Source organism: Cellulomonas composti, assembly GCF_007990245.1.
GTDB classification, from domain to species: domain Bacteria; phylum Actinomycetota; class Actinomycetes; order Actinomycetales; family Cellulomonadaceae; genus Cellulomonas; species Cellulomonas composti.
In genome coordinates this window covers 1-198,017 of record NZ_BJWG01000007.1, presented here as the reverse complement: position 1 = coordinate 198,017, position 198,017 = coordinate 1, and the positions used below count along the sequence as shown (strand labels likewise).

Below are 198,017 nucleotides of genomic sequence, written 5' to 3'. Positions count from 1 at the left end.
CCCCGAGGGTGATGCGGCCGCCGACGACTCGGACGCGGTCGAGTGGGCGGCCTGGGTGCGGGCGGCGGTGTGCACGGTCGATCCGGACTCGGCGGCCGCGGTGGCCGACGGGGTGGACCCTGATGCGCTGTTGTGGCTAGAGGGGATCGCGGCCGCCGACCGGCTCTCGGGCTGGTTGTACGCGCGGCGGGCGTTGATGGCCGCGGCGCTCGCGCGGCACACGTCGATGAGCGGTCACGTGCTCGCGGGGGACCGGCTCGCGGCGACGGAGATCGCCTGGCGGCTGGGGTGCTCCAAGCAGGCCGCACAGCACCTGGTGCGTGAGGGGCACGCGATGGGTGCGGGTCTGCAGCCCACGACGCAGGCGTTGCTGAGTGGCGACCTGGACGAGGTGCGTGGCCGGATCGTGGTGCGCCGGCTGGCGGACGTGCCCTGGCAGGTCGCCGAGCTCGTCCAGGAGCAGGTCCTGCCCGGTGCGAACCGGCGCACCCCGACCCAGCTCAGCGCGGATCTGGAGCGGGCGATCATCGCCGCCGACGCCCAGTACGCCGCGGGCGCTCACCGTGAGGCGCGCCGCACCCGGCGGGTGGAGCGGCCCCGGGCGTTGCCGGACGGCATGTCGAGCCTGCGCGCGGTCCTGCCCGCCGAGACCGCCGCCGCCCTGGACAGCGTGCTCGAGTCCGTCGCCCGGGCCCGGCGCGCCACGGGTGACCCGCGCACCCTCGACCAGCTGCGCGCCGACACCCTGATCGACCTGACCCTCGGCCAGGACGCGCTCGACTCGGATGACCCGGACCTGGACGCGCACGGCCCGGCACCGGCACCCTTCGGCGCACCGACACCACCGTCCACCCACGCCGACCCGCCCACGACCCCAACACCCCGCGCAGGCGACCCCACGCCCACCAACCCCACGCCCGCCAACCCCGCGTCCACCGACCCCGAGCCAAGCGACCCCGCGCCAAGCGACCCCGCGCCCGCCAACCCCGCGTCGAGCGACCCCGCATCCACCGACCCCGCGTCGGGCGATCCCGCGCCCACCGACCCCGCGTCGGGCGATCCCGCGCCCACCGACCCCGCGTCGAGCGATTCCGCTCCGACCGACCCCGCGTCGACGAGCTCCGTGCCCACCGACCCCGCGTCGACTGGCCCCGCACCGGCTGGTGCTGTGTCGACTGGCCCCGCACCGGCTGGTGCTGCATCGACTGGCCTCGCACCGGCTGGTGCTGCATCGACTGGCCTCGCACCGGCTGGTGCTGTGTCGGCTGGCCTCGTACCGGCTGGTGCTGCGTCGATACGGGTCGTATCGCCCGGCCCTGCATCGACGGGTGCCGTGTCCACCGACGCCTCGACGCCGGTCGGCGGCGACCTCGCGGCCGAGGCCAGACGCCGACGCCCACGCGTGAACATCGACGTCGTCGTCTCACTCGAGACCCTGATCGGGCTCGACGACGCACCGGCCGAGCTCGCCGGGCACGGCCCGATCAGCGCCGCCCAGGCCCGCGCGCTCGCCCGGGGCGGAGTCTGGCGTCGGATCGTGACCGACCCGCTGAGCAACGCTGTCCTCGACGTCGGCAGGACCCGCTACAAGCCACCCGCCGACATCGAACACCACGTCCGAGCCCGCGACCGGCAGTGCTACGCACCCTCGTGCTCCTCACCCGCCGCGGGCGCCGACCTCGACCACACCATCGAATTCCACCCACCCCCATGGGCACCCGACCAACCACCCGGACCCACCAGCGCCGACAACCTCGCCCCCGCCTGCCGGTCCTGTCACACGATCAAGAGCTCCGGCGCGTTCCGGGTGACCCAGGTCTCGCCCGGCGTGTTCCGCTGGCGCACACCCCTGGGCCTGACCTACGAGACACGGCCCGGCGCCGACGGCTGGAACGAGCTGCTCGGCCGCGGACGTCACACGGAACGGTCCTCGGCCGACGAGCCGCCACCATTCTGATCCGGAGCGATTCTGATCGGGCGCGCACGAACCTGGTGATGCCACCCGTCTCCGGCACTCCACGGCGATCACGGCTGGCGGATGCGGCTGGCGGATGCGGCGAGTGACGTGGGTCGCGGGTGACGCTTCGGCGGTCCCTGTCGGCGAGCGCGGCTGGCCGATGCGGCTGGCCGATGCGGCGGGCGGATGCGGGGGGCGGCGTGGGTTCGGGCTGATGCTTCGGCGGTCCACGTCGGCGATCGCTGTCGGTGGCCGCGTGTGCTCGGGTGAACGGTAGGCGAGTGGCCCGGGTGGTCGGTGCCGTGGCGGGTGCGGGCGAGGGGAGGGACACTGCTCGGGCCGTAGGCACTCGGAGTGGTTGCGGACGTCGGGAGGAGCGGGATGTGACGGTGACGGGGGATCCGGCGCGGCACGTTTACGGCGATTCGGCGGCGGCGGTGACGATCGTCGAGTTCGGAGACCTGGAGTGTCCGCACTGCCGGGCGGCGGCGCCGGTGCTGCGAGCGGTGGTGGACGAGTCGGGCGGTCGGGTGCGGCTGGTGTGGCGACACTTCCCGCTGTTCGAGGTCCATCCGCACGCACTGACGGCCGCCCTGGCAGCGGAGGCGTTCGCGGTGCACGGGCAGTTCTGGGCGCTGCACGACGCGGTCTTCGCGGACCAGGCCCACCTCACCGACCCGGACCTGCGCCGGCACGCCCGAGCGGCGGGCATCGAGCCCGACGAGGTGGTCGGGGAGCTGGCGCAGAGGCACGCCGCCGCCGTCGAGGCCGACTACCTCGCGGGGCTTGCGCTGGACGTGCGCGGCACGCCGACGCTGTTCGTCGACGACGTCCGCTACGTGGGCGACGTGACCCTCGCCGGTGTGCGAGCCGCTGTTGCGCAGGCCTACGCGGCGCGCGCGTGACCTGATCTCGTCGGAGTTCGTTGGGGCCGGTGCGGGTCGTGCCGGGCGTGGTAGCGCGGTCTGGCGGGGGCGTTTGGCGGGTGCGCGGGTCGTGCCGAGCGTGGTGGCGCGGTCTGTCGGGGGGTGCTTGGCGGATGCGTGGGTTGTGCTGGGCGCGGGTGGGGTCGTGTTGTCGGGGACGCGCGGCGCTCGGCGGGACGGCCGGTCCGGGTGGTGGGCTCGGGTCGTCGTGCGCCCGGGCGTGGGGTGGGGCTTCGTCGGGGGTTGGTGCAGGCTGGTCGCATGACGGAGCCCAGCACGACGACGCTCGCCACGACGAAGCTCGCGCCGCGGGGCGCGCTGGTGACGGGGGCCGGTCGTGGCATCGGGCGGGGGATCGCGCTCGGGCTCGCGGCGGCGGGATACCGGGTCGGGCTCGTCGGACGGACGCGAGCCGCGCTCGAGGAGACCGCGATGCAGGTCGAGGCGGCCGGGGGAAGCGCTGTCGTGGCAGCGGCGGACCTCATCGACGCGACGGCCGTCGCCGACGCGGTCGCACGGGTCGAGGACGCACTGGGCGGCATCGGCGTGCTCGTCAACAACGCGGGCGTGATCGAACGGGCCGAGGTGGACCTCGTCGCCGACGACCCGGAGGACGCCTGGCGCGTCATCGAGGTCAACGTCCGCGGGCCGCTGCTGCTCACGCACGCCGTGCTGCCCGGGATGCTCGCGCGCGGCAGCGGGCGGGTGCTGGCGGTGAACTCGGGTGCGGCGTACCGGCCGAGCACGTCCTACACGGGGTACGGGATGAGCAAGGGCGCGCTGGCGCGGCTCACGACGATGGTCGACGCGCAGTACCGCGACCGCGGCATCCGCACGCTCGACCTGTCGCCCGGCGTCGTGCAGACCGCGATGACCGCGTCGATGCCGGCGCACGACGGCCGCACGGAGTGGACCGACCTGGCGGACGTCGTGACGCTCGCGGTCGCGTTCGCGGACGGTGAGCTCGACGCGCTGTCCGGTCGGTTCGTGCGCGCGGGGGTCGACACGGTCGAGGCCCTGCGAGCGGCTGCCGACCGGATCGTGGCGACGGACGCCCGGCGCCTGCGCGTGCCCGCCTACGGGGACGACGACCCGATGACCTGACCCTGGCCGGAGCCGGGCTCGGGCCCTGCATCGACATCGGGCTCACGTCCTGCATCGGTGTCGGGCCCTGGATCGGGTTCGGGGTCGCGTGCGCCGGGCGCACGCCAGGGGAGCGGGGGCAGGGCGGGCGGCGGGTCGGACGGCGGCGAGCACAGGGGCAGGCGCTCACCGAGCCAGCGCAGGAGCACCGAGCCGAGCACGGCGGCCACGAGCGACCCGGCAAGGATGCCGATCTTGGCCTGCTGCAGATGTTCGTCGTCGTCGAACGCGAGCTCGGCGATGAACAGTGAGATCGTGAACCCGATGCCGGCCAGCACGGCGCCGCCGAGCAGGTGCCCGTAGCGCACCCGCCCGGGCAGCTCACCGAGCCCGAGGCGCAGCGCGAGGGTGGTCGCCCCCGTGATCCCGACGGCGTTGCCGACGACGAGCGCCACGACGACGGCGATGGTCAGCCGCGAGCGCGCGGCGTCGGCGAGCGCGTCGCCGGAGACCACGACGCCGGCGTTCGCCAGACCGAACAGCGGCACCACGACGAACGCGCTCCACGGGTGCAGGGCGCGCTGGAGCCGATCGCCTGCGGGCACGGCGGCGCGGGCGGCGAGCTCGGCGAGGTGCTCGCGCTCGGCGGTGGTGTCCTCGACGAGGTCGCGCGCGTAGCCGCGCACGGCCTCGACCTCCTCGCGGCGGGTCGCGGTGGCGGGCACGACCAGCCCGACGAGCACGCCCGCGAGCGTCGCGTGCACGCCCGACGCCTGCACGGCGAGCCACAGCGCGACGCCGACGAGCACATAGGGCAGCAGCCGCCACACCCGCATCCAGCGCAGCACCAGCAGCGCCACGACGAGCAGGCCCGCGAGCGCGAGGGCACCGACGTCGACCGACGAGGTGTAGGCGACCGCCATCACGGTGATCGCCCCGATGTCGTCGACGATCGCGAGCGTCAGCAGGAACAGCCGCAGCTGGTCGGGGCACGCGGGCCCGAACAGCGCGAGGATCCCGACGAGGAACGCGGTGTCGGTGGACATCACGACGCCCCAGCCGTGCGCGACGTCGGTCCCGGCGGTGATGGCGATGAAGATGAGAGCGGGCACGAGCAGACCGCCGAGCGCTCCGAGCGCCGGCATCGCGAGGGAACGTCGGTCGCGCAGCTCGCCCCGTGTCGCCTCGCGGGCGATCTCGAGCCCGACGACGGCGAAGAACACGGCCATCGCGGCGTCGTTCACCCACGCGTGCAGCGTGAGCTCGAGCGACCACGAGCCGAGGTGCAGGCCGGCGGTCGTGCCCCAGACCTCGTCGTACGTGTCCGCCCACGCCGAGTTCGCCCAGACGAGCGCGACGACGGTCGCGACGAGCAGTGCGACGGCCGAGCTCGCCTCGGTGCGCAGGAAGTCGCGCACGGACGGGGTCAGCGTGGGCACCCTGACCCGTAGCGGTGGCCCCGGAACGGGTGCAGGGGTGCCGGTCATGCGCCTACAGGTCGCGCTCGCGGTCGCCGAGCAGCGTCGTCGCGAAGTCGGGGACGTAGGTGTTGAGCTCGCGCGGCGGGCGCTCGTAGCCGGTCGACGGCGCGGGCCGGTCGGGGAGCACGACCTCGTCGTGCACCGTCTCGGTGTAGGGGATCGTCGACAGGAGGTGGGCGATCATGTTGAGCCGCGCGTGCTTCTTGATGTCGCTCTCGACGACGAACCAGGGCGACGCCGGCACGTCGGTGTGCACCAGCATCTCGTCCTTGGCGCGCGAGTAGTCCTCCCACTTGGCGATCGAGTCGAGGTCGGTGGTGGACAGCTTCCAGCGCCGCAGCGGGTCGTGCAGGCGCGAGCGGAAGCGCTTGAGCTGCTCCTCGTCCGACACGGAGAACCAGTACTTGCGCAGCAGGATGCCGTCGTCGACCAGCATCTGCTCGAAGATCGGGGTCTGGCGCATGAACTCGGTGTACTGCCGCGGCGTACAGTAGCCCATCACGCGCTCGACGCCCGCGCGGTTGTACCAGGACCGGTCGAACAGCACGATCTCGCCGGCGGCGGGCAGGTGCGCGACGTAGCGCTGGTAGTACCACTGCGACTTCTCGCGCTCGGTCGGCGTCGGCAGCGCGGCGATGCGCGCGGTGCGGGGCGAGAGGTACTCGGTGATGCGCTTGATCGTGCCGCCCTTGCCCGCCGCGTCCCGGCCCTCGAACACGATCGCGATGCGCGCACCGCTCGACCGCACCCACTCCTGGACCTTGACGAGCTCGGCCTGCAGCCGCACCAGCTCGGCCTCGTAGACGTCGTTCGGGACCTTGGGCCCGGCGGCCCGGCCCTTCTTCGTCTTCTTCTTGGCGTGCTCGGCCTTCTTGGCGTGCTTGGCCTTCTTGTCCTTCGCGACGTCGTCGTTCGCCATGACGGGACCGTACCGCGCGCCGACCCGGGTGGGTGTGTGTAGCGGGTGCGAATGCGCGACGAGCCCGACGAGCCCGATGGGACTGACCGGCCCGACGAGTCCGACGGGCCTGACGGGCCCGGCGTGCTGGGGGCGGCCGGCACCGTCCGGGGCGGTCGACGGCGTGTGGTGTTTTTCACGGGATTTCCCCTGCCGCGTGCCGCAGATGCGGACTATCGTCTCCGATCGTGACGCACTATCGGATCAGCGAAGCGGCAGAACTCCTCGGGGTGAGCGACGACACCGTCCGGCGTTGGGTCGAGGTGGGAGCGCTGACTTCCACGAGCGACGAGGCCGGCCGCGCGGTCGTGGCCGGCCGCGACCTCGCCGCGTTCGCGGTCGAGCGGGCCAAGGCGCCCGAGGACCCGTCGGCGAGCCGTTCGTCGGCCCGCAACCGGTTCACGGGTCTGGTCACGGGCATCACCACCGACACCGTGATGGCACAGGTGGATCTGCAGTGCGGACCGTTCCGCGTCGTGTCGTTGATGTCGAGCGAGGCGGTCCGCGAGCTCGGGCTCGAGATCGGGTCCCGGGCGGTGGCGGTCGTCAAGGCGACGACCGTCGTGGTCGAGACGACTAGGGGACTTCGATGAGACTGACACCACGGGCGGCAGCTGTCGCGCTCGCGACGGTGCTGCTGGCGGTGCCGGGTCTGGCGGCGTGCGGTTCGTCGGACGAGCCGGGTACGGGCACGAGCACGACGCCGACGGCCACCCAGGAAGCGAGCCCGACGGCCGACGACCTGACGGGTGACCTGCGGATCTTCGCCGCGGCGTCGCTCGAGCCCGTGTTCGACGAGCTCGCGGCGGCGTTCGTCGCAGAGCACCCGGGTGTCACGGTCGATCCGATCACCTACGACGGCTCGTCGACGCTGGCCACGCAGCTCGTCGAGGGCGCGACGGCCGACGTGCTCGCGACGGCCGACGAGAAGAACATGCAGACGGTCGTCGACGCCGGGCTCGTCTCGGGTGAACCGCAGGTGTTCACGACGAACACGCTGCAGATCGTCGTGCCCGCGGGCAACCCGAAGAACATCTCGTCGCTCGCCGACCTGGCGGCGCTGACGGCCGACGGCGGCAAGGTCGTCCTGTGCGCACCCGAGGTGCCGTGCGGGTCGGCCTCGCAGAAGGTGCTCGACGCCGCTGGCGTGTCGTTCACGCCGGCGAGCTACGAGCAGAACGTGACCGCCGTGCTCACCAAGGTGGCCGGGGACGAGGCGGACGCCGGACTGGTCTACCGCACGGACGTGCTCAAGGCCGACGACGACGTCGACGGCATCGACTTCCCCGAGGCCGCAGAGGTCGTCAACCGGTACCCGATCGCGACGCTGACGTCCGCGACGTCGACCGACGTCGCGGAGGCGTTCATCGCGTTCGTGCTCTCCGCCGACGGTCAGGAGCTGCTGGCGGCACGGGGGTTCGTGGCCCCGGGCGCGTAGCACCGTGACGTCCCGGGCCCCGCGGCTGCTGTGGCTCCCGGCCGCACTGGCCGCGGGGCTGCTCGTCCTGCCCGTCGTCGCGCTCGTCGTGCGCGCCGACTGGGCGACGCTGCCCGACGACGTGACGTCGGCGGCGGCACGCCAGGCGCTGGCGCTCTCGCTCGGGACCTCGCTGCTCGCGACGGGGTTCTGCCTGCTGCTCGGCGTGCCGCTCGCGGTCGTCCTGGCCCGTGCGAGCGGGTGGGGTGCCGACGTGCTGCGCGCGCTCGTCACGCTGCCGCTCGTGCTGCCGCCGACCGTCGGTGGCATCGCGCTGCTGTTCCTCCTCGGCCGACGTGGGCTGATCGGGCAGTCGCTCGACGCGTGGTTCGGGATCACGATCCCGTTCACCACCGCGGCCGTCGTGATCGCGCAGACCTTCGTCGCGATGCCGTTCCTCGTGCTCGGCCTGGAGGGTGCGCTGCGGACGTCGGGCACCCGGTACGAGGCGGTCGCCGCGACCCTGGGCGCGGGCCGCTGGACGGTGCTCCGGCGCGTGACGCTGCCGCTCGCGGCGCCGGGCCTGGTCTCCGGGACGGTGCTGTGCTTCGCGCGGGCGCTCGGTGAGTTCGGCGCCACCGCGCTGTTCGCGGGCAACACGCCAGGCGTGACCCGGACGATGCCGCTCGCGATCTACTCGGCGTTCAACGGCTCGGGTGTCTCGCAGGGCACCGCCGTGGCGCTGTCCCTGCTGCTGGTCGTGGCGGCGGCCGCGGTGCTGCTCGCGGCGCGCGCGTGGCGACCGGGACGGGCGGGCGGATGAGCATGGGACCCCGACCCCGACCCCGACCCGCGGCCGGACCGCGCACCGGCCCGCCCGCAGCAGGACCGGAGGGCACGCTCGTCGTCCGCGCGCAGGCCCGGCACGGCGACTTCCGGCTCGACGTCGCGCTGCGCGTCGAGCCGGGCCGGCTCGTCGCGGTGCTCGGCCCGAACGGTGCCGGCAAGTCGACGCTGCTCGGCGCGATCGCCGGGACCGTCCCGCTCGAGGCGGGCGAGGTAGCCGTCGGCGAGCGCGTGCTGTCGCGGGTCGCGGGGCCCGACGAGGGTGCCGTGGGCGAGCGCGTGCTGTCGCGGGTCGCGGGTCCCGACGAGGGTGCCGTGGGCGAGCGCGTGCAGTCGCGGGTCGCGGGTCCCGACGACCGGGCGTCGTCGGTGTCCGGCCGAGGAGCGTGGTCGACGTCCAGCCGAAGAGCGTCCACGGTGTCCGGCCGAAGGGTGCAGGTGCCGGTCGCGAGCCGTCGCGTCGGGCTGCTCGGTCAGGACGCGCTCGTCTTCCCGCACCTGAGCGTGCGCGAGAACGTCGCGTTCGGGCTCCGCGCGGCGGGCGTCGGTGCAGGCGAGGCGCGCGCCGCCGCGGACGGGTGGCTGGAGCGCCTGGGCCTGCCGGGGTTCGGCGACCGGCGTCCGGACGAGCTGTCCGGCGGTCAGCGCCAGCGCGTCGCGATCGCGCGTGCTCTGGCCGCAGGACCGGATGTGCTGCTGCTCGACGAGCCCTTCGCGCAGCTCGACGTGCGTGTCGCCGCCGGCCTGCGCGAGACGCTGCTCGACCAGCTCGCCGCGACCGCGACGCCGGTGGTGCTCGTGACGCACGACGCGCTCGACGCGCTCACGCTCGCGGACCACGCGCTCGTGCTGCACGACGGCCGGGTCGTCGAGGAGGGGCCGCCGCTCGAGCTGTTCAGCGAGCCGCGCACGGAGTTCAGCGCGGCGCTCGCGGGCCTCGACCTGGTCCGCGGCCGAGCCCGTGGCGGGACGGTCCACGTCGACGTCGAGGCCGGCACGGGGCCCCGCGGCTCCGCGACCCTCGAGGTGCCGCTGCCCGCCGACCCGACCGGCGCCGTGGCGGCCGGTCCGCCGGACGGGCCCGTCGTCCTGACGTTCGCGCCCGGCGACGTCCGGATCGTGCCCGGTGACGCGCCGGTGCCGCCGGACGGTACCGGCGAGCTCGTCTGGCTCGCACGTGTCGTCGACCTCGAGCGTGGACCCCGCGGCGTGCGCGTACGCACGAGCGCGGACGTGGTCGCCGACCTGACGGCGCTGGAGGCCGCGGCGCTCGCGCTGCGGCCCGGTGACGACGTGCGGCTCGCGGTCGACGCGGCGCGGGCGCGCGTGCGGCCGGCCTGACGCTTCTCACAGCGGGCGAGCGTGCTCCGTGCGCGAACTGTTCCCGTCGCGCAACAGCGCGGGCGGCCGGGCGGAAACATCCGCTTCGTAGCGTCGGCGGAGTCCCGAGCTCCCACCGACCTCCCGGAGGCCCCCATGGCGCAACCGCTCGCGACCGTCGACGACGAGTCGTCGCCGGCATCGTCGTCCGCCAGCACCACCGGCACGACGACCGACACGTCTCTCGCACCCGCAACGGGTGCGCCGCTCGCGTTCCGTCGCGGTCGCTGGATCGACGGCTGGGACCCGCAGGACGAGCGCCAGTGGGCCACCGCGGGACGCGCGATCGCCCGCCGCAACCTCAACCTGTCGATCTTCGCGGAGTTCCTCGGCTTCGCGGTCTGGGCGCTGTGGAGCATCGTCGTGCCGCAGCTCCCCGCGGCCGGGTTCACGCTCAGCGTCGACCAGATGTTCTGGCTGATCGCCCTGCCCAGCCTGGTCGGCGCGACGCTGCGCATCCCGTACACGTTCGCGGTGCCCTTGTTCGGCGGGCGCAACTGGACGATCGTGTCCGCGCTGCTGCTGCTGATCCCGACGATCAGCCTCGCGGTCGTCGTGCAGGACCCGAGCACGTCGTTCGGCGTGCTGCTCGGGGTCGCGGCCCTCGCGGGTCTCGGCGGCGGCAACTTCGCGTCGTCGATGGCGAACATCTCGTTCTTCTTCCCGGAGCGCGAGAAGGGCCGGGCGCTCGGCCTGAACGCGGCGGGCGGCAACCTCGGCACTGCCGCGGTGCAGCTCGTCGTGCCGATCGTCATCGTGGGTGCGGCGGGCGTGCAGCTCGAGCGCGCGGGGCTGATCTTCGTGCCCCTCGTGATCCTCGCGGCGGTGCTGGCCTGGCGCTTCATGGACAACCTGTCGAACGCCAAGTCCGACCCGCGCTCGTACGGCGCGGCCGCTCGGCACCGGCACACGTGGATCATCTCGTTCGTCTACATCGGCACGTTCGGCTCGTTCATCGGCTTCTCGGGGGCCTTCCCGACGCTCCTGAAGGGCACGTTCCCCGAGGTCACGGCGTCGGTCGCGTTCCTGGGCGCGCTCGTCGGCTCCGTCGCACGTCCGCTGGGCGGCATCCTCGCCGACCGGCTCGGCGGCGCGCGGGTGACCATCGCGTCGTTCGCGGTGATGGCCGCGGGTGTCGTCAGCGCGATCGCCGCGCTGCGTGCGCACTCGTTCGGCGCCTACCTCGCGTCGTTCCTCGTGCTGTTCGTCGCGGCCGGGGCCGGCAACGGCTCGGTCTACCGGATGATCCCCGCGGTCTTCCGGCACGGCGCCACGGACGACGAGGACCGCGCGCGGCGGGCCCGCGCCGCGGCCGGCTGCCTCGGCATCGCCGGTGCGGTCGGCGCGTTCGGTGGGTTCCTCATCCCGCGCGGCTTCGCGATCTCGACGTCGACGACGGGCAACATCCAGGCCGCGCTGTGGGTGATCGTCGGGATGTACGTCGTCATGGCGGCGACCGTGTGGGCGGTGTACGCACGTCGCGGTTCGTCGTTCGGCCAGACGGTCATCTGAGCGGCCGCATGACGACCACGACCACGGCTCCGCAGGGGGGCGCACCGACGACGACCCAGATCGCGACGGTGTGCTCCTACTGCGGCGTCGGCTGCGGGATCGTCCTCGAGATCGGGCACGACGACGAGGGCGCGCCGGTCGCGCGCGCCGCACGCGGCGACCGGTCGCACCCGTCGAACGCCGGCCGGCTGTGCACCAAGGGCGCGACGAGCGCGGACATGCTCGCCGCGGGCGGTCGCACGACGAGCGCGCTCGTGCGCACCGAGCGCGGCGCGGGGCCCGAGGCGGCCGTGCTCGACGACGTCGTGGCGCTCGTGGCCGACCGGCTGCGCGCGGTGATCGACGAGCACGGGCCGGACGCGGTGGCGTTCTACGTCTCGGGTCAGCTGAGCCTCGAGGCGCAGTACCTCGCGAACAAGCTCGCCAAGGGGTTCGTGCGGACCCAGTGGATCGAGTCGAACTCGCGCCTGTGCATGGCCAGCGCCGGCACCGGCTACAAGCTCTCGCTGGGCGCCGACGGCCCGCCCGGGTCGTACGACGACCTCGACCACGCCGACGTCTTCCTCGTCATCGGCGCGAACATGGCCGACTGTCACCCGATCCTGTTCCTGCGCCTGCTGGACCGGGTCAAGGCCGGCGCGAAGCTGATCGTCGTCGACCCGCGGCGCACCGCCACGGCCGAGAAGGCGGACCTGTTCCTGCAGGTCGCACCCGGGACGGACGTCGCGCTGCTGAACGGCCTGCTGCGGCTCGTCGTGGAGGCCGGCGGGCTGGACACGGACTTCGTCGCGGAGCACACCGAGGGCTGGGACGCGCTCGAGGCGATGCTCGAGGACTACCCGGCCGACGAGGTCGCGCGCGTCACGGGGATCCCCGAGGCGGACCTGCGCGCGGCGGCCGCGCTCATCGCCGGGGCCGGGAACTGGGTGTCCTGCTGGACGATGGGACTCAACCAGTCCACGCACGGCACCTGGAACACGAACGCGCTGGTCAACCTGCACCTCGCGACGGGCGCGATCTGCCGGACCGGCTCGGGGCCGTTCTCGCTCACCGGCCAGCCCAACGCGATGGGCGGGCGCGAGATGGGCTACATGGGCCCGGGCCTGCCCGGCCAGCGCTCGGTGCTCGACCCGGCCGACCGCGCGTTCGTCGAACAGGTCTGGGGCCTGCCGCCCGGGACGCTGCGGGCCGAGAGCACGGGGCGCGGGACGGTCGACATGTTCGAGCGCATGGCGGCGGGCGAGATCAAGGCGTGCTGGGTGGTGTGCACCAACCCGGTCGCGACCGTCGGCAACCGCCGCACGGTGATCGAGGGCCTCGAGCGGGCCGAGCTCGTCGTCGTGCAGGATGCGTTCGCGGAGACGGAGACCACGGCGTACGCGGACGTGGTGCTGCCGGGCGCGCTGTGGTCCGAGGGCGACGGCGTGATGGTCAACTCGGAGCGCAACCTCACGCTCGCGCGCGCCGCGCTGCGCCCGCCCGGCGACGCGCTGCCGGACTGGCTGCTGATCGCGCGCGTGGCCCGCGCGATGGGGTACCCCGGGTTCGAGCACGCGTCCGCGGAGGAGGTCTTCGAGGAGCTGCGCGCGTTCGCCAACCCGCGCACGGGCTACGACCTGCGCGGGGCCAGCTACGAGCGGCTGCGCGAGGGGTCCGTGCAGTGGCCGGTCGCGCCCGACGGCCCGCGCCGCAACCCGATCCGCTACCTCAACGACGGCGTGAGCCAGCCGGTCCTGGAGCGCCCCGACGGCACGCGCCCGCGCCTGCGCTTCGCGACCGCCAGCGGCCGTGCGCAGTTCCACGCGCGCCCGCACCTTCCCGCCGCCGAGCTGCCCGACGACGACTACCCGTTCGTGCTCAACACCGGACGCGTCCAGCACCACTGGCACACGCTGACCAAGACCGGCCGCGTCGCCAAGCTCACCAAGCTCGCACCGGGTCCGTTCCTCGAGCTGCACCCCGACGACGTGCGCGCGCTCGGGATCGCCGCGGGCGACCACGTCGAGGTCGCGTCCCGACGAGGGCGCGCGGTGCTGCCCGTCGTCGTGACCGACCGGGTGCGGCCCGGCGCCTGCTGGGCACCGTTCCACTGGAACGACCTGTTCGGGGAGTACCTCGCCGTGAACGCCGTGACGAACGACGCGGTCGACCCGCTGTCGTTCCAGCCCGAGCTCAAGGTGTGCGCGGTGCGGCTGACGCCGGTGCCGGCGCCGCTGCGCGCGACGGACGACGACGCGATCGTCGCCCCCCCGGCCGCCGCATCCTCGCCGGCTGCGTCCTCGCCTGCCGCGGCTGCTGCTGCGGGTGACCACGGGCTGACGCCGGGAGCCGTGGCGATCCGCGCGCTGGGGGCGGCGCTGGGCCTCGACCGGCTCGACCCGCCTTCGCTGGGCGACGCCGAGCGGCGCTACCTCGCCGGCTTCCTGGCCGGTCTGGGGGGTGGCGGCGGTGCGGCGGGCACGCCTGTGCTGCCCACCGGGGCGCCGCTGGGCCCCGACCAGTCGCTGTGGGTCGACGGGCTGCTCGCCGGGCTGTTCTCGCGGGCACCGGAGCGCAGCGACGCGGGCCGGGGGGCGGGTGCCGAGGACGCCGCGACCCCCGTGCGCCCGCTCGTCGTGCTGTGGGCGTCGCAGACGGGCAACGCGGAGGACCTGGCGGCCGCCGCGGGCGGTGTGCTGGGCGAGGCGGGGCTTGCGCCACGCGTCGTCGCGATGGACGACGCGCTGCCGGCGGACCTGCCGCACGGCGCCGACCTCGTGCTCGTGACCAGCACGTTCGGCGACGGCGACGCGCCGGACAACGGCACCGCGTTCTGGGAGGCGGTCGCGGCCCCGGACGCGCGGCGGCTCGACGGGTCGAGGTTCGCGGTGCTCGCGCTCGGCGACCCGGCCTACGACCGGTTCTGCGGGCACGGCCGGCGGCTCGACCACCGCCTCGAGGAGCTCGGCGCGCAACGGCTCGTCGAGCGCGCGGAGTGCGAACCCGGCGACGACGAGCGCGCGCACGCGTGGATCGCCGCGCTCGCCGCCGCGCTCGTGGAGGCGCCTCCGGGCGCGGTCCCGGGGGCGCTCCCCGAGGCGCGCGCGGAGGCCGGGACCGAGGCACGGCCCGAGGTCCGCATCGCATCGGCCGAGCCCGGGACGCTCGTCGCGAGCCCGCACGAGGACCGCACGACGGCCGCGCCGGGCCCGGCCGGACCCGCGCGCGCGACGCGCCACGAGCCCGGCGAGGCGCGCCTCGTCGGGAACCGGCTGCTGTCCCTGCCGGGCTCGGGCAAGGAGGTGCGCGAGATCGTCCTGGACGTGTCCGCGAGCCCGCGCGAGGTCGCCTACCGCGCGGGCGACGCGCTCGCCGTGCGGCCGACGAACGCGCCCGCGCTGGTCGACGAGTGGTTCGAGGTCACGGGCTGGGACCCGGACGAGCAGGTCGACGTCGGCGGCGTCGCCGTGCCGCTGCGACGGGCGCTGAGCACCGAGCTGGACGTCAGCCGGATCTCGCACGACCTGCTCGCGCTCGTCGCGGAGCACTCGCAGAGCGCCACGCTGCGCCGGCTGCTGCGTCCCGACAACGGCGAGGACCTGGCGCGCTGGACGTGGTGCCGGCAGGCGGTCGACGTGGTGGCCGAGCACGCGCCGGACCTGCCGGCCGCCGAGCTCGTGGGTGTCCTGCGCCGGCTCGCGCCGCGGCAGTACTCGATCTCGTCGAGCGCGCTGGTCGCACCCGACCGGGTCTCGCTGACGATGTCGGTCGTGCGCTTCTCGTCGCCCACGGGCGCGGCCCGCGGCGGCGTGTGCTCGAGCTTCCTGGCCGACGCGCCGCTCGACACGGCGGTGCCGGTCCACGTGCAGGCCACGTCGCACTTCCGTCCGCCCGCGGCGGACGTCCCCGCCGTGATGGTCGGCCCGGGCACGGGCGTCGCGCCGTTCGTCGGGTTCCTCGCCGACCGACGCGCCGCGGGCCACGGTGGGAGGAACTGGCTGTTCTTCGGCGAGCAGCACGAGGCGACGGACTTCTACTACCGCGACGAGCTCGCCGCGATGCTCGCGGACGGCACCCTCGACCGGCTCGATACCGCGTTCTCGCGCGACCAGCGCGCCAAGGTCTACGTGCAGGACCGGATGCGTGAGCAGGGCGCGCGGCTGTGGTCGTGGCTGTGCGACGGTGCGTCGTTCTTCGTCTGCGGCGACGCGTCCCGCATGGCCAAGGACGTCGACCGCGCACTGCGCGAGGTGGTCGCGACGCACGGGGGACTGTCCGCCGAGGCCGCCGACGCCTACGTCAAGGACCTCACCGCCGCCCGCCGCTACGTCCGCGACGTGTACTGAGCCGGGCTCGAGGCATGCGCTGGGATCAGCGCACCTCGACCGAGATCTCGTCGTAGCCCGTCGCGCCGTCCGGGACGACATCGGCTTGTGCACCCGTCTGCGGGCCGTCCGGGTCGAATGCGCGCACGCGCACGGTGTGCTCACCGGAGGTGGCCGGCCAGTCGTAGCGCCACTGGCGCCAGGAGTCGATGCCACCGTCGTCGGCGAGCGTCACGTCGTCCCACGCGCCGTCGTCGACCTGCACCTGCACGCGCGTGATCCCGCGGTGCTGGGCCCACGACGTGCCCGCGACGACGACGGTCCCGGCGTCGACGTGCGCCCCGGTGCTCGGCACCTCGATGCGGGACTGGGTCTTGACCGGGCCGCGCTGCGACCAGCCGCGGTCGGTCCAGTAGGCGGTGGCGTCGGCGAACCGGGTGACCTCGAGGTCCACGACCCACTTCGTCGCCGAGACGTACCCGTACAGGCCCGGCACGACCATGCGCACGGGGAAGCCGTGCACGAGGGGCAGCGGCTCGCCGTCCATGCCGACGGCCAGCAGCGCGTTGCGGTCGTCGGTCAGGGCCTCGAGCGGCGTCGACGCGGTCCAGCCGTCGGCGCTGCGGGACAGCACCATGTCGGCGCCCGCCGTGGGCCGTGCGCGGGCCAGCACCTCGCGGACCGGCAGGCCGAGCCAGCGCTGGTTGCCGACGAGGTCGCCGCCCACCGGGTTCGAGACGCAGGCCAACGTCACCCAGGCCTCGACGAGGTCGCTCGCGAGCAGCTCGGCCCAGGTCAGCTCGACCTCGTGCTCGACCAGCCCGTGCACGCGCAGCTTCCAGGTGTTCGGGTCGACCTGCGGCACGACGAGCGCGGTGTCGATGCGGTAGAAGTCGTCGGGCGGGGTCGCCCACGGGTCCACGCCCTCGACCCCCACGTCCACGCCGGCGGGCACGGGTGGTGCCGGGACCTTAGGTGCCGGCAGGTGCAGCGCGGCACGGGCGGCGGTGGCCGCTCGTCCGGCGGCACCCAGCAGGCGGCCCGCGGCGAGTCCGACGAGTCCGACCGCGACACCGATCGCGGAGGCCTGCAGGAACGCGCGCCGGTCGGGTCCCGACGAGCCTGCGGGCTGCGGGCCGGCGTCCTCGGCCCGTCGGGGCAGCCGTGCGACGAGGGACTGGAGCGTGACCAGCCCGGCGATGGTGCCGAGGAGCGAGGGCAGGGCCGCCGTCCACGTCGCGCCGGGCCGTCCGAGCGCGGCGGCGAGCGCGACCGCGCCCAGCAGCACGACGACCGTGGCGCCCCAGGCCCAGCGGCGGGCCGCGAGGATCCCGGCCGTGGCGGCGAGCAGCGCGAGCACGAGCGCCTCGCCGATCCGCAGCACGGTCTTGTCGGCGGTGCCGAACGTCGAGGTCGCGAACTCCTTGAGCCACGGCGGAGTCGCGTCGACGAACGCGGCACCGACCGCGGTGAGCGGATCGCTCGCGGCGCCCGTGAACAACGACACGAGCGAACCGACGCCGACGGTGACCAGCCCCGCGACGACGCCCGCGAGCGCGCCGAGCCCGACCGGTGCGCGTGTGCGCGGCGGGGCAGCGGTCGAACCGGCGACGGTCACCGGCTCATCGTCGGACGCGGAGCCGCTCATGACCAGCGTTCGGGAGTCGAGATGCGGGCTGCTCTGCAAGTCGGCCCGGGTCGTTCAGGCCGCGGCGGCACAGCTCAGCCGGTCGTTGTGGCCGTCCACGTGCCGAACCACTGCTCGGCGTCGTATGCCTCGAACCGCTCGACCTCGACAAACCCCAGCCTCGCTGCCAGCCGCATCGAGGGTGTGTTCGCGGTCTGGGTGATGAGTACGACGGCTTCACCGGGTAGTGCGACGGCGAACCAGCCGAGTGCGGCCTCACAGGCTTCAGTGGCGTACCCCCGTCCCCATGCCTCCGGAAGAAGGAGGTACCCGAGGTCCACCTGGCCGGCCGCCTGGCGAACCTCGTAGTCGGCGTCCCGGCGCTCGAGCTGGACCATCCCGACCATTGCTCCGTCGAGATCGATGACGAAAAGACCGGGACGCCTCCGTGGCTCCTCAGGCAGCGCGCGTTCGACCTCCTCACGGGATCGTGCTCCGCCCGTGTAGATCCCGACATCGGGTGAGGTGTAGAGCTCGACGAATGCTGCGCGATCGCGAGCCTGCGGCGGGCGGAGCAGAATTCGAGCGGTGGCGATCGGTCCGGGTGGCCACGTGACGTGCCCAAGCTCTGCCATGCCTCGAACACTACGGACGCGCGCTCGCCCGGTACCGGTTCGGCGCGACTATCCAGTTCGAAGCGGGTAGCGCTCGAGCACGTCGACGATGGACTCCAGCGCTGGAACGGGAACCTGGATCACGGTGTGCCCCATGCCCACCAGTCTGCCGTTGGCGGCTCGGGTAGACCGACGTGGTCTGCTGGGCTCGTCGGGCGCCTACAGCGCGGGCGAGCCGAGCGCCGCGGGCACGTGGGCGCCGTGGCCCGCGTCGCGCAGCGCGGTGCGCAGCCGTTCGGCCGCGGCGTCGAGCTCGGCCGCGGGGACGTCGGTGCGTGCGTTCGCGAACGAGAGCTCCGCCTCGCCCCAGGCGGGCAGCACGTGCAGGTGCAGGTGCGGAACCTCGAACCCCGCGACGAGCAGCGCGGCGCGCGGTGCGGACCACGCGGCCTGCTGCGCGGCGCCGATGCGCTTGGCGACGCCCGTCAGGTGGGCGAGCAGGTCGTCGGACGCCTGCGTGAGCTCGACGACCTCGGCGCGCGGCACGACGAGGACGTGCCCTTCGCTGATCGGCGCGATGGTCGCGAACGCGACGCACACGTCGTCGGCCCAGACGAACCGCCCGGGGATGTCGCCGTCGATGATCTTGGTGAACAGCGTCGCCATGGCGCCAACCTAGCCCGGACCGGCCGTGCCGGTGTCCGGCTCAGGTCCCGCGCAGCGCGTCGCGGATCTTCATCCGGCCGCCGGAGTGCAGCACCGCGCCCGCGTAGATGCGCCCGGCGAGCCACACCAGCGCGGGGATGATCGCCAGCGAGATCGCGAGGGCGAGCAGCGCCTCGGCCGTCGTCGCGGCGCCCAGCGCGATGCGGATCGGCATGAGCATCGGTGCACAGAACGGGACGTAGGACAGCCAGGTCGCCAGCGCGTTCGTCGGGTCCCACGGCAGGATCGAGACGCCGATGACGTACGGGATGATCATCAGCGTCGTGACCGGGCCGATGACCGAGCCCACGTCCTCCTGACGCGAGACGAGCGCGCCGAGCGCGCCCAGGACCAGCGCGTACGTGGCGAACCCGACGACGAACCACGCGAGCGCCCACAGCGCCGTGGTCCCCAGGTCGAGCGCGGACGAGTCGAGCAGGCCGAGCACGCTCGCGGTCGCCGCGCCCGAGCCGACGACCAGGCCGACCTGGATCAGCCCGACGACACCGATGCCCAGCACCTTGCCGGCCATCAGCTGGGCGGGCCGCAGCGTCGCGAGCAGCAGCTCGACGACCCGGCTCGACTTCTCCTCGACGACGCCCTGCGCGACGAGCTGACCGGCCGTCATGAGCGAGATGAACAGCAGGATCCCCGCGAGGTACCCGGCGACGATCTGGCCGCCGTCGCGCGCGGGTTCGGGGTCGAGCGCCGTGACCTCGGGTGCGGCGGTGGCGACCTGCTCCGCGACGTCGGCCGGGTCGCCGCCGAGGTCCGTGACCGCGCTCGCGAGCGCGAGCTGCTGCGCGAACGCCGCGAGCACCGGCTGGAGCTGCTGCGGGACGGCGGAGTCGACGGTGACCGAGAGCATGGGGTCGACCGACGTCACGAGCACGTCGACGTCACCGTCGGTGAGCGCCTGCTCGCCCGCGGCGGGATCGAGCTCGCTCGTCTGCACGGTCGCGCCCAGACCCGTCGCGGTGGCCTCGAACGCGGGGATCGCGGCGGTAGCCGACGGCGTGAACGCGACCGGGACGCCGTCGTCGTCCTGCCCGCCGATCGCGTGGAGCAGCACGCCGCCGAGCACGACCGCGGCCACGAACAGCGCGGTGGTCCAGATGAACGCCTTGGTGCGCAGGCGCGTGCTGATCTCGCGGCCGGCGACGAGCCGCACCGCGGCCGCCGTGCCGAGCTGGCCGTCCGTCGGGGCGCTCATGCCGACACCTCGTTCGTCGCGCTCGTGCTCGTCGTGCTCGTGCTCGCGCTCGGCGTCTCGGTGGTGCTGACGTCGCTCGACACCACGCCGCGGTACAGCTCGGTGAGCGAGGGCCGCACGCGCGCGAACTCGCGCACCGGGCCTGCGGCCAGCGCCGCCGCGAGCAGCTCCTGGTCGACCGTCGTCAGGGACGGGTCGGCGACCTCGACGACGCTGCCGGCAGCGCCGGACGAGACAGCGTCCGACGACACGAGCCGGGCCGCGGGGACGTGGCCGAGCCACGCGTCAGGTGGGGCCCCGTCGACGAACCAGCGGCGCTGCGGGGTCTGGCGCAGCTCGTCGATCCCGCCGATCGCGACCATCGACCCCGCGCGCACGATCCCGACACGGTCGCACAGCCGCTCGACCAGCTCGAGCTGGTGCGACGAGAACATCACGGGCACGCCGGCACGCGCCTGGTCGCGCAGCACCTGGCTCATGACGTCCACCGCGACGGGGTCGAGGCCCGAGAACGGCTCGTCGAGCACGAGGATCTCCGGGCCGTGCACCAACGCCGCGGCGAGCTGCACACGCTGCTGGTTGCCGAGCGAGAGCTTGAGCACCTCGTCGTCGCGACGCGCCTCGATGCCGAGCACCTGCGTCCAGTGCTCCATCGCCGTGCGTGCGGCGGCCCGGTCCAGGCCGTGCAGCCGACCGAGGTAGACCAGGTGCTCGCCGACCTTCATGCGCGGGTAGAGGCCGCGCTCCTCGGGCATGTAGCCGATCCGGCGGCGGACGTGCAGGTCGAGGGGCCGGCCGTCCCAGCGCACCTCGCCCGCGTCGGTCGCGAGCACACCGAGCACGATGCGCATCGTCGTCGACTTGCCGGCGCCGTTGGACCCGACGAACCCGAAGATCTCTCCCGCGTTCACGTCGAAGGACATGTCGCGCAAGGCCTGGACGGACCCGTACGCCTTGGACAGCGAGTCGATGCTCAGAGCAGGCATGGCTTCGATCCCATCAGACGATCACGGTGCGTGCCAGGGGAATCGCCCCACGGATCCTGACCCGGCGCAGCGCGGTGCGCACTCATTTGCGCGCACCCACTTGCGCGCCTCACTCGCGCTCGCTCGCGAGCGCGTCGAGGGCCAGCACGGTGCGCCAGTTGCGGGCGGTCCCCACGCGCCCCGCGGCCTTCTCGAGCACGGGGAGCGTGAGCTTGGAGGTCCCGATGCCGTCGGGGTAGTACGTGTACAGCTCGGAGCCGTCCCAGTGCAGGCGTTCGCGGCCGTACCGGCTTGGGTCGATGGCCGCGCCGGCCGCCGCGGGTCCGTCCCACGCGACGAGGACGACGTGCGCCGGGTCGTCGCGTGCCTCGTCGGGAAACGGCATCGCCGCGACGGCCGCGTGCCACTGCGCCGCGGTGCGTGTGATCACGTGGACCGTGAAGCTCACCTCTGCACTGAGCGCGACGCCCAGGTCGTCGGCGACGCGCGCCGCGGCCTGTGCGCCGCCGTCCGGTGCCGTGAGCACGACGTTCCCCGAGTTCACGTACGTCGTCACGTCGCCGTAGCCGAGCGACTGCGCCGTCGCGCGCAGCTGTGCCGACGTGAGCTTGCGCGCTCCGCCCACGTTCACCGCGCGCAGCAGCCCGATGACCACCTGCGTGCCCGTCCCCATGCGGTCGACCCTGCCACAGGGGTCCGACACGGACGATCCGCAGCCTCACAGCGGGCGACCCGGGGATGTGCGGGAAAGGTTGCGGTCGGGAAACGCAGGTGCACGTGTGCCCGAAACACGCTCTTCGTAGCGTCGGTGGTGTTCCCGAGCCCCGCAGGAGCCCCCATGAGCAAGCACCTCGTCGTCGTCGGCGGCGGCATGGTCGCGCAACGCCTCGTCGAGGCCCTGCGCGACCGCGACGTCGACGGCCACTGGCGCGTGACCGTGCTGGCCGAGGAGCCGCGGCGGCCTTACGACCGCGTCGCCCTCACCAGCTACTTCTCCGGCCGTGACGCCGACGACCTCGCGCTCGGCGACCCCGCGCTGTGGGACGACCCGCTGGTCACGCTGCGTCGTGACGACGCGGTCGTCGCGATCGACCGGGAGGCCCGCACCGTCACGACCGCGCGCGGCCGGGTCGAGCACTACGACCACCTCGTGCTCGCGACCGGGTCGTACGCCTGGGTGCCGCCGATGGACGGCGCGGACCTGCCCGGCGTGTTCGTCTACCGCACGGTCGACGACGTGGCGGAGCTGCGCGGCTACGTCGAGCGGCTGCGCGAGACGAAGCCCGTCGTGCGCGGCGCGGTGCTCGGTGGTGGCCTGCTCGGACTCGAGGCCGCGGGTGCGCTGCACGCGCTGGGCGCCCAGGCGACCGTCCTGCAGGTGGGCACCCACCTCATGTCCGCGCAGGTCGACCTCGGCGGCGGCGAGGCGCTGCGGCGCCTCATCAACGGACTGGGTGTCGGCGTGCGGCTCAACGCGGCGACGACGCGCATCCGGCCGCACCGGCGCGGCGGGGTCGGCCGGCTCGACCTGGCCGACGGGGGCCGCGTCGACGCGGACGTCGTCGTGATCGCCGCCGGCGTGCGGCCGCGCGACGAGCTCGCGCGCGCCGCGGGCCTGACCGTGGGCGAGCGGGGCGGCGTCGTCGTGGACGACACCTGCCTGTCGTCGGACCCCCACATCTCCGGGGTCGGCGAGGTCGCATGCATCCAAGGTGCCTGCATCGGCCTCGTCGCCCCCGGTTACGCGATGGCCGAGGTGACGGTCGACCGCCTCCTGGGCGGTGCGGCGCAGTTCCCCGGAGCCGACACCGCGACCAAGCTCAAGCTCGCGGGCGTCGACGTGGCGAGCTTCGGCGACGCGTTCGGTGCGACGCCGAACGCGCTCGAGGTGGTCTGGGCCGACCCGGTCGCCGGGGTCTACAAGAAGCTCGTGCTGTCCGACGACGCGCGCACCCTGCTCGGCGGTGTGCTCGTCGGCGACGCGTCCGCCTACGCGAGCCTGCGGCCCATGCTGGGGCGCGAGCTGCCCGGGGACCCCGCGGCATTCCTGCTGCCCGAGGGCGGGGGCGGCGCACCCGAGCTCGAGCTGCCCGACGACGCGAACGTGTGCTCGTGCAACAACGTCACCGCGGGCGCGATCCGCGGCGCGGTCACCGAGCACGGCTGCACGGATGTCGGCGCGGTCAAGGCGTGCACGCGCGCCGGGACGTCCTGCGGCTCGTGCCTCCCGCTCGTCAAGAAGCTGGTGGGCACCGAGCTGGCCAAGCAGGGGATCACGGTGTCCTCGGCGCTGTGCGAGCACTTCGCGCTGTCCCGCGCGCAGCTCTACGACGCGGTGCGCGTCGCGGGCGTCTCGTCGTTCAGCGAGGTCGTCGCGCGGTTCGGCACCGACGCCGCCGGGCGCGGTTGCGACATCTGCAAGCCCGCGGTCGCCTCGATCCTCGCGACGACGGCACCCGCGCACGTGCTCGACGGGGAACGGGCCGCGCTGCAGGACACCAACGACCACGTGATGGCGAACCTGCAGAAGGACGGCTCCTACTCGGTGGTCCCGCGGATGCCCGGTGGCGAGGTCACGCCCGAGGGGCTCATCGCGGTGGGCGAGGTGGCGCGCGACTTCGGGCTCTACACCAAGATCACCGGCGGCCAGCGGGTCGACATGTTCGGCGCGCGCATCGACCAGCTCCCGCTGATCTGGCGCCGGCTCGTCGACGCGGGCTTCGAGTCCGGGCACGCGTACGGCAAGTCGCTGCGCACGGTGAAGTCGTGCGTCGGGTCGACCTGGTGCCGGTTCGGTGTGCAGGACTCGGTGGCGCTCGCGGTGCTGCTCGAGCTGCGCTACCGCGGGCTGCGCAGCCCGCACAAGATCAAGCTCGGCGTGTCCGGCTGCGCGCGCGAGTGCGCGGAGGCCCGCGGCAAGGACGTCGGCGTGATCGCCACGGACAAGGGCTGGAACCTGTACGTGGGCGGCAACGGCGGCTTCACGCCGCGGCACGCGCGCCTGCTCGCCGAGGACCTCGACACCGAGACCCTGATCCGGACGATCGACCGGTTCCTGCTCTACTACGTGCGCACGGCCGACCGGCTGCAGCGCACCGCGCCGTGGGTCGACGAGGTCGAGGGCGGCCTCGACGGCGTGCGCTCGGTCGTGATCGACGACGCGCTCGGCATCTGCGCCGACCTGGACGCCCAGATGGAGCGGCACGTCGAGGACTACGAGGACGAGTGGCGGGCCACGCTCGACGACCCGGAGAAGCTGCGGCGCTTCGCGTCGTTCGTCAACGCGCCGGACGTCGCCGACCCGTCGCTCGCGTACGTGCCCGAGCGTGGGCAGGCCCGTCCGGCGACCGCCGACGAGCGGGCGGCGGCGGAGCGCGGCGAGCCGGTGCTCGTCGCCGGGACGACCTTGGGGGTGCGGGCATGAGCGTGCTGGCGGAGCAGGGTGTGACCGGCGTCGACGACGTGACCGAGGAACGGTGGGTCGGCGTGTGCCGACTCGTGCACCTGGCCTACGAGCGGGGTGCCGCCGCGCTGGTCGAGGGTGAGCAGGTCGCGCTGTTCCGGCTGGTCGACGACACCGTCCTGGCCGTGCAGCAACGTGATCCGTTCAGCGGCGCGCACGTGATGGCGCGCGGCATCGTCGGGAGCCGCACGGTGGAGGGCGAGAGCGTCCCGACGGTCGCCTCTCCCATGCACAAGCAGGTGTTCGACCTGCGCACGGGTCGCTGCCTCGACGCCGTCGGCAAGCAGCCCCTGGGTGGGCTGGCGCCCGACCTGCTGGTGTGGCCCGTGCGCGTCGTCGACGGCGACGTGCGCGTCGCGGTGGCGCCCGTCGCGGGGACCTCGACGACCGGGACCTCGGCGGCCGGGGTCTCGACGACCGAGGCCTCGACGACCGGGAGCACGTCGTGACCACGCTCCTCGGGCTCGAGCTCGCGGGCCGGCGCGTGCTGGTCGCGGGCGGTGGTCCGGTCGCCGCACGCCGCGTTCAGGCGCTCGTCGCCGACGGCGCGCAGGTGCTCGTCGTCGCACCCGCTCTGTGCGAGCCGCTGCGCGACGCGCACCGCTGGGGGCAGGTCGAGTGGCGGGCGCGCGAGGTCTGCGAGCAGGACGTCGACGGCGTGTGGCTCGTGCACACCGCGACGGGCGACCGTGCGACCGACGACGCCGTCGCGGCCTGGTCGCTCGAGCGCCGCGTGTTCTGCGTGGACGCCGCGCGCGCCGCCGGCGGTACGGCTCGAACGCCCGCGACGACGTCGGTCGCCGGGCTCGCGGTCGGTGTCGTGTCGACCGGCGCCCCCGATCCGGCGCGCGCCGCGACCGTGCGCGACGCGCTCGCGGACCACCTGCGCGAGGGTCACGTCGACCTGCGGGCGCGTCGGGCGCGACGGCCCGACGAGGGTCGCGTCGTGCTGGTCGGCGGCGGCCCGGGTGACCTGGGCCTGCTCACGCTCGCGGGGCGCCGCGCGCTCGCGCAGGCCGACGTCGTCGTCGTGGACCGGCTCGGTCCCGTCTCGGTGCTCGACGAGCTCGCGCCCGGCGTCGAGGTCGTCGACGTCGGCAAGACGCCGGGGCACCATCCCGTGCCGCAGCACGAGATCGGCCGCATCCTCGTGGAGCACGCGCAGCGCGGTCGGTACGTCGTGCGCCTCAAGGGCGGCGACCCGTTCGTGTTCGGCCGGGGCGGCGAGGAGGTCCTGGCGTGCCGCGAGGCCGGAGTGCAGGTGGACGTGGTGCCCGGCGTGAGCAGCGCGCTCGCGGCGCCCGCCGCCGCCGGCATCCCGCTCACGCACCGCGGCACGGTGGGCGCGGTGCACGTGATGAACGGGCACGACGGCTGGTCGTCGGCGGCCCTGACCGGGCTGCGCGACGAGAGCTGCACGGTCGTCGTGCTGATGGGCGTCGCGGTGCTCGACACGCTCGCCTCGACGGCCCTGGTCGCCGGCGTGGCCGCGGGTACGCCCGTCGCGCTCGTCGAGGACGCGACGCTGCCCACTCAGCGCGTCACGCGGGCGACGCTCGCGACCGTGGCGGACGCCGTGCGTGAGGTCGGCGTGCGCGCGCCCGCCGTGATCGTGATCGGTGCGGTCGCGGCCGAGGGCCTGCTCGAGCCGGCGCCGGATGCGGACGGCGCGGACCCGGGGCCCGGCAGTCACGCCACAATGACCCTGTGAGCACGACCGAGGACGCGACGGCCGGCCAGGCCATCGACCAGACGCTCGCGGGGTGCGTCGTGCTCGTCACGGCGGACCGCCGCTCGGCGGAGCTGTCGGCTGCGCTCGCGCGCCGCGGCGCCACGGTGCGGCACGCCGCCGCGCTCGGCATGGTGCCGCACATCGACGACCTCGCGCTGCTCGCGGGCACGCGCTCGCTCATCGCGGAACCGCCCGACACCGTGGTCGTCACGACGGGCATCGGGTTCCGGGGCTGGATCGAGGCCGCCGATGCGGCCGGCCTGGCCGACCAGCTCGTCGACGTGCTGCGGCGCGCCCGGATCGTCGCGCGCGGACCCAAGGCCCGCGGCGCGATCCAGGCCGCGGGACTCACCGCCGACTGGGTCGCCGAGTCCGAGACGAGCGCCGAGATCGCGCAGGTCCTGCTCGACGAGGGCGTCGAGGGACTCGACATCGCGGTGCAGCACCACGGCGCCGGGTCGGACGGCCTGGACGAGGCGTTCGAGGCGGCCGGCGCCCGCGTACGCGGGCTCGTCGTGTACCGGTGGGGACCCCCGCCGGACCCCGCCGCCGTGACGGCCTCCGCGCGCCAGGTCGCCGCGGGCGAGGTCGACGCCGTCGTCTTCACGTCCGCTCCCGGCGCAGCCGCCTGGCTCGCCGCGGCGGCGGACGCCGGGGCGCTGGACCGCATCGTCGAGCGGTGCACCGAGGGTTCGGTCGTCATGGCCGCAGTCGGGCCCGTCACGGCGGTTCCGCTGCAGGCCGTCGGCATCGAGCCGCTCGTGCCGGACCGCGGGCGCCTCGGCTCGCTCGTGCGGCTCGTCGTCAACCACTACGGCGGGCTCGACACGCTCGAGACGATCGCTGGCCCGCTGCGCGTCTACCGCAACGCGGCCGTGCTCGACGGGCACGTGCTCGCGCTCACGCCGACCGGGCTCGAGCTGCTGCGGCTGCTCGCCGCGGCGCGCGGGTCCGTCGTCCCGCGCGAGTCGGTGCTGGCGGCCCTGCCGGGTGAGTCGCGCGACGGGCACGCCGCCGAGGTCGCGATCGCGCGGCTGCGGGACGCGACCGGGAGCCGCGGCCTGATCCGCACGGTCGTCAAGCGCGGCTACCGGCTGGAGCTGGCGCCGTGAGCGGCGCGCCCGTCCTCGTCGGGTGCTCCCACGGCACCGACAACCGACGAGGCCGCGAGGCGATCCACGCGATCCTCGCGGACGTCGCCGCGGCGCGCCCCGACCTCGACGTGCGCGAGGCGTTCGTCGACGTGCAGCAGCCGGAGGTCGCCGACGTGGTGGCCGGCGCGCTCGCCGACGCCGGCGCGGCGGTGGTCGTGCCGCTGCTCCTGTCGGTCGGGTTCCACGTGAAGGTCGACATCGCCGCGGCCGTCGACGTGCCCGGCGCGGCTGCGGCGCTCCCGCTCGGACCCGACGACACGCTCGTCGACATCCTTGCGGACCGGCTCGCGGCGGCGGGCCTGCGCGACGACGACGCGCTGGTGCTGGCGGCGGCCGGGTCGTCGGACCCCGCGGCCGTGCCCGCCGTGGAGGCGATGGCCGCGGGGCTCGCGGCCCGCCTGGGCCGGCCGCGCGACGCCGTGGTGATCGGCTACGGCGCGGGGGCGACCCCGCGCGTGCCCGAGGCGGTCGCTCTCGCACGCGCCGGCGGGCGTCGCGTCGTCGTCGCGTCCTACCTCCTCGCGCACGGCTACTTCCACGACCGCGTGCTCGAGGCGGGCGCCGACGTGGTCAGCGCGCCGCTCGCGCCCGACGCACGGCTGGCGGAGCTGGTGCTGCGCCGCTACGACGAGGCCGCGGTCGAGGTCGCCGCGACGCCGACCGGCTGAGCGGCGTCCGCCGCCAGCGCCGCGCGCAGCGCGCGGGCGAAGGCCGGCGGGTCCTCGAGCATCATCACGTGCGTCGTGCCCGGTACGACGTGCACCGGGACGCCCGCGGCGCGCAGGCGCGGGTCGTCCGCGAGCCAGCCGCTGAGCTCGCCCTCCACGATCGCGCGGGGCATCGCGAGACCCAGCAGGACCTCGTCGAGGACGGGCATCGCGGCGCCGAGCGCCAGCTCCGAGCGGTACATGGCCACGGGGTCCGCGAGCCGCATCGTCGCCGCCCACTGCGGTCCCGCGTCCGCGAGCCGCAGCGCGAACCCGGTGCGCACGTACTCGGCCTCGGAGTAGGGCTCGACGAGTGGGCGGGGTGACGGCCGCAGCGACGGCTCGACGAGGACGAGCCGCGCGACGAGGTCCGGCCGCTGCTGCGCGAGCAGCACCGCCACGCCGCCGCCCATGCTGTGCCCGACGACGTGCGCGCCCCTCACGCCGAGGGCGTCCAGCAGGCGCGCGATCGTCCCGGCGTGGTCCGCCAGGGTGTAGCCGAACGATGCGGGACGGTCGCTGACGCCGAACCCGAGGAGGTCCGGCACGAGCAGGTGGCGGTCCGCGAGCCCGGGCTCGCGGACGGACGCGGCGAGGTACGGGGCGCCGCACGCCCCCAGACCGTGCACGTACACGATCGCCGGCCCTTGTCCCGCGAGCTCCACGTAGCCCAGGCGGGCGCCGTCCGGACCGACCTCCACGTGCTTCATCACCACTCCGTCCCTCGTCGGCGGGCCCGCTGCCCTCCGCGTGCCGCAGAGGATACGAGCGGGGTCCGACACGCACCGGTCCGGCGCGGACCGGTGCGCGCGGACCGGTGCGCGGTCGGCCGAAGGCGTGGGCGCGGGCCTACAGGTAGGCGGCGGGGTCGAACTCGGCGAGCGGGATGATCCGCACGCGCGGCAGCTCGACGTTGAACGCCTGCACCTCGTGCTCGAGGTCGATCACCTGCAGCCCGCGCGATCCGAGCGAGGTGAGCGACGTGCTGACGAACTCCCGGAAGCCGAGCACGCCGACCCGGCGCTCGGGGTCGCCCAGGAGGGCCTCGATGCCCGGCGCGAAGTCGCCGTCGTGGCTGGCCAGCAGCACGTCGCCGGGGCGGTCGAGGATCGCCTCCAGGGTGCGCTGGATGCCGATGTCGACGACCTTCTCGTGCGACTCGCCGGCCAGCGGGATCGGCTGGAAGCCGATCGCGAGCAGCGCCTGCACGAAGCTCATCGGCAGCGAACCCGACGACGCGTTGAGGAAGAACAGGCCCTTGACCGGCTGGTCCCAGCGGCGCTGCGCGAAGCCGAGCAGACGCTCCCAGCGGGGCCGCTGGTCCGGCGTCGGCCTGGCCCCGAGGATCGCCGTGCCGAGCGTCGCGTCGATGTTCTCGCCGTCGACGAGGACGTAGGTCGTGCGGTCGGGCGTGGTCACCTCGTCAGGCTAGCGCCGCCTGGCAGGATCGAACGCGACCGCGGCTCAGCCACGCCGCGGGGCGAGGAGGGACGCCGTGTCCGACGAGCGTGTGTCCGACGAGCGTGCGTCCGAGGAGCGCGGGTCCGACGAACGCGGGTCCGACGACGCCCGGCACGCGCGCGCCGCGACCGCCGCGTGGGAGTCGTTGTTCCGGGCGCAGGTGGTGCTCGTCCGCCGGTTCCAGCGCGACGACTGGGGCGGGCTGTCGATGCGCGAGTACGACGTGCTGTTCACGCTGTCGCGGCTGCCCGGTCGGTCCGCACGGCTGCGGGACCTGCTCGAGGGCACGCTGCTGTCGCAGCCCAGCCTGTCGCGGCTCGTCGAACGGCTCGAGCAGGACGGGCTCGTGACGCGGGCGCCGGCGCCGGACGACGCCCGCGGTGTCGTCGTGACCCTCACGGACGAGGGCGTGCGCATGCAGCGCGACATCGGCCGGCGCCACGCGCGTCGGATCGCCGAGCTCGTCGGCGGAGCGCTCGACGGCGACGAGCTCGCCGAGCTGACGCGCCTGACCGACAAGCTGCGCGCCGCCCAGCCCGACCTGCGGTGATGTCCAGCCCGACCTGCGGTGACGTCCCGGCCCGCACCGGCCGACGGCCGGGTGTGACGCTCGTCCCGCGGGACCTCGGGCCCATCACATCGGGGGGTTTGTCGCCCACGATGGAGTCCGACGCGGTCCAGGCGTCGATGGTCGGCGGGCGCGGGGCCCGGTCTCGACGGGGGAGGTGCGGGGAATGCGGGTGCTGGTGTCGGTGGCGTCACGCCACGGCGGTACGTGGGAGATCGGCGAGTGTGTCGCGCAGGTCCTCACGGAGCACGGCTACGAGGTCGACCTGCGCGAACCGCAGGACGTCGTCGACGCCACGGGCTACGACGCTCTCGTGCTCGGCTCCGCGGTGTACGTCGGGCACTGGCTGTCGGCGGCACGTGAGCTCGCCGAGCGGGTCGAGGCGTCGCGGGTGCCGCCGGTGGTCTGGCTGTTCTCGTCGGGCCTGGCGACGCAACCCGCCGCGGCCGCGAACTCGCCGCACGAGATCAGCGAGCTCGTCAAGCACCTGGGGGCGAGCGGCCACCGCAGCTTCCGCGGCCGGCTCGACCGGCAGGTGCTGACGTTCGCCGAGCGCGCGACGATCGCGGGCGCCCGTGCCCGCGAGGGTGACCACCGCGACTTCGCGCTGATCCGCGCGTGGGCGGCGACGGTCGCCGACTCGCTCGCGCTGCAGCCCACGACCTGACTCGTCCGCGAGAGCCTCGGTCCGCGACGAACTCCGTCGAGTCTTGCAAGTCGCTGCAACAAACTTGCAAGTGCAGGGCCTAGGATGACGAACATGTCACGGCGACTCGCAGAGGTGGCACGCAAGGTCGGCGTCTCGGAGGCGACCGTCAGCCGCGTGCTCAACGGCAAGCCTGGTGTCTCGGAGCAGACGCGGGAGTCGGTGCTCACCGCACTCGACGTGCTCGGCTACGAGCGCCCCACCAAGCTGCGGGGGGAGCGGGCGCGGCTCGTCGGGCTCGTGCTCCCCGAGCTGCAGAACCCGATCTTCCCGGCGTTCGCCGAGGTCGTCGGCGGTGCGCTCGCGCAGCAGGGCTTCACGCCCGTGCTGTGCACGCAGACCGCGGGCGGCGTCTCGGAGGCCGACTACGTCGAGCTGCTGCTCGGGCAGCAGGTGTCCGGCATCGTGTTCGCCGGTGGGCACTACGCCCAGCGGGACGCGACGCACGGCCACTACGAGCGGCTGACCGGCCGCAACCTGCCCGTCGTGCTCATCAACGCCTCGATCGAGGAGCTGCCGTTCCCGCGGGTGTCGTGCGACGACGAGGTCGCGATCGAGCAGGCGCTCGGGCACCTCGCGTCGCTCGGGCACACGAAGGTCGGTCTCGTGCTCGGACCCGTCGACCACGTCCCCTCCGAGCGCAAGCTCAAGGCAGCGCGATCGATCGCACAGCGCCTCGGCATCGAGCTGGGCCCGCACCACGTGGTGCGTTCGGCGTACTCGCTCGAGAGCGGGCAGGCCGCCGCGACGCGGCTGCTCAAGGAGGGCGTCACGGGCATCGTCTGCGCGTCCGACCCGCTCGCGCTCGGTGCGATCCGGGCCGCGCGGCGCGCCGGCCTGAGCGTTCCGGACGACGTCTCGATCGTCGGGTACGACGACTCGGCCTTCATGAACTGCACGGAACCGCCCCTGACGACCGTGCGCCAGCCGATCGAGCCGATGGGGCGCGCGGCGATCGACCTGCTCGTGAGCCAGATCAACGGGCTCGCCGTGCCGCAGGAGGAGCTCCTGTTCGAGCCCGAGCTGGTCGTGCGCGGGTCCACCGCGCCCGTGCGCACCTCGACGTCGACGACGGCCACCGCGGCGGCTACGACCGTCTGAGCAACCCCCGCGCCACGTCGCAGCCCCGGTTCCGCGTCCGCGGTCCGGGGCTGTCGTGCATCTGCGTGTGAGCGCCGTCACGTCAGCGACCGACCGTCACCGGTGAGGTCCTACCGTCCGTTGGTCACGCTTTGATAACTCCACTGTCGGGTTCTTGCGCGGATCTCGTCGGAACCTTTAGTGTTCTGGTCACGCGCCGAAGACGTCGTCGGAGTCATGGCCGACTCCGCAGACGGACCGACGCGAGCAGGACGCACGAACCCGCGACAGTCCGGCCGGGCCCCGAGCCCCGGCCTACGAGAGACGAGAACCGACGTGGCGCACACCCAGCCCGCGACCGACCCGACGTGGTGGCGCGGTGCCGTGATCTACCAGGTGTACCCGCGCAGCTTCGCCGACGGGAACGGCGACGGCACGGGGGACCTCGCCGGCGTGCGCGCCCGTCTGCCCTACCTGCGTGACCTCGGCGTCGACGCGATCTGGGTCACCCCGTGGTACGCCTCGCCGCTCGCGGACGGCGGCTACGACGTCGCGGACTACCGCGCGATCGACCCCGCGTTCGGCACGCTCGAGGAGGCCGAGGCGCTCATCGACGAGGCGCTCGAGCACGGCATCCGGACGATCATCGACATCGTCCCGAACCACGTCTCCGACCAGCACGCCTGGTTCCAGGCCGCACTCGCGGCCGGACCCGGATCGCCCGAGCGGGAGCGGTTCTGGTTCCACCCCGGCAAGGGCGCCGACGGCGCGCAGATCCCGACGCACTGGGTCTCCGACTTCCAGGGCGACACGTGGACGCGCACGACGAACCCCGACGGCACGCCCGGCGAGTGGTACCTGCACCTGTTCGCGCCCGCCCAGCCGGACCTCAACTGGTCCCACCCGGACGTGCGCGCCGAGTTCGAGGACGTGCTCCGGTTCTGGTTCGACCGCGGCGTGGCCGGCATCCGCATCGACTCCGCCGCACTGCTGGTCAAGGACCCCACGCTGCCCGAGTACCAGGGCGAGGTCGGTCCCGGCGAGCACCCGCACGTCGACCGCGACGAGATCCACGACGTCTACCGCTCCTGGCGCGCGCTGGCCGACACGTACGAGGGCACGCGCGTGCTCGTCGGAGAGGTGTGGCTCGCCGACCGGCAGCGGTTCGCGCAGTACCTGCGCCCCGACGAGATGCACACCGCGTTCAACTTCGACTTCATGGCCCGGCCCTGGGTCGCCAAGGAGTTGCGCGAGTCGATCGACATGACGATCGCCGCGCACGGGCCCGTGGGAGCGCCCGCCACGTGGGTGCTCTCCAACCACGACGTCACGCGACCGGTCACGCGCTACGGCCGCGACGACTCGTCGTTCTCGTTCGCCGCCAAGCGGTTCGGCACGCCGACCGACCTCGAGGTCGGCACGCGGCGGGCCCGTGCGGCCGCGCTGCTCACGGCCGCGCTGCCCGGTTCGCTGTACGTCTACCAGGGCGACGAGCTGGGCCTGCCCGAGGTCGAGGACCTGCCGCTCGAGGTGCTGCAGGACCCGATGCACTTCCGCTCGCTGGGTGTCGACCCGGGCCGCGACGGCTGCCGCGTGCCGCTGCCGTGGTCGGGGTCGACGACGCCGTACGGCTTCAGCGCGGTCGAGGCCGCGCCGTGGCTCCCGCAGCCCGCCGACTGGACCGACCTGACCGTCGCGGCACAGTCCGCCGACGCGACCTCCATGCTGCATCTCTACCGCGACGTGCTCGCCCGTCGCCGCGCCGAGCCCTGCCTCGGCGACGGCACGCTGACGTGGCTCGAGTCGTCCGACGAGGTGCTCGCGTTCTCCCGGGGTGACGTCACGTGCGTCGTCAACCTCGGGATCGAGCCGGCTGACCTGCCGGCTCACACCGACGTCCTGCTCACGAGCGGTCAGCTCGTGGCAGGCAGGCTGCCGCGCGACACCGCTGCGTGGCTGCGCACCGATCCCGTCCCGACGAGCTGAGCGGCACGACCCTCGTGCACGCCCGGCACCAGCACCACCCGTAGTCGCACCACCCGCAGTCCCGTACCCGGCCCGCAGTGCCCCCGCAGTGCCCTGTGAAGCCGTGCACGTCCCGAGCACCACCCGCATCGCGACCTGGCGGACGCCAGGACGTACCTCACGAAGGAGTGACGATGAGGTTCCACCGCACCACCACGCTGGCGATGGCCGCCGTGCTGTCGTTCGGACTGCTCGCCGCGTGCGACAGCAGCGACCCCGAGGAGCCGGGCGCTTCCGGCGACCCGACGGGCGCAGCGACCGACGAGGCGGTCACGATCCGCGTCGCCGGTCTCCTGCCCACCGCCGACGACGCCGCCAAGCAGCAGCTCGACGAGCGCGTCGCAGCGTTCGAGGAGCAGTACCCGAACATCACGGTCGAGCCCGAGGACTACCAGTGGCTCAACTCGACGTTCACCACGGCGCTCGCGGGCGGCACCCTGCCGAACGTGTTCGAGATCCCGCTGACGGACGGCAAGACGCTCATCCAGCAGGGTCAGCTGGCTGACATCGACTCGTACGTCAAGGCCCTGCCGTACGGCGACGACTTCAACGAGAAGCTCCTCGAGAACGGCATGGACGACAGCGGCACGATCTTCGCCGTCCCGGCCAAGTCGATCTACGCGGTCGCGCTGCACTACAACCGCAACCTGTTCGAGCAGGCCGGGCTCGACCCCGACGACCCGCCGACGACGTGGGACGAGGTCCGCGCGGACGCCAAGAAGATCCACGACGAGACCGGCATCGCGGGCTACGCGACGATGGCCCTCGACGCGTCGGGTGGCTGGCAGCTGGCGGCCGGCGCCAACTCGCGTGGCGGCGTGATCGAGAAGAACGAGGGCGGCAAGTACATCGCCACGCTGACCGATCCCGCGATCAAGGCGCACCTGCAGTTCCTGCAGGACCTCAAGAAGGACGGCTCGCTGCTCGCGCGCGCCGACCTGGGCTGGGGCGAGATCAACGCCGCGTTCGGCGGTGGCGAGCTCGCGATGTACACCTCGGGCTCCGACGTCTACAACGCGCTCGTCGAGGGCAACGGCGTCACCGCGGACTGGGGCTACGGCCTGACCGCGATCCCGACCGAGGACGGCGGCGGCGCGCTCGCCGGCGGCACCCTCGCGGCGGTCACCAAGGACTCGACCGAGGCCCAGAAGGACGCCGCGGTCAAGTGGATCGACTGGTGGTACCTGAGCAAGCTGCAGGACAAGGACCAGGCGATCGCGGACGCGTCGACCCGCGCCGGCGCCAACCCGCCGCAGGCCGTCGGAACCCCGGTGCTGCCGATCTTCTCCGAGGAGCTGTACAAGGAGAACCTCGAGTGGATCAAGGACTACATCAACGTCCCGCTCGAGAACATGACCGGCTACACCGACGTGATGTTCGAGCAGGACCTGGTGCCCGAGGCCGCTGTCGCCACGCAGGACCTCTACAACGCGCTGTTCCCGGTCGTGCAGGCTGTCATCACCGACGACAACGCTGACATCGACGCCCTGCTGAGCACGGCGAACGAGGTCGGCCAGACCGCGATCGACGCGGCGAGCTGATCGGACGTCGCCCGGCCGGGGCACCTCCCCGGCCGGGCGACGCCTGCACCACCCGCACCTGCACCACGCGCACCACCACCGCACCGCACACCGAGAAGGCCACGACATGACGACGGACGACACGGTCCTCATCCAGCCCCGGGGCCGGGGTTCCTACAAGGTCCACGAACGCGAGCAGGGCCCGCGGTCGCTCGCCACCTGGGCCCGCCGCGGCGGGCTGAGCTCGCTGGTCTTCGCCCTGCCGATCCTGTTCGTGTTCGGCGTGTTCTCGTGGTGGCCGATCGTCTCGTCCGTGGTCATGAGCCTGCAGGAGTCGAACCTCGTCGACGCCCCGACGTGGGTGGGCCTCGACAACTTCCGTGCCGTCCTGACCGACCCGCTGCTGCCGACCGTCATCCGCAACACCGCGTGGTTCGCCATCCTCGCGATGGTCTTCGGGTACCCGATCCCGCTCGTCGGGGCGGTGCTGATGAGCGAGCTGCGCCGACGCAAGGGCTTCTACTCGGCCCTCGCGTACCTGCCCGTCGTCGTGCCGCCCGTCGTCGCGGTCCTGCTCTGGAAGTTCTTCTACGACCCGCGCCCGGAAGGCGTGTTCAACACGGTGCTGGGCTGGGTGGGCCTCGGTCCGTTCGCGTGGCTGAACGACGCGACCTGGGCCATGCCGTCGCTCGTCCTCGAGGCGACATGGGCGGCCGCGGGCGGAACGGTGATCATCTACCTCGCCGCGCTGATCTCGGTCCCGGCCGAGCTGTACGACGCGGCCGAGGTCGACGGCGCCTCCGTGTGGCGCAAGGTCTGGCACGTGACGCTGCCGCAGCTGCGCGGCGTCCTGTTCATCACGTTGATCCTGCAGATCATCGGCACGGCGCAGGTGTTCCTCGAACCGTTCCTGTTCACCAACGGCGGTCCGAACCACGCGACCGAGACGATCATGCTGCGGATCTACAACCTCGCCTTCACCAACCTCGGCGGCAACTTCGGCCAGGCCACCGCCCTGAGCCTGCTGCTGGCCGCCTTCCTCGCGGTGATGTCCCTCGTGTACTTCCGCATGACGCGCAACTGGAGCCAGACGTGACCACCACCGACTCCCACACCGACGGCACCGGGTCCGCGCCGCTCGCACCCGTGACGCAGTCGTCGATCGCACGCGTCGGCGCGCCCGGCGCGGTGCTGGCCGCGACGATCCGCGGTCGCCGGCGGCCGCGTGGCGGATCCGGCTCCGAGCCCGACCGCGGCGCGCTCTCGACCGCCGACTGGCGCCGGACGCAGGTCAGGTGGACCTGGCGCTCGATGCACTTCCTGCTCCTGGTGCTGCTCCTGGTCTGGTGCCTCGGGCCGTTGCTGCTGCTTGCGAAGTTCGCGTTCACGCCGACGCAGGAGATCCAGTCGAACCCGATGGCGCTGATTCCCGAGGGCCTCACGATGAGGAACATCGACCAGGCATGGAACCGGTACCACATCGGTCAGTTCTTCATGAATACCGTGTGGGTGGCGCTGGGCTCGTGGTTCGTCCAGGTCCTCGTGGCGACGACCGGCGGGTTCGTCCTCTCCGTGCTGCGGCCGAAGTGGTCCAAGGTGCTGAACTGGGCTGTGCTCGCGACGCTCTTCGTGCCCGCCGTCGTCCTGCTCATCCCGCTGTACAAGATCATCGTGAACCCGCCGATCGGCGGGTCGCTGATCAACAACTTCTTCGCGGTGTGGCTGCCCGCCGGGGCGAGCGCGTTCAATGTCGTGCTCGTCGCACGCTTCTTCGACTCGCTGCCTCGGGAGATCTTCGAGGCAGCGCGGGTCGACGGCGCCGGCCCCTTCCGGCTGTTCTGGTCGATCGTCCTGCCGATGAGCAAGCCGATCGTCGGCGTGGTGTCCGTGTTCGCGGTCATCGCGTCCTGGAAGGACTTCCTGTGGCCGTTCCTGGTCCTGAGGTCGCAGGACGTCATGACCCTCTCCGTGTACCTGCAGGCGATGAAGGACGTCGACAAGGGCACGCTGATGGCGGCGCTGGCGATCTCGACGCTGATCCCGATCGCGATGTTCCTGATCTTCCAGCGCATGTTCCTCCGTGGCGCTGGTCTGGGTGGTGCCGTCAAGGGCTGAGTACGCCGTCACCCAGGAAGGGCCCCGCCACTGCGGCGGGGCCCTTCCCCGTCCCGGGGTTCTGACGGAGTGTCTGGTCAATGTCACGCGGGAGGGCGGGGTCCGGGGGCGGGTCGGGTCGTGGGGCGGTGCGATGATCGGGTGGTGCCCGCGACGACGCCCGCCCCCCACACGTCCGTGCCCACCGACCTCCGGGACCGCCCTCAGGACCGGCCTCAGGACCGGTCTCAGGACCGGCCGGATGTCCGGCCGTACGACGCGCTCGTGCTCGCGTCGTTCGGCGGTCCCGACGGCCCCGACGACGTGATGCCGTTCCTGCGCAACGTCACGGCGGGCAAGGGCATCCCCGACGAGCGGCTCGCCGAGGTCGCGGAGCACTACCTGCACTTCGGCGGGGCGAGCCCGATCAACGGGCAGAACCTCGCGCTGCAGAAGGCGCTGGCGACTGAGCTCGAGCGGCGGGGGATCGACCTGCCCGTGGTGTGGGGCAACCGGAACTGGAGCCCGTACACCAAGGACGCGTTCGCGGCGGCCCACGCCGACGGCGCTCGGCGCGTGCTCGCGCTCGTGACCAGTGCGTACGGGTCCTACTCCGGCTGCCGGCAGTACCGCGAGGACTTCTGGCAGGCGCTCGAGACGCTCGGCACCGAGCTGGGGCAGCCGGGTGAGCACCCGCTGGTCGTCGACAAGGTGCGGCCGTACTTCAACCACCCGGGCTTCGTCGCGGCGAACGTCGACGCGGTCGTCGAGGCGTTCGACCAGGTTCCCCCGGACGCGCGCGTCGTGTTCGTCACGCACTCGATCCCCGACGCGATGGAGGCCGGCTCGGCGCTGGCCGCCCCGTCCTACCGGGAGCAGCACCTCGACGTCGCCGCGAGCGTCGCGGCAGGGGTCGCGGAGCGCCTGGGTCGGCCCGTCGAGTGGGACCTCGCCTACTGCTCGCGCTCCGGCCCGCCGAGTCAGCCGTGGCTCGAGCCGGACGTCAACGACCACCTGGCCGTGCTCGCGCAGCGTGGCGTGCGGGCCGTCGTGCTCTCGCCGATCGGATTCGTCTCCGACCACATGGAGGTCGTCTACGACCTCGACACCGAGGCGATGGCGACCGCCACCGAGCTCGGGCTCGAGGCGGTGCGGGCCGACTCCGTCGGTACGCGCGAGCCGTTCGTGCGCGGGCTCGTCGACCTGGTGCTCGAACGCGCAGCGGCCGCGCGGGCGACCGACGCGGGCGGACCGACCGTCCCGCGCGCGACCGTCGGAGACCTCCCGGCGTGGCACGACGTCTGCCCGCCCGGATGCTGCCGTCGGCAGGCGGGTGTGGACTCGGGCCGGCCCACCACGTGCGGCGTCGACCCACTGCTCTGAGACCCGCAGCGCTGAGACCCTCAGCTCTGAGACCCGCAACTCGCCCGTCGAGCCGCCGAACCCACGACACCGTCCCGGAAGGACCCGCTGTGAGCCATCCCGCCGCACCCGCCCACGACGCTGAGGCGCTCAACGACACGATCCGGTACACCATGTGGTCCGTGTTCGCGCTCGAGGAGGTGCTCCCGCAGGACGACGACGAACGTGCCGCGCTGATCGCGCAGGCGCAGGCCGCCGTGGGCAGCGACGCCGGCCTCGTCGTGCGCGGCTGGTACGACGTCGCGGGCCTGCGCGCCGATGCGGACCTCATGGTGTGGTGGCACGCCGAGACGGTCGAGCAGGTCCAGGGCGCCTACCAGCGCCTGCGCGCGAGCGAGCTGGGCCGCCACCTGCTGCCGGTGTGGTCGGTCGTCGGGCTGCACCGCGCGGCCGAGTTCAACCGGGCCCACGTGCCCGCGTTCCTCGCAGGGGAGGAGCCGGGCGACTACCTGTGCGTGTACCCGTTCGTGCGTTCGTACGACTGGTACGTGCTCCCGGCCGACGACCGTCGCCGCATGCTCGTCGAGCACGGGCACGCGGCGCGCGAGTACGCGGACGTGCGCGCGAACACCGTCTCGGCGTTCGCGCTGGGCGACTACGAGTGGTTGCTGGCGTTCGAGGCGGCCGAGCTGCACCGCATCGTCGACCTCATGCGCGAGCTGCGCGCGGTCGAGGCGCGCCTGCACGTGCGCGAGGAGGTGCCGTTCTACACCGGGCCGCGCACGACCCTCGAGGCCTGGGCGGAACGCCAGCCGCGCGGCTGAACCGGCACGGTGCGATGATCGCCCCATGCTGCGACTGGTGGGGACCTGGCGGGTGACGGTGGTTCCGGCGCCGGGAGCGGCCGTCTGGGTGGACGACGACGGCGGCTGGGGTCACGACGAGCCGCCGCGCGTCGCCGAGCTGACGTTCGACGGCGACGGCCAGGTCTACGGCACCGGCGGGGTCAACCGGGTGCGCGGCACGTTCTCGGTCGAGGGCGATCGCCTGACGTTCGGCCCGATGGTCTCCACGCTCATGGCGGGTCCACCGGCGGCGATGCGCCGCGAGCAGGACATGCTCGCGCTGGTCGGTCGGTCGCTCGACGTCCGCCCCGGCGAGGAGCCGGGGTCCGTCGAACTCGTGGCCGACGACACCGCCGCGCTGGTGCTGCACCCGGCGGTCCCCGAGACGCCCGCCTGATCAGGGGCGCTGCGCGGGATCGTGCCCGATCACGGGTACAGGCCGCGGATCTGGTGCGCCTGCGCCACCCGCTGCACGCCGATGACGAGGGCGGCGTCGCGCAGCGAGAGCCCCTGCGCGCGGGCCGTCGTCGCGACCGCGGCGTAGGACGCCTGCATCCGTTGCGCGAGGCGCTCGACGATCTCGTCCTCGGTCCACCAGTACGCCTGGTTCGCCTGCACCCACTCGAAGTACGACACGACGACACCGCCCGCGTTCGCGAGGATGTCCGGCACCACGACGACGCCACGTTCGGCGAGCACGCGGTCGCCCTCGGTGGTCGTCGGTCCGTTCGCGGCCTCGACGACCCAGTGCGCCTTGACCGTGCCCGCGGTCGTCTCGTCGAGCACCCCCTCGACGGCTGCCGGGATGAGCACGTCGACGTCGAGCGCGAGCAGGTCGGTGTTGGAGACGTGCTCACCGCCGGGGAAGTCCACGAGCCGGCCGCCGTCGGCGACGTGACGCATGAGCGCGGGGATGTCGAGCCCGTCGTCGGCCCGGATGCCGCCGATCTCGTCGGAGACCGCGACCACGCGGGCCCCGCCGTCGTGCAGGAAGCGCGCCGCGTGCGAGCCCACCTTGCCGAAGCCCTGCACGGCAGCGCGTACCTCGTGGAGGGAGGCGCCGGCATCTGCGAGGGCGGCGACCGTCGCGTGCACGACGCCGCGGCCGGTCGCGGTCGCACGGCCCAGCGAGCCTCCGACGGGCAGCGGCTTGCCGGTGGTCACGGCGGGGATCGTGTAGCCCTGGTTCACCGAGTAGGTGTCCATGACCCAGGCCATCGTCTGCTCGTCGGTACCGATGTCCGGCGCCATGATGTCCCGCTCGGGTCCGATGATCGGCATGATCTCGCTCGTGTAGCGGCGGGTGACCCGCTCGAGCTCGGCGGAGCTGTACTCGCGCGGGTCGATCGTCACGCCGCCCTTGGCACCGCCGTAGGGCACGTCGACGACCGCGCACTTCCAGGTCATCCACATCGCGAGCGCGCGGACCTCGTCGATGTCGACCGACGACGCGTAGCGCAGCCCGCCCTTGCCGGGCCCGCGCGAGATGTTGTGCTGCACGCGGTAGCCGCGGAACAGCACGATCTCGCCGGAGTCCCGGCGCAGCGGTACGGCGACGTTCATCTCCCGGCGCGGGGCGGCGAGCATCGCGTGCAGCCCGGGGTCGTACCCCAGGATCTCGACGGCGGAGGCGAGCTGGGACTGTGCGGTGATCAACGGTGATGCCACGGCGGACACTGTGCCACCGGTCACCGCGTCGTGCCCGGTCGAAGGCCCGTTCGCGGACGCGGTCGTCTCATCGGTCGGGACCGTCCTCGTGCCGCCTCGTTCGGCCTCGTGCCGCCCCACTCAGCCTCGTCGGCCTCAGGCGGAGTCACGCACCACGAGCTCGGGCGCGAAGATCAGCGGCTCCACGGGGGAGGGGTCGTCACCCTGCAGCTGGGCGAGCAGCCGCGCACCGGCGGCGCGCGCCATCGCGGCGACGGGCTGCACGACCGTGGTCAGCGGCGGCTTCGTCGTCGCCGAGACGCCGATGTTGTCGTACCCGACGACCGCGATGTCGTTCGGCACGTCCCGGCCGAGGTCGGTGAGCACGCCGAGCGCACCGGCGGCCATGAGGTCCGAGGCGATGAACAGACCGTCGATGTCCGGCGCGAGTGCGAGCAGCTCCCGCGCGGCCTGGGCCCCTGAGGCAAGCGTGAAGTCGCCGTGCACGACGAGGTCGTCGGACAGACCGGCCGCCGCCATCGCGGTGCGCCAGCCGACGAGTCGGTCGATGCCCGCGGACATGTCCTGCGGACCCGCGATGGTCGCGATCCGGCGGCAGCCGCGGTCGACCAGGTGCTGCGTCGCGAGGCGGCCGCCCTCGACGTTGTCGGTGTCGACGTAGCGGACGTTGCCCGCACCCGAGACCGGCCGGCCGACGAAGACGTTGGGCACGTGCGACGACGCGAGTGCGTGGTCGAGGGCGTCGGACCGGTGGTGCGAGACGACCACGGCCCCGTCGACGTGACCGTTGCGCAGGAACCGCACGGTGCGGTCGCTGTCGCCGGGGCGTGCGATGACCAGGACGAGCTGGATGTCGGACTCGGCGAGCGACGAGCTCAGACCGTTGAGCGTGCCCGCGAAGAACGGGTCGGAGAGCACACGCTCGTCGGGTTCGGGGATGACGAGCGCGATCGAGTCGGTGCGCTTGGTGACCAGCGAACGCGCAGCACGGTTGGGTGTGTAGCCGAGCTCGGCGACCGCGGCCTCGACCGCGGCGAGCGCGTCGGGGGAGACGCGCAGGCCTCCGTTGATCGCCCGCGACGCGGTCGACCGTGAGACGCCCGCGCGCTCGGCGACCTGCTCGAGTGTCGGCGCGGTGTGCGCCGACACGAACACGCCGGTACGCCCCGTCTCCTCGAGGATCGTCGTCCCCAGACCGGGGGGCGAGTCGTCGACGATCATGTCTGGATCCCTCTCTTGGGCCGCGCTGAGCGCACGGCGACCGGGGCCGGGCGGCCCGGCGCGCAGAGTATCGCGCGCCGGGGCCTCCCGTCCGGATGGGTTCTCAGCCCTTGATAGCGCCCTGCATGATGCCCGCGACGAGCTGCTTGCCGGCGACGACGAACAGCAGCAGCAGCGGGATCACGGAGAGCACGACGCCCGCCATGATGAGCGCCAGGTCCTTGAAGAACGTGGCCTGCAGGAGCTGCAGCGCCACGGGGAGCGTCGGGTTCGACGAGCCGAGGATGATGAACGGCCAGAAGAAGTTGGTCCACGACGCGACGAAGGTGAACAGCGCGAGCATCGTCGCGGCAGGCCGGGCGGCCGGGAGCGCGATGCTCCAGAACGTCCGGATCATCGACGCCCCGTCGACACGGGCGGCCTCGACGAGCTCGTAGGGCAGTGCACCTTCGAGGTACTGCGTCATCCAGAACACGCCGAACGCCGTGACGAGGCCCGGCACGATGACCGCCTTGAGGTCCCCGATCCAGTGCAGCTGCTTCATCACGAGGAACAGCGGGATGACACCGAGCTGGGTGGGCACCGCGGTCGTCGCGATCACGAAGACGAGCAGCGGACCGCGACCGCGGAACCGCAGCTTGGCGAACGCGAACCCGGCGAGCGTCGAGAACAGCACGACCGAGGCCGACTGCACGACGGCGACGACGATCGAGTTGCGGACCGCGTTCCAGAAGCCGATGTCGGCATCGAGCACGCGCTGGATGTTCTCCCAGAGGTGCGTGCCCGGGATCAGCGACGGGATCGGGTTCCGGGCGATGTCCGGAGCCGTCGACGACGCCAGGAGGAAGGCGTAGTACAGCGGGTAGAACGCGACCAGGAGCGTGATGCCGAGGATGACGTACGTGAGCCACCTGGGACGGCGGTCCGAGCCGCCGACGCGACCCCGCTTGCGAGCCGCGGCCCGCGCGGCACCCTTGCCGGCGAACTGCTCGACGGACGCGACGGAGGGCGCGCTCATGACCGGACCTTCTTCCGCTTCACGTTCTTGGTCATCTGCTCGGCCGACGAGATCCTGCGGGTGAGGAAGTAGTTGACCATGCTGACCACCATGATCAGCAGGAACAGCAGCCAGGCGGCCGCAGCCGCGCGCCCGAAGTTCTTGTTGGTCCACCCGAGCTGGTAGACGTAGTTCGTCACCGTGAGGTACTGCTGGTCGGAGCCGCCGCGGCCGAACTGGTCCATCATGCGAGGCTCGTCGAAGATCTGCAGGCCACCGATGGTCGACGTGATGATCACGAAGATCATCGTCGGGCGCAGCATCGGGATGGTGACGGAGAAGAACTGCCGAATCCGGCCGGCACCGTCGATCAGCGCGGCCTCGTAGAGATCACGCGGGACCGCCTGCATCGCGGCGAGGAAGATCAGCGTGTTGTAGCCGGTCCAGCGGTAGTTCACCATCGTCGCGATGGCGAAGTGGCTGGGCAGGACCTGCGAGTGCCACCCGACGGGGTCGACACCGAACTTGTCGAGCACCGTGTTGGCGATGCCGCCGACGTCGGCGAAGACCTGGCCGAAGATCAGCGCCACGGCGACAGGGGCGACGACGTACGGCACCAGGACGCCCATGCGCCAGAAGGTGCGGGCGCGGATGTTCGCGTCGAGCACCGCGGCGATGAACAGCGCGATGATGATCTGCGGTACAGAGCTGAGCAGGAAGATGCTGATGGTGTTGCGCAGCGACTTCCAGAAGATCGCCGACTGCAGCACGTTCGCGTAGTTGTCGAACCCTGCGAAGTCGCCCTGACCCTTGAGCAGGTCCCACTCGTTGATCGAGACCCAACCGGTGTACAGCAGGGGGAACAGACCGGTGACGACGAAGAGGATGAAGAACGGGGAGATGTAGAGGTAAGGCGAGAGCTTGACGTCCCAGCGGCCGAGCGTCTGCGAGAAGCCGACGCGGCGGGGTGGACGAAGCTCTCGACCGTCGGCGGGGGGCCGGCCGACGGCGGGGAGCTGTGTGCTGGTCATGACGGTCCTTCGAGCCGGAGGGAGTGCGGCCGGTGGAGGGTACGCCCGGGGCCGGGGAGCTGGTCCCCGGCCCCGGGCGTGTTCACCTCATACGGTCACTGCAGGTCGTTGACCGCCGTCACGAACTTCTCCCACGACGACGCGGCGTCGTCGGTCTTGTCCACGTCGACGCGCGAGTACGCGTCGGACAGCGCGGAGCTGATCGGGAAGTAGTGCGAACCGCGGAACGGCTGCTTCGAGATCGGCGCGAACCGGTTGGAGAAGATCTGGCCGGTCGGGGCACCGCCGAAGTAGTCGTCCGTCTTGCCGGTCACCGAGGGGTCGGTCGTGGCGTCGGTCTGGCTCGGGAAGTTGCCGTACTCGACGAACACCTTGGCGGCCTGCTCGGGAGCGGTCAGCCAGTCGGCGAGCGCCGTGGCAGCCTCGACGTTCTCGCCACCGGCGGGAACCAGCAGGTAGGAGCCACCCCAGTTGGAGGCGCCACCGGGCAGGGCGTCGGCGACGTCCCAGTTGGTCTGGTCGGGCGCGTTGCCGGCGATGATCTGCGTCATCCACGGCGGGCAGATCTGCGTCGCGAACGTGTCACCGGCGAACGCCTTGAACCACGGGTCGCTCCACTGGCCGAGGTGCGCGGACTGGGCGAGCACCTTGTCCGAGGTCAGCACGTCGAAGACCGGCTTGACCTGCGAGTCGGGGCCGGTCGCCGTGATCTCGTCGGTGGCCGGGTCCTCGAACGGGGCGTCGAGCTGGTTGACCATGGCCTGCGAGAGGGCGGCGATCGAGTCGAACCACGCCGTACCGGCGGGCGCCTTCTCCATGAACTGCGCGCCGACCGTGAAGTAGTTGTCCCACGTGCCCGTGAGCAGCTTGGAGACCTCGTCGCGGTCGGTCGGGAGACCGGCGGCCTCGAACAGGTCCTTGCGGTAGCAGACGGCCTCGGGGCCCGAGTCCGTGCCGTAGCCGATGAGCTTGCCGTCGGGCGTCGTCGCGAGGGCGTTCTTCCAGTCGGGCCAGCGGCCGTCGACCGAGTCGGTGCCGAGGTCCGCGAAGAAGTCGGAGGACGCGATGAGCTCGGGCATCCAGTCGACGTCCGCAGCGACGATGTCGTCGGTCACGGTGTCCGTGGCGATCGACGTCTGGACGGCCGCGCGGGCGTTGTCCGACGTGTCCGCCTTGTTGTGGACGATCGTGACGTTCGGGTGCTCCTTCATGTACTCGTCGAACAGGTCGGCGTAGCCGAACTCGTTGAACGTCTGGATCTTGATCGTCACCGGGTCGTCGGACACCGGCGCGGTGGTGGTGTCGCCGGTCTCGGACGGCGTGTTGTCGTCGCCGTCGTCGGACGAACAGCCGGCGGCGAGGAGGGCAACGCTCGCGAGCCCGGCCGTGATGGCCAGGAACTTGCGGGTGGGCTTGCGCACTGTGACTCCCTTGTCAGTCGGACGGCATCGATGCCGTACCTGGGTGCCGTGCCGGCGGACGGTGCCCGTCGGCGTGGGGCTTGGGTCGATGACCCGGCTTGGGAGCGCTCCCCTCCGCAGTCTGCGGGAGCGTTCCCACGCGCTGGAAGGAGACTGTTGTCGTCCGGCGCGCGTGTGTCAAGGATCTCCCGTGGGATCGCTACCACGGGAGCGATCCCACGGTGGCATCACCGCAGGTCAGAGCCACTTTCGTGATTGCGCGTGTTACCGAATCGTTAGGAACCGGAGCCCCGTGTCGTGATGTGCCGGCGCGGCCGGGAACTCACCCGTTCGGCCGAGCGCCGTCCGATTCCGTCCGGTCCTGATCCGGACGTGGCTCAGCTCTCGGTCGAGAGCCAGCGCTGCGCCTCGGCGGCCTCGGCGACCATCGCCGCGCGGATCGCCCCTGCCGCCGCCTGCTCGACGGTCGAGCCGAACAGCGGGATCGCGGCGCGCAGGTCGCCGTCGTACCGCACGAGGGTGCCACCGTCGGGCGAGGCCGCGAGCGCGGTGGTGCCGTGCATCCGTACGGGCGCGCCGGCGATCTCGACGACGACCGTGCCGATGCGCTCGCCCGCACCGCCGGGTGCCTCCCACGCCGCGACCTGCCGGACGTCGAGCCGCGACCCGACGAAGCCGCGCACGTGCGAGGGGATCTGGTCGGTCGGCAGCGAACGTCTCGTCGTGACCGTGAATGCGCCGTCGGCGTCGCCGGTCACGTCGACGTGCTCGTCGAGCGCACCCGAGGCGCGCACGGCGGCCCGTGCGTACTCGGGGTCGGCGAGCAGCCGGGCGACGGTCACCGGGTCCGCGGAGAGGCGGAGCGTCTCGGTGAGGTGCACGACAGGGCCCCTTCCCTGGCTGGCGTCCCCGTGGCGCGCGGACGCTTCGAAGCGAGCCTAGTCGCGCGCCTACGCTGTGCGGGTGTCCACGCTCACCGCGCTCGTCGAGCGCCACGGTCCGCTCGCCCCCGCCGACCTCGAGTGGCTCCACCTGCTCGTCGGCGACTGGCAGGTGGCGTCGGACCTGGCGTTCGCCGATCTCGTGCTGTGGCTGCCGGGCGCGGACGGTCGGTTCACCGCGATCGCGCAGTGCCGGCCGTCGACGGGTGCGACGGTGCACTACGACGACGTGGTCGGCTCGACGGCGCCGGAGGGCCAGTCCGAGCAGCTGCGGCGCGCGCTCGACGAGAGGCGTCAGCAGCGTTCGCGCGAACCGCGCTGGTTCGGGTCGTACGCGGTGCGCGAGGAGGCCGTCCCTGTGGTCCGCGCCGGGGTCGCGTTCGCGGTCATCGCACGTCAGACGAACCTCGGGGGCACCCGTACGCCCAGCCGGCTCGAGCTCAACTACGTCGAGGCAGCCGACGACATCTTCGCGATGATCGCGCACGGCGAGTTCCCCGCGCCGGACGCGCCGACCGGCCCACGCCGGGGTGCGCCGCGCGTGGGTGACGGACTCGTGCGGCTCAACTCCGAGGGCGAGGTGCTCTACGCGTCGCCGAACGCGTTGTCCTGCTTCCACCGGCTCGGCGCGCTCGGCGACCTCGTCGGCCGCTCGTTGGTGCAGGTGACGACGGACCTCATCGAGCAGCGGGCGACCGTCGACGAGTCGATGCCGTTGGTGCTGATGGGCCGTGCGCCGTGGCGTACGGACATCGAGGCGCGCGGCGTCGCGCTGTCGTTGCGCGCGGTGCCGCTCACCGAGGCCGGGCACCGCGTCGGCGCCGTGCTGCTGTGCCGCGACGTCTCGGAGCTGCGTCGTCGGGAGCGCGAGCTCATCACCAAGGACGCGACGATCCGCGAGATCCACCACCGCGTGAAGAACAACCTGCAGACGGTGGCCGCGCTGCTGCGCCTGCAGTCGCGCCGCATGACGTCGCCCGAGGCGCGCGACGCGCTCGCGGAGGCGATGCGCCGCGTCGCGACGATCGCCCTCGTGCACGAGCAGCTGTCCCAGACGATCGACGAGACCGTGCCGTTCGACGACCTCGTCGGGCGCAGCCTGCGGCTGGCCGCGGACGCCGCGTCCGCGGGCACGCACGTGCGCACGACCGTCGCCGGCACGTTCGGTTCGATCCCGGCCGAGGACGCCACGGCGCTCGCGCTCGTGCTCACCGAGCTGGTGACCAACGCCGTCGAGCACGGGTTCGCGGGGCGTGAGTCGGGCACGGTCGTCGTCGACGTGCAGCGCGACGGCGACGAGCTGCGCATCGAGGTCACCGACGACGGCGCGGGTCTGCCCGCCGGGCGCGGCGCCGGGACGGGCCTGGGCACGCAGATCGTGCAGACGCTCGTGACCAACGAGCTGCGCGGGACGATCGAGTGGCTCGACCGCGAGACCGGCGGCACGACCGTGGTCGTCACGGCCCGGCTGCGCGCCCAGCGCGACGCCATGTACTAGCCACGACGTGCACCAGCCACGACGTGCACTAGCCGCGACGTGTGCCTGCCGTGACATGTCCGGACGGTACGGGCCGGCTCGACGGGAAGACGCCGCGAGGGCCGGACCACAGTGGTCCGGCCCTCGCGTGCGGCTCGTGCTGACGCGCTGGTTCAGCCGGCGCGGCGCTGACGCGCGGTGCGGCGCTTGAGCGCGCGGCGCTCGTCCTCGGAGAGCCCGCCCCAGACGCCGGCGTCCTGACCGGTCTCGATCGCCCACTTCAGGCAGGTGTCGACGACGTCGCAGCGACGGCACACGGCCTTCGCCTCGTCGATCTGCAGCAGGGCGGGACCGGTGTTGCCGATGGGGAAGAACAGCTCGGGGTCCTCGTCGAGACACGCTGCGCGGTGGCGCCAATCCATGAGATCTCTCCTTGGGCGTAGGCGGTCTACGAGGGCCCGGTTCGCGGGCGCACGGGACGGCGTACGAAGTGGTGTGGGGGGGAGGCTGCTGAACTACTTGATCCAGAGTCACATCGTCGGACGATTCGCACAAGGGGTTACGAGAACGTTTCGACTACGTAACGACTGAGGCGTTCGTCACACTGGCGCACACGGGAAACACGGTGTAAACGCCTCCGTGGGGGCCGCGATCGCTCGAACTGATCGTGTGTCCAGATCAAGCATCGTCCACGGTGTGGTAAGCGTCACGTCCGACGGGAGGTCGCGGACGCGGCCGTAGGCTCTGCGCGTGACCTCCGCTACCCCTCCCGACGACGACACGCCGCGGACCGTCGGGCTCGACGACGAGGCCCGCCGGCGTCCGGCGCTGCTCGCGCTCGTGTGCCTGCTGATCCTGCTCGAGTCGGCGATGCTCGTCGGGCTCGGGGTGGCGTGGTTCGTCGACCTCGTGACCGGGGGTGTGCAGTCGCCGGGGGCGACCGCATTCCTCGCGGTGTTCGTGCTGGGCATCGGCGCACTGCTGGTGGCCGCCGCGCGCGGGTTGTGGCAAGGACGGCGCTGGGGCCGGGCCCCCGTGATGACGTGGCAGGTGCTGCTCGTCGTGCTCGCGCTGGGCTGGCTGAGCACCGCGCTGGCCGAGGGTGCGAGCACGGTCGTGGTCGCGGTCGTCGCGGTGCTCGTCGTCGCGTTCGTCGTGGGCGTCGGGCTCCTGCTGCCCCCGGTCGTCTCCGCCACCACTGGCGTGCCGGCAGGGACGAAGGACAGCAGGAACCCGACGAGCTGAGCCGCCCCCTCCGGCGACCCAGGGTCCGTCAGTCCACCTTCATTCCACCCTCAGTCCACCGTCAGTCCACGGCGAGGGCGGCGACGGGGGAGGTGCGGGCCGCGGCGCGGCCCGGCAGGACCGAGGCGAGCAGCCCGGCCACGAGCGCGACCCCGAGCACGAGGGTCAGGTCGGCCCACGGCACGGTCAGGCGCAGCTCGCCCATGCCGCCGAACACCACGGCGGCACCGGCCCAGCCGTACAGCAGCCCCAGCCCGGCGCCGAACACCGCGCCGACCCCCGCTATCAGCAGGCCCTCGATCGCCAGCATCCGGCGCAGGCTGCGCCGCGACAGGCCGATCGCCCGCAGCGTGGCCGACTCGCGGCGGCGCTCGATCACCGACAGCGACAGCGTGTTGGCGACCCCGATGAGCGCGATCAGCACGGCCACCGCGAGGAGCCCGACGACGATCGCGAGCAGCGTGTCGATGATCCGCTCCGCCTGTGCGCGGTCGGCGGACGGGCTCGTGATGACCACGGGTACATCCGCGAGCGAGTCGCGGATGTCGGACGTCACGGCGGCCGCGTCGGCGTCGTCGGAGATGCGCACCCAGATGGTGTCGGCCGACGCGCCCGGCGCGAGCGTGCCGAAGGTCGTCGGGGTGAGGTACGCGTTGGTGCCCTGCCGCTCGACGACCGCGGTCGCGAGCGTGACCGGGTCTCCCGAGGTCTCGCCGGTGGTCGGGTCGACCGTCCGCACGACGACCTGCTCGAGGCCCGGTTCGGCGCGGTGCGGCAGCACGATCGTGCCGTCCGCGACGGGCTCGAGCACGGCGTCGTCGCGCACGACGGCGCGCACGTCGTCGGTCACCGCGTAGGCCTCGTACCAGGACTGCACCGACGCGTCCGTCGCGGAGTCGCTCACCGCGACGGTCGCGTGCGGGACCTCGACCGCCAGCGCGACGCCGTCGACCTGCTCGACGGTCGCGAGAGTCGCCGCGACGTCGGTGCCCGTGTCACCCGTCATCGTCGCGACCTGGACGTCGACCGGGTAGCGCGACGTCAGCTCGTGCCCGAGCGACGAGCGCGCGGTGGCGGCGCCCGTGCTCATCATCGCCACGAGCGTCACGCCGATCAGCAACGCGGTGCTGGTGGCGGCCGTGCGGCGCGGGTTGCGGACGGTGTTGGCCGCGGCGAGCCGCGCGGTCGCGTTGGCGCGCGCGAGCAGGCGTCCGACGAGCGCGACGACCTTCGGCACCCAGAACACGGCCCCGACGAGCACGCCGACGAACGACACGGCGCCGAACAGGACCCCCGTCGCCAGGGCCAGCATGACGTCGACCTTCCCGCTCAGTGCGGCCGCGGCGACGAGCGCGAGCGCGACGCCGCCGCCCACCGCGAGGAGCAGCGAGAAGGCCAGCCGGACGCGACCGGCGCGCGACGCCGCGGAAGGCGCCTCGGTGGGCCGCAGCGCGGCGATCGGTGAGACCTGCGTCGCCGCGCGGGCCGGCACGAGCGAGGCCAGCACGGTCACCGCGACGCCGACGAGCAGCGGCCACAGGACGACCGGGGCGGTGACCGTGACCGTGCCGGGCAGCGGTGCGTCGAGATCCATCCGGCCGAGCACGACGAGCGCGCCCTGGGCGAGCGCCGCGCCCGTGAGCAACCCGATCAGCGAGGCCCCGAGGCCGAGGATGCCCGCCTCCAGAAGGACCGAACGGCGCAGCTGGCCGCGGACGGCGCCGACGCAGCGCAGCAGCGCGAGCGTGCGGGTGCGCTGCGCGACGAGCACCTGGAACGTGTTGGCGATGACGAGCGCCGCCACCAGGAGGGCGACGGCCGCGAAGCCGAGCACGACGCCGACGAGGATGTTGCCGTCGGACGAGATCTCGTCGATCTGCGCCCGGGCGGCGTCGTCCCGGCTCATCACGGTCGCGTCACCCTGCACCGCGGCCTGCACGGCCGACTGGACGGTCGCGACGTCCCCCGTGGTCGCGACGACGACCCCGTACCCGATGTCGCCGAGGTCGTCGACGTCGCTCCACCCGGCCACGGCGGACGGGGTCGCGAGCGCGGCGCCGCCGTACTGGGTCCACGCGCCCGCCGGGTCGACGGCGACGCCGACGACCCGCACGTCCTGCGTGCGCTGGGTCGAGGACCCGTCGTCGTCCCAGTCCGTCCAGGAGAGCTCGACGGTGTCGCCGACGGTGACGTCCAGGCGTTCGAGCGTCGAGGCGGGCAGCGCGATCTCGTCGTCCGCGGCCGGGACCGCGCCCGGCGACACGTCGAGCGTCGAGAGGCTGGGCGCCGATGCGTTCGGCACGATCGTCTGGACGACGCGGCGCGCGCCGTCGGCGACCAGCACGGACCCGCTGACCAGCGGGTCGGCCGCCGCGACGCCCGGGACCGCGCGGATCTCGGCCACCTGGCTCGCGGCGTCCGAGCCGCGCACGACGAGGTCGGCGTGCGCGAGGCCCGCCGTGACGGCGTCGTAGCTCGTGCGCGTGATGACACCGCCCGCCAGGAGCGTCGCCGCGACGAACGCGGTGCCGATCGCGACCGCGATCCCCGCGGCGAGCAGGCGGCCCAGGCTGCGGCGCATCTGCGCCAGTGTGAGGCGCAGCATCAGGACGCCACCGCCTCGGCGGCGGGCGCGTCGAGCGCGCGCAGCGCGTCCAGCCCGGCGAGCACCGACTCGGGGGTCGGGTCGGCGATGTCACCCGCGATGCGACCGTCGGCCAGCAGCACGACGCGGTCCGCGTACGCCGCGGCCGTCGGGTCGTGCGTGACCATGACGACCGTGCGGCCGAGCTCGCGCACCGAGCGGCGCAGGAAGCTCAGGACCTCGGCACCCGAGCGCGAGTCGAGGTTGCCCGTGGGCTCGTCGGCGAACACCACGTCGGGCCGGGCGATCAGGGCCCGGGCGATCGCGACACGCTGCTGCTGGCCGCCCGACAGCTCGCTCGGCCGGTGCGTGAGCCGCTGACCGAGCCCGAGCGTCGCGACCAGCAGGTCGAGCCACTCGCGGTCCGGCCGGGTGCCGGCCAGCTCGAGCGGCAGCAGGATGTTCTGCTCGGCGGTGAACATCGGCAGCAGGTTGAACGACTGGAACACGAAGCCGACCCGGTCGCGACGCAGCCGCGTGAGCGCGTCGTCGTCCAGGCGCGTGACGTCGGTGCCGCCCAGCGTGACCGTCCCGGCGGTCGCCTGGTCCAGGCCCGCGAGCAGGTGCATGAGCGTCGACTTGCCCGAGCCGGAGGGGCCCATGATCGCGGTGAACGCACCCGCGGCGAAGTCGACGTCGACACCGTCGAGCGCGCGCACGGCGGCGGCGCCCGACCCGTAGGTCTTGGTCAGGCCGCGCGCGCTGGACGCGGTGGTGGCTGTGGTCTGGGACGGGCTCGCGGCCACGTGGTCCTCCTGAGGCGGTACGGCGATCGGTTCTCCGACGATGCCTCGACGCTACGAGCGGCCCCGACCGGTCCGCGTCGCCCCGTGGTCCGGTCCCGCGGCGGCCCCGGTCATCCCCGGGGCGGATCCCGTCAGGACCCGGGTCGCACGAGGCCGGCCTCGTAGGCGGTGACGACGGCCTGCACGCGGTCGCGCGCGCCGAGCTTGGCCAGGATCCGCCCGACGTGCGTCTTGACGGTCGCCTCGGCGACGAACAGGTCGTGCCCGATCTCGGTGTTGGACCGGCCGCGCGCCATCAGCACGAGCACCTCGCGCTCGCGTTCGGTGAGCTCGGCGACGGCGATGGTCGCGGGGGACTCGTCGCCGTCGGCGCTCGCGGCCGGCAGCGCGGTGACCAGGTGCTCGATGAGGCGCCGCGTCGAGGACGGCGCGATCACGGCGTCGCCGTGGTGGACCGTGCGGATCGCGGCGAGCATCTCCTCGGGCGGTGCGTCCTTGAGCAGGAAGCCGCTCGCACCGGCGCGGATCGCCGCGAGCACGTACTCGTCGAGGTCGAACGTCGTGAGCACGATGACCCGGGGCGCGGGCTCGGCGTCGGTGCCGCGCGCGACGATGTGCTCGGTCGCCTCGAGCCCGTCCATCGTCGGCATCCGGACGTCCATCAGCACGACGTCGACGCCGCCGAGCGCGGTGCGGGCGGCCGGGTCCAGCACGCGCACGGCCTGTGCGCCGTCGCCGGCCTCCGCGACGACCTCCAGGTCGGGCTGCGAGTCGATCACCATGCGGAAGCCGGCACGGACCAGCTGCTGGTCGTCGACCAGCGCGACCCGGATGGGGCGGGCGGTGCCGGGCGCGGTGTCGTTCGTCGTGGTCACGACGGGCTCTCCTCATGGTCGTCCCGGGACGCGGGAATGCCGCCGGGGGTCGGGATGTGGGCACGGACGCGGAAGCCGCCGCCCGGGCGCGGGCCGACGGTCACGGTGCCCCCGAACATCGTCGCGCGCTCCTGCATGCCGCGCAGGCCGTTCCCGAGCCCGTCCGACACGGCCGAGGCGCCGCGGCCGTCGTCGGCGACGTCGAGCTCGATCGACTCGGGCCGCCACTGCACGACGACCGTGACCCGCGGCCCCGGGCCGGCGTGCTTGAGCACGTTCGTCAGCGCCTCCTGCGCGATCCGGTAGACCGTCAGCCCGACCCCCGGCGGCAGCGAGCGAGGTGTCCCGAGCCGCACGAACGAGACGTGCGCGCCGCTCGCCTGCACCTGCTCGACGAGCTGGGGGATCTGGGCCTCGCTCGGCTGGGGCGTGGTGCCGCCGGCCCCGGCCTCGGGCTCGTCGGACGTGTGCGCGGGCAGGACCCCTGGACGCTCGCCCGCCCGGGTGTCCGTGCCGGCGTCGCTGCGCAGCACGCCGAGCAGGCGTCGCATGTCGGTCAGGGCCGCACGGCCCGTCTCGCCGATCGTCCCCAGCGCGCGGGTGGCCGCGGCCGGGTCCGCCTGCGCGGCGTACCGGCCGCCGTCGGCCTGCGCGATCATCACGCTGAGCGAGTGGGCGACGATGTCGTGCATCTCGCGTGCGATGCGTGCGCGTTCGGCCGCGGTCGCGATGAGCGCCTGCTGGTCGCGTTCGACCTCGAGCCGCTGCGCGCGGTCGACGAGCGCCTCGAGCGTCTCGCGCCGGGCGCGCCGGACGAGCCCGAACGCCCACGCCGCGAGCGACGACGTCGCGATGAGCAGCGCCAGGACGATCGCGCCCGCGGGATCGTAGAAGGCGTCCAGGACGACGGCCGGGACCACGGTCGACGCGACGAGTGCGAGCGCGATCGCGGTGCGGTGCGCCCAGCGGGGGCCGTGCACCGTCACCGAGTACAGCGCGACGAGCACCGCGAGGTCGGCCGGCAGGATCGCGGGCCCGTAGACCAGGTGGGTGAGGCCGACCGCGTAGACCGCGGCGGCCGAGGCCGTCGGCCGCACGCGGCGCCACGCGAGCGGTACGACGAGCGCGACCGACCACCACCCGCCCGCGGCTTCGGACCCCAGCACGCCCACCGCGAGCCCGGCGGGCACGAGGACGAGCGCGAGCATCGCGGCGAGCAACGCGTCGACGACGAGGCGGTGGGTGTCCTCCCATCGCAGCGCGCGCTCCCACATGTCGTCGAGCGTAGGGCTGCTGGCGCCCGTGGCCATGGTCCCGGGGACGGAGCTCGCGGCGTCGGGCTCCACCCGTGGGCGCAGATCGCGCGGTGCACTGGCGAGGGATACCGGGTCGTGACCTAGCATGGGCGAATGACCCTGGTGCTGCTGGCCGAGGACGATCCCGCGATTGCCGAGCCTTTGGCTCGTGCACTCGGACGTGAAGGCTATGACGTGCGCGTGCAAGGCACGGGTCAAGGGGCGATCGACGGAGCCGCGGCCGCGGACCTCGTCGTGCTGGACCTGGGCCTGCCGGACATGGACGGGCTCGACGTGGCCCGTGCGATCCGCCACCAGGGCCTGACCGTGCCCGTCCTGGTGCTCACGGCGCGCGCGGACGAGGTCGATCTCGTCGTCGGGCTCGACGCGGGAGCCGACGACTACGTGACCAAGCCGTTCCGGCTCGCCGAGCTGCTCGCGCGCGTGCGTGCGCTGCTGCGGCGGGCGTCGGGCGACCCGTCCGACGAGGACGAGCTGCGCGCGCAGGACGTGCGCGTCGACGTCGCCGCCCACCGCGCCTTCCAGGCCGAGCGAGAGCTGCACCTGACCGCCAAGGAGTTCGACCTGCTGCGCGTGCTCGTCGGGTCGGCGGGCCTCGTCGTCGCGCGCGAGACGCTCATGCGCGAGGTGTGGGACTCGGACCCGACGGGCTCGACCAAGACGCTCGACATGCACGTGTCGTGGCTGCGCCGCAAGCTCGGTGACGACGCGAACGCGCCCCGTTACGTGACGACCGTGCGCGGCATGGGCTTCCGGTTCGAGTCGGGCGCGGTGCCCCTCGCCGATCGGCCCTAGCGCCCGTGCGACGTCGCGTCCTGCAGGCGACCATCGCGGCCGTGACCGTCGCGGTGGTGCTGCTGGGCTTCCCGCTCGCGTTCCTTGGTGCCCAGCTCGTGCGCACCAACGAGGTGCAGCGGCTCGAGACCCGGGCCGACTCGGCCGCGCGTGCGGTCGACTTCCGCACCGAGCAGGGCGTCGAGCTCAGCGACCGGATGTTCGAGCCGTACGCGGACGAGGAGGGCGAGCTGCCCGCCTCCGTGGTGGTCCGCACGCCCGACGGGCAGATCTACCAGGCGGGTGAGCGTGTCTCGGGCCGGAGCCTGTCCGTGCGCGCGATCTCCGACACCGGAGCGCTCGTGCTCGTCTACGTGTCCTGGTGGTCCGTGTTCTGGATGAGCGCGCGCGTGATCCTGCTCGTCGTGGTCGCGGCGGTGGTCGCGTTCGCGGCGGGCATCGCGATGGCGATCTGGCAGGCGAACCGGCTCGCGGCACCGCTCGTGTACCTCGCGGCGTCCGCGGAACAGCTCGGCTCGGGGCAGGTCCGTCCGCGCCTCGAGCCGTCCGGCGTGGAGGAGATCGACCTCGTCGCGTCCGAGCTCGCGCGCTCGGCCGACCGGATGGCCTCACGCCTCGCGGCCGAGCGGCAGTTCGCCGCCGACGCGTCGCACCAGCTGCGCACGCCGCTGACGGCGCTGTCGATGCGGCTAGAGGAGATCACGCTCGCGACGCAGGACGAGGCCGTGCGCGAGGAGGCACGGATCAGCCTCGAGCAGGTCGAGCGGCTCGTCCGCGTCGTCGACGACCTGCTGATGGCCTCGCGCCGCGCTCAGGGCGGCACGACCGAGGCCATCCATCTCCTCGAGGTCGTGCACCAGCAGGAGGAGGAGTGGGCGCCGACGTTCGAGGCCGTCGGGCGTTCGCTCGTCGTCGAGGTCGACCGCGCGACGCAGGTGCTCGCGACGCCCGGGGCGCTCGCCCAGGTCCTCGCGACCCTCATCGAGAACTCCCTGCGGCACGGCGCGGGGACGACGACCGTGCGCTCGCGCGTCGGCGGACCCTCGGGTGCGGTCGTCGTCGAGGTCGCCGACGAGGGTCAGGGCGTGCCCGACGAGCTCGCCGGCCGGATCTTCGAGCGCGAGGTGACGTCCGGCAAGGGCACCGGTCTGGGGCTCGCGCTCGCGCGGGACCTGGCCTCGGCCGACGGCGGGCGGCTCGAGCTCGCGCAGCGGCGCCCGGCGGTGTTCGCGCTGTTCCTGTCCGGGGTGCCCGCCTCGATGCGGCCCGACGTCGTGCTGCCGCTCGGCGCGGTGGTCTCGGCGCGGCCGGACCGCCGGCGTCGCTGACGTCCGGCGCCAGAATCGTCGGCAGCTCGTCGGCCGCTCGTCGACAGCGTCGGCCGATCGTCGGCCATGGTCGGCGTCACCGGTAGTGTGTGGGGACTCGCGCCCGGCCCGGAAGGAAGCGCATGTACCGCCTCGCACCCGCGATCCAGCACTACGCGTGGGGCTCGAGCCAGCACATCCCGCAGCTGCTGGGCATCGAGGTCACCGACCGCCCGGTCTCGGAGGCGTGGTTCGGCGCGCACCCGTCGGCGCCCGCGGTGCTGAGCGGCGCGAGCGAGCCGACGCTGGACGCGCTGGTCGCGGCGGACCCGCACGGCGTGCTGGGTGACGACGTGGTGGCGCGGTTCGGCGAGCAGCTGCCGTACCTGCTCAAGCTCATCGCGGCGGCCTCGCCCGTCTCGCTGCAGGTGCACCCGTCGCGCGCCCGCGCCCGCGACGGCTTCGAGCGCGAGAGCGCGGCCGGCGTGCCGATCGACGCACCGCACCGCAGCTACCGGGACCGCAACCACAAGCCGGAGCTCGTGTTCGCGCTGACCAGGCTCGAGGCGATGGTCGGCTTCCGGGCACCCCGGCGGGCGGCCGAGCTCCTGACCGGTCTGGAGTCGGCGCTCGCCGAACAGCTCCACAAGCTCCTGATCGGCGACCCGTCCCCGCAAGGTGTGCGTGACGCGTTCCAGTGGCTGCTCGCGCCCGGGACCCGCCCGCATGCCGACGACGTCGCCGAGCTGGCGCGTGCCTGCCAGCAACGACTCGATGCCGGCTCGCCGTCGCCCCGCACGGACCGCACGGTGATCCGCCTGCACGCGCAGTACCCGGGCGACCCGGGTGCGGTCACGTCCGTGCTGCTCAACCCGGTCACGCTGCAGCCCGGTGAGGTGCTGTTCGTCCCGGCGGGAGCGGTGCACTCCTACCTCGAGGGCTTCGCCGTCGAGCTGATGGCGAACTCCGACAACGTCCTGCGGGCGGGCCTGACCCCCAAGCACGTCGATGTCGCCGAGCTGCTCGAGACGGTCGACACGGTCGCCGCCCCGCCCATCCGCATCGCGCCCGAGCACGTGTTCACCTCGACCGACGTCTTCTACGCCCCGGTCGACGACTTCGAGCTGTCGGTCACGCACCTGACGACCGACGACGAGGCGCGTGTACCCGGCCGTGGCCCGCGCATCGTGCTGTGCCTCGAGGGCGACGTCGAGGTCCGCGGCGAGCACGACGGAGCTCTGCGCCTGAGCGCGGGGCAGGCGGCGTTCGTGCCGGCGTCCGACGGCCCGCTCGTCGCGACCGGTCGCGGGCGGATGGTCCAGGCCGACGTGCCGTAGCAGTCAGGCCTCCCGGCGTCAGTGTTCGTGCTCTTCGAGCGCCTCGACCGCGACCATCGGGATGACCGGCTGCACGGCCAGCGCGACCGCGACCTCGGTGACGCGGTGCTCGTCGAGCGCCTCGTCGGCGCCCGTGAACACCCAACGCTTGTAGCCGACGTAGCGCAGCACCGTGCCGAGCGCGATGCCGATGAAGTTGGCGATGTTGTCCGGCAGCGGGCCGTCCAGGTGCAGCACGTACTGCGAGACCGCGAGCGGGGCGGCGCCGATGACCAGCGCGAGCGCGTTGACCACGGCGAACAGCAGCAGCTCTCGGCCGCGCTGCGCGGTGCGTTGCGACGAGAACGTCCACAGCCGGTTGCCGGCCCACGAGACGAGCGTCGCGACGATCGTCGCCACGACCTTCGCGGTGATGGGCTTGGCGCCCAGCAGCTCGTTCGGTCCGAACCTCAGCAGGTTGTACAGACCCACGTCGACGACGAACGCGACGCCGCCGACGGTCAGGAACCGGGCGAGCTCGAGCGCCCGGCCCCAGCGGGGGTCGGACAGCAGGCGGTCCCGGACACTCACCCGGCGAGGATAGACCCCGGACCGAGGGATCACGCGTTCGCGGCGTGCGGCGCGGCCGTGGACCTGCACGGCGGCCCGCTGCCGGCGTCGGTAGGGTGGGCGGCCGTGAGCGCTCCCGTGGTGGCCGTGGTCGGTGGTGGGCAGCTGGCCCGCATGATGGCGCCGGCGGCCACCGCGCTGGGTCTGCACCTGCGCGTGCTCGTCGAGAGCGGGACGTCGTCGGCCGCGCAGGTCGTCGTGGACGCGCCGGTGGGTGCTGCGTCCGACGAGGCTGCGGTGACCGCGCTCGCGCAGGGCGCCGCGGCGCTGACGTTCGAGCACGAGCACGTCCCGAACGCGCTGCTCGACCGGCTCGCCGCCGCCGGCGTGCCCGTCCGGCCGGGTGCCGCCGCGCTCGTGCACGCGCAGGACAAGATCACGATGCGCCGCCGGCTGACCGAGCTGGGGGTGCCGTGCCCGCGCTGGGCGCCGCTGCCCGACGCGACCGCGCTCGCGGCGTTCCTCGCGGAGAGCCCCGACGGGACCGCGGTGGTCAAGACCGCCCGCGGCGGCTACGACGGCAAGGGGGTGCGGGTCGTGCGGGCCGCCGACGAGGCCGACGACTGGTTCGCGCGGGCTGCGCGGCCGGGGGCCGCACCCTTGCTCGTCGAGGAGCGGGTGCCGTTCACGCGTGAGCTCGCGGTGCTCGTCGCGCGTACGCCGTCGGGTGAGATGCGCACGTGGCCCGTCGTCGAGTCGGTACAGCGCGACGGTGTGTGCGCGGAGGTCGTCGCGCCCGCGCCGGCGCTCGCCGAGCGGACCCGGGCACGCGCTGTCGACGTGGCGGTGCGCGTCGCCGAAGGGCTCGGCGTCGTCGGCGTGCTCGCGGTCGAGCTGTTCGAGGTCGCGAGCCCGGACGACGACCCCGCGGTCGTCGTGAACGAGCTCGCGATGCGTCCGCACAACTCGGGCCACTGGACCATCGACGGGGCCGTGACCAGCCAGTTCGAGCAGCACCTGCGCGCCGTCCTCGACCTGCCGCTGGGGGACACCGCACCGCTTGCACGCTGGACCGTGATGGCCAACGTGCTGGGCAGCTCGCTCGTCGAGCTGACCGACGCGCTGCCGCTCGTCGCCGCGCTCGACCCGGGCGCCAAGGTGCAGCTCTACGGCAAGGACGTGCGGCCCGGCCGCAAGCTCGGCCACGTCAACGTGAGCGGCGACGACCTGGCTGATGTGCGTGCCCGCGCGCTCGCCGCGGCCGCGCTGCTGCGGGGCGAGCGCGCGTGAACGTGCGCCGACCGCGAACACGGACCCGTCCGCGGCCCGCGACGGCCAGGATGGGCAGCACGCCGCCGAACGTGAGGAGAGGTCGATGACCGCAGCAGCCCTGGTGGGCATCGTCATGGGGTCCGACTCGGACTGGCCCGTGATGGAGGCCGCCGCGAAGGTGCTCGGCGAGTTCGACGTGCCCGTCGAGGTCGACGTCGTCTCCGCGCACCGCCAGCCCGAGAAGATGCTCGCGTACGGCCAGGGGGCCGCCGCGCGGGGTGTGCGCGTGATCGTGGCGGGCGCCGGCGGGGCCGCGCACCTGCCGGGGATGCTCGCGTCCGTCACGACGCTGCCGGTCGTCGGGGTTCCCGTGCCGCTCGCGCACCTCGACGGGCTCGACTCGCTGCTCTCGATCGTGCAGATGCCCGCGGGCATCCCGGTCGCGACGGTCAGCGTCGGGGGTGCCCGCAACGCCGGCCTGCTCGCGGTGCGGATCCTCGCGTCCGGCACCGACGACGAGTCGCGCCGGCTCGCCGCGCGTCTGGCCGACTTCCGCGACGACCTGCGGGCGCAGGCCGATGCGAAGGGCGAGCGGTTGCGCTCGCTCACGGGTGGACGCCAGGCCACCGGCTTCCAGGCTTGACGCGGTCCGCCGCGACGCGCGGCGGGGTCAGCGGCGCAGCAGCACGTCGGCGGCCGAGCGCGCCCAGCGTGAGCCGCGGGGCAGCGCGAGGCGGACGCGGCGGCGCACCCGCGACGGCAGCGAGCCCACGCGGGCGGGGACCACGACCGCCGGCAGCGTTCGGGCGTGCGCGGCGGCGACGCCCGCGGCCAGCGCGGCCGGCAGCTCGTCCGGCTCGGGGTGCAGGTAGTTGCGCTCGAGCCACGCAGGGTCGGCCGTGAAGGCGCGGCCCGCGGCGACGTCGTCGAGCGTGCCGACCAGGCCCGAGTCGGCGTACACGAGCGTGAGGTCGTGCTCGCCGACACCCTGCTCGCCGACGACGACGAGCGCACGCAACCCGAGCGCCAGCGCCTCGAGCACCGCGGTCGAGCTCACGGTCACCAGCGCGGTGCCGCGCTCGAGGAACTCGTCGAGCGGCCCGGTGGCGACCCGCAGCGCGTCGACGCCCGGCAGCTCGGCGTGCTCGGCGACCAGGGTGTCGAACGGCCAGCGCTCGCGGTGGGTCTGCGCGTCACCGGCCAGGCCGCGCAGCTTGACGACCACGTCGAGGTCGGGCCGGGCCGCCGCGAGCCTGCCGAGCGCGGCGAGCAGCTCGACACGCTCGTCGAGCTGTGCCGGGAACTTCGCCTGCGGCGCGAGGACGACCCGTCGCAGCGGTGTCGTGTCGGGTGCGACGGGACCGGCGTGCGCGTTCCCGGCGAGGAAGGGCAGACGGTCGACGACCACGTCGAGCGGGATGTCGAGCCGGGCCGCCAGGTCGACGAACTCGTCGCGTTCCCGGTGGGAGTGCACGACGAGCACGTCGACTCCCGCCCGGTAGCGCAGCGCGAGCTCGGTCGCGGGCACGGACATGCCCGGCAGGCCGGTGACGAGCAGCGGGCGGAAGGGCAGGTCGGCGAGCGTCCGCAGCAGCAGCTCGGCGGCCGGGCCGGTCGTCGCGACCAGCACGACGTCGGGGCGGGTGGCGAGCAGGAGCCGGCGCAGCGCGCGCAGCGTCACGCGCTCGGGCGGTCGGTCGTGCCAGCGGCTGCGCGAGACGGCGGCGGCCACCTGCTCGTCCGTCGGATCGGTGGGGGAGCGCAGGACCACCAGTGCGGGGTCGACGAGCAGGTCGTCGGCCGTGCCCGGGCCCTCGGCGGACGCGAGCCGTTCCAGGGTGCTCGCGGCCCACTTGAGGTAGGAGTCGGAGTCGGCGACCGCGAGCACCCGGGCACGCGGCCGGGTCACGGCTCCAGGCCCTCGACGTCCGGCAGCGATGCCCGGAACCGGGCCGAGGCGGCCGTCGTCCACCAGGAGTCCGGGATGCGGGTGCCCGAGAGCGTGACTCCCGCGTCGGCGAGCACGCCGCGCAGCGAGAGCAGCGGTGTCGACGGCAGGCAGTGCACGACCGCCCCCTGGGGAAGGCAGCGCAGGCTCACCTCGACCGGCCACGGCCCGCGTTCGACCCGGACGGAGGCGCGGTCGGCGACGTGTGCGGTGATCGACGGGCTCTCGCGGCGGTGCGGGATGTAGACGACCTCGCCCGAGGCCGCCTCCGCGATGCCGTGCACCCACGAGGTGTAGGCCGCGCGGTGCACCAGCCCGTCGGTCGCCATGGCGGAGCCGACGACGACCTCGCGGGCGCCGTGCAGCTCGGGTTCGCGCAGCGAGCTGCTCCACGCGAAGGAGTGGGCCACGATCTGTCCGCCGAGCTGGGCGAACGACTGCTCGACCTCCGGCCGCACCGGCAGCACGGTGAACACGGTCAGCCGGCCCCGGCGCGCAAGCCCCAGCAGGTGCGAGCGGGCGGCGAGCGCGAGGGAACGTCGAGCCGTCCCCGGCTTGGCGCGTGCCCGCGACAACCCGCTCGCGGACGGGTTCGTCAGCAGGTCGAGCAGGTGCAGCGTCGCGAGCCCGTCGTCGAGCACGACGAACGGTGCGCGTCGGCTGAGCAGGGTGCGCGACTGGACCGCACCCGAGAACGCGTCACCGACCGCGCCAGGTGCGGGGTGCCGCCACAGGCCGCCCGTGCTCGACGCCTCGAGGCGCACCCCCGAGGGGAGCGCCACCCGGCCCAGGCGGGCGGCCAGCTCGTCGATGGACCTGATCCCCGAGCGGTGCACGACCGACACCTCGGGGCCCAGGAGCCCGGCGTCGGCGGCCTCCAGCGCCGAGACCATCTGCAGCGGTGACTCCACCCATGCACGGACCGCCGAACCGGCGGAGACAGGGGTGGTGCTGCTCACGGTGTCCGGACCTGCCTCAGGCGCCCACGCGGCGCAGGCGGGACAGGGGCGCGATCTCACCGGGGAAGACACGCTTCACGCCGTCGCCCATCGCCTGCTCGACGATGCGGATGTCCCGTACGAGGTGCTGCAGTCCGCCCGGCTCGAGCGACGACGCCTGGTCCGAGCCCCACATCGTGCGGTCGAGGGTGATGTGACGCTCGACCGCGACCGCGCCGAGCGCGACCGCGGCGATCGAGATCTGCAGGCCGCGCTCGTGGCCCGAGTAGCCGACCGGCACGCCGTAGCGTCCGCGCAGCGTCTCGATCATGCGCAGGTTCGCCTCCTCGGGAGGCAGCGGGTACGTCGAGGTCGCGTGCATGAGCACGAGGCGGTCGGTGCCGACGGTCTCGACCGCCGTGTCGACCTGCTCGATCGTCGACATGCCCGTCGAGAGGATGAGCGGCTTGCCGGTGTCTGCGAGCGCGCGCAGCAGCTCGAGGTCGGTGACGGACGCGGAGGCCACCTTGTGACCGACGACGCCCAGCTCCTCGAGGAACTCCACCGACGGCACGTCCCACGGCGAGGCGAACCACTGCAGCCCGCGCTCGGCGGCGTACGCACCGATCTCGAGGTACTGCTCGCGCCCGAACTCCACGCGGTAGCGGTAGTCCAGGTAGGTCATCTCGCCCCACGGCGTCTGCCGGATCTGGTCCCGCTGCGCGAGCGGCGTCGAGATGTCCGGCGTGCGCTTCTGGAACTTGACCGCCTGGGCGCCGGCGTCGGCGGCCACGTCGATCAGCGCCTTCGCGATCTCGACGTCACCGTTGTGGTTGAGCCCGATCTCGCCGATCACGTACACGGGTTCGGCGGTGCCGATCCTGTGGTTGCCGAACTCGATCGAGGGCGCGCTGGTCATGTAGTTCCTCTCCGGCACCTGAGGCACCTTCTTCATCGTCCCACGCCGGGCACGCCGGCCCGGTCGCGGGACGCCAGGATGCGGTCGGCCACCTCACGGACCGCGCCGGCGCCCCCGGGGGCATCGAGCACGATACGCGCGACGGCGCGGACCTGCGGCCGCGCGTCGGCGACGGCCACGGGCCAGCCGACGAGCGCGAGCGCGGGAAGGTCGTTCACGTCGTTGCCGACGTACGCGACGCGGCTCGGGTCGAGACCGTGCGCGTCGAGCCAGCCGCGCAGCGCGGCGGCCTTGTCCTCGACGGACTGCAGGCACTCCACCCCGAGCTTGCGGGCGCGTGCCGAGACCACCGGATCGGTCTCGGTGGACAGGATCAGCATCGGCACACCCGCGCGCCGCAGGTGCTTGACGCCCATCCCGTCGGCGCGCGAGACGCGCACGTGCTCGTGCCCGTCGCGGTCCACCAGGGCGCGGTCGTCGGTGTGCACGCCGTCGAAGTCGGTGACGAGCGCGTCGACGTCGATGGGCTCGACGCCGGTCGCGGTCTGCTGCTGCGCGGCGAACCGAGGGGCGAGCGCCCGCACGATCGCGAGGTCGTCGGGTGAGTCGATCTCGACCGCCGTCGCCGGGTCGACCACCTCGAGTCCGACCCGTCCGAAGAAGCGGTGGCCGGCGGACCGCAGGCCCGATGTGCGCATCGCGTAGAACTGACCCGTCTCCGCGAACAGGGGCGTGCGGTCCTGTCGTCGCGGGCGCACCGCGGCGTCATGTCCCACGGCGACCGCCCGGCCGTCCTGCTCGCGCCACGTGAACACGTGCGTCGGGGCGGCGCTGAGCACCGCGTCGTCCGTGTCGTCGAGCACGCGGTGCACCGCGCGGGCGAGCGCGGCGGCGTCGATGAACGGCGAGGTCGCCTGCAGCAGCACCGTCACGAGCGGCTGCGTGCCCTCGTCCGCGAGCTCGTCGAGCACGTGCAGCACGGCGGACTCCGAGCTCGCGGTGTCACCCGCGATCGCGGCGGGGCGTGCGACCACCCGCGCGCCCGCGCGGCGGGCGTGCGCGGCGATCTCGTCGTGGTCGGTGCTGACGACCACGAGGTCCACGCCGTCCGCCGCGAGTGCCGTCTCGACGGCGCGTGCGACCAGGGTGCGACCGCCGACGACCTCGAGGTTCTTGAGCGGGATGCCCTTGGAGCCACCGCGTGCCGGGATCACGACGACCGCGCGCGGCTGCGGGGTGGCGCTGCGGTCCAGGACGGTCCTCCGGTTCGACCCTCCTGCCCGACGGGGCTGTCGGCGGCGCGGTCCGTGACCGGCACCCTCAGGGGGGGAGCGAGTGGTTGCTCGGCCCATCCTATGCTGTCGGGCATGCCGGGCCGCGTCGACATCGTCGTCCCCGTGCGCGACGCCGCCGCCTACCTGCCGACGTTCCTCGCCTCGGTGGATGCGAACTCGCTCGACGGCGCACGCTGGCTCGTCGTGGACGACGCGTCGCAGGACGGGACGGCCGACCTGCTCGAACGGGCCGCCCGCGAGCGCCCCGCGCTGCACGTGCTGCACAACGCGACGCCGCTCGGGGCGCCGGCCTCGCGCAACCGCGCGCTCGCCGAGGTCGATGCCCGGTGGGTCACGTTCGTCGACGTCGACGACTGGTGCGCGCCCGGGCACCTCGCCGCGTTCGTCACCCGCGCCGACGCGCTGGGGGCCGACATGGTGCGCACCGACCACGTGCGCGTCGTCGGCCACCGGCGGATACCCGAGACCGCGCCCGCACCCGTGCGCGAGGCGGTGTTCGACGCGACCGACGGCATCGGCGACCCGGGCGGGCAGACGCTCGTCGACTACCCGTTCCCGTGGGCCGGGATGTTCGCGGCGTCGCTCGGGCAGCGGGGGTTGCTGCAGTTCGACGAGGGCCTGCGCACCGCCGCGGACCGGCCGTGGTTCTGGCGGCTGCACCTCGCCGGGACGACGTGCGCGGTGGTGGACAGCCCCGGCTACTTCTACCGGCGCAACGCCGGCTCCGGATCACTCACCGAGTCCGCCGGTGAGGCGACCCTCGACTTCCTCCCGGCCTACGGGCGGGTGCTGGACCTCGCGGACGCGTCGGGCGACGACCGGTACCGGCGGCGCGCGATGTACGGCGCGTGCCGGATCGTCGCGTACCACGTGGGCAAGCGCGAGCGGCTCCCGGCGGACCTGCGGCGCCGCCTGTACGCGACCGCGGCCCTGCTGCTCGCCAGGGGCGACGACGCGATCTTCGAGGCCGCGCTGACGGCGGCACCCGCCCGGGCGACGCGGCTGCTCGCGGGCCTGCGACGGGTGGGCCGTGGCGCGGTCGCGGAGGCGGGGCGGTGACCGCGGTGGTGCTCGTCGGGGCCGGTGCGGGGCTCGCCGACGCGCTCGCGCTCGCGCGTCGTGCGTCCGACGAGGTCGTCGTGCTCGCGGCGACGTGCGCACCCGTCGTCGAGCTCGCGCCGCGCCTCGCCGACGAGCCCGGCGTGCGCGCAGCGGTCGACGCGGCCGGAGCGCGCGTCCTCGAGCTGCGCGACCACCTGCGCGGTCAGCACCCGCTCGCGTGGGCACCGGCCGATCTCGAGGTCGACGCACCCGTGCTGCGCGCGGCGGTCGGCACGGCGGGGGGCGCGGTCGACCTGGTCGTGCTGCCGGGCGTCGACGACGTCGCGGTGCCGGTCGGGGACGTGCTGCGGGCGGTGTGGCCGGCCGCGCGCGTGGTGCGGGCGGAGCGCGGCGGCGACGGCCTCGTCGCGGTCGACGTGCCACCGGCCGCGGCGGTTCCGGTCCCTCGTCGACGCGGGCGTCTGGCCCGGGGGCTGACGGCTGCGCGCGTCCGGGCGTGGGAGGCCACGGTCGTCGTCCGGGCGGCCTACGACGTCCGGCGGGCGCCCGCCGGCGCCCCGGGCAGGCCCGGCGGCGGGACCCGCTGAGTGTCCAACTACCTCGTCGTGGTCACGTCCGTCGACCTGCGCTCGCGCGTCGTCGAGTGGCTCGCGGCGTCCGGCTGCCCACCCCGCGAGCACCTGCACGTCGCGCTCGACGCGACGCGCGACCTGCTGCTCGTCAGCCCCCGGGTGCGCGACGGGCTCCTGCCGGCTGTGCCGGACCGTGCGTCGCGGGTCACCGGGCGGATGCCGACGGTCCCGACGGGGGAGTTCTTCCGCGGCACCGCGATGGTGCCCGAGCACGCCGCGATCGCGTTCGGCGCGCAGGGGTGGTCGGCCCTGCCCGACGCCGTGCGGCGCGACCCGCACGGCGTGTCGGGGGAGTTCGTGCTCGTCTCGTGGGACACCGCCACCGTGCGGGTGCGGCGCGACGTGCTCGGCTCGGTGCCGCTCGCCCGCACGCAGGGCCCCGGCTTCGCGGCCGTCGGTGACTCGCTGCTCGTCCTCGCGGACCTGCGCGCGTGGCTCGCGTCACCCGTGACGCCGGACGAGCGCTCGCTGCTGTCCCGCACCTCGACCCTGTCGATCTGCCACCAGCAGCTCGGCGAGCGCACCCACGTGCGGGAGGTCGCGTACGTCGCGGCGGCGCGCGGGGTGGGCGTCGACGTCGCGAGTCTCACGACGCGGGTCGACGGGCCGTCCCTGGTCGACCGGGTGGTGGACGTCGAGCTCGACGACGTGGCTGCGCTGCGGGCCGCCGCGACGTTCGTCGTGCGGGCGATGGGCACGCTCGCCGCGCGTGACGACTGGGACGTGCGCCTGCTGCTCTCGGGCGGGTACGACTCCCGACTCCTGCTCGCGGGTGCCGTGCGCTTCGGGACGCACCGCACGCTCGTCGTCGAGACCACGGACCATGGGCCCTCGAGCGCAGGCGACGTCGCGGTCGTCCGGGACCTCGCCGCGCGGTACCGGCTGCTGCTGAACGTGCCGCGCCGGCTGCACGGGGAGCGGCGGTGGCTGGACTCGCCGCTCGCGGTGGTCGCGTCCGGCACGCTGGGCTTCTACGACACGGTCGCCGAGCGGCGCACGGCACGCCGGGGTGACGTCGGTATCACGGGCCTCGGCGCCGGCGTGTACAAGGGTGCGTGGGGCTGGGTGCCGGTGCGCTCGATGCGGACGGTGCGCGCCGTGCCCAAGGACGTGCGTGACCTCGTGGCGGACGAGCTCGCGGACGGCGTGCGCGCCACCGGCGGCGACCCGGGCTGGGCCGATGCGAGCGAGCTGTCCTACGCGGGGTTCCGCAACGGCCTGCACGGCGGCGCAGGCGGGCTCCTGACGGGGATGACGTCGCTGCGCCCGCTCAACGAGGTGGGCCTGGCGGCCGTCGGGCACCGTCGCACGGACGGTCGGCCCGCCCTGCGACGCCGGCACCGGGCGCGGTTGCGGGGTGCCGTCGAGCAGCCGATGGCCGACCTGCTCGCGCTCGTCGACCCCGAGCTCGCGGTGCTGCCGTACGACTCGCCGGAGCGTGCGCTCCCTCCCGCGACCGTCGCCCGCCGGCTCGAGGCGCTCGGCGGCCCGCTGGGGCGCGAGGCCGAGCGGGAGATCGAGCTCCTGGGCGTGCCTGCGGACGTGCCGTACGGCCCGACGCGCCTGGGGCTCGGGATCGCCGAGCGGCGCGGGTTCGGGGGGCTCATCGAGGCGGAGCACCTGCTCGCGCTCGCCGACGACGGGGTCGAGGCGTTGACGGACCGCACCGTCCGCGACGCGTACGCGCGGCTCCTGCGGGACGCGCGAGTGGCGCTCGTGGACGAGGGCCGCCATCCGCGCGATGCCGGCGCGGCGACAGGCAAGCTCCTGGCGGCGACCATGCTCGGGACGTTCCCGGTCGGCTGAGGAGCGCACCGGTACCGGCCGGCTGCTGGGCGGACGCGCACCCGGCGAACGCCCCGCCTATGCTGTCGCGCGGTCGTGGCGCGTGTCCGGCCGAGGCGGTCGACCCTGGAGGACGTGTGGCGCAGGACCCGGTGACGGAGCCCGAGGACGCCGAGGCCGTGCAGGAGGTGCCTGCGCAGGAGGTATCCGCGCAGGAGGCATCCGCGCAGGAGGCGCCCGAGCAGGAGGCACCCGCGCAGGAGGTGCCCGAGAGTGAGGTGCCGGTGGTCGAGTCGCCTTCACCTGAGGCACCCGTGCTCGAGGCGCCGGCGCCTCTCATCTCGGTCGTGGTCCCGACGCATGACGTCGGGCTCTGGATCGACGAGTGCCTGACGAGCATCCTGGTCGACCAGGACGTGCCGCTCGAGGTGATCGTCGTGGACGACGACTCGAAGGACGACACGTGGGAGCGGCTGACGGCGTGGGCGGCGCGCGACCCGCGGGTGCGCGCGCTGCGGGCACCGGGCGTCGGCGGCGGTCAGGCGCGCAACTTCGGGGTCGAGCAGGCGCGCGGGCCGTGGCTCGCGTTCGCGGACGGCGACGACCTGATCCCGCGCGGCGCCTATGCCGCGATGCTCGCGGCCGCACGCGAGTCCGGCTCCGACCTCGTCGTCGGGGACTTCCTGAAGTTCTCCGCGCTGCAGACGTGGAGCCCGACCGCCCGCTGGACCGGGTTCGCGGACCGGCGTTCGGGGGTGACGCTCGCCGAGCACCCGACGCTCGTGCGCAACCGGGCCTGCTGGAACCGCCTGTTCCGGGCGGACTTCTGGCGTGAGAGCGGCATCGCGTTCCCGAGCGTCCCGCGCTCCAACGACGTCGTCCCGATGATCTCGGCGCTCGTCGCGGCGCGCAGCATCGACGTGGTCCCCGACGTCGTGTACCTGTACCGCGACCGCCCCGGTGGCACGTCGATGACGGCCCAGGCGAGCAGCGAGGTGGCCGTGGTCAGCTACCTGTCGCAGGAGCTGCTGTGCGCGCGACTGCTGGGTGCGGTGGGTCAGGACCAGATCGACGCGGCCTACTGGCCGATGGTGCTCGACTCCGACGGGTGGGTTCACCTGCGGCGGTTCGTGCTCAGCCGCGACGAGGACGTCTCGCCGAGCGACTCGTCCGAGGTGCCCGCCCTGCTGGGGGAGCTCCTCGCGATGCGCAGGGAGCGCGCCTTTGTCCGGCTCGCGCCCGAGAAGCAGGTCGTCTACGCGCTGGCGACGCTCGGACGCGCGCGCTGGGCGCGTGACGTCCTCGCGGCGTACGGAGACGGAGACCTCGAGCCGGCGCCGATGGACCCCGTCGAGGTGATGCGCGCCGCGCTCGCCGCCGACGAGACGGGCTGGCTGCTCCCGGCGACGATGCAGACGTTCGTCCACACGCGGGTGATCGAGGCGATCGCCGCCTTGTCCGTACCGCTGTCACGGGAGCGCGCCGAGGAGCTGGTCGAGCTCGCGGCGAGTCGACCGCAGTGGTTCGCCGAGCCGATCGGTGCGGTCGAGCGGCCGCACGACACCGTGATCCGCCTCGCGCTGCACACCGGCGCAGCGCAGCCGCTCACCGAGGTGGTGGCGGGCCCGGACGCCGTGGCGCTCCTGTCACTGACGGTGCGCAACACCGTCGCCCACCTCGTGCTCGACCTGCCGGCGCCGACGCGCGGCAGGGCGTCGGTGACCCTGCACGCGTACAAGCCCGGGCGCCCGGAGACGTTGCGCGGGGTGGCACGCGTGCGGTTCGACGACGGTGCATGGCGCGCGAACGTGTCGGCGTCCGCGCTCGTGTCCGAGGGCACGTGGTCGCTCGAGGTGTGGTTCGGCGACGACGAGTCCGCTGTGCAGGTCCCGTTGGAGGTGGACCGCGACGTGATCCGGCTCGAGCACGGCCGGCTCGGGCTCATGACCGTGCGCGGCAAGGCGCGGGGCGTCGTCCCCGCGACGCTGTTCCGGCGGGCGTCCCCGCCGCGCCGGGTGCTGCGCGCGCTGCGTCGCCGCCGCTGACGTCGGCCGGGGCCGAGGTCGACCGAAGCTCACCGCGCAGGCGCGGCTGAGCTCCGGTCGAGGATCGCGAGGAAGTCGCGGCTCATGTCGTACGGCGTGTACGACGCGGCGAAGGCCTCGGCGTCGTGGCCGGTGCGACGGCTGTCGCGCACGGCACGCTCGATCGCGTCCGCGAGGCTCTCGGCGGCCTTGGCACCCGGGTTGTAGAACGACACCCACGAGTGCGCACCGAACTCCTCGACCAGGTGCGGCTCGCGCGGCAGGATGCACGGCCGCCCGAAGGTCGCGGCGAGCAGCACCGAACCCGAGTTGAGCACCCGCTCGTACGGGAACACCATCACGTCGGCCGCACGGAACCAGACCTGCAGGTCGGAGTCGTCGACGAAGTCGTGGTGGCGCACGGTGCGCACGCCGGCCGGCAGGGCCGCGTCGATCTGCGGCAGGACGTCGTCGCGGGTCTTGCCCGCGAGCAACAGCGTGAGGTCCTCGGTCCGCTCGCCGAGCAGCGCGGCGGCCGCCAGGAGCGTCGTGATGCCCTTGTAGGGCCGGATCTGGCCGACGAAGCCGATCGTCGGAGCCAGGGGCGGAACACCCAGCGTGCGGCGGGCCTCGGCGCGGCCGACGACCGCCGGGTACACCCCGGTGTACGACGAGTGGCTCAGCGTCACGACCTTGTGTGCCGGCAGGTGGTACTCGTCCTCGACGGCGGCGACGGTCTGCGCGTTGAGCTGCACGATGGTGTGTGCGAGCTTGCCGAGCCGGTGCGCGAGCTCGAGCTCGAGCTGGCGATAGTTGAGCTCGTGCGGGAGCGAGTTGTGCACCGTCCAGATGACGTGCACGCCCGACTCACCCGCTGCGGCGACGGCCTCGGTGAAGGCGTCGAGCCGTTCGCGGGCCTCGGCCTCGTCGGTCGCGGGCTGGACCACCGGCTGGGTCCAGTGGATGTGCAGCACGTCGCCGGCGCGCAGCGCGGGGACGCGCCTGACGAGCTCGGCATGTGCCGTGGTGCCCTGCACGTCCCAACCCTCGCCGCGGGCGGCGAGGTAGAGCAGGTTGAGGTACGGGTTGTCCCGCCAGGCGGGGAACGCCAGGAGCGTGGGCATGTGTCGCCTCTCGGTGGCGGTCGTCGGTCAGGCGACCGCGGACGGGACGTCGAGCACCCAGGCCTGCGCGGGCGCCTGGCCCGAGGGCGGTGCCCACGGGTCGAGGACGAGGCCGAGCGATCCGCGTGGTGCCAGCGGCACGCGTGCGGTGACCCCGTCGCCGTCCGAGATCAGGACGTGCACGTCCCATCGCGGTGCGTCGGCGAGCGGGCCGGCCGGGACGAAGCAGTCGACGTCGATGTGCCACTGCCGGCCGTGGAAGGGCGAGGTGGGCACGCGCGCGACGACGGTGCGGTCGGTGCCTTGTGCGGTGAGCTCCAACGCGATCGTCCGGACGAGGCCGCGGACGCGACCGCACTGCACGGACAGGCTCACGACGACGCCGCCGAGGGCGCCGCGCACGGCGCGCAGCTCGGCGAGCACCGGGGTGCCGTGCACGCGCGCGCACAGCGCGAGCCTCGTCGTGTCCCTTCGGACGACGAGGTCGTCCTGCTCGCGCTCGTCGTCCGTCAGGTCAGCGACGTCGAGCTCGGGCACGAGCAGCTCGCGGTAGGTCGCAGCGTGCTCGACCGCGGGCTCGCCCTGCTCGCCGTCGTGCGCCGCGGCCGACGCCGCGTCCGCGAGCCGCTCGCGGAAGGTCGCGACGAGCTCGTCGTGCGTGGCCTGGCCCGTGAACGCGCGCAGCACGTCGTCGAGCACGTCCTGCGGGAACGTCGCGAGCTCGAACGGGCGCCCCGCCCAGCCGGTCGTGCGGAGGCCGAGCTCCCAGACGTCGCGCGGGAACGCGGCCGCGAGCCGGTCGAGGTCGATCCGCAGCGGCTCGTGCGGACCCCACGCCAGTGCGGTCGCGACGTCCGGGGCGATGCGCGTGAACGGCCTGCCGGTTCCCGCGAGGTAGTCGCGGTACTTGAACGTCGACTCGTTCGCGGACGCGACGAACCTCGCGTCGATCCCCAGCGCGTCCGCGATCACCACGGCGTGCAGCGACGAACCGACGACGAACCGCGACTGCGCGATCGTCCGCAGCACCGTGCGCAGCGGGTTGGTCGGCACGAGCACGGGGTACGAGTCGGCGACCGCCTCGGCGAGGTCGTTGAAGTTGGGGGCCACGAGGACGTCGGTGCGGTGCGCCGTCGCCCAGTCGCGCAGCTCGGGCATGAGCTCGGGCAGCAGCAGCGCGGGATCGCCGTAGACGGCCGGCACCTCGATGCCGCGAGCGGTCATGTACGCGGCGGACCAGGGCCCGCGCACGGCACGCACGTCGAGCAAGCGCTTGCCGTGGACGCTCGCGTTCGAGACCTTCCCGTTGATCCCGGTTCCCCAGATGACGTCCCGTGGGCGCGCGAGGTGCATCACCGAGCCGACCGAGACGACCCGGCGCTCGGGCGGCAGCGACGTGGCCGCGCCGGGGGCGATACGCGCGAGCTCCAGCTCGACGACGAGCGGCCCCAGCAGGTCGCCGAAGTTGTTCAGCAGGCGCGGGGTCGCGGACGTCGGGTCGGGGCGCAGGGGGTTCCACTGGAACGCATCGACGCCGCCGACACGACGCAGGAAGTCGCCGGGATCGTCCACGGGAGCCGAGCGTACCCGAGCCCGTGCGCGGGTCCGGGGCCGGCCGCCGCGGCCCTGGCACGTCGCGATCCTGGCCTGACGTGGGCACCGGTACCCTGAGTTCCCGTGACCGACGACTGGGCCCGCTGGGGCGCGCTGCCCCATGTGGTTCTCGCCGACGCCGACGCCGACGCGGTCGAGCTCGCGCTGGGCGGCGGTGTCCCGGCGGAACGTCAACCCGTGGTCGCGACCGGCGAGCCGGGTCCGGTGGTCCTGGCCGACGCGGAGAACACGCCCCTCGCCGTGCGACCGGCCGCCGGGGCGCGGCTCGAGCCGCTGCGCAGCCGCGCGCTGCGTCGCGGCGAGGACGCCGACCCGGGGTTCCGGCTCCCCGCCGACGAGGTGCGGGTGCGCGTCGGTGCCTGGACGCGCGGCGTCGCCGGGACGGTGCTCGCCGTCGTGCTCGACGACGTGATCGGCGTGGGCGACCTCGCCGCCGCGGCCGAGCGGGCCCGCGAGCTGCACGCCGCCGGTGCGGTGCTCCTGTGCCTCGTCGGGCAGCCGCGTCCGGCGCATGCCGACGACGTCCCGGGCGCCGGCGTCGTGCGTGCGGCACAGGCGGCGCGCGAAGCGGTCGGCGTGCCGACGCTCGTCGTCGCCGTGCCGTTCTCGGCCACCGCGCGGCTCGAAGCGCTGGCGTGGCCGCAGGACCTGCCGCCCACGCTCGAGGAGATCGCCCGCGCGTACGGTGCGACCGACGTGCTGGACCTGACTGCCGAGCCGGGTCCGGACCGGCTGGCCTACACCGAGGTGCTGCGGGCGCGCGAGGCGGTGCTCGCGGAGCACTTCCCCCATGCGTCGGCGGGCGAGCTCTCGGGGGCGCTCGCCACCGGGTTCACGCCCGGGGCCGTGGTCCTGTTCACGGGGCTGTCCGGGTCGGGCAAGTCGACGGTCGCCAAGGCGGTGGCCGCGCGCGTGGCCGAGACCAGCAGGCGCAAGGTCACGGTCCTCGACGGCGACGAGGTGCGGCACATGCTCTCCGCCGGTCTCGGCTTCGACCGGGAGTCGCGCTCGCAGAACGTCCGGCGCGTCGGGTACGTCGCGTCGCTCGTCGCGGGTGCGGGAGGCATCGTCTTCGCGGCCGCGATCGCGCCCTACGAGGCGGACCGCGCTGACGTCCGCCAGCGCGCGAGCGCCGTCGCGTCGTTCGTGCTCGTGCACGTCTCGACACCGCTCGAGGTCTGCGAGGCCCGCGACCGCAAGCACCTGTACGCCCGCGCGCGCGCCGGCGACGTGCCCGAGTTCACGGGCATCTCGGCGCCTTATGAGGAGCCCACGGACGCCGACCTCGTCATCGACACGTCGCGCCTCGATCTCGGCGAGGCCGTCGAGGTGGTGCTCGCGACGCTGCGTGAGCGGGGCGTCGAGTGAGCGAGGACCTCCTGCTCGAGCCGGGGACCCGGCTCGTGCACATCGGTGCGCCGAAGACGGGGACCACGTCGATCCAGGAGGCGTTCGCCGACCTGCGCCGCGCGCTCCCGGACCTCGGCGTCGTCTACCCCGGCAACGCACGGGTCAGCAAGCACAAGGACGAGTTCGACCAGCTGTTCCGTCACGGAGGAGCCGCGATCGACCGGCTGCGGGCCGTGCTCGCCCGCGAGGACGAGCGGCGCGTCGTGCTCAGCACGGAGCAGCTCGCCAGCGAGTCTCCCGAGCGCGTCGCCGAGGTGCGCGATCTCGTCGGGCCGCGTTCCCACGTGGTGCTGACGCTGCGCAACGTCACCGAGTACTTCGCGTCCTACTGGCAGCAGGAGATCAAGCGCGGCGTCACGGACGGCATCGGTGACTGGACGCAGCAGCGGCTCGAGCAGATCGACGACTTCTCGATCTTCCGGCGGCACAAGGGTGACGAGCTGATCACGCGCTGGGTCTCGGCGTTCGGCGCCGACGCCGTCACGGTCGTCGTGCTCGAACGGTCGGCGCCGGAGCGACTGTTCGACGTCTTCGAGTCGATGTGCGGGCTCCCGAGCGGCACGCTGGTGGTGCGCGAGCAGAACCGCGGCCTGACGTGGCCCGAGCTGGAGCTGGTGCGCTCGCTGAACGAGCGACTGCGCGACGGCGACGTGGACGACGCACGCGAGGCGCGTCGCTTCGTCCTCTCGGGGATCGCGCCCGGCCTCGCGACCGGGTGGACGCCGCCCCCGGGCGTCGCGCGCCCCCGGGTGCCCCTCGAGCACCAGGACGCGGTGCAGGAGGTCGCGCACCGGCTCGCGGACGCGGTGCGCGCGAGCGGCGTCCGGGTCGTCGGCGACCTCGCCGAGCTCAGCCGGCCGGCCGCCGGCGTCGCCCCGCCGACCGCGCCGGGGGTACCGGAGGCGCTGCTGCGGGCCGCGCTCGACGGCCTCGTCAACCGGGTCTCGGCGGTCGAGTACCGGCATCGGAACCGGCGGCGCGACTCGACGGCGACATCGACTACTCTGTGAGCGCCTGCGTGCCGAGCGCGCGGGAGACCCCACCGACACCGGCCCAGGAAGCGATCATTACGCGCATGCCCCAGGACGACGAGGAGACCGGCGCTGCGTCGACGGTCTCCCGTCTGACGGACGCGGAGTCGCGGGTCCTGGAGCTGGTGCGCCACGACCGCCCGCACGGCGCCGGTCCGGCCGCGAAGGTCGTCGCGGGTGCACGTGCGGCGCTGCTCGGGGCACCGGAGGGCGCGCCGGTACCGGAGGGGGAGATCGCGCTGGACCGCGCGACGATCGCGCTGGAGGGTGGGCTTCTCGCCGCGCGAGACCGGCTGGACCAGCGCCTGGCGGCATCGGTGGGCGGGTCCCGGACGCCCCCCGCAGAGCTTCAGGTCGGTGCAGGGTTTCACGTCGGTGCGAGCGAGCCCGACACGACGGAGAGGCTGACCGTGACGAGCGACGCAGACGTGGATCGGGACCCGACCGAGACCGTGCCGCAGATCCCGCCGGGCAGCACGCTCGTGCACATCGGCTCGCCGAAGACCGGCAGCACCTCGATCCAGTACGGCGTGCACCGTGCGCGCGGCGAGCTCGGCAAGTACGGCGTGCGCTACCCGGGACAGGCCGCGCACCACCGCCGGGAGATGAACATGCTGCGCAGCGCGCCGGACATCCGCGAGCTGCCGATCGCCGCCGAGCTCGCCGCAGGTGGCTTCACACGTGCGCTCCTGAGCGACGAGACGCTCGCGACCTTCGGTGGGGACGTACCGCGGCGCGTGCACGACCTCGTCGGGGACGAGGGTCATATCGCGCTCGTGCTCCGCAACGTCGCCTCGCTGCTGCCGTCGCTGTGGCAGCAGGACGTGAAGAAGGGCGACCCGCGTTCGCAGGAGCAGTGGCTGAGCGACGGCGAGCAGGACCCGCGCATCTTCAACATCTTCGACGAGAGCGACGGCGAGAACGTGGTCTCCCGCTGGGCGGGCGAGTTCGGCGCCGACCGGATGGTCGTCATCATCCTCGACCAGAGCGCGCCCGAGCGGCTCTTCAACGTGTTCGAGTCGATGCTCGGCATGCCGTCGGGGACGCTGGCGGTCTCGCAGCTCAACCGGGGGATGACGGCGCCCGAGATCGAGATCATCCGCTCGCTCAACGCGCGCGTGCGCAGCGGTCCGGCCGTGCTCCCGCGCGTCCAGCGCGCACTGCAGCACTACGGCGCGGTCGACGGACTGATGGCACGCACGCCGGTGCCGGGCGAGCCCAAGCCCGCTCTCCCGGCCGCGAGCGCGGACCTCGCCGTCCGGCTGGCCGACTCGCTCATCGACGCACTGGCCAGTTCGGGCGTGCGTGTGGTGGGCGACCCGGCCGAGCTGCGCCGGTTGCCCCGGCTCACCGACGACGTCCCGCCCGTCGACCCGGCCGTCCTCGCGGAGATCTCCGCGTCCGCGCTGCACGGCATGCTGCTCGCCGGGGCCGACGAGATCGCGCGGATCGAGGGCTTCGACCTGCGCGGCTGGCAGGAGAAGCTGGGTCGGACCCGGGGGAGCTCCGCATGAGCACGCCCGACGAGGAGCTTGCGGCACGGCTCGCACAGGGGGCCGGTCACGTCCTGCTCGACGTGCGCGCCGCCGGTGCCGACCTGACGACCGCCGCGCTCAAGGACGCCGGCGACGCGGCCGCGCACGCGTACCTCGTCGCGGAGCTCGCGCGCGTGCGTCCCGACGACGCCGTGCTGTCCGAGGAAGGTGCGGACGACCCGGTGCGGCTGGGCGCCGAGCGCGTCTGGATCGTCGACCCGCTCGACGGCACGCGCGAGTTCTCCGAGCACGACGAGGACGGCGTGTGGCGCAGCGACTGGGCGGTGCACGTCGCGCTGTGGCAGCGGGGTACCGGCCTGACCGCCGGGGCCGTCGCGCTGCCCGGCCGGGACGTGGTCTACACGACCGACCTCCGTCCGGCGCGTGCCGCGTCGAGCGGCGGCCCGCTGCGCCTCGCGGTCAGCCGGAGCCGCCCGCCCGAGCTGATCGGCGCGATCGCCGCGCTCACGGACGTCGAGCTCGTCCCGATGGGCTCGGCCGGCGTCAAGGCGATGTCCGTCGTGACCGGCGAGTGCGACGCCTACGTGCACGGCGGCGGGCAGTACGAGTGGGACTCCGCCGCGCCCGTCGCGGTCGCGCGAGCCGCCGGACTGCACTGCTCGCGCCTCGACGGCACCCCGCTCGAGTACAACCGACCCGACCCGTGGCTGCCCGACCTCGTCGTGTGCGAGGCGGACCGCGCGGACGACCTGCTCGACCTGATCTCGCGCGCCATGCGCGCGACCGCACCGGCGAAGGAGAACGCTGCGCCGTGACCACCACCCGGACCAACTACCAGCTGAGCAACCTGGCTGCGCTCGAGGCGGAGAGCATCTACGTCTTCCGCGAGGTCGCCGCCGAGATGCGCAAGCCCTGTCTGCTCTTCTCGGGCGGCAAGGACTCGATCGTCATGCTGCACATCGCGGCCAAGGCGTTCGCCCCCGCGCGCATCCCGTTCCCGGTGATGCACGTCGACACCGGGCTGAACTTCCCCGAGGTCATCGAGTTCCGTGACCGCACGGCCGACGAGCTGGGCGTGCGCCTCGTCGTCGCCTCCGTGCAGGACGCGATCGACCGCGGCACGGTGCGCGAGGAGAAGAACGGCTCGCGCAACCGGATCCAGACGCCCGTGCTGCTCGAGGCCGCCGAGGCCAACGGCTTCGACGCGCTGTTCGGCGGCGCGCGGCGCGACGAGGAGAAGGCGCGCGCCAAGGAGCGCGTGTTCTCCTTCCGTGACGAGTTCGGCCAGTGGGATCCCAAGAACCAGCGCCCCGAGCTCTGGAGCCTCTACAACGGGCGGGTCCACCAGGGCGAGTCGATCCGCGTGTTCCCGCTGTCGAACTGGACCGAGCTCGACATCTGGTCCTACATCGCGGCGTACGACGTCGAGATCCCGGACCTGTACCTGGCCGCCGAGCGTGACGTCGTCGAGCGCGACGGCATGCTCTACGCGGTCAACGAGTTCGTCCAGCCGAAGCCGGGCGAGGACGTGCAGCGACGCATGGTGCGCTACCGCACCATGGGTGACGCCAACCTGACGGCTGCCGTGGAGTCCAACGCGGCCACGCTCGAGGACATCGTGACGGAGATCGCGGCGGTCCGGGTCACCGAGCGCGGGGCCACCCGCGGCGACGACCGGGTCAGCGAGGCCGCGATGGAGGACCGCAAGCGCGAGGGGTACTTCTAGACATGAGCGATCTGCTGAGGTTCGCGACGGCCGGTTCGGTCGACGACGGCAAGTCCACCCTGATCGGCCGCCTGCTGTACGACAGCAAGTCGCTGTTCACCGACCAGGTGGAGGCGGTCGAGCGCGTCAGCGCCGACCGCGGCGACGACTACACCGACCTGGCGCTGCTGACCGACGGCCTGCGTGCCGAACGGGAGCAGGGCATCACGATCGACGTGGCGTACCGCTACTTCTCCACGCCGCGGCGCAAGTTCATCATCGCCGACACCCCCGGGCACATCCAGTACACCCGGAACATGGTCACGGGCGCGTCCACCGCGGACGTCGCGCTGATCCTGGTCGACGCCCGCAAGGGAATGATCGAGCAGAGCCGGCGGCACGCGTTCCTCGCGACGTTGCTCGGTGTGCCGCACCTCGTGGTGTGCGTGAACAAGATGGACCTCGTCGACTGGTCGGAGGAGGTCTTCGAGGCCATCCGCGCCGACTTCACCGACTTCGCGGCCCGCCTGCGCACGCACGACATCACCTTCATCCCGGTGTCCGCGCTCGCCGGGGACAACGTCGTGGATCGCAGCGCGAACATGCCGTGGTACGACGGCGCGACGTTGCTGGGCCACCTCGAGCGGCTGCACCTGGCGGGCGACCGCAACCTCATCGACGTGCGGTTCCCCGTGCAGTACGTCATCCGGCCGCAGTCCGAGACGTCGCGGGACTACCGCGGCTACGCGGGCCGCGTCGCGTCGGGTGTCATGCGCGCGGGGGACAAGGTCGTCGTGCTGCCCTCGGGCTTCGAGTCGACGATCGCGTCGATCGAGCAGGCCGGCGAGCCGGTCGAGGTCGCCTACCCGCCGATGTCGGTCGTCGTGCGCCTCGAGGACGAGATCGACATCAGCCGTGGCGACATGATCTGCCGTCCCGCCAACGTGGCGACCTCGACGCAGGACCTCGAGGTCCAGATCTGCTGGATGGACGAGACCGCGCCGCTGCGCAAGGGCGTCGTGTACGGGCTCAAGCACACGACGCGCAGCACGCGCGCCAAGGTGATGGACGTCGAGTACCGGATCGACATCAACACGCTGCACCGCGACGTCGACGCCGATTCGCTCGGGCTCAACGACATCGGCCGCGTGCGCCTGCGCACCAGCTCGCCCGTGTTCGTCGACCAGTACGAGCTGAACCGCGAGACGGGATCGTTCATCCTCGTCGACGAGTCCACCAACCGGACGGTCGGCGCCGGGATCGTCACGACGACCCGCAACGACTGACCGTGCGGGCCCGACGGGTCGCAGCCGCGCCGCGGCTCGCGCTCGTCGGGCTCGTCCTCGTCGGGCTCACGGGGTGCGGCTCCGCGGAACCGCGGTTGCCGAGCCCCGGTGATCTCACGTTCGTCTCCGTGCTCACCGACCCCGACGAGCTCGACTACGCGCCCACGGGTGAGTTCATCTTCCCGTCGGTGCTGCACGCGGGTGCCTACCTCGACGACCCGCTGGGTGAGTGGTACCTGTACTACGCGCCGCACGAGGATCCCGGCGGGATCGCGCTGATGGTCGCCGACGATCTCGGCGGCCCGTGGACCCCGGCCCCGGGGAACCCGCTGATCTCGACCGACTGGCCGAGCCTGTCGGCGGTCAGCCATGTGTCGTCCCCGGACGCGGTGTGGGACGCCGTCCACGAGCAGGTGGTCCTGTTCTTCCACGGGGAGAACGACGTGACGCGGTGGGCGACGTCGCGCGACGGTCGGACGTTCGAGCCCGGCGGTGTCGCGGTGCGGGCGAGCGACCTGGGCGCGCAGTCCTCGGAGGCCTCGTACGCGCGCGTGTTCCCGGACCCCGCGGACCCCGACGCCTGGGCGATGCTCGTCATGGAGCGCACCTCGACGGGCGACCGGCAGATCCGGGTGCTGCGGTCCGTCGATCTGCACACGTGGGTCCCCGAGGCCGAGCCGCTGGTCGTGCCGCCCGCCGGGCACTCGGTCTCCGGAGCGAACTGGGTGCGGCTCGCCGACGGCGACTGGGTGGTCTATCACGACGACACCGGGCAGGTGCTCGGCCTGCCCGTCTCCTCCGCGCTGCGGGCGACCGGCGACGCGCGGCGCGTGATCGGGCCCGACGAGCTCCCCGCGTGCGACGGTCGCGCGGCCGCGCCCGAGCCGGTCGTCGACGACGGGCGGCTCTGGGTCTTCCTCGAGTGCGGTCAGCGGCTGACCGCGCAGATCGCGCTGGCGCACGACTGACGGCTCACGCCTCGACCCTCAGTCGAGGCCGCCGACCTTCCCGGCCGGCAGGTCGCCGTCGCGGATCTGCTTCCAGAACGTCGGCGTCTCCTCGGGGTCGAGCAGCACCGTCGAGCCGACGTTGCCGGGACGGTAGTCGAGGTCGGCGATCGGCGGGGTGCCCGTGATGCCGCCCGGCCCGTTCGCCGCGCGGAACGCGAGCGCGAGGCGGGCGAGGTCGAGCGTGTTCGCGTCCTCGTCGACCGTGAGCGCCGCCGTGCCCGCCTTGAGGAGGTCGACCTGCTGGGAGGGGTGCAGCGCGATCGACTTCGGGTCGAGCTTGCCCATCACGGCCCCGACCAGCTGACGCTGGCGCTTGGCGCGGCCGATGTCGCCCTGCGGGTCCGACTTGCGCATCCGTGCGAACTGGAGCGCCTGCGTGCCGTCGACGACGTGGCAGCCGGCCTTCCACTTCATCTTCGAGTCCTGGTCGTCCACGTCGGCGTCGTAGCACAGGCGTACGCCGCCGATTCCGTCGACGACCTCCTTGACGCCGCCCATGCCGATCTCGGCGTAGTGGTCGATCGTCAGCCCCGTGAAGCCCTCGACGGTCGCGACGAGCAGCGGAGCGCCGCCCCACGCGTAGGCGGCGTTGATCTTGTTGGCGTCGTGGCCCGGGATCTCGACGTACGTGTCGCGCGGGATCGAGATGAGTGCGGTCGGCCCGCTCTCGGGCACGTGCAGCACGAGGATCGTGTCCGTGCGGGCGCCCGCGGTGCCGTCGTCCTTGATCGCCCCGTCGGCGCGCGAGTCGGAACCCGTGAGCAGGTACGTGGTGCCCGGCGTGCCGGCCGCACCGGAGAGCGCGTCGGTGTGCGTGATCTGCTTGTCGGCCCACACGGCGAGCCCGATGGGCCAGGCGAGCACGAGCACCAGGACGAGTCCGAGGCACACGAGCGTCCACCGCAGCCGGTGCCGTCGGCGCGGCGCGGGGGCACCGGGAACGCCCGGCCGCCCCGGACCCTGCTGCGCCGGACCCTGCTGTGCCGGGCCCGGCTGGCCCGGCGGTCTCGTCGTGGGCCGGGCGGCCGCGCCCGCGGCGCGGGTCGTACCCGGGCGGCTCGAGGACGAGCGCGGCGTGGTGGACGCAGGGCCGGGCGGGATCGACGCGGGCCGTACGGGGGCAGCAGCGCCCCGTCCGGCCGCTGCCGGCGGTGGGGTGCGTTGGGTCGACGAGCGCTGTGACGACGAGGCCTGTGACGACGCGGGCGGCGGCGGGGGTGGGGGAACCGCCCCGTTCCGAGGGCCGTTCGTCGGGCCGGCGCCCACGACGACCGCGTCGTCGTGACGCGGCCGTGCGCCGCCCGGCTCGGGGGCGAAGCTCGGTGGACGGGTTCCGTCGGTCATTGCGTGCAGGACGCCGTCGAGTCGTCGAGCGTGAACGCCTCACGCCCGGCCTTGCGCGTCGCCTTCGGCTTGGGCGTGGCGGACTTGCCGGGAGTGGCGGTCGCACCCGGCGTGGCGGATGCGCTCGGTGTGGCCGACGGCGTCGCCGATGCCTCGGGCTCCTCGCTGGTGCCGTCGAGGATCGGCACGTCGGCGGCCATGTTCGCCCAGACGATGTCGGCCTCGGAGGTCCACTCCACGCGGTTCTTGTCGTCGGCCGGGGTGCCCCACGGGACCGTCATGAGCGTGATGTCGCCGCCACGGACGCCGCGCATGCTGTAGCCGAGGCCCGCGATGTCGGTCGTGCTCATCGACGTCGTGATCGACCGGGTAGCCGCGTTGAGCAGACCGAGCAGCTGCGTCCAGTTCGCCAGGACGTCCTTGTGCAGGATCTCGGTGGCCATCGCGGCGAGCAGGCGCTGCTGGTTCCCGATCCGGCCGATGTCGGAGCCGTCGCTCGCGTTGTTGTGGCGCGAGCGGGCGAACGCGAGGGCGTCCTTGCCACGGAGCGTCTGGTAGCCCGCGGTGAGGTGGAGCTTGGCCTTGTTGTCGTCGAGGTCGACCGGGATGCAGATCGGCACGCCGTCGATCGCGTCGACCATGTCCTCGAACCCGGCGAAGTCGACGAGCGCGAAGTTGTCGATCACGAGACCGGTGTTCTTCTCGACCGTCAGCCACGCGCACGCAGCGGCCGACTCGAGGTCCAGGCCCGTGTCCCACCCGCGGGCGAACGCCTCGTTGAACATCGCGCGGCTGCTCGTGTTGGTCTTCTCGCCCGTGCTGGTGTTGCAGCTGGGGATCTCGACGAGCGAGTCGCGCGGGATGGAGACCATCTCGACCCGGCTGCGATCGGCCGAGATGTGCATGACGATCGCGGTGTCGGACCGCATCCCACCGGTGACCCGGCCGCCGATGTCGCCGTTCTCACCCATCCGCGAGTCGGAGCCGAGGAGCAGGATGTTGACGTCCTGCCCCGCGTTCGGGTCGTCGCCTGCCGCGACCACGGCGGACGGTGTCGGTCGCGGACCGAGCAGGGCGCTCACGTCGACCTGCCGGATGTTGTTCGTCAGCCGCGCGTAGGTCGCGTAGACCGCCGTGCCGCCGAACGCGAGCAGCGCGACGGTGACGAGCGCGGTCCCGCGCAGCACGCGGTGCGTGCGGTGGTTGCGGGCATGGCGGACGTTCGACGGGCGCTGGGGACTGGCGTGTCGGGCGGCTGGCACGGCGTCGATCCTAGGCAGCGGGGACGGCGGACCGGGGGAGCCCACGGTCGCACGCGGTAAAGAATCTGTGCAGATCACGGCCACAGACCACGCACGGCGGGTCCCGGGCGCCTGTGGAGGGTCGCACGGCGTCGACCGTGGCCTGGGCTAGCCTGGTGCGGATGTGCCCCGATCCCGCAGAGCGTGCGCTACCCGCCGACCCGCCGGCCGTCTCGGTGATCCTCGCTGTCCGTGACGAGGAGCGCGACCTGACCGCGTCCGTCGAGCGCATCCTCGCGCAGGACTACCCGGGCGAGCTCGAGGTGGTGCTCGCCGTCGGGCCGAGCGCCGACCGCACGCTCGAGATCGCGCGCGACCTCGCGACCCGCGACCCGCGCGTCCAGGTGCTGGAGAGTCCGACCGGCATCACCCCCGCGAGCCTCAACCTCGCGGTGGGTGCGGCGCGCCACGACGTCCTGGTGCGCGTCGACGGGCACAGCGAGCTGTCCGACGGGTACGTGACGCGGGCCGTCGCCGAGCTCGTCGCGACCGGCGCCGCCAACGTCGGCGGACGGATGGTGCCCGTCGGGCGCACCCCGTTCCAGCGCGCGGTGGCGCGCGCCATGAGCACGCCGCTCGGGATCGGCGCGGCCCCGTTCCACACCGGGGGCGCGCGCGGGCCCGCGCCGACCGTCTACCTCGGAGTGTTCCGCCGCGACGCCCTCGAGCGTGTCGGCGGGTTCGACGAGCACTTCGTCCGCGCCCAGGACTGGGAGCTGAACCATCGGCTGCGTTCGGCCGGCGAGGTCGTCTGGTTCGACCCCGATCTCGCGGTGACCTACCGCCCGCGGGGCGACGCGCGCGCGCTGGCCCGGCAGTTCTTCCGTACCGGGCAGTGGCGTCGCCAGGTGGTCCGTACCTATCCCGAGACCGCCGGACTGCGGTACCTGGCTCCGCCGGCGGTCGTGCTCGCCGTCGGGGGCGGCGTGCTCCTCGTCGTCGTCGGTGCGACCTTCGGGCCGTCCTGGCCGCTGCTCGGGGGCCTCGCGCCGCTGACCTACGCGCTGGGCGTCGTCGTCGGGTCGGCCGTGGTCAGCCGGGGGCTCGGGGCGGCCGCCGCGGTGCGACTGCCCGCCGTGGTGGCGACCATGCATCTCGCGTGGGGGGCCGGCTTCCTGCGCGGCGTCACCCGAACGACGTCCGGCGCGGCCCGCGCCGTCGACTATCCTGATGCGGCGAATGCGCCTGACCGGGTCTCGACGACCGCGGCGCCCGACCGTCCCGTGACGGAGGACTGACACCACCATGGCGACCAAGGACGCGGTGCTCGACCCCGACGCCGTCCTGCACGTCTACGAACCGCACCGCGCGGGGCTGCCGAAGTTCGGCCCCTACTTCGCGGAGCTGCGCCAGCGCATGCCCTTTGCTGCCGAGTTCTCGAAGGCGGGCATCCGTGCCGCGCACTCGCAGACCGTGTTCGGCCAGCTCTGGCTCGTGCTGAACCCGCTGCTCATGGCGCTCGTCTACTACATCCTCGTGGTGATCCTGCGTGGCAAGGGTGGCATCGACTACCTCGCGCACATCGTGTGCGGGCTCTTCGCCTTCCAGCTCATCTCGGCCGCGCTCGGACAGGGCGCCAGCTCCGTCACGGGCGGTGGCCGGCTGATCCTCAACATGGCGTTCCCGCGACTGCTCATGCCGATGGCCGCCGTGCGCACCGCGTTCTTCCGGTTCGTGCCGACCGTCCCGGTGTTCCTCGTCATCAAGGCCTTCTCCAACGAGCGCTGGGGCTGGGAGATGCTCCTGTCGATCGTCTTCCTGGGCCTGCTGACGTTGTTCAGCATCGGGCTCGCGGCGTTGATGGCGACCCTGCAGGTGTACTTCCGGGACACGTCGAGCTTCCTGCCGTTCTTCACGCGCATCTGGCTCTACATGTCGCCCGTGCTGTGGCTGATCGACGACGCGCCTGCGCGTTTCGAGAAGCTGATGCTCATCGGGAACCCGCTGTTCTCCCTCATCGGAGGCTGGACGGACCTCGCGCTGCGATCGGAGATCCCGCCGCCCTCCGTGTGGCTCGCAGCGGTGGTCTGGTCCGTGATCGCCGCCGTCGGTGGGTCGTTGTTCTTCATGTCGAGGGAGCGTGAGTTCGCTGTCCGCATCTGATCTCGGTGCGCGGGTGCCGTCCGCCGCACGCCCGGAGCCGGCGGCCCCGTCCGACCCGGTGACGCCGGCGGATGCCGACGCCACCACCAGCGACGCCAGCACGACCGGCACCACCACGAGTGACGCCACGGTCGCCGACGCCACGGCCGCCGACAGCACGGCCGCCGACAGCACGGTCGCCGACGACGCGGCTGGGGTCACCACGAACGAGGCCGGTGCAGCCGAGGACGCTCCTCACGAGGCCGCTTCTGACGAGGCCGCCTCGGACGACGCCGCTTCTGACGAGGCCGGGTCTGACGCCGGGTCTGGTGATGCCGGTGCCGACGCCCCGACCGGTGCCGGCAGGACCGGTGCCGCACGTCGTGGCGGTGCGAAGCAGGGCGGCGCCGGGCAAGGTGGTGGTGCCAGGCAGGGCGGTGGTGCCAGGCAGGGCGGTGGTGCCAAGCAGGGCGGTGGTGCCAAGCAGGGTGGCGGCGCCAAGCAGGGCGGTGGCGCCAAGCAGGGCGGTGGCGCCAAGCAGGGTGGCGGTGCCAAGCAGGGTGGTGGTGCGAAGGCCGGTGCCGGCAAGCAGGGCGCCGCCGAGCCGAGTGCACCGGTGGCCGCGACCGAGCAGATCTCGGAACAGCGCGCCGCGGTGCGTGCGCGCCGGATCGAGCACGAGCTGCCCCCGGCGGTGAGCGTGCAGAACCTGTCGATCACGTACCGCACGACGTTCGAGAAGGTCCCGACCTTCAAGAGCGCGATCGTCCGGCTCGGCCGCGGCGAGCGTGCGGTGCGCGAGGTCGAGGCCATCAAGGAGATGTCGTTCGACGTGCCGGTCGGCACGGCGCTCGGCATCATCGGGGCCAACGGCGCGGGCAAGTCGACGCTCATGCGCTCGCTCGCGGGTGTGCTGCCTCCCACCGCGGGCCGGATCGAGGTCCGCGGCCGGATCAGCTCGCTGCTGTCGCTCGGTGTGGGCTTCAACGCGGCGCTGTCGGGCCGCGAGAACGTGATCCTCGGCGGTCTCGCGCAGGGTCTGACCCGCGCGGAGGTCGAGGCACGCGCGGACGAGATCGCGGAGTTCGCGGAGCTCGGCGAGTTCATGGACCTACCGCTGCGGACGTACTCGTCAGGTATGGGCCAGCGCCTGGCGTTCGCGGTCTCGGTGCACATGGAGCCGGACATCCTGCTCATCGACGAGGCGCTGTCCGCCGGTGACGCGAAGTTCAAGAACAAGGCCGCCAAGAAGATGGCGGAGCTGATGTCGTCGGCTCGCGCGATGTTCCTCGTGAGCCACTCGCTCGCCTCGATCATGGAACTGTGCAACGACGCGATCTGGATCCACGAGGGCCGCCTGATGATGCGTGGCTCGCCCGAGGAATGCGGTGCGGCGTACACGAAGTTCCTGCAGGTCGGGGCAAACGCCTTCACGCTCGAAGACCTCTGACGAGTGGGTGCTGCGCCGAGGCCACAGGTGAGCGTCGTGACCTCCGGTCACGACGTGGCCGACGCGCGCCTGCACCGTGAGGTCGCGGCGCTGCACCGCCGTGGCCTGACCGTCGAGGTCCTGGGGCTGGGTGTGGCCTCGTCGGGTCCGCCCGAGGCGACGAACCGCACGTGGCGACGCGGAGGCGGCGCGCGGCGCGCCTGGCACGCGGTGACGCTCCCTCTGCACGCGCGCGGGCAGGTCGTCGTCGCGCTCGACCCCGACTCGGCCGCGGGTGCCCGGGTCGCCCGGCGGCTGCGTCGGATCGTCGGACGCCGCTCGGCGCTGGTGGCCGACGTCCACGAGGACTACGACCTGCTGCTGAAGGACCGCACGTGGGCGTCCGGGCTGCGGGGCGCGATCGCCGCACTCTGGGCGCGGCTCGGCATCCGTGCGGCCCGTGCCGCGGACCTGCTTGTCGTCGCCGACGAGCACCTGATGCGGGACGAGCCGCATCGGCTCGTCGTGCGCAACCTCGCGGACCTGACGATGCTCCCGCGACCGGGCGAGCGGGACCCGTCGCCGCGGGCGCTGTACATCGGTGACCTGCGGCGCAGTCGCGGGCTGTTCGCGATGCTGGACGCGGTCGAGGCCGCGCCCGGGTGGGCGCTCGACCTCGTCGGGCCGCTGGCTCCCGAGGATCGCGACGCGTTCCTGGCCCGGATCGCCTCGCCGTTGCTCGCGGACGCGGTGCACTGGCACGGGCGACAGCCGCCGCGGGAGTCGTGGACCCACGCGACCGGCGCGTGGGTGGGGCTGCTCCTGCTCGATGCGACGCCCGCGTTCCGCGACGCGATCCCGAGCAAGCTGTACGAGTACCTGGCCTGCGGCCTCGCGGTCGTCTCGACCGGCCTGCCGCGCAGTGCCGAGGTGCTCGCGTCGACCGGTGCGGGCGCGGTCGTCACCGACGCACGCGGCGCCGCGGACTGCCTGTCGCGGTGGCTCGCGGACCCTGCCGAGCTCGACCGGGTGCGCGCCGCGGCACGCGCGGCGGGCGAGGTCTACGTGACGGGCGACGACCTGACGGCCTTCGCGGACGCGGTCGCCGCGTTGCTCACCTGAGCGATCGCACGCCGGCGGGGACGCCGTTGACGAGCGCCGCGGACGTCCAGCCACGCGTCGCCCACACCGCCCGCACCGCGGGTCGGTCCGCGGCCACGACGACGCGCGCCGCGACGGCCAGCGCGCGACCGTCGGCGTCCCACCGACGCGCGGCACGCGCTCCGGACCGGACGACGTTCACGGCCCGGACCACGCGCGGCGGTCGGGCCTGCGGATCGATGCCCGTGGGTCGCAGGTCGACGACGCGGACGTCTCCGCCTGCGGCCGTCAGCGTCGCGACGAAAGCGTCGACGGCATCGTCCGTGGTGGTCGACGCCGCGACGACGAGCGCGACGAGCGTCCCTGTGGTCCCCGTGGGCTGCGCCGCGCGGCTCATCGGGCGACCTGCTCGGTGAGGGCCTCGACGCGCGGGGCGAGCTGCCGGTCGCGGCGCAGGCTCGTCGCGAGCACGGCGAGCCGTTCGGTCGCGTCGGGCGAGACGTCGCGCGCGAGCGTCGCACCCTCGCCGAGTGCGCGGGCGACCTCGTCGGGCGTGACCGCGGCGACGCGCGCGACCAGCGGGTGCTCGGCGAGGACCGCGGTGGTCGCGTTCGCGGGGTCGTGCACCGCGACGACGGGACGTCCGGCGGCGACGTACTCGTACACCTTGCCGCTCGTGACGTACCGGCCGCTACCCAGGGCGAGGACGAGCACGTCGGCGGCGGCGTAGAACGCGCTGACCTCGGCCTTCGCGACCGGACCCGCGTAACGCACGCCGGAGCCCGCCGCATCGGCGAGGGCCTCCGCGAGCCGGCCCTGCGGCACCGCGAAGTAGCCGAGGTGGCCGCCGAGCGTGAGGGTCGAGCCCGCGGGGACGAGCCCGCGCTCGAGCGCGAGCTGCCAGCCCGCGAGCAGCTCGTCGAGCGGCACCTTGGGCGTGACCGTGCCGAGGTAGGCGAACCGCAGCCCCGGACCCTCGTGCGGCGTGCGCGGGACGGGCAGCGTCAGCAGGTCCGGGTCCCAGCCGTTCTCGACGACGTGCATGCGCGCGGCGGCGGACGGGTACTGCTCGGCATGCCAGGCGCGCAACGGCTCGTTGACGAACCAGACCTCGTGCGCCGCGGCGACGAGCCGCGACTCCCACCGCCCGACGCGCGAGCGCGGAACCGCCGTGACGGCACCGGTGAAGACGTCGAGGCGCCACGCGTCGCGGTAGTCCATGACGAACGGCACGCCCGACGAGCGGTGCAGCGCGTGCGCGGCTGCGAACGTGACGTGCGGGTTCGCGGTTGCGACCGTGAGGTCGACCGGGTGGCGCTCGTGCACCGCCTGCGCCGCCGCGGTCAGCGGCCGCCGCCACGGTCCGTAGGACGGTTCGGGGAAGCTCACGGTGTCCCGACGACGACGCAGGCGGCTCCACACCGGCGGGAGCGTCGCGCGCAGGCGGGAGTAGCGCCGGATGTCGGTCTCCTGTGCCGGCCACTCGAACGGGATCCGCACGACCTCGACGCCGGGCGCGACCCGGTCCTCGAGCGACGGGTCCGCACCTGTGAACCGCTCGAAGGTCTCGCGCTGCGCGGTCACGACCGTGACGTCCCAGCCGGCGGACGCGAACGCGTTGACGGTTGCGAGCGCTCGGTAGACGCCGCCCGCACGTGAGGGCGGGAAGCCCCACGCGAGGTAGAGCAGGTGGGGGGGCGTCGTCATCGTTCCTCGTCGCTCGGGGGTCGTTCGGGGTCGTTCGAGGGGTCGTTCGGGGTGAGTCGTGCGGGCGCGCACCCGAGGGTACCGACTGTCGCCGCCCGACCCCGCCCGACCCTGCGGACGTGTGAGGATGGGCGCGCGCGCGAGGTGCGGGCGGACCGGGGGTGGGACGTGGGAGCGGCGTCGATGCTGCGTGCTGCGGGCGGGGCCGTCACCTCGCGTCGACACCGGCTGCCCGCGGCGCTCGACAACGCGATCGAGCGGTTGAAGTGGGCGCGCACGCCGTGGACGGCCGACCCGGCGACCCTGCCGCCCGTGGTCTCGCGGCGCACCGGCCGACCCGCGCGCGTCCTGGTGGCCCCCGCCAACTTCGCCGGGCAGGGCCACGCCTGGGTCGAGGCGCTCGAGCGGGCGGGCGTGCCCGCGGTGTCCTGGGCGTTCACGGCCGACGACCGGTTCGGCTTCGGCGCCGACCACGTCCTGCGGCTCGCGGACGCGCACCGCGCCTCGCGCGCCTACCAGCGCCGGGTGTTCGACCTCGTCGCGTCGAACGTCGAGGCGGTCGTCATCGAGGCGGGCCGGCCCCTGTTCGGCCGGCTGCACGGCTTCGACCCGGTCGCCGAGGCGCGTGCGCTGGCGGAGCGCGGCGTGCGCGTCGCACTGCTGTGGCACGGCACGGACGTGCGCGTTCCGAGCGCGCACGCCGCGACTCATCCGGCCTCGCCGTTCAGCCCGCCGACGGCGCGCACGCGTGCGCTCGAGTCCGTCGCGCTGCGCAACCGTCGCCGCGCGCGAGGCTTCACCGGGCCGGTGCTGGTCTCGACGCCGGACCTGCTGCCCGGCTGGCCGGGCGCGCGCTGGTGCCCCGTCGTCGTCGACGCCGCTCGCTGGGCGTGCGACGACCCGCCGCTGGTGCGCGCCGTACCCGTCGTGGTGCATGCGCCGAGCAACGGCGGGCTCAAGGGCACCGACCTGGTGACCGCGGCGCTCGAGCCGCTCGCGGCCGCGGCCGTCGTCGAGTACCGCGTCGTCAGCGGCGTCCCGTCCGACGAGGTCCGCGCGCTGTACCGCGACGCCGACGTCGTCCTCGACCAGTTCCGGCTCGGCATCTACGGCGTGGCAGCGTGCGAGGCGATGGCCGCGGGCCGGCTCGTCGTGAGCAACGTCGATGCGCAGGTGCGCGACGCGGTGCGGGCCGCCGCGGGCGTCGACCTGCCCGTGCTCGAGGCGTCGGGCGCGGACCTCGCGGCGGTTCTGCGCGGCGTGCTCGACGACCGTGACCGGGCGCGCGCGCTCGCGGGCTCCGGTCCCGCTCTCGTCGCGGCCCTGCACGACGGCCGCCGGTCCGCCGCAGTCCTGGCCGATGCGCTGGGCCTGGGGCTGGAACCGATCGACTGACGCCCGTCCGACGAGCCCGCCCGACGAGGGCGCACGGCTCAGTGGCGGTCTGGCTCAGTGACGGTCGAGCTCAGTAACGGTCGAGGTCAGTGACGGACGAGCTCGGCGGGCTGCCCGAGGCGCGCACCCAGTGCGCTCACCAACGCGGCGGCGAGCGCGTCGGAGGCTGTGCGCGTCGCCGGGTCGTCGGCCGGGTCCGCCACGGGCACGACGACCGTCACGTCGGCGAGTGCCGGCGCCAGGCGGGCCGCCAGCGTCTCGGCGCCAGCGAGCACCCCGGCGCATCGGGACTCGACGAGCCCGCGTTCACCGGCCACGGCGCCGCTCGTCGCGCGCGACCGCAGGCGTCGGCCCGCAGCCGACGCCGCCCGTCCGACCTTGCCGGGCAGGGCGCTCGCGGCCCGGTCCGCCCAGCGGGCGCCGAGCGGGTCGGCCGGTGCGGGGGGAGCGGCGGCGCCCCACGCGGTCTCGAGCAGTGCGCCGGCCTCGAGCCGCGCGTCGCTCGCGAGCGCGGCGGCCGGTCCGGCCGTGAGGTGCAGCACCGTGCCGCCGGCGCGCAGCAGCGCGTCGTGGCGGGCCGCGAGCGCGGCTGACGCGGCGGGGCCCAGCGCGACCGTGAGCACCCCGGGCCGGCCCGGGTCGGGCGCGTCGAGCGGGTCGCCGTCGAGCACGCGCCGGATGCGCGCACCGAACGCGGCCGCACCGTAGCGGGTGACGAGCTCCGCGCGCGCGGCCTCGTCGGCACGGTCGGCCTCGTCGGTCCCTTCGTCGCTGTCGACCCCGTCGTCCAGGCCGGGTCCTCGCGTGTCGTCGGACGCGAGGGAGGTGATCGCCGCCACGACGTGCGCGGGGGAGGGCCGTACCGGGACGAGGGCCGCGACGCCGCGCGCGACCGCGTCGGCGAGCGTGGTCTGCGGGCCGCCGCACGCCGTCGCCACGACGGGCAGCCCGGCGAGCAGCGCCTCGAGCGGCGCGAGGCCGAACGTCTCGCGGTCGGAGAGCTGGACGGCCACGTCCCGCTCGCGCAGCAGCGCCGGCACCTGGTCCGGCGCTACCGCGCCGCACAGCTCGACCCGGTCCGCGACGCCGAGCGTGCGGGCCTGCTCCTCGAGGTCGGCGCGAGCGGGTCCGTCGCCGACGACGAGCAGCGTCGAGCCGGGGCTCGCGGCGAGCGCGGACAGCACGTGCTCCTGGCCCTTGCCCGGCACGAGGTTGCCGACCGTGACCCACGCGGTGAGCGGGCCGTGCGGGCGCGGGCGCGGCGTGAACCTGGTGTCGTCGAGCGGGTTGCCCACCGCGACGACCCGGTCCGCGACCGCGGGCACGCTCGTGCGCAGCAGACGCGCCTCGGCCTCGCCGACCATGAGCACCGCGGACGCGCGGGCCGCCGCGACGGCGTAGAGCGCGCGCGCGTCCTCGCGGGCCAGGATCGTCGGCAGGTAGGACGCGTGCTCGGTGAGCACGAACCGCGCGCCGGGCGGCACGGTGACGGCCGCGGCGTAACCGGCGGGCATGGCGACGTGCGCATGGACCACCGAGGCGGCGGTGACCAGCCCGCGGTGCGCTGCGAGGTAGCCCCGCAGCGCCGCGGCGAACGCCTGCGCGGTCAGCGCGCGCGACGTCGACGGCGCGACGGGCACCGGGATGCGCACGAGGCGACCCTCGGGCCGGTCCTCCTCGGTCGGGGCCGTCGGCTCGTCGGGGCCGTCGAACTCGTCGGGGTCGACCGCGTCGAGGTGCAGCACGAGCGCGGGCCGGCCGATCGCCCGCGTCCACTCGCGCACGAAGACGCCGTGGTGCGGGCGCTGCGTCGTCGGGTACCAGGGCGTGACGACGACGTAGGGCGCACCCTCCTGCGGCGCGTCGGGCACGCTCAGGCCTTCCCGAGCACGATCCTCGTCGCGCCGCCCCAGTCGGGAGCCGTGACGTCGCGGCCGTCGACGACCACGCGCACGCCCGGCACCTGCGCCGCACCCCAGGTGCGGTAGTCCGCGTGGTCGGCCTGCACGACGACGACGTCGGCGCTCTCGCCCGCGTGGAACGGGGTCCAGCCGAAGCGCTCGAGCTCGTCGTCGGTGTACATCGGGTCGTGCACCAGGACGTCGGCGCCGGCCGCACGGGCCGCCTCCACGGTCGCGAAGACCCCCGAGAACGCGGTCTCCTTCACGCCGCCGCGGTAGGACGCCCCCAGCACGACGAGCCGCAGGCCCTCGAGCGAGCCGCCCGCCGCGACGCGCGCCAGGTCGATCGCGTGCGCGGGCATGCCCATGTTCGCCTCGCGGGCCGCGCGCACGATCGTCGCGTCCGGGTCGTTGAACAGGTAGAGCCGCGGGTAGACCGGGATGCAGTGCCCGCCGACGGCGATGCCCGGGCGGTGGATGTGCGAGTACGGCTGCGAGTTGGAGGCGTCGATCACGGCGTGCACGTCGATGCCGTTCTTCTCGGCGAACCGGCCGAACTGGTTGGCCAGGCCGATGTTGACGTCGCGGTAGGTGGTCTCCGCGAGCTTGGCGAGCTCCGAGGCCTCGGCCGAGCCCAGGTCCCACACGCCGTTGGGGCGCGGCAGGTCGGGACGCTCGTCGAAGTCGAGCACGTCCTCGTAGAACGCGATCGCGGCCGCGGCGCCCGCCTCGCTGAGCCCGCCGACGAGCTTGGGGTACTTGCGCAGGTCCGCGAACACGCGGCCCGTCAGGACGCGCTCGGGTGAGAACACGAGGTGGAAGTCGGTGCCCTCGGTCAGCCCCGAGACCTCCTCGAGCAGCGGCTTCCACCGGGTGCGCGTCGTACCGACGGGCAGCGTCGTCTCGTACGAGACGAGCGTGCCCGGTGTGAGGTGCGCGGCCAGGGACCGCGTCGCGGCGTCCATCCAGCCGAAGTCCGGCTGCCACGTCTCGTCGTTGACGAACAGCGGCACGACGAGCACGACGGCGTCGGCGCCGGGGATCGCGTCGGCGTAGTCGGTGGTGGCGCGCAGCCGGCCGGCGGGGACGAGCTCGGCGAGCTTCTCGGCCAGGTGCGCCTCGCCCGGGAAGGGCTCGGTGCCCGCGTTGACGAGGTCGACGACCGTGGGGTTGACGTCGACCCCGACGACGTCGTGCCCCTTCGAGGCGAACTGGACGGCCAACGGGAGGCCGATCTTTCCGAGCGCGACGACAGCGATCTTCACAGCATCCTCAAGGGGTGAAAAGGGGCAGCCCGGACGGGCGCTCCTATACTAACGACGGCATCGGGCCGCTCTCGGCGACCGGTGCACGGCCCCGTCCGGAGACGGGTGCGCCGCTGTCCGCGCCCCTCGGGGCGCTCGATCCCCGAGCAGACCGACGGTCGCCGTGCGCCGTCCCAGGAGGTCCGTCAGGTGTCCGAACGACGACCGCACGTCGTCCTCGTCGCGCTGTTCTACCCGCCCTCGCGTGCGAGCGGCGTGTACCGGGCTCTCGCGATGGCCAACCACTTCGCCGCGAACGGCTGGGACACGACCGTCGTCACGGTCACGGAGGACTTCTACGACCGGGTGGTCGGGTCGCGCGACGACAGCCTGCTCGCGACGATCGACCCGCGCATCGACGTCGTGCGGGTGCCGATGCCGATGTCGCACCTCGACCCCGACCTGCGGCACCGCTCGCGGCTCGCGACCGACCTGCCGTTCGTGCACCGGGCGCTGACGATCGCCGGGCAGAGGTTCGTGTTCCCCGAGCAGTACGCGTCATGGATCAGGCCCGTCGTGTCGGCGATCGGCGGCGTGCACAAGCGTCGACCCGTCGACGTCGTCGTCGCGACCGGCAACCCGTGGAGCTCGTTCGCCGCGGCGTACGGGGCTCGCGTGCGCCACCGGATCCCGTACGTGCTCGACTACCGCGACTCGTGGACCCTCGACCTGTTCACCGAGGGCGACGCGTTCCCTCCCGGTCACCTCGCGCGGCGCTGGGAGGCTCGTCTGGTCGCCGGGGCCTCGCGCCTCACGTTCGTCAACGAGGCGCTGCGCGAGTGGCACGCGCAGCGCTACCCGGCCGCGGCCGAGCGGATGCTGGTGCTGCCCAACGGCTACGACGCCGACCTGCTGGGCGAGCCCGCGTTCCGCCCGCCGGCACCGGACCGGCCGCTGCGGTTCGGGTTCGTCGGGACCGTGACCGACCGGCACCCGCACGCCGAGATGTGGGAGGGCTGGCGGATCGCGCGCCAGGACCCCGCGCTCGACGGCGCGACCGCGCACGTCTACGGGCACCTCGGCTTCTTCGCCGCACAGGCCGAACGCATCGCGGGCCTCATGCCGCTCGAGGAGGGCATCGGCGTCAGCTACGACGGCCCGGTCTCGAAGGCGACGATCGGCGACGTGTACGAGGATCTCGACGCGATCCTGCTGATGGCGGCGCCGTCGCGGTACGTGACGTCGGGCAAGGTCTTCGAGTGCATGGCGTCCGGCAAGCCGATCGTCGGGGTGTTCACGCAGACGACCGCGATCGCCGAACCCCTCGACGGCTACCCGCTGTCCTTCCCGGCAGCGACGCTGACGGCCCGCGGCGTCGCCGACGCGCTGCTCGCGGCCGCGCGCGGCGCCCGCACCTCCACGCAGCGTCAGCACGACGACGCGCTCGCGCACGCGCGCACCTACCGGCGCGACACGCTGCTGGAACCGTTCGTCGAGCAGGTCCGCGAGGTGGCCCGTGGTTGAGCGTCCCGTCCCCGACCGGCCCGGCCGGCTCGTCGTCGTCACGCCGTGGTACCCGACGAGCGGGCACCCCTACTGGGGGGTGTTCGTGCGGCGCACCACGCAGGCGCTGCTCGAGCAGTTCCCCGACCCGCTCGTCGTGCACGTCTCGTCGCACCCGCCCGGCACCGCGCCGGCGCCCGCGCGCGAGGTCGTCGACGGCATCGAGGTCCTGCGGGTCCCGTTCGAGACCGAGCCGGCCGCCCCGCGCGACGAGGTCGCCCGGCTGACCCGCGCGGCGCTCGAACCGCACGCCGACGAGCTCGCCGCGGCCACCGCGGTGCACGTGCACGTCGGGCTGCCGACCGGGTGGGCCGTGGTCGACCTCGTCGGCGAACGCGTCCCGGTGCTGGTCACCGAGCACGCGTCGTACGTGAACCGGCTGCTCAGCGAGCCCGCGACGGCCGCGCTGTACGCGCAGACCGTGCGCGGCGCCGCGGCGTTCTCCACCGTGAACGAGGACCTGACACGCGTGCTGCGTGGCCGGTACCCCGACCGGGCGGCGACGATCTCTACCGTGCACAACGTCATCGACGTCGAGCGGCTGACGGAGCGCGAGCACCCGCCGCGTCGCTTCGACCGGTGGCTCTACGTCGGCAACGTGCTCGAGGCCAAGGGTGTGCTGCGGCTCGTGCGCGCGTTCGCGGCCTGGCGGGCCCGTCGTCCGGCTGCCACGTTGACGATCGCGGGCGCGGGCGTGGACCTCGAGCGGATGCGCGCGCTCGCGGACGAGCTCGGGGTGCTGGACGCCGTGACGTTCCTCGGGCGGGTCGACCCCACGCACATCGCCGAGGTCTACCACCGGGCCGACCTGATGGTGCACCTGTCGCGGTCCGAGACGTTCGGCATGGCATCGGCCGAGGCGCTCGCCACGGGGCTTCCGGTCGTCGCGACCGCGACCCGCGGCGGCGTGCGCACGCTCGACGTCGCACAGGACCTGTGGATGTCGTGGCTGGTCGACGTGGGTGAGGACGTCGAGCCGGTCCTGGTGGCGGTCGAGGGGCTCGAGGCGCGGCTGGGCTCGGCCCGCCCGCACCTGGTGCGCGAGGACCTCGCGTTCCGGTTCGGCCCCGCCGCGGTCGGTGCCGACGTCGGACGGCTGCTGCGCGGTGAGCCCGCGCCCGAGCCCGATCCGGACGCGCCGCTCGTCGTCGCGATCGCGCTGCACCGCTCGGCGCTGCGTCGCAGCGCGCGGATCGCGCAGGACGCGGCGCGCCGCGGGGCGCGTGCCGTGCTCGTCGCCGACTCGGCCCTCGAGGCCGACGTGGACGACCGCGTGCGCGTCCTCGAGGTCGGCGACGTCCGCTACGACATGATCACGCACCGGCTCGAGCGCTGGGGCCTGGACGGCATCCCGCGTGTGCTGCTCGCCGTGGCGCGCCCGTTCGCGCGTGCGCTCGGCCGCGAGGCGACGATCGACGCGCTCGGCGAGCGGCAGCGGGCCGCCGGTCTGTGGTGGCGCCGGGCCGTGGGGGAGCGGCTCGTGCACGCGCACGTCGACCCTCTCGTCCTGGGGCGGTACGTGCTGCGCGAGCACGCCGAGGCGATCGCGGACCCGACGGTCGTGGTGTGGGGCGACCCGCGCGGCATCCCGCTCGCCGCCCGGATCGCCCGCGCCTACACGAACGCGCAGGTCATCCCCGCGATGCACCACGACGCGGTCGTCGAGCTGCTGCGCGAGGCGGCGGCCGGACGCGACGAGATCACCCGCGAGGCCTGATCCCGACGTTTCGGACATCGCTCGGCGCGTGCCGCCGCGCTACGTGCATGTGTGACAGGTGTGAATTAGTGTGACGCGGGTTCAGTGCCGCGTTCGCCGTGGCGCGTATCAGCCAGACGGGACAGACCCATGCGCCGACGCACCCTGACCGCCGTCGTGGCGGCACTCGTCACCGCGCTCGTGGCGACCCCAGCTTCGGCGGGGGCGGACGCGGGTGCGGCGGCGGTCCTGGACCCGACGCCGGTCGCGACGAGCGCCTCGGCGACGGTGCCCGTCGCCGCCGACTCGACCTCACGCACCACGTCCCTGCCGCTCGCCGGCATCGACCGCGCGAGCCTGCCCGACCTGTCGCTGCCGGTCGAGGTCGAGCCCTCCGACGGCACGCTCGGCCCGCAGTCGCGTCTCGGCACGCTCGCGGTCCTCACGCCGGCGAGCACGACGGCGGGCTTCGACGTGCTGGGCGTGACCTGGTCCGACCAGCGCGCGGACGTCACGCGCGTCCTGGTGCGCACCCGCGAGGCGGGCACGTGGTCCGACTGGACGCCCGTCGACCTGGACGCCGAGCAGCCGGATGCGGGCACGCCCGAGGCGGCCACCAACCGGCCGGGCACCGAGCCGATGGTCCGCTCCGGGTCGGACGGGCTGCAGGTGCGCGTGGAGACCGCGACGGGTGCGGCGCCCGCCGGCCTGGCAGCGACGCTCGTCGACGTCGGGCTCGAGCAGGCCGCACGTGAGGGCACGACGCTCGTCCCGTCCGAGTCCGGGCTGGCGCCGTCGCGCCTCGCCCCGTCGCTCGTCACGCGTGCGCAGTGGCACGCCGACGAGTCGCTGCGCAAGCCGATCCTGTGGAACTCGACGATCAAGGCGGTCGTCGTCCACCACACGGTGAACTCGAACACCTACTCGCAGGCGCAGGCGCCCGCGCTCGTGCGCGGCATCTACCTGTACCACATCAAGGGTCGCGGCTGGAGCGACGTCGGGTACCACTTCCTCGTCGACCGGTTCGGCACCGTGTACGAGGGCCGCGCGGGCTCGATCGACAAGATCCCGCTCGGCGTGCACTCGGGCGGCTTCAACACCGACACCATCGGCATCGCGATGATCGGCGACTTCACGAGCTACACGCCGCCCGACGCGGCGCTGCGCTCGGTCGCGCAGGTCGCCGCGTGGAAGCTCGCGACGTACGGTCGTGACCCGCTCGGCACCGCGATCCTCACCGCGCGCGAGGGCAGCACGCACCCCATCCGCAAGCCGGGCTGGACGGGCCCGCTGCCGACGATCATGGGCCACCGTGACGCGGGCTCGACGGCCTGCCCCGGTCAGCTGCTGTACAACCGGCTCAACCTGGTTCGCGACTATGCCGCGCAGCAGGTCCAGCGCGCGCAGGCGCGGGTCGCGACGGCCGCCGGCCCGCCCGGGACACCGCTCGTCGCCGAGGTGTACGGCGTCAGGTCGGAGAGCTGGACCGCGACCGTGCGCTCGGTCTGCGACGCGACCGTGGTCCGCACGCTGGCCGGTGCCGGGCGCGGCTGGGCGCCCGTGAGCTGGGACCAGCGGCTCGGTGACGGCACCCAGGCGCCCGCGGGCGTCTACGAGGTGCAGATCACGCACCTCGGCGTGACCGACTCGGTCTTCGTCGAGGCGCTCCCGAAGGGCGGCTCCGGCGGGGAGGCGTGCGGCATCGCGCGCTGGGGTGGCGCCGACCGCTGGGCGACCGCGGCCGCGATCGGCAGGCTCGCCCAGCGCACGTCCGACGAGGTCGTGCTCGTGGCCGGGACGCAGTCCTCGATCGTGGACGGCCTCGTCGCTGCCCCGTTCGCGCGTTGGCGCTCGGCGCCCGTGCTGCTCTCGGAGCAGGATGCGCTGCCGGCCGCGACGGTGGCCGAGATCAAGCGGCGTTCGCCGTCGACCGTCTGGCTCGTCGGCGGGAAGGGTGTGCTCGGCCCGAAGCTCGTCAAGCAGCTGCGCAAGCTCGGGGTCGACGAGGTGCGCCGCATCGCCGGCGCCGACCGGTACGGGACTGCGGCCGCGGTCGCGGCCCGGATGCCCGCGTCGTCGTCGGCCGTCGTCGCCTCGGGGGCGCAGGCGAACCTCGTCGACGCCGCGACCGTCGGCGGTGCGGCGGCGGCGCGGGAGATGCCGATCGTCCTGACCGCTCCTCACAACCTGCCGGCCGTGTCGCGGGACGTCCTGACCAAGCGCGGCGTGCGCGACGTCACGATCGTCGGCGGCACGGGTGCCGTCTCGGACGGGGTGGCCGACGCTCTGCGCTCGAGCCTGGGGGCCGACGTGCGTCGCCTTGCCGGCGACGACCGTTACGGCACCGCGTTGGCCACCGCGAGCGCCTTCGCCGAGAAGGTCGGGACCGCGCGCGTGACCGTTGCGAACGGGGCGGACAGCTCGCTCATCGACTCCGTCACCGCGGGCGCCCTCGGGCGGCTCGCGCTCATCGTGCCGTTCACGGGCGACGCCCGTGTGACGGCGTGGCTGGACAAGAACGCGGTCACGACGGTCGACGTGGTCGGCGGCGCGGGTGTCGTGCCGCCGTCGACGGTCGCCGAGTTCGCCCGAGCCATGCGATGAGGTCTCGCCGTCCCGGCGGGTGGGTCGCACTGCTGACCTCCGCTCTCGTGCTGCTCACGGCCGTACCCGGATCGGCCGTGCCCGGATCGGCCGTGCCCGGATCGGCCGTGCCCGGATCGGCCGTGCCCGGATCGGCCCCAGCCGGCACGGTGTCCGCCGGCACGGTGCAGCCGGCCGGTTCGCCTCCGTCCGAGTTCACGTTCACGGGCTCCGGCTGGGGGCACGGGATGGGGATGTCGCAGTACGGCGCGTACGGGCAGGCCCTCGAGGGGCGGTCGGCCGCGCAGATCCTCGGCCAGTACTACTCCCCGGCCGTGCTGACCACACGCAGCGACGACCCGACGATCCGCGTCCAGGTCCGCTACGGCACGACGAGCGTCACGGTGTACCGCGACTCGACGACCACCTGGAAGGTCGGGACCGGTCCCGACACGTCGATCGACGTGACCGCGGACTCGATCACGTTCACCTACTCCACGGCGACCGGCACCGCGCGGGTCTCGACGACGGTCGGCGGTGCGGCTCCCCGGACCAACCCGAGCACGTGGCCCGAGCTCACCCTGTCCTGGACCGGACGGGTCACGCTCCCCGGCGCCGATGCGGGTTACGGCACCGTGCGCTACACGCGCGGCATGCTCTCGTTCGGGCCGCTGAACGGCGGTGTCAACGTCGTCGACTCGCTGAAGCTGAACAGCGAGTACCTGTACGGGATCGCGGAGATGCCGTCGTCGTGGCCGTCCGCGGCCCTGCAGGCGCAGGCGATCGCGGCCCGCACGTACGCGTACCGCAAGTACCTCGCCGGCGTGCGGTCCTCGATCGGCGCGCACCTGACGGACGAGCCGACCGACCAGAAGTTCACGGGTGCGAACAAGGAGCTCGAGGCGACGTGGGGCGTGCAGTGGGTGGCCGCGGTCGATGCCACGCGTCCGGCGGGTACCGCGCAGGTCCTGACCTACCAGGGGGACATGGCGCAGACGTTCTACTCGTCGTCCACGGGCGGCGCGACCACGAACTCCGAGGACGTCTGGGGCGGCTCGAAGCTGACGTACCTGCGCAGCGCCGACGACCACTGGTCGGTGCTGCCGGCGGTGCACAACCCGCGGGCCTCGTGGACGATCACGAAGTCGCAGGCGCAGGTCAAGGCGCTGTTCCCGGGCCTGGGTGACGTCGCCTACCTGACCGTGACGCAGCGGGCCTCGTCGGGCGCGGCGATGCAGCTCAAGGCGACGTCGTCCACCGGTCAGGAGCGCTACCTGCTCAGCCGTCCGACGACGGACGGTGTGCGCACGACGCTCGGCCTGTACTCGGCCTACGTCTCGGTCTCGGGCCACGCGCTCGCGGCCGTGCAGCGGTACGCGGGTGCCGACCGCTACGGCACGGCGGTCTCGATCAGCGGCGCCGCCTACCCGACGGGCTCCGAGGTCGTGCTCGTCTCCGGGGCGCAGAGCAGCCTCGTCGACGGGCTCGTCGCCGCGCCGTTCGCGCGGCTGCGGTCCGCTCCCGTGCTGCTCGCGTCGCGTGACGGGCTCCCGGCCGCGACGCTCGCCGAGCTGCAGCGCCGGGCGCCCACCAAGGTGTGGCTGATCGGCGGATCTGGGGTGCTCGGCCCGCGGCTCGTCGCCCAGCTGCGCACGCTCGGGGTGAAGGTGCAGCGGCTCGCGGGCGACGACCGGTACGCGACTGCCGCAGCGGTCGCCGCGCAGTTCGGCACCGCGACCGACGTCGTCGTCGCCTCGGGCGCCCAGGCCAACCTCGTCGACGCCGCGGCGGCCGGAGGACCGGCCGCTGCCACCCGCCGCCCGGTCGTGCTCACCCGGCCGGACGCGCTCACGCCGGTCACCGCGAAGACGATCAAGGCGCTCGGCGCGACCCGCGCGCTCGTCGTGGGCGGCGAGGGTGCGGTCGCCGGCGGCGTCGCCGACGCGCTGACCGCCGCCGGGGTGAGCGTGACGCGCGCCGCGGGTGCCGACCGGTACGCCACCGCCGTCGCGGTCGCGGGCCAGTTCGCGACCGCGGTCGGGACAGGTACCGTGGTGGTCGCGTCGGGCCGCGACGCGAACCTCATCGACTCCCTGACGGGAGGCGTGCTGGGACACCTCACGCTGCTGGTCGACGGGGCGCGGCTGCCCGAGGCGACCGCCGGCTGGCTGGCCGGCCACCGGCCCACCCTGCTGCAGGTGGCGGGCGGGACCGGTGCAGTTCCGGACAGCGTGGTGGAGGCAATGCGGTGAAGGTCCTGAGCGTCGTCGGCGCTCGCCCTCAGTTCGTCAAGCTCGCCCCGGTGGCACAGGCCTGCGATGCGGCCGGTGTCGAGCACGTCATCGTGCACACGGGTCAGCACTACGACCCGGGCCTGTCGGACGTGTTCTTCGCCGACCTGCGCATCCCCGCGCCGGACGTGCACCTCGCGGTGGGCTCGGGTTCGCACGGCGAGCAGACGGGCGCGATGCTCGGCCCGCTCGAGGCGGTCATGGAGCAGCACCGCCCCGACTGGGTGCTGGTCTACGGCGACACCAACTCGACGCTCGCGGCCGCGGTCGCCGCGGTGAAGATCCACCTGCCGCTCGCGCACCTCGAGGCAGGGCTGCGCTCGTTCAACCGGCGCATGCCGGAGGAGCACAACCGCGTGCTCACCGACCACGCCGCCGACCTGCTGCTCGCCCCCACGCAGGTCGCGATGGGGCATCTGGCCGACGAGGGCCTCGCGGACCGCTCGGTGCTCGTCGGGGACGTCATGACCGACGTGTGCTTCCGGGTGCGCGACGCGGTCGTCGCGGCGGGCTCCTCGCCGGTCGCGGGCGTCGGGGACGGCCCCTACCTCGTCTCGACCATCCACCGCGCGGAGAACACCGACGACCCGGCCCGCCTGGCCGCGATCGTCCGGGCGCTCGCCGCGCTGCCCGTGCCCGTGCTGCTGCTCGCCCACCCCCGGCTGCGGGCGCGCTGCGAGGCGCAGGGCCTCGAGCTCGCGCAGGGCTCGATCGTCGTCGCCGAACCCCTGCCGTACCCGCAGATGGTCGCCGCGGTGCTCGGATCGGCGGGTGTCGTCACCGACTCGGGCGGGTTGCAGAAGGAGGCGTTCCTGCTCGGTCGGGCGTGCACGACGCTGCGTACCGAGACCGAATGGGTCGAGACGCTCGAGGGCGGCTGGAACGTGCTGCTGCCCGACTCCGCGGACCTCGCGCGGCTGCCCGAGGTCGCACTGCGCGGCCCTGGCGCACTGCCGCAGGCGACGCCGTACGGCTCGGGGGACGCCGCGCGGCGTGTCGTCGAGGTCCTGCTCGCCCGGGAGGGGGCTGCGTGAGGGGTCGCGCGCTGACGGCGGTCCTGGCCGGGGCGTCGCTCGTGGTCGGCGCGCTCGTCGGCGGCGCCGGACCCGCGACGGCCGCGAGCGACAGCCTGACGATCTCGGGGCGCGGCTTCGGGCACGGCGTCGGCCTGTCGCAGTACGGCGCCGACGCGCGCGCGAAGGCCGGCCAGAACGTCTCCACCATCCTCGCGGCCTACTACCCGGGCACCGCATCGGGTACGGTCCCCGACGCGCAGACGTTCGACGTGTGGCTGAAGGGCGACACCGACGCCATGGCGACGGCGGTCGCGGAGACGGGGCTCGCGCTGCGCGGGACCAACCCCGCCAAGGGCCGGTCGAACGCACCGGTGACGCTCCCGGCGAAGGTGAAGGTCGGTTCCGTCTGGGTGGCGCCGACGCAGTGGCGGGTGCTGCGCAAGAGCAGCACGTGGCGGCTGCAGGCGCTCGCGAAGGGGACGTGGGTCGCCTCGACCAAGGCCGCCGCGACGCTGGCCGGCGCGAGCCGGGTCACGTTCGTGCCGGTCGACGGCACGGTCCGCAACGTCGTCGGGTCCATGGCGCGGGAGTATCGCGGGACGCTGTCCGCGAACATCGACGCCGGGGCCGTCACGGTCACGGTCACGACGAACGCGACGAGCTACCTGCGCTCGGTCGTCCCCGCCGAGATGCCGTCGTACTGGCACGCCGAGGCGCTCAAGGCCCAGGCGATCGCCGCGCGGACCTACGCGGTGTACGAGCGTGCGTCGGCGTACCGCCCGTGGTGGTGGGACACGTGCGACACCACGTCGTGCCAGATGTTCCCCGGCGCGGCCGAGTACGACCTGTCGGGTCGTCTGGTGCGCACGTTCGAGGCGACGAGCACGACGAACGCGGTCGCCGCGACCGCGAACCACATCCGGACCTACGCGGGCAAGCCCGCGTTCACGCAGTTCAGCGCGTCGAACGGCGGCTACTCGGTCGCGCGTGAGCAGCCGTACCTGCAGGCGCGGGCCGACCCGTTCGACACGTACTCGTGGACGCGGGTCGTGCCGTTCGCGACGATCCGGGCGGCGTACCCGGCAGTCGGCAGCGTGCGGTCGGTCGTGGTGACGGCGCGCGACGGCCTGGGCTGGTCGGGTGGGCGCGTCACCGGCGTGAAGGTGACCGGCAGCAAGGGATCGGTGACCGACACGGGCGACGGCTTCCGCATCAAGCTCGGCCTGCTGTCGACGCTCTACACGGTCTCGTCGTAGCGCCCTGGAGTCCGGACTCACCCGATCGGGCGACATGCGCCTGCGCGGGTGAAGTGCGGCCCGGTGCGGTCCGTAGAGCACGAAGACCCGGTAGTGCACGCAGACGCGCGTCGGGCACGATCCGGCAGGGAACGGAGGACCCGGTGATGGTCGGACGACGGAGCCATCCCTCGACGCCGTGGGCCCTCGCGGGCGTCCTCGTGACGCTGCTCGCCCTGCTCGCCTCGCTCGCGCTGCCCACGCGCGCGGCAGCGTCGCCGGCACCCGCAACAGTGGCATCCGCAACAGCGGCGGCAACAGAGGCGGCAGCGGCGGGGGCCGGGCGGTGCACGGGCGACCTCACGCTCTACGGCCTGCGCAGCGACGGGCGCCTGACGGTCTCCGTGGTCGACCCGGCGACGGGAAGGTTGCGCTCGACCGCCGCCTCGTCGGCCCGGCTCGGGTTCGAGGCGCAGGCGTGGACGATGCTCGACGCGCGCACGATCCTGGTCACCGCGAAGGCGACCGGCGCGTTGTGGCGCGTCGACGTGACCGCGACCGCGCCGCTGACGTTCGTCCGCACGCGCCTCGCGTCGTCGGGCTGGCCGGTGACGTTCCTCGCGGCCGACGGCGCCGGCCACCTGTACGGCTACGAGAGCTCGCGGATCGTGCGCTGGTCCGTGTCGGGCACGCGTCCCACGGCAGCCGGGATCACCGGCCGCACGGTGATCGGCTGGATCGGCAAGATCAAGACGCTCACCGCGAGCGGCGCCGACCACCTGTACGTCACGACGACCACCGGACGCCTCGTCGAGCTGTCGGTCGACGCGGCGGGCCGGCTCGGACGCATCGACGTCGCGACCAGCGGCTGGGACGATCGCCGGCACGTCGTGAGCCCGGGCGGCGGCCTCGTGTACGCGGTGGCCTGGGGGACGCGCACCATGTCGTGGTACGCGCGCACGGCGAGCGGGTTCGCGGCGCAGCCCGACGCGGTCGGGGCGTCCTGGGGGCAGGTCCGGCTGTCCGTCGCGCAGGCGCCGTGCGTCACGACCCTGCCGGTGGAGACCGACTGCACGCTGGTCAGCACGTCGACCCCGCAGCAGTACACCGTGCTCGCGGCCGGGTTCCGCGTGCACCCGTGCGTCGCGGACCGCGTCGAGCGGATGGTCGCGGCGGCTCGTGCGGCGGGCTTCGCGCTCGGCGGCTCGGCGTGGCGGGACACCGCGACCCAGATCGCGCTGCGCAAGCAGAACTGCGGCACCTCGCAGTACGCGATTTGGGAGATGCCCTCGTCGGAGTGCACGCCGCCGACCGCGCGCCCGGGGACCTCGCAGCACGAGCGCGGGCTCGCGCTCGACCTCACGCTGAACGGCCGGTCGCTCACGTCGACGAGCCCCGCGTTCACCTGGCTGAAGGCGAACGCGGCGACCTACGGCTTCGCCAACCTGCCCTCCGAGCCGTGGCACTGGAGCACCACGGGCTGGTGACGTCAGCGGAGGTGCACGGTCTCGCCGGTCTCGGCCGAGCGCAGCACCGCCTCGGCGACGCGCACCGTGGCCAGGCCGTCGCTCATCGTGACGATGTCCGCGTCCTTGCCGAGCACCGCGTCGCGGAACGCCTCGTGCTCGGTGCGCAGCGGCTCGGGCTTCGGGATCGCGTAGCGCACCATGTCGCCCTCGCTGACGCCGCGGAACGCGGCCAGCGAACCCCACGTCGTCGGCACCGTGCCGTTGGCGTAGTACGTCAGGTCGGCCGTGAGCGTGTCGGCGACGAACGTGCCGCGCTCGCCCGTGACGACCGTGACGCGCTCCTTGAGCGGTGACAGCCAGTTCACCAGGTGGCTCGTGACCGTGCCGTCCGCGAGCTTGCCGACGACCGCGACGAGGTCCTCGTGCTCGCGCCCGCTCTTGAGCGCCGTCTGCGCGGCGACCGAGAGGAACGGTGACTGCGTGACCCACGCGGTGAGGTCGATGTCGTGCGTCGCGAGGTCCTTGACCACGCCGACGTCGGCGATCCGGGCCGGGAACGGGCCCTGCCGGCGCGTGACGACCTGGTAGACGTCGCCGAGCTCGCCGTGCTCGAGCCGCGCGCGCAGGTGCTGGAGCGACGGGTTGTAGCGCTCGATGTGGCCCACCGCGCCGACCAGGCCGCGCGACGCGAACGCGTCCGCGACGCGCTCGGCCGACGCGGTGTCCTGCGCGAGCGGCTTCTCGATGATCGCGTGCACGCCGGCCTCGGCGAGCGCGAGCGCGACCGGCTCGTGGTAGACGGTCGGCACCGCGACGACCGCGTAGTCGAGGCCCGCGGCGATGAGGTGCTGGACGTCCTGGCCCACCGTGAGGCCGCCGGCGACGCCGTGCGGGTCGCCGCCGGCGTCCGCCACCGCCGCGAGCTCGACGCCCGGCAGCGAGCGCAGCACGCGCGCGTGGTGACGCCCCATCATGCCCAGACCGATCAGGCCCGCCCTCAGGTCCGCCATCACGCACCTGCCTTCGCGACCGCGTTGACGCCTGCGACGACCCGTTCGAGATCGTCGCGGCTCAGCGCGGGATGCACCGGGAGCGAGAGCACCTGGTCGCACGCCTCGCGCGTGGCAGGCAGGTCGAACTCCAGCGCGAAGGAGGGGAGCTGGTGGTTGGGGATCGGGTAGTAGACGCCCGAGCCCACGCCGTGCTCGTCGGCCAGTGCCTTGGCGAACCCGTCGCGGTCCTGGGGGACGCGGATCGTGTACTGGTGCCACACGTGCGTCGCGCCGGGAGCGACCTGCGGGACGCCCACGCCCTCGAGGTTCGAGGACAGGAACGCGGCGTTCTCCTGGCGCTGCGCGGTCCACGCGCCGACCTTGCCGAGCTGCACGCGGCCGATCGCGGCGTGCACGTCGGTCATGCGGGCGTTGAAGCCCACGACCTCGTTCTCGTAGCGCTTCTCCATGCCCTGGTTGCGCAGCAGCTGGACCATGCGCACGAGCTCGGGCGTCGCGCACGAGACCATGCCGCCCTCGCCGGAGGTCATGTTCTTCGTCGGGTACAGGCTGAACATCGCGAACGAGCCGAACGAGCCGACCGGGGCGCCCTGCCAGGTGGCGCCGTGCGCCTGCGCGGCGTCCTCGAACAGCTGCGCGCCGTGCGCGGCGGCGAGGTCGCCGAGCGCCGTGACGTCGGCGGGGTGGCCGTACAGGTGGACGGGCATGATGCCCGCGGTGCGGTCGGTGATCGCGGCCGCGACCGACGCCGGGTCGAGACAGTAGGTGTCCGGGTCGATGTCGGCGAACACCGGGGTGGCGCCCGTCAGCGCGACCGAGTTCGCGGTCGCGGCGAACGTGAACGACGGCACGATCACCTCGTCGCCCGGGCCGATGCCCGCGGCCAGCAGCCCCAGGTGCAGTCCGGTGGTGCCCGAGCTCACGGCGACGCACGCACGCCCGCCGACGAGCTGCTCGCCGAACTCGCGCTCGAACGCGGCGACCTCGGGTCCCTGCGCGATCATCCCGGAGCGCAGCACGCGGTCGACCGCCGCCCGCTCCTCGTCACCGATCAGCGGCCTGGCCGCGGGGATCATGGTCATGCGTCGAGCTCCTCGTCCTGGACGGCGCGCATCGTCAGCACGCCGTCGGTCTCGTCGTACAGCTCGCCCGTGGTCGGGCACTGCCACCGGCCCTCGCCGGCCTCCTGCAGCGGGACGCCGGCGCGTCCCACCCATCTGATGCGCCGCGCGGGCACGCCCGCGACGAGCGCGAAGTCGGGGACGTCACGCGTGACGACCGAACCGGCCGCGACCGTGGCCCACCGGCCGACCGTCACGGGGGCGACGCACACGGCGCGTGCGCCGACGGACGCGCCCTCGCGCAGCGTCACTCCGACGGCCTCCCAGTCGTGCGCCGACTTGAGCGAGCCGTCGGGGTTCACCGCGCGCGGGTAGGTGTCGTTCGTCAGCACCGCCGCGGGCCCGACGAACACGCCCGGCTCGAGCACCGCGGGCTCGTACACCAGCGCGTAGTTCTGCACCTTGCAGTGGTCGCCCATCTGCACGCCGCTGCCGATGTACGCGCCGCGGCCGATGACGCACCCCTGGCCGATCTGCGCACCGTCACGCACCTGCGCCAGGTGCCAGACGGAGGTGCCGTCGCCGATCACGGCGGTGGGGTCGACGTCGGCCGACGCCATGATGCGCACGTTCACCAGATGGTCTCTCCACTCCCGGGACGACCGGCGTGGGCCGGCCGGGTCAACACTACCGACGTCGTGGGTAAGTCCTGGGACCGGTGTCCTGGTCCGCGGCCGCTGCGGGGTCCAGCACCTCCGCGACGGTGGCCCGCTCGGTCGTGACGAGCCGTGCGAGCGCGTCCGGCTGCGTGCGCAGCCGCTCGGCCGTGCCGGCGTCGACGAGCACGACGGAGCCGCCCGCCGCGAGCGTGCGCAGCACGCCTGCGAGCCACGCTGCGCCGCCCGTGCCGGGACCGAGCACCAGCCGTGGGGGAGTGCCGGGCTCGTGGTCGGACGCCCACCAGCCCGGCAGGCCGCGATAGGTGATCACGGCGTCGTCGGCCTCGAGCGCCACCGCATCGGCGTCGGGCGGGGAGACCCAGCCGAGCTGGTCGGGGTAGGTCATGACGGCCGCCGCGGCGTCGGTCGCGCCCGCAGGCAACGGGTGGGCCGCCCGACGAGCCAGCGCCGCGAGCGTCACGACGACGAGCGCGGCCGGGTCGGCCGGCCGGTTCGTCGTCCCCGCCGTGTCCGCCGCGGCCTCGTCGGTGGTGACGAGCACGTCCGCCTGAACCGTCGCGTCGGACGCGAGCACGAGCGTGGCACCGGTCGTCCACGTCGCGAGCGTCCAGACGACCGTGCGCCAGTGTGCGGGCAGCTCGACCTGCACGCGCGTGCCCGGCGCGGCGTCGAACTCCTCGACGAGCAGGTTCGTCGTCTTGGCGACCCAGTTGGCCAGCACCGCACCCGAGAGCTCGACGCGTTCGCCGTCGTGCCCGTACCAGGTCAGGCGCGGGCGGCCGGGCTCGGCGACGAGCACGCGCAGGACGGCCGCGACGTCGTGCGGCCCGGGGTCGGAGGGGCCAGCGGGGCCGGCGGGGCCGGTGCGGGTAGGTCCAGAACCGGACGCGATCATGCGCACACCCTAGGTCGACCGGCCGATTTCGACGGTTTCACCCGACAAAGTCGGACAAGTACCACGCCTCCGCTTGACGGTGGGGAACGACACGCGTGTAATTCACTCTGACCGATACATGCAGCGCGAGCACCACCGCGCGGCGCGGCGCGGCGCACCGGGACGAGCCGGTGAGCACGTCGCCCCCGCGGCCCTTGCACCAAGCCTTGCACCGAGCATCACCACCCACCGGAGGCACGCATGTGGAACCTGCTCGACGGTGAGGGGGCCTTCCCCTCCGACGCGCGCGCGGCTGCACCGGAGCAACCCGCCAACGTCCTGTCGCTGTTCGCCACGCCCGAGGACGACGGCCCGATGGGCTGGCAGGACCGGGCGCTGTGCGCGCAGACCGATCCCGAGGCGTTCTTCCCCGAGAAGGGCGGCTCGACCCGCGAGGCGAAGAAGGTGTGCACCGGCTGCGACGTGCGGTCCGAGTGCCTCGACTACGCGCTCGCGAACGACGAGCGGTTCGGCATCTGGGGCGGTCTGTCCGAGCGTGAGCGCCGCAAGCTGAAGCGCCGCGTCGTCTGACGCGCGGTCCGGCGAGTGTCGGTGCCGTCACCGGGCGCTCGCGCGTGCATCATGGGCCGAGCATGAACCAGACCAGCCTGTCTCCGGGCGTGAGCACCCGCACGTCGTCGTCCCTCCCGACGACGCCGTCGGTGACCGTGATCCTGGTGACCCGTGGTCGCACGCGCTACCTCCCGACGACCCTGACGGCCCTGACCGAGCAGGAGCGCCGCCCGCTGCGCGTGCTCGTCGTCGATGCGGGCCGCGAACCTGACCCGGACCTCGAGCTCGACGTGACGCGTGCGTTCGAGGTGGCCGGCGGAGCACCCCGTCCCGACGTGCGTGTCGTCGCGGCCCCCGGTGCGCGCACGTTCGGCGACGCGGCGAGGCGGGCGCTCGCGGCCGACGACCGGACCCCGACGACGTGGCTGTGGCTCCTGCACGACGACAGCGCGCCCGCTCCCGATGCCCTCGCCGAGCTCACGCGCGCGGTGGGCCGGGCACCGTCGGTCGCGGTCGCGGGCGTCAAGCAGCGCACCTGGACCGAGCCCGAACGGCTCCTGGAGGCCGGCCTGCGCACGTCGCGCTCGGGCCGGCGCATGACCGACGTCGAGCCCGGCGAGCTCGACCAGGGCCAGCAGGACGGCCGCGACGACGTGCTGGGTGTCGGGCTGGCCGGCGCGATCGTGCGGCGCGAGGTGTGGGACACGCTCGACGGGCCGGACCCGGCGCTCGGACCGTTCGGCGACGGGCTCGACCTGTCCCGGCGCGCGCGGCTCGCAGGGCACCGCGTGGTCGTCGTGCCGTCGGCGGTCGTGCGGCACGCGCAGGCCACCTATCTCGGGCTGCGGACCCGCGACGCCGCGCCCGTCGACCTCGACGGCGACGGCGAGGACGACGACGGCGATCCCGCGCGCTCGTTCCGGGCGCGCCGCGTGGCGCTCGTGCACCAGCGCCTCGTGACGCCGCCCGTGTGGTTCGTTCCGGTCGTCGCCGTGCTCGCGCTGCTGGCCGGCGCCGTGCGGTCGATCGGCCAGGTCGCCGCCAAGCAGCCGGGGCTCGCGGTCGACGAGCTGCGCGCCCCCCTCGTGGCCCTCGTGCACGTGCGCGCCGTGGTGGCGGCACGACGCACCGCCCGGCGCACCCGGACCGTGCCGCGCCGGGTGCTGCGGCCGCTGCAGGCTACGTGGCGCGACGTCGTCGGACAGGCCCGGGACCGCCGGCTCGCCCGCGCCGAGGCGCGCCGCGTCGTGCGGGCGCCGAGCGAGCTGGAGCTGCGCGAGCTCGCCGCGATCACGACGCAGCGCCGCGGGGGGCTCGCGTTCCTCACCGTGCTGCTCGCGATCGCGACCGTCGTCGCATCGGGGCCCACCGTGGCCGCCGTCGGCCGGGGTGCGCGGCTCGTCGGCGGCGCACTCGTGCCGCTCGCCGGAAGCGTCGGCGAGCTGTGGGACTCCGCGACCTCCGGCTGGGTCGCGGGCGGCCTGGGGGCGCCCGGACCCGTCGACGCGCTGTGGGCGGTGCTCGTCGCGCCCTCGGCGCTCGCGGGCGGGAACCCGGACATGGCCGTCGCCGTCCTGCTGCTCGGCGGAGTGCTGATCGCGGGCGTCGGGGCGTGGGCCGCTGCGGGCGCCGCCACGCGGTCGGTCGCCGTGCGCCTGTGGGTCGCGGTCGTGTGGGCCGCCGCGCCGGCGCTGCTGCTGGGCGTCGGGTCCGGTCGGGTGGGGGCCGTCGTCGCGCACATGATGCTGCCGTGGGCCGCGCTCGGGCTCGCCCGCGCGATCGGCGTGCAGCGCGTCGACCGCGTCGTCTCGGGCGTCCTGACGGCGCGTCGCGGGCCCGAGGACACCGCCGCGTCCACGTCCGCCGTCCCGGCGCCCGTCGCGCCGTCTGCCCCCGCGCTCACGTCCGTCGTGCCCGACGAGGCTACGGGCACGGGCGCCTCCGTCGAGCCCACGTCCGTCGAGCCCACGTCCGACGAGGCCGCGTCCGACGATGACGCCGACGAGCCCACGTCCGACGACGCCGTCGGCGGTGCTGCCGCGTCGGGCGAGGACGAGCGTGCCGGTCGGGCGGACGTCGGCATCGACGACGTTCCCGTCTCCGCACTCGTGGGTGCCGCGCCGCCGTCCGGATCGGTGACCGCCGCGGCGGGCGGTGCGCTCGCGCTCGTCGCCGTGACGGCCGGAGCGCCCGTGCTGCTGGTGCCGCTCGTGCTCGTCGCGTTCGTCGTCACGCTGTGCGCGCCGCGGTTCCGCCGCCGGCCGCTGCTCATGCTGCTGCCGGCGCTCGTCGTGCTCGCTCCCGCGCTGATCGAGGCCGTCGGCCGCGGCCGCGACGGGCTGCGCCTGCTCGTCGCCGGACCCGGTCTGCCGCTCGCCGGCGCGCCGGGGAACCTCGTCGACCGCCTGCTGGGGGTGCCCGCCGACGCGTCCGCGCTCGTGCCGGGTGTGGTCCCGGACGCAGCGGTCCGGTGGTGGCCGGTGGCGCTGGGCGGCACGGTCGCGGTCGTCGCGCTGCTCGCGCTGCTGCGCGGCGGCCGCGCCGCTCGCGGAGTGCGGGTCGGTTGGGTGGTCGGTGCGCTCGGGCTGGCGGTGGCCGCGCTCGTCGCCCTCGTACCCGTCGGCGTCGAGGCCGGTCAGGTGGTGCGCGGCTGGTCCGGGCCCGCGCTCTCGCTGGCGCTGCTCGGCCTGCTCACCGCCGCTGCGCTCGGCACCGACGGCATCCGTGCGCGGCTCGCGCGCAGCTCGTTCGGCTGGCGTCAGCTCACGGTCGGCGTCGTCGCGCTCGTCGCGACGCTCGTGCCGTGCCTGACGCTCGGCGCCTGGACCGCGCAGGCGCGCAGCGGAGCCGCGTCCTCGCTCGTCGCGTTGGACCGCAACATCGTGCCCGCCGTGGGACGCCAGTCCCAGGGCGCTCCGGGGGCCTCGCGGGTCCTTGCTCTCGGCGTGTGGGACGCGGGCGCCGACGTGACGTGGCAGCTCCTGCGCGCGGACGGCCCGCAGCTCGTCGACACGGCGGCCGCGGTCACGTCCACCACGGTCGTCGGACCGACGCTGGACACGCGTGTCGCACCCGAGGACGACGCGACGCTCGAGGTCTCGACGATCGCCGCGCGGCTCGTCGTCGGGGCCACTGGCGACGTCGCGGGGGCGCTGGGTGCGCTCGGTGTCGGGGACGTGCTCGTCCCGCCGCTGCCCGCCGACCTCGATCCGCAGGACGTCGCGAGCGCACGCCGCGCCCGCGACGGACTGCTCGCGCGGCTCGACGCGACCGCAGGGCTCGAGCGCGTCACCCAGAACCAGACCGGCGTGCTGTGGCGGGTGCAGCCGGCCGAGCAGGCGGGCGTCGTGCCGCAGGTGGTGACCTCGTGGGCGCGCATCGTGCCCGCCGACACGGACCTGGCCGACCCGCAGGTGCCCGCGGTGGCGATGGCCGCGCAGGCGCGTTCGGTCGACACGCACGTGCCGGCGGGTTCCGACGACCGTCTCGTCGTGCTCGCGGAGCGCGCGGACCCGCACTGGCGGGCGACGCTCGACGGCCGCTCGCTGCGTGCGGTCGACGCGGGCTGGCGGCAGACGTTCGCGCTCGGGGCCGACGGCGGCCACCTCGTCGTGACGTACGACCCGCCGCAGCGCACGCCGTGGCTGGTGGCGACCGCGCTCGTGCTCGCGCTCACCGTGGTGCTCGCGGTGCCCGTCCGACGGCGCAGGGCGGGCCGATGAGCGCCCGCACGCGCGCCGTGCGCATCGTCAGCGGCATCGGGGTCGTCGCGCTGCTCGGCGCGGTCGTCGTCGGCGCGGGGCGGCTGCCCACCGTCGAGGAGTCCGCGGCCGCGCCCGGCACGGCCGTGACCGTCCCGCCGGCGCCCGCCCTGCTGGTGTGTCCCGGCCCGCTCGTGCTGCCCGAGGACCGCGGCGGCGACGACGCGTTCGACCCGACGCCCGTCGACCCGGTCACGGGCGTGCAGGTGGTCGCGGCCGACTCGGGCGGTGGCACGGTGACCACGATCGACGGCTCCGACACGCTCGGTGCACTGCAGGGCGGCACGCAGGCGCGCACGTTCGACGACGTCACCGACCCGCTCCTCGTCCGGGCCGACCCGTCCGACGACGGTCCCGCGCTGGTCGCGGCCGCGGGCGGCGGGCTCGTGACCGCGGGTGACCTGCGCGGTCTCGCGGCGGCGTCCTGCCAGCCGCCGACGACCGATGCGTGGCTCGTCGGCGGTGCGACCGACCTCGGCACGACGACGGTGCTCGTCCTGCAGAACCCGGGCTCGACCCCGGCGACGGTCCACCTCGAGGTGTTCGGCGCGACCGGACCGGTGGACCTGAGCACCGTGCAGTACCTCGTCGCCCCCGGAACGCAGCGCGTCGTCGTGCTCGGCGGGACCGCACCTCAGGAGCGGCGGGTCGCGGTGCACCTGACCGCGACGGGTGGCCGCGTGGCGGCGTTCCTGCAGTCGTCGACGCTCGACGGGTTCACGCCGACCGGGACCGACCTGGTCGTGCCCGGGTCGCCGGCCGCGACGCGGCAGGTCGTCCCCGCGGTGACGCTGCGGGAGACCGACGTCGACGACCCCGATGCCGGCGTGCTGCGCGTGCTGTCGCCGGACGTCGCGACGACCGCCCGCGTGCGGGTGCTCGGCCCCGACGGCGTACGCGACCTGCCCGGCGCAGCGGACCTCGAGCTGCCCGCGGGGACGGTCGTCGACGTGCCGCTCGGTGGGCTGCCCGCCGGTCAGTACACGTTCGTCGTCGACGCTGCAGACCCCGTGGTTGCGGGCGCGATGCTCGCGCGCCCCGGCGACCCGACCGCGCTCGACCCGGACGTGCCGACGCGTGAGACGGCGTGGGTCGCGTCCGTCTCGGGCACCGAGACGGGGCTGCTCGCGCTGCCGACCGGGACCGTGGGTCTGCTCACGCTCGGCGCGGTCGCGTCCGGCGACGCCCTCGACGCCTCCGGCGGGCTGCGTGCGACGCTGCGCGTCATCGCGACCGACGGCACCGTGGCCGCCGAGAAGAGCGTGGACGTGCCCCTCGGCACGACGCTCACGCAGGAGCTCGCCGAGCTGGCACCCGACACCGACGTCGCGGGCGTCGAGATCGTGACGACCGACGACGAGCGCGGTCGGCTCGCGATCGGGTTGGTCGCGCGCGTCGGTCAGCCGGACGGAACGATGCTGTCGGTGCTCACGCCGGTCGTCGGACCCGACTCGGGCGACGGCCTCGTCGTGCGGCCGGACGTCCGGCTCGGGCTGTCCTGACGGGCGTCCTGAGGGGTCAGCGGCCGTCGTCGCGGTACGTCGGGTCGACGTCCTGCGGGTCCTTGCCGAGCATGTGCGCGACCTGCTCGACCACGACGTCGCGCACGAGGTCCGCCAGGTCGGCGACGTCGAGCGACCGTGCCTCGACCGGACGCCGGTACACGACGATCCGGGGCGCGAGACCCGCGTCCGCCGGGAAGTACCGGCCCAGCGGCACGCCGCCGTGCTCCCACGGGGCGGGGTTCGACGGCGGGACGTCCTCGACCGCGAACTCCGTACCGCCGAGCTGACGCGCCCAACGCCGCTCGAGGTGCTCGACCGCGTCGAGCACGAAGTCGTCGAATCGCTGCGCACGGGTCCGGTACGCCGGCATGCTGTCCGGCAGCAGGGGGCCGCGCGGGCCGCGACCGCGCCGGTCCCGGCGCCGCGCGGGCCGCTCGACCGGCGGACCGAGGGGTCCGACCGGGCCGGCCGGGAACGCGGCGGGGGTCGACGAGCTCACGTCCGCACTCTATGCGGCCGGCTCGTGCGGCGTGGGGATCGGCCCGTGCGGGCGGCCGGGGGTAGGTTCACCCCGTGAGATCCGTTCGCCAGTGCACCCGCACCGCGTGCGGCCGTCCGGCCGTGGCCACGCTGACGTACGTGTACTCCGACTCGACCGCCGTCCTCGGCCCGCTCGCGCAGCAGGCCGAGCCGCACTCGTACGACCTGTGCGTGCAGCACGCCGACCGGCTCACCGCGCCGCGCGGCTGGGAGGTCGTGCGGCTGCTGCCCGTGTTCGAGCCGGCCGGACCGAGCAAGGACGACCTGCTGGCGCTGGCCGACGCGGTGCGCGAGGCCGGTCGCCCGCCCGAGCCGGTCGCGGCGGCTGTGGCGGTCGACGACGCGCTCGCGTCGGCACCTCGGCGCGGACACCTGCGGGTGCTGCGCGGCATCCCGGAACAGGACTGAGCCATGGCACGGCGCAAGGGGGACGCGGCCCGGGCACGGGCCGCCGCGGCGGCCGAGCCGCTGGGGTCGATGAGCCAGGCGACAGGGCCGCTCCCGCTGGGCACCGAGGTCTGCCTGCGCTGCGGCTCCGACCGGCTGACCCGGATCCGGATGGGACTGACCGACGGCCGGCCCGCGTACTTCGTGTCCTGCCCCGCGTGCGAGCAGACCAACTGGTTCGCGCTCGAGGGGGACGGGACACCCCTGAGCAAGGACGAGGTCACCGGGCCCGGATAGGATGCCTCGGTGAGCCGTCCTCCCGTCGACCTGTCCGCGTTCATCAAGGCCTACGACGTCCGGGGGACGGTGCCCGACGAGCTGTCGCCGGAGGTCACCCGTGCGATCGGGGCGGCGTTCGCCGACGTCGTGGTGCTTCCCGAGGCCGCCGGCGGCCGCCCGAGGGTCGTCGTCGCGAACGACATGCGCCCCTCCGGGCCCGAGCTCGTCGCCGGCTTCGCCGACGGCCTGGCCGCACGCGGCGTCGACGTCGTGCTGATCGGCCTGGCCTCCACGGACGGCCTGTACTTCGCGTCCGGCCACCTCGGCGTCGCGGGCGCGATGTTCACCGCGAGCCACAACCCCGCGCAGTACAACGGCATCAAGCTGTGCCGTGCGGGTGCGCGTCCGGTCGGCCAGGACTCCGGTCTGGCCGCGGTACGCGACCTCGCGGGGGAGTACCTCGCGAACGGGGTGCCGCAGGTCCCGGACGCCGAGCGCGGCACGAGCACGCAGCGCGACATGCTCGTCGAGTACGCGCAGTTCCTGCGCTCGCTCGTCGACCTGTCGGCGATCCGCCCGCTCAAGGTCGTCGTCGACGCGGGCAACGGCATGGGCGGATTCACGGCACCCGCGGTCCTCGGGACGGGAGCCGGGCTGCCCGCGCTGCCGCTCGACGTCGTCCCGCTCTACTTCGAGCTCGACGGGACGTTCCCCAACCACGAGGCCAACCCGCTCGAGCCCGAGAACCTGCGCGACCTGCAGCGCGCGGTCGTCGAGCACGGCGCCGACCTCGGGCTCGCGTTCGACGGCGATGCGGATCGCTGCTTCGTCGTCGACGAGAACGGCGACCCGGTCTCGCCGTCGGCGATCACGGCGCTCGTCGGGCTGCGGGAGGTCGAGCGCGAGCGTGCCGCCGGCCGCACCCCGACCGTGATCCACAACCTCATCACGTCGCGCATCGTGCCGGACCTGCTGACCGCCGCGGGTGCCCGGACCGTGCGTACGCGGGTCGGCCACTCGTTCATCAAGGCGCAGATGGCGCAGAACGACGCCGTCTTCGGCGGCGAGCACAGCGCGCACTACTACTTCCGCGACTTCTTCTTCGCCGACACCGGGATGCTCGCCGCGCTGCACGTGCTCGCGGCCCTGGGGGGTCAGCCGCATCCCCTGTCCGCGTTGGCCGACGCCTACCAGCCGTACGTCTCGTCGGGGGAGATCAACTCCCGTGTCGCGTCCGTGCCGGCAGCGCGGGCGCGTGTCGTCGACGCGTACGTGACGCGCCAGGGCGCCGGCCCGGTCGAGGTCGACGAGCTGGACGGCCTCACGGTCACGCACTGGGACGAGCACCCGCGATGGTGGTTCAACCTGCGCGCGTCCAACACCGAACCGCTGCTGCGCCTGAACGTCGAGGCCGCGGACGAGGACATCATGGAGAAGGTGCGCGACGACGTTCTCGCGCTCGTGCGTGAGGAGCAGTCATGAGCGAACAGCCCTACCAGCTCGAGGCCTGGGCGCGTGAGCTCCTGCGCTGCCCGGTCACCGGCGCGACGCTCGTCGACGGTGTCGACGACGACGGTGCCCCGGTGCTGATCTCGACGGACCCGCAGCGGCCGCTGCGCTACCCGGTCCGCGACGGCATCCCCGTCCTGCTGGCCGACGAGGCCCGCTGACGCTCGACTGACCAGCTCTCCGGGCCGGCCAGCTCTCCGTGCCGGTCAGCGCTCTGGGTCGTCAGCTCTCCGGGTCCGGCACGCCGTGCGGGAGCCGGGACAGCAGTGCGACCTCCTGGCGCTGTCGCACGACCGTGCGGGCACCGGCACGGATCTCGCGTTCGCGGCGTTCGGCGAGCACGGCGGCCAGGAACGCCTCGGGATGCGTGCCCGCGGGCGGCAGCGGCTGCACGTAGCGCTGCACCTCGCGCGTGAGCTGCGTGCCGAGCTCGACGCGTGACGGGCCGTGCATGGTCGCGGCCCGGGCGAGGAACTGCCGCACGGCGAGTGCCAACCCGTCCGGCATGCGCGCGACGTCGGCCGCGGCGGCCCACACGCGCAGCTGCGGAGGCATGAGCACGGGACGCCGCACGGTCGAGGCGCCGCGCACGCGCACCGCGTAGGTCCCCGCGAGGATGTCGCCCACGCGCTTGCCCTGTGGATGCACCATTGAGCACACCAGGGCGATGACGCCGAAGGTCAGCCACAGCTCCACCACGCCCGTCAGCGCACGCACGAACGCCTGCCGGAAGACGATCGGCCCGCCGTCGTCGCGCACGATGCGGATGCCCGCGGAGACCTTGCCGAGCGAGCGGCCGCGCGTGAGGGTGTCCACCGCGGTGGGCAGCACGATCATGATGGTCGCGAGGAAGACCACCGCCGAGATCTGGCCGAGGTCGTCGGACCAGCCGACCGTCTGGTTGAGCAGGATGGCGCCGACCACGATGACGACGGCCAGCAGCGCGAGGTCGACGAGCGCGCCCAGGAGCCGGGAGGCGGCCGAGGCGGCCCGGATGTCGAGAGCGACCCCCTCGCCGATGACGACCTGGTCCACCGCACCCCCTTCGCTCGTTGCGTCTGGCGAAACCCTAGCCCGTGCGTCCCCCACGGATCGGCGGCTCTGGCAGGCTGTCGGCATGGACCTCGACGCGTACCAGGTGGTGCACGAGCCGGCCTGGCAGCGTCTCGACGAGCTCGGTCGGCGGCGGCGTCGCACCGGTGCGGAGTCCGACGAGCTGGTCCGCCTCTACCAGGCGACCGCGACCGACCTGTCGGTGATCCGCTCCGCGGCCCCCGACCCCGAGGTCGTCACCCGCCTCTCGCAGCTCCTCGCGCGTTCACGTGCGGCCATCGCGGGAGCACACGAGCCGAGCTGGCGTGACGCCGTGCTGTTCGTCGTCGAACGGTTGCCCGCCGCGCTCTACCGGATCCGCTGGTGGACCGTCGCCGTGATGACGGCGTTCCTCGCCGTCGCGATCGTTGCCGGCGTCTGGGTCGCGACCAACCCCGATGCGCTCGCCGCGATGGGCACGCCCGCGCAGCGGCAGGAGTACGTGGACAGGGCGTTCGCCGAGTACTACGCGCCCGGTGCCGGGTTCGCCGCGACGGTCTGGACCCACAACGCGTTGCTGACGGCCGTCTGCATCGGCACGGGCATCACCGGGATCGGACCCGTCTACTTCCTGTACATCAACGCCGTGAGCGTGGGGAACATCGGCGGCATGATGGCCGCTCACGACAGCCTCGGGGTGTTCCTGCAGCTCATCGCGCCGCACGGCATGCTCGAGCTCACGGCGGTGTTCGTCGCCGGCGCGGCCGGGCTGCGCGTGTTCTGGACGTGGGTCGCGCCCGGTCCGCGGACGCGTGGCCGAGCGCTCGCCGAGGAGGCCCGGGCGCTGTTCACCGTCGCGATCGGCCTGATCGGGGTGCTGTTCGTGTCCGGGCTGATCGAGGGCTTCGTCACGGGGTCGACGTTGCCCTGGTGGCTCAAGATCGTGATCGGCGCGATCGCGTTGGCGGCGTTCTGGACGTACACGATCGTGCTCGGCAGACGCGCGGTGCGCGCGGGCCAGACCGGCGACCTCGACGACGACCGCGCGGGCTACACGCTCGCCACCGTCGGCTGAGGTCTGCTCGCCGACGGCTCGCCGAGGTCGGCTCGCCGGGCTCCGCCTGGTCGACAGCTCCGCCTGGTCTACAACCGACCGGCGGCCTTCAGCGCCAGGTAGGTGTCGGCGAGTCGCGGTGCGAGGTCGTCGGGCAGCGCCTCGAGCAGCTCGACACCGCGCTGCCGCAGGCGCATCGCGACCGCCGCGCGCTCGAGCCCCGCGCGTTCGGCCGCCGCCGCGTCGAACACCGCGGTCACGTCGCTCCGGTCGCGCGCGAGGGCCTCGACCTCCGGGTCGAGTACCGAGGCGAGCACCACCTGATGGTGCTGGGTCAGGCCGCCGACGACCCCGAGCAGCCCCTGCTCGACCGCGGCAGGCTCGAGCGCGGTCAGCAGCACGACGAGGCCGCGCTGCGACAGGCGCTCGCGCACCTGGGCGACCACGCCGGGCCAGTCCGTCTCGACGAGCTCGGCGTGCACACCGGAGAGCTGGTCCGCGACCGCCGGCATCAGGCGCGCACCCGCCATTCCCGCGACGCGCGCGCGCACCCGCCGGTCGTACGCGAGCACGTCGATGCGGTCGCCGGCGTGGTTCGCGAGCGCCGCCAGCAGCAGCGTGGCCTCGATCGACGCGTCGATCCTCGGCGCATCGAGCACGCGCACCGCCGCGGTGCGGCCCGTGTCGAGCACGATCATCACTCGCCGGTCGCGTTCGGGCCGCCAGGTGCGCACGACGACGTCGGCCCGGCGGGCCGTGGCACGCCAGTCGATGGAGCGCACGTCGTCGCCGATCACGTACTCGCGCAACGAGTCGAACTCGGTGCCCGCGCCGCGCACCTGCACCGCGGCACGGCCGTCGAGCTCGCGCAGCCGGGCCAGCCGGCTCGGCAGGTGTCGGCGCGACGCGAACGCGGGCAGCACGCGCAGCCGTGCGGGCACGTCGATCGAGGCCTGACGCCCCGCGAGCCGTAGCGGACCGACCGTCCGGATCGTCACGAGGTCCGCGATCGAGTCGCCGCGCCGGGACGGTCGAAGCACCGAGCGGACCCGCACCGCCTCGCCGGGGGGCAGGTCGACCTCGTGCCGGGCGGGCTGCGTGTCGACCGACGGCGGCCAGGCGTCGCGGACCAGCGCCCGCAGACGCCGCGAACCGACGTTCGTGAGCGTGACGACGTCGGTCGCGGGTTCGCCGAGGCGCACGGAGCGGGGCACCGCACGCTGCACACCGACCCGGCGGGGCGAGGCAGCGAGTGCGGCGTCCAGGCCGCACGCGAGCACGACGAGCACCGCCCAGATCAGCACGGTCCCGGTCGCGGGCACGACCAGCACCACGGGCACCCCGATCGCGGCCAGCAGGACCGCGCGCCACGTCACCGCCACGGCGGCCTCAGCGCGGGACCGCGACGGACGCGAGCACCGTGTCCAGCACGGTCTCCGCGGTGACGCCCTCGAGCTCGGCCTCGGCCCGCAGCTGCACCCGGTGGCGCAGCGTCGGGTGCGCGAGCGCCTTCACGTCGTCGGGGGTGACGTAGCCGCGACCCGAGAGCCACGCCCATGCGCGCGACGTCGCGAGCAGCGCGGTCGCGCCGCGCGGGGAGACCCCCAGGGACAGCGAGGGGGACTCGCGCGTGGCGCGGCACACGTCGACCGCGTAGCCGAGCACCTCGCGTGCGACCTGGACGCGGCCGACCTCCGCCCGGGCGCGGGCCAGCAGCTCGACGCCGCCCACCGTGCGCACGCCCGCGGCCCGCAGGTCCCGCGGGTCGAATCCCGCGGCGTGCCGGGCGAGCACCTCGACCTCGTCCTCGCGCTCGGGCAGCGGGAGCGTGAGCTTGAGCAGGAACCTGTCGAGCTGCGCCTCGGGCAGCGAGTACGTGCCCTCGTACTCGACGGGGTTCTGTGTCGCGATCACGACGAACGGGTCCGGCAGCGGGCGCGGTGTGCCGTCGACCGACACCTGCCGCTCCTCCATCGCCTCGAGCAGCGACGCCTGCGTCTTGGGGGGCGTCCGGTTGATCTCGTCGGCGAGCAGCAGGTTCGTGAAGACGGGACCCGGACGGAACGAGAACTCCGCCGTGCGGGCGTCGTAGACCAGCGACCCGGTGACGTCGCCCGGCATCAGGTCCGGCGTGAACTGCACGCGCTTGGTGTCCAGGTCGAGCGCTGCCGACAGCGTGCGCACGAGCAGCGTCTTGGCGACGCCGGGGACGCCCTCGAGCAGCACGTGGCCGCGGCACAGCAGCGCCACGATGAGACCCGACACCGCCGCGTCCTGACCGACCACCGCCTTGGCGACCTCGCGCCGCACCGCCGCGAGCGCGAGCCGCAGGTCCGTCGACGGCTCGGGCGCCCCGTCCGGCCGGAACGGCGCAGGTGCCGACGCCGGCGCAGGAGCCGGTGCGGCGGCGGGAGCTGGCGCAGGAGCCGGTGCGGCGGCGGGCGTCGGCGCAGGAGCCGGTGGTGCCGCGGGCGCCGCTGGTGCAGGGGCGGGCGCGGCGTGGCCGGGCCACCGCGGCGGCGCAGCGGGCGGCACGGCAGGCGGTGCGACCTGGGGCGCGACCGGCTGTGCCGCAGGCGGTGCGACCGGCTGTGCCGCAGGCGGTGTGATCTGCGGGGCGACCGGCGGTGCGACGGGCGGGGCGGTGGGCGGGTCCGCGGGCGGTTGCTGCCCCGCGGTGGTCTCGTCGGTCACGATCGGTGAACCTCGCTCTCCAGGTGGTCCAGGTCTCGGGCCAGTCTCGCCAGCCCGTCGTCGTCGGTCGGTGGTGGTCCGTACAGCAGGTGCTCGACATCCGCGGCCGGCCACCCGCAGGCGCGTGCGGCGACGTCGACCAGCAGGGGGGCGGGTGCGGAGCGGGGCAGCCCGAGCCGTTCAGCGATCCGGCTCGCTGCGCCGGCACGCAGCGCGGCCGCGGCGTGCCCGCGGGCGCGTGATCGCCGGTAGAGGCGGCCGCGGCCGCGCACGGCCTCGCCCGCGCGCACGACGACGGGCAGCGGCTCGGTGACCAGTCGGCCCATCCGCCGCCCCTGCCACACGGCCGTCACGACGACCACGAGCAACAGCTGCCAGGCCAGCGCGTCGACCCACGGCGGCATCGACGCGGTCGGCTCGTCCTCGGTCGTCGCACCCTGGTACGGGTCGTCCCACGAGGGCACGTACCAGACCAGCTCGGTGTGCCGGCCGAGCATGCGCAGCGCGAGCGCGGCGTTGCCCTCCTCGGTGAGGTGGGCGTTCGTCAGCATCGCCGGGTCACCCAGCACGGTGATGCGGCGACCGTCGACGCTCACGTCCACGTATGCGCCCTCGTCGGCGGCTGCGTCCGCGGCGGGGAAGCAGACGGTCGCTCCGGCGGGTGCGTGCAGCGCGCCCGCACGGGTGATCGTGCCCGCGGCCACGGCGTCCGGGTCGTCGCAGCGCGCGGCGAGCACCTCGTCGGGGTCCGTCACGGCCCAGGTCGTCTCGATCCCGGCGAGCGTGCCGGAGGCGTAGGTCGCGCCGATCAGCACCAGGTCGCCCGACAGGTCGTCCATCGCCTCGAGCTGCGCCTCGCCCAGCGCGTAGTCGCCGAACACGGCGACCGTCACGCCGTCGCGCGCGTGCGCCTCGACGTCCGCGAACCGCTGCGTGTAGGTGATCGAGACGCCTTCGCGCCGCAGGATCTCGGCCACTGCCATCGCGCCGGTGCCGCTGGGGTTGTCGGGCGCGAGCGGCGTCTGGGACGTGCGGGGTTCGGGCAGCAGCGCGAGCAGCCCGACGAGCACGACGAGGACGCCCGCGCCGATCAGCACGCGCGAGCGACGCCAGCGGTGCGCTGCTCGCGATCGCGCGCTCGTCCCGTCCCCGACGACCGGTCCGCCGTCCGTCGCGCCACCCGGACCGCCTGAGCTGGTGGGCCCGTCCGTGACCACGAACGCCGAACCCGCACCCGCCGCGCTCATCGCGGCCTCATAGCGGCCTCATCGCGGCACCGCCGCGACGGGTTCGACGAGTCCGCGGGTCCGGTTCGGGACCGTCGCGACGAGGGCGGCGTCGAGCCGTCGCAGCGCGTCGTCGTCCGCCGGTCCCGCGGAGCGCTCGCCGTACACGACGTCGTCGAACAGGCGGCCACCCGCGGCGAGGTCGCCGACCAGTGCGGGGAAGGCGGGCGCGGCGTCGAGCGACGCCTCGTGCGCGGTGCGGCCCGGCCGCTCGTCGAGCACCGCGCGCTCCTCGAGCGAGCGCACGATCGCGCGGAACCGTTCCCGGACCGCGGCGGACCACTCCCCGGCGTCGGCGGCGGCGTCCGCGGCCGCACGCAGCTGGGCGGCGGTCCGTATGTCGTCCGAGTCGTGCACACCCGCGACCTGACCGCGGCTGCGGCTGCGTCGCACCGGCCCGGCCACCCAGTACGCGACGAGCGCCGCGCCGAGCACCACCACCGCGACGATCAGCAACGTGACGGGCGTGGTGATCGCGACACTCTGCGAGACCTCGTCGAGCCGGTCCCCCAGCCAGTCGAACAGCCGGGACAGCAGCGAGCGCTGCTGGTGGTACACGGGCCTGGACAGCTCCTCGATGGCCGCTCGGCGCGCCTCCTGCGCATCCGGGGTCACGGGGACCTCGGACGTGAGCGCGCCGACCGGCAGGGCGAACAAGCTCACGCGGGCTGCTCCGAGGCGGCACGCGCGAGCTCGAGGTCGAGGCCTTCTCGTCTCATCCGCACGTCGATGTACAGCAGAGCGACGACCGACGACAGGAACACGGTCGTCAGCGTCTGCGCGATGACGGAGCCCACCGAGTTCACCGCGATCGCGCCCAGGCTCGTCGGGTCCCCGTCGAAGGCGATCAGACCGATGATCGCCGCGGGGTAGACGATGATCTCGGCCGCGATGCCGACCATGATCGACGTCAGCAGGTAGATGCCCAGCAGGCGCCAGAAGCTGCGGCGGGTGAGGAGCCACGAACGCTTGATCGTCGGCCAGAACGGCCGCTCCTCGAGCATCAGCGCCGGCGTGACGAGCAGGGTCCGCACGGACACCCAGACAAGTGCGAGCAGGTACGCCACGCCGGCGACCAGGCCGACGAAGCCGGCGGCGAGCGGCTGGTCCGCGCTCGCGAGCAGCCAGACCGCGCCGACGATCAGCCCGAGCGCGACGACGGCCGCGAGGCTCACGAGCATCGTGAAGCCGACCACCGCCCACACCCGCCGCGACCGGAGCACCTCGCTGATCGAGACCTTGCGACCGAGCACCGAGCGGCTCACGGACACCACGAGCAGGCCCGTCAGCGCGGTGCTCGCGATCGCCGTCACGGGCAACGTGATGAACTGCGCGATCGAACTTCCGATCAGGTCTCCCGTGCCGTCGTACACGAGCTCGTCGTCCTGCAGGTCGGTGAAGGCCCCGGAGAGCTGCCCGCCGACGTACCAGGTCAGGATCGCCTGGACCGCGACCGCGATGCTCATCACGAGTGCGGCGAGCCCGAACATCACGCTGGGGTTGGCCCGGATCGCACGGAAGGCGCCGTCGAGGATCTCGCCGAGACCGAGCGGTCGCAGCGGGATGATGCCCGGCTGCAGCGCGGGCGGGCGCCACTGCGCGGCGGGTACGGGCTGTGGACGACCGGGCCCGTATCCGGCCGGCGGCGCGCCGTGCACGGGAGCGGGACCGTATCCCGGTGGCGGCGTGCCGTATCCGGGTGGCGGGGTGCCGTAGCCGGGCGGCTGCGGACCGTACCCCGGCGGCTGCGCACCGTACCCGGGCGGCGGGGTGCCGTAGCCGGGTGGCGGGGTGCCGTGAGCGGGGAACGGGCCGTACCCGGCCGGTGGCGGTACCGCCGCCGAGGGCACGGGCGGGTAGCCGGGCGCGCCGGCGCCGGGCGCTGCGGGCGCCGGGCCCCAGCCCGTCGGCGGAGCGGGGGGTGCAGCCGCGGGAGGCACAGCCGTATCCGGTGCTTGCGGGGCCTGCGGTGCGGCGGGTGTCGACGGCGCCGATGGCGTCGCGGGCGCACCCTCGTCGGACGGCGTGCCCGACCCCGACGCGGAGCCGGGCGCGGCCCAGACCGGCGGGGGCGGGTCCTGCGGACTCGTCATGCTGGCGCGGCTCCCTCGGCTCGGCGCGGACGTCCCCTGCGGCGTCCGCGCGCCCGGCGGCAGCCTGTCGCCGAGCGCGTCCTCATCGTGCCATGACGGACCGACACGCGGGCCCGGTCGGGAAGTGTTCCTGCGGCTGCCGGGTGAACGAGGTCGCGGTGCGCCAGGAAGCACGGTTCACGGTGCGACAATGCGTGCCATGAGGGGACGCGTGCTGGTGGTCGACGACGACACCGCGCTGGCAGAGATGATCGGGATCGTGCTGCGCTCGGAGGGTTTCGAGCCGGTCTTCTGCGAGGACGGTGACGATGCGCTGCGCATCTTCCGTCAGTCGCAGCCGGACCTGGTGCTGCTCGACCTGATGCTGCCCGGCAAGGACGGCAACGAGGTGTGCCGCCTGATCCGGGCCGAGTCCGGCGTGCCGATCGTCATGCTCACGGCCAAGAGCGACACGGTCGACGTCGTGCTGGGCCTGGAGTCGGGCGCCGACGACTACATCTCCAAGCCGTTCAAGCCCAAGGAGCTGGTCGCGCGCGTGCGCGCCCGGCTGCGGCGGTCCGACGAGCCTGCACCCGAGCACCTGTCGATCGGCGACGTCTCGATCGACGTGCCGGGGCACCGCGTCGAGCGCGCCGGACGCCCGGTCTCGCTCACACCGCTCGAGTTCGACCTGCTGGTCGCGCTCGCTCGCAAGCCGTGGCAGGTCTTCACGCGCGAGGTGCTCCTGGAGAAGGTCTGGGGCTACCGTCACGCGGCCGACACGCGCCTGGTGAACGTCCACGTCCAGCGCCTGCGCAGCAAGATCGAGAACGACCCCGAGCAGCCGGAGATCGTCGTGACGGTCCGCGGCGTCGGCTACAAGGCGGGCGTGACGACGCCATGACCGAGCGGGCGCGTTGGCGCGCGTGAGCGACGCCGGGCGCGTCCTGCGGGCCCGGACGGACCGGCGTGCCCGGACGTTCGGTCACGCCTGGCGGTCCTCGCTGCAGGTCCGGGTCATCACGACGACGCTCGCGATCGGCGCGCTCGCGGTCGCCGCCGTCGGGCTGTACGTCGGCGAGCGCATGCGCGACGGGCTGTTCGACGGGCGCGTCGAGCAGCTCCTCGAGGAGAGCGCGCGCAGCACGGCCCAGGCGCAGGGCACGTTCGACAACTCGACCGCGCAGACCGGCATCGAGGCGCAGCGTCTGCTGTCGGACGTCGCGACGGCCCAGGCCGCGGGCGGCACGGGGGACCGCGAGGTCTTCCTGCTGCGCGCGCCCGGTCAGACCTCGGCGATCTCGTTCGTGCAGGCCGCCTCCGACGCGAGCCTGTTCGACATGGTCAGCGACCCGCTGCGGCTGGCCACCGCGGAGGGTGGGCAGCACTGGCAGTCGGTCGAGTGGCAGGTCCAGGACGGCGCCGAGCCGGCCGTGATGATCGGGCAGGACGTCACGGTCCCGGTCGTCGGGACCTACCAGCTGTTCTTCCTGTACTCGTTGCAGGCCGAGCAGGACCGCCTCGACTTCCTGCAGCGCACGCTCGCGCTCGCCGCGCTCGCCCTCGTCGTGCTGCTCGTGAGCATGACGTGGCTCGTGACGCGCCAGGCCGTGCGCCCCGTGCGGCGGGCCGCGCAGGTCGCCGAACGGCTGGCAGACGGGCACCTCGACGAGCGCATGGAGCAGCGCGGCGAGGACGAGATGGCCACGCTCGCGCGTTCGTTCAACGAGATGGCGACGAGCCTGCAGGACCAGATCGGGCGCATGGAGGAGCTGTCCACGCTGCAGCGGCGGTTCGTCAGCGACGTCTCGCACGAGCTGCGCACGCCGCTGACGACGATCCGCATGGCCGGCGAGGTCATCCACGCGTCGCGCGACGACTTCCCGCCCGGGGTCAAGCGATCCGCCGAGCTGCTGTTCACGCAGCTCGACCGGTTCGAGGACCTGCTCGCGGACCTGCTCGAGATCAGCCGCTTCGACGCCGGTGCGGCGGTGCTCGACGCGGAGAGCCGCGACGTGAGCGACGTCGTCGTGGCTGCGGCGGAGCACACCTTCACGCTCGCGGCGCGGCGCGGCTCGTGGCTGCGCGTCGAGGTGCCCGAAGCGCGCTGCGTGGCGGACATCGACCCGCGCAGGGTCGAGCGGATCCTGCGCAACCTGCTCGTCAACGCGGTCGAGCACGCCGAGGGCTCGACGGTCGACGTGCTCGTCGGAGCGGACCGCAACGCGGTCGCGGTCACCGTGCGTGACCGCGGCGTCGGGATGACGGCCGACGAGGCGGCGCACGTGTTCGACCGGTTCTGGCGGGCCGATCCGGCGCGTGCGCGCACGACGGGCGGTACGGGCCTGGGGCTGGCGATCTCGCTCGAGGACGCGCACCTGCACGGCGGCTGGCTCGAGGCGTGGGGGCGGCCCGGCCGGGGTGCGTGCTTCCGCCTGACGCTGCCGCGTCGCGCGGGCATCCACCTCGTCGACTCGCCGTTGCCGATCGTCCCGCCCGACGACGAGCTGCCGGACCCGGTGATCACCCCGACGCAACGTCCCCGCACCGATCCTGCTGCGCTGCCCGAGCTGCCCGACGACGTGCCCGAGCCCCAGGAGGTGCGATGAGCATCCGCCGCCCGCGCGTGCCCGCCGCGCTCGTCGGGACGTGGGTCGCGCTGGCCGCGCTCCTCGCACTCACGGGGTGCGTGGCGATCCCGACCTCCGGGCCCGTCGTGCGCGGTGACGTCACGGTCGGCGACACGCGCGACATCGACGTGCTCGCGGAGGGGCCGCAGGACGGCGCCGACCCGCTGCAGATCGTCGACGGCTTCCTGCTGGCCGGTGGCGTCGGGTTCCCCGACGAGTTCGCGACCGCGCGCGAGTACCTCACCGGACAGCTGCGCACGTCGTGGCAGCCGCTCGCGGGCGTGCTCGTCGCGGGCACGCCCGAGGTGGTGCAGCCCACGGAGAACACCGTGACCTTCGACCTTCCGGTCGTTGCGTACGTCGACGCCGACGGGCGCTACACGGAGGCCGCCGAGGGCGCGCGCGACTCGCGGACCTTCGAGCTGCGCAAGGACCGCGCCGGCGAGTGGCGCATCTCGTCGGCGCCCGACGGCCTGATCCTCGCGCAGACGGAGTTCTCCCGGACGTTCCGCTCCTCGCCCGTCTACTTCCTGTCCGCCGACGGCGCCTACCTCGTCCCCGAGACGCGGTGGTTCCCGGCGGACAACCTGCAGACGTCGGTCGCGCGGGCGCTCGTCGACGGGCCGTCGCCGTGGCTGCGCGACGCGGTCACGACGGCCGTGCCCGAGGCCGTCCAGCTCAAGCCGCTCGCGGTGGAGATCGACGCGAAAGGCACCGCGAGCGTCGGCCTCGAACCGCCCTCGCTCGTCCTGCCGGCCGACCGCGACGCGCTGCTCGCGCAGTTCGAGGCGAGCCTGGGTGCCGTCCCCGGCGTGCGCAACGTGACCGTCACCACGGGATCGGTGATCCTCGACGGCAGTCCCGACGCGATCGCCCGGTGCTCGGCCACGGCCGGACCTGTCGAGATGCTCCAGGCCGGTTCCGTCGTGCTGCTCGACGGCGACGGCGTGCAGCCCGTCGACGGCCTCGAACCCGTCGGCAAGGACGCGAGCCACGCCGCGCGCGACGAGAGCGGCGACGTGCGCGTCGTGCTCACGCCGGACGGACTGACGACGGTCGCGCCCACGGGCGAGACGCCGCAGCTGCTCGTCCCCGGCGCCGGGCTGGTCGCGCCCTCGGTGGACCGCCACGGCTGGGCGTGGACGGCCGGCGTGTCGGGCATCGTCGCCGCACGCGTCGGTTCCGACGCCCTGCCGGTCGCGGCGGACTGGCTCGTGGGTCGCACGGTCGTCGCGCTCGCGGTCGCATGCGACGGTGCGCGCGTCGCGGTCGTCTCGCGTGCCGTGGACGGTGTCGCGGTCGACCTGGCCGCGGTCGTGCGCGACGCGTCGGGTGCGCCGCAGGTGCTCGGCGCACCGGTGCGCGTGGGCGCGCCGATCCTCGACGCGCAGGATGTCGACTGGATCGACGAGTCCACGCTCGCGGTGCTCGGACGCTCGACCGGCGGGACGACCGTGCACCGTGTGCCGGTCTCCGGCCTGACCGTGACGCTGCCCGAGGTGCCGGACGTCGTCGCGATGGCCGCCGGCACGACGATCTACATCACGACGGCGGACGGCCTGCTGCGCCAGCTCGTCGGACCCTCGTCGTGGACGACCGTCGCGGGTGTCGAGGGCGTGCGCGACCCGGCGTTCCCCGGCTGACCCAGCCCGTCCACAGGTGGCCGCCGTCGGTCGCCGCGGGCGCGTGGTGTCGGCCAGGCTGGCGGCGTGCCCGAGCGCCTGCGACGAACGTGCCTGCGACGAACGTGCCTGCGACGAACGGCTGCCGGCCGGGCGGTGCGCGCGGCGCTGACGCGGTTGCTCGCGCTCGTGCTGCCGGTCGAGTGCGCGGGCTGCGGCACCGACGACGATCCGTGGTGCGCGCGGTGCCGCGCCGCGTTCGCGGGGGACGTGCGGCGCTGCGAGGACGACGCCGCACGACTCGACCCGATGGACGGCACGGCGCCACTGCCGGTGTGGACGGTCGCGGACGCGGTCGGGCCGGTGCGGGCCGCCGTCATCGCGTGGAAGGACCGGGGCCGGGCGGACCTGTCGGCTCCGCTCGCCGAGGTCGCGTACCGGCTCGGCGTGGCGGCGGCCGCGGCCACGCGGGGCGCCGCGGGTGACGTGCTCGTCGTGCCGGCGCCGTCGAGCGCGGCGGCGCGTCGCCGTCGGGGGCGGTCGCACACGGCGACCCTCGCCGCGGGCGTCGTCGCCGGGCTCGGCGCGGCGGGCGTGGCGGCGCGCACCGCGGACGTGCTCGTGCGGCGCGGCGGCGACCAGGTCGGCCTGGGCGCGCGCGACCGTGAGCGCAACCTGCACGGTCGGGTGCGTGTGCGGGCTCCTTCGTTTGTGTCAGCGCAGGCGTCGGCGCTGGTATCGGCGCTGGTGCCGGCGCTGGTTCCGGCAGTGGTTCCGCTGCGGGCCCACGTGCAGGTCACGGGCCAGGTCGTCGTGCTCGTCGACGACGTGCTGACCACGGGGGCGACGCTCGCGGCGGCCCGCCGCGCGCTGCTGGCGGAGGGTGCGCACGTCGTCGCCGGCGTCGTGCTCGCGGCGACGCCGCCGCCCGGTGCGCCGGTCGGGCGACACGCGCACACGTCACCCTCGCGCCGGTTGGTCCGGGACGCCGCGCCGGGTTAGCGTGGAGCCCCAGCCGACGGCGGGGTGACCGGGAGGTCGCACCGCAGCGGGGAGGAGGTGATGCCGATTCGTCGGCCCGTCATGGGCCACGCACGCACTCACCGGGCGCTCAGGCGTCCCTTCCCTCCCAGGAGGCTTCACATGGAGATCGTGGTTGCCGGCCGGCACACCGAGGTCAGCCCGAAGTTCAGGGCCCACCTGCAGGACAAGCTCGCGAAGGTCGAGCAGCTGGCCCCCCGCGCCCAGCGGATCGACGTCCTCGTCTCGCACGAGGCGAACCCGCGTCAGGCGGACAGCTCGGAACGCGTCGAGCTCACCGTCGTCGACAAGGGTCCCGTCATCCGCGCCGAGGCGTGCGCCGACGACAGGTACGCCGCCCTCGACCTCGCGCTCGGCAAGCTGCTCGAGCGCCTGCGTCGGACGCGCGACCGGCGCAAGGAGCACCGCAACCACGCTCCGCTCGCCTCGGTGGACGTCCGTCCGCCCCAGCCCGACGAGGAGCCGCTCGCCGTCGCGCCGCTCGACCCCGGCGCCGCGGTCGAGCACACGCTCGGCGACTCGCCGGTGGTCATCCGCGAGAAGGTGCACGAGGCGCTGCCGATGACCGTCGACGACGCGCTCTACGAGATGGAGCTCGTCGGCCACGACTTCTACCTGTTCGTCGACGCCGAGACCGCGCAGCCCGCGGTCGCCTATCGGCGCCGCGGCTGGAGCTACGGCGTGATCAAGCTCGACACACCCGTCTCGACCGGGCTGCTCCCGCTGCCCACGGAGGCGGCAGCGGTCCGCTGACCTCGTCGGACCAGAAGTCGGACGAGAACGTTCGACGAGAAGGTTCGACGAGCGGTCCGACGAAGCAGCCCGGCGACTCGACGCGCCCGGCCGGTGGAACTGTCCCGGCCGGGCGCGTCGCCGTGTCGGTGCCGTCGGGCAGGATTGCCGCGTGGCGAACAGGCACCAGGTCCAGGAGGAGCACCCGCTGTCGCGGGCCCGCCGGATCGCGCTGCGCGCACAGGGACTCGATCGCGGCCGCCCGAGCGTCGAGCAGGTGACGATGCGGCACGTGCAGCAGGTGGTCGACCGGCTCGGCCTGCTGCAGATCGACTCGGTCAACGTGCTCGCGCGCGCTCACCTGGTGCCGGTCTACTCGCGGATGGGCCCGTACGACCCGGCGCTGATCGACCGTGCGTCCGCCCGCTCACCGCGCCGGCTCGTCGAGGCGTGGGCGCACGTCGCGTCGTTCGTGCCGCCGCACACCCTGCGGCTGCTCGCCTGGCGGCAGCGTGCGTACCAGGAGGACTCGTGGGGCATGATCCGGGACGTGCCGTTGCAGCAGGCCGCACTCGTCGAGGACGTGCGGGCGTTGCTGCGCGAGCGGGGGCCGCTGACGGCCGCCCAGGTGCACGAGCTGCTCGAGGGTGCCGCGATCGCGCGGGTGCACTGGGGCTGGAACTGGTCGGACGCCAAGCGGGTCCTCGAGTTCCTGTTCTTCACGGGCGAGGTCACCTCGGCGGGTCGCAACCCGGCGTTCGAGCGTCGCTACGACCTCACGGAGCGGGTGCTGCCGCCGCACGTGCTTGCCGAGCCGGAGCCGTCGAAGCAGGACGCGGTGCGTGAGCTGGTGCGGATCGCCGCCCGGGCGAACGGGATCGGCAGCGCGCAGTGCCTGGCCGACTACTTCCGCGTGCGCACCCAGGTCGCCCTCGCGGCGATCGACGACCTGGTCGACGCGGGCGAGCTGGTCCCGTCCCGCGTCGCCGGGTGGGACCGCGAGGTGTACCGCCACCGGGACGCGGTCGCGCCGCGGCGCTCGGACGCGTGCGCGCTGCTCAGCCCGTTCGACCCGCTGGTGTTCGAGCGCCGTCGGCTCGAGGAGCTGTTCGGGCTGCGCTACCGCATCGAGATCTACGTCCCCGAGGCGCAGCGCGTGTGGGGCTACTACGTGCTGCCGTTCCTGCTCGGCGAACGGATCGCGGCGCTGGTCGACCTCAAGGCCGACCGCGCGACCGGCACGCTGCTCGTGCGCGCCGCCCATCACCCGCCGACGTCGGCGTCGGGTGCGGCGCGCGCTCGGGACGGTTCCGACGAGTCCGCGGTGGTCGCCGCGCTCGTACCCGAGCTGCGGCTCGCGGCTCGGTGGCTCGGGCTCGACGAGGTCCGCATCGACCCGTCCGGCCTCGGCGGTGACCTCGTGGCTCCTCTGCACCGGGAGCTGACGGCGGCATGACGCGGCGTGCGGACTTCGCGCTCGTCGCGCTGGCCGGGGTGCTGTGGGGCACGGGCGGTCTCGCGGGGGCGGCGCTGGGCGAGACGGCCGACCTGACGCCGATGACCGTCGCCAGCTTCCGGCTCCTCGGGGGAGGGCTGCTGCTGGCGGTCGTCGTCGGTGCGCTCGGACGACTGCGCCGGTACCCGCGCAGCCGCGGTGCACTGCTGCGCACGGGCGGGACGGCGCTGCTCATCGCGCTGTTCGAGGCCGCCTACTTCGAGGCGGTCGACCGCTCGGGTGTCGCGGTCGCGACCCTGGTCACGCTCGGTGCCGCGCCCGTGCTCGTCGCGGCGGCGACCGCCGCGGTGCGTCGACGACGGCCCGACGCGCGCACGCTCGTCGCGCTCGTGCTCGCGCTCGTCGGGCTCGTCGCGCTGGTGACGGCCGGTGCCGAGCCCGGTTCCGGGGGCGGCACGGACCCCGGGACGGGCGTGCTGCTCGCGCTGCTCGCGGCGGCCGCGTTCGCGGCGCTCACCGCGGTCAACACGGTGCACGTCGAGGGGCTCGACCCGCTGGCGTCCACCGCGGTCTCGTTCACGATCGGCGGCGTGCTGCTGCTGCCGTTCGCCGCCGCGCCGGCCGGCATCCTGAACGGCGGGATCGTCCTGCCGCACGACGCGCACGGCTGGGCGCTGCTCGTGTACCTCGCGGCGGTGCCGACCGCCACGGCGTACGCGGCCTACTTCACGGGGCTGCGCACGGTCAGCGCGACGCACGCGACGCTGCTCGCACTGCTCGAGCCGCTCACCGCGGCCCTCGGCGCGGTGCTGCTGCGCGGCGAGCGGCTGGGCCCGGTGGGGGTCCTCGGCGGGTTGCTCCTGGTGGCCGCCGTGGTCACCCTGCGCCCGCGGACCGTGACCTCGCCTACGATGGTCGGGCCCGGCGACGCCGCCGGGCACGTCGAACAGCCAGCGAGCAGCTTCGGGCCCATGGTGCCGGGGCGCCACCACCAGGAGTCATGAGTGTCTGCGATCCTCGAGAAGGTCCTGCGGCTGGGTGAGGGTCGGATCCTTCGCAAGCTTGCCGGCATCGCCCAGCAGGTCAACGCGTTGGAGGACGCCTTCGAGGCGCTCTCGGACGCCGAGCTGCGCGAGGAGACCGACCGCTTCAAGGCGCGGCTCGCCGACGGCGAGTCCCTGGACGACATCCTCGCCGAGGCCTTCGCGGCCGTGCGCGAGGCGTCGCGGCGCACCCTCGGCCAGCGCCACTTCGACGTGCAGCTCATGGGCGGCGCCGCGCTGCACATGGGCAACATCGCCGAGATGAAGACCGGTGAGGGCAAGACCCTCGTCGCGACGCTGCCGGCCTACCTCAACGCGCTGTCGGGCAAGGGCGTGCACGTCGTCACCGTCAACGACTACCTCGCGGGCTACCAGAGCGAGCTGATGGGGCGCGTCTTCCGGTTCCTCGGTCTGACGACGGGCTGCATCATCGCGACGATGACGCCCGCCGAGCGCCGCGAGCAGTACGCCGCCGACATCACCTACGGCACCAACAACGAGTTCGGCTTCGACTACCTGCGCGACAACATGGCGTGGAGCACCGACGAGCTGGTGCAGCGCGGTCACAACTTCGCGATCGTCGACGAGGTGGACTCCATCCTCATCGACGAGGCGCGTACGCCGCTGATCATCTCCGGCCCCGCCGCGGGTGACGCGAACCGCTGGTACGGCGAGTTCGCGAAGGTCGTGCGCCGGCTGCAGGCCGAGCGGGACTACGAGGTCGACGAGAAGAAGCGCACGATCGGCGTGCTCGAGCCCGGCATCGAGCGCGTGGAGGACTACCTCGGCATCGACAACCTGTACGAGTCGCTCAACACGCCGTTGATCGGGTTCCTCAACAACGCGATCCGGGCCAAGGAGCTGTTCCGGCGCGACAAGGACTACGTCGTCATGAACGGCGAGGTCCTCATCGTCGACGAGCACACCGGGCGCATCCTGCCGGGCCGCCGCTACAACGAGGGCATGCACCAGGCCATCGAGGCCAAGGAGGGCGTGGCGATCAAGGCCGAGAACCAGACGCTCGCCACGATCACGCTGCAGAACTACTTCCGTCTGTACAGCAAGCTCTCCGGGATGACCGGTACGGCCGATACCGAGGCCGCCGAGTTCCAGGGCACCTACAAGCTCGGTGTCGTGCCGATCCCGACGAACCGCGAGATGCAGCGCATCGACCAGCGCGACCTCGTCTACAAGGCCGAGGCCGGCAAGTTCGACGCGGTCGTCGAGGACATCGTCGAGCGTCACGCCAAGGGCCAGCCGGTGCTGGTCGGCACGACGAGCGTGGAGAAGTCCGAGCTCCTGTCGTCGATGCTGCGCAAGCAGGGCGTCCCGCACGAGGTGCTCAACGCCAAGCAGCACGCGCGTGAGGCTGCGGTCGTCGCGCAGGCCGGCCGCAAGGGTGCCGTCACGGTCGCGACGAACATGGCCGGCCGTGGCACGGACATCATGCTCGGCGGCAACGCCGAGTTCATGGCCGTCTCCGCGCTCGCCGACCGTGGGCTCGACCCGGCGGAGAGCCCGGAGGAGTACGAGGCCGCCTGGCCCGACGCGCTCGAGAAGGCCAAGGACGCCGTCCGCGCCGAGCACGAGGAGGTCGTCGAGCTCGGCGGCCTGTACGTGCTGGGCACGGAGCGCCACGAGTCGCGGCGCATCGACAACCAGCTGCGCGGCCGCTCCGGCCGTCAGGGCGACCCGGGCGAGTCCCGGTTCTACCTGTCGATGCAGGACGACCTCATGCGTCTGTTCAACTCCGGCCTCGCCGAGTCGATGATGACGCGCGCCGGGTTCCCCGACGACCTGCCGCTCGAGTCGAAGATCGTCACGCGCGGCATCCAGTCGGCGCAGTCGCAGGTCGAGGCGCGCAACTTCGAGATCCGCAAGAACGTCCTCAAGTACGACGACGTGATGTCCCGCCAGCGCGTGGTCATCTACGACCAGCGTCGGCGTGTGCTCGAGGGCGAGGACCTGCACGAGCAGATCGGCCACTTCCGCACCGACGTCATCGGCGCGTACATCACCGGCGCGACGGCCGAGGGCCGCCCCGAGGACTGGGACCTCGAGGCGCTGTGGACCGCGCTGCGGGCGGTGTTCCCGGTGTCGATCACGCCCGACGAGGTGGTCGAGGCCGCCGGCGGCCCGACCCGCCTCACCGCGGACATGATGACGCGCGAGCTGCTGTCGGACGCCGAGCACGCCTACGCCGAGCGCGAGGCATCGATCGGTTCCGACAACATGCGTCAGCTCGAGCGGCGCGTGACCCTCTCGGTCCTCGACCGCAAGTGGCGCGAGCACCTCTACGAGATGGACTACCTCAAGGAAGGCATCGGTCTGCGCGCGATGGCGCAGCGCGACCCGCTCGTGGAGTACCAGCGCGAGGGGTTCCAGCTGTTCAACGCGATGACCGACGCCATCAAGGAGGAGACGGTCGGGTTCCTGTTCAACCTGCAGGTGCAGGTTCAGGACGCGGACGCCGAGGCGGACATCCAGGACGGGCCGGTCGACGCACCTGTCGATGCGCCGGTGGTGAGCGCCGAGTCCGCCGCCGCGGCGGCCGGCTCCGGACCGCGACTGGTGGCCAAGGGCATCGACGGACCCGAGCAGCGCGTCCCGCTGCAGTACTCGGCGCCGTCGGAGGATGGCGACGTCGCCGTCGTCATGCGCGATGCGGACGGCCAGGCGAAGTCGGGTGCCGGGTCGAAGTCGGGTGCCGGGTCGAAGTCGGGCCCGTCGCGTTCGTCGACCTCGCGTTCGTCGGCGTCGCGTTCGTCGGGTTCGGGTTCCTCGTCGGCAGGTGCCGCGGACTCGTCGGGCTCGGCGGGTGACGCAAGCGGTTCGAACCGTGAGGCACGGCGCAAGGCCGCCAAGCAGCAGCGCAAGCGCTGACCGGCGGCCCTGAGCGCGGGTCTGTCAACCCACCTCGAGCACCGTGGCGCGCCACGCGCCACGGTGCACCTCGAGCCGCAGAGCGACCGCGCGCACGCGTGCGCCGTCGTCGACCACGACCGCGGCCTCCACGACGCCGGGTGCGATCGGGCAGACGCGGACGGACCGCAGGACGGGAGCGCGTCCGGCCAGACGCGGCCCCAGCGTGCGTGCCGAGACGGTCGCACGCGCGCGTAGCGCGTCGAACACGCCGGGGCTGACCCATCGGGCGAGCTGGGCGGCGTTGCGGCGTCCGACGAGCACCTCGACGACGCCGTGAGCGAGCGTGCCCGCGATGCGCGCCGGGTCGAGTGCCGGGTCGGGTTCCAGGACGGGCGCCGACGGGTCGTCGACCTCCTCCGGCTCCTGAACCGCCCGCAGGACCGAGATGCGCGCGCCGATCGTGCGCGGAATCGTCGTGGCCGGACCGCGCGCCGCCAGTCGGTGCGCGCGGGGCTCGAGGTCCACGACCGGTCGCACACGGGGCCCGTGCCCCGGACGGGGTCCCAGGCGTGGCCGCTCGTCGCGGAGCCGGCGGGCGATCTCCTCCTCGAGCGCTGTACGCGGCTCGACGGTCGCGGCGCTCATCGAACGACCTCGGGTGCCTGCAGGACCTGACCGGGCAGCAGCAGATCGGGGTCGGTCCCGATCACCGCGCGGTTCGCGTCGTACCAGCGTGGCCATTCCGTCGCGATGTCGGCGTCGTCCGCGCCGGGCGCGAGCTGGGCTGCGACGATCGTCCACAGCGAGTCGCCCGCCTCGACGACGACGGTGGCCCGGACTGACGGCGCCGGGACCTGCGAGGTGTCGTCGGTCGGCGCCGTGTCCGTGGCCGTCGGAGTCTGCCATGCCGGTCGCGGGGCCGGTTGCGGGGCCGCGGGCCGCGTCGTCGAGGACGGCGATGGTGCCGGCGTCGGGGTCGTCGCGTCGTCGGACCCGGAGCCGTACCCGGCGTCCTCGTCGGGCGTGCTGACGACCCAGCCCAGCGGAGGCCCGCCGAGCCCGGGCTCGCTGAGGACCACGACGGCGTCGGGGGAGCGGGGCGGCGCGGCGGGCAGCTCGGCGGCGCTCGCCCCGGTCACCGTGAGGCCGAGCCCGAGCCCGGCGCCGACGACCCCCGCGACGGTCCGTCGCACCACGGCGGGCGCCCACCGCTGCACGGCACGCTCGCCCAGGTGCCACGCGCGGCCGGCACCGCGGGCGAGCACGCACCCGGCCCCGACCACGCACGATCCCGCGAGCCAGCTCGCGGCGAGCGCGCCGATCCCGGCCACGACCCCGGCGACCAGGCGTGTGACGGCTTCCTGCGACGAGGCAGTCTGCGGGCTCAGCAGGACGTGGGCCTGACGAGCGAGAGCGGCGCCGGCGAGCGCGGCGAGCACCGCTGTGACGACGAGCACCGGGCCGAACGTGACGGCGCGGCGGACGGGCCGGTGGGACGGGGCCGTCGTGGAGCGGGCCGCGCTGGGCGGCGTGGCCCCGCGTGCCGTCCGGCGGGTCGGTGGTGCGCTCGTCTCCCGCGGTGGCGCGTCGACGGCCGTGCGCTGCTGCATGGTGCTCCCTGCCTGACATCCGTCGATCGTGGTTCGCGATCGTCTGGCGCCTGTGAGTGATGTTTGATGATGTTTGATGTGGTTACGGGTCATACGACTATCGCGAATCGGTCCCTGTTGTCCAGAGATGTCCGAGATCGTCGTCAGGACGGGTGGCCGTCGCCTACGGTGAGCGCGTGCGATGGGAGGCGTTGTTCGAGGACCTCGAGGGTCGGCTCGCCGCGGCGCGGGACGACCAGGTCCGCGACGAGGTCGCAGATCTGGTCCGGGCCGAACGCGCGCAGGTCCGGCTCGCCGACCGTTGGCGCGGCGCACGCGGCGCGACGCTGCGGCTGGTGCTCGTCGACGGACAGGTCGTCGAGGGTGTCGTCGTCGACTCGGCGGCGCAGTGGGTGCTGCTCGCGGAGCCCGGACGGCGTCAGGCCCTCGTCCCGGCCGGGGCGATCGCGGCGGTGGTTGGCGCTCCGCCGCACGCGGCGGCACCGGGCGGTGAGGTGGACCGATCCCTCACGCTCGGTCATACCCTGCGCGCGCTGACGCGCGATCGGGTCACCGTCCTCCTGGACGTGCGGGGCTCACGCCTGCGTGGCCGGCTCGAACGGGTCGGCGCCGACCACGTGGACCTCAGCCCGCTGGACGTCGTACGCGACGCCGCGCCGTGGTCGGTGCCGTTCGACGCGATCCTCGTCGTGCGTTCGGGCTGAGCCGCGGCGCGACCCGAGCGCGGCTACTCGTCGTCGACGGTGAGCTCGGGATCGGTCTCGATCCGCTCGCGCGCGCGGGCCTTCTGCTCGGCGACGTAGGTCTCGAAGTCCGCCTCGTCGACCCGCCAGAAGTGGCGTCCGCCGACCTGGAACGCCGGCAGCTCGCCGGTGCGCACCATCGTGCGGACCTGTCCGACGGAGATGCTGAGCATCTCCGCGACGTCCGCCAAGGTCAGGTACCGCGTTGCCATGCCCGAAGTGTGGCACGGCCTGGCGCGCGAACCCGGTTGTCCACAATCCTTCATTCGCGGGTGGTTCGCACCGATTCGTCCGTATCCTACGTGCGGGTCGCCGACGAGATCGTCGGCGACCGTCCGACGACGAGGGGGAGCGAGTGGACACAGCGGTGCTCGACCTGCCGGCGCCCACGATCGCGCGACTGCGCAGTCCCGGCTGGCGCGACCCGCGTCTGCTGGTGGGCATCGCGCTCGTCGCGGTGGCGACGTTGCTCGGCGCGTGGGCGGTGCGCAGCGCCCAGGACACCGTCGCCGTCTTCGTCGTGCAGGACACCGTGACACCGGGGACCGCGATCGAGGCCGACGACCTCCGGCTCGTCGAGGTGCACCTGCCCGACGAGGAGCTCGCCGCGTACGTCACCGCGGATGCGGACCTCTCGGACGTCGTCGTGCAGCGCACGGTCCTCGCGGGTGAGCTGCTGCCGCGCGCGGCCCTCGGCTCGGCGCAGGACGTCGACGTCCGGCCCGTCGCGGTCCCGCTGCGCGCCGCGGCCGCCTCCGGCGTCGAGGCGGGCGCGAGCGTGGACGTGTGGTTCACGCCGAAGCCCGACGAGCAGTCCGACGAGCAGGCGGACCCGTACGCCCTGGCGACCGGCCTGATCGTGGCGGAGGTCGACCGGCCCGACCGTGCATTCGGTACCGCGGGCGCGGGAACCGTGCAGGTGCTCGTCCCCGTGGACCTCCTGCCGGAGGTGCTCGCCGCGCTCGCGTCGGACGGTTCGATCGACGTCGTCCCCCTGCCGGGGCAGTGAGCGCGATGACGATCCCCGTGCTGTGCGGCGTGCGTGGAGCCGGCGAGACCGCCGTGGTCCGGGCGCTCGACGACGCACCCGGCCTGCGAGTCACGCGGCGCTGCGCCGACCTGACCGAGCTGCTCGCGGCCGCCGAGGCCGGGCTCGGGCGCGTCGCGGTGGTGTCGGCGGCGCTCGACGGGCTCGACGTCGCCGCCGTCGCGGCGGTGCGGGCGAGCGGCGTCGTCGTCGTGGCGCTCGTCGAGCCCGAGCGGACGACACCGGCCGAGCGCGCACGCGTCGCGGGAGCGGACCTCGTGCTCGACGTGCCGGCCGGACAGGCCGCGGCCGCGGTGCTCGCGCGGCGGGTCCTGGCGCTCTGCGAGTCGAGCACGTCCGAGGGCGACCCGTGGGACGAGACCCCCGCGCCGACGGCACGCGCCGAACGGGGCGGCATCGTCGCGGTGTGGGGTCCGACGGGTGCCCCCGGGCGGTCAACCGTCGCGGTCAACCTGGCGGCCGAGATCGCGGCCCTCGGCACGCCGACCCTCCTGGCGGACGCGGACACCTACGGCGGTTGCGTCGCGCAGCTTCTCGGCGTGCTCGACGACGCTCCCGGCCTCGCCGCCGCGTGCCGAGCGGCCGCCGCCGGCACGCTCGATCTCGTCACGCTCGCACGCCTCGCGGGGTACGTCGCACCCGACCTGCGGCTGCTGTCCGGCATCTCCCGGGCCGACCGGTGGACCGAGCTCGGTTCCGCCGCGCTCGACGCGGTCTGGGTCGTGGCGCGTTCGCTCGCGGCCGTGACGGTCGTCGACTGCGGCTTCTCGGTCGAGCAGGACGAGGCGCTGAGCTACGACACGCGCGCGCCCCGGCGCAATGCGGCGACGCTCGGCGCGCTCGCGGCGGCGGATGTCGTCGTGGTGGTCGGGAGCGCCGACCCGGTGGGCGTCCAGCGGCTCGTACGGGCCCTGGCGGACCTGTCCGACCTCGGTCTGACCTCGCCGCGCCACGTCGTCGTGAACCGCGTGCGCGCCTCCGTCGCGGGTCCGCGCCCGGCGCAGGCGGTGGCGCAGGCGCTCGCGCGGTATGCCGCGGTCGTCGACCCGGTCCTGGTGCCGGAGGACCGCGACGCGCTCGACGCAGCCGTGCTCGAGGCCCGCACGCTGCGCGAGATCGCGCCCGGCTCGCCGGCGCGCCGTGCGCTGCAGCAGCTCGTCGGGCTCGTCGCGTCCGGCGGGCCCGTCGGGGCCGCGGCGCGCTCGGGGGCGGACGTCGCGGCGTACGCGTAGGCGCCGCGCGTCCCGGCCGTGGCGGCGACCCCGGGGCACACTGGGCGCATGCGGATCTACCTGCCTGCCACGCTCGACGAGCTCGACGCGCTACGGACCACCGGCGGTGCCCTCACGGCGCGGACGGCGTACGCGGTGACGTCCGCGCTGCGCGCAGCACTGCCCGACGAGGACGAGGAGGGGCTCGAGTTCGCCGCGCACCTGTCGGCGGCCGACGGCTCGTTCGCGCTGCTCGCCGGCGCCCCGGACGCCCCCCGGCTGCGGTTGGTCGTCACCGCCGACGTGCCCGACGAAGCCGTGCGGGCACTCGACGACGCACCCGACGAGCGGGACGTCACCGCCGTCGCCCTGACCACGCCCGTCGCGCTCGACCTGGTGGCGTGCGTGCACGTCGACGAGCCGGAGCTGGCGCCCGAGGTCGATGCCGCGCTGGCCGGCGACGAGGCGGCACGGGAGCGGGTGGAGGAGGCCGACCTGCTCTGGTACGACGTCTCCGAGCTGGCCGACATCCCTCGCTGAGCGCGAGTTTGGTCGACCCCGTCCGCTCGGGTATCGTTCACGGCCGGTACGACGTCCGCTGAACGGCCTCTCGGGAGCCGTTCGTAGCGCGGGGGTCATACCCCCTTGGGGTATGGTGTAATTGGCAGCACGAGTGATTCTGGTTCACTTAGTCTAGGTTCGAGTCCTGGTACCCCAGCGCTTCACCAGCCAGCGAGAACACCGCTGACCTGCAGGTTCGGATCAACCCGGACCATCGGGTAGAGTGTTCACCCGTCGAGTCCAGCCCCTTGGGGCATGGCTCGACAGTGTTAGAGCCCCCGTTGTGTAGCGGCCTAGCACGCCGCCCTCTCACGGCGGTAGCGCCGGTTCGAATCCGGTCGGGGGTACGCGAGAAGGGCCCGGTCCACAGGACCGGGCCCTTCGCCATTCCACGCGCCACACCCTCGAGCAGCCACCCCACCCGAGCCCCGCGCCCGCCCTGCCCGCGCCCCGCCCCCATCTCACGCGTGGTTGCAGGTATGGATGCAGCATCCGCCCGGTCCACCCGCCGACTCCTGCACCCATCCCTGCATCCATGCCTCGAGCCGACGAGCCGGTGCTCGCACACCGGCGTGCAGCTCATCGGTCGAGGTGGGTCGGCGGGAGGTCGGCGGCGGGTGGGTGCGTCGGCGGGGTGTCCGTCCTCGCCCGCCCGCCCGGCCGCCGTCTCGCGCGTGGTTGCAGGCATCGATGCAGCATCCGCCCGGTCCACCCGCCGGCTCCTGCACCCATCCCTGCATCCACGGACCGGGGCGATGAGCCGGTGGTCGCACGCCGGCGTGCAGCTCATGGGTCGAGGTGGGTCGGCGGGAGCTCGGTGGCGGGTGGGTGCGTCGGCGGGGTGTGCGTCCTCGCCCGCCCGCCCTGCCGCCGTCTCGCGCGTGGTTGCAGGTATGGATGCAGCATCCGCCCGGTCCACCCGCCGGCTCCTGCACCCATCCCTGCATCCACGGCCCGGGCCGACGAGTGGCGGTCGCACGCCGGCAGAGGGGCGCGTCGGCGCGGGGTGGGCATGCCCGCGGGCTGCGTCGCGGCGGCCGTGGGTGGGTGGGGGTTGTCGTTGCGGGTCGGCCGGTGGTGTGGGTCGGCCGGTGGTGTGGGTCGGACGGTGGGGCGGGTCGGACGGTGGGGCGGGTCGGACGGTGGGGCGGGTCGGACGGTGGGGCGGGTCGGCCGGTGGTGTGGGTCGGACGGTGGTGTGTGGGTCAGTCGGCGGTGCGGCGCAGGACTTCCGTGAGGCGGTTCGCGGCGGAGACGACGGCGGCGGCGTGCAGACGACCCGGCTGGCGGGTCAGGCGCTCGAGGGGACCGGAGACGGACACGGCCGCGACCACGCGCCCGGACGGGCCGCGTACGGGGGCGGAGACGGACGCCACACCGACCTCGCGCTCGGACACCGACTGTGCCCAGCCGCGGCGTCGCACGCCGGACAGGATCGTCGCGGTGAACCTGGCGCCCTGCAGGCCGCGGTGCAGCCGGTCGGGCTCCTCCCAGGCCAGGAGCACCTGCGCGGCCGAACCCGCCTGCATGGTGAGCGTCGCGCCCACGGGGATCGAGTCCCGCAGACCGATGGGCCGCTCGGCCGCGGCGACGCAGATGCGCTGGTCACCCTGCCGGCGGTAGAGCTGCGCGCTCTCACCGGTGTGGTCGCGCACGGCCGCGAGCACGGGCCCGGCGGCGGCCAGCAGGCGGTCCTCGCCGGCGGCCGTCGCGAGCTCGGACAGCCGTGGGCCGAGCACGAAGCGGCCCTGCATGTCCCGCGCCACGAGGCGGTGGTGCTCGAGCGCGACGGCCAGCCGATGGGCCGTCGGACGGGCAAGATGGGTGGCGGTGACGAGCTGTGCGAGGGTCGCCGGCCCGGCCTCGAGGGCACTGAGGACGGACGCGGCCTTGTCCAGCACGCCGACTCCGCTAGAGTTGTCCATAGGCCGATATTGGCGTCTCGAAGGCTGAGATGCAAGCGACTCGGCCGCCGAACCGGGGAACACCCCCCACCCGGACGAGCAGAACAGGACCGTGGACATGGCCGGCACGCTGGCGGAGAAGGTCTGGGACGCGCACGTCGTGCGACGTGGCACCGACGGAGCGCCCGATCTTCTCTACATCGATCTCCACCTCGTGCACGAGGTGACGAGCCCGCAGGCCTTCGAGGGCCTGCGCATCGCGGGCCGCCCGGTCCGACGCCCGGACCTCACGCTCGCGACCGAGGACCACAACACCCCGACGCTCGACATCGACCGCCCCATCGCGGACACGACGAGCCGCACGCAGATCCAGACGCTGCGCAACAACGCGGCCGAGTTCGGTGTGCGCATCCACTCGCTCGGCGACGCGGACCAGGGCATCGTCCACCAGGTCGGCCCGCAGCTCGGCCTGACGCAGCCCGGCCTGACGGTCGTGTGCGGCGACAGCCACACCTCGACGCACGGCGCGTTCGGTGCCCTCGCGTTCGGCATCGGCACGTCCGAGGTCGAGCACGTGCTCGCCACCCAGACGCTGCCGCTCGCGCCGTTCAAGACCATGGCGATCACGGTCGACGGCCAGCTCCCGCAGGGCGCCACCAGCAAGGACATCATCCTGGCGATCATCGCCAAGATCGGCACGGGCGGCGGCCAGGGCTACGTCCTGGAGTACCGCGGCGAGGCGATCCGTAGCCTGTCGATGGAAGCCCGGATGACGATCTGCAACATGTCGATCGAGGCCGGCGCGCGCGCGGGCATGATCGCGCCCGACGAGACCACGTTCGCGTACCTCAAGGGCCGCCCGCACGCCCCCGAGGGCGCCGACTGGGACGCCGCGGTCGAGTACTGGAAGACGCTGCGGACCGACGACGACGCGGTGTTCGACGAGGAGGTCGTCCTCGCGGCGGCGGACCTCGAGCCGTTCGTCACGTGGGGCACCAACCCCGGCCAGGGCCTGCCCCTGTCGGCCAACGTGCCGGTCCCCGAGCAGATCGCGGACGCCAACGAGCGCGTCGCCGCCGAGCGCGCGATCGAGTACATGGGCCTGACACCGGGTCAGCCGCTGCGCGAGATCAAGGTCGACACGGTCTTCATCGGCTCGTGCACCAACGGTCGCATCGAGGACCTGCGCTCGGTCGCCAAGGTGGTGCGCGGCAAGAAGAAGGCCGACGAGGTGCGCGTGCTCGTCGTGCCCGCGTCCGCCCGCGTGCGGCTGCAGGCGGAGGCCGAGGGGCTCGACAAGATCTTCCTCGACTTCGGGGCCGAGTGGCGCAACGCCGGCTGCTCGATGTGCCTGGGCATGAACCCCGACCAGCTCACGCCGGGGGAGCGTTCGGCGTCGACGTCGAACCGGAACTTCGAGGGTCGCCAGGGCAAGGGCGGCCGCACGCACCTGGTCTCGCCGCTCGTCGCGGCCGCCACGGCCATCCGCGGCACGCTCTCGTCGTACGGCGACCTCGGGACGGGACGGCCCGCACCCGACGGCTCGCCGCTGTCCGACGAGCGCGACCTGCAGACGGTCTGACGACCCCCTCGACGAACCAGACGACGAACGAGAGAAGCAGACCGATGGAGAAGTTCACCCAGCACACCGGCGTCGGGGTCCCGCTGCGGCGCAGCAACGTCGACACCGACCAGATCATCCCGGCCGTCTACCTCAAGCGGGTGACGCGCACGGGCTTCGAGGACGCGCTGTTCGCGGCGTGGCGCGGCGACCCGGCGTTCATCCTCAACCAGGACGCCTACAGCTCCGGGACGGTCCTCGTGGCCGGTCCCGACTTCGGCACCGGCTCGTCGCGTGAGCACGCGGTGTGGGCGCTGAAGGACTACGGCTTCAAGGTCGTGCTCTCGGCCCGGTTCGCCGACATCTTCCGCGGCAACTCCGGCAAGCAGGGGCTGCTCGCGGCTCAGCTCGCGCAGGAGGACATCGAGCTGATCTGGAAGATCCTCGAGACCAGGCCGGGCACCGAGATCACGGTGGACCTCGAGTCGCGCACGGTGACGTGCGACGACGTCGTCGTCCCGCTGCATGTCGACGACTACACGCGCTGGCGCCTCATGGAGGGCCTCGACGACATCGGCCTGACGATGCAGCACACCGACGAGATCGCGGACTTCGAGGCTCGTCGTGAGTCGTGGCGTCCCGCGACCCTGCCGGCCAAGCACCTGCCGCCGGTCGAGATCAAGGCCGCGCGCCCCGTCGAGGTCGAGCTCGGTCGTCGTCCCGCCTGACGAACCCGCCTGACGAACCCGCACGACGAGCCCGCCCGACGAACCCGCAGACGATCCGCTCGACGACCCTGCTCCGCGGCGCGACCGTGCCCGGTGGCGCATGCGCGCGCCGGGCACGGGGTTGTCCAGTACGTCCCGCTACGGTGGGCGAGAGTCCGCGCAGCACGTCCGACGAGACGCGCGGCACAAGGAGGCGGACGTGGCAGGCAAGACGCAGCTGATCGACCGGATCGTCGCACGCGGGAGCAGCCGCGCGGCTGCCACCGCGGCCGTCGAGTCCGTGCTGGCCGAGGTGACGGCACTCCTCGCCGACGGCGAGCGGGTGACGCTCACCGGGTTCGGCTCGTTCGAGCCCGTCGCGCGTGCGGCACGCACGGCACGCAACCCGCGCACCGGTGCGACCGTCGTCGTCCCGGCCGCCCGGGTGGTCCGGTTCCACCCCGGGGTGGGCCTACGTGCCGCGGTCCACGACGGCGTCGCACCCGAGGCAGCGCCGAACGTGGGGACGACGGGCGCCACCACGCGGGCCGCGCGCGGTGGCGCGAAGGCGCCGAACGCGAAGCCGAGCGTCAAGGTGAGCGCCAAGGCGGACAAGGACTCGGCCGCGGCTCAGGGCTCCGCCAAGAGCTCGGCCGACGACGAGCCGGCCAAGAAGTCGGCCAAGAAGTCGACCAAGAAGTCGGTCAAGCAGACTGCGGCGAAGGCTGCGAAGAAGTCCGAGAAGAAGCCCGACAAGAAGTCGGCCCGGGCGTCCAGCACGAAGTCCGACAAGAAGCCGGCCAAGGGCTCGGGCAAGAAGTCTGGCAAGAAGTCCGGCAAGAAGTAGTCAATCGACAGTCACGCGCGATCCCGACGAGGTCGATGTGCGGCGGTCGGTCTGTGAAGGTGTCGTGCGCACGTGCGGGCACGGTCGCACCGCGGCGTGCGCGAGTCCGGTGGTAGGCGAGGATGGGCGAGTGAACGATCTGTTGTACATCGACGGTGGCAACCCGCTGCGCGGGGAGATCACGGTCCGCGGGGCCAAGAACTTCGTGTCCAAGGCGATGGTCGCCGCACTGCTCGGCGAGACGCCGAGCGTGCTGCGCAACGTCCCCCAGATCAGGGACGTCGCGGTGGTGACGGGTCTGCTCGAGCTGCACGGCGTGCGGGTCGAGGCGAACGACGCGGCCGGCACGCTGCACCTGGACCCGACGGACGTGGAGTCGGCGCACGTCGCGGACATCGACGCGCACGCGGGCTCGAGCCGCATCCCGATCCTGTTCTGCGGCCCGCTGCTGCACCGGCTCGGCGAGGCGTTCATCCCGGACCTGGGCGGCTGCCGGATCGGCGACCGGCCGATCAACTACCACCTCGACATCCTGCGCCAGTTCGGCGCCGTGGTGGACAAGACGCCGACGGGCATCTACCTGTCCGCGCCGCGCCGGTTGCAGGGCACCAAGATCGCGCTGCCGTACCCGAGCGTCGGCGCCACCGAGCAGCTGCTGCTCACGGCCGTGCGCGCCGAGGGCATCACGGAGCTCGCGGGCGCGGCGATCGAGCCCGAGATCATGGACCTCATCAACGTCCTGCAGAAGATGGGCGCGATCATCTCGGTCGACACCGACCGCGTGATCCGCATCGAGGGCGTCGAGCGGCTCGAGGGCTACCAGCACACGGCGCTCTCGGACCGGATCGAGGCGGCGTCGTGGGCGTCGGCGGCGCTCGCGACGGGCGGTGACATCTACGTCCGCGGCGCGACGCAGCCCGAGATGACGACGTTCCTCAACACGTTCCGCAAAGTCGGCGGCGAGTTCACGGTCGACGACGACGGCATCCGGTTCTTCCACCCGGGTGGCGACCTGCGCTCGATCCAGCTCGAGACGGACGTGCACCCCGGCTTCATGACGGACTGGCAGCAGCCGCTCGTCGTCGCGCTCACGCAGGCCAAGGGCCTGTCGATCGTGCACGAGACGGTGTACGAGAACCGCTTCGGGTTCGTCGACGCGCTCGTCGGGATGGGCGCGACGATCCAGGTCTACAAGGAGTGCCTGGGTGGGCGCCCGTGCAGGTTCGGCCAGCGCAACTTCTACCACTCGGCGGTCATCAGCGGCCCGACGCCCCTGGCGGCGGCCGACATCGAGGTGCCGGACCTGCGCGGCGGGTTCAGCCACCTCATCGCGGCGCTGACGGCCAAGGGCACCTCGCAGGTGCGGGGCATCAGCCTCATCGACCGCGGTTACGAGCACTTCACGGAGAAGCTCGAGGCGCTCGGGGCCCAGTTCAGCCGCGCGTGACGCGGTCCCGGCGCGTGCCCGCGCCGGGACGGGGGGACCGGTCCGCGACGCCACCGGGTAGCCTGCTCACCGTGCGTGCACCTGCCCGGTCGACCCTGGCCTACCGCAACGTCGCGAGGATCCTGCGGCCGCTCTTCATGGTCATCACGAAGCGCGACTGGTCCGGCGGCGAGACGATCCCGACCGATCGCGGCATCATCGTCGCGGCCAACCACATGACCAACGTCGACCCCGTGACGATGGCGCACTTCCTGTGGGACAGCGGGTTCGTGCCGCGCATCCTGGCGAAGTCGTCGCTGTTCACGATCCCGGTCGTCGGGTGGGCGCTGCGACGCACGCACCAGATCCCCGTCTACCGGAACACGTCGGCCGCAGGCGAGTCGCTGCGCGAGGCGACGCAGGCCCTCGACGACGGCGAGTGCGTCGTCGTGTTCCCCGAGGGCACGCTCACGCGCGACCCGGACCTGTGGCCCATGGTCGGCAAGACCGGCGTGGCGCGCCTCGCGCTGGCCTCGCGCGCGCCGGTGATCCCGGTCGCGCAGTGGGGCGCGCAGGACCTGCTCGGTCGGTACTCCAAGGTGCCGCACCCGATCCCGCCGAAGCTCGTGACGATGCGGGTGGGCCCGGCGGTCGACCTCGACGACCTGTACGACCTTCCGCACGACGCGGCCACGCTGCGCGAGGCGACCGAGCGGGTGATGGTCGCGATCACGACGCTCCTCGAGGGGATCCGCGGTGAGCAGGCGCCCGCGGTCCGCTTCGACGCGCGCAGGTCGTCCGCCCGGCCCGACGACCTGGGCCCCGACGACAAGGGCACGGACGACGCGGGCGACGTCGCTCCCGACGAAGCCGCCGGGACCACCGACGAGGCACGCGACGGCGCCGGGTCGGCGGAGGCGCCGTGACGGCGGACGAGCAGTCGTCCGCGGACGCGGCACCGCTGCGGGCCGCGATCGTCGGGTCCGGGGCCTGGGGCACGACGTTCGGCGCGGTGCTGGCCGACGCGGGCTGCCAGGCGACCGTGCTGAGCCGCGACCCCGCGGTGGTCCACCAGATCGCCGTGCAGCACCGCAACGACGCCTACCTGCCGGGCATCGACCTGCCGCTCGGTGTCACCGCGACGCTCGACCCCGTGGAGGCGCTCGCGGACGCCCGGATCGTCGCGGTCGCGGTGCCGTCCCAGGTCGCACGCGCGACGCTCGAGCCGCTGCGCGACCTGCTCGCGCCGGACGCGGTCGTGGTCTCGCTCATGAAGGGCGTCGAGCTGTCCACCGACAGCCGGATGAGCGAGGTCGTCGCCGAGGCCCTCGGCCTACCGCCCGAGCGCGTCGCGGTCGTCTCGGGCCCCAACCTCGCGCGTGAGATCGCACGCCGTCAGCCCACCGCGACGGTCGTCGCGTCGGTGTCCGACGAGACCGCGCGGCTCGTCGCGCGCGCCTGCGCCTCCGCGTACTTCCGCCCGTACACGAACCCGGACGTGGTCGGCGTGGAGCTGTGCGGTGCGGTGAAGAACGTCATCGCGCTCGCGGTCGGCATCGCGCAGGGCCGTGGGCTGGGCTACAACACGATGGCGACGGTCATCACGCGCGGGCTCGTCGAGATCTCGCGGCTCGGCATGGCGCTGGGCGCGGACGCCGAGACGTTCGCCGGGCTCGCCGGCATGGGCGACCTCATGGCCACGTGCGCGTCGCCGGACTCGCGCAACCACACGCTCGGCGGGCACGTCGGGCGCGGCATGGGCCTGGACGAGGCGGTCGCGGCGACCGGCGGCACGGCCGAGGCCGTCAAGTCCTGCCGTCCGGTGCTGGACCTGGCGAACCGCCTCGGCATCGAGATGCCGATCACGGAGGCCGTCGTCCGCGTGCTGTACGAAGGCCTGCCGGTCGACCAGCTCGCACCGCTGCTGCTCTCGCGCCCCCGCAAGTCCGAGCTGGCCTGAACCGGTCCGACGAGCGGGCCCACGGGGTCCGACGAGCGGGCTCAGACGGCTCGTAGCGCCGCGTCCAGGTCACGCCACAGGTCCTCGACGTCCTCGATGCCGACGCTCAGGCGCAGCAGGTCGTCGGGCACGGTGGGTGACTCGGTCGCGAACCGTCGCCGCCGTTCGAGGCTCGACTCGACCCCGCCGAGGCTCGTCGCGGGGACCCACAGCCGCACGGCCGCGACGACGGCGTCGGCGGCCGCGCGCCCGCCGACCGGCCGCACGCCGAGGATCGAGCCGAACCCGGCCATGAGCCGCGCCGCGCGCTCGTGCCCGGGGTCGTCGGGCAGGCTGGGGTGCCGCACCACGGCGACGCCCGGATGGTCGGCGAGCCGACGGGCCAGCTCGGCGGCGTTCGCCTGCGCGCGCTCGACCCGCAGCGCGAGCGTGCGCAGCCCGCGCAGCGCGAGCCAGACCTCGAACGGCCCTGCGACCGCGCCGTGCACGGTGCGGTAGTCGTGCAGCCGCGCGTGCAGCGCGGGGTCGGTGGCGAGCGCGGCACCCAGCACGACGTCGCTGTGACCGGCCAGGTACTTGGTGACGGAGTGCACGACGACGTCCGCACCGTGCTCGAACGGCCGCTGCACGAGCGGGGTCGCGAACGTGTTGTCGACCCCGACGAGCGCACCGGCGGCGTGCGCGCCCGCGGCGAGCGCGGGCAGGTCGGCGACCTCGAGCATCGGGTTGGTGGGGGACTCGACCCACAGCAGGTCGGCGGGCCGGCGCTCGCCCCCGCCGGCCACGGCCGCGAGCACCGCGGCGGTGTCGTCGATGTCGACCAGGTCGACCGTGACGCCGCTGCGCTGCGCGAGGTCGTGCGCGTGGCCGATCGTCACCTGGTAGCAGTGGCGCGGCAGCACGAGCCGGCCCCCGGGCGGCACGAGCGAGAACGCGGCGGCGATCGCGGCCATGCCGCTGCCGGTGACCAGCGCGGGCAGCGGCGTGCCCTCGAGCTCGGCGAGCGCCTGCTCGAACGGGTGCCAGGTCTCGGTGCCGATGCGGGCGTAGAGCAGCTCGTCGGGTCCGGGCACGCCCTGCGAGACGTACGTCGAGGACAGCACCACGGGCGGGTTCACGGGGGCGCCCTGCGTACGCGGCGGGCGGCCCGCGGCCACGACGAGGGTGCGGGGGCTGGTCGCGGGCGGACGCGCCGACGCGTCGGGCGGGATCACCGCGCCAGGGTACGCGTCCACGACGGCCGGGGGTGGCGGGTAGGGTCGGGGCCGATGAACGCCGTCCTGCCGAGCCCGGACACGTCCGCGGCCGATACCCGTCCTCGCGTCATGGTGCTGTTCGGCGGCCGGTCCGGGGAGCACGGCATCTCGTGCGCGACCGCGGGCGGCGTGCTGCGCGCGATCGACCGGGACCGCTACGACGTGCTCGCGGTGGGCATCACGCCCACGGGCCGCTGGGTGCTCGCCGACGACGACCCGGACCGCTGGGCCATCCGCGACGGCCGGCTCCCGGTCGTCGAGGACACGTTGACGCACGTGCTGCTCCCGCAGGACGCGGGCGAGCGTGCGGTGCGCGTGATCGAGCCGGGCGAGGTGCCGCGTCCCCTCGGCGACGTCGACGTCGTGTTCCCGCTGCTGCACGGCCCGTTCGGCGAGGACGGCACGCTGCAGGGCATGCTCGAGCTCGCGGACGTGCGCTACGTCGGCGCGGGCGTGCTGGCCTCGGCGGTCGGCATGGACAAGCACATGATGAAGGTCGTGCTCACGGGCGCCGGGCTGCCCGTCGGGCCCTTCGTCGTCGTGCCGCCGGGCGCGTTCGTGCGCGATCCGGAGGGCCAGCTCGAGCGCATCCGTGCGCTGGGGCTGCCGCTGTTCGTCAAGCCCGCGCGTGCGGGCTCGAGCCTGGGCATCACGCGCGTCGACGACCTCGCGGACCTGCCCGCGGCGATCGCCACCGCCTCCGAGCACGACCCGAAGGTCGTGGTCGAGGCAGGCATCGTCGGGCGCGAGATCGAGTGCGGCGTCCTGGGCGGGCGCGGCGGTGCGCGGCCGCGCGCGTCGCTGCCCGGCGAGATCGTCGTGACCGGCCCCGAGCACGCGTTCTACGACTTCGAGGCCAAGTACCTCGACGAGGGTGGCGTGCGGCTCGACGCCCCCGCCGACCTGCCGCCCGACGTCGTCGAGCGTGTGCAGGACGTCGCGGTCGCGGCGTTCGAGGCGATCGGGTGCGAGGGCCTCGCGCGCGTCGACATGTTCGTGACGCCCGGCGGGGACGTGGTCGTCAACGAGATCAACACGATGCCGGGCTTCACGCCGTACTCGATGTACCCGCGGCTGTGGGAGACCTCCGGCGTCCCGTACGCCGCGCTCGTCGACGAGCTGCTCACGCTCGCGCTCGAACGCCCGACCGGGCTGCGCTGAGCGCCGGAACGCGACCGGGGCCGGTCAGGACGTCTCGTCCAGCCCCAGGCACTCGCGCTCCTTCGTCGTGTGCCCGATCGCGGGGGCGAGCCGGTCGAGGAACGACGACGGGTGCGTGCGCGCGATCTCGGCGGGGACCGTGACCTGGACCGCGGGGACGCGGCCGTAGGTCGTGAACGTCCAGTCGCTCGAGTCCTCGTGGTCGGGGTCGCTCGCCACGACGACCCAGTCCACGGTCGAGCCGTCGGCGGACTCGACGGACACGCACCGGTCGGTCGTCGGGCCCAGCGGCTCGACCCCGCAGCGCAGGACGACCGCCGGGTCACCCCAGGCCGTCGCGGCCTGCGCGGTGACGGCGCGACGCGACAGGTCGTCCGCGATCTCGTCGGGCGTCGCGAGCACGACCTGCGCGCACGCGGGGTCGGTCGCGTGCGGTGCGGGTGTCACGGACACCGCGGGGCTCGCGCAGGACCCGACGAGCACGCCCACGACGAGAGCGCTCGCGCCGGCGGTCGCCGCACGGCGCACCCGGGCGTCCGGGCGCGACTGCGGGCTGCGGGTCGACACCGCTCCACGGTAGCCACCGCGGCCGGGTGCTCCCGACGTCCCGGGTGTGACGTTGCCCGGTACGGACGACGTGCGCGGCGTGGGCACCGCGCCGCTAGCGTGGGGCGGTGCCCGACGAGCAGCGACCCGTGACCGTGGGCGAGCTCTCGGAGCAGGCCGTCCTGGCGCGCGTGTTCCCGCTGCTGCCGACGGCGCGCGGGACGCTGCTGGGCCCGGGCGACGACGCCGCGGTGGTGGCCGCCCCCGACGGTCGGTTCGTCGTGACGACCGACGTGCTGGTCGAGGACCGGCACTTCCGGCGCGCGTGGTCGACCGGCGAGGACGTGGGGCATCGCGCGGCGGTGCAGAACCTCGCGGACGTCGCCGCGATGGGCGCGCGTCCGACGAGTCTGGTCGTCTCGCTCGTCGTGCCCGACGACCTGCCCGTGACGTGGGTCGAGGGGCTCGCGCGCGGTCTCGCGGCCGCGAGCACGCCCGTCGGTGCCGGGGTCGTGGGCGGTGACCTGTCCGGCGGGCCGCTCGTCGTCGTCGCGGTCACCGCGCACGGGGACCTCGAGGGGCGCGCACCGGTGACGCGTGCGGGTGCGCGACCCGGGGACGTCGTCGCGCTCGCGGGCGAGCCGGGGCGCTCCGCCGGAGGCCTCGCGGTGCTCACCGCGGGTCGGTCGTCGGCCGCTCTCGCCGAGGTCGGGCCGGCGGCCGACGAGGCGGTCGCGCGCTACCTGCGCCCGCGCAGCCCGCTCGCCGCGGGACCGGCGGCGGCGCTCGCCGGTGCGAGCGCGATGCTGGACGTCTCGGACGGGCTGCTGCGGGACGCGGGGCGGATCGCCGCCGCGTCCGGCGTGCTCCTCGATCTCGACGAGGACGCGCTCGCACCCGACGTGGCGGCGCTCGCGCCGCTCGCAGCCCGGCTCGGGGCCGACGTGCGGCACTGGGTGCTCGCCGGTGGTGAGGACCACGCGCTGCTCGCGACGTTCCCGCCGGGCACGGCGCTGCCGGCACCGTTCCGGACCGTCGGACGGGTGCGCGCGGTCGACGGCGCCGGACCCCGCGTGCTCGTCGGAGGCGGGGAGGCGGACGTGGCGCCCGGGTGGGACCACTTCGCGGGCTGAAACCGTGGGTGGCGCGTGGAGCCGAGACGTGCGCCGTCAGCTGCGGCGGTAGCGCACCTCGAGCAGGTTGGCGCCGCCGACGTCGTCGAAACGCTCGACGCCGTCGGGCTGGAAGCCGTGCCGGCGGTAGAAGTGCCGCGCGCGCTCGTTGTCCGCGATCACCCACAGCGACAGCGCCGTGCGTTCGCCGGCCTCGGCGATCACGGTGCGCATGAGGTCGCGTGCGACGCCGTGGCCCCACGTTCCGGGGTCGAGGTAGATCGAGTAGATCTCGCGGTCGCCGCGCCGCGCGTCCTCGTCGCGGCTCGGACCGAGCGTGACGAAGCCGAGCAGGCGCGGACCGGACTCGGCGACCCAGGTGAGGATGCCCTCGTCCGGGCCGCTGCGCAGGTCCTCGGCCCAGCGCACGGCGCGTTGCGCGGGGTCCAGCCCGGCGAGGTAGGCGCTCGGCACGATGCCGGCGTAGGCCTCCTGCCACGAGCGCACGTGCACCTGGGCGATGGCCGACGCGTCGGCGGTACGCGCGGCGCGGATCGTGACCTCGTCAAGCTGCTCAGCCATGGGGTCACACTGCCACACCCTCGGACATGCGCAAGGCCCGCGAGACGAACTCTCGCGGGCCTTGCGGTGACGTTCTGAGGTGCCGGCCGAAGCCGACGGCGGCCGGTCAGACGGCGCGCTGCACCTTGCCGGCCTTGAGGCACGAGGTGCACACGTTGAGACGCTTCGGCGTCCCGGCGACGACGGCACGCACGCGCTGGATGTTCGGGTTCCAGCGACGCTTGGTGCGGACGTTGGAGTGCGAGACGCTGTGGCCGAAGCTCGGGCCCTTGGCGCAGACGTCGCAGTTGGCAGCCACGGTCGTTCTCCTGTGTTCCTTCGGGGCACGCCGCGGGTCTGCGGCGAAGTCATGGGGTGGGGACGCGGTGGTCCGCGGTCCCGGTGCGCCCGGAGCAGGCCGGGCAACCGGTCAAGACTAGCCCATGGTTCGGGGGCGCCCCAAATGTCGGTGCGATGCGGCAGGGTGGGCACGCGCGGGCCGGTCCGGACGGTCGCAGGACGAGGAGGGCGGTGACGTGCTCGACGAGCTCGTCGTGCGGGAGTGGGCGGCGTGCGCCGCCGCGGCCCTCGACGCCGCGCGCGGGAGGCTGGACGCGCTCAACGTCATCCCCGTCCCGGACGCCGACACCGGCAGCAACGCGCTGCTCACGTTCGTCGGCGGGCGGGACGCGCTCGCGGCGCTGCCCGTCGGCTCCGGGACGCGTGCTGCGCTGGGCGCGCTGGCCCGCGGCGCGATGCTCGCCGCACGGGGCAACAGCGGCGTGATCCTCAGCCAGTACCTCGGTGGCCTCGCGCGGCTGCCGACCCCGGTCCCGGGTGCGCCGGACGTGCTCGACGCCGACGATCTGGCGGAGGCGCTGGCCCGCGCGGCCCGCGCGGCCCGGACCGCGGTCGCGCAGCCGCAGGAAGGCACGGTGCTCACGCTCGCCGACGAGATCGCGGAGGCTGCCGCCGTCGCGGGGGGCGCGCGCGTCGGTGCGGCCGAGGTCGTGCGGCTCGCCGTTGCCGCGGGGCACGCCGAGCTCGACCGGATCAGCCGGACCCATCCGGTGCTGCGCGCCGCGCACGTGCCCGACGCGGGCGCGTGCGCGCTGCTCGTCGTCCTCGACGCGCTCGCGGCGGCCGCGGGCCCGGCCCCCGACGCGCCGCCCGGTGCGATCGCGCTCGACTGGCTCCCCGAACGCGCGGCCTCGTCAGGATCGTCCGGCGAGGGCGGGGTTTCGGGCGCGGTGTCGGGCGGGGCGTTCGAGGTGATGCTCGTCGTGCGGGCCCCGGACCCGGACCTGGCGCCCGGGCTGCGCACGGTTCTCGACGGTGTGGGAGATGCGGTCGCGGTCGTCGCGGGCGACGGGTGGTGCCACGCGCACGTGCACACCGACGACCCGGCTGCGGCGATCGAGGCGTGCGCCGTGGGCGCGCGCGAGCAGGTCGTCGTGCGTCGCCTCGACCTGGTCGGCGCGTGCGTCGACGGCGGCGGTCCCGCGGCGGGCGCGTGGGGGCTCGTCGTCGTGACGAGGTCGCCCGGGCTGGCGGGTTGGTACGCGACGGCGGGCGCGGTCGTGCTGGTCGCGTGCGACGGCGCACCCGTGCGGGCTGACCACCTGCGCCGCGCGATCACCGACACCGCGGCGGCCGACGTGCTGCTGCTGCCCGGCGGCGTCGCCGCCGACCGGGACCTGGAGCCGGTGCGTGACGAGCTCGCGGGCCTGCAGGTGATCGGCGCGTCCGACGAGCTCGCAGCGGTCGTCGCGACGCTCGCCTTCGCGGTCGAGAGCGGTTCACGCGGCGTCCAGGCGGCGACGCTCGCGCTCGCGCGGTTGCGGCGCTGGTCGTCGGCGGACGACGAGCCCGAGGCCCGCGGGACCGCGCTCGAGACGTCCGCGGCAGGTCTCGCGGACCTGCTGGAGCAGTGGGGCACCGGGGCGCCGGAACCTGCGGCCCTGACGGTGGTGCACGATGCGGGGTTCACGCCCGAGGCGCGCGCGGCGATCGCGGCGGCCGCTCAGGGCCACGGGCTGGACGTGACGTTCGTCGGCCCGGCGTCGGGCGGGCCGCGCGTCGCGCTGGGCCTGGACTGACGGGCTGGACTGACGGGCTGGACTGACGGGCTGGACTGACGGGCTGGACTGAGGGGCTGGACTGAGGGGCTGGACTGACGGCAGGGCTCGACTGTCGTCGGGAGGGAGCTGAGGGTGGGAGGGGACGTGCGCTACGCGGACGGTGTGCCGGCGCCGATGGGTGTGGACCGGCCGGTGCGGACGCTCGCGCCGCGGCTCGCGAACGCGTTCGAGGCGCTCGGCGTGCGCACGGTCGGCGACCTGCTGCGGCACTACCCGCGCCGGTACGCCGACCCGGGCCGGCTCACGGACATCGCGGGCCTGCAGCTCGACGAGAAGGTGCAGATCGTCGCGGAGGTGCGCAGCGCGTCGGGGGTGCTGCACGCGCGCTCGACCGGTCGCCCGCGCGTCGAGGCGCAGATCACCGACGGCCGCAGCGTGCTGCACCTGACGTTCTTCGCGAAGCACGAGGGCGTCGCGATCAACCGGTCGCGGCAGATGCGTCCGGGCCGGCGCGGACTGTTCTCCGGCAAGGTCGGCTCGTTCAACGGGCGCGCGCAGCTCGCCAACCCGGACGTCGTCTGGTTCGACGACGACGAGGTCGAGCCCGGCGCCACGCCGCACGTCGACGAGCGGCCGGTGCCGCTCTACCCGGCGTCGGCGGCGATCGACTCGGCGCGGATCCGCGAGCTCGTCGGGCTCGCGCTGGCCCCGCTGCGCGAGGGTGACGTGCCGGACCCGGTCCCCGCGTCGGTGCGCGAGCAGCGCGGCCTCGGACCCCTGCTGGTCGCGCTGCGCCAGATCCACGAGCCGGACTCCGAGGCCGACTTCCTCGCCGCGGCGCAGCGGCTGCGCTACGAGGAGGCGTACGTGCTGCAGGCCGAGCTCGCCCGACGCCGGGCGCGTGCCGCCGCGGAGCCTGCGACCGCCCGGCCCGCCCGGCCCGGTGGTCTCCTGGAGGCGTTCGACGCCCGGCTGCCGTTCACGCTGACCGCGGGTCAGCAGGAGGTCGGCCGCGAGATCGCCGACGAGCTGGCGCGCAGCGAGCCGATGCAGCGGCTCCTGCAGGGTGAGGTCGGCTCGGGCAAGACGGTCGTCGCGCTCCGCGCGATGCTGCAGGTCGTCGACGCGGGCGGGCAGGCGGCGCTGCTCGCACCGACCGAGGTGCTCGCGGCGCAGCACGCCCGCTCGCTGCGCGCGTTGCTGGGCGACCTCGCCGAGGGCGGGATGCTCGGCTCGAACGACGTCGCGACCCGGCTCACGCTGCTGACCGGAGCCGTCACGGGTGCTGCGCGGCGCGAGGCGATGCTGGACGCGGCGTCGGGGGCCGCCGGCATCGTCGTCGGCACGCACGCGCTGCTCGAGAAGAAGGTGCAGTTCGCGGACCTCGGGCTCGTCGTGGTCGACGAGCAGCACCGGTTCGGGGTCGAGCAGCGCGACGCGCTGCGCGCCAAGGCCGCCGCCGCGCCCCACCTGCTCGCGATGACCGCGACGCCGATCCCGCGCACCGTGGCGATGACGGTGTTCGGCGACCTGGAGACCTCCGTGCTGCGTGAGCTGCCGGCGGGCCGGGCGGGGATCACGACGTTCGTCGTGCCCGCGGACCGGCCCGGGTGGCTCGACCGGACCTGGCGGCGCGTGCGCGAGGAGGTCGACCGGGGCGGGCGCGCCTACGTGGTCTGCCCGCGCATCACGGCCGACGAGGAGGACGCCAAGGACGGCGGCGCACGAGAGGACGGCGCGGAGCTGGTCGACTGGGAGGAGGCCGGTGCCCCCACGATCGGCGGACCGGCACCGGCCCCGCCGCGCCGGCCGCTGCGCGCGGTCGAGGAGGTCGCCGCGGAGCTGACCGCGCGGTCCGAGCTCGCGGGTGTACCCGTCGGGGTGCTGCACGGGCGGCTCGGCCCGGAGGACAAGGAGCGCGCGCTCGCGGACTTCGCCGCCGGTCGCACGCCGGTGCTCGTCTCGACGACGGTCGTCGAGGTCGGGGTGGACGTGCCCGAGGCGACGGTGATGGTGATCCTCGACGCCGACCGGTTCGGCGTCTCGCAGCTGCACCAGCTGCGCGGCCGCGTCGGGCGCGGCGCGGCACCCGGCGTGTGCCTGCTCGTGTCCGGCGCCCCGCCCGGTTCGCCCGGCGACGCCCGGCTCGGCGTCGTCGCCGGCTCGCTCGACGGCTTCGAGCTCGCGGCGTTCGACCTCGAGCAGCGCCGCGAGGGTGACGTGCTGGGCGCGTCGCAGTCGGGCACCGCCTCGTCGCTGCGCCTGCTGCGGGTCGCGCGCGACGGCGACGTGATCGAGCGCGCGCGCCACGACGCGCGCGCGACCGTCGCCGCGGACCCCGAGCTCGAGCGGCACCCTGCCCTGCGTGCGGCGATCGAGCACCTGCTCGCGGGTGAGCGCGAGGAGTTCCTCGAGCGCGCCTGACGGCAACCGACGGCGATGGCGGGTGTCGCGCGCACTCTAGGGTGGCGGTCATGGCGAGCGTCGTGCTGCAGGCCTCCGACGTGCTCGTCGGGTACGGCGGGGCGCCCGTGTGCGCACCCGCCAGCTTCCGACTCGCACCCGGCAAGGCCCTCGCGCTCGTCGGCGCCAACGGCTCGGGCAAGTCGACGCTCCTGCGCGCGGTCCTCGGCCTGCTCGAACCGATGGGCGGCACGTTGCGCGTCCTGGGGGAGGCGCCCGACGAGCGTGCGGCGGCATTCCGGACGCGCGTGTGCGGCGTGCTCGACGACGACGCGTGGTTCCCGGCGCTGACCGTGCGCGAGCACCTCTACCTGACGGCGCGCGGTCACGGCGTGCTGGGCGCGAACGACGTCGTCACCGGGCTGCTCGAGGAGTTCGGGCTCGAGCAGGAGCAGCACGCGCTGCCGGTCGCCCTCTCGTCGGGTCAGCGTCGGCGGCTCCTGCTGGCCGCCGGGTTCGCCCGGCCCCGCGACCTGCTGGTGCTCGACGAGCCGGAGCAGCGGCTCGACCGCGCGATGCGCGACCACCTCGCGTCGCGGCTGATCGACGAGAAGGCGGCGGGCGGCGCCGTCCTGCTCGCGACGCACGACGGCGACCTCGTGCAGCAGGTCGCCGATCGCGCGGTGTTCGTCTCCGACGAGGCGGTCGAGGTCCTCACCCCCGCGGCCGCGGCCGCGCGGATCGCCCGCGAGCCACGATGAGCCACCTCGAGCTCGGTGAGGTCCCGACCGCGCGCGAGATCCGGCGCTTCACGGTGCTGGCCGGCAACGCGCGCGGGGGAGCGGGTATCGGTGCGGTGGTCAACGACGCCGCGTACGCCGTCAGCTGTGCCGTGATCACCGCGGTGCTCGCGATCGGGGCGGTGGGCCAGCTCCGGGAGTCGTTGCCGCGGACCCCGGCCCCGCCGGGATCGTTGAGCCTGGCCGCGGTCGCGGTGAGCGCCCTGGTGGCGGCCGCCGGTGCGACGCTCGGGCTCGCCGCGAGGCTCGGTCCCGTAGGGCTCGGCGGGCCCGAGGCGGCGTGGTGGCTCCCGCTGCCGGTCGACCGCCGTCCGTTGCTGCGCCGTCCCGCGCGCCGTCTGCCGATCGTCGCCGCGGTCGTGGGCCTGCTGCTCGTCGGGTTCGTGGCGCTCGGCGTGCTCGGCGACGATCCGGGCGCCGCGGTCGCGACCGCGATCGCCGCGGGTGCCACGGGGGCTGTGCTGGTGCTCGCGGCGGGGCTCGCGCAGAGTGCCGGACGGCGCCGGCCCGCACGCGCCGCGGGCGATGCCGTCGTCGCCGCCGCGCCGGTGCTGGCACTGGCGCTCGCGGTCAGCGGGGCCGGCTCGTCGTCCTCGTGGGCGCTGCCCTGGTGGGTCGCGGTGGTCGCGGTCGTGCTCGCCGGTGCGGCTGCGTTCGCGCTCGACGCGCGCCTGGACCGCCTCGGCACGCCGACCCTGCGCGCGGGCGGCTCGGTCGTGACGCAGGCCGCGGGTGCGCTCGTCTCGTTCGACTCGCGTGAGCTGGGCCGTGCGCTCACCGACGCGGGGACGCCTGCTCGACGACGACGCTCGGCCGCCCTGCGCACCGTGCGAGGACCGGTCAGCGCGCTGGTCACCGCGGATCTCGTCGTGCTGCGCCGGTCGTCGTGGCACGTCGTGCAGCTCGTCGGGACCGCGCTGGTGCCCGTGCTCGCCACGCGCGTGCCACAGCTCGCGGGCGTCGGCGGTGTGCTGGTCGCCGTGCTGGTCGCGGGGTTCGCGGCGACCACGGCCACCGCGGAGGGCGCGCGCCGGGCCGAGGCGAGCCCCGCGCTCGACCGGCTGCTGCCGCTCGACGCCCGTTCCGTGCGCCAGGCGCGGATGGTGGTGCCGTGGCTCGCGATGACGGCGTGGTCGGTGCCCGTGTTCGTCGCCGTCGGGATGTGGGCGCACGACGTCGCGGGCTTCCTCGCGCTCGGACTGGTCGCGGTGCCGGTCTGGGCGGCGGGCGCCGTGCGGGCCGCGTACCGTCCCGCGCCGAACTGGGACGGTCCGCTGGTCGCGACGCCCGCGGGTGCGCTGCCCGGGGGCCTGGCCGGTGTGCTCGCGCGCGGCCCCGACGTCGTCGTGCTCGGGCTGCTGCCGCTGTGGGTCGCGCTCGGGCTGCGCACGGTCACGCCGACGATGCTGCTGCTGCAGGCCGTCGCGGCCACCATCGCGGTCGCGGTGGGGTCCTCGACCTCGACCCGCACGCTGCTCGAGCGGATCGCGGGTGAGCCGACGACCGACGCGGGGGGCCGACCATGACGCGCATCGTCGCCGGGACCGCCGGCGGACGCACGCTGCAGGTGCCGCGCACCGGCACGCGACCGACGAGCGAGCGCGTGCGCGAGGCGCTGTTCTCGCGGCTCGAGCACCTCGACGTCGTCGCCGACGCCCGCGTCCTGGACCTGTACGCCGGCTCGGGCGCGCTCGGGCTCGAGGCCGCGAGCCGGGGCGCCCAGCACGTCACGCTCGTCGAGTCGGCGCGCGAGGCTGCCCAGGTGTGCCGGCGCAACGTCGCCGAGCTGGGGCTGACGTCGCGCGTGATCGTCGCGGCCGAGCGCGCCGAGCGGTTCGTCGAGCGCGCACCCGCACTCGCGTGGGACCTCGTCCTGGTGGACCCGCCCTACGACCTCGACGAACGCGGGCTGGCGGCCGTGCTGGCGCCGCTCGGGTCGCCGGGCGCGCTCTCGTCGGCCGCGGTCGTCGGGGTCGAGCGTTCGAGGCGTGCACCGGAGCCGACGTGGCCCGCCGGCCTGCGCCGGTTCGACTCTCGCGCGTACGGCGAGACCGTCGTCTGGTTCGCCGAGCCCGACCTTCCCGCCGAGGCATCCGCCGAGGTGTCCGACGAGGTAGCCGACGCGCTGCCGGGCGACGGTGCTGGCGGGGATGCGTAGGGTGGCGGCGTGAGCGTTGCCGTCTGCCCGGGGTCGTTCGACCCGCTGACGCTCGGCCACGTGGACGTCGTGCGCCGCGCGCGCACGATGTTCGACGAGGTCGTCGTCGGCGTCGCGACCAACTCCGCCAAGTCGCCGTTGCTGTCCGCCGACGAACGTGTCGCACTGGCGCGGGCCGCGTTCGCCGGGGATCCCGGCGTGCGGGTCGAGCCGGTGCCGGGCCTGCTGGCGGACTTCGTCACGCAGGTCGGCGCGTCCGCCGTGGTCAAGGGGCTGCGCGGCGGCGCGGACTTCGACGGCGAGCTGCCCATGGCGCTCATGAACCGCCACCTGACGGGCGTCGAGACGGTGTTCGTGGTGGGGGAGCCGGCGCTCGCGCACGTCGCGTCGTCGCTGGTCAAGGACGTGGCCCGGTTCGGCGGGCCGATCGACGACCTGGTCCCGGCCGGCGTGGCGGCGGCCGTGCGCGCGGCGCTGGACCGGTCCGTCGGTCGCGGCGGGGACCCGGGCGACGCGACGCACGACGAGGGGAGCGGACGATGACGGAGCACGACGAGTCCGACGCGCAGGATCGCGCCGAGGGTCTGACGGGGGTGCTGGACGCGATCGAGTCGGCCGTGGCCGCCGCGCGGTCGATGCCGATGTCGTCGTCGGTGCTGGTCAACCGGGCCGAGCTGCTCGACCTCGTCGGGCAGGCGCGCGAGGTGCTCCCGGACCAGCTCACGCGCGCGGACGAGGTGCTCGCCGACGCGGACTCCGCGCGCGCGCAGGCGCAGGCCGACGCGGACCGGGTGCTCGCCGACGCGCGCCGGGACGCGGCGGAGCTGGTGTCGCAGGAGGCGGTCGTCGCGGCGGCGCACGAGGAGGCCGCGCAGATCGTCGAGGCGGCGCAGCGCACCGCGGACGACCTTCGTCGGGAGGCCGACGACTACTGCGACCGGCGGCTCGCGGACTTCGAGATCGACCTGGGCAAGGTGCTCGCGCAGGTGCAGGCGGGTCGCGCCAAGCTCGCGGGCCGGCTCACCACGGACGGCTGAACGCGCGGACCGCGGGCCCTGCGGGACACGGTGTCGGCCAGGCGCTGGTCGACGAACTGCACCCTCCGCCTACGGACACTCGCTCTGTGTGGGCGCGGTCCCGGTCCGGTACTCCATCGAGTCGATCAGCCAACCGTCCGCCGACTTCGACAAGGAGACGGTGCCGAGGTCGGTGTCGGGCCCGACAGCTCGAATCGTCACGTAGTTGTCCGTGGGATAGGAGACCAAGCCCGCCTTCCCGCTGCGCAACGCGGCAAGCGCCGCCTCCAGCGCGGCTGCCTCTGCGACGGCTGACGGCGGCGCGTTGAAGGTGCCGGGTGGTGCTGTGGTCGACTGCGTGCGTGCGTATTCCCGCACGCGCTCGGCCCTGTGGTCGAGTGCCGCTTCGACGGTGGGGTAGCCGGCGCCGGGCGCTCCCTCAAAGATGCTGGTCCACCAGCACACGACCTCGACCGAAGCCGACGGTGTCGAGGTCACCGCGTGATCGGGAGTCGCCGCGCCGCCCGCGCTGGTGCTGGTCCCGCAGCCGGCACACGCGGCGACCAGCGCCGCGCCCATCGCGGCTCGGAGCATCCGGTTCGCCATGGCCTCACTCCCTGCCTCGAGTCGGAGTCGCCAGATCAGTAGATGTAGCTCAATGACGTCGTGTCCCAAGCGTCGAGCGTTCTTCGCTGCGACCTCCACCTTCCTAACTTAGGTTCGTTCTTTGCTTGACACATTGTGGCTTGATCGAGCGTGCTAGCGCACTTCGCCTTGGTCATCGACGTTGGGGGGCCAGGGCTGTACCCGGCGCGATGGACGTCCGTCGTCTCGGGATGCGCCAGGCCGAGTGCGTGCCCGAGCTCATGAATCAGCGTCGAGCCTGCGTCAATGAGTTTGCTACAGGTGTAGGAGGAGGTCGGGGATGTGCAGTTCTCCCACGCCGCACGCCGGGAGTCGTCTTGCGTGAACCAGTCGTCGCGGACATTGAGGCGGATGTACGTCGTTCCGTAGACCTGAACGGCTGGCTGCGTGTGCACGAGTTTGCAGGTCGAGCTGAGGTCCGTAATTCCGAGAAGGTCCGGGTCGTTGAGGGTTCTCATACTTGACGGCGATGTAAGCCGGGTTGGCCGAGCTGGTCTTGCCCACCCACCGCAGGCCGTTGCCGGACCCCGTGTTGGCGGAGACCGCCGCATCCATCCGGGAGACCGCGTCACTGAGGCGCCCGGTGAAGCTGTTCAAGTAGCCACCGTTCGTGCTGTCCGCGGGAAGGTTCACGTGGCCGACCTCAAGGTCGCCGTCCTGGGCAATCTTGCTGTCGTAGCTGCAGCCGAGCCAGCCGTAGACGATGTCGTGGGCGCTTGCGGGTGACGCGAGAGCAAGGCCTGCGACGCCGACGAGACACACGGCCAATGCCCCAGAAAGTACGCGGGCGGCCGTGCGCTGGCTTCCCATGGACTCGATCGTCCCCAGCCACAGACGTCGTGTCAATCGGAGCCTCGCGATGCGATGTTCCACGCGGGCGAGGCGGCTCAAGCCGCACCGTCCGGCCCGGGTCCGCGCACGGGCGTTGACGGGTAGGTGAATGCGGGTCTGCTTCGTGATCGGACATCGGGACGCCCATCGGGCCGGCGCAGGCAGCGTGCTTCGCCGACCCGTGCCGCGACGCGTAGCTTCGCCGACCCGTGCCGCGACGCGTATGAGTGCGTGTCGCCGGAGGCGGGCGTCGCGGCTGCGCCCGAGCAGCCCATGCGGATCGTGGGGGCGGCGCTGCGCACGTCCGACGGCTGACGCCCGGAGGGTCGCGGCGGGACGTGGGAGGATTTGGGGGTCGACCGGGCCACCTGTAGAGTTGCCCGTTGGTCCTGCCGGTTGCGGCGTGGGCCGAGATCACACGAGGGGACCGACGGCTGTGCACCGCTCCGTTCACCTCGATCCTCGTTCGCCACTGGTCGTGGACACCCACGACCTGGGCGGACCGGGGTCGATGCGGACCGCGCAGCGCACAGTGGCGGCCCCCGAGGATCTCGGCACCGACGTGATCGGCATCCCCACCGGGACGGACCTCGAGCTGGATCTGCGGCTCGAGGCGGTCATGGAGGGGGTCCTGGTCACGGGCTCTGTCCGCGGCCGGGCGATCGGGGAGTGCGTGCGGTGCCTGGGCGAGGTGGTCGACGACGTCGACGTCACGCTCACGGAGCTGTACGTGTACCCCGGGCGCGCGGCGGTGGCGAAAGAGGACGGCGACGAGGACGAGGACGTCCGTGAGCTCGAGGGCGACCTGCTCGACCTCGAGCCCGCGGTGCGGGACACGCTGGTGCCGGCCCTGCCGTTCCAGCCGCTGTGCCGGCCCGACTGCCCGGGTCTGTGCTCCGAGTGCGGAGCGCCCCTGGCGGACGACCCTGACCATTCGCATGAGACGATCGACCCTCGCTGGGCGGCCCTGACCGGCCTGGCGGGTGTGGATGACGACGAGGAAGAGAGCTAGCCGTGGCGGTTCCGAAGCGCAAGATGTCGCGCAGCAACACCCGTGCGCGTCGGTCGCAGTGGAAGACCACTGCCGCCACGCTCACCTCCTGCCCCAACTGCAAGGGCGACAAGCTGCCTCACACGGCGTGCCCGACGTGCGGTCGCTACAACGGCCGGCAGTACGCCGAGGCCCTGCGCACCGAGCACGACGGCCGCTGAACCCGGCGCGTCGTATGACGCCCGGAGCGCCGGCATGAGTGCCGCCGCAGCCGAACTCCTCGAGAAGCTCGGGGTCCACCTGGACCCCGAGCTTCTCGTGCTTGCCCTGACCCATCGCTCGTTCGCGCACGAGGCGGGCGGGATCCCGACGAACGAGCGGCTCGAGTTCCTCGGCGACACCGTCCTCGGTCTCGTCGTGACCGAGTCGCTGTACCGCGAGCGGCCCGAAGACAGCGAAGGCGTGCTCGCGAAGATGCGGGCCGCCACCGTCTCGCAGAAGGGGCTCGCCGGCGTCGCCCGCGAGCTCGACCTCGGCGCGTACGTGCTGCTCGGCAAGGGTGAGCTCGCGACCGGTGGGCGCGACAAGGACTCGATCCTGTCCGACACGCTCGAGGCGATGTTCGGCGCCATCTACCTCACGCACGGGCTCGAGGTGGCGCGCGGGGTCGTCGAGCGGCTCGTCGGACCGACCCTGGCCGCGGCCGCGCACCTCGGGGCGGGTCTGGACTGGAAGACGTCGCTGCAGGAGATCGCCGCCGCGCTCGGGCTCGGCGTGCCGGTGTACGACGTCGAGGGCGTCGGCCCGGACCATGCCCGCACGTTCACCGCGACGGTCGTCGTGGGTGGCGAGCCGCGAGGCGTCGGCACGGGCCCGGCCAAGAAGGTCGCCGAGCAGGAGGCCGCTCAGGAGGCGTACTGCGCGCTGCGCGCGCTGCAGGACGCCCAAGCCGGCTGAGCCCGGCGTGCCCGAGCTGCCCGAGGTCGAGACCGTCCGCGACGGGTTGGCCCGTCATGTGCTCGGTCGCGCCGTCACCGACGTCGAGGTGCGCCGCGCGTACAGCGTCCGTCGGCACGAGGCCGGGCCCGCGGATCTCGTCGGGCGGCTGCGCGGGCGGCGCCTGGTCGCCGCGGTCCGTCGCGGCAAGTTCTGCTGGCTCGTGCTGGGCGACGACACCGCCCACACGCCCGACGAGACGCCCGACGACGCGCTGCTCGTGCACCTCGGCATGAGCGGCCAGCTCCTGGTACGCGGCGACGTGACCGCTGCCCAGGGCGCGCAGGACCACCCGCACCTGCGCGTGCGGTTGTGGTTCGACGACGGCGGAGCCCTGGACTTCGTCGACCAGCGCACGTTCGGGCACCTGTCGGTGCAGGATCTCGTCCCGACGCCCGACGGCGCACCCGGCGGGCTCGGCTCGCCGATCGCGGCGGTGCCGGAACCGGTCGCCCACATCGCGCGCGACCTGCTCGACCCGGCGCTCGACCGCCGCGCGCTCGTCGCGGCCGTGCGGGCTCGTCGGACCGGACTCAAGCGTGCGCTGCTGGACCAGACGCTGGTCTCCGGCATCGGCAACATCTATGCCGACGAGGCGCTGTGGCGGGCCGGTCTGCACTACGCCCGCCCGACCGCCGCGCTGCGTCGCACCGACGTCGAGCGCGTCCTGGACGCGGCCCACGAGGTGATGTCGCAGGCACTGGCCCAGGGCGGCACGAGCTTCGACGCGTTGTACGTGAACGTCAACGGCGCCTCGGGCTACTTCGACCGCAGCCTGGCGGTCTACGGCCAGGAGGGCCGGCCGTGCCCGCGCTGCGCCACCCCGATCCGCCGCGACACGTTCATGAACCGCAGCGCCGCGTACTGCCCGCGCTGCCAACCGCGCCCGCGCCGGCCCCACGCCTGACGGCGCCGGGTCAGGAGACCAGGTTCGGCAGCGGAGCACCCGCGGACCAGGCGGCCAGCGCGCGCGTGAGGAACGCTCCGGCGTGCTGGGGGCGGCCGCCGGCGGCGTGCGGCGAGATCAGGATGCGCGGCTGCGCCCACAGCGGGCTGTCGGGCGGGAGGGGTTCGCGTGCGGTGACGTCGAGCGCCGCACCGGCGAGGCGGCCGGCGTCGACGGCGTCGAGCAGCGCGTCCTCGTCGAGCGTCGCGCCGCGCCCCACGTTCACGACGAACGCGCGCGGCGGCAGCGCGGCGAGCACGGCCGACGAGACCGCGTGCCGGGTTGCCGGCGTCGCGGGCAGCAGGTCGACGACGACGTCGGTCTGCGGCAGGACACGCGGCAGGTCAGCCTCCGTGACCACCGCGAACGATCCCGCGGGTGCGCCGGTGGCGTCGGTGCCGGGCCGGGTGCCCGCCGAGCGGGCGACCCCCGTCACGGAAGCTCCGAGCGCGGTGAGCAGCGGCGCGAGGCGTGCGGCGATGGACCCGAAGCCCCAGATCAGGACGTGGGCGCCGTGCAGTGTGCGGACCTGCTCGTCGTGCACGGGCTGGATGCCGCCGAGCTCGCCGGCCCACCGGCGCACGTCCTGCGCGCGTACGAGCGAGGGCAGCGAGCGGACACACGCGAGCACGAGGGCGAGCGTGTGCTCCGCGACCGGGCCGTCGTGCAGCCCGCTGCCGGAGGTCACGACCACGCCGGGGAAGCACTCCTGGACGACCTCGGTCCCGGCAGCGAGCGACGCGACCCACCGCAGCCGGGGCATGCGTGCGGCGGCGTCGAGCATCTCGCGCCGGCCGTTGCCCCACACCACGAGCACCGACGCGTCGAGCGCGTCGTCGGGTACCGGGGCGTCGACCGCGTAGCGGACCGACCGCCAGCCCGCGGGCAGCTCGACGGTGTCTTCCAGCGTGGTGGGGAGCATGATCTTGTGCACGCTTGGATACGATGCCACCGTGCCCGATCCCAGGACCGCCAGCCCCGCCAAGTCAGGCCCCATCACGGTGATGATCGTCGACGACCACGAGGTCGTCCGTCGAGGCATCGCGGAGGTCGTCGAACGTACCGACGGGATGACCGTCGTCGCCGAGGCCGGCTCCGTGGCCGACGGCGTACGACGAGCGAGCCTCGTGCGCCCGCAGGTGATGCTCGTCGACCTCCAGCTGCCCGACGGCACGGGGATCGACCTGCTGCACCAGGTGCGCGAGAAGCAGCCCGAGGTGCGCGCGATCGTCCTGACCTCGTTCGACGACGACGACGCGGTGGCCGCCGCGCTCGAGGCGGGCGCCTCGGCGTACCTGCTCAAGTCGGTGCGCGGTGCGGAGATCACCGAGGTGATCAAGCACGTCGCCGCGGGCCGCACGCTGCTCGACGAGCGCACCGTCACGCGCCGCAAGGCCGGTCACGAGGACCCGACCGAGAACCTCACGCCGAGCGAGATGCGTGTGCTCGAGCTCATCGGCGAGGGCCTGTCGAACCGCGAGATCGCCGAGCGCCTGGGCGTCGCCGAGAAGACCGTGAAGAACCACATCACGTCGCTGCTCGCGAAGATGGGCCTCCAGCGGCGCACGCAGGTGGCCGCGTGGGTCGCCGCGCGCAAGCACAGCAGCTGGCGGGCCGAGCCCGGTCGCTGACGGGTTCAGGTCAGGCGCGCCTGCCAGGTCAGGAGCGTGCCCCGACCGTCCGGCGCGGTGCCGAGCGTGAACGTCCCACCGTGCTGGTGCGCGCGTGAGGCGAGGTTGCCGGTCCCGGACCGACGTTCGCGCGACGCGGGCAGCCCGAGGCCGTCGTCCTGGACCTCGATGCGCACGGTCCCGGTGGGTGCTGTCCCCGCCACCGCGACCGTGACCTGCACCGACGCGGCGTGCGCATGGCGTGCGGCGTTGGCCAGGCCCTCGCGCACGACCGCGACGGCGTCGTCGGTCAACGGGACGCTGACGCGCTCGTCGAGGCGGTCCTCGTCGAGCCCGTCGTCGCCGAGCGGGTTGCCGTCGAGCGTCACGACGAGCGACGGCGCGAACCCGAGGCCGGTGCGGGCGAGCGACGCCTCGCGGCGCAGTCGTTCGGTGAGCCCGGCCGCCGCGTCGGGGTCGCGCAGCGCGTAGACGATCTGACGGATCTGCCGCACGGACGAGTCGACGTTGTCGAGCGCCTCCTCGACGATGCTGGTCAGCTCGGCGGGGTCGACGCCGCGCGCGGCCCGCCGGCGCGCCGTCTCGAGCTGCATGCCCGTCGCGAACAGCTGCTGGATGGCGAGGTCGTGCAGGTCGCGCGCGATGCGCTCGCGCTCGTCGAGCAGCGCGGCCACGTCCTGCGCGTGCCGGGCCTCGGCGAGCACGAACGCGAGCGCGGCCTGCGACGCGAACGACTCGGCGGTGGCCAGGTCGCTCGGCTCGAACGGGAGCGCGCCGATGCGACGCAGCAGGATGAGCACGCCGACACCGCGGCCGGACGTCTGCAGCGGGGCGAACATCGCCGGCCCGAACGAGCGCATGACCTGGACCTTGACGTTGCGCGACGCCGACAGCGAGGCGGAGACGAGGCCGTGCCCCTCGGTCATCACGATCCAGGCGCGTCCGCCCTCGACCATCTCGGTCCCGACGAGCGTGTCGGCCAGGTAGCCGTCGGCGAGCTCGATGTACAGCCGACCACCCAGGCCGGGCAGGGCGAGCGCGGCGGTGTCGGCGCCCGAGACGGCACGGGCGGTCGCCGCGATGTGCGCGAGTGCGTCCTCCTCGTCGATGCCCTCGAGCAGCATCGTCGCGATCTCCTGGCCGGCGCGCAGCCAGTGCTCGCGTCGCGCCGCCTCGGCGTAGAGCTGCGCGTTCGACACCGCGACGCCCGCGGCGGCGGCGAGAGCGACGACGGTCTCCTCGTCCTCGGCCGTGAACCCGCCGGCCTTCTCGGACAGGTAGAGCTGGCCGAACACCCGCTCGCCGACGCGCACGGACGCACCGAGGAACGAGCCCATGGGCGGGTGGTGCGCGGGCCAGCCCTGGAAGGCGGGGTGCTCCGTGAGGTCGCCGAGCCGCAGCGCGCCGTGCGCCGGGATCTTGCCCAGCACGCCCTGCGCGTGCGGGCCGTGCGACATCATCCGGGCGACCGCGGTGGGGATGCCGGTGTAGACGAACGTCGTCGACTCGCCGCGTGCGTCGAGCACGTTGATCGCGGCGTAGCGGGCGCCGGTCAGCTCGGCGCTGACCTGCACGAACTTGTTCAGCACGGCCGGCAGCTCGAGCTCGGAGGCGACCGCGAGGATCGCGTCGAGCAGGTCCGTCAGCGGGTCGCCGGTGAGCTGGGTCGCGATGCCGGTCACGGGCGACAGGCCGCGCGAGAGGTCCGCGGGCTGCTCGTCGCTCATGGGTGGGTTCCGGGGGTCACGACAGCACGGTAGCCGTCGCCACCCTCGGGTGCGTCCTGCCCGCGCGGGTCCAGGCGCACGACCTCGTCGAACAGGTCGAGGTCGGCCTCGCGGTGGGTCACGACGAGCACGCCGCGCGCGGGATCGGCGCGCAGGGCCGCGAGCACGCGCGCGGCGGCTGCGTCGTCGAGGTGCTCGGTGGGCTCGTCGAGCAGCAGCAGGGGGGCCGGGTGCAGGAGCGCGCGTGCGACGAGCAGGCGACGGCGCTCACCGCCCGAGACGGTGCGCGCGTCGGTGCCGAGCGGCGTGTCGAGGCCCGCGGGAAGGCTCGCGAGCCAGCCGTCGAGCCCGACCGACCGCAGCGCCGCGCTCGCCTCGTCCGGCGTCACGTCGCCGCGCGCGACCCTCAGGTTCTCCAGGACGGTCGTGCCGAACACGTGCGCGTCCTCGGTGACGACGACGAGCCGGTCCGCGCGCTGCGGGTCGGTGGCGGGATCGCGCACCTCGGCCGGGTCCGCGCCGGGCACGGTGAGGTCGAGCGTCCCGGCGGCGCGGGGGAGCAGCCCCGCGAGCGTGAGCAGGAGGGTGGTCTTGCCGACGCCGCTGGGCCCGACGACGGCGATCGCGCGTCCGGGCGTCAGGTCGAGGTCGATCCCGGCGACGACGGGTTCGCGCCCGGGCCAGCCCGCCGCGAGTCCGCGTGCGCGCAGGGCGGGCACCGGGCCGGCGGTCGTCGCGGTGTCGGTCCGCACGTCCGACGAACGAGCAGTGGCCGGTACCGGCACCAGGCGTGTCCCGGGGTCGGCGGCGGGGGCGGCGCCGTCGGCCGCGGGATCGGTCTGCTCGACGAGCGCGAGCACCCGAGCGGCGGCCGCACGCGAGCGGTGCAGCTGGATCGCGGCTGCGGGCAGCAGCGCCGTGGCCTCGAACGCCGCGAGGGGCGTGAGCACGACGACCGCGAGCAGGACCGGGTCGAGCGTGCCGGCACCGACCGCGGGCACGCCGGTGACCAGCGCGGCCAGCACCGCGAGCCCGACCGCGAGCTGGCCGAGCCCGGTGGCGAGCGCGGCCGGCCCGGCGCCGGAGTCCACGGCCCGGGCCGTGCGCGTGTCGGCGTCCCGCAGCGACGCGAGCTCGTCGGGCACGCGCCCGGCGACCGCGAGGGGTCCGGCGTCGTCGAGTAGCCCGAGCGCGGCGGCCCCGGCCGCGGCGCGGGCGTCGGCCGCCGCGGTCTCGGTGCGGGCCGCGGCACGTGCCGCGAGCCAAGGTGCGACGACACCGGCCAGCACCAGGCACGCGGCCAGCGCGAGGCCGGCGGGCGGGAAGATCAGCGTCATCGCGCCCGCGGTGACCACACCGAGCACGCCCGCGACGGCCGCCGGCAGCAGCGCGCGGACCACGAGGTCGCCCACGGCGTCGACGTCGGCGCCGACGCGGGCCAGCAGGTCACCGCGCCGCACCGCGAGCAGGCCGTCGGCGCGTCCGGCGGCGAGCCGCTCGTAGAGCGTGGTGCGCAGCGTCGTCATGCCCCGCAGCGCGAGGTCGTGGGAGACGAGCCGCTCGACGTACCGCAGCACGCCGCGCCCGATGCCGAACGCCCGCACCGCGACTGTCGCGATCGACAGCGTGAGGACCGGCGGCATCTGCGAGGCGCGTGCGATCAGCCACGCGGACACGGCCGCGAGCGCGACCGCGCACCCGAGCGCGAGGACGCCGAGCGTGACCGCGGCCGCGAACCGGCGCCCGTCCACCTCGAGCAGCCGGAACGCGCGCCGGACGGTGCCGCGGTCGGCACGGATCTCGGACGTCGTCATCCGGTCACCGTCTCGAGCGCGGCGAGCGAGTGCACCTCGTCGGCGAGCGCGAGCACCTGCGGCCGGTGCGCGACGAGCAGCACGGTGCGGCCCTGCGCGCGCAGCGCCTGCACCGCGGCGAGCACGACGTCCTGCGCCGCGGCGTCCAGGTGCGCGGTCGGTTCGTCGAGCACGACGAGCGGGGCCGACGACTGCAGCGCGCGGGTCAGCGCGACGCGCTGCACCTGACCGACCGACAGCCCGTGCCCGCCGCGGCCCACGCGCGTCGCCCAGCCCTGCGGGAGGTCCGCGACGACGTCGGCCAGCCCGGTGAGCGCGGCCGCGGCCGCGCGCGTCTCGTCGTCCCCTCCGACCACCTCGGACAGCACGCCGGGTTCGACGACCGCGCGCTGCGGTACCCACGCGACCTGGCGCCAGTAGGAGCCCCGCTCGACGTCCCGCACGTCGACACCCTCGTCGGATGCACGCTCGTCGGACTCGCGCTCGTCGGGGGTGGACGCGTCCGACGACGCGAGCGGGACGAGGCGGACCGTGCCGCGCACGGGCGCGAGCAGGCCGAGGAGGATCTCGACGGTCGTGGACTTCCCCCCGCCCGAGGGTCCGGTGAGCGCGACGACCCGGCCCGGTCCGAGCGTGAGCCGCAGCCCGTCGGGTGTGCCGCCGGGACCGGCGAGGTCCGTGACGACGATGCTCGCGGTCGCCAGGTCGGGGGCGGGCGCCGTCCCGGCGGCGGGCAGCGGCTCGTCGAGGACCTCGAACGCCGCCTGCGCGGCCGCGACGCCGTCGGTGGACGCGTGGAACTGCGCGCCGACGGCACGCAGGGGAGCGAACACCTCGGGCGCCAGGACCAGCACCGCGAGCCCGGTCACGAGGTCGAGCTCGCCGGCGACCAGCCGCAGGCCGATGCCGACCGCGACGAGCGCGACCGACAGCGTGGTCAGCAGCTCGAGCACCATGCCGGACAGGAACGCGATCCGCAGCGTGCCCATGGTCGCGGTCCGGTGCGCGTCGCCGAGGGCCCGCACGCGCGCCGCGGGTCCGCGCTCGCGCCCGAGCGCGCGCAGGGTCGGCAGGCCGACGAGCAGGTCGAGGACCTGGGCGGACAGCCGCTGCATCGTCGCGAGCCCGCGCTCGGAGCGACCCTGCGTGAGCCGTCCGACGAGCCACATGAAGATCGGCACGAGCGGCAGCACGAGCACGAGGACCGCGGCCGAGACCCAGTCCAGCCCCAGCACGACGAGCAGCGTCGCGGGCGTGACCGTGGCCGCGAGGAACAGCTGCGGCAGGTAGCGCACGAAGTAGGGCTCGAGCGCGTCCAGGCCGCGCGTGGCGAGCGTGACGAGCTGCGCACCGCCGCCCGCCGCGACCCGCCGGGGTCCGAGCGCGACCGCATGGGCCACGACGGCCTCGCGCAGCTCGCCGACGGCGCGCGTCGCGGCGCGGTGCGCGTAGCGCTCCTGCGCGGCGCTCACGACGGCCCGCGCCAGCACGACGACGACGAGCCAGCCGACCAGCGGCGCGACGGCGTCCCATGTGCCGGCGCCCAGCGCGACGCCGTCGTCGACCGCGCGCCCCAGCGCGTGCGCCAGCAGCAGTGCCTGCGCGACGACCAGCGCCGCCGTGAGCAGGCCCAGCACGGCCGTCAGCGCGGCGTAGCCACGGGCGGCGCGCGCGTGCCGCAGCAGGCGCGGGTCGAGCGGCTTCACGCCCCGGGCGTCCCCGCGGAGTCGTCGGGACCCGAGCCGTCCGAACCCGAGCCCGAACCAGACCCGACCGCGACCGGCTCGGCCGGCGGGTCGAACGTGAGGCCGACGGACGCGGGGATGTGCTCGGCCGTGAGCCGCTTGCGGAACACCCAGTACGTCCAGCCCTGGTAGAGCAGCACGAGCGGGGTGAGCACGACCGCGACCCAGGTCATGACCGTGAGCGTGTAGTCGGTCGAGGACGCGTTGTCGACCGTGAGCGAGTTCGCCGGGTCGAGCGCGGGCATCACGTCGGGGTACATCGAGCCGAAGATGAGCACCACGGCGCCGACGATCGCGACGGCGGACGCGACGAACGCGGGCCCTTCTCGTCGGGCACGCGTGGCCAGGACCAGCAGCACGAGGGCGACGGCCGCGACCGCGACGGCCACCCAGGTCCAGCCCTTGCCCGAGTACGCGAGCTGCAGCCAGATCGCCCACGCACCGGCGACGACGAGCGTGACGACCGACAGCCGCGCGGCCGTGGCGGCCGCGCGCTCGCGGATCGCACCGTCCGTCTTGAGCGCGAGGAACACGGCGCCGTGCGTGAGGAAGATCAGGGTGGTGACCGCGCCCGCCACCAGCGCGAACGGGTTGAGCAGCGCGAAGAACCCGCCGACGTACTGGTGGTCCGCGTCGAGCTCGACGCCGCGCACGATGTTGCCGAACGCGACGCCCCACAGCACGGCGGGCAGCCACGAGCCGAAGATGAGCGCGCGGTCGGCCCAGGCGCGCCACTGCGGCGAGTCGATCTTGCCGCGCCACTCGAACGCGACCACGCGCACGATCAGCGCGATGAGGATGAGGAACAGCGGCAGGTAGAACCCGCTGAACAGCGTCGCGTACCACTCGGGGAACGCCGCGAACGTCGCGCCGCCGGCGGTCAGCAGCCACACCTCGTTGCCGTCCCAGACCGGGCCGATCGAGTTGATCATGACGCGGCGTTCGCGCTCGCGGTCCTCCTTGCGGGGCAGCAGCCCGAGCAGCATGCCCACGCCGAAGTCGAAGCCCTCGAGCACGAGGTAGCCGGTCCACAGGACGGCGATGAGGACGAACCAGACGTCGGTGAGCTCCATGGTCGTCTCTCCTCAGTACGCGAAGGACAGGGGGGCGTCGGAGTCGTCGCCGGAGCGACCGTCCGGGCTCGGGTCCTTCTCGCCGGCAGCGACACCCTCGATGGCGTACCGCTTCATCAGCTTGAACCAGAGCACCGCGAGCACGCCGTACAGCAGCGTGAACCCGACGAGCGAGGTGAGGATGGTCCCGGCGCCCGCGACCACCGAGACGCCGTGCCGCGTCATGAGCCACACGCCGTCGATCCCCGAGGGGTTGGGGTTGGGCGCCACCGACCACGGCTGGCGACCCATCTCGGTGAAGATCCAGCCGAACGAGGAGGCCAGGAACGGGGTCGCGATGACGGCGATGCCGAGCCGGCCGAACCACACCTTGCCGGTCACCGAACCCTTGCGCAGCAGCCACAGCGACGCGAGCGCGAGCGCGGCCGACCCGATCGCGAAGCCGATCATGAGCCGGAACGACCAGTACGTGACCGCGAGGTTGGGGTAGAAGCGCGTGTCGTCGTCGAAGGTCGGCGCGACGCCGTTCTCCTGCTCCCAGTCGGAGATCCACTGCGCGTAGTAGTCCTGCAGCTCGTCGACGCCGCGCACGTGCCCGTTCCAGTCGCCGGTCGCGAGGAACGACGTGAAGCCGGGGATCTCGATGAGGTGCGTGACGCCCGCGCAGTCGTTGGTGAGGTCGCCGATCGCGAGCAGCGAGAACGACGCACCGTCGGTGGACTCGCACAGCCCCTCCGCGGCGGCCATCTTGGCGGGCTGCTGCTCGAACATCAGCTTGGCCTGCGCGTCACCGGAGACTGCGACGCCGATGCCCGCGACGATCATGGTGATCAGGCCGAGCACGACCGCCGGGCGGTAGACGTCACGCGCCGTCGCCTCGTCGCCCTGGCGGACCTTGCGGACCATCCACCACGCCGCGATCCCGGCGACGAACGTGCCCGCCGTGAGGAACGCCGCGGTGATGGTGTGCGGGAACGCCGCCAGCACGGTCGGGTTGGTGAGCACCGCGCCGATGTCGGTCATCTCCGCACGGCCGGTCTCGAAGTTGTACGTCGTGCCCACGGGGTGCTGCATCCACGAGTTCGCCGCGAGGATGAAGAACGCGGACAGGTTCGTCGCGATCGCGACGGCCCAGATGCACGCGAGGTGGATCTTCTTGGGCAGCTTGTCCCAGCCGAAGATCCACAGGCCCAGGAACGTGGACTCGACGAAGAACGCGGCGAGCGCCTCCATCGCGAGCGGGGCGCCGAACACGTCGCCGACGAAGCGCGAGTACTCGCTCCACGCCATGCCGAACTGGAACTCCTGCACGATGCCGGTGGCGACACCGATCGCGAAGTTGATGAGCAGGAGCTTGCCGAAGAACTTGGTCAGCCGCAGCCAGCGTTCGTTGCCCGTCCGCACCCACGCCGTCTGCATGATCGCGACGAGCGGGGCGAGCCCGATCGTCAGCGGCACGAAGATGAAGTGGTAGACGGTCGTGATGCCGAACTGCCAGCGGGCGAGTGCGAGGGCGTCCACGTGTGTCTCCGAGCGACGAGCCGGGGGGCGGTCGGCCCGCCTGCCGGCCGCGACGGTGAGCCCCGGAACGGCGGGTGGGCCTGAGGGAACGCTAGGACGGGGTCAAGTCTGCCTCTGGGACCAAGGTCCCGTGTACTGACGTGCCGTCGTCAAACCGGGACCCGTGCGATCGCGTGCCCACGTGCCGTGTGCCGCGGGCCGAGGTGGCCGTGCTGTGCGATACTGACCGCGGTTCGATACGCGACCACACCGCGTGCCGAACCCGTGAGCTCGTAGTCAGCGCGTCGCGCGCGCCAGCCGCCGCCAGGTCGTCCGGCCCCGTCCAGGGCCTGGGAGGACCGGCAGGCGATGGTGCCGGCCCGGCACGGAGCCACGACCGACGACTTCCGTCGCCCCGCGAGGCGTGGGCGACGACCGACCGACCGAGGACCGCCACACGTGTGGACGGTGGTCCGCGGTACCCAGGAGCACTTCGCGTGACCTACGAGAACACCCCCGAGACCGCCGTCGAGGCGGCCGCCAGCACCGACGCGACCGGGGGTGAGGCGCCTGCCGCCCCCCGCCGTCGCCGGGCCACCCGCGCAGCCACCACCCCGGTCCCGGCCGAGGCCGCCGCTGCCGAGCCCGTGGTTGCCGAGGCCGCCGCCGAGCCTGCAGATCCCACCGACGAGGCCGCGCCGGCCGCCCCCAAGCGGCGCCGCGCCACGCGCAAGGTCGCCGAGCCGGCCGTCGCTGAGCCGGCCGTCGCTGAGCCGACGCTCGTCGAGGCCGCCGCTGCCGAGCCCGTGGCAGCCCCGGCGCGCCGTCGTCGTGCGGCATCGCGACCGGCCGCGGCACCCGATGCGCCGATCGAGCCCGCAGCCGATCCTGTTGCAGCCGCTCCTGTCGCTGACGGCGAGTCCGCCGGCGACGGTTCGGCCGCCGAGGAGACGGCCGCGCCCGCGCCGAAGCGGTCGCGCAGCCGCAAGCCGAAGGCCGCCGTCGTCGAGCCCGTGGTGGCGCCGGAGCCGGCCGCCGACGACGAGCTGGAGACCGACGAGGACGACGCGACCGCGGACGCGGCCGCCACCACGACGACGAGCACGACGACGAGCGAGACGCCCGACGGCCCGCGCCTGGCGACCACCGCCCTGCTGTTCCAGGCGCCCGACCCGTCGCTGGGCCGTGCCCGCCGCCGTCGCGTGACCTCGAGCGCCGGCTCCCCGGAGGCCATCTCGCAGGCGGCCCGTGCCGCCGCCGTCGAGTCGTCGAGCAGTGCGCCGCAGGACGACGAGCCGGGCACCGCCGTCGCACCCGCTGCCAAGTCCCGCAGCACCAGGTCCCGTGGCGCCAAGGCGCGCGGTGCCGAGGCCCGCAGCGTGTCGGCCGACGAGGGCGAGACCTTCGACGCCGCCGTCGAGCAGCCGCGTGACGAGCAGGCCAGCGACGAGCCGACCGCCGACGAGCTGATCCGCGACGGCGAGCAGACCCGCGACGGCGAGTCCGGTGGCTCGCGTCGCCGCGGTCGTCGTGGTCGCGGTGGCCAGCGTTCGCGCGGGACTGCCGAGGTTACGAGTGACGAGTCGGGCGACGAGACCGCCGCGGTCGTCGACGACGAGACGGCCGACGAGCCGATCGACCCGACCGCCGACGTGACGGCCGCGTCGGTGGACGTGGACGACGACACGCAGGACGACGACGAGTCGGGCGAGGACGGCCAGGCACCCCGCCGGCGTCGCCGCCGCGGCGGTCGTGGCCGTCGCCGCACCGAGCCGGGCGAGGCGACCTCGCGCGACGCCGGCGCGCAGGACGCGACCGAGGACGACGAGTCCGACGAGGACGACGAGGGTGACGAGTCCGGCGACGCCGCGAGCAGCCGCCGCCGTCGTCGTCGGCGTCGGGGCGCGCGCTCGGGCGACGGACGCCCGGCCGAGGAGGACCGCCGCCGCAGCCCGTCCGACGAGGTCACCGCGCTGCGCGGCTCGACCCGGCTCGAGGCCAAGCGCCAGCGCCGCCGCGAGGGCCGCGACGCGGGCCGTCGCCGCCAGATCATCAGCGAGGCGGAGTTCCTCGCCCGTCGCGAGGCCGTCGACCGCGCGATGATCGTGCGGGAGAAGGGCGGCCGCACGCAGATCGCCGTGCTCGAGGACGGCGTGCTCGTCGAGCACTACGTGTCGAACCAGGCGCAGGCGTCGATGGTCGGCAACGTCTACCTGGGCCGCGTCCAGAACGTGCTGCCGAGCATGGAGGCCGCGTTCGTCGACGTCGGCAAGGGCCGCAACGCGGTCCTGTACGCGGGCGAGGTCAACTGGGACGCCGCGGGTCTCGAGGGCGGCCAGCCGCGCCGCATCGAGCAGGCGCTCAAGTCCGGTGACCCGGTGCTGGTCCAGGTCACCAAGGACCCGATCGGCCACAAGGGTGCGCGGCTGACCTCACAGGTCACGCTCGCGGGCCGCTACCTGGTCTATGTCCCCGGCGGCGGCATGACGGGCATCAGCCGCAAGCTGCCCGACGTCGAGCGCAACCGCCTCAAGAAGATCCTGCGCGAGGTCGTGCCGGACTCGGCGGGCGTCATCGTGCGCACGGCCGCGGAGGGTGCCTCGGAGGAGGAGCTGCGCGCCGACATCGCGCGCCTGCAGGGCCAGTGGGAGGCGATCGAGAAGAAGTCGAAGACCGCCTCCGCGCCCGCGCTGCTGCAGGGTGAGCCGGACATGGCGATCCGCGTGGTCCGCGACATCTTCAACGACGACTTCGGTTCGCTCGTGGTGCAGGGCGACGAGGCGTGGTCGACGATCTCGTCGTACATCGGTGACCTCGCGCCGGACCTGGCCGCCAAGGTCTCCAAGTACGTCGGCACGGGCGACGTGTTCGCCGACCACCGGATCGACGAGCAGCTCGCCAAGGGCATGGACCGCAAGGTCTGGCTGCCGTCGGGCGGCTCGCTGGTGATCGACCGCACCGAGGCCATGACCGTGGTCGACGTCAACACCGGCAAGTTCACCGGCTCGGGCGGCACGCTCGAGGAGACGGTCACGCGCAACAACCTCGAGGCCGCCGAGGAGATCGTCCGACAGCTGAGGCTGCGGGACATCGGCGGCATCATCGTGATCGACTTCATCGACATGGTGCTCGAGTCCAACCGCGACCTCGTGCTGCGCCGGCTCGTCGAGTGCCTGGGGCGTGACCGCACCAAGCACCAGGTCGCCGAGGTGACGTCGCTGGGCCTGGTCCAGATGACCCGCAAGCGCGTCGGCCAGGGTCTGGTCGAGGCGTTCTCCGAGACGTGCGAGCACTGCCACGGTCGCGGCTTCGTCGTGCACAGCGAGCCGATCGAGAAGAACGTGCGGCCCGACGCGGGCGTCCAGCAGGTGGAGGCCCCCGCCGGCGAGGCGAAGCGCTCACGCCGCAAGCGCGGCGGAACGACGGCCGCCCCCGCGGCCGTGCACCCGGGTGTGCCGGTGCTGCCCGAGGAGCGCTCGGCCGTGAAGGCCACGCTCGCGACGATCGCGGCAGCCGCCGCGCACGCGCACGAGCTGCACGACCAGCACGCCGGGGTCGCGGTCGACGACCTCGCCGTGGCGTCCGACGACGTCGCCGCGGACGAGTCGCTCGAGACCGTCTCCGACGAGGTCGCGTCCGACACGGCCACGGAGCTCGTCTCCGACGAGGCCGGGTCCGACGAGACCGCGCAGGAGTTCGTGTCCGACGAGGCCGGGTCCGACGAGACTGAGTCCGACGAGGCTGTCTCGGACGAGGCTGCCTCCGACGATTCCGAGCCCGACGCGCCGACGCTGGACGTGCTGGCGGCGTTCGCGTCGATCCGGCAGCCGGGAGCCGTCGACACGCTCGAGCTGACGCCGGTGGACCCGTCGGTCTTCGTCACGTTCGACGAGGGCGAGGACGAGCGAGGGGACCAGGGCGAGCAGGTTTGACCAGGCGCGCCCAGGTCCGTACCCTGGGACGTCGGCGCGCTGCGTGCGCGCTGATCGTGCGTGCCGCAGGACGGCGCCGACGCGACCCCCACTCAGGCGGCCCCCGGGCCCTCGTGTGCGAGGGGCGCCGGTGAGTCCCGGGACGACAGAGCAGCAGTTTCGACGAGCAGAGATGAGCAGCAACGTGGTGTACGCGATCGTGAAGGCCGGCGGCCGCCAGGAGAAGGTCGCCGTCGGCGACATCGTCGTCGTCGACCGCCTCTCCGCGCAGGCCGGTTCGACCGTCGAGCTGCCCGCGCTGCTGCTCGTGGACGGCGAGAAGGTGACGACCGACGCGGCTGCGCTCGCGAAGATCACGGTCACCGCCGAGGTCGTCCGCAACGAGCGGGGACCGAAGATCGACATCCTCAAGTACAAGAACAAGACCGGCTACCGCAAGCGCCAGGGTCACCGTCAGGACCTGACCCGCCTCAAGGTCACCGGCATCAAGTGAGCTTCCCCGTGGGCGTCGGCGACGACGGCCGCGGGATCCCCGTTCTGAGCAACCCGAGAGCAGGTTCGTCATGGCACACAAGAAGGGCGCGAGCTCCTCGCGCAACGGTCGCGACTCGAACGCGCAGCGCCTTGGCGTGAAGCGTTTCGGTGGTCAGGTCGTCAAGGCCGGCGAGATCCTCGTCCGCCAGCGCGGCACGCACTTCCACCCCGGCAACAACGTGGGCCGCGGCGGGGACGACACGCTCTTCGCGCTGACCCCGGGTTCGGTGCAGTTCGGCACGCGTCGGGGCCGCAAGGTCATCGACATCGTCCCGGCCGAGGTCTGACAGGTCGCAGTACGTCGCGAAGGGGCGCACCGGTTGCGGTGCGCCCCTTCGTCGTGTTCACCCCGTGCGACTCGTGCGGGCGGGTGTGGTGAGGTGGACGAGGAGGTGGTGAGGCATGGCGACATTCGTCGATCGCGTGGTGCTGCACGCGTCGGGCGGTGACGGCGGGAACGGCTGCGCCTCGATCCACCGGGAGAAGTTCAAGCCGCTGGCCGGCCCCGACGGCGGCAACGGCGGCGGTGGCGGTTCGGTGGTGCTCGAGGTGGACCCGCAGGTGACGACCCTGCTCGAGTTCCACCACCTGCCGCACCGCCACGCTCCGTCCGGGACGCAGGGGATGGGCGACCACCGGGCCGGCGCGACGGGTGCGGACCTGGTGCTGGGGGTGCCTGACGGCACGGTCGTGAAGTCGCCCGACGGCGAGGTCCTCGCGGACCTCGTGGGGGTGGGCGCGCGCTACGTCGTCGCGGCCGGCGGCCGCGGCGGGCTGGGCAACGCCGCGCTGGCCTCACCGCGTCGCAAGGCGCCGGGCTTCGCGCTGCTCGGCGAGCCGGGTCTGTCGGCCGACGTCGTGCTCGAGCTCAAGACGATCGCGGACGTCGCGCTGGTCGGCTGGCCGAGCGCGGGCAAGTCGTCGCTGGTCGCGGCGATCTCGGCGGCGCGGCCGAAGATCGCGGACTACCCGTTCACGACTCTCGTGCCGAACCTGGGCGTGGTCCAGGCCGGCACCGCGCGCTACACCGTCGCCGACGTGCCCGGCCTGATCCCGGGCGCGTCCGAGGGTCGCGGGCTGGGACTGGAGTTCCTGCGTCACGTCGAACGGTGCGCGGTGCTCGTGCACGTGCTCGACTGCGCGACCCTCGAGCCGGGCCGCGACCCGATCACCGACCTCGAGGTCATCGAGGCCGAGCTGGCCGCCTACGCGGGCGACCTGGAGATCGAGGGCGGCCGGGTGCCGCTGACCGAGCGCCCGCAGATCGTCGTGCTGAACAAGATCGACGTGCCCGAGGCGCGCGAGCTCGCCGAGCTGGTGCGCCCCGAGCTGGAGGCGCGCGGACTGCCGGTGCACGAGGTCTCGACCGCGAGCCATGAGGGGCTGCGGGCACTGACGTTCGCGCTCGCCGAGCTCGTCGAGAAGGCCCGCCGCGAGGCGCCCGCGCCCGAGCCCACGCGCGTGGTCCTGCGGCCCAAGGCCGTCGACGACGCGGGGTTCACGGTCACGCGGCGCGAGGGCGGCGGCGCGGTGTGGTTCCAGGTGCGCGGCGAGAAGCCCGAGCGCTGGGTGCGTCAGACGGACTTCACCAACGACGAGGCCGTCGGCTACCTGGCGGACCGCCTGGCCCGCCTGGGCGTCGAGGAGCGGCTGTTCAAGACCGGCGCGGTCGCGGGCGACGAGGTGCGCATCGGCCCCGACACCGACGCGGTGGTGTTCGACTGGGAGCCCACGCTCATGACGGGTGCCGAGCTGCTCGGCTCGCGCGGCACGGACGCGCGGCTCGACGACCAGTCGCGCCCGACCCGCGGCGAGAAGCGCACCGAGTTCAAGGAGCGGATGGACGCCAAGGCGGCCGCACGCGCCGAGCTGTGGACCGAACGCGAGCAGGGCATCTGGACGGACCCGGACGCGGAGTGACCGACCTCCGGCGTGTCACACGCCGAAGCGTGAAGGTGGCGTGCCTAGTCTCGACGAGGCCGCGCCGCCGTCCGGTGGCCGGTGTCCGTCTGCCCGGAGTCTGAGCACAGCACCGTGATCCGTTTCGAGAACGTCACCAAGGTCTACGCGCGCGGCGCCAGGCCCGCGCTGGACCGCATCTCGCTCGACGTCGAGCGCGGCGAGTTCGTGTTCCTCGTCGGGGCCTCCGGCTCGGGCAAGTCCACGTTCCTGCGCCTCGTGCTGCGCGAGGAGCGCGCGTCGGCCGGCAAGGTGTTCGTCGCCGGCAAGGAGCTGGGCACGCTCTCGTCGTGGAAGGTCCCGGCGTTGCGCCGCCAGATCGGCGCGGTCTTCCAGGACTTTCGCCTGCTGCCCAACAAGTCGGTGTTCGAGAACGTCGCGTTCGCGCTGCAGGTGATCGGCAAGCCGCGCCACCAGATCCTGACGACGGTGCCGGACGTGCTCGAGATGGTCGGCCTGGCCGGCAAGGAGAAGCGTCGTCCGCACGAGCTGTCCGGTGGCGAGCAGCAGCGTGTCGCGATCGCGCGCGCGTTCGTCAACCGGCCGCCGATCCTGCTGTGCGACGAGCCGACCGGCAACCTCGACCCGACCACGTCCCTGGGGATCATGCGCCTGCTCGACCGGATCAACCGCACGGGCACGACGGTGCTGATGGCCACGCACGACGACGAGATCGTCGACCAGATGCGCAAGCGAGTGGTCGAGCTGTCCACCGGCGAGATGGTGCGCGACCAGTCGCGCGGCGTCTACGGCTCGGACCGCTGAGGGGAGGGGCCGTGCGACTGCGCTTCATCCTCTCCGAGATCGGCATCGGTCTTCGTCGGAACCTGTCCATGACCGTCTCGGTGATCCTGGTGACGTTCGTGTCCCTCACCTTCGTCGGGGCCGCCGCTCTGCTGCAGCTGCAGATCGGCAAGATGAAGGACGACTGGTACGACAAGGTCGAGGTCTCGGTCTACCTGTGCCCGTCGAACTCGCCCGAGCCCACGTGCGCGGGCGGGGAGGTCACCGACGAGCAGCGGCAGGCGATCCTCGACGCGCTCGCGCAGCCCGAGGTCGCGCCGTACATCCAGGAGAAGTTCGAGGAGTCCAAGGAGGAGGCGTTCGAGCGCTTCCAGGAGCAGTTCGGCGACCAGTCGTGGGCGTCGGTCGCGACGGTCGACGACATGAACTCGTCGCTGCGGATCAAGCTCACCGACCCGTCGAAGTACCAGCTCGTGGCCGAGGTCGTGTCGGGCAAGCAGGGCGTCGAGAGCGTGCAGGACCAGCGGAGGCTGTTCGACCGGCTGTTCCTCGTGCTCGACCGCGCGACGCTGCTGGCCGGCGGGCTCGCACTCGTCATGCTGATCGCGGCCGTGCTGCTCATCACCACGACGATCCGGCTGTCGGCGCTCTCGCGTCGGCGCGAGACCGGCATCATGCGGCTCGTCGGCGCGTCCACGCTGTTCATCCAGCTCCCGTTCATGCTCGAGGGGGCGATCGCGGCGACCGTGGGGTCGCTGCTCGCCGTCGGCGGGTTGTGGCTGGGGGTGGAATACCTGATCACGGACTGGTTGGGTGCCAGCGTGAGCTGGATCCCGTACGTGTCGACCTCCGACGTCCTGACCGTCGCGCCGTGGTTGATCCTGGCGGCGATCCTGCTCGCCGCCATCTCGTCGTTGGTCACCCTGAGCCGCTACACGAAGGTGTGATGATGCGCCGTCGCCGTCCTGCTGCCGTCCTGGCCGTCCTCGCGCTCGGGGTCGGGCTCGCCTTCGGGGGTGCCGCGCCCGCGTCGGGCGACGCGATCGACGACCGCCGCCACGCCGCGGAGGAGGAGCAGCGCAAGAACGAGCAGGCCCGTGCCGACGCCGAGGAGGCGATGGAGGGCGTCACGTCCGACCTCGCCGCGATCGCCGACCGGCTGCTCGAGATCCAGACGCTGCTGCCGGCCGCACAGCTCAAGCTCGACGAGGCCAACGACAGGTACGACGACGCCAGGCGCAAGGCGGTGCTCGTCGCGGCGCAGCTCGACGACGCCAAGGAGCAGGCCGCCGACCTCGACGTCGCGATCACGCAGAACACCGGCGAGGCCGACAAGATGCGTCAGGCCATCGGCCAGATGGCGCGCGAGGCGTACCGCGGCGGCGGAGACATGTCGAACGTCGGGGTGATCCTCGACGCCGACTCGAGCGAGGACTTCATCGAGCGCGCCGACATGGTGAACATGGCACTGCGCGCTCGCGCGCAGGTGCTCGACGACCTGAAGTCCACCGAGTCCGGCAACCTCAACTCGCAGGAGCGTCTCGGCGCGGTCCAGGACCGGATCGTCGAGCTCAAGGCCGAGGCCGACGAGAAGCTCGCCGAGGCGCAGACCGCGAAGCAGGCCGCCGAGGACGCCAAGAAGGCGCTCGACACGCTGCTCGCGGAGCAGAAGGAGAAGCAGGCGACCCTCGAGGCGCAGCGGCAGCAGCTGATCGACGACATCGCGGCGGCCGACGCGGAGGCCGACCGGATCGCCGAGGAGCTCAAGAAGGCGATCGAGGAGCAGCGCGAGCGCGACGAGCGCAACAACTCGACGCCGAACCCGCCGGGGGTCTCCGGCAGCCAGCTGTTCGTCAACCCGACGCAGACCGACCCGATCTACGTGACCTCCGAGTACGGGATGCGGTTCCACCCGATCCTGCACTACTGGCGCCTGCACGCCGGGATCGACCTGCGCGACTACTGCGGCAACGACGTGTACGCGGGTCGCGACGGCACCGTGCTGTGGGGCCGGTACCGCGCGGGGTACGGCAACCAGGTGATGATCGACCACGGCATCATCAACGACCGCGGGGTGGCGACCAGCTACAACCACCTGTCGCAGATCCTCGTGAGCCCGGGGCAGAAGGTCTCCGCCGGCCAGCTCATCGCGCGCGCCGGCAACACCGGCACGTCGGCGGCCTGCCACCTGCACTTCGAGGTCTACATCAACGGCGCCACCACCAACCCGCGCCCGTATCTCGGCATCTGATCGGAGCACGGCCGCGCGTGGCCGGGGACAATGCGCTGCGGATCCCGACGCTCCGGCAGGTAGAGTCGGTCGGCGCCCGCGCAGGTCGGGCGCGCTCGTCGGACGTCCGACGAGGGTGCGCACGGACGTGAGCTGGACGTGAGGAGGTCGTCGTGGCCAGGGAGAGCGGGCGCAAGCTCATCGCAGCGAACCGCAAGGCGCGCCACGACTACGTCATCGAGGACGTGTTCGAGGCGGGGCTGGTGCTGACCGGCACCGAGGTCAAGGCGCTCCGCGCCGGCCGGGCCTCGCTCGTCGACGGCTGGTGCGAGGTCGAGGGCGGCGAGGCGTGGCTGCACGGCGCGCACATCTCCGAGTACGCGCAGGGCACCTGGACCAACCACGCGCCGCGTCGCAAGCGCAAGCTGCTCCTGCACCGCGAGGAGATCGAGCGGCTCGAGTCGCGCACCCGCGAGAAGGGCCAGACGATCGTGCCCCTCGCGCTGTACTTCCTCGACGGGCGTGCCAAGGTCGAGATCGCGCTGGCCCGCGGCAAGCGGGACTGGGACAAGCGCCAGGCCCTGCGTGAGCGGCAGGACACCATGGAGGCGCAGCGCGCCATCCGCGAGCGCCGCGACCGCTGAGCCCGCCGATGCCCACCCTCACCCGAGCCGAGACTCGCCTCGGAGCCGCACTCGCCGCCGTGCTCGGGACGGTTCTCCTGATCGGCGGTGCCACAGCCGCGGCGGCTGCACCGGACCAGACCTCGGGGCGCGAGATCACGCGGTACGACCTGACGGCGCAGGCGCAGGCCGACGGCGTCGTGCACGTCACCATCGACTTCGACTTCGACTTCGGGAACGACCCCGGGCACGGCCCGTACCTCACGCTGCCGCTCCGGCAGGGGTACGACGACACGCACGACCGCGAGTTCTGGTACAGCGACATCGAGGTCTCGAGCCCGACAGGGGCGCCCGCGAACCTCTACCAGGAGGACGACGGCGACGCGACGATCCTGCGGATCGGGGACGAGGACGTCGACGACGTCTCGGGCGTGCAGACCTACGAGATCGCCTACACCGTGAACGGGCTGATCAACCCGGCGAACGAGCAGCACTCGGGCGACGAGCTGTACTGGAACGTGATCGGTCCGGGCTGGGAGATCCCGATCGGCGACGTCACCGCGACCGTCTCCGGGCCGGCCGCGATCGAGGGAGCGGTGTGCTTCGCCGGGCCGTCGGGGAGCACGTCGTCGTGCACGTCGTCGTCCTTCGCGGGCGCGACCTCGAGCTTCACGCAGGACCTGCTGCCCGTCGGTTCGCAGCTCACGACCGTGACCGGCTGGCCTGCCGGGACGTTCCCCGGTGTCGAGCCGATCATCGTCGAGCAGCCGGACCCGCTGGCCCCGATCCGGCCCGCGACGCCGCTCGGCCTCGTCGCGCTCGTGATCGCCGGGGTCGGGTCCATCGTCGCGATCCGCCGGGTGCGGCGGGTCGGCCGCGACCGCGCCTACCTCGGCCTGACGCCCGGGCTGCGGCCCGGGACGGGCCCGCACGGCGCGACGGGCTACCGCGACAAGCGGGCGCCGGTCGCGGTGCAGTTCACGCCGCCGGCGGACGTGCGGCCGGGAGAGATCGGCACGCTCGTCGACGAGAAGGCCGACCCGGTCGACGTCACCGCGACCCTCATCGACCTCGCCGTGCGCGGCTACCTGCGCATCGAGGAGGTGCCGCGCAGCAACCCGAGGAAGAAGCCGAAGGACTGGACGCTGATCGCGCTGCGCGAGCCCGACGAGGCGCTGCTGGCCTACGAGGCCAAGCTCATGGACGAGGTCTTCACCGGCCGCCCGCAGGTGCGGCTCTCCGCGCTCAGGACCACGTTCGCGTCGTCGATGACCGCGGTGCAGACCGCGCTGTACGAGCAGGTGACGCGACTCGGCTGGTTCAGCGCCAACCCGAAGTCGGTGCGCACCCGCTGGCTGCTGGCCGGCGGCGCGCTGCTCGCGGTCGGGGTCGGGCTGGTGTTCGTGGCGTTCGCCGCCGGCGCCGACGTGCCCGGGATCGCGCTGGTGCCGGTCGCGGTCGTCGTCGTCGGCATCGTGGTGCTCGTGTGCGCCTCGTCCGCGCCCGCCCGCACCGAGGACGGCACCGCCGTGCTCGCGCAGGCGATGGGCTTCCGGCTCTACCTGACGACGGCCGAGGCGGACCAGCTGCGGTTCGAGGAGGGCGAGGACGTCTTCAGCCGCTACCTGCCGTACGCGATCGTGTTCGGCGTCGCCGAGCGGTGGGCCCGGGTGTTCGCCGAGCTCGCCGCGCAGGGTCGGGCCGTCGCGCAGCCGACCTGGTACTCCGGGTACTACAACCCGATGCCCGGCGTGTTCTGGGCGACGGCGTTCGCGTCCTCGATGGACCGCTTCCAGTCGGTGGCCACGGAGTCGCTGACCGCACCGACCCCGGGCTCCTCGGGCAGCTCCGGCTTCTCGGGCGGCTTCTCGGGTGGCGGCGTCGGTGGAGGCGGTGGCGGCGGCTGGTGAACCGCGCCGCGGGTGCGCCCGCGGTCTCGTCGGCGGCGGGCTACGGGCGGCGACCCAGGATGTCCGCGAGGTCGAAGCGGACGGGTTCCTCGAGCTGGGTGTAGGTGCACGACGACGGGTCGCGGTCCGGGCGCCAGCGGCGGAACTGCGTCGTGTGCCGGAACCTCGTGCCCTCCATGTGGTCGTAGGCGACCTCGACGACGAGCTCGGGGCGCAGCGGGACGAAGCTCAGGTCCTTGGTCGCGTTCCACCGGCTGACCGCGCCCGGCAGCCGCCCGCCCGCGTGCGCCGCCGGATCCGCCCACGCGCCCCACGGGTGCTCGTCGACGCCCGTCGTGAGCGGGGCCAGCTCCTCGACGAGCGCGGCGCGGCGCGCCATCGGGAACGACGCGACGACGCCGACGTGCTGCAGGTGCCCCTCGTCGTCCCACAGCCCCAGCAGCAGGCTCCCGACGATCCCGCCCGACTTGTGCCAGCGGTACCCGGCGACCACGCAGTCGGCCGTGCGCTCGTGCTTGACCTTGAACATCGTGCGTCTGTCCGGCTGGTAGGTGCCGTCCAGCGGCTTGGCGACGACGCCGTCGAGGCCCGCGCCCTCGAACTGCGTGAACCAGCGCTGCGCGAGCGCGAGGTCGCCGGTCGCGGGCGTGAGGTGCACGGCCCCGCTGGTGTCCGTGAGCGCGTCCTCGAGCCGGGCGCGACGCTGCGCGAGCGGCGTGCCCATCAGGTCGTCGTCGCCGAGCGCGAGCAGGTCGAACGCGACGAGGCTCGCGGGCGTCTGCTCCGCGAGCAGCTTCACGCGCGAGGCCGCGGGGTGGATGCGGTTGGTCAGCAGGTCGAAGCTCAGCCGGTCGCCGTCGACGACGACGATCTCGCCGTCGAGCACGCAGCGCGGGGGAGTGTGGGCCCTGATCTGCTCGACGAGCTCGGGGAAGTAGCGGGTCAGCGGCTTCTCGTTGCGGCTGCCGAGCTCCACCTCGTCGCCGTCGCGGAACACGATGGTGCGGAAGCCGTCCCACTTCGGCTCGACGTGCCCGACGTCGGGGATCTGGCTGACCGCCTTGGCGAGCATCGGCGCGACGGGCGGCATCACGGGCAGGCGCATGGGGGTCATCCTGCCCCGCACGGGTGACACGCGCCCGGCTTCGGTGCGTGGCCCTCAACCCGCGGCTCGTCGTGGCCGATGGCGAACACGTGCCCGATCCCGACGACCTGCCGCGCTCACCCAGCGGCCGGCTCCCGCAGTGGGTGCTCGACGAGGCGGCGGGGCGAGCCCACGTGCCGACGCTCGGGCCACCGGATCGCAGGACGCGGCGTGACCTGGCGGCGTTCCGGAGGCTCGACCGTCGTGCGGCGCGGGCGATGGCGCGCGGGGGTGCGGGGGTCAGGCAGCGCACGCTCGTCGTGCTGATCGCCGTGCTGTCCGCGCTGATCGGGACGGGCTGCGCGGTGCTCTGGTACCGGTCGCTGCCCGACCAGAGCCTCTCCGGCGTGCGTGACGCGCTCATGGCGCACCCCGGTGACGCCGAGGCTGCCGGCGCCCACATGGTCGACGACGGCTCGCGCCCGCCTGCCGGCGTCGGTGAGGGCGCGGCACCTCTCGGAACGCCGCCGGTCGTCGCGTGGGACGGCTCGCCGTACGCGTTCGAGGCCACGCAGACTGTCGACGGCGAGGAGCGGCCCGTCACGTGGGACCCGTGCCGCGTCGTGCACTACGCCGTCAGCACGTACGGCGCCCCGGACGCGTTCGCGCAGGACGTCACGCGCGTCGTCGCGGAGGCGCAGGAGGCCACCGGGCTCGTCTTCGTCGACGACGGTCCGACGACCGAGCTCGTCGGAGCCGAGCGGGCGCCCTATCAACCCGAGCGCTACGGCGAGCGGTGGGCGCCGCTGCTGATCGGGTTCTCCGACGAGACGCTGCTGCCCGACCTGGCCGGCGGCGTCGTCGGCCTGGGCGGACCCGGGTCCGTGCGTGCGCCGTCGGGGCTGCAGGTCGTGGTCTCGGGGCAGGTCTCGCTCGACGCCGAGCTCCTGACGACCGACGGCAGGCGGGCCGTGGACCGGCGCGTCTTCCTCGGCGTGCTGCGCCATGAGCTCGCCCACGCGATCGGCCTGGACCACGTCGACGACCCGTCGCAGCTGATGAACCCCGAGATGGAGTCGGTGTACACGTACCAGACGGGCGACCTCTACGGGCTCTCGGAGCTCGGCAGCGGGGTCTGCGCCCCGGAGCTCTGAGCGCCGGGGCCGTTCGTCTCCGCGGGGTTCGCCCAGGGCGGACATTGCCAGGGAACTATCAAGAACAGGTCAGCCGTTCCCCTGGTACGGACGCTGTGATGGTCGCGGCGGCGCCGCCCGGGTGCCCGTGACGAGAGGGGACGACGATGCCCGCTGACGACGAGGTGGAACGGCCGCGCGGACGTCGGCGCGGCCTGGCGATCGGCGCGGCGTTCGCGGTGGGTGCCACGGTGGTCGGCCCGACCGCCGCGGCCGAGGCCGCCGTGGTCACCGCCCCGACCCTGGGATCCGGGCCGCGCAGCGCGCCGTCGTGGCCGGGGCTGGCCGCCGCGGACTCGTCGGGCGGCGTGCTCGAGGTCGAGGCCGCGGGCTCGTCGGGACCGGTGCGGGGGACCGCGCTCGCGATGACGGCCGACGGCATCGCGGTCGCGCCGCTGCACCTCGTCGACGGGGCGTCCAGCATCCACGTCACCGACCCGTCCTCGGGGCTCCGCTCGCCGGCGTCGGTGCTGGTGAGCGACCCGCGTGCGGACGTCGCGGTGCTCCGCATCGAGACGACCGGGCTGCTCGAGCCCGCCACGCTCGTCTCGCGGGTCGAGGACGCGTGACCCCGGCCGTCGTCCGAGCGGGTGATTTTGCCCTGGCTTGACCTTGCTCTTGCCTGAAGATGCTGTACGTTCACCCTGCCGGTAGGGGGTCTCGTCGAGGCCGGCGGACAGGGGTGCGGTCATGCGGGCACGACGGCTCATGGGGGCGGCGGGTCTCGCCGGTGCGGTGGCGGCGCTCGTCGTCGGACCGCTCGGTGCCGGCCCCGCCGGTGCGGTCGCCGACCTCTCGTCGGGACGCGAGATCACGCGGTACGAGCTGACGGCCGACGTCGCGGCGGACGGCGTGGTCCACGTCGCCGTGGACCTCGACCTCGACTTCGGCGACGAACCCGGTCACGGCCCGTACCTGTCCGTCGTCACCAGCGAGCAGACCGCCGACGGCTGGACCCGGCTGTTCGAGGTGACCGACGCGGTCGCGGCGAGCCCCAGCGGCGCACCCGACGGGCTGCGCATCGACGACGAGGGCGACCGGGTCGCCCTGTACATCGGCGACGAGGACGTCGGCGACGTCTCGGGCGTGCAGACCTATCGCGTCGAGTACGACGTCACGGGCCTGCTCGACCCGTCCGGCCCGGCGGGCGACCTCTCCTGGGACGCCGTCGGACCCGACTTCGACGTCCCCGTCTCGAACGTGCGCGTCGCGGTGACAGGTCCCGTCGCCGCAAGGGGCGGGACGTGCACCGTCGTCCCCGGCGCGTGCACGCACGTCGCCGACACCGACGGCGCGTGGCTCTTCAACCAGGACGTGCTGCAGCCCGGCGAGGCCCTCACCGTCACCGTCGACTGGCCCGACGGCACGTTCCCGGGCGTCGTCCCGCAGTACGCGCCGCAGGCGCCGGTGGACGACGGGTACGACGAGGGAGGCATCGACGGCGGGTTCGACGACGGAAACTGGTACGTCGACGTCGACGTGGACGGCTCGATGGGGTTCGACGAGATGGGGGCCGGCGCCGACTTCGGCGGCTTCGGCTTCGTCGTGGTGATCGCCATCATCGGGATCGTCGTCGCAGCCGTCAGCGCCATGGTGCGCAGCGGCGGCTCGGGGCAGTCGTCGGGCCTGTCCGGCGGTGGCTCCGTCGCCCGCCGCGCGCCTCGGCCCGCTGCGCCGCCCGCGGACGTCCAGTCCCTCGTCGAGCGCGAGTACGTCTCGATCGACCCGTCCGACCAGCTGCCCGACGGCTCGCCCGACTGGGTGCTGCGCTCGCTGCGCGCGCCTGACGACGAGCTCTCCGCCCGTGAGCGCGCCTGGTACACCGCGATGTTCGGCGCCGGCGTCGGCGGGAGCGTGCTGTGGTCGCAGGTCGTTCCGCCGAGCTTCGCGACCGCACGCTCGTCGTCCTCGGCGCGCGACTCAGACGAGAGCTGGCTCGAGGACGACCCGCTCAGGCGCGGCTCGACGTTCGGTGGCGTGTTCGGCGGCGGCGGGTTCGGCGGCAGCGGGTTCGGATCGGGCTCGGGGTTCGGCGGCGGGCACGACTCGAGTTCGTCCGGCTCGTCGGGCTCGTCGTCCGGCGGCGCCTCCGGCGGAGGTGGCGGCGGCTGGTGAGGCGGGGAATCCCGTCGTCACGCCCGGCGTTGGACAGGTAGTCTGGGCTGCGCCCGGTGCCTGCCTCGCGGCGGGACCGGGCGGTTGACAACTGCACATGGGGGTGATCGGTTTCGACGGTGATCGTCGAGCCAGGAGAAGCGGGTCGAGGACGCACGGTTATCTCGTCAACGCTCCGTGCAAATCATAGGTGCCGATTCCAATCGCACCGACTTCGCCCTCGCCGCCTGAGCGAGCCTCGAAGTCCGTCAGCCTAAGCATGCTTCCGGCTTAGTTCCTGGCGTCATCTAGGGAGCCACTGCTGCTTGTCATCGTCAGTGTGACGAGCGGGACTTCTAGCTGACTGAGCCCGTCCACCTTCTCGTCCGTGGGAGTGGTGGGGGCTGAGAAATTCCATCACGGACTGCACCCGGAGAAGCCCTGGTTCCACGTCATCGGACGCGGGTTCGATTCCCGCCACCTCCACTTCTGTCAGCGCCGCGGCCTTCGTCATCCCGACGAGGGCCGTTGGTGTTCGTGTTCCGAGGAGCCTGTGATGCCCGAGACGGTGGCGTGGGTGGACCCGCGCGAGCAGATCGAGTTCAGCGTGCTGCTGGCCAACGGCCGCCTGGCAGGGCGCCGCTTCGCCTCGCGCGACGAGGCCGAGCGCTGGGCACAGCCCGACGAGCAGGTGGTCGAGTACAACCTCGTCTGCGAGTGCGCCGTCTGACCCGCACCGCCCTGTCGTGAGTTCGAGGTTCTGGCTCGGATTCGCGACCAGAACCCCGCTCCCACGCGTGAAGGGCGAGTCGGGCTCTTGGCGGTTCGTGGTGAACACGGCCTGTGAGGTGGGTGTTCACGCGGCGGTCTTGCCGGCGCTGGTGAGCAGGATACGAGCGCGGTAGTTGTTCTCGTTGCGGAATCCGCGTGCGGTGCGCTTGATGTTCTTGATCGTGGTGTTCGCGGCCTCGGTGCGGGCGTTGGTGACGCCGGTGACGATCAGGACCTCGATCGCGGGCCACCAGGCTTCCAGGGTCGCGACGAGCCGGTCGGTCTCGGGCATCGCGGCGACGGCCGCGACGGCGCGCAGGGTCTGCATGGCCTCGGCGGCGTCGGTCAGCGATGCGGTGGCCAGCAGCATCCGTAGGTGTTCCTTGACGGCCCAGGCCCACTCCAGCTGCCCGCTCGGGTCGTCGCGCGCGAACACGTGCTCGAGCCTGGCCCAGGCCCGGGTCGAGAGGGTGTCGGCGGCGCGCAGCAGCAGCCGCCGGTTCGCCCAGGCCGGGTCGCAGCTGCGTCCGCGCCGGTCGTGGACCTCACGCGCGCGACGCTGGCGCACCGCGGTCAGCATCTGGTTGGCGAGCTGGACCAGGTGGAACGCGTCGACGCTGACCGCAGCTGCCGGCAGGTTGGTGGCGATCGCCTTACGGAACGCCGCGGACGGGTCGATCGCGACCACCTCGACGCGCTCGCGCCACGTCTCGTCGCGGACCTTGAGCCAGTCACCGACGCATCGGCTGTCGCGCCCGTCGACGACGCCGAGCACGCTGCCGGTGTCCAGGTCCACGAACGTGGTCATCCAGGGCTCGAACCGCCGCCAGGACCCGTCCGGCTCGCGGAACCAGCGCACCGACCGGTAGCGGTGCTCATCGATCCCGAGCCGGCGCACGGCGACCTCGTCGACCGCGGGCAGCAGCACCGCCACCGCGCTGATCGCAGCCTGGACCAGCCACCACGACACCCCGTGCGCGCCGCCCGCACAGGCGCTCGGCGCAGACCCAGCGACGCTTGGCCCACACCACCCGCACCGGCCCGCCCACTGGCACGTCGCGCACGACCTGCTCACGACGGGCGTGGACCCGCGTCGCGACCACCCCACACGACGGGCACCCCGGCGGCGCCAACGACTCCACGAGCACTCGACGCGGCCCGGCGTCATCGTCGGCCGCGTCGATCACACGCAAGTCGGGCAGGTTGAACGCCACGCTCGCAGCATCACGCCGCGAACCCGTAGGCTCGATCACGGCTCGTGGTCCTCGCAGGAACTGGATGTCTCGACAACACCCATCCCAGCAGGCCACGAGCCTTCAACATCTCAACGACGCAACGGGCCCCCTCCACCACGAACCGCGAAGAGCCGCCAAACACCCGAAACGTGAGCCAAGTCGGGTTGAATCCCAACACGAGTAGCGGTGCCGGGATAATCGCCGAGTAGAAGATCTTGTAGCCC

171 protein-coding genes, 2 tRNA genes and 1 other RNA gene are annotated in these 198,017 nt (G+C 73.8%); 110 read left to right on the top strand and 64 right to left on the bottom strand.

Annotated features, from left to right (window positions below; all coding sequences use genetic code 11):
• From CCO02nite_RS09505 to CCO02nite_RS09495, 3 genes are all read left to right on the top strand, one after another.
• A partial coding sequence (locus CCO02nite_RS09505; RefSeq protein WP_146842884.1) for an HNH endonuclease signature motif containing protein occupies positions 1-1,957 on the top strand: 1,957 nt, incomplete at its 5' end.
• Between the two features lie 383 nt (positions 1,958-2,340).
• The gene (locus tag CCO02nite_RS09500; protein ID WP_146842883.1) at positions 2,341-2,862 is read left to right on the top strand and encodes a DsbA family protein; all 522 of its coding nucleotides are present in this window, start codon (positions 2,341-2,343) and stop codon (positions 2,860-2,862) included.
• Between the two features lie 282 nt (positions 2,863-3,144).
• Positions 3,145-3,987 carry an SDR family NAD(P)-dependent oxidoreductase gene (locus CCO02nite_RS09495; RefSeq protein WP_146842882.1) on the top strand — a complete coding sequence of 281 codons (843 nt, stop codon included), beginning with the start codon at positions 3,145-3,147 and terminating at the stop codon, positions 3,985-3,987.
• On the opposite strand, the gene nhaA is transcribed toward CCO02nite_RS09495, so the two are convergent.
• Both nhaA and ppk2 read right to left on the bottom strand, forming a co-directional pair.
• Positions 3,960-5,405, bottom strand: coding sequence for a Na+/H+ antiporter NhaA (gene nhaA / locus CCO02nite_RS09490; RefSeq protein WP_246117462.1), 1,446 nt, complete (start codon positions 5,403-5,405; stop codon positions 3,960-3,962). The genes CCO02nite_RS09495 and nhaA overlap by 28 nt on opposite strands.
• 52 nt (positions 5,406-5,457) lie before the next feature.
• Complete coding sequence (ppk2, locus tag CCO02nite_RS09485; protein WP_146842880.1) at positions 5,458-6,366, bottom strand: polyphosphate kinase 2; 909 nt, start codon at positions 6,364-6,366, stop codon at positions 5,458-5,460.
• A 227-nt stretch (positions 6,367-6,593) separates the two neighbouring features.
• Between ppk2 and CCO02nite_RS09480 the strand changes: the two genes are divergently transcribed.
• The 6 genes from CCO02nite_RS09480 (at position 6,594) to CCO02nite_RS09455 (ending at position 15,885) form a co-directional block, all read left to right on the top strand.
• Entirely contained in the window at positions 6,594-6,998 is a 405-nt protein-coding gene (locus CCO02nite_RS09480; protein ID WP_146842879.1) for a TOBE domain-containing protein, read from the top strand.
• Positions 6,995-7,843, top strand: coding sequence for a molybdate ABC transporter substrate-binding protein (modA, locus tag CCO02nite_RS09475; protein WP_146842878.1), 849 nt, complete (start codon positions 6,995-6,997; stop codon positions 7,841-7,843). The genes CCO02nite_RS09480 and modA overlap by 4 nt, the downstream gene beginning before the upstream one ends.
• Before the next feature lie 4 nt (positions 7,844-7,847).
• Positions 7,848-8,645 (top strand): ABC transporter permease, encoded by a 798-nt coding sequence (locus CCO02nite_RS09470; protein WP_146842877.1) that lies wholly within the window; start codon positions 7,848-7,850, stop codon positions 8,643-8,645.
• The gene (locus CCO02nite_RS15885) at positions 8,642-10,009 is read left to right on the top strand and encodes a sulfate/molybdate ABC transporter ATP-binding protein (protein WP_222593177.1); all 1,368 of its coding nucleotides are present in this window, start codon (positions 8,642-8,644) and stop codon (positions 10,007-10,009) included. Before CCO02nite_RS09470 ends, CCO02nite_RS15885 begins: the two co-directional genes overlap by 4 nt.
• 135 nt (positions 10,010-10,144) lie before the next feature.
• The gene (locus tag CCO02nite_RS09460; RefSeq protein WP_146842876.1) at positions 10,145-11,560 is read left to right on the top strand and encodes an MFS transporter; all 1,416 of its coding nucleotides are present in this window, start codon (positions 10,145-10,147) and stop codon (positions 11,558-11,560) included.
• An 8-nt stretch (positions 11,561-11,568) separates the two neighbouring features.
• Positions 11,569-15,885 carry a bifunctional nitrate reductase/sulfite reductase flavoprotein subunit alpha gene (locus tag CCO02nite_RS09455; protein ID WP_146842875.1) on the top strand — a complete coding sequence of 1,439 codons (4,317 nt, stop codon included), beginning with the start codon at positions 11,569-11,571 and terminating at the stop codon, positions 15,883-15,885.
• Between the two features lie 25 nt (positions 15,886-15,910).
• Here CCO02nite_RS09455 and CCO02nite_RS09450 read toward each other — a convergent pair whose 3' ends face one another.
• The 6 genes from CCO02nite_RS09450 to CCO02nite_RS09425 all read right to left on the bottom strand — a co-directional run bounded on the left by CCO02nite_RS09450 (position 15,911) and on the right by CCO02nite_RS09425 (position 21,682).
• Complete coding sequence (locus CCO02nite_RS09450) at positions 15,911-17,512, bottom strand: molybdopterin-dependent oxidoreductase (RefSeq protein WP_146842874.1); 1,602 nt, start codon at positions 17,510-17,512, stop codon at positions 15,911-15,913.
• A gap of 74 nt (positions 17,513-17,586) precedes the next feature.
• A complete protein-coding gene (locus CCO02nite_RS09445; protein WP_146842873.1) occupies positions 17,587-18,126 on the bottom strand; it encodes a GNAT family N-acetyltransferase in 540 nt (179 codons plus the stop codon).
• 198 nt (positions 18,127-18,324) lie between these two features.
• Positions 18,325-18,771 (bottom strand): HIT family protein, encoded by a 447-nt coding sequence (locus tag CCO02nite_RS09440; RefSeq protein WP_146842872.1) that lies wholly within the window; start codon positions 18,769-18,771, stop codon positions 18,325-18,327.
• A 40-nt stretch (positions 18,772-18,811) separates the two neighbouring features.
• Positions 18,812-20,023 carry an ABC transporter permease gene (locus CCO02nite_RS09435; protein ID WP_146842871.1) on the bottom strand — a complete coding sequence of 404 codons (1,212 nt, stop codon included), beginning with the start codon at positions 20,021-20,023 and terminating at the stop codon, positions 18,812-18,814.
• Positions 20,020-21,009 carry an ABC transporter ATP-binding protein gene (locus CCO02nite_RS09430; RefSeq protein ID WP_146842870.1) on the bottom strand — a complete coding sequence of 330 codons (990 nt, stop codon included), beginning with the start codon at positions 21,007-21,009 and terminating at the stop codon, positions 20,020-20,022. Before CCO02nite_RS09430 ends, CCO02nite_RS09435 begins: the two co-directional genes overlap by 4 nt.
• A 109-nt stretch (positions 21,010-21,118) precedes the next feature.
• Entirely contained in the window at positions 21,119-21,682 is a 564-nt protein-coding gene (locus CCO02nite_RS09425; protein WP_146842869.1) for a DUF1697 domain-containing protein, read from the bottom strand.
• A 165-nt stretch (positions 21,683-21,847) separates the two neighbouring features.
• Here CCO02nite_RS09425 and nirB point away from each other — a divergent pair, with 165 nt between their 5' ends.
• From nirB to CCO02nite_RS09400, 5 genes are read left to right on the top strand one after another with little or no spacing between them, the layout of a single operon-like run.
• The gene (nirB, locus tag CCO02nite_RS09420; protein ID WP_146842868.1) at positions 21,848-24,433 is read left to right on the top strand and encodes a nitrite reductase large subunit NirB; all 2,586 of its coding nucleotides are present in this window, start codon (positions 21,848-21,850) and stop codon (positions 24,431-24,433) included.
• Positions 24,430-24,921 carry a nitrite reductase small subunit NirD gene (gene nirD, locus CCO02nite_RS09415; protein ID WP_146842867.1) on the top strand — a complete coding sequence of 164 codons (492 nt, stop codon included), beginning with the start codon at positions 24,430-24,432 and terminating at the stop codon, positions 24,919-24,921. Before nirB ends, nirD begins: the two co-directional genes overlap by 4 nt.
• Positions 24,918-26,183, top strand: coding sequence for a uroporphyrinogen-III C-methyltransferase (cobA, locus tag CCO02nite_RS09410; RefSeq protein WP_146842866.1), 1,266 nt, complete (start codon positions 24,918-24,920; stop codon positions 26,181-26,183). Before nirD ends, cobA begins: the two co-directional genes overlap by 4 nt.
• Positions 26,180-27,316: a uroporphyrinogen-III synthase gene (locus CCO02nite_RS09405; RefSeq protein WP_146842865.1), complete on the top strand. Its 1,137-nt coding sequence runs from the start codon at positions 26,180-26,182 to the stop codon at positions 27,314-27,316. Before cobA ends, CCO02nite_RS09405 begins: the two co-directional genes overlap by 4 nt.
• Positions 27,313-28,026, top strand: a complete 714-nt coding sequence (locus tag CCO02nite_RS09400; protein ID WP_146842864.1) for a sirohydrochlorin chelatase — start codon at positions 27,313-27,315, stop codon at positions 28,024-28,026. The genes CCO02nite_RS09405 and CCO02nite_RS09400 overlap by 4 nt, the downstream gene beginning before the upstream one ends.
• Here CCO02nite_RS09400 and CCO02nite_RS09395 read toward each other — a convergent pair.
• The gene (locus tag CCO02nite_RS09395; protein ID WP_146842863.1) at positions 27,981-28,775 is read right to left on the bottom strand and encodes an alpha/beta fold hydrolase; all 795 of its coding nucleotides are present in this window, start codon (positions 28,773-28,775) and stop codon (positions 27,981-27,983) included. The genes CCO02nite_RS09400 and CCO02nite_RS09395 overlap by 46 nt on opposite strands.
• A 139-nt stretch (positions 28,776-28,914) precedes the next feature.
• Positions 28,915-29,484, bottom strand: coding sequence for an NYN domain-containing protein (locus tag CCO02nite_RS09390; RefSeq protein WP_146842862.1), 570 nt, complete (start codon positions 29,482-29,484; stop codon positions 28,915-28,917).
• 187 nt (positions 29,485-29,671) lie between these two features.
• On the opposite strand from CCO02nite_RS09390, the gene CCO02nite_RS09385 reads away from it, so the two are divergent.
• From CCO02nite_RS09385 to CCO02nite_RS09340, 10 genes are all read left to right on the top strand, one after another.
• Entirely contained in the window at positions 29,672-30,076 is a 405-nt protein-coding gene (locus CCO02nite_RS09385; RefSeq protein ID WP_246117467.1) for a MarR family winged helix-turn-helix transcriptional regulator, read from the top strand.
• A gap of 184 nt (positions 30,077-30,260) precedes the next feature.
• Entirely contained in the window at positions 30,261-30,761 is a 501-nt protein-coding gene (locus tag CCO02nite_RS09380) for a flavodoxin domain-containing protein (protein ID WP_146842861.1), read from the top strand.
• 93 nt (positions 30,762-30,854) lie between these two features.
• Positions 30,855-31,901 carry a LacI family DNA-binding transcriptional regulator gene (locus CCO02nite_RS09375; RefSeq protein WP_146842860.1) on the top strand — a complete coding sequence of 349 codons (1,047 nt, stop codon included), beginning with the start codon at positions 30,855-30,857 and terminating at the stop codon, positions 31,899-31,901.
• Between the two features lie 315 nt (positions 31,902-32,216).
• The gene (locus CCO02nite_RS09370) at positions 32,217-33,866 is read left to right on the top strand and encodes a glycoside hydrolase family 13 protein (protein ID WP_246117460.1); all 1,650 of its coding nucleotides are present in this window, start codon (positions 32,217-32,219) and stop codon (positions 33,864-33,866) included.
• Positions 33,867-34,039: 173 nt separating this feature from the next.
• The gene (locus tag CCO02nite_RS09365) at positions 34,040-35,446 is read left to right on the top strand and encodes an ABC transporter substrate-binding protein (RefSeq protein ID WP_146842858.1); all 1,407 of its coding nucleotides are present in this window, start codon (positions 34,040-34,042) and stop codon (positions 35,444-35,446) included.
• A gap of 106 nt (positions 35,447-35,552) precedes the next feature.
• Complete coding sequence (locus tag CCO02nite_RS09360; RefSeq protein WP_146842857.1) at positions 35,553-36,521, top strand: carbohydrate ABC transporter permease; 969 nt, start codon at positions 35,553-35,555, stop codon at positions 36,519-36,521.
• A 50-nt stretch (positions 36,522-36,571) separates the two neighbouring features.
• Positions 36,572-37,540: a carbohydrate ABC transporter permease gene (locus CCO02nite_RS09355; RefSeq protein WP_146842905.1), complete on the top strand. Its 969-nt coding sequence runs from the start codon at positions 36,572-36,574 to the stop codon at positions 37,538-37,540.
• A 264-nt stretch (positions 37,541-37,804) separates the two neighbouring features.
• Complete coding sequence (locus CCO02nite_RS09350; protein WP_246117459.1) at positions 37,805-38,902, top strand: ferrochelatase; 1,098 nt, start codon at positions 37,805-37,807, stop codon at positions 38,900-38,902.
• An 89-nt stretch (positions 38,903-38,991) separates the two neighbouring features.
• Positions 38,992-39,705: a hydrogen peroxide-dependent heme synthase gene (hemQ, locus tag CCO02nite_RS09345; protein WP_371862499.1), complete on the top strand. Its 714-nt coding sequence runs from the start codon at positions 38,992-38,994 to the stop codon at positions 39,703-39,705.
• Between the two features lie 25 nt (positions 39,706-39,730).
• Positions 39,731-40,123: an META domain-containing protein gene (locus tag CCO02nite_RS09340; protein WP_146842856.1), complete on the top strand. Its 393-nt coding sequence runs from the start codon at positions 39,731-39,733 to the stop codon at positions 40,121-40,123.
• 29 nt (positions 40,124-40,152) lie between these two features.
• On the opposite strand, the gene CCO02nite_RS09335 is transcribed toward CCO02nite_RS09340, so the two are convergent.
• The 6 genes from CCO02nite_RS09335 to CCO02nite_RS09310 all read right to left on the bottom strand — a co-directional run bounded on the left by CCO02nite_RS09335 (position 40,153) and on the right by CCO02nite_RS09310 (position 46,945).
• Positions 40,153-41,403, bottom strand: a complete 1,251-nt coding sequence (locus CCO02nite_RS09335) for a Glu/Leu/Phe/Val family dehydrogenase (RefSeq protein ID WP_146842855.1) — start codon at positions 41,401-41,403, stop codon at positions 40,153-40,155.
• Between the two features lie 126 nt (positions 41,404-41,529).
• Positions 41,530-42,615, bottom strand: a complete 1,086-nt coding sequence (locus CCO02nite_RS09330) for a LacI family DNA-binding transcriptional regulator (RefSeq protein WP_146842854.1) — start codon at positions 42,613-42,615, stop codon at positions 41,530-41,532.
• A 103-nt stretch (positions 42,616-42,718) separates the two neighbouring features.
• Positions 42,719-43,633: a carbohydrate ABC transporter permease gene (locus tag CCO02nite_RS09325; RefSeq protein WP_146842853.1), complete on the bottom strand. Its 915-nt coding sequence runs from the start codon at positions 43,631-43,633 to the stop codon at positions 42,719-42,721.
• Positions 43,630-44,643: a carbohydrate ABC transporter permease gene (locus tag CCO02nite_RS09320; RefSeq protein ID WP_146842852.1), complete on the bottom strand. Its 1,014-nt coding sequence runs from the start codon at positions 44,641-44,643 to the stop codon at positions 43,630-43,632. Before CCO02nite_RS09320 ends, CCO02nite_RS09325 begins: the two co-directional genes overlap by 4 nt.
• A gap of 95 nt (positions 44,644-44,738) precedes the next feature.
• The gene (locus CCO02nite_RS09315) at positions 44,739-46,064 is read right to left on the bottom strand and encodes an ABC transporter substrate-binding protein (RefSeq protein ID WP_146842851.1); all 1,326 of its coding nucleotides are present in this window, start codon (positions 46,062-46,064) and stop codon (positions 44,739-44,741) included.
• A gap of 377 nt (positions 46,065-46,441) precedes the next feature.
• A complete protein-coding gene (locus tag CCO02nite_RS09310) occupies positions 46,442-46,945 on the bottom strand; it encodes a DUF2505 domain-containing protein (RefSeq protein ID WP_146842850.1) in 504 nt (167 codons plus the stop codon).
• A gap of 82 nt (positions 46,946-47,027) precedes the next feature.
• Between CCO02nite_RS09310 and CCO02nite_RS09305 the strand changes: the two genes are divergently transcribed.
• Positions 47,028-48,503 (top strand): sensor histidine kinase, encoded by a 1,476-nt coding sequence (locus tag CCO02nite_RS09305; RefSeq protein ID WP_146842849.1) that lies wholly within the window; start codon positions 47,028-47,030, stop codon positions 48,501-48,503.
• Between the two features lie 152 nt (positions 48,504-48,655).
• Here CCO02nite_RS09305 and CCO02nite_RS09300 read toward each other — a convergent pair whose 3' ends face one another.
• Positions 48,656-48,904 (bottom strand): WhiB family transcriptional regulator, encoded by a 249-nt coding sequence (locus CCO02nite_RS09300; RefSeq protein ID WP_013771685.1) that lies wholly within the window; start codon positions 48,902-48,904, stop codon positions 48,656-48,658.
• A 328-nt stretch (positions 48,905-49,232) separates the two neighbouring features.
• Between CCO02nite_RS09300 and CCO02nite_RS09295 the strand changes: the two genes are divergently transcribed.
• A complete protein-coding gene (locus tag CCO02nite_RS09295; RefSeq protein ID WP_246117458.1) occupies positions 49,233-49,727 on the top strand; it encodes a hypothetical protein in 495 nt (164 codons plus the stop codon).
• Positions 49,728-49,788: 61 nt separating this feature from the next.
• Here the strand turns inward: CCO02nite_RS09295 and CCO02nite_RS09290 are convergent, their stop codons facing one another.
• The 4 genes from CCO02nite_RS09290 to CCO02nite_RS09275 all read right to left on the bottom strand — a co-directional run bounded on the left by CCO02nite_RS09290 (position 49,789) and on the right by CCO02nite_RS09275 (position 55,266).
• A complete protein-coding gene (locus CCO02nite_RS09290) occupies positions 49,789-52,308 on the bottom strand; it encodes an ABC transporter permease (protein WP_246117457.1) in 2,520 nt (839 codons plus the stop codon).
• A 23-nt stretch (positions 52,309-52,331) separates the two neighbouring features.
• Positions 52,332-53,117 carry an ABC transporter ATP-binding protein gene (locus CCO02nite_RS09285; RefSeq protein ID WP_146842847.1) on the bottom strand — a complete coding sequence of 262 codons (786 nt, stop codon included), beginning with the start codon at positions 53,115-53,117 and terminating at the stop codon, positions 52,332-52,334.
• 131 nt (positions 53,118-53,248) lie between these two features.
• Complete coding sequence (locus tag CCO02nite_RS09280; protein ID WP_146842846.1) at positions 53,249-53,992, bottom strand: response regulator; 744 nt, start codon at positions 53,990-53,992, stop codon at positions 53,249-53,251.
• A complete protein-coding gene (locus CCO02nite_RS09275; protein WP_146842845.1) occupies positions 53,989-55,266 on the bottom strand; it encodes a sensor histidine kinase in 1,278 nt (425 codons plus the stop codon). Before CCO02nite_RS09275 ends, CCO02nite_RS09280 begins: the two co-directional genes overlap by 4 nt.
• 135 nt (positions 55,267-55,401) lie before the next feature.
• Between CCO02nite_RS09275 and CCO02nite_RS09270 the strand changes: the two genes are divergently transcribed.
• The 3 genes from CCO02nite_RS09270 (at position 55,402) to manA (ending at position 58,747) form a co-directional block, all read left to right on the top strand.
• Complete coding sequence (locus CCO02nite_RS09270) at positions 55,402-56,103, top strand: response regulator transcription factor (RefSeq protein WP_146842844.1); 702 nt, start codon at positions 55,402-55,404, stop codon at positions 56,101-56,103.
• Between the two features lie 5 nt (positions 56,104-56,108).
• Complete coding sequence (locus tag CCO02nite_RS09265; protein ID WP_146842843.1) at positions 56,109-57,431, top strand: sensor histidine kinase; 1,323 nt, start codon at positions 56,109-56,111, stop codon at positions 57,429-57,431.
• Positions 57,432-57,553: 122 nt separating this feature from the next.
• Positions 57,554-58,747, top strand: coding sequence for a mannose-6-phosphate isomerase, class I (gene manA / locus CCO02nite_RS09260; RefSeq protein WP_146842842.1), 1,194 nt, complete (start codon positions 57,554-57,556; stop codon positions 58,745-58,747).
• A gap of 18 nt (positions 58,748-58,765) precedes the next feature.
• Here the strand turns inward: manA and CCO02nite_RS09255 are convergent, their stop codons facing one another.
• Positions 58,766-59,317, bottom strand: coding sequence for a GtrA family protein (locus CCO02nite_RS09255; RefSeq protein WP_146842841.1), 552 nt, complete (start codon positions 59,315-59,317; stop codon positions 58,766-58,768).
• Positions 59,318-59,422: 105 nt separating this feature from the next.
• On the opposite strand from CCO02nite_RS09255, the gene CCO02nite_RS09250 reads away from it, so the two are divergent.
• Both CCO02nite_RS09250 and purE read left to right on the top strand, forming a co-directional pair.
• A complete protein-coding gene (locus tag CCO02nite_RS09250; RefSeq protein WP_146842840.1) occupies positions 59,423-60,586 on the top strand; it encodes a 5-(carboxyamino)imidazole ribonucleotide synthase in 1,164 nt (387 codons plus the stop codon).
• An 85-nt stretch (positions 60,587-60,671) separates the two neighbouring features.
• Entirely contained in the window at positions 60,672-61,211 is a 540-nt protein-coding gene (gene purE / locus CCO02nite_RS09245) for a 5-(carboxyamino)imidazole ribonucleotide mutase (protein ID WP_146842839.1), read from the top strand.
• A 27-nt stretch (positions 61,212-61,238) separates the two neighbouring features.
• Here purE and CCO02nite_RS09240 read toward each other — a convergent pair whose 3' ends face one another.
• Genes CCO02nite_RS09240 through CCO02nite_RS09225 form a run of 4 tightly spaced genes read right to left on the bottom strand, consistent with a single transcriptional unit; the run spans position 61,239 to position 65,587 of the window.
• A complete protein-coding gene (locus CCO02nite_RS09240) occupies positions 61,239-62,477 on the bottom strand; it encodes a DUF6716 putative glycosyltransferase (protein ID WP_146842838.1) in 1,239 nt (412 codons plus the stop codon).
• Positions 62,474-63,475 carry a hypothetical protein gene (locus tag CCO02nite_RS09235; protein ID WP_146842837.1) on the bottom strand — a complete coding sequence of 334 codons (1,002 nt, stop codon included), beginning with the start codon at positions 63,473-63,475 and terminating at the stop codon, positions 62,474-62,476. Before CCO02nite_RS09235 ends, CCO02nite_RS09240 begins: the two co-directional genes overlap by 4 nt.
• A gap of 16 nt (positions 63,476-63,491) precedes the next feature.
• A complete protein-coding gene (locus tag CCO02nite_RS09230; RefSeq protein WP_146842836.1) occupies positions 63,492-64,373 on the bottom strand; it encodes an N-acetylneuraminate synthase family protein in 882 nt (293 codons plus the stop codon).
• Between the two features lie 32 nt (positions 64,374-64,405).
• Positions 64,406-65,587 (bottom strand): acylneuraminate cytidylyltransferase, encoded by a 1,182-nt coding sequence (locus CCO02nite_RS09225; protein ID WP_246117456.1) that lies wholly within the window; start codon positions 65,585-65,587, stop codon positions 64,406-64,408.
• Positions 65,588-65,740: 153 nt separating this feature from the next.
• Here CCO02nite_RS09225 and CCO02nite_RS09220 point away from each other — a divergent pair, with 153 nt between their 5' ends.
• The 4 genes from CCO02nite_RS09220 to CCO02nite_RS09205 all read left to right on the top strand — a co-directional run bounded on the left by CCO02nite_RS09220 (position 65,741) and on the right by CCO02nite_RS09205 (position 71,192).
• The gene (locus CCO02nite_RS09220; protein ID WP_186812649.1) at positions 65,741-66,727 is read left to right on the top strand and encodes a glycosyltransferase; all 987 of its coding nucleotides are present in this window, start codon (positions 65,741-65,743) and stop codon (positions 66,725-66,727) included.
• Positions 66,724-67,317, top strand: a complete 594-nt coding sequence (locus CCO02nite_RS09215; protein ID WP_146842833.1) for a hypothetical protein — start codon at positions 66,724-66,726, stop codon at positions 67,315-67,317. Before CCO02nite_RS09220 ends, CCO02nite_RS09215 begins: the two co-directional genes overlap by 4 nt.
• The gene (locus CCO02nite_RS09210; RefSeq protein WP_146842832.1) at positions 67,318-69,168 is read left to right on the top strand and encodes a hypothetical protein; all 1,851 of its coding nucleotides are present in this window, start codon (positions 67,318-67,320) and stop codon (positions 69,166-69,168) included.
• A gap of 131 nt (positions 69,169-69,299) precedes the next feature.
• Positions 69,300-71,192, top strand: a complete 1,893-nt coding sequence (locus CCO02nite_RS09205) for a glycosyltransferase (protein ID WP_146842831.1) — start codon at positions 69,300-69,302, stop codon at positions 71,190-71,192.
• A gap of 29 nt (positions 71,193-71,221) precedes the next feature.
• Here the strand turns inward: CCO02nite_RS09205 and CCO02nite_RS09200 are convergent, their stop codons facing one another.
• Both CCO02nite_RS09200 and CCO02nite_RS09195 read right to left on the bottom strand, forming a co-directional pair.
• Positions 71,222-72,295: a glycosyltransferase gene (locus CCO02nite_RS09200; protein WP_146842830.1), complete on the bottom strand. Its 1,074-nt coding sequence runs from the start codon at positions 72,293-72,295 to the stop codon at positions 71,222-71,224.
• 27 nt (positions 72,296-72,322) lie between these two features.
• Complete coding sequence (locus tag CCO02nite_RS09195) at positions 72,323-73,867, bottom strand: polysaccharide pyruvyl transferase family protein (protein ID WP_186812648.1); 1,545 nt, start codon at positions 73,865-73,867, stop codon at positions 72,323-72,325.
• Between the two features lie 105 nt (positions 73,868-73,972).
• On the opposite strand from CCO02nite_RS09195, the gene cysC reads away from it, so the two are divergent.
• From cysC to CCO02nite_RS09160, 7 genes are all read left to right on the top strand, one after another.
• The gene (gene cysC, locus CCO02nite_RS09190; RefSeq protein WP_146842828.1) at positions 73,973-75,277 is read left to right on the top strand and encodes an adenylyl-sulfate kinase; all 1,305 of its coding nucleotides are present in this window, start codon (positions 73,973-73,975) and stop codon (positions 75,275-75,277) included.
• Positions 75,274-76,329, top strand: a complete 1,056-nt coding sequence (locus tag CCO02nite_RS09185) for a hypothetical protein (protein ID WP_146842827.1) — start codon at positions 75,274-75,276, stop codon at positions 76,327-76,329. The genes cysC and CCO02nite_RS09185 overlap by 4 nt, the downstream gene beginning before the upstream one ends.
• A 65-nt stretch (positions 76,330-76,394) precedes the next feature.
• On the top strand, positions 76,395-77,864 hold the full coding sequence (locus CCO02nite_RS09180) for a hypothetical protein (RefSeq protein ID WP_146842826.1): 1,470 nt from the start codon (positions 76,395-76,397) through the stop codon (positions 77,862-77,864).
• The gene (locus CCO02nite_RS09175; protein ID WP_146842825.1) at positions 77,861-78,661 is read left to right on the top strand and encodes a 3'(2'),5'-bisphosphate nucleotidase CysQ; all 801 of its coding nucleotides are present in this window, start codon (positions 77,861-77,863) and stop codon (positions 78,659-78,661) included. The genes CCO02nite_RS09180 and CCO02nite_RS09175 overlap by 4 nt, the downstream gene beginning before the upstream one ends.
• The gene (gene cysD, locus CCO02nite_RS09170; protein WP_146842824.1) at positions 78,658-79,572 is read left to right on the top strand and encodes a sulfate adenylyltransferase subunit CysD; all 915 of its coding nucleotides are present in this window, start codon (positions 78,658-78,660) and stop codon (positions 79,570-79,572) included. Before CCO02nite_RS09175 ends, cysD begins: the two co-directional genes overlap by 4 nt.
• Positions 79,573-79,574: 2 nt before the next feature.
• Positions 79,575-80,837 (top strand): sulfate adenylyltransferase subunit 1, encoded by a 1,263-nt coding sequence (locus CCO02nite_RS09165; RefSeq protein ID WP_146842823.1) that lies wholly within the window; start codon positions 79,575-79,577, stop codon positions 80,835-80,837.
• Positions 80,838-80,839: 2 nt separating this feature from the next.
• Positions 80,840-81,805: a hypothetical protein gene (locus CCO02nite_RS09160; RefSeq protein WP_146842822.1), complete on the top strand. Its 966-nt coding sequence runs from the start codon at positions 80,840-80,842 to the stop codon at positions 81,803-81,805.
• Between the two features lie 18 nt (positions 81,806-81,823).
• Here CCO02nite_RS09160 and CCO02nite_RS09155 read toward each other — a convergent pair whose 3' ends face one another.
• Both CCO02nite_RS09155 and CCO02nite_RS09150 read right to left on the bottom strand, forming a co-directional pair.
• Positions 81,824-82,738, bottom strand: a complete 915-nt coding sequence (locus CCO02nite_RS09155; RefSeq protein ID WP_246117455.1) for an LCP family protein — start codon at positions 82,736-82,738, stop codon at positions 81,824-81,826.
• A 449-nt stretch (positions 82,739-83,187) separates the two neighbouring features.
• Complete coding sequence (locus tag CCO02nite_RS09150; RefSeq protein WP_246117454.1) at positions 83,188-84,453, bottom strand: LCP family protein; 1,266 nt, start codon at positions 84,451-84,453, stop codon at positions 83,188-83,190.
• A gap of 161 nt (positions 84,454-84,614) precedes the next feature.
• Between CCO02nite_RS09150 and CCO02nite_RS09145 the strand changes: the two genes are divergently transcribed.
• From CCO02nite_RS09145 to CCO02nite_RS09130, 4 genes are read left to right on the top strand one after another with little or no spacing between them, the layout of a single operon-like run.
• Positions 84,615-85,730, top strand: a complete 1,116-nt coding sequence (locus CCO02nite_RS09145; RefSeq protein WP_146842820.1) for a glycosyltransferase family 2 protein — start codon at positions 84,615-84,617, stop codon at positions 85,728-85,730.
• 7 nt (positions 85,731-85,737) lie between these two features.
• Positions 85,738-86,595 (top strand): ABC transporter permease, encoded by an 858-nt coding sequence (locus CCO02nite_RS09140; protein WP_146842819.1) that lies wholly within the window; start codon positions 85,738-85,740, stop codon positions 86,593-86,595.
• A complete protein-coding gene (locus CCO02nite_RS16085; RefSeq protein WP_246117453.1) occupies positions 86,573-88,024 on the top strand; it encodes an ABC transporter ATP-binding protein in 1,452 nt (483 codons plus the stop codon). The genes CCO02nite_RS09140 and CCO02nite_RS16085 overlap by 23 nt, the downstream gene beginning before the upstream one ends.
• Before the next feature lie 36 nt (positions 88,025-88,060).
• The gene (locus CCO02nite_RS09130; protein ID WP_146842818.1) at positions 88,061-89,125 is read left to right on the top strand and encodes a glycosyltransferase; all 1,065 of its coding nucleotides are present in this window, start codon (positions 88,061-88,063) and stop codon (positions 89,123-89,125) included.
• Here the strand turns inward: CCO02nite_RS09130 and CCO02nite_RS09125 are convergent.
• Together CCO02nite_RS09125 and CCO02nite_RS09120 are read right to left on the bottom strand one after the other, a co-directional pair.
• Positions 89,118-89,501: a hypothetical protein gene (locus CCO02nite_RS09125; RefSeq protein ID WP_146842817.1), complete on the bottom strand. Its 384-nt coding sequence runs from the start codon at positions 89,499-89,501 to the stop codon at positions 89,118-89,120. The genes CCO02nite_RS09130 and CCO02nite_RS09125 overlap by 8 nt on opposite strands.
• Positions 89,498-90,811, bottom strand: coding sequence for a glycosyltransferase (locus CCO02nite_RS09120; RefSeq protein ID WP_222593176.1), 1,314 nt, complete (start codon positions 90,809-90,811; stop codon positions 89,498-89,500). The genes CCO02nite_RS09125 and CCO02nite_RS09120 overlap by 4 nt, the downstream gene beginning before the upstream one ends.
• A 183-nt stretch (positions 90,812-90,994) precedes the next feature.
• Here CCO02nite_RS09120 and CCO02nite_RS09115 point away from each other — a divergent pair, with 183 nt between their 5' ends.
• Entirely contained in the window at positions 90,995-92,206 is a 1,212-nt protein-coding gene (locus CCO02nite_RS09115) for a glycosyltransferase family protein (protein WP_146842816.1), read from the top strand.
• An 86-nt stretch (positions 92,207-92,292) separates the two neighbouring features.
• On the opposite strand, the gene CCO02nite_RS09110 is transcribed toward CCO02nite_RS09115, so the two are convergent.
• Both CCO02nite_RS09110 and CCO02nite_RS09105 read right to left on the bottom strand, forming a co-directional pair.
• Complete coding sequence (locus CCO02nite_RS09110) at positions 92,293-94,077, bottom strand: glycosyltransferase family 4 protein (RefSeq protein ID WP_146842815.1); 1,785 nt, start codon at positions 94,075-94,077, stop codon at positions 92,293-92,295.
• 2 nt (positions 94,078-94,079) lie between these two features.
• Positions 94,080-95,372: a nucleotide sugar dehydrogenase gene (locus tag CCO02nite_RS09105; protein ID WP_146842814.1), complete on the bottom strand. Its 1,293-nt coding sequence runs from the start codon at positions 95,370-95,372 to the stop codon at positions 94,080-94,082.
• Positions 95,373-95,561: 189 nt separating this feature from the next.
• Between CCO02nite_RS09105 and CCO02nite_RS09100 the strand changes: the two genes are divergently transcribed.
• The 7 genes from CCO02nite_RS09100 to CCO02nite_RS09065 all read left to right on the top strand — a co-directional run bounded on the left by CCO02nite_RS09100 (position 95,562) and on the right by CCO02nite_RS09065 (position 107,222).
• Positions 95,562-96,875 (top strand): glycosyltransferase, encoded by a 1,314-nt coding sequence (locus CCO02nite_RS09100; RefSeq protein ID WP_146842813.1) that lies wholly within the window; start codon positions 95,562-95,564, stop codon positions 96,873-96,875.
• Positions 96,868-98,631: a glycosyltransferase gene (locus CCO02nite_RS09095; protein ID WP_146842812.1), complete on the top strand. Its 1,764-nt coding sequence runs from the start codon at positions 96,868-96,870 to the stop codon at positions 98,629-98,631. Before CCO02nite_RS09100 ends, CCO02nite_RS09095 begins: the two co-directional genes overlap by 8 nt.
• A gap of 129 nt (positions 98,632-98,760) precedes the next feature.
• The gene (locus CCO02nite_RS09085; RefSeq protein WP_186812647.1) at positions 98,761-101,214 is read left to right on the top strand and encodes a cell wall-binding repeat-containing protein; all 2,454 of its coding nucleotides are present in this window, start codon (positions 98,761-98,763) and stop codon (positions 101,212-101,214) included.
• Positions 101,211-103,445: a SpoIID/LytB domain-containing protein gene (locus CCO02nite_RS09080; RefSeq protein WP_146842810.1), complete on the top strand. Its 2,235-nt coding sequence runs from the start codon at positions 101,211-101,213 to the stop codon at positions 103,443-103,445. Before CCO02nite_RS09085 ends, CCO02nite_RS09080 begins: the two co-directional genes overlap by 4 nt.
• Positions 103,442-104,518: a non-hydrolyzing UDP-N-acetylglucosamine 2-epimerase gene (gene wecB, locus CCO02nite_RS09075; protein ID WP_146842809.1), complete on the top strand. Its 1,077-nt coding sequence runs from the start codon at positions 103,442-103,444 to the stop codon at positions 104,516-104,518. Before CCO02nite_RS09080 ends, wecB begins: the two co-directional genes overlap by 4 nt.
• Positions 104,515-105,756, top strand: a complete 1,242-nt coding sequence (locus CCO02nite_RS09070; protein ID WP_146842808.1) for a SpoIID/LytB domain-containing protein — start codon at positions 104,515-104,517, stop codon at positions 105,754-105,756. The genes wecB and CCO02nite_RS09070 overlap by 4 nt, the downstream gene beginning before the upstream one ends.
• Positions 105,757-105,902: 146 nt before the next feature.
• Entirely contained in the window at positions 105,903-107,222 is a 1,320-nt protein-coding gene (locus CCO02nite_RS09065; protein WP_146842807.1) for a D-alanyl-D-alanine carboxypeptidase family protein, read from the top strand.
• Positions 107,223-107,224: 2 nt separating this feature from the next.
• On the opposite strand, the gene CCO02nite_RS09060 is transcribed toward CCO02nite_RS09065, so the two are convergent.
• From CCO02nite_RS09060 to CCO02nite_RS09045, 4 genes are all read right to left on the bottom strand, one after another.
• On the bottom strand, positions 107,225-108,214 hold the full coding sequence (locus tag CCO02nite_RS09060; RefSeq protein WP_146842806.1) for a Gfo/Idh/MocA family protein: 990 nt from the start codon (positions 108,212-108,214) through the stop codon (positions 107,225-107,227).
• Positions 108,214-109,299, bottom strand: coding sequence for a DegT/DnrJ/EryC1/StrS family aminotransferase (locus CCO02nite_RS09055; protein ID WP_146842805.1), 1,086 nt, complete (start codon positions 109,297-109,299; stop codon positions 108,214-108,216). The genes CCO02nite_RS09060 and CCO02nite_RS09055 overlap by 1 nt, the downstream gene beginning before the upstream one ends.
• Entirely contained in the window at positions 109,296-109,898 is a 603-nt protein-coding gene (locus tag CCO02nite_RS09050; RefSeq protein WP_146842898.1) for an acyltransferase, read from the bottom strand. Before CCO02nite_RS09050 ends, CCO02nite_RS09055 begins: the two co-directional genes overlap by 4 nt.
• A 67-nt stretch (positions 109,899-109,965) precedes the next feature.
• Positions 109,966-110,853, bottom strand: coding sequence for a TIGR03089 family protein (locus CCO02nite_RS09045; RefSeq protein ID WP_146842804.1), 888 nt, complete (start codon positions 110,851-110,853; stop codon positions 109,966-109,968).
• Between the two features lie 240 nt (positions 110,854-111,093).
• Here CCO02nite_RS09045 and CCO02nite_RS09040 point away from each other — a divergent pair, with 240 nt between their 5' ends.
• The 3 genes from CCO02nite_RS09040 (at position 111,094) to CCO02nite_RS09030 (ending at position 116,668) form a co-directional block, all read left to right on the top strand.
• Complete coding sequence (locus tag CCO02nite_RS09040) at positions 111,094-111,423, top strand: WhiB family transcriptional regulator (RefSeq protein ID WP_146842803.1); 330 nt, start codon at positions 111,094-111,096, stop codon at positions 111,421-111,423.
• Positions 111,424-111,485: 62 nt separating this feature from the next.
• Entirely contained in the window at positions 111,486-115,127 is a 3,642-nt protein-coding gene (locus CCO02nite_RS09035) for a glycosyltransferase (RefSeq protein WP_146842802.1), read from the top strand.
• Complete coding sequence (locus CCO02nite_RS09030; RefSeq protein ID WP_146842801.1) at positions 115,124-116,668, top strand: DUF5719 family protein; 1,545 nt, start codon at positions 115,124-115,126, stop codon at positions 116,666-116,668. The genes CCO02nite_RS09035 and CCO02nite_RS09030 overlap by 4 nt, the downstream gene beginning before the upstream one ends.
• Before the next feature lie 16 nt (positions 116,669-116,684).
• Here the strand turns inward: CCO02nite_RS09030 and CCO02nite_RS09025 are convergent, their stop codons facing one another.
• Positions 116,685-117,170 (bottom strand): metallopeptidase family protein, encoded by a 486-nt coding sequence (locus CCO02nite_RS09025; protein WP_246117452.1) that lies wholly within the window; start codon positions 117,168-117,170, stop codon positions 116,685-116,687.
• Between the two features lie 74 nt (positions 117,171-117,244).
• Between CCO02nite_RS09025 and CCO02nite_RS09020 the strand changes: the two genes are divergently transcribed.
• The 4 genes from CCO02nite_RS09020 to CCO02nite_RS09005 are packed head-to-tail and all read left to right on the top strand — an operon-like array spanning position 117,245 to position 119,547.
• The gene (locus CCO02nite_RS09020; RefSeq protein WP_146842800.1) at positions 117,245-117,619 is read left to right on the top strand and encodes a DUF3499 domain-containing protein; all 375 of its coding nucleotides are present in this window, start codon (positions 117,245-117,247) and stop codon (positions 117,617-117,619) included.
• A gap of 3 nt (positions 117,620-117,622) precedes the next feature.
• Positions 117,623-117,895: a hypothetical protein gene (locus tag CCO02nite_RS09015; RefSeq protein WP_146842799.1), complete on the top strand. Its 273-nt coding sequence runs from the start codon at positions 117,623-117,625 to the stop codon at positions 117,893-117,895.
• A gap of 9 nt (positions 117,896-117,904) precedes the next feature.
• A complete protein-coding gene (locus CCO02nite_RS09010) occupies positions 117,905-119,359 on the top strand; it encodes a phosphomannomutase/phosphoglucomutase (protein ID WP_146842798.1) in 1,455 nt (484 codons plus the stop codon).
• Positions 119,356-119,547, top strand: a complete 192-nt coding sequence (locus tag CCO02nite_RS09005) for a Trm112 family protein (protein WP_146842797.1) — start codon at positions 119,356-119,358, stop codon at positions 119,545-119,547. Before CCO02nite_RS09010 ends, CCO02nite_RS09005 begins: the two co-directional genes overlap by 4 nt.
• Before the next feature lie 61 nt (positions 119,548-119,608).
• Here CCO02nite_RS09005 and CCO02nite_RS09000 read toward each other — a convergent pair whose 3' ends face one another.
• Positions 119,609-120,421 carry an RDD family protein gene (locus tag CCO02nite_RS09000; RefSeq protein ID WP_146842796.1) on the bottom strand — a complete coding sequence of 271 codons (813 nt, stop codon included), beginning with the start codon at positions 120,419-120,421 and terminating at the stop codon, positions 119,609-119,611.
• 82 nt (positions 120,422-120,503) lie between these two features.
• On the opposite strand from CCO02nite_RS09000, the gene CCO02nite_RS08995 reads away from it, so the two are divergent.
• Positions 120,504-121,493 carry a stage II sporulation protein M gene (locus tag CCO02nite_RS08995; RefSeq protein WP_146842795.1) on the top strand — a complete coding sequence of 330 codons (990 nt, stop codon included), beginning with the start codon at positions 120,504-120,506 and terminating at the stop codon, positions 121,491-121,493.
• Positions 121,494-121,561: 68 nt separating this feature from the next.
• Here the strand turns inward: CCO02nite_RS08995 and CCO02nite_RS08990 are convergent, their stop codons facing one another.
• The 5 genes from CCO02nite_RS08990 to CCO02nite_RS08970 form a co-directional block, all read right to left on the bottom strand.
• Positions 121,562-122,854: a DUF58 domain-containing protein gene (locus CCO02nite_RS08990; protein ID WP_146842794.1), complete on the bottom strand. Its 1,293-nt coding sequence runs from the start codon at positions 122,852-122,854 to the stop codon at positions 121,562-121,564.
• A gap of 7 nt (positions 122,855-122,861) precedes the next feature.
• Positions 122,862-124,007 carry an AAA family ATPase gene (locus CCO02nite_RS08985; RefSeq protein ID WP_146842896.1) on the bottom strand — a complete coding sequence of 382 codons (1,146 nt, stop codon included), beginning with the start codon at positions 124,005-124,007 and terminating at the stop codon, positions 122,862-122,864.
• 155 nt (positions 124,008-124,162) lie between these two features.
• A complete protein-coding gene (locus tag CCO02nite_RS08980) occupies positions 124,163-125,413 on the bottom strand; it encodes a DUF4350 domain-containing protein (RefSeq protein WP_246117451.1) in 1,251 nt (416 codons plus the stop codon).
• 18 nt (positions 125,414-125,431) lie between these two features.
• Entirely contained in the window at positions 125,432-126,115 is a 684-nt protein-coding gene (locus CCO02nite_RS08975; RefSeq protein ID WP_246117450.1) for a DUF4129 domain-containing protein, read from the bottom strand.
• Positions 126,112-127,392: a DUF7847 domain-containing protein gene (locus CCO02nite_RS08970; protein WP_246117449.1), complete on the bottom strand. Its 1,281-nt coding sequence runs from the start codon at positions 127,390-127,392 to the stop codon at positions 126,112-126,114. The genes CCO02nite_RS08975 and CCO02nite_RS08970 overlap by 4 nt, the downstream gene beginning before the upstream one ends.
• Positions 127,393-127,744: 352 nt before the next feature.
• On the opposite strand from CCO02nite_RS08970, the gene mtrA reads away from it, so the two are divergent.
• The 8 genes from mtrA to secA all read left to right on the top strand — a co-directional run bounded on the left by mtrA (position 127,745) and on the right by secA (position 138,931).
• Positions 127,745-128,428 carry an MtrAB system response regulator MtrA gene (gene mtrA, locus CCO02nite_RS08965; RefSeq protein ID WP_146842792.1) on the top strand — a complete coding sequence of 228 codons (684 nt, stop codon included), beginning with the start codon at positions 127,745-127,747 and terminating at the stop codon, positions 128,426-128,428.
• Between the two features lie 22 nt (positions 128,429-128,450).
• A complete protein-coding gene (gene mtrB / locus CCO02nite_RS08960; RefSeq protein WP_246117447.1) occupies positions 128,451-130,133 on the top strand; it encodes an MtrAB system histidine kinase MtrB in 1,683 nt (560 codons plus the stop codon).
• Positions 130,130-131,797 carry an LpqB family beta-propeller domain-containing protein gene (locus CCO02nite_RS08955; protein WP_146842790.1) on the top strand — a complete coding sequence of 556 codons (1,668 nt, stop codon included), beginning with the start codon at positions 130,130-130,132 and terminating at the stop codon, positions 131,795-131,797. Before mtrB ends, CCO02nite_RS08955 begins: the two co-directional genes overlap by 4 nt.
• A gap of 66 nt (positions 131,798-131,863) precedes the next feature.
• Complete coding sequence (locus CCO02nite_RS08950; RefSeq protein WP_246117446.1) at positions 131,864-132,778, top strand: phosphoribosyltransferase family protein; 915 nt, start codon at positions 131,864-131,866, stop codon at positions 132,776-132,778.
• Between the two features lie 141 nt (positions 132,779-132,919).
• Positions 132,920-133,570, top strand: coding sequence for a ribosome hibernation-promoting factor, HPF/YfiA family (gene hpf, locus CCO02nite_RS08945; RefSeq protein ID WP_146842789.1), 651 nt, complete (start codon positions 132,920-132,922; stop codon positions 133,568-133,570).
• Positions 133,571-133,721: 151 nt separating this feature from the next.
• Positions 133,722-135,005, top strand: a complete 1,284-nt coding sequence (locus CCO02nite_RS08940; protein ID WP_246117445.1) for a winged helix-turn-helix domain-containing protein — start codon at positions 133,722-133,724, stop codon at positions 135,003-135,005.
• Complete coding sequence (locus CCO02nite_RS08935; protein WP_146842788.1) at positions 135,002-136,009, top strand: DMT family transporter; 1,008 nt, start codon at positions 135,002-135,004, stop codon at positions 136,007-136,009. The genes CCO02nite_RS08940 and CCO02nite_RS08935 overlap by 4 nt, the downstream gene beginning before the upstream one ends.
• Positions 136,010-138,931 (top strand): preprotein translocase subunit SecA, encoded by a 2,922-nt coding sequence (secA, locus tag CCO02nite_RS08930; protein WP_146842787.1) that lies wholly within the window; start codon positions 136,010-136,012, stop codon positions 138,929-138,931.
• Positions 138,932-138,955: 24 nt separating this feature from the next.
• Here secA and CCO02nite_RS15880 read toward each other — a convergent pair whose 3' ends face one another.
• Both CCO02nite_RS15880 and CCO02nite_RS08920 read right to left on the bottom strand, forming a co-directional pair.
• Positions 138,956-139,558, bottom strand: coding sequence for an Rv3235 family protein (locus tag CCO02nite_RS15880; RefSeq protein ID WP_222593175.1), 603 nt, complete (start codon positions 139,556-139,558; stop codon positions 138,956-138,958).
• On the bottom strand, positions 139,555-140,523 hold the full coding sequence (locus CCO02nite_RS08920) for a LysM peptidoglycan-binding domain-containing protein (RefSeq protein ID WP_146842786.1): 969 nt from the start codon (positions 140,521-140,523) through the stop codon (positions 139,555-139,557). Before CCO02nite_RS08920 ends, CCO02nite_RS15880 begins: the two co-directional genes overlap by 4 nt.
• A gap of 176 nt (positions 140,524-140,699) precedes the next feature.
• Here CCO02nite_RS08920 and CCO02nite_RS08915 point away from each other — a divergent pair, with 176 nt between their 5' ends.
• The gene (locus CCO02nite_RS08915) at positions 140,700-141,227 is read left to right on the top strand and encodes a hypothetical protein (protein WP_146842785.1); all 528 of its coding nucleotides are present in this window, start codon (positions 140,700-140,702) and stop codon (positions 141,225-141,227) included.
• Between the two features lie 23 nt (positions 141,228-141,250).
• Here CCO02nite_RS08915 and CCO02nite_RS08910 read toward each other — a convergent pair whose 3' ends face one another.
• On the bottom strand, positions 141,251-141,478 hold the full coding sequence (locus tag CCO02nite_RS08910) for a helix-turn-helix domain-containing protein (protein ID WP_146842784.1): 228 nt from the start codon (positions 141,476-141,478) through the stop codon (positions 141,251-141,253).
• A 143-nt stretch (positions 141,479-141,621) separates the two neighbouring features.
• Between CCO02nite_RS08910 and CCO02nite_RS15705 the strand changes: the two genes are divergently transcribed.
• The 5 genes from CCO02nite_RS15705 (at position 141,622) to CCO02nite_RS08885 (ending at position 144,433) form a co-directional block, all read left to right on the top strand.
• Positions 141,622-142,275 carry a CpaB family protein gene (locus tag CCO02nite_RS15705; RefSeq protein ID WP_186812645.1) on the top strand — a complete coding sequence of 218 codons (654 nt, stop codon included), beginning with the start codon at positions 141,622-141,624 and terminating at the stop codon, positions 142,273-142,275.
• 5 nt (positions 142,276-142,280) lie between these two features.
• On the top strand, positions 142,281-143,546 hold the full coding sequence (locus CCO02nite_RS08900) for a CpaE/TadZ family protein (RefSeq protein ID WP_146842782.1): 1,266 nt from the start codon (positions 142,281-142,283) through the stop codon (positions 143,544-143,546).
• Positions 143,547-143,594: 48 nt separating this feature from the next.
• Entirely contained in the window at positions 143,595-144,065 is a 471-nt protein-coding gene (locus tag CCO02nite_RS08895; RefSeq protein WP_146842781.1) for a DUF6912 family protein, read from the top strand.
• A gap of 106 nt (positions 144,066-144,171) precedes the next feature.
• Positions 144,172-144,243 (top strand) — tRNA-Gln (locus CCO02nite_RS08890).
• 117 nt (positions 144,244-144,360) lie between these two features.
• Positions 144,361-144,433: transfer RNA gene (locus tag CCO02nite_RS08885), tRNA-Glu, on the top strand.
• A gap of 858 nt (positions 144,434-145,291) precedes the next feature.
• Here CCO02nite_RS08885 and CCO02nite_RS08880 read toward each other — a convergent pair.
• A complete protein-coding gene (locus tag CCO02nite_RS08880; RefSeq protein ID WP_146842780.1) occupies positions 145,292-146,011 on the bottom strand; it encodes an IclR family transcriptional regulator in 720 nt (239 codons plus the stop codon).
• 97 nt (positions 146,012-146,108) lie between these two features.
• On the opposite strand from CCO02nite_RS08880, the gene leuC reads away from it, so the two are divergent.
• The 6 genes from leuC (at position 146,109) to CCO02nite_RS08850 (ending at position 152,491) form a co-directional block, all read left to right on the top strand.
• The gene (gene leuC, locus CCO02nite_RS08875) at positions 146,109-147,572 is read left to right on the top strand and encodes a 3-isopropylmalate dehydratase large subunit (protein ID WP_146842779.1); all 1,464 of its coding nucleotides are present in this window, start codon (positions 146,109-146,111) and stop codon (positions 147,570-147,572) included.
• A gap of 44 nt (positions 147,573-147,616) precedes the next feature.
• Positions 147,617-148,279, top strand: a complete 663-nt coding sequence (gene leuD / locus CCO02nite_RS08870) for a 3-isopropylmalate dehydratase small subunit (RefSeq protein WP_146842778.1) — start codon at positions 147,617-147,619, stop codon at positions 148,277-148,279.
• A 199-nt stretch (positions 148,280-148,478) separates the two neighbouring features.
• On the top strand, positions 148,479-149,105 hold the full coding sequence (locus tag CCO02nite_RS08865; protein WP_186812644.1) for an HU family DNA-binding protein: 627 nt from the start codon (positions 148,479-148,481) through the stop codon (positions 149,103-149,105).
• A gap of 130 nt (positions 149,106-149,235) precedes the next feature.
• Positions 149,236-150,552 (top strand): UDP-N-acetylglucosamine 1-carboxyvinyltransferase, encoded by a 1,317-nt coding sequence (gene murA / locus CCO02nite_RS08860; RefSeq protein WP_146842776.1) that lies wholly within the window; start codon positions 149,236-149,238, stop codon positions 150,550-150,552.
• 71 nt (positions 150,553-150,623) lie between these two features.
• Positions 150,624-151,457: a lysophospholipid acyltransferase family protein gene (locus CCO02nite_RS08855; protein ID WP_146842775.1), complete on the top strand. Its 834-nt coding sequence runs from the start codon at positions 150,624-150,626 to the stop codon at positions 151,455-151,457.
• Positions 151,454-152,491 carry an NAD(P)H-dependent glycerol-3-phosphate dehydrogenase gene (locus tag CCO02nite_RS08850; RefSeq protein ID WP_146842774.1) on the top strand — a complete coding sequence of 346 codons (1,038 nt, stop codon included), beginning with the start codon at positions 151,454-151,456 and terminating at the stop codon, positions 152,489-152,491. Before CCO02nite_RS08855 ends, CCO02nite_RS08850 begins: the two co-directional genes overlap by 4 nt.
• A 41-nt stretch (positions 152,492-152,532) precedes the next feature.
• On the opposite strand, the gene CCO02nite_RS08845 is transcribed toward CCO02nite_RS08850, so the two are convergent.
• The gene (locus CCO02nite_RS08845; protein WP_146842890.1) at positions 152,533-153,702 is read right to left on the bottom strand and encodes a trans-sulfuration enzyme family protein; all 1,170 of its coding nucleotides are present in this window, start codon (positions 153,700-153,702) and stop codon (positions 152,533-152,535) included.
• A gap of 57 nt (positions 153,703-153,759) precedes the next feature.
• Here CCO02nite_RS08845 and CCO02nite_RS08840 point away from each other — a divergent pair, with 57 nt between their 5' ends.
• Positions 153,760-154,908, top strand: a complete 1,149-nt coding sequence (locus CCO02nite_RS08840; RefSeq protein ID WP_186812643.1) for a D-alanine--D-alanine ligase family protein — start codon at positions 153,760-153,762, stop codon at positions 154,906-154,908.
• Between the two features lie 24 nt (positions 154,909-154,932).
• On the opposite strand, the gene CCO02nite_RS08835 is transcribed toward CCO02nite_RS08840, so the two are convergent.
• Positions 154,933-155,475 carry a DUF3515 domain-containing protein gene (locus CCO02nite_RS08835; RefSeq protein WP_246117443.1) on the bottom strand — a complete coding sequence of 181 codons (543 nt, stop codon included), beginning with the start codon at positions 155,473-155,475 and terminating at the stop codon, positions 154,933-154,935.
• Positions 155,476-155,582: 107 nt separating this feature from the next.
• On the opposite strand from CCO02nite_RS08835, the gene CCO02nite_RS08830 reads away from it, so the two are divergent.
• Positions 155,583-156,587: a thiamine-phosphate kinase gene (locus CCO02nite_RS08830; RefSeq protein WP_246117442.1), complete on the top strand. Its 1,005-nt coding sequence runs from the start codon at positions 155,583-155,585 to the stop codon at positions 156,585-156,587.
• A gap of 36 nt (positions 156,588-156,623) precedes the next feature.
• Here CCO02nite_RS08830 and CCO02nite_RS08825 read toward each other — a convergent pair whose 3' ends face one another.
• On the bottom strand, positions 156,624-157,148 hold the full coding sequence (locus CCO02nite_RS08825) for a GNAT family N-acetyltransferase (RefSeq protein ID WP_146842773.1): 525 nt from the start codon (positions 157,146-157,148) through the stop codon (positions 156,624-156,626).
• Positions 157,149-157,254: 106 nt separating this feature from the next.
• Positions 157,255-157,446, bottom strand: a complete 192-nt coding sequence (rpmB, locus tag CCO02nite_RS08820; protein WP_146842772.1) for a 50S ribosomal protein L28 — start codon at positions 157,444-157,446, stop codon at positions 157,255-157,257.
• Positions 157,447-157,663: 217 nt separating this feature from the next.
• Between rpmB and CCO02nite_RS08815 the strand changes: the two genes are divergently transcribed.
• The 7 genes from CCO02nite_RS08815 to CCO02nite_RS08785 all read left to right on the top strand — a co-directional run bounded on the left by CCO02nite_RS08815 (position 157,664) and on the right by CCO02nite_RS08785 (position 165,606).
• Positions 157,664-159,226 (top strand): DAK2 domain-containing protein, encoded by a 1,563-nt coding sequence (locus CCO02nite_RS08815; protein ID WP_186812642.1) that lies wholly within the window; start codon positions 157,664-157,666, stop codon positions 159,224-159,226.
• A 156-nt stretch (positions 159,227-159,382) separates the two neighbouring features.
• Positions 159,383-161,632: an ATP-dependent DNA helicase RecG gene (locus CCO02nite_RS08810; RefSeq protein WP_146842886.1), complete on the top strand. Its 2,250-nt coding sequence runs from the start codon at positions 159,383-159,385 to the stop codon at positions 161,630-161,632.
• Positions 161,633-161,682: 50 nt separating this feature from the next.
• On the top strand, positions 161,683-162,372 hold the full coding sequence (locus CCO02nite_RS08805; RefSeq protein ID WP_146842770.1) for an ABC transporter ATP-binding protein: 690 nt from the start codon (positions 161,683-161,685) through the stop codon (positions 162,370-162,372).
• Positions 162,369-163,937, top strand: a complete 1,569-nt coding sequence (locus CCO02nite_RS08800; protein ID WP_146842769.1) for a DUF6297 family protein — start codon at positions 162,369-162,371, stop codon at positions 163,935-163,937. Before CCO02nite_RS08805 ends, CCO02nite_RS08800 begins: the two co-directional genes overlap by 4 nt.
• The gene (gene rsmD, locus CCO02nite_RS08795; RefSeq protein ID WP_146842768.1) at positions 163,934-164,569 is read left to right on the top strand and encodes a 16S rRNA (guanine(966)-N(2))-methyltransferase RsmD; all 636 of its coding nucleotides are present in this window, start codon (positions 163,934-163,936) and stop codon (positions 164,567-164,569) included. Before CCO02nite_RS08800 ends, rsmD begins: the two co-directional genes overlap by 4 nt.
• 9 nt (positions 164,570-164,578) lie before the next feature.
• Complete coding sequence (gene coaD, locus CCO02nite_RS08790; RefSeq protein WP_146842767.1) at positions 164,579-165,112, top strand: pantetheine-phosphate adenylyltransferase; 534 nt, start codon at positions 164,579-164,581, stop codon at positions 165,110-165,112.
• Positions 165,109-165,606, top strand: coding sequence for a hypothetical protein (locus CCO02nite_RS08785; protein WP_146842766.1), 498 nt, complete (start codon positions 165,109-165,111; stop codon positions 165,604-165,606). The genes coaD and CCO02nite_RS08785 overlap by 4 nt, the downstream gene beginning before the upstream one ends.
• A gap of 69 nt (positions 165,607-165,675) precedes the next feature.
• On the opposite strand, the gene CCO02nite_RS08780 is transcribed toward CCO02nite_RS08785, so the two are convergent.
• Positions 165,676-166,290, bottom strand: coding sequence for a hypothetical protein (locus CCO02nite_RS08780; RefSeq protein WP_146842765.1), 615 nt, complete (start codon positions 166,288-166,290; stop codon positions 165,676-165,678).
• Positions 166,291-167,497: 1,207 nt separating this feature from the next.
• On the opposite strand from CCO02nite_RS08780, the gene CCO02nite_RS08775 reads away from it, so the two are divergent.
• Genes CCO02nite_RS08775 through mutM form a run of 4 tightly spaced genes read left to right on the top strand, consistent with a single transcriptional unit; the run spans position 167,498 to position 169,955 of the window.
• A complete protein-coding gene (locus CCO02nite_RS08775) occupies positions 167,498-168,073 on the top strand; it encodes a YceD family protein (RefSeq protein WP_146842764.1) in 576 nt (191 codons plus the stop codon).
• A gap of 2 nt (positions 168,074-168,075) precedes the next feature.
• Positions 168,076-168,273 carry a 50S ribosomal protein L32 gene (rpmF, locus tag CCO02nite_RS08770; protein WP_146842763.1) on the top strand — a complete coding sequence of 66 codons (198 nt, stop codon included), beginning with the start codon at positions 168,076-168,078 and terminating at the stop codon, positions 168,271-168,273.
• Between the two features lie 34 nt (positions 168,274-168,307).
• The gene (gene rnc, locus CCO02nite_RS08765) at positions 168,308-169,009 is read left to right on the top strand and encodes a ribonuclease III (protein WP_146842762.1); all 702 of its coding nucleotides are present in this window, start codon (positions 168,308-168,310) and stop codon (positions 169,007-169,009) included.
• Between the two features lie 7 nt (positions 169,010-169,016).
• Positions 169,017-169,955: a bifunctional DNA-formamidopyrimidine glycosylase/DNA-(apurinic or apyrimidinic site) lyase gene (mutM, locus tag CCO02nite_RS08760; protein WP_146842761.1), complete on the top strand. Its 939-nt coding sequence runs from the start codon at positions 169,017-169,019 to the stop codon at positions 169,953-169,955.
• A gap of 10 nt (positions 169,956-169,965) precedes the next feature.
• On the opposite strand, the gene CCO02nite_RS08755 is transcribed toward mutM, so the two are convergent.
• The gene (locus CCO02nite_RS08755) at positions 169,966-170,916 is read right to left on the bottom strand and encodes an NAD(P)-dependent oxidoreductase (protein ID WP_246117465.1); all 951 of its coding nucleotides are present in this window, start codon (positions 170,914-170,916) and stop codon (positions 169,966-169,968) included.
• Positions 170,917-170,998: 82 nt separating this feature from the next.
• Here CCO02nite_RS08755 and CCO02nite_RS08750 point away from each other — a divergent pair, with 82 nt between their 5' ends.
• Positions 170,999-171,625 carry a response regulator gene (locus CCO02nite_RS08750; RefSeq protein ID WP_146842885.1) on the top strand — a complete coding sequence of 209 codons (627 nt, stop codon included), beginning with the start codon at positions 170,999-171,001 and terminating at the stop codon, positions 171,623-171,625.
• A gap of 5 nt (positions 171,626-171,630) precedes the next feature.
• On the opposite strand, the gene CCO02nite_RS08745 is transcribed toward CCO02nite_RS08750, so the two are convergent.
• Genes CCO02nite_RS08745 through CCO02nite_RS08725 form a run of 5 tightly spaced genes read right to left on the bottom strand, consistent with a single transcriptional unit; the run spans position 171,631 to position 179,505 of the window.
• The gene (locus CCO02nite_RS08745; protein ID WP_146842759.1) at positions 171,631-173,352 is read right to left on the bottom strand and encodes a GAF domain-containing sensor histidine kinase; all 1,722 of its coding nucleotides are present in this window, start codon (positions 173,350-173,352) and stop codon (positions 171,631-171,633) included.
• Positions 173,349-175,166, bottom strand: a complete 1,818-nt coding sequence (gene cydC, locus CCO02nite_RS08740) for a thiol reductant ABC exporter subunit CydC (RefSeq protein WP_146842758.1) — start codon at positions 175,164-175,166, stop codon at positions 173,349-173,351. The genes CCO02nite_RS08745 and cydC overlap by 4 nt, the downstream gene beginning before the upstream one ends.
• The gene (gene cydD, locus CCO02nite_RS08735) at positions 175,163-176,872 is read right to left on the bottom strand and encodes a thiol reductant ABC exporter subunit CydD (protein WP_146842757.1); all 1,710 of its coding nucleotides are present in this window, start codon (positions 176,870-176,872) and stop codon (positions 175,163-175,165) included. Before cydD ends, cydC begins: the two co-directional genes overlap by 4 nt.
• Positions 176,869-177,984, bottom strand: a complete 1,116-nt coding sequence (cydB, locus tag CCO02nite_RS08730; protein ID WP_146842756.1) for a cytochrome d ubiquinol oxidase subunit II — start codon at positions 177,982-177,984, stop codon at positions 176,869-176,871. Before cydB ends, cydD begins: the two co-directional genes overlap by 4 nt.
• Positions 177,985-177,996: 12 nt before the next feature.
• A complete protein-coding gene (locus CCO02nite_RS08725) occupies positions 177,997-179,505 on the bottom strand; it encodes a cytochrome ubiquinol oxidase subunit I (RefSeq protein WP_146842755.1) in 1,509 nt (502 codons plus the stop codon).
• A 476-nt stretch (positions 179,506-179,981) separates the two neighbouring features.
• On the opposite strand from CCO02nite_RS08725, the gene CCO02nite_RS08720 reads away from it, so the two are divergent.
• The 9 genes from CCO02nite_RS08720 to CCO02nite_RS08680 all read left to right on the top strand — a co-directional run bounded on the left by CCO02nite_RS08720 (position 179,982) and on the right by CCO02nite_RS08680 (position 191,416).
• A complete protein-coding gene (locus CCO02nite_RS08720) occupies positions 179,982-183,416 on the top strand; it encodes an Rne/Rng family ribonuclease (RefSeq protein ID WP_146842754.1) in 3,435 nt (1,144 codons plus the stop codon).
• A 184-nt stretch (positions 183,417-183,600) separates the two neighbouring features.
• Positions 183,601-183,909, top strand: coding sequence for a 50S ribosomal protein L21 (rplU, locus tag CCO02nite_RS08715; RefSeq protein ID WP_186812650.1), 309 nt, complete (start codon positions 183,601-183,603; stop codon positions 183,907-183,909).
• 70 nt (positions 183,910-183,979) lie between these two features.
• Entirely contained in the window at positions 183,980-184,237 is a 258-nt protein-coding gene (gene rpmA / locus CCO02nite_RS08710; protein WP_146842752.1) for a 50S ribosomal protein L27, read from the top strand.
• 115 nt (positions 184,238-184,352) lie between these two features.
• Complete coding sequence (gene obgE / locus CCO02nite_RS08705) at positions 184,353-185,870, top strand: GTPase ObgE (RefSeq protein ID WP_146842751.1); 1,518 nt, start codon at positions 184,353-184,355, stop codon at positions 185,868-185,870.
• 114 nt (positions 185,871-185,984) lie between these two features.
• Positions 185,985-186,674, top strand: coding sequence for a cell division ATP-binding protein FtsE (gene ftsE / locus CCO02nite_RS08700; RefSeq protein ID WP_146842750.1), 690 nt, complete (start codon positions 185,985-185,987; stop codon positions 186,672-186,674).
• Between the two features lie 11 nt (positions 186,675-186,685).
• The gene (gene ftsX / locus CCO02nite_RS08695; protein ID WP_146842749.1) at positions 186,686-187,600 is read left to right on the top strand and encodes a permease-like cell division protein FtsX; all 915 of its coding nucleotides are present in this window, start codon (positions 186,686-186,688) and stop codon (positions 187,598-187,600) included.
• 2 nt (positions 187,601-187,602) lie between these two features.
• Positions 187,603-188,904 carry a M23 family metallopeptidase gene (locus CCO02nite_RS08690; protein ID WP_246117441.1) on the top strand — a complete coding sequence of 434 codons (1,302 nt, stop codon included), beginning with the start codon at positions 187,603-187,605 and terminating at the stop codon, positions 188,902-188,904.
• Positions 188,905-189,056: 152 nt separating this feature from the next.
• Positions 189,057-189,527 carry an SsrA-binding protein SmpB gene (smpB, locus tag CCO02nite_RS08685; protein WP_146842747.1) on the top strand — a complete coding sequence of 157 codons (471 nt, stop codon included), beginning with the start codon at positions 189,057-189,059 and terminating at the stop codon, positions 189,525-189,527.
• An 8-nt stretch (positions 189,528-189,535) separates the two neighbouring features.
• Entirely contained in the window at positions 189,536-191,416 is a 1,881-nt protein-coding gene (locus CCO02nite_RS08680; RefSeq protein WP_146842746.1) for a DUF2207 domain-containing protein, read from the top strand.
• A 40-nt stretch (positions 191,417-191,456) separates the two neighbouring features.
• On the opposite strand, the gene CCO02nite_RS08675 is transcribed toward CCO02nite_RS08680, so the two are convergent.
• The gene (locus tag CCO02nite_RS08675; RefSeq protein WP_146842745.1) at positions 191,457-192,521 is read right to left on the bottom strand and encodes an ATP-dependent DNA ligase; all 1,065 of its coding nucleotides are present in this window, start codon (positions 192,519-192,521) and stop codon (positions 191,457-191,459) included.
• A gap of 47 nt (positions 192,522-192,568) precedes the next feature.
• Between CCO02nite_RS08675 and CCO02nite_RS08670 the strand changes: the two genes are divergently transcribed.
• The 5 genes from CCO02nite_RS08670 (at position 192,569) to CCO02nite_RS15700 (ending at position 196,517) form a co-directional block, all read left to right on the top strand.
• Positions 192,569-193,654 (top strand): matrixin family metalloprotease, encoded by a 1,086-nt coding sequence (locus tag CCO02nite_RS08670; RefSeq protein ID WP_146842744.1) that lies wholly within the window; start codon positions 192,569-192,571, stop codon positions 193,652-193,654.
• A gap of 146 nt (positions 193,655-193,800) precedes the next feature.
• Entirely contained in the window at positions 193,801-194,262 is a 462-nt protein-coding gene (locus CCO02nite_RS08665; protein WP_146842743.1) for a S1C family serine protease, read from the top strand.
• A 121-nt stretch (positions 194,263-194,383) separates the two neighbouring features.
• Positions 194,384-195,808 carry a DUF2207 domain-containing protein gene (locus CCO02nite_RS08660; protein WP_146842742.1) on the top strand — a complete coding sequence of 475 codons (1,425 nt, stop codon included), beginning with the start codon at positions 194,384-194,386 and terminating at the stop codon, positions 195,806-195,808.
• 99 nt (positions 195,809-195,907) lie between these two features.
• Positions 195,908-196,276, top strand: a transfer-messenger RNA (tmRNA) gene (ssrA, locus tag CCO02nite_RS08655).
• Positions 196,277-196,343: 67 nt separating this feature from the next.
• The gene (locus tag CCO02nite_RS15700) at positions 196,344-196,517 is read left to right on the top strand and encodes a hypothetical protein (protein ID WP_186812641.1); all 174 of its coding nucleotides are present in this window, start codon (positions 196,344-196,346) and stop codon (positions 196,515-196,517) included.
• Between the two features lie 126 nt (positions 196,518-196,643).
• Here CCO02nite_RS15700 and CCO02nite_RS08650 read toward each other — a convergent pair whose 3' ends face one another.
• The 3 genes from CCO02nite_RS08650 to CCO02nite_RS15875 all read right to left on the bottom strand — a co-directional run.
• Positions 196,644-197,492, bottom strand: a complete 849-nt coding sequence (locus CCO02nite_RS08650) for an ISL3 family transposase (protein ID WP_246117440.1) — start codon at positions 197,490-197,492, stop codon at positions 196,644-196,646.
• Positions 197,434-197,661, bottom strand: a complete 228-nt coding sequence (locus CCO02nite_RS16075) for a transposase family protein (protein WP_246117464.1) — start codon at positions 197,659-197,661, stop codon at positions 197,434-197,436. The genes CCO02nite_RS08650 and CCO02nite_RS16075 overlap by 59 nt, the downstream gene beginning before the upstream one ends.
• 121 nt (positions 197,662-197,782) lie before the next feature.
• A partial coding sequence (locus tag CCO02nite_RS15875) for a hypothetical protein (RefSeq protein WP_222593174.1) occupies positions 197,783-198,017 on the bottom strand: 235 nt, incomplete at its 5' end.

Excerpts from the sequence above, each read along its gene's own strand:
- modA (WP_146842878.1), top strand. The coding sequence starts at position 6,995 with ATGAGACTGACACCACGGGCGGCAGCTGTCGCGCTCGCGACGGTGCTG.
- CCO02nite_RS09440 (WP_146842872.1), bottom strand. The coding sequence starts at position 18,771 with ATGGCGACGCTGTTCACCAAGATCATCGACGGCGACATCCCCGGGCGG.
- CCO02nite_RS09365 (WP_146842858.1), top strand. The coding sequence starts at position 34,040 with ATGAGGTTCCACCGCACCACCACGCTGGCGATGGCCGCCGTGCTGTCG.
- CCO02nite_RS09115 (WP_146842816.1), top strand. The coding sequence starts at position 90,995 with ATGCTGCGTGCTGCGGGCGGGGCCGTCACCTCGCGTCGACACCGGCTG.
- CCO02nite_RS09495 (WP_146842882.1), top strand. The coding sequence starts at position 3,145 with ATGACGGAGCCCAGCACGACGACGCTCGCCACGACGAAGCTCGCGCCG.
- CCO02nite_RS09060 (WP_146842806.1), bottom strand. The coding sequence starts at position 108,214 with ATGGCGGACCTGAGGGCGGGCCTGATCGGTCTGGGCATGATGGGGCGT.
- CCO02nite_RS08880 (WP_146842780.1), bottom strand. The coding sequence starts at position 146,011 with ATGGACAACTCTAGCGGAGTCGGCGTGCTGGACAAGGCCGCGTCCGTC.
- CCO02nite_RS09320 (WP_146842852.1), bottom strand. The coding sequence starts at position 44,643 with ATGACCAGCACACAGCTCCCCGCCGTCGGCCGGCCCCCCGCCGACGGT.
- CCO02nite_RS09270 (WP_146842844.1), top strand. The coding sequence starts at position 55,402 with ATGACCCTGGTGCTGCTGGCCGAGGACGATCCCGCGATTGCCGAGCCT.
- CCO02nite_RS08675 (WP_146842745.1), bottom strand. The coding sequence starts at position 192,521 with ATGCGCCTGCCCGTGATGCCGCCCGTCGCGCCGATGCTCGCCAAGGCG.
- CCO02nite_RS09450 (WP_146842874.1), bottom strand. The coding sequence starts at position 17,512 with ATGAGCGGCTCCGCGTCCGACGATGAGCCGGTGACCGTCGCCGGTTCG.
- CCO02nite_RS09230 (WP_146842836.1), bottom strand. The coding sequence starts at position 64,373 with ATGACCAGCGCGCCCTCGATCGAGTTCGGCAACCACAGGATCGGCACC.
- CCO02nite_RS09030 (WP_146842801.1), top strand. The coding sequence starts at position 115,124 with ATGAGCGCCCGCACGCGCGCCGTGCGCATCGTCAGCGGCATCGGGGTC.
- CCO02nite_RS08665 (WP_146842743.1), top strand. The coding sequence starts at position 193,801 with ATGCCCGCTGACGACGAGGTGGAACGGCCGCGCGGACGTCGGCGCGGC.
- CCO02nite_RS09015 (WP_146842799.1), top strand. The coding sequence starts at position 117,623 with ATGGCACGGCGCAAGGGGGACGCGGCCCGGGCACGGGCCGCCGCGGCG.
- nirD (WP_146842867.1), top strand. The coding sequence starts at position 24,430 with ATGAGCGTGCTGGCGGAGCAGGGTGTGACCGGCGTCGACGACGTGACC.
- CCO02nite_RS09395 (WP_146842863.1), bottom strand. The coding sequence starts at position 28,775 with ATGAAGCACGTGGAGGTCGGTCCGGACGGCGCCCGCCTGGGCTACGTG.
- mtrA (WP_146842792.1), top strand. The coding sequence starts at position 127,745 with ATGAGGGGACGCGTGCTGGTGGTCGACGACGACACCGCGCTGGCAGAG.
- CCO02nite_RS09180 (WP_146842826.1), top strand. The coding sequence starts at position 76,395 with ATGCCCCAGGACGACGAGGAGACCGGCGCTGCGTCGACGGTCTCCCGT.
- ppk2 (WP_146842880.1), bottom strand. The coding sequence starts at position 6,366 with ATGGCGAACGACGACGTCGCGAAGGACAAGAAGGCCAAGCACGCCAAG.
- nirB (WP_146842868.1), top strand. The coding sequence starts at position 21,848 with ATGAGCAAGCACCTCGTCGTCGTCGGCGGCGGCATGGTCGCGCAACGC.
- CCO02nite_RS08690 (WP_246117441.1), top strand. The coding sequence starts at position 187,603 with ATGCGCCGTCGCCGTCCTGCTGCCGTCCTGGCCGTCCTCGCGCTCGGG.
- CCO02nite_RS08825 (WP_146842773.1), bottom strand. The coding sequence starts at position 157,148 with ATGGCTGAGCAGCTTGACGAGGTCACGATCCGCGCCGCGCGTACCGCC.
- CCO02nite_RS09330 (WP_146842854.1), bottom strand. The coding sequence starts at position 42,615 with ATGATCGTCGACGACTCGCCCCCCGGTCTGGGGACGACGATCCTCGAG.
- CCO02nite_RS09430 (WP_146842870.1), bottom strand. The coding sequence starts at position 21,009 with ATGCCTGCTCTGAGCATCGACTCGCTGTCCAAGGCGTACGGGTCCGTC.
- CCO02nite_RS08750 (WP_146842885.1), top strand. The coding sequence starts at position 170,999 with ATGATCGTCGACGACCACGAGGTCGTCCGTCGAGGCATCGCGGAGGTC.
- hpf (WP_146842789.1), top strand. The coding sequence starts at position 132,920 with ATGGAGATCGTGGTTGCCGGCCGGCACACCGAGGTCAGCCCGAAGTTC.
- CCO02nite_RS08895 (WP_146842781.1), top strand. The coding sequence starts at position 143,595 with ATGCGGATCTACCTGCCTGCCACGCTCGACGAGCTCGACGCGCTACGG.
- CCO02nite_RS09200 (WP_146842830.1), bottom strand. The coding sequence starts at position 72,295 with ATGCCCACGCTCCTGGCGTTCCCCGCCTGGCGGGACAACCCGTACCTC.
- CCO02nite_RS08995 (WP_146842795.1), top strand. The coding sequence starts at position 120,504 with ATGGACCTCGACGCGTACCAGGTGGTGCACGAGCCGGCCTGGCAGCGT.
- CCO02nite_RS08935 (WP_146842788.1), top strand. The coding sequence starts at position 135,002 with ATGACGCGGCGTGCGGACTTCGCGCTCGTCGCGCTGGCCGGGGTGCTG.
- purE (WP_146842839.1), top strand. The coding sequence starts at position 60,672 with ATGACCGCAGCAGCCCTGGTGGGCATCGTCATGGGGTCCGACTCGGAC.
- CCO02nite_RS08660 (WP_146842742.1), top strand. The coding sequence starts at position 194,384 with ATGCGGGCACGACGGCTCATGGGGGCGGCGGGTCTCGCCGGTGCGGTG.
- rnc (WP_146842762.1), top strand. The coding sequence starts at position 168,308 with ATGAGTGCCGCCGCAGCCGAACTCCTCGAGAAGCTCGGGGTCCACCTG.
- CCO02nite_RS08920 (WP_146842786.1), bottom strand. The coding sequence starts at position 140,523 with ATGCAGCAGCGCACGGCCGTCGACGCGCCACCGCGGGAGACGAGCGCA.
- CCO02nite_RS09460 (WP_146842876.1), top strand. The coding sequence starts at position 10,145 with ATGGCGCAACCGCTCGCGACCGTCGACGACGAGTCGTCGCCGGCATCG.
- CCO02nite_RS09175 (WP_146842825.1), top strand. The coding sequence starts at position 77,861 with ATGAGCACGCCCGACGAGGAGCTTGCGGCACGGCTCGCACAGGGGGCC.
- CCO02nite_RS08955 (WP_146842790.1), top strand. The coding sequence starts at position 130,130 with ATGAGCATCCGCCGCCCGCGCGTGCCCGCCGCGCTCGTCGGGACGTGG.
- CCO02nite_RS09040 (WP_146842803.1), top strand. The coding sequence starts at position 111,094 with ATGTGGAACCTGCTCGACGGTGAGGGGGCCTTCCCCTCCGACGCGCGC.
- rsmD (WP_146842768.1), top strand. The coding sequence starts at position 163,934 with ATGACGCGCATCGTCGCCGGGACCGCCGGCGGACGCACGCTGCAGGTG.
- CCO02nite_RS08680 (WP_146842746.1), top strand. The coding sequence starts at position 189,536 with ATGCCCACCCTCACCCGAGCCGAGACTCGCCTCGGAGCCGCACTCGCC.
- CCO02nite_RS08745 (WP_146842759.1), bottom strand. The coding sequence starts at position 173,352 with ATGAGCGACGAGCAGCCCGCGGACCTCTCGCGCGGCCTGTCGCCCGTG.
- CCO02nite_RS15885 (WP_222593177.1), top strand. The coding sequence starts at position 8,642 with ATGAGCATGGGACCCCGACCCCGACCCCGACCCGCGGCCGGACCGCGC.
- CCO02nite_RS09140 (WP_146842819.1), top strand. The coding sequence starts at position 85,738 with ATGGCGACCAAGGACGCGGTGCTCGACCCCGACGCCGTCCTGCACGTC.
- CCO02nite_RS08800 (WP_146842769.1), top strand. The coding sequence starts at position 162,369 with ATGAGCCACCTCGAGCTCGGTGAGGTCCCGACCGCGCGCGAGATCCGG.
- CCO02nite_RS08785 (WP_146842766.1), top strand. The coding sequence starts at position 165,109 with ATGACGGAGCACGACGAGTCCGACGCGCAGGATCGCGCCGAGGGTCTG.
- CCO02nite_RS09165 (WP_146842823.1), top strand. The coding sequence starts at position 79,575 with ATGAGCGATCTGCTGAGGTTCGCGACGGCCGGTTCGGTCGACGACGGC.
- CCO02nite_RS09045 (WP_146842804.1), bottom strand. The coding sequence starts at position 110,853 with ATGATCGCGTCCGGTTCTGGACCTACCCGCACCGGCCCCGCCGGCCCC.
- CCO02nite_RS09145 (WP_146842820.1), top strand. The coding sequence starts at position 84,615 with ATGTGCCCCGATCCCGCAGAGCGTGCGCTACCCGCCGACCCGCCGGCC.
- CCO02nite_RS09080 (WP_146842810.1), top strand. The coding sequence starts at position 101,211 with ATGAGGTCTCGCCGTCCCGGCGGGTGGGTCGCACTGCTGACCTCCGCT.
- CCO02nite_RS09300 (WP_013771685.1), bottom strand. The coding sequence starts at position 48,904 with ATGGATTGGCGCCACCGCGCAGCGTGTCTCGACGAGGACCCCGAGCTG.
- CCO02nite_RS09275 (WP_146842845.1), bottom strand. The coding sequence starts at position 55,266 with ATGTGGGAGCGCGCGCTGCGATGGGAGGACACCCACCGCCTCGTCGTC.
- rpmA (WP_146842752.1), top strand. The coding sequence starts at position 183,980 with ATGGCACACAAGAAGGGCGCGAGCTCCTCGCGCAACGGTCGCGACTCG.
- obgE (WP_146842751.1), top strand. The coding sequence starts at position 184,353 with ATGGCGACATTCGTCGATCGCGTGGTGCTGCACGCGTCGGGCGGTGAC.
- leuC (WP_146842779.1), top strand. The coding sequence starts at position 146,109 with ATGGCCGGCACGCTGGCGGAGAAGGTCTGGGACGCGCACGTCGTGCGA.
- CCO02nite_RS09445 (WP_146842873.1), bottom strand. The coding sequence starts at position 18,126 with ATGGCAGAGCTTGGGCACGTCACGTGGCCACCCGGACCGATCGCCACC.
- CCO02nite_RS09055 (WP_146842805.1), bottom strand. The coding sequence starts at position 109,299 with ATGACCATGATCCCCGCGGCCAGGCCGCTGATCGGTGACGAGGAGCGG.
- CCO02nite_RS09085 (WP_186812647.1), top strand. The coding sequence starts at position 98,761 with ATGCGCCGACGCACCCTGACCGCCGTCGTGGCGGCACTCGTCACCGCG.
- CCO02nite_RS15880 (WP_222593175.1), bottom strand. The coding sequence starts at position 139,558 with ATGAGCGCCGCGACCGTCGAGCCGCGTACAGCGCTCGAGGAGGAGATC.
- CCO02nite_RS09005 (WP_146842797.1), top strand. The coding sequence starts at position 119,356 with ATGAGCGAACAGCCCTACCAGCTCGAGGCCTGGGCGCGTGAGCTCCTG.
- CCO02nite_RS09340 (WP_146842856.1), top strand. The coding sequence starts at position 39,731 with ATGCTGCGACTGGTGGGGACCTGGCGGGTGACGGTGGTTCCGGCGCCG.
- cydC (WP_146842758.1), bottom strand. The coding sequence starts at position 175,166 with ATGACGACGTCCGAGATCCGTGCCGACCGCGGCACCGTCCGGCGCGCG.
- CCO02nite_RS08755 (WP_246117465.1), bottom strand. The coding sequence starts at position 170,916 with ATGCTCCCCACCACGCTGGAAGACACCGTCGAGCTGCCCGCGGGCTGG.
- CCO02nite_RS09455 (WP_146842875.1), top strand. The coding sequence starts at position 11,569 with ATGACGACCACGACCACGGCTCCGCAGGGGGGCGCACCGACGACGACC.
- CCO02nite_RS09125 (WP_146842817.1), bottom strand. The coding sequence starts at position 89,501 with ATGAGCCGCGCGGCGCAGCCCACGGGGACCACAGGGACGCTCGTCGCG.
- CCO02nite_RS08840 (WP_186812643.1), top strand. The coding sequence starts at position 153,760 with ATGAACGCCGTCCTGCCGAGCCCGGACACGTCCGCGGCCGATACCCGT.
- CCO02nite_RS15700 (WP_186812641.1), top strand. The coding sequence starts at position 196,344 with ATGCCCGAGACGGTGGCGTGGGTGGACCCGCGCGAGCAGATCGAGTTC.
- CCO02nite_RS09290 (WP_246117457.1), bottom strand. The coding sequence starts at position 52,308 with ATGCGCCGCAGCCTGGGCCGCCTGCTCGCCGCGGGGATCGCGGTCGCG.
- cydB (WP_146842756.1), bottom strand. The coding sequence starts at position 177,984 with ATGGAGCTCACCGACGTCTGGTTCGTCCTCATCGCCGTCCTGTGGACC.
- CCO02nite_RS09065 (WP_146842807.1), top strand. The coding sequence starts at position 105,903 with ATGGTCGGACGACGGAGCCATCCCTCGACGCCGTGGGCCCTCGCGGGC.
- CCO02nite_RS08805 (WP_146842770.1), top strand. The coding sequence starts at position 161,683 with ATGGCGAGCGTCGTGCTGCAGGCCTCCGACGTGCTCGTCGGGTACGGC.
- CCO02nite_RS08910 (WP_146842784.1), bottom strand. The coding sequence starts at position 141,478 with ATGGCAACGCGGTACCTGACCTTGGCGGACGTCGCGGAGATGCTCAGC.
- CCO02nite_RS09425 (WP_146842869.1), bottom strand. The coding sequence starts at position 21,682 with ATGGGGACGGGCACGCAGGTGGTCATCGGGCTGCTGCGCGCGGTGAAC.
- CCO02nite_RS09120 (WP_222593176.1), bottom strand. The coding sequence starts at position 90,811 with ATGACGACGCCCCCCCACCTGCTCTACCTCGCGTGGGGCTTCCCGCCC.
- leuD (WP_146842778.1), top strand. The coding sequence starts at position 147,617 with ATGGAGAAGTTCACCCAGCACACCGGCGTCGGGGTCCCGCTGCGGCGC.
- CCO02nite_RS08980 (WP_246117451.1), bottom strand. The coding sequence starts at position 125,413 with ATGAGCGCGGCGGGTGCGGGTTCGGCGTTCGTGGTCACGGACGGGCCC.
- CCO02nite_RS09360 (WP_146842857.1), top strand. The coding sequence starts at position 35,553 with ATGACGACGGACGACACGGTCCTCATCCAGCCCCGGGGCCGGGGTTCC.
- CCO02nite_RS08810 (WP_146842886.1), top strand. The coding sequence starts at position 159,383 with ATGGGTGTGGACCGGCCGGTGCGGACGCTCGCGCCGCGGCTCGCGAAC.
- CCO02nite_RS09220 (WP_186812649.1), top strand. The coding sequence starts at position 65,741 with ATGCCGGGCCGCGTCGACATCGTCGTCCCCGTGCGCGACGCCGCCGCC.
- CCO02nite_RS09035 (WP_146842802.1), top strand. The coding sequence starts at position 111,486 with ATGAACCAGACCAGCCTGTCTCCGGGCGTGAGCACCCGCACGTCGTCG.
- CCO02nite_RS09435 (WP_146842871.1), bottom strand. The coding sequence starts at position 20,023 with ATGAGCGCCCCGACGGACGGCCAGCTCGGCACGGCGGCCGCGGTGCGG.
- CCO02nite_RS09050 (WP_146842898.1), bottom strand. The coding sequence starts at position 109,898 with ATGGCGTCGGCCGACGTCGACCCCACCGCCGTGATCGGCGACGGCACC.
- manA (WP_146842842.1), top strand. The coding sequence starts at position 57,554 with ATGTACCGCCTCGCACCCGCGATCCAGCACTACGCGTGGGGCTCGAGC.
- CCO02nite_RS09375 (WP_146842860.1), top strand. The coding sequence starts at position 30,855 with ATGTCACGGCGACTCGCAGAGGTGGCACGCAAGGTCGGCGTCTCGGAG.
- CCO02nite_RS08900 (WP_146842782.1), top strand. The coding sequence starts at position 142,281 with ATGACGATCCCCGTGCTGTGCGGCGTGCGTGGAGCCGGCGAGACCGCC.
- CCO02nite_RS09325 (WP_146842853.1), bottom strand. The coding sequence starts at position 43,633 with ATGAGCGCGCCCTCCGTCGCGTCCGTCGAGCAGTTCGCCGGCAAGGGT.
- CCO02nite_RS09380 (WP_146842861.1), top strand. The coding sequence starts at position 30,261 with ATGCGGGTGCTGGTGTCGGTGGCGTCACGCCACGGCGGTACGTGGGAG.